Origin of the sequence: Kribbella sp. NBC_01505 (assembly GCF_045040285.1) — a bacterium.
Classification (GTDB): domain Bacteria; phylum Actinomycetota; class Actinomycetes; order Propionibacteriales; family Kribbellaceae; genus Kribbella.
In genome coordinates this window covers 8765978-8996663 of sequence record NZ_CP109425.1, presented here as the reverse complement: position 1 = coordinate 8996663, position 230686 = coordinate 8765978, and the positions used below count along the sequence as shown (strand labels likewise).

Below are 230686 nucleotides of genomic sequence, written 5' to 3'. Positions count from 1 at the left end.
AGCCGGAGCCGTCCTGCGGTCCCGGCACGCGCTGACCGGCTCGGTGCTGGGGATCGGCCTCCTCTTCCTGATCGTTTCGGGCCTTCCGTGGACGGGTTTCTGGGGCGCGAAGGTCCAGCAGATCGCAACGAACCAGGGCAGCTCGATGTGGGCCGAGGACCCCGGCGCGCTGTCCAACCCGACCTCGACCCTGGACGAGTCCCTGCCCCACAGCCACGCGGTGCCGTGGGCGCTGGGGGAGTCGAAGATCCCCAAGTCGAACCCGAACCAGGACCGCCGCTCGGTAGCCAACCTCGACACCACCGTCGCCGTCGGCGTCCAGAACGGCCTGGCCCGCCCGCTGACGATCGCCTTGCCCTCTGGCGAGGAAGGCGTCTACTCCGTGATCGGCTATGCCTTCCAGAACCCCGCCAAGGAACGCACGCTGCACGTCGACCAGTTCGGCGGTCAGGTCGTTTCGACGTACGGGTATCAGGACTATCCCGTGCTGGCCAAAACAGTTGCCCAAGGCATCGCTCTGCACGAAGGGCGCCGGCTCGGAACCGCCAACATGATCCTGACCACGGCGTTCTGCCTCGGCGTCATCTTCATGTGCGTCTCCGGCCCGCTCATGTGGTGGCGCCGCCGCCCCAAGTCAGCCGCCGCGGTCGGCGCGCCCCGAGGCCGCCTCCCTCTGAAAGCAACGCCCGTACTGGCGATCCTCGTGATCGCGCTCGCCCTCTTCCTCCCGATGTTCGGCATCACCCTCGCCGCCGCCCTCCTCCTCGACCAACTGGTGATCCGCCGTACTCCCAAACTCCGCGCCTGGTTCAACACCACCGACTGATCCGCCTCAACGGTCCCGGTGCGAGCGGTTCGTCGCCGGGACCGATGTGGTTCGTTCGGGCCGGTTTGAGAAGGTTTGCGCATGAGATTTCCGTTGCGCGTCGTCCTCTGGCTCTACGTCGCGTTCAACCTCCTGCAGGCCGTGATCCTCACCTTCGACCCCGAACTCACCGACCGCGCCTACCTCGGCGGCGAGATGACCCCGACCCGCCACTTCCAGTGGTACGCCGTCGCCGGCTACCACGTCCTGATCATCGCCGTCACGATCATCGCGATGACGATGCCCCGCGTCGCCGACCGGCGCAAGCTCGTCATCGCCAACGCGCTGATGTACCTGCTCTGGGACGCGACCTCACAACTCGTCTACTGGGGCCACGCGATCGGCATGGCCACCTCCGACCTCGTCATCAACGCCGGCGTAAGCATCGTCACCGCACTGATCCTCTTCGGCGTCGCCTACTTCGACCGCGACCCGGCGACATCCTGATGCCTCTCCCGTTCGACCCGAAGGAGCGACCCGTGCCCGACCGACCCGAGATCGTCTGCATCTGCGGCTCTGCCCGCTTCGCAGACGAGATGGCTACGGCGAACCGCGACCTGACCTTCGCCGGTGCCATCGTCGTCGCGCCAAGCGTCTTCCAGCGCGGCGACTCGATCACCACCGAACAAAGGACCGCTCTAGGCGCCCTCCACCTGCGCAAGATCGACCTGGCCGATCGAGTCCTGATCGTCAACCCTGGCGGCTACATCGGCGAAGCCACCACCAGAGAGATCGCCTACGCCCAAGCCACCGGCAAGCCAATCTCCTTCACCCACCCCACCTGACCGACAAACCCTTCAAGCTGCACGGCCAACGAGCCCCGTTCAGCCGCCGTTCCGCACGCCTGTGTCCTACGCCGCAACCGAAGCCGGTCTGCCGCAGACAATGGGCAACGCGGGAACTGGCCTCGCCATCCGGCTCAGCCACGGCGGCGGTGGGCCATGCTGTCTTTCAGGTCGGCCGGTCGTGGTGGGGAACCACAGCGCACGTTCCCGGCCGAGTCCTTTCGGTCTGTACCCCGCCCGTCCGCCGAGGGCGGCCGACTGAAGCGCACGGCGAGCAGAGCGGATGGCTGAGGGGGATGGCGAGGCCGGCGATCGCGCTCCCGTTGCCTGGGGCTGGCGGGCTGGCGGGCTGGCGGGCTGGGGTTGAGGTGCGGGATCTTGCGCTATCCGGTGGATTTGGGGTGCTCGGCGACGAAAATCCACCGGGTAATACACCGAGCGGTCGCCGGTGTAGTGAACCGGGCTAGCGGGTGGCGGTCGGGCTGGCATTGCCGCGTGCTTGGCGTCGTACTGGGTGGGCTAGATGGGATGGGCGTGGGGCGCCGGGCTCGAAGCCAGGGATCGGGTTGCGCTAGGTGGGCGGAGGCGGCGGTGGATGTGTCTCGGAGGGAGATGGTGGAGCGGGGCCCGCGATGGCCGCGGTCGCGCGTTTGTTGATTGCTGGATCTCGTACGTCCGTGGTCACCTCCAGGCGGTCGAGGATGTCGGCGAGTCGCTCCGTGAGTTCGGGGCGTGGCATGCGGGTGCTGGTGCGGCTGCGTCGGCCCAGGACACGCCGTACCTCGACCAGCTCGAACACGCCCTCGAGTGGGATCGGCTCCACCGACAGTGAGTGCGAGCTGATGATCTCCATCGTCTACGAACGACTCGCGCCGCTGCTGGAACCTGGTCGCACGATCCGGCGCTGACCTGTAGGTACCGGGATCCGTGGCGCGACTCGACTCGACTACCCCTAGCGCTGCCAGCGACCGGACGCCTCGCGCAACGAATTCCGCGAGACCTCGAGTCGGTCACGCAAGCTCTGGCACCGGCGGGAGCCTCGCCGCCAGCCCGAACACTCACGACGCGATCATCTGCAGCAAGTTCCGCCGACGCGATATAGGTCGGATCGGGATGTGGCGCGTGACTGAGCGATCCACGTGGCGATGGCCGCGCAACGCCGGGCAGAGGCGGGCAGAGGCGCGCGAAGCCGGCGGAGGCGGGCAGAGCTGGGCAGCCCGGTGGACGGGCCTGTGGCGCGCTCGCCCGACGCCGTGGTTGTTGGTATTCCACGGGCGCCTACTGCGCTTCGGGCTGGCTGGCGTGGGTCGATGCCGCGGGGCCACCAGTAGTCGTCGGCCTACGGTCCGGCTGCTGGGTTGTCGTCGGTTGCCCAGGGGTCTGTGTAGCCGGGGCTATGCGAGAGGAGCCGTTCGCGGAAGGCTTCGCGGCGGGCGATGAGTGCGGGGTTGGGCTGGGTGCTGGTGGCGGGTAGCCGGGTTGGCTGTTCGTATGTCGGGCTAGTCCCGGCATCGCCCCAGCTGAAACGGCTCTCGCTGGCGTCGCCCGCGTCGACAAGAGCCCTGCTGGGCTCGCCGGCACCGCTGACATCGCCCGCGTCGACAAGAGCCCTGCTGGCGCGAGCCGTGCTGGTACCGCCCTCGTCGGCACGAGCCGTGCCGGCGCTGGCCGTGTTGGCACCGCCCACACTTGGATCAGCCCTGCCAGCATTCGGCCCATCAGCAGCAGCCTCGCTAGCAGTAGGCCTGCGGGCGCCGGCATTGGCGCAGTCCCCGCCGTCGCAGTCCCCGCTGGCGCTGGTCGTGGTGGTGTTGTGGGCAGGGGTGACCCACGCGGCCATGGCGGCAAGCGCGACAGGGTCGGGTGGTGGTGGGTCGGCCCAGGATGGGCGACCGACGTGGACGACACCGCCGGTGATGGTGATGGTCCATTGGTTCTTGTGGACCGCGCGGTGGTGGGCAGAACACACCAGGGCGAGGTTGTGCAGGCTGGTCGGTCCTCCATCGACCCAATGGATGACGTGATGGGCATGACACATCCACGGCGGTGCTTTACACACCACGCAGCCCTTGTCTCGCTTGTTCAGCGCCCGCCGGATGTAGCGGTTCACGAAGCGTTGCTCGGTACCGACATCCAGCGGCTGCGAATCCCCACCCAGCACGATCGGCAAGATCGCCGCATCACAGGCGAGCAGCCGGACGGCACCCGCGGACAGGTTCCCGCCGAACACCAGTTCACCCGATCCACCGGCCGCGCTGTTGAAGGCTTCTGGGACGTTCGCGAGGGCGTTTTTGAGGTCGTTGAAGTCGATGGTGACGGTGAGGTGTGGTACGCCGGGGTGGTCGGGGTTGCCTGCTGCAGCATCCGAGATCCCGATCAGCGCGTCGGCTTGGCGTTGTTCCAGGGTGCGGGGGTCGCGTTCGCCGTCGATGGTTTTGTGGGGTTTGGCGAGGGTGTGGATCTGGGTCTTGACTTGTTCCCCGGCGGCGCCGGGCAGGAACCCGGTGATCTTCACCCCGCCCTCAACATCCCGCAGCCGCAGTGAGCGTTGCTTGTGGGCTTCGTCTTCGGCGGGTTCTGGGCCGTCGGTGTCGAGGCGGGCGAGGACGTCGCGGCCGAACTTGATGAGTTCGCGGGTGTTGGTGTGCTCGGCGGCCCGGATCATTTGGCGTTCGGCGACGTCCAGAACCTCGACCGGCACCGTGGCGGGTGCTTTCTCCAGCGTGGACACGATGACCTTGGCCGAGTCCGGCGCCAGGACCGCCGACTTCGATGGGTCGGCGGGGTCTGGCAGTGCGTCGGCGACGGCTGAGTATTTGGGGAGGTTCTTGGCGAAGGTGAGGTCTTTGCGGACGTCGGCGGGGACGAGCCGGTAGCGCTGGGCGAGGAGTTCGGTGGTGTCGCGGGCGCCGAGTTCTTGGGCGGTGCCGATTTCGTCGAGGCGGCCCATGGTTTGCAGTTTCAGGGTTTCGACCAGGGCGGCGGTGGCCATCAGGGTGTCGAGAGTCGACAGCAGTTCGCTGCCGCTCTGCGTGTACACCGGTGGCATCGCCAAGATCTCCATACCCATAAGCATAGACATGGCCACCGACAGTTTTCGAGCTCAGAACCCCTTATATACAAAGGAAGTGTGGGCTGTTGGTGTGGGCTGGTTGCCTGCTCAACTTGCCCACACCTGGCCACAGCTAAATTCAGGCGGCGGTGACCGTGTTGACCGGAACTTCTTTGTCAGATGGCGCCGAAGAGTTTCCGGCCAGCCGCCACATCACGTACCCAAGTCACCGCCCGTCAGCCTCCAGCTCCAGGCGACGGGATCGCGGTCGCTGGGCTCGCCGTCCGGCTCAGCCATGCGCTCTGCTCGCTGTGCGTTTCAGTTGGCTGGCGTTGGTGGTCGGGCGGGGTGCAGACCGAAAGGTCTCGGCCGGTGTCGTGGGTTGGTGGTGGCTCGCCGCGTCCGGCCGATCTGAAAGACAGCATGGCTGGTCGTCGCGGTGGCTGGGGTGGATGGCGAGGCCGCGACCGAGGTTCCGGCCGCTTGCGGCTGACGGGTTTTGGTTGCGGTCCGGCAAGGCAGGCCGGTGACCAGCTTCTCGTCGCCTGGGCTGACGGGTTGGTTGCGGTCCGGCAAGGGTTGGCCGGTGACCGCGTTCTCCGCTGCCTGTGGCTGGTGGGCTGTCGTTGCGTTGCGTTGCGTTGCGTTGCGTTGCGTTGCGGTGCGGTGGAGGTCGGTGGTGGGTTTCTGTTGCCTGTGGTTGGCGGCGGCCGGTCGAGACGCTGTACCTGCGGCTGCGCAGTGTGGTCTTTGCTGTGCGGAGGAGTGCAAGGGGCTACTTCAATCGCATACCCGTGCTGTGTGGGGTGCCTGTGCGTTCGCTGGTGGATTTTCGTCACTGGGAGGCTGTTGCAGAATCGGCATGGGCGTTGGTGACTGGAATCCGGTGGCTGGGCGGGGTTGGTGCGGGTTCACGGATGATTGCTGCCGGTATTTGGCAGTAGGTCTCCGTGGATCTGTGGCTGGGCGGGGTTTGTGCGTGTTTGCGGGGAGCTGCTGCCGCTGAGAGGCAGTAGATCCCCGCAAAGAGAGCTGTGGCCCCGATTCGCGCCGCACCGGACAGGCCGGACAGGTGGTCGGTGGCTGGTCGCCGCGGCGGCCGATTTACTGAAGCGCTAGGCGGGCGTCGCCTGGGGCTGAGGGGGATGGCGAGGCCGGTGACCACGGTCGCGGTTGCTTGAGCTTCCGGGCTATGGCTGGGCTAGGCAGGGTTTGCGGTAGTCGGTAAGTTTCGGTCGCTATATAAGAAAAAGTACCGGCTAACGAACCAGCCCACCCGATCCGCCCACCAGCGACCCACCGCGGCGGATCACCTACCAGGCCTCCTCACCGCCAGCCCAGCCACAGCCCGCCAGCCACAAGCAACGGGAACCGCGGTCGCCGACCGCACCATCCCCCTCAGCCGAAGACCACCCCAGCCACACTGCTTCAGTAAATCCGGCCGCAGCGGCGACCAGCCACCGCGTACGCCGCCGGCCGAATCCGAGCGGACGGACGGGACGAGCACATCCGGGGAGGAGGGGTTCCTGTCCAGGCAAAGCCCTCAGCCCACCGCGACCGACCACCTGCCGCGATCTCGCTCCCCGAACCGGTTTGGGGAGCAACAGCCGTCAAAACGCAACAGGCACCGGGCACCCAAAATCCACCGGACAGCGCGGCCTCACGAACCCCAGCCCCAGCCCCAGCCCGGTAACCCCACCCGACGGTGGACGGTCACCGGCCTCGCCATCCCCTCAGCCATCCGCCCTGCTCGCCGTGCGCTTCAACCGGCCGCCCTTGGCGGTCGGACGGGGTGCAGACCGAAAAGGGCTCGGCCGGTGTCGTGGGTTTGTGGTTGGTCGCCGCGTCCGGCCGATCTGGAAGACAGCATGGCTGGGCACCGCAGTGGCTGAGGTGGGCGGCGAGGCCAGCGACCAGAGGCGAGCGTTGCCTGGGGCTGACGCGCTGTGGTGACGGTCCGGCGGAGAGGTCCGGTGACCGCGTTTCCGTTGCCTGGCGCTGCCCGGCTCGGCGATCGGGTCTTCGGTGGTGAGGTCGGGGTTGTGGCCGTTGGCAACATTTGGGTGAGGAGAGGTTGCCGACCTCGGGTTCGCGTGCGGCGGCCGATGCGGTGGTGGGTCAATCTGCGGGTCGGGGCGAATGCATTCGGCGGAGGCGGGTGGGGGAGCGGGCTGTCCAGGAGTCGGTGAGGAGTTCGGTGAGTTCGGGGGTGTCCAGTTGGTCCAGCCAGGCGAAGATGGCGGCGGGGAAGGCTTTGGCTAGCCAGTAGGTGGTGGGGGAGGCGGCGGCGAGGGATTCGCGGTCGGGGGTCCAGAACTGGAGGATCTCGCGGCCTTCGTTGTTCCAGCGCAGGCGGGCGAACTGGCGTCCGGCGACCTCGTATGTCGGTGATCCCTCGTGGGCTTGGCCGGGGGTGGTTTCGGGGAGGGCGGCGGCGATACGGGCGACGTCTGTCCAGTTCGCCATCGGGGTCAGGACCTTGCTAGGAACGGGGCCGGGTCGCCGTAGCCGAGGTCGGTCATGCCGGCTTTGCGGAAGGCGTCGACGACGAGGGTTCGGCGTACGGCGGCGAAGGTGAGGACGTGGGCGATCATGCTGCCGTAGCTGGATACTTTGGGCGGGGTGCAGGTGGAGTCGACGAAGGTTTCGTCGAAGGTGTTCTCGGTGCTGACTCGGCGGACCAGGGCGAGGAAGCGGGGGCCTGCTACCTCGTAGCGGTCGCGGAGTTGGCCGAGCGAGACTGCGCGGCCGCTCTCGGGGAACTCGAACGGTTCGGCGGCGACGGCGGCCAGCCACATCTCCAGCTGCCAGACCATCCGGTCGAGCATTCGCCTTGGTGTGACTGGCGGTTCGTCCAGGTCGGGGGCGGGGATGGGGCCGTCGAGGATGTCGGGGGAGATGTCGCGGGCGCGGTCGATCAGTTCGCCGAGCAGACTCACGTGGTGTTCGGCGAGGCCGGTGACGATGTCCATGCTGGTGACCTTTCGTCGGGCCGGCAGACGCAGGCCTGCCGGTGGATGGAAATGGACTCCGCTCGGTGCCTCGAGGAAGAACGGGTGTGTCGGCTGCCGGCGCCACTGTTTGGGCGTCGTCCCGTACGAGCGGGAGAACGCTCGCGTGAATGCCTCGTGCGAACCGAAGCCGGCGTCGATCGCGATGTCGAGGATGCCGCGGTCGGTGCCGGCCAGCTGGTACGCCGCTCGCTCCAGTAGCAATCGTCGTCGCAGGGCGATCGGGGTCTCGCCCGCCACCGCGGTCGCGATCCGGTCGCAGTGGAAGCGTGAGAGGTGCAGCCGGCGCGCCAGCTCGGCCCCGGAGGCGGATGCGTCGTCGAGGCTTGCGCCGACGACATCCACCAGAGTCACGAACAAGTCTGCCGAGTCCATGTCTAGATCCTGCCGATCCGCGGCCGAAGGAGTCTTGATCGCCTTTGCTCACTGTAATGATCCGTACGGCGATTGCCATGAGAGGTCTGGGGCACCGGGCAGGCAGGCGACCAACAGCCGCGCGCGGAAGGTGGTTGCTCAGGTCGCGTGCGTTGCGAATTCAGCGCACGCGACCGACCTCTGTACGGCGGTTCAGGCGCTGGTGGCCGAACGCAGTGCGAACAGCTTCGCTCGAAACTCCGTGTCGTATCTCCGACGCATCAGATCGAGTCTGAACAGGTACCAGCCCTCGTCACTCTCGAGTTGGGCGTTGACGCGGGTGCCCGGCCCGTCTTCGGCCAGGGTCAGCTGCAACGTCATCGGCAGGGTGTGGTCGTCGGCAAGAAAGCCCCAGAACCGGAGCGTCACCCTCGACCCGAACCGCACGCGGATGGTCGAGTCCGGCGACGGCTGGAGTCTGCCGCTCTGTGACTGGATATAGGCATTGAGAGCGGTCCGCGCCGCATCGATCCCGAGGGTGCTGATCCACTCATCGCCGAGGGTATAAGGGTGCATGCCAGTCTCGGTACCCACTCGGAACCCGGGTTGCTTCGGTGGGGGTGCGATCGGGTACTGAGCCGCTATGGATGCGACAGGACTTCTGCAGGCGACCGAGCGATTGTCGCGGTCGCTGACGCCCGGCGATCTGGACCACACGCTGAGCCGGATCACGGCGGCCGCGGTCGAGGTACTGCCGGAGGTCGAGTACGCGAGCATCACGGTGAAGCACAGCGACGGGAAGGTCGAGACGGTCGCCCCGACCAGCGACATCCTTTGGGGTGTGGACGCGGCGCAGTACGAGCTGCGGGAAGGTCCCTGTTACGACGCGGCGACGGAGGGCGAGCACATCCTGTCGCCGGATCTGGCCGCCGACCCGAGGTTTCCGCGGTACGCCGCTAGTGCGGTCGCGGCCGGGATTCGTGCTCAGGCCGGCCTGCGTCTCTTCGATGCACCGACGTCGCAGGGGGCATTGAACTTGTACTCGACCACCGTGGGCTCGTTCGAGGATCTGGGAGCGGTCGGTGCGCTGTTCACCCATCAGTCGGCGATGGCGATCGGGTATGCCCGGGAGATCCACAACCTGCAGGACGCGCTGCGCACCCGCCGGACCATCGGGCAGGCGATCGGCATCCTGATGGAGCGGTACACGCTGACCGATCAGCGGGCGTTCGCCTTTCTCGCCCGCCTGTCGCAGCAGCGCAACGTGAAGCTTCATCGCATCTCCGCGGAGCTTGTCGACGAGGCCGAGGTCCGCGGTGAACAGGGCGTCGGCGCCGGTTGAGCTACTTCGCCGGGGATCGGCCGTGGCCGGGGAGTTTGCGGGTGTCGATGAGTTCCTGGGCGACGTCGCGCAGTTTGCGGTTGTTGTCCTGGGAGTAGCGCCGCAACACCTCGAAGGCCCGGTCGCCGTCGAGGTCGTACCGCTCCATCAGGATGCCCATCGCCTGGCCGACCAGCTTCCGGGCGTCGACGGCTTGCAGCATCGTCTGCTGATGGCGCGCCGAGGCGATCGCGACCGCGGCATGCCGAGCCAGGATGTGGGCGACGGCCAGGTCGTCCGTGGTGAACGCGGCCGCGCCGTACACGTTGAGAACCGCGTGCGACCGGCCGGACACAGTGAGAGGGAGATGCAGAGCGCTCTGGATCCCCGCCACAGTGAGCCGGCCGATCAGTTCCGGCGACCATCTGGTCTCGTTCGGTACGTCGGGCATGTGGACGACCGTGCCATTGAGGATGGCGGTCAGCAGCGGCCCATCCCCGGTGTCGATCTGCTCCCGGTAGAGCTCGGCAAGCCCCGGGTCGGTCGAGGCCAGCACCTCCGGCCGCCGTCCCTGTGCGATCAGCACGACCGAAGCGAACTGGCACGACAGCGCTTGCAACGCGAACTGGACGACCGCCTCGACGGTTTCCTCGATCCCGTCGACGGTCTGCAGTTCGGAGGCCAGCCGGGCAAAGGCCTCAGCTGACGAGAAGTCCACGGACATGGCGAAGCTCCACACGCCTGGCGGCGGCAGCCACCCACCTTCCGGAGCAACCCGGCACTATCCTGCCCGATGCCCACCGACCAAGCCCACCCACCCCGCGCCCTCCGGCACAGCCCACCTTGATCAGTTGCTGATCTTGAACTTCTCCGACGTGACCTGCTCGGCCAGCTGGCCGGCGGTGAAGATCGGCTGCTTGAGCGCCGGTCGACTGGAGTCGTCGGTCTTCTTGGCCTGCGCGAGTGTGACGACAGTGCCGTCGTCGTACCGGTAGGCGGCCCAGCTGTCGTAGCTGTCCTGGCCCTTGGTCGTCACCACGCCGACCTTCTTGCCGGCGACGTCAACGACCGCGCACGTGCCCTTCCCGCCCCAGAACTGCTGGGCCAGCTCGCACACGTCTCCAGCGGGCTTGCCGTCGGGTGTGGTCGACAGCACCAGCAACTGACCGACCTGCTTGTCCTTCTGCACCGGGATGGTGGCCATGTAGTCCCAACGGGCCGGCTCGCCGTCACCGGACGCGTACTGCGTCTGCGGCCAGCGCATCGAGCGGCCGTCCTCGTACTTCAGGTCCGGTGTGGTGAAACCTGCCGGTACGGCGGAACTCAGGTCCCGCATCAGCGTCACCGACCGGTCCGCGCGCGGGCCCGTGGTCGCCGTACGGTCCGACTGGCCTTCCGGCCACGGGTCCTCGGACTTCCGCGTCGACGGCAGGATGGTCGAGGCCGGCTTGGGCGTATCCGCCGGCGCCGTTGAGCTGGGGAGGCCGCTCGGGCCGCCGGCCACCATCTGGTCCGACGCGTTGCTGGTGAGGTTGATGATCAGCGTGGGCCCGGCCAGGGCGCCAACCGCCAAGGTCACGCCGGCGACCGCGGCCCACGCCGTACGGCGGCGCTTGCGCACCAGGCGGGCCTGTTCGAGGGCGCTGGCGGGATCCATCGACGTGGGTGGGCTGCTGCGCACCATCGCGTCCTGCAGGGCCTCTTTGAGATCCTCTTCGTTCATCGGACTTTCTCCTGTTCCAGTAGGCCGCGGAGCGTCGCCAATCCGCGCGCGGCCTGGCTCTTGATGTTTCCGGTCGAGCAGTCGAGCAATGTGGCGGTCTGCTCGACTGACATGTCCTCCCAGTACCGAAGGACCAGTACGGCGCGTTGCCGTGGCGGCACCTGCACGAGTGCCTCCAGCAGCACGATCCGCTCGTCGGCGAGATCGGCCGACGGAACCGGTAGCTCGCCCGGCGGTGACCCGACCGATTCGTTCCGGAACCACCCCCGGCGCCGCTCGGACAGGAACGTCCGGACGAGGGTCTGCCTGGTGTAGCTGTCCATCGCCTCACGCCGCTCGATCCGGCGCCACGCCAGGTAGATCTTCGTGAACGTCTGCTGCACCAGGTCTTCCGCTCGATGCCAGTCGCCACACAGCAGGTATGCCGTGCCGCGCATGGCGCCGGACCGGGCCGCGAAGTACTCCTCGAACGCGGCGTCCCGATCACTCATCTGTTCCCCCATCCTCGATACCGGGTTAGACACGCCCGCGGGCCGGAAGTTGGTTGCATCCAGCGTGGAGAGAATCTTGGTTTCAGGTTACAAAAGTTGACATCTGTAACCCAGCTGCCTACCGTCAGGGGTATGGAGCAGGCTCGCAGACCACTGGACCCGGAAGCGATCCTCGCCGCGACCGAGCAGATCCTGCGTCGGCACGGGCCGGAGAAGACCAGCGTCGTCGACGTCGCGCGAGTGCTCGGGGTCAGCCATGCCGCTGTGTACAAGCACTTCGCGTCGAAGCAGGCGCTGCGGGAGGCGGTGGCCAAGCGCTGGCTCGGCCGCGACCGGGAGGCGCTGGCGGTAGTTGCCGACGACAACAAGCTGTCTCCGGCGGATCGGCTGCGCGGCTGGCTGCACGCCGTACTGACGGTGAAGCAGGCCAAGCTTCGCGAGGATCCGGAGCTGTTCGGTGCCTATGTACTGCTCGCCAGTACGCAGGCCGAGGTGGCCGTCGACCACGTCGCCGACCTGCTCGGCCAGCTGACCTCGATCGTCGCGGCCGGCGCCGCGGACGGCACGTTCGCGACATCCGACGCGGCGGCTACTGCCCGAACGATCTTCCACGCAACGTCCCGGTTCACCCACATCGCCTTCGCGGGGGAGTGGTTGAACGACGGCATCGAGAACGAACTTGATGCCGTCTGCACGCTGCTGCTCGACGGCCTGCGCAATCACTGAGACAAGGAACAGAATCATGGTCCAAGCAATCGGGGTGACCGAGCCTGGCGGCCCGGATGCACTCGTCGTACTCGATCTCCCTGCCGAACCACTCGGAGCGGGAGACGTCAGGATCCGGGTCACGCATGCCACGGTGAACCCGGTCGACGCGATGATGCGCTCGCGGCCGGCCGGGACGGACCCGGTGCGGGTCCCCGGGATGGAGGTCGCGGGCGTCGTGACCGAGATCGGCCCGGACGTCGATCGGCCGCTGGCGGTCGGCGACGCCGTGATGGCGATCGTCGTTCCCGCGGGCGAGCATGGCGGCTACCGGGCGGACCTCGTCGTACCGGCTCGGTCCGTGGCCAAGATCCCCGCCGGGTTGACCGCGGCCCAGGCCGCGACGCTTCCGATGAACGGCCTGACCGCCCAGCTCGCACTCGACACGCTGGCGCTGCCGGCCGGGTCGACGGTCGCGGTCACCGGTGCCGCGGGGACAGTGGGCGGGTACTTCGTCCAGCTGGCGAAGCACGCAGGTCTGGTCGTGATCGCCGATGCGTCCGAGCGGGACCAGGACTTCGTCCGTTCCTGCGGGGCCGACGAGATCGTGCCGCGTGGCGAGGGCTTCTCCACGGCCGTGCGGCAGCACCACCCAGATGGCGTCGACGGGCTGGTCGACACCGCCCGGCTGGAGGCCGCCGTACTCGATGCGGTCAAGGACGACGGCATCGCCGTCAGCCTCAGCGGCTACGAAGGCGACGGCTCCGACCGGATCCGGGTGGCCCCGATCTTCATCTACCAGTACGCCGAGAACGCGGTTCAGCTCGACCGGGTCGCAGCTCTCGCCGGGGCCGGCGTACTGACCTTCCGTAGTGCCGGAGAGCTGCCGGTCGCCAAGGCCGCCGATGCGCATCGTGGTCTCGAACGGCGCGGTGCCCGCGGGCGTTCCGTCCTCGCTTTCGACTGAGCTCTTGACTGGAAACCTTCTTTAGAGAAGATTGCTGCTTAATATTTGAACAGCTGCCCGGAGGCCTTCATGATCCGCCCCAGATCACGTGTCCTGCTCTGTCTCCTCGCCCTCCTGCTGGCGCCGTTCGCCGTCGCGCCGCCGGCGACGGCGGCCGGGTCGGTGACCGCGACGTACGCGTTGACCGGTGAGTGGGACGGCAACTTCCAAGCCGCCTACACGGTCACCAACGGGACCGCGGCCACCATCAGCACCTGGCGGGTCGAGTTCGATCTCGCGGCCGGAACCAACATCACCAGCTCCTGGGACTCGGTCGTGACCCGCACCGGGAATCACATCGTCGCGGGGAACGCGAGCTGGAACGCGCCGCTGGCGGCCGGTCAGTCCGCCACCTTCGGGTTCATCGCCAAGGGCCCCGCGCGGCCGGCGAACTGCCGGGTCAACGGCGGTCTCTGCGCCGGCAGTGCGGGCGACACCAGCGCGCCGACCGCGCCTGGCAACGTCCGGGTGACCGGTACGAGCACCAGCACGGTGTCGCTGGCCTGGAACGCCTCCACGGACAACATCGGCGTCACCGGGTACGACGTTTACTCCGGCAGCGCCGTACTGATCACGACCGACGGGACCACCGGCACGGTCGGCGGGCTCAACCCGGGAACGACGTACACGTTCGCGGTTCGGGCACGTGATGCCGCCGGGAACTCGTCGGCCGCTGGCAACACAGTCACCGCGACCACCGTCTCCGGCCCGGCCGGATCGCTCATGCCAGTTGCGCCGTACGTCGATATGGGTGCTTGGCCGACGCCGTCGCTGACCGCGATGGCCTCTGCCGGCAACCTGCGCTCGTTCACGCTCGGATTCATCACTGGTAGTGGTGGCTGCAAGGCGAGCTGGTTCGGCGCCTACGATCCCCGCACGGCCTGGGGCAAAGACCAGATCGATGCGATCCGCGCCCGCGGTGGCGACGTGAAGATCTCCTTCGGCGGCGCGGCCGGTAGCGAGCTGGCCCAGGTCTGCCCGACCGCACAGGCGACCGCGGCCGAGTACCAGGCGGTCGTCGACGCCTACCAGCTGCGCTACCTCGACCTCGACATCGAAGGTGGCGCGGCAGCAGACCCGGCCTCGATCGCCCGGCGTTCCCAAGCGCTCTCCATCCTGCAGAGCAACCGGCCCGGCCTGAAGATCTCGCTGACCCTGCCGGTGCTGCCCGAGGGCCTCGACGGGAACGGGTTCGCGGTCCTCAAGTCCGCCCGCGACAACGGCATCAACCTCGACGTCGTGAACATCATGGCGATGGACTACAACCGTGCCTCCGGCAACTATGGCGACTTCGCGGTCCAGGCCGCGCAGAGCACGTTCAACCAGATCAAGTCACTCTGGCCGGCCCTCACCGATGCGCAGGCCTGGCTCAAGGTCGGCGTCACGCCGATGCTCGGCCGCAACGACGACGGCGGCACGTTCAACCAGACCCACTCCACCCAGCTGGTGAACTTCGCCCGCACCAAACACCTCGGCATGCTGTCCTTCTGGGAGATGACCCGGGACCGCAACGCCTGCAACGGCTCGCTCGTCAACTGCACGAACGTCCCGCAGACGCCGTACCAGTTCAGTCAGATCTTCGCGGGCTACACCGGCTGATCCGCAGAAATCGGGTGGCCCGGTCTTGCCGGGCCATCTACCCTTGGAGCGAACCGAAGGCCGCCATGGCCTTTTGACCGACTGAAGGGAGCCCGGCCGTGCGATACCGCATCGCTGTGGGTGCTCCCCGGTCACGGTACGACGTGATCCTGGTGTCTCCGGAGCCCAGCTGCCGGCTGCGCGGTCGGCTGCTGTCCGCGACGAACTGATCCAGCCTTTCGGCGGGCCGGTTCGTCGGCGAATCGCGCTGTTCCGATCCGGATCATCCGAAAGGCCATCGGCCATGCGTACCAACCTTGATCTCCGACAACAGAACCACCCGCTGTCCGGCCTGCGCAACGTCGGCATCCTCGCCCATGTGGACGCCGGCAAGACCACCGTCACCGAGCGGATCCTGTATTTGACCGGCACCACACACAAGCGCGGCGAGGTCCACGACGGCACCACCGTCACCGACTTCGACCCGCAGGAACGCGATCGTGGCATCACGATCTTCGCCGCGGCCGTGAGCTGCGACTGGGACGGGCACTCGATCAACCTGATCGACACCCCGGGCCACGTCGACTTCTCCGACGAGGTGGAGCGTTCACTGCGGGTGCTCGACGGTGCGGTCGCGTTGTTCGACGCCGTGGCTGGCGTGGAACCGCAGAGCGAGTCGGTCTGGCGACAGGCCGATCGCCATGGGGTGCCGCGGATCGCGTTCGTCAACAAGATGGACCGGGCGGGCGCCGACCTCGACGCGGCGGTGGACTCGATCCGCGAGCGGTTGCACGTGACGCCGCTGGTGGTGCAGATGCCGATCGGAGCGGAGGCTGAGTTCAGCGGAGTGATCGACCTGATCACGATGCGGGCGTATGTCTGGAACGACGGCGACTTCGTGGAGTGCCAGGTTCCGGATGCCCTTGTGGAACAGGCGAAGCGAAGGCGTCGGCTGCTCGAGGAGGCCGTTGCTGAGCTGCACCCGGTCGCGCTGGACGAGTTCTATGCGCGGTCAACGGTGTCCGCGGAGACGCTGGCTGCCGCATTGCGCGACTTGACCCATTCAGGTACGGGCGTCGTGGTGCTGTGCGGTTCGGCGTACCGCAACCGCGGTATCGAGCCGCTGCTGGATGCCGTGGTCGCCTATCTGCCTTCGCCGGCAGAGGTGCCGGCGGTGACCGGTACGGCGAACGGTGCCCTGCAGGAGCGGGTTGCCGATCCGGCCGCGCCGTTCGCGGCGCTGGTGTTCAAGGTCAACTCGACCGCCACCGGGCGGCTGACGTACCTGCGGGTCTATTCGGGAACAATTCGGAAGGGAGAAACGGTCGTGGACGCAGGCGCGGGACGCACGGAACGGATCAGCCGGATCCTGCGCGTCCAGGCCGACCAGCACGCGGAGGTGCCGCAGGCAGTTGCCGGCGACATCGTCGCGGTCGTCGGGCCCAAGTCCGCCCGAAGCGGCGCCACCCTGTGTGCGCCGTCAGCACCGTTGGTTCTCGAGCCGCCGGTCGCGACCGACCCGGTCGTGTCCGTGGCGGTCGAGGCCCGCAAGAGTTCCGATACCGATCGGCTCGCGTCCGCACTGACGCGACTGGTCGAGGAGGACCCCTCGCTGACGGTCCGGACCGATTCCGAGACCGGCCAGACGTTGCTGTCGGGGATGGGTGAGCTGCATCTCGAGGTCGCGGTGGAGAAGGTACGCCGCGCCCACGGGCTGGAGGTCGGAGTCGGCCGCCCGCAGGTCACCTACCGCGAGACAGTCGTGCGTGGCGTGTCGGGGCAGGTGTATCGGCACGTCAAGCAGGACGGCGGCGCCGGTCAGTTCGCCCAGATCACGCTCGACGTCGAGCCGCTGGATGACGACAGTACGGAGGACTTCGTGTTCCGGTCGGTCGTCGTCGGTGGCCGGGTTCCGCAGGAGTATGTCCGCGCAGTCGAGGCAGGCTGCCGGGATGCTCTGCTCGAGGGACCCCTCGGCGGGCACCGGGTGACCGGTGTGCGGGTCACGCTGACCGATGGTGCAACCCATTCGAAGGACTCCTCGGAGTTGGCCTTCCGTACGGCGGGCCGGCTCGGTCTCCGGGCAGCGCTCCGCGCCAGTGCGATGGTGCTCCTGGAACCGGTCGCCGAGGTCACGGCGACGGTGCCTGAGGATGCGATGGGCGGCGTACTCGGTGACCTGGCAGCACGACGTGGCCAGATCTCGGGTTCGACGGCGCGGCCGGGCACGATGGTGATCGTTGCCACCGTCCCGCTGGCCGAGTTGTTCGGCTATGCAACGCAGTTGCGCAGTCGGACGCAGGGTCGTGGAACTTTCACGACCCGACCCACCGGCTACGTCCCGGCACCGGCCCGATAGCGCCGACCGACAGACCCCGCCCCGCCCGGCGGGGTCTGTTCAGGTTCCGGGGACGCGGGCTCGGGCCGCCTCGATGTCGGGGACGTGTTGTTCGGCCCAGATCCGTACGGCGCGGAGCGGCACGAGCAGGGAGCGGCCCAGAGGCGTCAGGGCGTACTCGACGCGCGGGGGGTTCTCGTCGTACTCGCGCCGGCTGATCAGGCCGTCGGCCTCCAGCGATCGCAGGGTCTCGGTCAGCACCTTCGGGGTGATGCCCTGGATGTGCGCCTTCAGTTCGGTGAAGCGGCGCGGCCCGTCGTCCAGGGCGTTGACGACGAACACGGTCCAGCGCGCGCCGATGCGGTGCAGCACGGTGCGGCTGGGGCAGGTCGCCGCCATCACGTTGTAGGCCTTGCCCATGGGTGCTCTCCGGTTCCGTTGAAGATACCGGTATCAAATCCATACCGTTACACCCGATCCTACGAGAGGGAGTGACACAGATGGAGCGGATCCTGGTCATCGGCGGTGCGCGGGCGCTCGGCGCGGCCGTAGCACGGCGGGCAGTGAAGGACGGGTACGACGTGGTCGTCGGTGCGCGTGATCTGGCGGCGGCCGACGTACTGGCAGCTGAGATCGGCGCCACCGCGCTGCGGATCGATCTGCAGGACGAGTCGACGATCGCGGCCGCGGCCGAGCGGCTGAAGGACGGAATCGATCACCTGGTGACGACCGGTTCGGCGCCACACGACGTACGCGCGACGGAACTGGATCGCGACGAACTGCTGGCCGCGTTCACTGCGAAGGTGATCGGCCCGCTGCTGGTCGCCAAGCACTTCGCTCCGGTACTACGGCCGACCGGATCGATGGTGATGTTCTCCGGAGTCGTCGGCTGGCGGCCCGGCCCGGGCTCGCTGGTCAAGGGGATCACGAACGGTGCGGTCGAGTTCGCCGCGCGCCACCTGGCGGCAGATCTCGCCCCGGTGCGAGTCAACGCCATCTCGCCTGGTGTCGTGGACTCCGGCGCCTGGGATCGCCTTGGCGACAACAAGACCGGGTTGCTGAGCAAGAGCGCGGCAGGCACCCTCGTCGGACGCCACGGCGAGACCGAGGACGTCGTCGACGCGGTGATGTGGCTCCTCCGGGCCGGCTTCGTCTCCGGCGAGACGATCCACGTCGAGGGCGGCGCCCGCCACAAATCCGGCTAGGGCAGTTGATGTCTAGGGCAGTTGATGGAGTACGGCGTTCGCCCAGTCCGCGTGGTCGGAGTTGTTGCCGTCGCCGGCGTCGGTGACGCGGAGCAGCAGCTTCTGGACGCCCAGTACGTCGAGGTCGAGCTGCTGTGGCGCGGAGTCGCCGCGGAGAACGGGGGAGCGGTAGACGACCTTGCCGTCCGCTTCCACCTCGAAGACGACGGACGAGTACGCCGACCCGCGCTGGAAGTCGTCAACGCCGACGAGCGCGGAGAATCGCACATCATCCGATCTGAGCTGGTAGACGATCTCCGACGCGGCATGTGTTCCGATGCCCGTGGCGTACTCGACGCCCGCCAGGGAGATCGGTCCTCCGGAGACCGAACGGTTCTTGGTCACCTCTCCCCAGCCGATGCTTGCCGACTCCCAGGCGCGATCGGCCAGGGCCGAGGCTTTGAGGTCGGCCGGCATGGGGGTCTCGCCGGTGGTTGCCGACGGCCCCTTTCCGCGCTCGTTGCCGGAGCTGACCCGGTACAGCCAGGTGCCGCCGGCCGCGTCGAGGTCGACCCAGCCATCGCCGGTCACGGACGGTGCGACGATTTCGAAATCGCCGGAGCCGGCCCGGGATCTCTCCACAGTGGTGGTGAGTGCATCGGGTGCGCTCTTCCAGGTCAAGGCGACTCGGTCGCCGGATCTGTAGGCATGCAGACTCGACGGCGCTGCGGGTGCGGCGGCGGGCATCGTTCGGAAGGAACGCGGTCCGGAGCGCAGTGGCAGTTGCTGTCCAGTGCGTGCGTTCACCGCCGTCACGGACCAGTAGTACTGGCGACCAGCCACCAGACCCTTGACTGCGGCCGCGGTACCTTTCACGGTCCAACGCCGTACGACGTCCTTGAGCAGCGAATCGCGAGCCACGGTAACGACGTACTCGGTCGCGTTGTTCGACTTGCTCCACTGCAGCACCGGATTGCGGGGCTCGATGCGATCGGCGCCATCCGCGGGGGCGAGGAGCTCGAAGTCGGCGGGGTGGGTCGTCATCGCGTCGCCCCAGCGCTTCTGGTCGTCCGGCCCTACCGCTTCAGCGGCGACCTTTCCGCCCGGCGGAACCGAGACGGTGACGGAGCTGACTGACTTCCCGCGCTGCAGGGTGTGGTCCGCGGTGACCTGCTTTCCGTTCACCTTGATCTTGGCGTAGCCGCCGTAGAAGCTGATGGTGGTCTTCAACGGCCGCGGCCCGGCGTTGTGCGTCACGGTCGTTCTGGTGGTGCCGTCGTGGCGTACGTCCAGGTCGTGCGCGCCGACCATGACGTGGTCCAGATCCAGCCAGCCGATCTCCTTCGGTAGCCGCGACAGCGTCGAGACCGCATGCGAGGGTGCGTCGGGAACGATGCCGGCCAGACCCTCGACCGTCTGTGACACCAGCGTGAAGGGCACCTCGGGGTAGTCGCCGTTGGTACCTTGCTGGACGACCTCATGGGGCTTGTCCAGCTGGTCGATGATGACGTTGTTCATCCACGACCACGCCTGCTCGGACCGGCCGTACGCGAAGAGCACGTCAGGCACGTACGTGCTCGACTCGATGTTCGACGGCGGCCGTTCGGAGTACTGCTGGTACAGGTAGTCGAGGAAGTCGTCGGTCTTGCGGCTGTTGGGATCGATGATGTCGTCGTAGGCCATGAACATCGAGTTCTCCTGGCCCCAGCCGGCGACCTGCGAGCCGTCGGGGTTGCGTCCGCGCGCGTACTCCCACGCCCCGGGCGCGACTCCCCATTCGGTGTTGAAGTACTCGAACAGCTCGCCGGCCCGCTTCTCGAACTGTTTGGCCACCGACTTGTCGCCGCGGGCCCGGGCAAGCTCGGCGTACCCGCGAAAGGCCTGGTACTGAGCGGCGATGCCGTCACCGGCTTCGACCATCTGGGCGTCGGAGCGCTCGTTGTAACTCGCGGCGCCGTACCAGATTCCCCGTCCGGTGCCCTCCGCGACTCCGTTCGGAAGTTGCTGGTCGTGCCGGGTGATGAACTCGGTGACGGCCTTGGTGTAGAAGCTCCAGAGCGTCGGGTCGTTCAGGTAGGAGGCGTCGCCGGTCCAGCGGTACTGCTCGGCGGCCTTGTCGACCAGTTCGAAGACCGCGGGCACCTCGCGAACGAAGTACGACTCGCTGGGATGGTCGACGAAGTACGGGCTGCCGTCGAAGTTGAGCGCCCACAACGGATACCAGTCACGGGCCTCCGTCGAGGTCTTCGCGTACGCCTCGAGCATGGACCTGTTCTCCTGGTCGAGGCCGAGCAGGTGCGCGCCGGAGGATTGGTGCGCGTAGTCGCGGATGTAGAAGGCGGTCCGGTGGGCATAGCCGGCCCAGTACGACGGGATGTAGTCGGCCTGCTTCGCATTCGGCGGAACGGGTCCCTCGACATCGATCGGCCCGTGCTTGCCGGTCTGGACGTGTTGCCGCGCCCGCCACTTCGCCCAGTTGAAGGTATCGACCAGCTTGGCACTGGAACTGGAGATGACGATGCTCTTCTGTTCGGAGGTCACTGGCACCGTCCAGGTCGTCTTCGTTCCGGCGCGATCCGTGAGCTCGTGCGGGCCGTCTGCTGGTACGGCGGCGATCGCGTGGGCGGGTGGGGTCAGGAGCGCGAAGGTCAGCAGGCTTGTCACGACGACCTGACGAGCCCGCAACCAGGCAGGGGATGTGGCGGGGTGCATTGGAACTCCTCTAGCTGCGCGGAGCCATCACGGTCGCGCGGCGGGTGAGGTGGGTCGGCACGAGCTCGACGCGTCCTTCGCCGCGGCTGCATTGGGCGAGCAATTCGAAGAGTGTCTGCATGGCGCGCAATGAGACCTGGTGTGGATCCAACGCCACGTTCGAGACCGGCGGGTCGGCATCCGCGGCAGCGTCATCCGTTGCGAGGGCGATCAACGAGAGCTGCGCCCCGGGCGCGAGGCCGGCCGCGATGAGCATCGGTACGAGCTGGTCGAGTGAATGGCTTCCGGCGAGAAACACCCCAAGACGCTCGTACGGCGAGTGCATCGCCTGGAGCTGCTCCACCGCCGAGCGTGCGCCGGCGCGCCCGAACTCGATCGGCGAAATCTCCGAGTACTTCAGACCGCGGTCCGTCGCCTGGGCCCGCGCCGTCGTGGTGAGCCGGTGAACGAAGTTCAGGCCCACCTCCGTCATCGCCGCGGGATAGCCGACGACGACAACCTGATCGTGCCCGGTGTCGGCGAACTCGTCGATCACGAGTCGGGCGGCGCCCTCGAAGTCGAGGTCGACACAGGTCAGTCCCGCAGGCTCGTCGGGAACCCCGATCATCACCACCGGTACGCCGAGCGCCGCGGCAACGTCGATGCGGTCGTCCTCGAACGCCTTGACGTCCATCAGGATGATCCCGTCACACAGCCGGCGACCGGCGATCCGGCTGAGCCCCTGCGGACCCTCGCGAGAGGTGATCAGGAGCAGGTCGTAGTCCTTCTCGCGAAGGTTCGTGGCGATGGTGTCGATGAACGGAAGCAGGCCGGCCTTGTCGGCGGCGGTGTCGAACGGCACCACCAGGCCGATCACCCGGGTCTCCTGGCCGGCCAAGGCCTGCGCTCCGTGATTGGGCTCGTAGGTGAGCTGTTCGATCACCTCCTGGACACGACGCCGGGTGTCGTCCGAGATCGGCCGGCGCCCGCTGAGCACGTACGAGACCGTGCTTTGCGAGACTCCCGCGATCCGGGCGACGTCCGCGGCGGTGTACGGCTTCATCGGAGATCCCTACGGTGAGTTATCGATGCGCATCGATGACAAACCGTAGGGCCCGCGATCCACCCTGGCAAGACCTGGACGGCTAACCGGCCGCGGATTTGAGCATGAACGGCGTGATGTCGTCACTGAGCAGTTCCTTGCCGTTCACCAGCACCGACGGGGCATTGACGAGCGAGTGCTGGTTGGACTCGTCGGTGAGGCCGGCCAGCCAACCGGCGTAGCTCTTGGACTTCAGCTCGCCGGCGAACAGGCCTTCCGGCATGCCGAGTTTGTCGCCGAGCTGAATGAGCTGTTCGTCGGTCCAGGCCTTGGCGAAGTCGCCGAAGTAGCTTCGCAGGAAGCTGCGGCCCTTGCCGGCAGCGGCAGCGGCGGCGAACAGGTCGGCCACCTCGGGGCGCGCCTCGTTCGGGTTCAGCGGCCAGTAGGTGACGGTCGCGGTACCGTCCTGGAGCAGAGCATCGAGCGTGCTGCCGTTCTTCTGCTCGAACCGTGCGGCGTTCGCGTCGTCGAACCAGAAGTAGATGTCGATCCGCGACTTCGCGTTCGCCTGGCCGTAGGTGATTCCCTTGCCCGTGGTCCCTGGCTTGGTGATCATCGTGGACTGGGGCGCGGCGTCGACGTGCACCGGCGAGTGATCGCGCCAGTAGTGGACGCCGAGCGATGACACGACTGCGAGCACCATCGTGATCGCCAGGACGGAGCCGACGGCTCGGGTGCTTTGTGCAACTGTGAACCACAGCAGGACCGCGCAGGCGATGCCGATCAGCGCGAGCGGGATCCCCTCGAGGCCGTAGCCGCTCCGGCCCGCACCCAGGACGGCGCCGACGACCGCGAGCCCGAGCACCAGACCTGGAGCGTTCGGGGCCTCGGCCGGCCTCGTTGCGGTGGGCATCGATCGGACGGCGACCGCGTAGGCGATGCAGGCGAGGAGGGTGGCGCCGAGAGCATCGCTGGCTCGGTGCCAGCCGAGATTCTGTACGGCGGCCGCGATGAAGGCGAGCCAGAGGACACCGACCGCGGTGACGTACCGACGTGCTCGCGGACCCGAGACGAGGATCGCGCCGGCGACCACACCGGCCGTGATGGCGACATGTCCGCTGGGAAAACTGGTCTCGGTCAGCCCCTCCGGCGTACCGCTGAAGTTCGGCCGGGGCAGGGCGTACCGATTCAGGATGAACGTGGCGGCCGCGGCCGCGACCGGCGTGAACACGCCGGCGGCCACCAGCCACCAGCGTCTGCCCCTGGCAGCGGCGAGCGCGATCAGCGCGACGCCCACGAAGAAGGTGAGCTCCTCACCCCGCAGGGGCGGCGGGCCGATCGAGTACTGGATCGCGCCGACCCACGTCTCGTTGCTGTCCCCCCGAAGCAGGGAGTCCTCGAAGGCCTGGCCGAACGGCGTACACACCGCGATCACGTACAGCGCGACGAAGGCCAACATGAGTGCTATCGGCAACTTGTACTTCCGCACCCCAGTTGACTCCACGAGGACGCAGCATAGCCGCCGGGAAGCTACTCCGGATTCAGTGCAGAGCGGCTATAAAGGATCTGTGAGGGTTGCGGTGGTTGGTGGGGGAATTGGTGGTCTGACGCTGGGGCTGGCGCTGCGGGAGCGCGGCATCGAGGCCGAGGTCTACGAGCAGGCGGCCGAGCTGCGTGCGATCGGGGCGGCGGTCGCGCTGTCGGCGAACGCGAACCGGCTGCTCGACCGCCTGGGACTCGGCGCTGGGTCACCGACGAGCCGGGACCGTCGTACTCGGGAACGACGGCCTGGACGGCGGGCGGCTGATCAACTTCCTGGCTGTCTTCGACGGCCCGGCTCGGTGGACTGCCCCCGGTCCGACGACCGAGTGCACAGTCGAAGAAGCACTGACCACGTTCGAGGGGGATCCACACCCACGACTGCTCACGTGCGTGACTCAGCGTGTCATCAGAATTTCATTGCGGTGGACCACCATCGGAAACTGCCCGCCCACCGCGCAGGGCGGTGAGCATCTCTCTCCGGAGGACCGCATCATGAGCACACGACGCATCGTGACCACGCTCGGCCTGGTGACCGCCGCGCTGATCACGCTGACCACCGCCCCCGTCGCGCTCGCCCAGCCAGGCCCGGCCGAGCAGTCCTGGATCAAGGCCGAGCCACTTGCGGACGGCTCGACCCAGCTGACGATACTCGGCAGCCCCGGGGCCGGCTCTGGCTTCGCCCCGGCTGCGGTCCCGACGACCTCACCGGCCGTCTCGCGGCAGTTCGTACCATCCGGACAGCAGGTGAACTGCCCGACCGGCTACGCCTGCGCTGTCGTCATCGCCATCGGCGGCGGCGGCTACTTCTTCAAGTTCTACAACTACGGCACCTACACGCTCAGCAACTGGACCGGCATCGGCGAGTATCGCAACTACCAGACCGGCGGCGCCGCGTTCCGTGCCTACGGTTCCGCGGGCCAGTCCCTCGGTTGCATGGCCGCCGGCACGGGATCCAACGAAATCAACTGGAACCCGATCTACACCCTCAAGCTGACCGCTGCTCCCTGCTGATCGGAAGGTCCGCTGCCGGGCGTGAGGAGCGCCCGGCAGCGGAGACGGGGTTCAGGGCGTGACTGGGATGTTGGTCAGGCCTGTTTGAGCGTTCTTGACGGTGTTGGAGGCGTAGACGACGTTGGGGTCGGCGGTGCACTTGGAGGCCGAGGTGATGTTGATGGCGTACTTGCCGACGCCACCGAGGTCGGACGCGTTGTTCCGCCAGACGTTGCCGCAGCCGTTCGGGAACGACGGGCTGGTGGAGGGGTTGTGCGTCTCGTAGCCGTTCGCGAACGTGCCGGGGGAGGAGAAGGTCCCGGTGTTGTTCTCGATGACGTACTTGAAACCCTTCACGTCGATCCACGAGTCGGCCGAGTTCTCGCCCGAGATGCCGCGGCCGTTGAAGGTGTTGCCGCGGATGATCCCGCCGGTCGTTCCTTCCTTGACGTCGATCGGCTCAGCGGCGATGTTCGGGCCGATGTGGTTGTCGAGCACCTGCACGCGATCGGACTTGTCCACGCCGCCGGTGTTGCCGTGGCAGCCCCAGTTGGATCCGGCCGAGCCGATGTAGACACCCTCGCCGTAGCCCTTCTGCACCAGACCCGCGTCGGTGACGGTGGAGTTCTTGATCACGCCGTCCGCTGACGAGCGGCGGAAGTGCACACCCTCTTCATCGGTGCGGTGGACCGAGACACCGTCGATGGTCACGTGATGCGAGTTGTCGAGCACGATCCCCTTCTTCGAGTCCTGCACGGTGAAGCCGGTCAGCTTCCAGTACGGCGCTCCGAACAGCCACAGCCCGTACCCCGAATCCCAGCCGGGTGTCGGAGCCGGGCAGTCCGGCGCGTCACCGGACGGTCCGTCATTGATCAGTACGGCGGACGCCGGGCCGGTGAGCGTGATCGGAGCTGACGCGGTTCCGGCTCGCTGGGTGAAGAAGGCGCCGTGGTACTGGCCGGCCGCGAGCCGGATCGTCTGGCCGGATTGCGCGTTCGCCAGCGCCGTCTGAAGCTGCGCGGCCGTTGAGACGTCGACCGTGGACCCGCCGCCACCGCCAGGGGTCGCTACGGTGATCGCGGTACTCGGGCCCGATTGGTTGCCAGCGGCATCCTTCGCGCGGACGACGTACGAGTAACTCGTCGAGGCGGACAGTCCGCTATCGGTGTGGGTGGTGCCTGTGACGGTGGCGACCGGCTCACCGTTGCGGGAGACGACGTAGCCGGTGACCCCGACATTGTCGGTGGCCGCGTTCCAGGCCAGTGAGGCGCTGGACGACGTCGTACCGGTGCTGCGCAGTCCGCCCGGAACGCTCGGTGCCGTGGTGTCCCCACCGCCGCCGACGATCGTCCCGTAGACCTCGAACTCGAACAGTGAATACCCGTACGCCGTACCGCGGGCGGTGCCGTTGATCCGCACGTACCGGGCGGTTCCGGTCACCGGGATCTCGTCGGTGCCGCCGTTGCCGGTCGTTGTGGTGAAGGCGTTCGACCAGTTGGTGCCGTCCGCCGAGAGCTGGACCTGGTACGCCTTGCCGTAGGCAGCCTCCCAGTTGAGTTTCACCCGGGTCAGGTTCGCGGATGCGCCGAGGTCGACCTGGATCCACTGGGGATCCGCGCCTTCCACCGATGCCCAGCGGGTGGTGGCCACACCGTCGACGGCCTTCGCCGCTGCGAAGGTGCTGCTCTCGGACGAGGATGCGGTGGCCGGCTTGCCGCGGGAGAGCAGGGTCTCAGTTCCGCCGCCGGGTTGCGTGGTCGCGCTGACAGCGGTGCTTGCGGCCGACTGGTTGCCAGCGGCATCCTTCGCGCGGACGGTGTACGAGTACGTGGTGGCTGCGGTCAGACCTGTGTCGGTGTAGGTGGTACCGGTGCTGGTTCCGACAACCGTTCCGTTGCGCAGTACGTCGTACCCGGTCACGCCGACGGCGTCCGTCGATGCGGTCCAGGTCAGGGCCGCGCTGCTCGACGTCGTCGAGGTGACTCGCAGACCGGATGGCGTGCTGGGCGCGGTCGTGTCGTCGGGATCTCCGCCGCCCGGGCTCCGGAGGAACAGCGAGCCTGACGCATCGGTGCGGGATGCGTTGACGCCGCCGTTCGGCACGGTGTAGTCGACCGTCTCTCGGCTGGCCCAGTCGGGGATGGTCACGCCGTTCACGGCGAGGTGCTGGAACTTGCTCGGGTCGGCCGAGCTGCTACCGAACTGGTAGATCCGCTGGCGGTCGGGGTAGTAGCTCTGGTACGAGCCGTTCTCCGTGGTCTGCTTGGTGAGGGCGTTGTTGTAGACGACGTTCTGCGGACCGCTGGAACCGGACCACTTGACCGCCTTCGGACCTGCGGCCCACCAGATCGGCCACCAGGTCGAGTCGTCCGGAATGTCACCGCCCTCGTCGCCGCAGTTGCTCGTGCAGTTCTTCGACGAGTGTTCGAACGGAACCTTGACCGTGTTGTTCTCGAACAGGTTGCGCCGTTCCCAGCCGCCGTGCACGTTCAGGTCGGAGTCGAAGTCGTTGCCGATGGCCACGTTGTCCGACGCGGACCACTGGAAGGTGAAGTGCCGCAGGTTCCGGGTCGTGTTGTAGGCGTAGAGCGAGTCCCAGACCCGGGAGCCGCGCAGGTAGCCGTTGCCGCCCTTGCCCTTGTTCCACGAGCCGTCCAGGTGAGACTCCTGGACCTGGATGTTCTTCGCGGACTCGGTGACGATCGGGTGCGATCCGGTCATCTCGGTCCCGACCCGCCGGATCCAGGTGTTGATGGCCCACTTCAGCACGATGCCGTGCATCTCGTACTCCGGAGCCATGTTGCCGTAGTTGTGGACGGCGTCGGCCTTGTCCAGGTTGTAGGTCCCGCCGCCCAGCTTCGGCATCCCGGTCATGTCCTGGGTGATCGTCAGGTCCTCGATCCCGACGCCGAGGACCGGCTTGAGCGGTGTCACCCGGCTCGGATAGACGGTGCCGCCGATCGCCGCCGAGCCGTCCGCGGTCGAGTTCAACGGCACGTCGTACTCGAGGGGTTTGTCGATCGTCAGGTTGCGCCCGGCGGTGTCGACCGCGGCGATCTGGAAGATCTGCTGGCGCATGTGCAGATTCATGTACTTCGACGCGTCGGTGACGGTCTGCTGCTGGTAGAACTTCGCTGTGTTCGCCGCGCCGACCCAGAGGTAGTTGCCGGCCTTGAAGAGCGCCATGTTCGCGTTCGTCGCCAGCTTGATCTGGGTGGTGCCGATGGCCGAGCCTGCGCGCAGCGGGACGCCGCTGGCCCAGTGCTGGTTGATGCTGCCTTCGAAGATGTCCTTGCGGTTCGCCGGCGCCGAGGCGTAGTCGGAGGCGTACTTGGGTGCGACCTCACGGCTCTGGACCCGGAGCAGCCCGCGGCCGGGCCACGTCCAGCCGCCCTTGCCGGAGTCGCCCCACGTCATCCCGTCCTCGTCCCAGTCACTGCCGTCGGCGGTGAGCTTGTCGTACCGGGTGTTGGTGTCCGGGCGGAAGACCAGGACGGTCCGCCCCTGACCGGCGCCCTTGATGACCAGGTAGCTGGCGTCGAGACCGAGCTGCCGGGTGACCGTGAGCCGTCCCTCCGGCAAGGTGATCTGCGAGAGCTTGTTGTACCCGGCCGACGGGGTGCATTGCGTCCGGATCGCGTCGATCGCCGCCTGCAGCCCGCTGGTCGCGTCACTGCCGTCGGCGCGAACGCCGTACTGGGAGGTGAGTTCTTCGGCGGTCACCTGACACTTCGCGTCGGGGTTGATGTCGGCAGGACCGGGGAGCGGGGCGCCGCCTCGGTAGCCCGCCTTGCTCCAGTCGGGCAGGCCGGCGATGGGTGCGCGTCGGTTCGCGCTGGTCAGATCTGGAATCGTCGCCGCCGCGGCGGCAGGTGATAGCGGTACGGCGCCGGACACGGTGGTCAGCAGCCCGGCGAGCAGGGCTAGCGCGCCGGTAGCGGCGAGTCGCCTGCGCTGATTGGTAGAGGGCATGACAAGGGCCTCCTGAAGGGGCGATGGAGGAAGTGATGCGGGAAGCGCTTTCCTGATAAACGGACAACTGATAGGAAAGTTTCTTAACGATTGGAGGGAGGCTAGACCGCTGGCACGCGCCCCGGCAAGACCTCGCCGCGGACCGGCGAGAGGTCGGATCTCTCCAGCATCGGATGATCACAACCTGGTCGGCAGAATTCGGCGACGGAATGTATTCGACCGAAAAAAGTTTCCCAAGCCCTACCATCCGATGGGGGAGCGGACGTACTGTTCCCGCGTGCGCACATAACTTCACTACCGCCCCAGTGAACGGAAGTCCGCCCATGCCCACTATTACTGTCCGCGTTGTTTCCGTATTCCTCGGAATAGGCGCGCTGATGACACCCGCCGTACCGGCCGTCGCCGCATCGTTGCCGACGGCCCACAGCTGGAACGACGTGGTCGCGCAGGTGAATGCGCCCACCTCCGACGACAGCCCGTTTCGTTGCTTCGGGCTCGAGGAGCTGACCTACTGCCTCGGCTTCGGATTCGTCGATCACGCCCCCAGTGCCGCCCAAATGGGTAAAGAAGCGGCGGTTGGCGAGAATGCGACCGGTGCGCAGTCTCCGGCGCAGTTCGCGGCGGCGCGTTCCGCGATGCCGAAGGCAATGCGGCTCGATGCGGAGCTCGCCGAGTTGCGATCCGCCTGGGACGGGCGCGACAAAGCCCGGTCTCTGAGTGCCGGGGCTGCTGCCCAGGTCGAGGCGGCACCGGACTCCAAATACATCATGGCCGGCTACGCGACCGAGCAGGAGAAGGGCTACTGGTGTGGCCCGGCGACCTTCCAGTCGATCGACTGGGCCGACGACGCGCAGAAGGACACCCAGACGTCGTGGGCCTCGGACCTCGGGACGACGACCTCCGGCACCTCGATCACCGCGATGGTCCAGCAGACCAATGTGAAGACCGACTGGGACGTGGCGGCCGGTGCCTACATCGTCCAGAGCGTGTCGAGCTGGACGTCCGCGAAGTTCCTCGATGTGCACCAGAGTCACCTCGGTGACGGCAGCCCGGCCCCGATCATCGAGCACCCGCAGCTGCTGAAGCGGTACTTCCCGTACCTCGCCTTCGACCACAGCGGCCACTTCCAGGTCGGTCGCGGCTACAACAAGTCGGCCGGCACGATCGGGATCTTCGAGGTCTTCAACGAACGCCGCTTCAACAGCAGCGGCAACATCACCGACGGCCCGAAGAACATCCCGGCCTCGGCCATGCTCAACGCCACCCTCGCCAACCAGTTCCAGAACATCGGCCTGTAGCCGGACCGGCGGCGTGGGACAGTTCTCCCACGATGACGATCTTCACGTTCCACCTCGCGGAGCTCCGGCCGGCGACGACGGCAGGCGCCTTGTGGAAGGCGCCTGCCGCGCCGGGATTGCGGTACGCCGAGTGTCTGGCGCTGATGCGGCTGGGAGCTCCGACCGTCTCGCCGGACCGGATGCAGCTGCGCCGGATGGCGATGTTCGCGCGCTGGGAGGATGAGGCCGCGATCGAGGCCTTCCTGGCGGAGCACCCGCTCGGCAGGGAGCTGGCGGCGAACTGGCATGTCCGGCTGGAGTTCCTGCGCCGCTGGTCGAAGCTCGCGGCGCTGCCCGACCTTCCGGCGCGAGCGGGGGAGTGGGACCAGGCCGAACCCGTCGTAGCGGTCACGCTGGCCCGGATGCGGCTGCTCGAGGTGCCGAGATTCCTCAAGTGGGGCAAGCCGGTGGAACGCCTGGTTCGCGATCATCCGGGCACCACTCTGGCGCTGGCCGCGATGCGCCCGCCGCGGACGATCTCGACGTTCTCGATCTGGCGGTCTGTGCAGGAGATGGAAGAGATGGTGCACGGCCACAGCACCGTCGCGGAGCCCGACCGTCACGCTACCGCGATGGTCGAACGCCGCCGCCGGGACTTCCACCACGAGTTCGCCACGCTGCGCTTCCGGCCGTTGTCGGAGCACGGCTCCTGGCAGGGGCGCACTGACATCGTCCCGCGCCGGCCATGATCGAGCTTTTCGTCCGGAAGGACGAACCCGCTCCTCCTTCCGGAGGAATCCCCGGATTCATGTAGTCCGGATCGGGTCCCGGCGAGTCCTCCAGTGCGTCGGTGTTCGCCCCGCCCCGGAGGATCATGATGCGTCGCCTTGCCGTTCGGACCGGCCGGAACAGCCGTTGGCGCCGTTGGACGGTCCGGATCGCCGGGTCCCTGCTCGGGCTGTTCTTCGTGCTGGTGATCGGCGTGGTGGTGGCGTTCTTCGTCGGGTACGCGCGGACCGGCGTACCGGACTCGAACGAGAAGTTCGAGGCGAACACGACGGTCGTCATGTACTCCGACGGCAAGACCCAGATGGGCTCGTTCTTCCAGCAGAACCGCAAGTCGGTCCCGTTGGAGCAGATCCCGAAGCACGTGCAGGACGCGGTGATCGCGGCCGAGGACCGGAGCTTCTGGACCAACCCCGGTGTCTCGTTCCCCGGGATGGGCCGGGCGGCGTTCGCGATCGCGCGCGGCAAGCAGCTGCAGGGCGGCTCGACGATCACCCAGCAGTACGTGAAGGTGATGTACCTGAACCAGGAACGCACGATGTCCCGCAAGCTCGACGAGCTGTTCATCGCGACCAAGATCAGCCGGACCCGGGACAAACAATGGGTGCTGGGCAACTACCTGAACACGATCTACTTCGGCGAAGGCGCGTACGGCGTCCGCGCGGCCGGCCAGGTGTATTTCGGCGTCGACCACCCAAAGGACCTGACGGTTCCGCAGGCCGCGTACCTGGCGACCGTGCTCAACAACCCGACGCGCTTCGACTCCGACGATCCCACTGCGGCGAAACGGATCCTCGGCCGCTATCGGTACGTGCTCAACGGCATGGCCGAGATGGCGACGATCACCTCGACCGAGCTCGCGCAGTACCGGAAGGCCGTGCCCGCCCTGCACAAGAAGCCCAAAGGCAATCGGTACGCCGGTCCGACCGGGTTCCTGCTCGATCTGACCCGCCGAGAACTGGCGGAGTACGGGTTCGAAGGCGATCGGCTCAGCGGCGGTGGGCTGCGCGTGATCACCACGTTTGACTACCAGTTGCAGGCCAAGGCGGTGCGCGACGTGCGGCTCCCAGGATTGCAGATCGGGCTGGCGTCGGTGCGGCCCGGCACCGGCGAGGTCGCGGCGCTCGTGGGCGGTACCGACTTCCTGAAGAGCCAGCAGAACTGGGCCACCACGAAGGCGCCTCCAGGTGCGCTCCTGCGTCCGTTTGCAATTCCGGCTGCTCTCACCGATCGAACCGCTCCCTTCGATGCCCCGGAGTCGGAGTCCTCGTTGAACCGGGCGTTCTTCCAGCTGGTCGACTCCAAGCGCGGCCCGCTCATCGCCTCCGCTGCCGAGGCGGCCGGCATTCCGCGCATCCCCAAGGCTGATCGGGCGGCTCCCGGACTCGGCCCGGACGCATTGGCCTCGCCGCTCGACCTGGCATCGGCGTACGGCGTCTTTGCCGCCAGTGGGCGCAAGGTGGTGCCGCATGTGATCAAGGAGGTTCGGGACGCCCGAGGCAAGCTGCTGTGGTCGGCGGCCAAGCAGAAGGGGCTGGAGCCGGTGCAGGTCTACCCAGCTGAGGTTGCTCAGCTGACCGGCAAGATCGTGGGCGGCAGTAAGGCGACGACCGTGAACGGCCTGAGCATCGAGAAGCGTCAGGCCAATCGCAAATGCCGCTGCCGTGACCACAGAGGCCAACAACCCCTCGCTTCCTGGCAGCTCGACTACAGCCCCGACCTGTCGACCGCCGTGGTCTATCGCGCCGGCAAAGAGGGTGGCTCAGCATTACCGCCCGGCCTCTGGACCGTACCTGCCAAGCGTTAGCCGATTGGTTCCCGTTGCTGGGCATCAAGTGGGCTCAGATTGGCGGCCAAATGCGGGTTAGCGTCCAGCGGTCAGCAACGGGAAAGACCAAATGGAGTGATTGCCATGTCGGCACGTACAGCCCTGATCACCGGCGGCACGAGTGGGATCGGGAAGGCGACCGCCGAGCTTCTGCATGCGCGCGGATACCGCGTCGCTGTCACCGGACAAGGTGCGGAGAGTGTTGCTCGGGCGCGCGCGGAGCTGCCCGACGAGGTGCTGGTTCTGCAGTCGGACGTACGCCGGCTCGCTGCCATCGACGAGGCCGTTTCCGAGGTCGGGCAACGATTCGGGAGTTTGACGACGCTGTTCCTGAACGCGGGCGTCAGTCGTCCGATGACCCTGGAGACTTTCGACGAAGCTGCCTATGACGAGGTGTTCGCCGTCAACACCAAGGGGCAGTTCTACACACTGGCCAAGGCGCTGCCGCTGTTGTCCGACGGAGCCGCGGTCATCGTCACGGTGGGGATCGGCGCGACGCGCAGCCTGACCGGCAACAGCGTCACCGCCGGGTCGCACGGCGCCTTCCTGGGCATGATCCCGACGCTCGCCCTCGAGCTCGCCCCGCGCGGGATTCGGATCAATGCGGTCAGCCCCGGGTTCACCGACACCCCGATGACGCGGGCCTCGCTGGGGCGGACCTCTTCCGATGCAGCGGCGGCGATGGCGGCCATCGCGGCGAAGAACCCGTTCGGCCGGCTCGCTGAAACTGAAGACATCGCCAGAACCGTTGCCTACCTGGCCTCGGACGATGCGGCGTACGTCACCGGGCAAGAGATCTTGGTGGCCGGGGGCGCCGGGCTGGCCGTCTGACCTCGCGGGCGGCTCGCTGTGGCGAGCCGCCCGCCAGGGGCTATCCGCGGACTCGGATGATGGTCTTGCCCTTGACCCGATCAACCGGGTTGAAGGCAGCAACGGCGTCGTCGAGGGACGCGACGTTCCCAATGACTGTGCGCAGTCGCCCGTGCCGCACCCGCTCGGCGAGCTCGCTGAGCTGCAGACGGTCGGCCTCGACCACGAAGTCGATCGTCAGCCCGTCATCCGGCCGGGTCTCTGGCGGCCCGGCGATGGTCACCAGCGTTCCGCCCGCGCGGATCAGACCCACGGACTGCTTCTGCATGTCCCCGCCGAAGATGTCGAACACCAGGTCGACTCCGCCGATGTCGGTGAGCGAGTCCTGCTGCGGATCGACGAACTCGTGCGCGCCCAGCTCCAGCGCGGTCTCCCGATCACCGGCGCGCCCGGTGCCGATCACATACGCACCCGCATCGCGGGCGAGCTGCGTCACCATCGAGCCGACACCGCCCGCGGCTCCATGAACCAGCACGGTTTGCCCCACCTGAAGGCGGCCGTGCACGAACAAACCCTGCCAGGCGGTCAAACCCGAGATCGGAAGACTCGCTCCCACCGTGAAGTCGACGTCCCCCGGCAACGGAGCGAGGTTGCGCGCCTCGATCGCGACGTACTCCGCCAGTGTTCCGTCACGAGTCCAGTCCGCGAGGCCGAAGACGCGCTGGCCCACCGACAATCCTCTGGTGCCGTAGCCGAGAGCGGAGACCACGCCCGCGACCTCGTGCCCGGGAACCGACGGCGTCCGGTCACGACCCAGCCGATCGGTCCACGTCGTGTCCCAGTCCAGCTCGCCCGTTGTGAACCCCGAGGCGTGAACCTCGACCAGCACATCGTTCCCCGCCGCTTCCGGCAGCGGATGTTCCGCCAGCTTCATCCCGGCCGCACCCGCGGCCTGATCCGACACCACGATCGCCTTCATCCTGCACCTTCCTGTATCCAGCCCTGAACGCTGTAGTCCGGGCGCTTGAACGCTAACCCGCCCGCACCCTCGAATCTGGGTCCACTTCAGCGCCCCGAACAGGAACCAATCAGTGCGGATCGTTGATCTGCAGCGAATCGCCGGTTGTGGAGACGTAGACGACCAGCAGCTTGGCCGGATCGGTCTTGCTGGCGTTGGCAGCCACGACATGGTGGGCACCTGGATCCTCGAACCAGTTCTCGCCTTGCTTGTACGTCGTCGCCGGGTTGGCGTCGACCTGGCTTCGCACCGTCCCTTGCAGGACGTAGGCGTAGACGAAAGCCTGCCCGTGCCGATGGGCCGGTGCGGCTGCACCCGGTGGGAAGTCGACGATCTGCGAGGTAAACGTTTTGCCCTTGGCGTTGGGCATGGCCTGCTGGAGAAGGACATTCACGGCGGGCGGTGCGGGCGCGGTCGTCGGGGCTGCGACGGGGACGGTCGCGTTGCCGGCGCCACATGCTGTCGCGCTGGCGAGCGTGGCAACGACCAGGACGGCTCCGATCCGACGGGTGTGGCGCGATCCGACGGACCGCATCCGTTCGAAGACCTGGTCGATGCTCAGGGCAAACGTATCCACGGGCGCGAGAGCCAGCAGCAGAGCGGCGGATGCGGCAGCGAACACCGAGGCGCTCAGCGGTGCCTCCCAGCCGAGGAACAGGCCCATGGAGGTGCCGAATCCGAGCAGTAGGCCGGTGGCGGCCCAAGCCGACCAGCGGACGAGAACGCCGGTCAGCAACGCCAGGCCCAGCACGGATTCCGCGGCGGTCGCGGTCCACGCGGCGGCGTCGTGGAGCCCGCTCGGCACGTAGGGCGAGAGGGAGTGCGTGTACGCGACGTACGCGGCAAAGTTGCCCCAGCCAACGACCCCCGTGTTCGGCGGACCCCAGATGCCGAACCGATCGGCAACGGCGGAGAGGAAGCCCGCTGCCAAGGCGAGGCGGGCGAACACAGTCGCGACCGACCAGACACGCTGGTTCTGCGTGACGGCCTTCAGGTCTTCGGTAGTCAACATGATTCCGAGGCTAGCCAGCTGTTGACGCCGAACCTGGGCCCAGTTGGGGCCCGTGAACGGGAACCAATCCGGCTACTGAAGGGTGCGTATCAGGGCGTCGAGCGCCCCGGACCAGCCGCTGGCGGAAGGCGCGGCGAAGCCCACGGCCACGCCGTCACGGTCCGAGGTGGATCCAGGGTTGCGGAACATTTCGAGCGGCTCGATCGCGAGCTGCTCGCGGGCGGCACGACGTACCAGCTCGGCGCCGCTTCGACCGGGCTGTTCGAGGATGATGTGGAGCCCGGCGGCCATCCCGGTCACGCGCGTCGTGGGGCAGGTCCGGTTGATTGCCTCGATCAACTGCTGGCGACGGCGGCGGTACTGCGCACGCATCGCTCGGATGTGCCGGTCGTAGGAGCCCGACTCGATGAAGTCGGTCATCGCCAGTTGGTTGACGAATCCGACCGAGTCCTCGGCCCATCCCTTCTCCGCCACGATCGAGCCAACCAGGCGGTCCGGTACGACGAGCCAGCCCAGGCGCAGGCCAGGAGCCAGCGACTTGCTCGCAGTGCCGAGGTACAGCACGCGATCGTGGTCCAGCCCCTGCAACGCGCCGACCGGTGACCGGTCGTACCGGAACTCGCCGTCGTAGTCATCCTCGATGATCAGCGTGCCCCGCCGACGCGCCCAGTCCACCACCGCCGCCCGCCGGTCGGACTGCAGCGCCACCCCCAACGGGAACTGGTGCGACGGCGTGAGCAGCACCGCGCCCAGATCGGGGATCTCGTCCAGGGCGGACAGATCCGCGCCGTCCGCGTCGACCGGAAGCAGGACGGGTTCGATGCCGGCCTTCAGCAACGCCGGACGCTGCGTATGCAGGCAGAACTCCTCGATCGCCACCTTGGTGACCCCAGCGTTCGCGAGCACCGCGGCGACGAGCCGCAGACCCTCCGCTGCTCCACTGCAGACCACCACATTGTCCGCGTGCGTCTGCAAACCCCTGGCCCGAGCGAGGTAGCGGGCCACAACCTCACGCAGCTCGCTCCGCCCATGCGGATCGATGTACCCAAACGCCTCGAACGGCGCGTTGGACACCGTGCGCTTCACCGCACGAATCCACTCGTCGCGAGGGAACGACGAAAGATCGGGATACCCAGGCCGCAGATCGTGCAGCAGCCGCGGCCGGGCCGCAGGAACCCGCGGCCGACCCCTTCTCCCCATCAGCTCCGCCGACCGCCGCGACACCTCGGTCCCCGAGCCATGCAAGGCCGTCAGCCAGCCCTCATTGATCAGCTCCGAGTAGACCCGTACCACCGTGCTACGCCCAAGCCCAAGGTCGATCGCCAACAACCGGCTAGGCGGCAACCGCGTCCCCGGCGCCAACCGCCCGGTACGAATAGCCTCCCGAAAAGCGTCCATCAGACTCGCACGCACATTGCGCCCAGCCTCACCGACAGGCCCCAGATGCAGGTCAAGACCCGAAGCGCGGCTACCACGGACCATCGGCTCACTCACGTCGAACCACGATACGGGCCGACCTTGCTCAACGGGGGCTGGACTGCCGAAGGCGGCCGACTGAAACCGTCGGGCGAGCCAGGTGGATGGCTGACCGGACGGCGAGGCCGGCAGTCCTTTCGGTCGGCGCCCCGGTCGAACCGCCAAAGGCAGCCGGCAGTCGAACGCGGCGGACCTGCGCCACTGACCAACGCACTCCAGCGAAGGCTTTGGGGCGGCGGTCGAGCGTGGCGAGGTGGGCACCGCGCAGATTGGTCAGTGCTGGCGGTCCGCGAGAGGTGGACTGGGCCCACGAGGCGTTGTCTCGGTTGTCCGTGCCGATGGAGGCCGCGGCGTGACGTGCTAACCGGTGGATTGCAGGGACCGGTGCATGTTGGGATTTCGTGACTGCTCCTCCCCGAGCTGGTTTGGGAGGATGCGGGTGGGCCGGGTGCTCGTCGGACCGGTTTGGGAGGCGGTATCGCGGCAGGTGATCGGGTTGTGGTGGGTTGGGGTCTTCGGCTGGGCAGGAACTCCTCCTTCCCGAAGGTGCTCGTCCCGTCCGGCCGCTCACATTCGGCCGGTGCGGTGGGCGGTGGCTGGTCGCCGCTGCGGCCGGTTCTACTGAGACGGGTGGCTTGGGTGGTCTTCGGCTGAGGGGGATGGTGCGGTCGGTGACCGGGGTTCCCCGTTGCCTGTGGCTGACGGGCTGTGGTTGGGGCCGGCGATGAGGAGGCTGGGTAGCTGATCCGCCGCGGTGGTTGGCAGCTTGGTCGCCTGCTTTGGTAGCCGAATTTTTTCTCACATAGCGACCAGACTTACCGACTACCGCAACCCTGCCTAGCCCAGCCATAGCCCGGAAGCTCAGACGACGGGCACGCGATCACCGGCCTCGCCATCCCCTTCAGCCATAGACGGCGCCCGCTTAGCGCTTCAGTAGATCGGCCGCCGCGGCGACCAGCCGTCGCGTACGTGTCCGGCCTGTCCGGTGCGGCGCGAATCGGGGGTACAGCTCTCTTTGTGGGGATCTGCTGCCTCCCAGCGGCAGCAGATCCCCACAAACACGCACTAGTCGCGGCGTCGGATCTGGCGTGGTCTTCGGCCCGGCCTGCCTGACACGACCACCGCGGCCTGATTGGGCTGCGGTCGGGTGTGGGCTGTTTTGTGGACACCAGCCCACACCAAACAGCCCACACATCCTTTGCAAATAAGGGGTTCTGGGCTCGAAAACTGTCGGTGGGCATGTCTATGCTTTGGGGTATGGAGATCTTGGCGATGCCACCGGTGTACACGCAGAGCGGCAGCGAACTGCTGTCGACTCTCGACACCCTGATGGCCACCGCCGCCCTGGTCGAAACCCTGAAACTGCAAACCATGGGCCGCCTCGACGAAATGGGCACCGCCCAAGAACTCGGCGCCCGCGACACCACCGAACTCGTCTCGCAGCGCTACCGGCTCGTCCCCGCCGACGTCCGCAAAGACCTCACCTTCGCCAAGAACCTCCCCAAATACTCCGCCGTAGCCGACGCACTACCCGACCCTCAGGACCCCACAGAACCAGCGACCCTGAACCCGGACCAGGCGAAGGTCATCGTGTCCACGCTGGAGAAAGCACCCGCCACGGTCCCGGTCGAGGTCCTGGACGTCGCCGAACGCCAAATGATCCGGGCAGCCGAGCACACCAACACCCGCGAACTCATCAAGTTCGGCCGCGACGTCCTCGCCCGCCTCGACACCGACGGCCCCGAACCCGCCGAAGACGAAGCCCACAAGCAACGCTCACTACGGCTACGAGACGTCGACGGCGGGGTGAAGATCACCGGGTTCCTGCCCGGCGCCATGGGCGAACAAGTCAAGACCCAGATCCACAGCCTTGCCAAGCCCCACAAGACGGTCGACGGTGAACGTGACCCGCGGACCCTGGAACAGCGCCAAGCTGATGCGTTGATCGGGATCTCGGATGCTGCGGCAGGCAACCCCGACTACCCCGGCGTTCCGCATCTGACCGTCACGATCGACTTCGACGACCTCAAGAACGCCCTCGCGAACGTCCCGGAAGCCTTCAACGGTGCGGCCGGTGGATCGGGTGAGTTGGTGTTCGGCGGGAACCTGTCCGCCGGTGCCGTCCGGCTGCTCGCCTGTGATGCTGCGATCCTTCCGATCGTGCTGGGTGGGGATTCGCAGCCGCTGGATGTCGGCACCGAGCAACGGTTCGTGAACCGCTACATCCGGCGGGCTTTGAACAAACGGGACAAGGGCTGTGTGGTGTGTAAGGCGCCGCCGTGGATGTGTCATGCCCATCACGTGATCCATTGGGTCGACGGCGGACCGACCAGCCTGCAGAATCTCGCCCTGGTGTGTTCTGCGCACCACCGGGCGGTTCATAAGAACCAATGGACCATCACCATCACTGGCGGTGTCGTCCACGTCGGTCGGCCGTCCTGGGCGGATCCGCCACCGCCAGATCCTGTCGCGCTTGCTGCCATGGCTGCGTGGGTCACCCCTGCCCGCAACACCAACACCGACACCGACGCGTTCCGCGGGCGGTCGCCGTACGGTGCTGCCGACGCCGACAGCACCGCGACCAACACCCACGCCGGTGAGGACAGTGACGGTAGGACCAGTGCAGGCAGGACCAGTAGCGGCAGGGCAGGTCCGGGCGTTGGCGGTGACAGCGAGGTTCATGCCGACGAGGCGAGGGCCAGTGCGGGCGATGAGCGCGTGGCTCGTGTCGGCGTGGGCGAGGTCAGCGGGGCTCGTTTCAGCTGGGGCGATGCCGGGACTGGCCCGATGTACGAACAGCCGACCCGGCTCCCCGCAGCCAGTACCCAGCCCAGCTCCGCACTCATCGCGGAGCGCGAAGCCTTCCGCGCCTATCTCATCTCGACACCCGGCTACACCGACCCCTGGGCAACCGACGACGCCCCAGCAGCCGGACCGTAGGCCGACGACTGCTGGTGGCTCGCGGCCCCGACCGCCACCACCCGACTCGAAACGGCAGCCGGCGCTCGTGGATCACCAACCACAGCGCCGGATCAGCCATGTGCCCACACGATTCCGAACCGGTAGTCACAGCCTTGCGGCTGGTCGTGCGGAGCACTGGGCCGGGATGGCGTCCCGGCATCGGTTAGGCGGAGGTCCCAGTGGCCGATGCTGGTCAATCCATCGGGAGGTGTCGGTCAGCGGTCGTTACAGGTGCTGGGTCAGCTCGGCAAGTGCGGTCAGGCCGCCGCCCCAGCCCTGGACGGCGTCTTCGGCGTGCTGGCGCGTTTGTCCTGGGGGAGGTCGAGGTGGTCGAAGCCGCTCTCGATGATGCGCAGGCGAGTGCCCTCGCCGTCCGGGGTGAGGGTGAACTCGACCAGGTTGGCGTTTCCGGGGGCGGCGTCGACGTCCGGGCTTGACCTTCTTGACGAAGCTGCGGTACTTGCCGTGCTCGTCCCAGCGCATCACCAGGCTGCCGGCGGGGCGCAGGTCGATCTCGGCGCCTCCGAAGGCGCACTAGGCGGCTATGCCAGCACTGGCTTATATAAGTGAGAGCCGGTAGAGTTTCGGATCATGCACGCGTTCGACATTCTTGGGGATCCTCGGCGGCGGCGGATTTTGGAGCTGCTGGCCGACGGTGAGCAGACGTCTGGGGCGATCACGGAGGTGATCCGGGCCGAGTTCGGAGTTTCGCAGCCGGCTGTGTCACAGCATTTGCGGGTGTTGCGGGACAGCGGGTTCGCGTCGGTTCGGGCTGAGGGGGCTCGGCGGTTGTACGCCGTCGTACCGGCTCCGCTGCGGGAGGTTGATGCGTGGCTGGATCGGTTTCGGCGGTTCTGGGAGCAGCGCCTCGACGCTCTGGAGACCGAGCTGGCTCGGGGCAGGCGTGCGCAAGACCAATCCGTCAAAGAAGGGGACCAGGCATGAAGGATGTGTTGGACGAGCTGGCTGCCGCGCGTCGTGCACTGGGCAAGGGCAGCGTGCCTGCCGGCGACGCGTATACCGTCGAGGTCCGGCGGCGATATCGAGCGCAAGTCGACGACGTCTGGGATGCCCTCACCAACCCCGAGCGGCTGCAGCGCTGGTTGAAAGCGGTCACCGGGGACCTGCGGCTCGGCGGCAAGTTCGAGCTGGACAGCGGTGAGTACGGCGAGATCCTCCGATGCGATCCGCCGCGGCTGCTGAAGGTGTCCTGGCTCTACGGGCGGGACGCTGATGCGTGGCCCGGCACGAGCGAGGTGGAAGTCCGCCTGGCCCCGGGTCCGACCGGCGACACCGAATTCGAGCTGATCCACGCAGCGTTCGTCGAGGAGCCTCTCTTCCCGACCTACGGCCCCGGTGCAGGCGGCGTTGGCTGGGACCTGGCTCTCCTGGCCCTGGCCGAGCTGTTGGCCGATGGTGAGACCGCCGACCACGACGAGATCCACAAGACGCCCGAGGGGCGCGAGTTCATTCGGCGCAGCGCTGCGGCCTGGGGCGAGGCTCACCTGGCTGCCGGTGGTGAACCGGAACACGTCGCGGCCGCAGTCGAGGCGACTACCAAGTTCTACGCACCCGACCCAACCACCTAGAAGGAACGCAGGCGATGAAGACCACCAACTCGATCGAGATCGCCCTGCCGCGGGAGAGGGTGGTCCAACTGCTCGCCGACCCGGCCAACCTGCCGATGTGGTTGCGCGGCATGGTCCTCCACGAGCCCCTGAGTGGGATGCACGGACAGGTCGGTACCAAGTCGCGGGTCGTGATGCAGTCCGGGAATCAAACCTTCGAAGGCACCGAAACGATCACCCGCCGGGAGCCGGCCGACCTGCACGGGATCCCGCGCGAGACCGTCGTTCACTTCGACCGTGAGCTCGTCGGCCAGGGCATGTGGAGCGACGTCCGTGATCGGCTGACCGAGGCCACCCCGGAGACGACGCTCTGGGTGCAGGACAGCGAATACCGGTTCAGCAATCTGCTGATGCGGCTGGTGGGCCTGCTCATGCCTGGCGTCTTCCGCAAGCAGTCCCAGCAGCACATGGAGGACTTCAAGGCGTTCGCCGAGCAGGGCAAGGACGTCCGCACGGCGAAGCCTTGAGTCGCTCGGCTACATGACCTCCCGAAGGACTCGCAGCACGTTCGCGCCCAGGATCTTGCGGATGTCGGGTTCGGCGAACCCACGCCGTACCAGGGCTTTGGTGATCCGCGGCAGGTCGGACGGACGGGAGACCTCGGCGTGAGCGGTGGTGGCTGCGAAGCCTGGTGGCAGGATCCAGCCGCCGTAGACCTGCTGGTAGTAGTCGTCGACGAAGTCTGGGCCGAGCCCGACATGGTCGATGCCCGCGACGTCGACGATCCGCTCGATGTGGTCGACGACGCGGTCGGCGGTGGGGTGCTGGGCGTCGATGAAGAACGGGATCGCCGCGGCCACCCCGATGACGCCGCCGAGCTTCGCGATCTGCCGGATGTGGTCGTCGTGGAGGTTGCGGTGGATGTCGGTGATGCCGAGGCAGGCCGAGTGGGTCGCGAGGAACGGCCGGGTGGCGAGTTCGAGCACGTGGTCGACGCCGCCGCTGCCGAGGTGGCTGATGTCGAAGACGATGCCCAGGGCTTCCATCTCGCGCAGTGTCTCGATGCCCTCCGGTGTCAGGCGGCTCCGCGACGTCGTGTCGAGACCACTGCCGTCGGCGAGGAAGGTGCGGCCGAAGTGGGCCATGGACACGACCCGGACGCCCACTCGGTGCAGGGTGCGGATGAGCGCGACATCCTGCCCGATCCCGTGCGCTCCTTCGAGCGCGATGACGAAAGCGATCTTGCCTGCGGCAACTGTCGCGTCGATCTCGGCACCGGTGACGCATACCGCGACGTCATTGTTGTGCTCGGCGGCGAGGCGGTGGATGCGCTCGATGAGCAGCAGCGTACGGCGCAGACCGCCCTCGGACTGGAAGGCCGGTTCGAGGCAGATCGGCAGGATCTGTACGTCGACCCCGCCGGCCCGCAGTTCGGGGAGCCAGAACTCCCGGAAGTGGCCGGGCTGATCTCGCTGGTCGAAGTGGTCGACCAGCAGGATGAGGTCGTTGTGGCAGTCCACCACCACGGCGTCCTGGTGCAGAGACATAGTCATCCTCAGCTTCTTCCGTAGCAGGTACGCATGAAGCTTAGGAGCTCCTTGGCCGCACTTCGCGGCTGGTGACGTGGACACTCAGTCCAATGGGTGGGCGGGCCCTTTCGGCGCGGTGGGGGCGAGTGTCACGATGCGAGCGTTGGTATACCAGGAAGCGCGTATCGGTCGATGAGCCTTGCAAGCTACCCAGCGGTGACGGTTACTGCGATAGCTATGTCGCAGGACCGCGATGACCTGCGCGGTATCGCTCGCGTTCAGTGGCGGGACCCTCACGGTGGGTTGGAAGACAGCTCCATCGAGGACCTCATCCGATGGCTCGACCACAACGCCGGCATCGCCTACGTCAGCAAGCCCGACGCCACGCGCGGTCCACGCATCCGCGCCGTCGGCTCGGTCCTGCAGCGTTACATCACCAGCAACCCCGACGACGAGACAGTCGACACCCTCCTGACCCTCCCACGCCTAGGCTCCGGCCCACCGCCCGACCGAAGCTCCAGAGCCCACAGAGCCACCCGCCAAGTCACTTGGCGCTGGCCCATGCCAAGAAGCAGACCAGCCACCTAACCAGTGGGCCGCTCAGGCCGGGCTGATCCGGTGTACGGCGAGGTGGTCCTTCAGGCCGAGCACCAGCCAATCGTGGGAGACGTCGGCGATGGCCGCTCCGTCTTGCATAGGAAATGAGCAGAGCGCGCCGGTCCGGTCCACAGCGACCGTTCCGCTGAACTGCACGTCCTCCTTCTTGGTTCCCTGCTTGGTCTGGAGCTCGCCCCACAGATACGGCCCGATGCCCAGCGCAGGCCGGAACGTGAGGGTGCCGGGACGGGATTTGCCCTTTGCCGCTCGTCCCTTGGGGAGTGTCTGGGTGACGAATCCGTTCGGGCCTTTGGCCCACCACGACATGCCGCTGTCCCAAACCAGCAACGGCGGTTCGGTCCCAAGAAGGTGCGGCCTGACCGTCGTTTCCGGTACGTCGAGTTGCTCGCCGGTGGACAGCCGGACGAGTTCCATCTGCCGGCTGCCTGGGTTGAGCAGAACGAAGTCGGCGGCTGTCCCTGAATGCTCGTACGGGCCGCCCATCGCCTTGGTGCCGGCCCAGCGAACCTTCCCGCTCCGCGCGTCCCTGACTTCGGGCAGCCAGGTCGCGGAGTTCGCCGTACGGTGGGCAACGACAACCGAGTCACCGTCGCCCGACAGCCCGGTGAGGCCGGTCTCCCGCCAGAGCTCGGTGCCGGTCTTGGCGTCGACGGCGATCGTGGTCGGGGACGTGGCCGGAAAGTGCGGTCCATAAGGTGCGCTGACGGTCGCGAGTACGACGGAGTTGGCGACGGCCGTCACCATCGTCCGGTCCGCGGTGGGGGAGGGCGTCGCGGCGAACGTCCAGGCCGGCTCGCCCGTAGTGGCGTCCACTCCGATGACTCCGCTGGTCGTGACGCCTTTCGGTGCGGTCGCGTACGGGATCGGAATGACATTGCCGGCGACCCGGACGCCCGGGTTCTGGATGGTGATCGGCGAGAAGTACTGCGCCGGGCCAACGATCGACAACCAACCGCTACCGACTCCCGGCAGCTCGACGGCCTTGCTCCCGTCGAGCGTCCACCGCCGCACGCCATCAGCAGCGCCAAAACAGACCAGCCGAACCTTCCCCGTCCCGGTCCCATCGGCGACCACCACCGAGTCACCAAAGATCCGCGCCCGCCCAGGCAGCGCCTCGCCCGGTGTAACCAGCGGCTCCTGCCAAGCCTTCGCCAGCTTCAGCATCGCCGCGCCCTCACCCGGGCCCGCCCCGCACGCCGCAAGAAGTGGAACAGAAACAGCCCCCAGCAACACAGCCCGTCGACGCACAACCATAGCGAGACCGTATCGGCCCCAAGGGTCGGAACCGCCCCGCAAGCCGCCCTGGCCCGGTCTTGCCAACGCTGGCCTGATGGTCGACAGTGAGGGCGGGGAATGACAGTCCGTGACCAAGGTTGCGGGCATGGGGTGGGGGAGTGTTGCTCGATGGGGGATGGAAAGAACGTCAAGGATCTGGCGGCCGAGATAGTGATCGGGGCGGCGACTGCCGTCAGTTCAGCTGCTACCGGCGCCCAGGCGACCATTGCGGCCGCGGATGTCGCTGACCCGATAAAGGACAGCGCGATTGTCCTGATCGAAAACGCCGACAACGCGCTGTCCAAGGCGGCCGGTGGGATCAAGGCGGGCAAGGCCGCGGCAGGAGCAAGTCCGGTCCCTGAGCCGGAGGCTGCCGACCATACGGATCCGCCCGACCGGCCGGAGTCCGAAGCTCTCGCTTCAGGCTGGGCTGAGGATTCGGAGAGCGGTTGGGGCGAGAAGTCCGACGGGGAATGGGCTGGTAGGGCAGACGGTGACTGGGCGGGGTCCAGCGAGCCGGCCGAGGCCGGAGACGATGGCGGGGAGGGTGTGCGGTGAGTTCGGTCTTCGTCGACGAACCACGGCCGCTGACCAAACGAACGAATCCCGACTGGGGATCGTTGCTCGTCATCCTGCACAAGGGAAGCCCGGTCAGAGTCGTCACCCCTGGCCAGAGTGCCCTGCGTGGCTGGCGTGCCCCGGTGATCGGCACGGTCGAGTACGTCCAGATCAACACCTCCGTGGTCACGGCGCGTCAGGTGATCCGGGACATTGTGACCGCTGACCCCGAGGAATACGCGGTGGAGGAACTGGTCCTCGAGATCCAGGTGCAGATCGACACGAGCAACAAGTTCTCGGCGTTCCGTGCTCACGTCGAGCGGTACGGAAAGACTTTTGGCGAGGCCTTGCTGCTGGAGGTCAAGAATGGATTGGACGAGCACGTGCGGGCCACCTTCGGCCGCAAGACCCACCGGGAACTGCGATCGGCGTCGATTCCCCAGGTGCTCGGTGCAGGTGGATACCCCCGGCATTTCGGTAGCGGCGTACTGATGCTGACCGGTGTCACGGTCCAGGGCAGCCCTCGCTGGTCGGAGGTTTACCTGGACCAGACCCGTGTGATCCAGACGACGAGTGTGCGGATCGCAGAGGTCGACCAGAACCTCGCGGTCACGTCGGCCCAGTACGAACGATTCAAGCCCCTGGCAGCCGAACTCGGAGTACCGGTGGACTTCCTACTGGATCCTGCGCGCCGCGATGTTGTAGAGGGCCGGGCGCACGAACTCCTGCTTCGGATGATGGAACCCCAGAACCGCGGTCTGCTCCAACGTGATCCAGGTGTTCTGCGCAGGCTGCTGGCTGAATCAGGGTTGTCGAACTCGGTGGCGTCGGGACGAGCGATGTCGGCAGGCCAGAAGAACGTCGACCGGGCAGAATCCGTGGTGCCCGACCAGTTGGGGGCAGGCGACGACACGGCGGACGGTTCGAACGATGACGCTGCACTGGATCTGACAATGGACTCCCGGCTCGGCAGGGTCTGGACCGCGAACGGTGGCCGAACCGCGAGCCTGGCTGGACTTGCCGGCAAGGGCATCGGTGACACTGCCACGGTTGTGGTGGTCGGAAGCAACGGGACACCGTTGGTGGATCCACGTTTCGTCAAGGCACTCTCGACGTTCTACCGGGCGACAAGTGTCGTGGTCATTGCCCTGCCGCGTTCGAGCAGTGTGGAGTTGGTCGCCGGATGGTTCGCGCGAGTACGGCCGGCGGACGCCGATCCGTCGCTCGGCGTCCGGGCCGAGGTCACTGTGCAGGATCAGCTCAGAGTGCTGGTGACCGGGCCGGCGCAGTTGGCGCGACGACTGGTGTCGGAACTGTCCGCTCCGCACCGTACTGAGATCGGTGCCTTGGAGAACGTCTTGCCGTACGCCGGAGTGACGATCGAACTCGACGATGCGGCGCCGCAATGAAGCAGTCCCTGTCACATCACAGGGACCGCATCCAGCCTCGACCGGTCGAGGTTTCCCGCAACACCTGGATCTGGGCCGCCACCGTGCCGTGGCTCCCCGACATCGGACTGGATCGGGACCAGGTCGAGACGCCGGGATCGATGCTCGGCTACCACGCGCTGGCGGAATCGATCGCGACCGGGGCTCCCGGTGGTACCGCGGTGCAGATCCGGTTGTACTCGAGCGGATCGCCTGACGGCAAACCAGGGACCGTTCGCCCGATGGTGTTCGGACGGGCCGGTACCGAGGAGGCGTCGATCCGGCTCGCTGCCTTGGTCCGTGCGACGGTGCCGGCAGAGCTGTCGCTGATCCCTCTCGATGGCGAGGAACTGGTACAGGCTCTGCAGCTGGTGGATCCGAGCGTTGGCCCGCTTGCGGCGACTGCGGAGATTCGGCGACGCCGGGAGGACATCGACAAGTTGCCCGGTGCCGCCTTGGAGCCAGAGGTCCAACTGCCGGCCGTGCTGCGGTGGTCGCCGCAGGCGGAAGGGCTCCGATCAGCGTCCAGCGTTCTGTCCAGGCATGCCACACCCATTGTCGCCGTTCTCCACATGGAACCCGCAAGACCGTCGGTGGAGATGCTGGACCATCTGGATGCCGTCGTTCGCGAGATCGCGGCGGATGTCGACCCGGCGGGCAACCCGATGCGCAGACAGATCGCCGCCGAGTACCTTCGTCGGCTGCGGGATCTGCCCCGAGCAGCCCTGGAGGTACGAGTCCTCATCGCAGCCGTGCAACGAATCGAGCCCGGAGTGGCAGAGGCAGTCGGTATCGCGCTTACTGCGCAGCAGGCCTACTCGGTCGTCCAACCCAGAACCGAGCAAGAACTCCTGCTGGCCACGGAGCTGATCGATCGGCTCAGCGCTCGCTGGTGGGGATCCGACGGTGATCCGATCACGGACGAGATACTCCGGCTGACCGATACGGGGGAAGCCGCGGCGATCGTCCGGCTCCCGGTTCCCATTCGTGGCGGCTCGCCTGGTCTCCCGAGTGTCCCGGTGTCCACTCTGCCGCGCGCAGCGCAGATCGAGGTCGGCCGGGCGGAACCCGAGGTGTTCCTGGGACACGGCCTCGGTGGTGGCGAGGTAGCACTGACGCTCACCGAACTGAATCAGCACCTCCTGGTGGCCGGTCTGCCTGGATTCGGCAAGACGACAACGGTGCAGACCATGCTCTACAGGCTGTGGACCGAACACCGGATTCCATTCCTCGTTCTAGATCCGGCAAAGGCCGACTACGCGCGGTTGACCGAGTCTCTCGGCGGTGCGGCAAAGCGCATCCGGCTCTCGCCGCAGAGCGTCGCATTCAACCCCTTCGCTGTTCCACCCGGTTGTACGGCTCATGCACATGCGGGCCGCGTCCTGGCGGCGTTCGACTCGGCCCTGGGGCTCAGCGCGCAGTGGATGGCGGGGTACATCACCTTGGCCCGCGGCTTGTTCGCGGCGTATGAGCGTGCAGGCACCGACGGTACGCCGACTCTGCGTTCCTTCTACGCGGAGCTGGGCGACATGATCGAGCGGAGCAGATTCGCCGGGGCGGACGGCGCCAACCTCCGGGCGGCTCTGCTGGGGAGGCTGGAGTTCCTGGTCCGCGGACCGCTGGGAGCCGCGCTGACAGCAGGGCCTGACGGCGGCATCGATTGGGCCGGGCTGGAGCGGCAGCCGGTCGTCGTCGAGTTCCGAGACTTCAGCGGGCCGACGGAGCGGTCGTTGATGTTCGCGTTGATGCTTGCGGGACTCATCTCATATCGAGAGGCGAACCCAGTGCGAGGCCGTCTCGGCCATGTGACTGTGCTGGAAGAGGCGCACCGAGTACTCGCGGGTGGGGCAGCGACCGAGTCCGAAGGTGTCCGGCTGTTCGTCGAAGCGATCGCGGAACTGCGTGGCAGCGGCGAAGGCTTTGTGATCGTCGACCAGGCACCGACTCTCCTGCACCCCGGAGTCTCGAAGCTGACCGGCTCCCAACTGACTCATCGGCTGGTCGATTACGACGAACGGGTCGCGGTCGGCTCCGCCTTGCTGCTCGATTCTCGGCAGCAGCTGGATCTGGCCCGCCTCGACACCGGCCAGGCAGTGCTCTTCAGCGCAGGGCGAACGGCGAGTGTCGTCGTCGATGTCGAGACCGAAGCTGCGTTGGACGAGTTCGACAGCGCCGTCCCTGCTATTGCCGGGTCATCGTTGTGCGAATCTCCCAGCCAGGACCTGCCGTGGTGTATCGGATGCCGTTCGATGTGCAGGCACCTCGACCATGGGCGGGCGCTCGCGAGCAGCATCCCGATGTCGGTCAAGCGGCCGGAAAAGCTGGTGCTCGCGCTGGCGGACAGCGCCGGCGACGCCAACTTGTTGCGCTGTGCCGCGGCCACCGCGCTGGCCGATCGGCACGAGGGTTCGGTGCCCGACTTCTTGTCGGATCTCAGGGATGTCGACGACGCGATTCGGGCAGAAGTGATTCGCCGAGACGGACCCGGCCGATGACCTGTCAAGGAGGATGACGACCTGATGAGCGACCCCGACTTCGAGATCACCAGCCAGTGGAAACCGACGCCGATCCAGGAGACGTCGACGCCTGTCGTTGACAGATCAGGCAACTATAAGTCGGCGGTCGGCCTCGCAACCTGGCCGCTCGTCATTCTCGCCGTCGTCGGCACCCTGTTCTTCATCACCGCCTATGTTCCCGAACTCCTGTGGGCGGGACCTTTCCCGGATGTGCTCGAGCAACTCCGGCCATTATCAGTCCTTGCACTGAACGGTGTCGGGGACGTGGCCTGGACCTTTCCGCTTCCAATTGCACTCATAGCGGCAGGTGCGCTCAGCGCGGTCGCTCGGACGACGTTGCGATGGAACGTCGTCCTCACCTGGCTGCTGGCAGTGGCAACAGCGGGTGGCACCGCCTGGGCCCTGCTGGACGGCGGAGTCACGGCCTGGCGCGACCATGCCCTCGCCCTCGTGATCGGCTTTGTCCTGATCGTCTGCGCACTTGCGGTCCCCGGCAGACTAGCGCGCTCCGCGAGCGTTGCGCCTGGCAAGAAGAATCGCGGAGGCGGCGGCTGGGCGACGCTGTTCGCCCTGAGCTTCGTAGGCCCGCTGGCCGTCGGACGGTGGCTCTGGGGAGAGGGCGTACCGGAGGGAGCCGCGCTGATTGCGACACCTTCAAGAACCCTCGGCACCGAAGCAACCCTGTGGTTCGTCGTAGTCGGAATCTCGTTCGCCGTGGCCCTGTGGGCTCTGGTCCAAGTCTTTCCACCATGGGCCGATCGAAAGCTCCTTCAGCCAGTCGTCTTCCTGATAGCCGCCGTGGGACTGGGAATCGTCCTGGCCGGCCAGCAAGCAGCCACAGTCGCGGACCTCTGCTGCCGATAGCGGCGGGACCTGACTGTCGCCTGTGAGGTGACTCATAGGGCGTCACAAAGTGGGCGGCTGCGGGGTCTTGTGTGTAGCTGCGGGTTGCGGCTGAGCGGGTTTTGTGGCGGGAGGTCGGGCTGATGCGCCGCTGGTTGGACGGGTTGCGGGGGAGGGTTTTCCCGGATCACTGGTCGTTCTTGTTCGGGCAGATCGCGTTCTACAGCTTCGTTGTGGTGTCGGTCAGTGGGTTGGTGCTGATGGTGCCGTACGAGCCGTCGCTCGATCCGGTCGTGTACGACGGCCCGTACGCGCCGCTGCGTGGGGTGACGATGTCGCGGGCGTTGGACTCGACGCTGGCGATCAGCTTCGAGATGCGTGCGGGGTTGCTGGTGCGGCAGGTTCACCACTGGGCGTCGCTGCTGATGGTGGCGGCGATCATGCTGCACCTTTTGCGGCTGTTCTTCACCGGTGGTTTCCGCCGGCCGCGGCGGCTGAGTTGGGTGGTCGTGTTCACGCTGTTCCTCGTGATGCTGGGCGGGGCCCTCACCGGTACGTCGCTCCCGGACGACATGCTGTCGGGATCGAGTCTCGCGGTCATCGACGGCGTGGTGAAGTCGATCCCGTTCATCGGTACGGCGTTGTCGTCGCTGATGTTCGGCGGTCAGTTCCCCGGCGACGTGATCGCGCTCTTCTACCCGCTGCACGTGTACGTGCTGCCCGCCGTCATGATCGTGCTCTTCATCGCCCTCGCGGTCCTCGGGCTCAAGCTCCGACCCGCAGTTCGAGGGCCCGGGACGGACGAACGCCAACATCGTCGGCCGCCCGGCGGCCGTGGCCGCGGTGAAGAGCGCCGGACTGTTCGCGTTCGTGGTCGGCGTCTCGTTGCTGATGGGCGCCACCGCAACCATCAACCCGATCTGGCTGTACGGACCGGCCGACCCGGCGGACGCCTCGGCGGGCATCGGCCCGGCCTGGTACCTCGCCTTCCTGGACGGCGCGCTGCGGCTCGCACCGGGCTGGGAGGTTGAGCTGTGGGGGAGGACTCTGACACTCGCCATCCTGCTCCCGGTCGCGCTGTGCACCTTCTTCTTCATCGTGCTCGCGACGTACCCGTTCATCGAGGACTGGATCCTCGGCGATCGCACAAACCACAACCTCCTCGAACGCCCCCGCAACAACCCGACCCGCACCGGCATCGGCGTATCCGGCATCGTCTTCTACGGCATCCTCTGGGCAGCCGCCGGCGCCGATACCCTCGCCCTCACGTTCCACCGATCCTTCAACGTACTCATCCACCTCTTCCAGGTGCTCCTGATCATCGGCCCCCCGATCGCGCTGGTCGTCACCCGCCGCATCTGCCTTGGCCTGGAGCGAGCAGACCTGGACCTCGCCGAGCACGGCGTAGAAACCGGCCGCGTCGTCCGCCTCCCCAACGGCGGCTACACCGAGGACCACCGCGCCCTAACCCCCTACCGCCGCTGGTCCCTCGCCGGCCACCCCCACGCCGTACCGGAGCCACCCAAAGGCTTCAAAATCCCCCTGGTACGCCGCCTCCGCTTCCGCCTCGCAACCCTCTTCGACAACCCCCACTGACGGCGGGCTAGGGGTCGGGGGTTGCGTCGGTGGTGAGGTGTTGGTCGCGGAGTAGGAACCAGGCGGTGACGGCGGTTGCGAGCAGGACGGCTGCGCCGACGGCGGCGGCGGTTGCTACGCCGTTGGTGAAGGACTGGCGGGCTGCTTCGAGGAGGGTTGCTGCGGTTTCGGGAGGGAGGTGGGAGGCTGCTTCGGCTGCGCCGCCTAGTGATTCGTGCGCGACCTCCGGCGTACCGGCTGGGCTGGGGAAGTTGCGGTAGATGCCGGTGACGATCGAGCCGAGGAGCGCGATACCGAGTGCTGCGCCTAGTTCGTACGCTGTCTCTGAGACGGCGCTCGCTGCGCCTGCTTGTTCCTTCGGGACGGCGGTAAGGATTACGTCGGCCGTGACCGTGAAGGCGAAACCGGCTCCGGCTCCGACTACGAGGAGTGCTGCGCCGAGCAGTGGGTAGCCGGTGCTGGTGCTGATGGTGGTCAGCGCGGCTAGTGCCAGGCCGATCGCGGCCAGCCCGCCGGCCACCACGGATCGCACCGAGAAGCGCCGTGCTGCGCGTCCGGCCAGGAGGCCGGCGACGATCGAGCCGATCGCTGCGGGGAGCTCCGCGAGGCCGGCTTCGAGGGGGCCTCGGTTCTGGACCAGTTGCAGGAACTGGGAGAGGAAGAAGATCAGTCCGGACAGTCCGAAGATGGTCAGCAGGTCGGCCAGCACGGCGCTGCTGAAGCCGCGGTTGCGGAACAGCGTGAGGTCGAGCAGCGGGATCGGCATCCGCAACTGCCGGCGAACGAAGCCGTACAGCGCGAGCGCACCGACCAGTGCGGCGGCGAGCGCCGGCCAGCCGAAGCCGTGCGCCGCGAACTCCTTGATCGCGTAGACGATGCCGATCATGCCGGCCATCGACAGGACGACGCTGGCGAGGTCGAAGGGACCTGGGTTCGGGTTGCGCGACTCGGGCAGCAGTTTCGCGCCGATGACGACCAGGATCGCCATCACCGGGAGGTTGATCAGGAACACCGAGCCCCACCAGAAGTGCTCCAGCAGCGCACCGCCGACGATCGGGCCGACCGCCATCCCGGCTGATGCCGCGGCGCCCCAGATGCCGATCGCCAGGCTCCGCTCGCGCGGGTCGTGGAAGACGTTGCGGATCAGCGCCAGGGTGGCGGGCATCAGCGTGGCGCCGGCGATACCGAGCAGTGCCCGGGCCGCGATCATCAGCTCGGCGGAGTTCGCGTAGGCGTTGAGGACCGAGATCGCACCGAACGCGGTGGCGCCGATCAGCAGGATCCGCTTGCGGCCGATCCGGTCGCCGAGGCTGCCCATCGAGACGAGCAGACCGGCCAGCACGAACGAGTACACGTCGCCGATCCAGAGCAGCTGGGTGCCCGACGGCTTCAGGTCCTCGGTCAGGAAGGGCGTCGCCAAGCCGAGCACCGTCGCGTCCACCGCGATCAGAAGGACGGCCAGCACCAGTACGGCGAGCGCCAGCCACCGTCCCGGCCTAGCGGTCACCGCGGTGCCGGAGGTGGTCTCGTGCGTCATGAGCTTCTCCGTACGGCGCCGCCGAGCAGCAGCTCGGCGATCATGGGCGTGAAGTCGTTGCGGGCCAACCGGCCCTCGGCGATGGCCCAGGCGGCTGAGACCACGAGTCCGTACACCGCCTCGGTCAGCCAGACCGGACTGAGCTCCAGCCGGAACTCACCGGACTCCTGGCCGCGCCGGAACAGCGCGACCAGCTTCGCGTCGAGCCGTGCCCAGCCCTCGTTCTGATCGCCCTCGAACAGCTGGTTCTCGCTGTAGAGGAACGCGAGCAGACCGGCCGACGACTCCAGCTCAGCAAGCATCCGGCGGACGGCGCCGGCCGCAGTCCCCTCCGCGAGCTGCGCCTTCGCCAATGCTGCCTCGCATTCGGCCACCCCGAGGTCCTCGATCGCACGGACCAGCGCGTCCCGCCCGGCAAAGTGCCGATTCAGCGTCGCCCGGCCGATGCCGGCCGCCCGGGCAACCTCGTCCAAGGTCGCACCGGACCGCCGCATCAGCAGCTCCGCCGCGTCCCGCAGTACCTGCTCTCGATCCATCGCCATGAGTTCAGAATAACTCATATGAGACAATAATGTCTCAAAATGGCCGAATGTGGCTCATTTCGCGGCGCGGTCAGCGCCGACAGCTACGGCGACGATCGTGCAGGGCTCGGTGCCGTAGTTTGCGCCACCCGTTGGATGAGGACGTTGTCGACGTAGACGTCGGCTTCGCCTTGGTCGGGGGCTACGGGGGGTGAGCCAGGTGACGCTCGTGCCCTTGAAGGTCAACTCGAGGGACGCGCCGTTCGCGGTCGTTGCGTGGATGTCGTCGCGGTAGTCGCTGCGGAAGGTGAAGCTCAGGTTGCTGTAGCCGGTGGGTTGGGCCGCGAGGTAGCTCTTCTTGATCGTGACCGCCGTGCCGGAGGTGGTGTAGTCGGTGCCGTTGAGCAGTGTCGTGCTGCCTCGCTGGATGGAGGTCAGGTCGCTTACTGGTCGGCCGAGCTGTACGACGGCGTCCGCTTGAGCGGAGGTCTTCTTGTCGAAGACCGCTGTGTCCGGGGTGAGAAGACTCGGCTGTCGTACGTCGAGTCGGTCGACCAGCATGAACTGGCCGGACTTCTTCCCCCCGCGGATTGTGTGCGTGCCGTTCGCCAGCCCGGAGATGCTGTAGACGACCTGCTGGGCACCGCGCCCGCTGGCCTGGTTGGCGTTGACCGTTTGTTTGAAGGCGCCGTCGATGTAGATGTCGACCTCGCCTTGTGATGCATGCGTCTCGGTCACGTAGTCGACGCCGGTTCCGACGAAGGTCGAGCTGAAGGCGTCGCCGTTCGCTTCGGCGTACTGGACGTCGTCGCGGTAGTCGCCGAAGCCGCGGCCGGTGCTGTTGCCCCATGACCCGGTGTAGGCGATCTGTGGGTCGTTGTTGTTGAGTGAGACGGTGCGGACACCGCCCGGCGTGCGGACGTTGAACTTGTCGAGAACGATGAATTGGCCCGTCTTCTGCACGCCTCTGATCGTGTGGATCCCGTTGGTGAGGCCGGAGATGCCATAGACGACCTGCTGCGCGCCACGACCGCTGGCTTGGTACGTGCTCACGGTCTGTTTGAAGACGCCGTCGACGTAGATGTCCACATCACCTTGTGACGCGTGCTTCTCGGTCACGTAATCGATACCGGTCCCGGTGAAGGTGTACGAGAATGCGTCGCCGGTCGTCTGCGCGTACTGGACGTCGTCCTGGTAGTCGCCGAGTCCGCGGCTCCAGCTACGACTCCACGTGCCCGTGTAGTTGATCGCCGGATTGTCGTTGTTCACACTGATCGTCGAACCGGCCTGCGGTGTCACCTTCAGCAGTCGTACGCCGTGTGCGGGTACTGCGGTCGCTGTGAACCCGGACGCGAAGCTGCCCAGGTCCTGCTTGGCCCACAGGTCACGCACCTGCGCTCCACCGGCCAGACCGAGGTCGGACCAGTTCGTGGTGAGCGTGGCCTGTGAACCGCCGAGGTTGAACAGGGCAACGGTGTAGCTGCTGTCGGCGTTCAGTAGTCGGCGTAGTTGATGTCGAGCGCCCACGACAGTTCGAACCAGATCCCGTGCGGCGTCAGCGCCTGCGACCAGCCGGCCACCTCGGCGCGCGCGTCGAGCGAGAGGTCGTTGTGCCCGGAGCCCGGAGTGACGCTGTCGAACTTGAGGAAGTCGATGCCCCACTCGGCGTACAGATCGGCGATCGAGTTGAGGTAGGCCTGGGCGCAGGGTTTGGCCATGTCGATGCGGTGGCCGAAGCCCCAGTAGTCAGCCTGCTGCAGCGGCTGGAGTGCGAGGTCGCCAGTCCGGCACTCCGGATGCCCGAAGACCGGCAGGTTGGCCTGCCGGAGGGCGGGCGAGATGCCGGGGATGCTGTAGATCCCGACCTTCTGGCCGTTGGCGTGGATGTAGTCGATGACTTCCTGGAACCCGTTCGGGAACAGCGTTGTGCTGGGCTTCGGGCGGCCGTAGGCGTCGACACCGTCGTTCCAGCCGGCATCGATGTTGATGTACTTGTACCCGTACGGCTGCAGCTTCTGGTGCATCGCATCGGACTGCGCCTTGAGCTGCGCGGCGTTGATCCACGTCCCGCCGTTGTTGGAGTAGACCTGCATGCTGTAACTACTCCAACCCATGTACGGCGTTCGCGCGGCCTCGCTGGCGGGTCCCGCAAGCGTGCTGCCCGCCGCGGCCGCCGTACGGGTCGGTGCAGCGACCGAGGTCGACGACAGGCCTAGGGGGAGGAGCGCGGCAACCACCAGCGCCGCCGCAGACACCCGCAAGCGTCTGCGTCCAGGGGAAATGGCCATGGCAGGGTGACCTTTCTGTTGGTCCACGCCGCCAGTTAATTCACGGCATTCAGAAAGTCTGCACTCCACAGCGCTACCTGGCCATGGCTCATCGACAAGTCGCTCGGGCTGCCTGCGGCGCCGCGGAATCTACTCGGCGAGCGGGGCTTGCTCGAGTGTCGCCACATCAGCCGCCGGAGCTCCCTTTGCCGGCCTTGCCGAAGCCGCCGCGCGCGATGGTGCCGATGTTGCCGCCCTTGGTGGCCAGGCCGCCGCGCTGGATGGTCGCCGTACCGCCGGAGGAGTTGCGCAGGTTGGAGGTGGTGTAGCTGCCGTCGCCGGTGTTGTAGCGGCCGCCGATCGGCGGCACCAGGAAACCGCCGCGGGTGGCCATGTAGAACCAGAAGAATCCGGCCCCGGAGCCGTGGTACTCGCGTTCGTCCTTGCACTCGTTGTCGTCGGTCCGCTGCTGCGTCTGCGGGTCGACACAGATCGCCGCGTAGTCGGCCGTGTCGTCGTCGTTGCTGCACCCGGTCAGCGAAGCGGCGACCAGCGCGGTCAGTCCGAGCGTGATACCGGCACTGCGCATCCGCCTGATCGGTCCAGACTGCGTCATATCCTGCCTTCCCCCTCAGCAGGCGGCTTCATCGAGTACATGATCAGCGCGCCCACCACCATCGTTACACCCACCACAACCAGGGGACCTGTACCCACGTCGGAGACAGCCAGCACCAGTACGGTGACGAACGACGCCGCCGCCAGCAGCGGGACAACTACCCGTTGCAGCAACCGGCCCTTGAGCTGGCCGGTGAAATACACCGGTACGGCGATCGCGGTGGCGAGGTAGTAGAGCGACACCAGCACCGAGACGGCGCCGACGGCGTCGGCGAGTACTGCGTCCGAGGTGAGTACCAGGGTGACGTAGATGACCAGGCTCGCCACGGCGAAGACCAGGGTGGAGACGCTGGGGGTGTGGAAGCGAGCGGAGATCCGCGCGAACTGCCCTGGAAACGCGTCGCGTCGAGCCATGGACAGCATCGTCCGGGCGGTCGGCAGGATGGTCGTCTGGGTCGAGGCGAGCGCGGAGACGAGTACTGCGCCGATCAGGAGCTTGCCACCCGCAGTACCGAGTAGGTCGTTGCTCAGGACCGAGAAGAAGTCGTCGTCCGCGATGTCGGCCAGCGGACCGACCCCTGCGTAGGCAAGCGCCGACCACGCGACTACGGCGTACAGGACGACCAGGAAGCCATTGGCGATGAGTGCTGCGATCGCCGGAGTGCGGCGTGGTTCGCGAGTCTCTTCGTTGACGCTGAAGGACGAGTCCCAGCCCCAGTACAGGAACACTGCGACCAGTACTCCGGTGGCCCACTTGCCCTCGCCGGTGTTTGTCGCGAAGCTCAGGGTGCCGGCCTCGCGGAAGGCGTTGATGGCGAACCAGAGCAGCGCGACGACCTCCACCGTCAGCAGGATCGCCTGCGTCCAGGCGGCGATCCGGATGCCACGGTAGGCGAGCACTGCCATCACAATGATGAACACGGCCCCCAGACCAGCTTGCGCCGGGCGGGAGTCGGCCGCACCGTCCAGACCGAGCAGCAGATAGGTGTAGACGGAAGCAACCTGGGCCAGGTTGCTCATGACGAGGACGCAGGCCATCACGGTGGTCCAGCCAACCATGCGGCCGACCCCTATTCCGAACGCCTTCTCGGTCCACGGGAACGTCGTACCGCAGTCCGGCTCGGTCCTGTTCAGCTCACGGAAGCAGAGCGCTACCAGGACGACCGGTATGGCCGACAGCGCCAAAACCAGGGGAGCGGCCGTACCGACGTACGCGGCGAGCAGTCCGACCGCAACGGCCAGCGAGTACGCCGGTGCGGAGGAGGAGATCCCGATCGCGGTGCACGTTCCCAACCCAAGCGCATCCCGCCGCAGACTGCGCCCGCGGGACCGTGAATCAGCTGTTGTCGTCATCGTGCCCCCAGAGTGCCATCCCGTGGGCCCGTCGTCCGTGAGGCGCTGCGGCCGTTGTCGCAGACGCTACTGGGTTGTCGTGCGGTCCGCGCCGACCGCGACAGCAACTATCGTGCAGGGCTCGGTGCCGTAATTGCGCCACGCGTGCCGGGTACCGTTCTGGATGACGACGTCGCCTGCCCGCAAGACGGCTCGTGTGCCGTCGTCGAGTTCGAGCGTGGCCTCGCCGTGCACGACCATCAGGTAGTCGATCGTGTCGGTGGTGTGCATCCCTGAGCCGTCGGGCTCCATCGAGCTGATCACGCCGGGCATCTGCCGCTCCAGCTCGGCGGTAGCCGCGGCTGTGTCCACATCCGGCGACGGGGTCAGCCCCTCCGGGGCATGCGTGATGATCATGAAGCGCGATCCCTCCCGCGGCGGGAACCACGACTCGCCGCCGCTGGGCGACCCGCCGTCCGGGAACGTGGGCGGCTCGTCTCGTCCCCACAGCCGGTAAGCGACGAACCCGGGCATCAGTGCGGAGGTGATCGGCTCCACGGTCCGATCGTCCACTACGCGCGACCTGCCCTCGCTGTCGTGCCCTGTGACGACTCGGCGAACCACCATCTGATTGCCCTCCTCGAATGCGTCCAGGCATGGCCCGGTGATGAGTCCTAGTCTCATCACTGTACACAGTAACGAGACCGGGTCTCAACGCGCTGCTAGGGTGGGATCATGGCTCGCTGGCAACCGGAGGCGCACTCGCGGCTGGAGGACGCCGCCCTCGAACTGTTCGCCGAGCGCGGGTTCGACGCGGTGTCCACCGCCGAGATCGCCGGCCGCGCCGGACTGACCAAGGCAACGTTCTTTCGCCACTTCCCCGACAAGCCCGAGGTGCTGTTCTGGGGCCAGGACCTGCTCGCCGGAACCTTCCGGCAGACCATCGCGGACGGCGCGGCAGGCGCCTCGCCGCTCAAGCTCGTACGTGCCGCGATCGTTGCCGTCGGCCCCGTTTTCGACGCCGATCGGCACCGCAACGCCGCGACTCGGCAACGCCTGATCGCTTCCTCGGCGACCTTGCACGAGCGCGCCGTACTCAAGCGCGCTGTGCTTGCCCAGGCGATGACCGAAGCGCTGCAGGATCGAGGCGTCGCAGCTAGGACAGCCGAGCTGGCCGGGCTGGCCGGCATCGCGGCGTTCGGCGCGGCGTACGGACGCTGGGCTGCAAGTCCGGCCTATGTCGGGTTCGCCGTCCTCGCCCGCCGCGAACTCGACCGAACCGCCCGCGCCGCAGCCAGCCTCAGCTAGAAGACCTTGCTCTTGGGTTCACGCTCGCTGCTGGGCGCGGACGTTTTCACGGTTCGGGCCGGTCGCCGACGGTGCCGTGTTGGGCCAGGTGGTCGACGAGGAGGGCGCCGATGGCGTCGGCGTGGCCCGGTACGCCGACGATCTGGCCGAGGACGACGGGGGCGATCATCAGGTGCGCGACCGCGGCCGAATCGTGGTCGCGCAGTTCGCCGCGCGCGACGGCGGCGGTGAGGTAGCCGGCGATCAGGCCTTGGCCTTCGGCGATGACGTTGTGGAGTTCCTGGCGGATCCGGGGATTGCTCGTGGCGCCGCTGATGAAGAGGCCGAAGAGCGGGGCCCGCTCCGCCACCAGGACGGCGCACTCGGACATGAAGCGGGGAATCACCGCCGCGGCCGGCTGGCCGGCGGTGGCGGCCAGCAGGCTGCGGAGCTCAGGCAACAGGCTCCGTTCGGCGATGACTGCCAGAGCCAGCGCTTCTTTGCTGGGGAAGTAGTGGTACAGCAATCCAGGCGTCACACCCGCGGCGGCCGCGACCTCGCGGGTGCTGGCCAACTCCAGACCCCTGGTACCGAACACGGACATCGCTACGTCGAGCAACTGCTCACGGCGCCACTGCGCCTGCTGCTGTCGCTGCGAAACCCCGGACGGTTCTGGCATCTGCTGATTATTGCCTTACGCACGGACTGCCTGAAGCGCCCACACCGGCATCCGCGGAAGCTCGGAGCCGTCGGCCGGTTCGTCGAGTCGCAGATGCAGGGCGGCCGCAAAGTCCTTGAGCTTGGCGTTGACGAGGTAGTCCGTCTGGTCGAGGCTTGTGATCTCCCAGCCCGCCGCACCCAGGGTTTCGCGCAGATTGGCCTCGGAGAAGGTGAGTGGGTGTGAGCTCAGGGTTCCGGCATCGGTGAAACAGTGCAGGTTGAGCAGCGCGCCCTCGGTGGTGGCGCGGTGCAGAGCGGCGGTGTAGACCCGCCGGTCGGCATCGTCGAAGCAGTGATAACAAGCGCTGTCCAGCACACTGTCGAACCGCCCGTCGAAGCCGTCGAGCTTCAACGCGTCCGCCACCTCGAACTCGACCTCGACCCCCAATTCGCGAGCGCGCTCCCGCGCTCGCTCGATCGCGGTAGCCGCAGCGTCGAGGCCGAGCACCTGATAGCCCTTGCCCGCCAGATAGATGGCGTTGTCTCCCAGTCCGCACCCGATGTCGAGCACCTGGCCGCGGAAACGTCCGGCCGCCTCGAGTTCGACCACGAAGGGCTGCACCTGTCCGATGTCCCACGGGATGGCGGGCAGCGCCACGCCGGGCGCCAACTCCGAACCCCGGTACAGCCCGTCGAAGTCGATGTCCACCAAGTCGACCTCGTACTGCGGTCCGTTCTGATTCATCAGCTCTGCTCCTCCGGTGAGTGATCTAATTGACTGAGCGGCCGGTCAATGAGTTCACCGTAGTCCGCCGAAGGCAGGCTGACCAGACCGTCACCACGCTTCGTGCCCGATCGGCTACCACCCCGGATCCCCGAGGGCAGACCCTTGATGTGGCGAATCCGCTCGACTTCGGCTCCGTCCCGGGTGAGCATGTGCGCACGAGTCGCACCGCGCCGCCTGACAGGCAGCCTGCCGCCCGCGGTCCGACAGAGTGGGGGTACGCCCGAAATGAACTGGACCAAACGCCGTGGCACTGCCGTGGTGGGTTGCGCGGTCGCCGTCGCCGCGGTGGTCGCCGGGATACAGGGGCTGCCCGCCCCGGCCCAGGCCGATCCGCCGCCGGACAACAGATCGCAGCTGCTCGATGTGAGTACGCCGACCCGCGCCGACAAGGAGAAGCTGCTCAAACTCGGTTTCGACGTCACCGAGCAGGCCGACGCCGACTCCGTCACGGTGTTCGCCGGCGACGCGCGCGAGCGGAGCCTGCTGAAGTCGGCCGGCTACCAGTGGACCGTCAAGGTCGCCGATGTCGAGGAGCAGAACCGTCTCGACCGCGCCGAGGATGCGGCGTACGCGGCCAAGACCGCTGTCTCGCCGCTGCCCAGCGGGCGCGACACGTACCGTCGGCTGGCCGACTACGAGGCGGATCTGACGCTGCTGGCCAAGAAGTACCCGAAGCTGGTCAAGCCGATCACGCTGCCCTACAAGACCAGCGAGGGCCGCACGGTCCGGGGCATCGAGATCACCACCAACCCGCAGAACGTGAGCGACGGCAAGCCCGTCTTCTTCCTGATGGGCGCGCACCACGCGCGCGAGTGGCCGTCGGCCGAGACCGCGATCGAGTACGCCTTCGATCTCACCAAGAACTACGGCAAGAACAAGCGGATCACGTCGATCGTGCAGAAGACGCGCACCATCGTCGTACCGATCATCAACGTCGACGGCTACAACACCTCGCGCGAGGCCGCGCCCAAGGGTGACTTCAGCAAGTTCGATTACGAGATGAAGCGCAAGTCGTGTGAGGTGACGGCCAAGACGCTGCCCGAGGAGCTCGGCGGCGACTGCGGCAACAACCCGCAGGGCGTGCAGCGGGGGACCGACCCCAACCGGAACTACCCGGGCTTCTGGGGTGGACCGGGCGCGAGCACCAACTACCGCAGTGAGACCTACCGCGGCGACGAGCCGTCCATCCTGCCTGAGGTCCAGAACGTCCGCTGGGTCGTCTCCAACCGCCAGGTGACCGGACTGATCACTCTGCACACCTTCGGGGACCTGATCCTGCGTCCGCCGGGCGTCATGGCCGCGGGCGCACCCCCGGACGAGCCGGTCTACAAGGCTCTCGGAGCATCGCTGGCGGCGGACAACGGCTACACGAACCAGCCGAGCTACCAGCTGTACGACACCACCGGTTCGACCGAGGACTGGAGCTACTGGGCAACCGGCGGTTTCGGGTTCACCTTCGAGATCGGCTCGTCCTTCCATCCGCCGTACGCCGAAGGGGTCATCGCGCACTACCTCGGCCAGGCGCCGGCGCCAGGCGCGGGGACGGGCGGCAACCGCGAGGCCCTGCTCACGATGAGCGAGGCCACCGGCAACGCCAAGCTGCACTCGACCCTCCTCGGTGCGACCGCACCCGGCCGCACGCTGAAGATCTCGAAGACCTTCCAGACGCCGACCTCGCCGGTGATCCAGCCGGACGGTACGACGAAGGATCCGGTCATCTACACGGACAAGCTCGAGTCGACGCTGACCACCGGCTTCGGCCCGTTCAAGTGGTCGGTCAACCCGTCCACCCGCCCGTACGTCGCGGGCCGTTGGGGCCGCGATCCGGTCGCACCGACCCAGCCGTCGGTCACGTTGACCAACCCGGACGGGATTCCGGTCAAGGGCCAGGCCGAGACTGCGACGTTCACCATCAAGGCGCCGCCGGAGGCCGACAACGGCAAGGCCTCGATCAAGATCGGCTGGAACAAACCGGACGTCGACTGGGACGTCTACGTCTTCGGGCCGGACGGCAAGCAGATCGCGCAGGCGGCGTCGCTGGCCGACCCGGAGGTCGCTGTCCTGATCGACCCGGTACCCGGCCAGTACACGGTGCGAGTGGAGAACTTCGACGGTGGTGAGACGGCCGACTGGACCGGCTCGGTCGAGTTCGCCCCGCCGACGCCCGCGTCGTACACCGGTGTCAAGGAGAGCTGGAAGCTGAGCTGCTACACCAAGGGCGGCAAGCTCCTCGGCGCTCGCGACGTCACCGTCGACCGCGGCAAGACGGTCTGGGTCGGCGACCCCTGCCGCCGCTACAAGGGCTGATTCACCTAGCGGGCCCCTCGGCGATCGAGGGGTCCGCTGGTTCTCACCGGCTCCAGCGGCGCATTAGCGTTCCTGGTGAGGCGTTTGCTCGCGCCAGCGGCTAGGAGCGCTGTGATGAGAGTTCCGGCGCCCGCTACCAGCAGCGTCGCGGCCGGGCCGACGGCGCCGAGCACCGGCGCAGCTGCCGTCGTACCGATCAGCCCAGCGGACTGATTGACCGATCCCATCGTCGACAGCGCCCGCCCCCTGAGGGCATTGGGAACCGAACCCACAATGATGAAACGGATCGAGGCGACCTGGACGGCGTTGGAGAAGCCGGCAACAGCAAAGCCCAACCCAGCTGCGTAGGGCGACACCACAAGGCCCGGAAGTAGCAGCCCGAGGCCCATCGAGAGGGTTGACCCGAACAGCCACGACCGGGCGCGGTGATCTGTCACGCGGGCCCCAAGTCGTGAGCCGACGATCCGGCCGACGATAAAGCACTGCCCGAGTACGGCGTACCCGAGCGGCGTCAGGCTCAAGGTCTTCAACCCGTAGAGAACCTCTGCCACCGCGTAGAACGACGTGAAGACAATCGACGCGACGAGGCCGATCATCGCCACCCGGGTGGGTGCCTGTTGGAGGAGCAGTTGCGGTGCAGCCTTGACCTGCGTCCACCAACTCTGGGACGTCGATTCAGCTGCGGGGCGCTGCGGCGGCGTGAGCATCGTGAGCGTAGCCAGGACGAGCAACACACCAGCGTGAACAACCAGAACCCACGCGACGCCGAGCGACTGGACGATGAGCCCTCCGGTCAAGGGGCCGAGCAAGCTGCCGACAAGTCTGGCCGTGTCCATCCTCGCGAAGGACCGTGCGCCGCCGTCGTCATTGTCCTGCTTCGCTCTCTCGGCAAGTAAGAGCAGGGCCGGTGCGTCCAAGGCCGAGGCGATCGCTTTGAGCAAGATCATCGAGATCAGCACAAGTGTCACTGGATGCGCGGCCGCACCGAGGACGACGAATGCCTGGACAGCCGAAGAGACCAGCACGATCTTGCGCTGATCCACCCGGTCGACAAGTGGAGCGGCAAGAGCCGCCAGCGCGATCTGGGGGACCACCTGGCAGATCAGGACGGCCGAGACGGCCCAGCCCGTCCCCGCCTCCCCGGCCACCGCCACCATGACCGCGATCATCGTCGCCCCATTGGCAAACGTCGTACCGAGATAAGCCCCAGGAAGACCGAACCGGGCGGCCAGCTGCCGAACTGTCATCGTGCCCAGGGTAGATCAGGGCAGTGTCGAGTTCCCTGCAGCTCAACACGCGCCAAAGGTTTTCCGAAGGTTGGCTCTGCCAGGCTGTAACAACGTCAGCTCGTCTAGACCATGGAGGATCCTGCAGATGGCTCGAATCTCACGTGTGGCGGCTGCCGCCCTGATGGTGGCAGTGCTGGTGCCTTCGGCGATTGCCGGAACGGCCAGCGCGACCCCGCCCACTGACCAGAAGATCGAGACGATCGGCAGCGAGGGAACCCGGACAGTTCCGGCGTACGACGAGGGCCGCCTCGTCCAGGTTTTCGAGGCGAACTTCTGGGCGAGCGCTGGTGAGCGCCGCTATATCTCGTCCAACGTGCTTGCCAAGCAGGGGACCGGTACCTCCGACCCGCTCCTGATGGCGCAGACGTCGATCATCTGCGCGGGAACCGGCAGCCAGCAGGTCGGTGCGAACATGAATGTCCAGCGTGGACAGAGCATCACTCTGAACCCCCGCTTCGTCTTCATTTCGCAGAACTCGGGCAACGTCAGTTGCAAGCTCTACGCGGCTGGGCGGCGCCCCGACCCGACCGGTTCACCGGCATCGTCGAATACCTGGTTCGTCGACTACGGCTCGTACCTTGCGGTCAGTGCGCCGATGCCGTCCTGGACCCGCACGTTCGACACCAGCTCGCTGACGTCCAAGCGGTTGGACGACCCGGGCGACAACTGGACGCCCATCGACAAGACGTTCACGATCGCGTCCGGCGTCACGCAGTTCGATCTCATCAGCGACCACAAGGTGACCGTCTGCAGTTCGTCCGGCGGCAGTGAGGACTCCACGACCAACGGTCCGCTGTGCACCGGCGACGTCGTCGTCCCGGGCGGCGATTCCGTGGTCTCGCTGACCGTTCGGGTGCGTCAGAAGACGGCCGGCGGCGCTTGGTGCGGTGGCCCACAAACGCTCGTGGACGGCAAGACCTACCTCGTCACCCGCGAGATCCATCACCGCATGCTCTTCAGCAAGGGCGTAGTCACAGTGGATCCCGACTGCGCCCCGGTCTTCACGGTGACAGCAAACATCAAACTCGAGTCCGGTGTGGCGACCGTCGTACACGCTCCCAACGAGACGACCCTCGTGACTTCCTGAGGTGGCGCTACTGCGGGGTCTTCTTGGCTTGCTGTTGTACTGATTCGATCGCGGCGGTGGCGTCGAAGCCGATCAGGGCGGCCTGGTGCAGGTAGGTCTGAGCGAGTTCTGTCAGGCGAGCGCCGCGTTCGGCTGTCCTGAGCCGAGGGGTGCTGGCGACGCGAGTGCCGCCGCCTCGGTGTGAGGTGACCATGCCTTCGCTCTCGAGCTCGCGGTAGGTGCGGGCAACGGTGTTGACGGCAAGGCCGAGATCGCGGGCCAGCTGCCGCAGTGGCGGCAGCCGATCGCCGGGGGACAGCACCCCGGAGCCGATCAGATCGGCCAGTTGCCGGCGCAGTTGCTCGTACGGCGGTGTCGGGTCGGATGCGGAAACGGACAGGGTCCCGCTCACGCGGATGTCCTGGTTGGCCGGAGGATCGCAACCAGACTCCAGGCCAGCAGTACTAGTGAGCAAGGAATCAGGAGCACCAGCAAGCCGCCACCGACGGTCCAGGCGGTCGGCGCGCAGGGCATCGACAGCAGCGTCGGACCTGCCACCGCGGAGATGCCGGCCAAGGGAACCGCGACGACCACCCCGCAAGCGCCTGTCAGGGCCACCGCCGACCGGCGCCGGGAGGCGTCATCGCGGATCGGACGCGCCGCCCGGTTCAGGGGACGCGGACGAGCGACCAGCCGCCATCCGCCGACGGCTGCCACGAGCAGTCCCAGCAGAACCAGGAGTCCGAGCGGCACCGCGTAGTACGACCCGGGCCACGGTCCCTTGCTGCGCGAGACCTCGCCACACACGCGAGAAAGTACCCGCCCGTCGCGGCCTAGGTCATCCGGTGAGCCGAGCGCCGTCGTCCAGATCAGGATCCCGGTCAGAACGACCGTGGCAATCCCGACAATGAAAGCGGACCGACGCGGCACGTAGTCCCGCAGGCGCCGAGTCTCCACCGCGGCGGATCGGATCGGACCGACCGGTTGGCGTCGAAACTCACCCAGGACAACGCCAACCATGACCATGACCCCGAAGACCGGTGCCGACAGCAACAACCCTTGACCGAGCGGAGCGGACGCGGCGATGGCACCTGCCGCCACCACGCCGGCCACGAGCCCGGCGATCCGCCAGCCCGCCCCCTGCCCGGACGGACCCTCCGGAACCGTGACCACCGGAACCCCCAAGACCACCGCCAGCACCACAAGAACCCCCAACGCCAGCAGCGGAATCGACGTCACAACATCCTCCTTGTATCACTCGACTGATACAAAGCAGGATGGCAGTGGCCGCGGTCTTGTGTCAACTCATTGATACAAGGCCGCCTCGCCAAGGATTCGGGCCCGAAGGCAACGGCCGCAAGTGGGACGTCCTCGGCCGCATCACCGAAGAAGCAACAACCAAGTTCACCTACGACGCGATGGACCTGCGCCGTACGGTCCAGAACACCGCCGGCACCAAGAAGCTCTCCTGGGACATCAACAACCCGCTCCCCATGCTCGGGGTCGAAACCCGCACCGACGGCAGCCTCTGGCGCCACCGCTACGCCCCCGACGGCACCCCCGTCTACGTCGAACACCCCGGAAAGTCCTACCCCCGCTCACTCACGCTCGCCGACGGCATGGGCAGCATCACCGACATCGTCGACCAAGCCGCCGCAGCCCGCTGGCGCTACAGCTACGAACCCTTCGGCGCCAAACGCACCAGCGAAAAACTGAACACCGTCGCCGAAGACCCCGGCCTCGGCTTCACCGGCGCCTACCTCGAATCCACCACCGGCAACTACCACCTCCGAGCCCGCGACCTCAACCCCACGGGCATGTTCGTCTCCCCAGACCCTCTGACCCCCAGCATCAACGCCCCGTCGATCACTCCCTACGCCTACGCCAACCAGCGCCCCACCCTCCTCTCCGACCCCAGCGGCTTGTCTCCGTGGGGGGACTTCTGGGACGGGATTGTCGAGACGGGCAAGAAGATCGGCGAATTCGGTCTGGAGGATCGGCAGACCCAGAGCACGCAGCTTGTCGTGGGAGTGGGTGGCGCCATCCCCCAGGCAGCCGATTCCCAGATGGGAACGACCTACCTGTCCGAGAGCTATTACGGGTGGACCGAGGAGCACCTGGGCGTCGATGGCTCCGAGGGCGGAGTGCTGATCGGTGAGAACCTGCCCTACTTCCTGATCCCAGGCGGCGGACTCAGCCGGCCCTGCAAGCTGCTGGAGCTGGGACGAACCGCGAATGTTCCAGGCAAGGTAGTCACAACCGGCGCTCCTAAAGCTCTCACAGCCGGTACGAGTGCACTGAAGCCATGGCTTCGCGGGACCAACGGCAACGCTGGGCTGATTCCAGACTCGGTTCGAAGCGCATTGAGCGGCCGCACGTTCACCAAGTGGCCGGAGTTCCGTGAGGAGTTCTGGAAGGCAGTAGCGTCTGACCCGGCGTTGATATCCAAGTTCAAGCCTGAGAATGTGGCACAGATGCGCAACGGAAATGCCCCGTTCGTTCACAAGACTCAAAGGTACGGCGGGCGCGAGCGCTACGAGATCCATCACCGCACACCGAAGTCCCGTGGTGGCGCCGAATTCGACCTGGACAACCTTGTCGTCGTCACGCCTCGCTACCATGCGGAGGTACTCAATCCGTCGTACCACTACGGAGGTGGCCGGTGATTCCCGACCGCGTGCGTCTGGTCGAGCTTGTCCGCAACCTGTCGACAGGCTTTTACCTGACCGAGGCCGAAGGGAACGCGGCGCTTGCGGAGTTCGAGGCCGCGGTGCCGCATCCTCGGGCGTCGGACCTCATCTTCTACTGGGATGACGAGTTCGACCACCAACCAACAGCAGACGAGGTCGTCGACAAAGCATTGAGTTATCGAGCAATAGAGCTCTGAAGCATGCCCAGTAGGTAGTGCGCTCTGAATTCTCGGGGGCTGATGCCGTAGCGCTGGCGGAAGGCGGCGCTGAGGACGCTGTTGGAGGAGAAGCCGCAGGTTTGGGCGAGCTCGCCGATGACGATGTGGACGGGGCTGCGCAGGCGTTCGTGGACGAGGGCGAGTCGTTCTTCGCGGATCAGGTCGCGGGGCGTCGTACCGGCCTGCTGTAGTGCGAGCTGGACCTGGCGTAGGGACCAGCCTAGGGCGCGGGCCATCGTGGCGCCGGTCAGAGACGAGTCGGTGGCGTGCTCGCGGACATAGCGTCTGACCATGGCTTCGACCTCGACCAGGCCACCCTCGGTGTCCGGTCGGTCGTCGCCGACGGCGAGCATGCACAGCAGGTCGACCAGCCGATCGCAGATCGCATCGAACTCGGCTGCTGACAAGTGCGCCCGCTGAGCGAACAGCTCGCCCAGCATGCCTGCCAGGACGCGGCCCAGGCCGCGGTTGATGCCGAGGATCCGGGGCGCCGATCGGCGTGCTGCGGGGCGTAGGCGGTGGTCCAGCTCCGCCCCGGGGATCGTCAGTAGCGCGATGTCGGCGTGGTCGAGCTTCGCTTCGAACCGCGAGTTCGACGATGCCAGGAACGCCTCACCTGGGCCGATGCGCAGCTCCTGGCCGTCTTGGCTGACCAGCAGTTCGCCGCGGATCGGCCACAGGAGTGTGCGGGTGGCGTGCGGATCCTCGGACGCCATCGCGGCGGTTCGATGGCCCTGCGCGCAGTCGGCAGACGCCCGGCCGAGCGTGTAGGCGACGGTGCCGATGCGAAGCAGCCGGCCCCGGAAGGTCCCCGGTGAACAGGTCGGATCGACCCGGTAGCGGGTTGCCGCGCTGACGACGTTCATCCAGTACTCGACACGTTCCGGTGGTCTGACGTCGTCGGTGGTCCACGAGTCGATCGAATAGGACGAAACCGGGGGCGCGATGGACATGGGGCCTCACCTTGTTCGGACGCGAAGAGCCGGGGGCGGTCACTTCTAACGACTGGACGGGTCTCCTAGGAAGGATTCTTTCCCACATCCTCGGTTCCCGCCGGTCCCGCCGCCGCATCCTTACCGCGTCTTAAGTCCCGGAGGAGCGCGGGTGAGCACAGCGGCACCGCCGCGGCCGAAGGAGATCTCCTCCGACCACGACGGTGCCGCCGCGAAACTGTTCAGATCAGCAGGTACTCAGGACGCTGTGCCACGTGGCCCGCCACGCCCACCCGCACTTCTTCTTCTCCTGGTCGAGCCGATGTGGAGAGCGGCTGTCGCCGCTGAGCATGTCGTAGAGCATCCACAGGCCGACGCCTCGTCTGGTTGCCTTGCCATCGGCCTTGAATTCGCCCTTGATCTTGCCGAGCTGGCCCGACCGGGTGACGTCGCCCTTCTTCCAGATCTCGCCGACCCGGTAGAGGCTCCACGTGCCGCGGGCGGAGACGTACCACATGGCGTAGTACCACCCGCCGCCCTCGGTCTTTCCCTTCGCGAGCGCCGTGCCGAGGACGGCGCAGGTGTTGGCCGGGGTGCCCCTGATGAACCGGCAGATCGAGTAGCCGACGCCGGCAACCTTCACCATGGTGTAGACCTCACCGCCGAGGACCGACCCCTTGCCCTTCTTCGGCCGTTTGCGCTGCTCCTTCTTCTTGGGCTTCTTGGCGGCCTTCTTGGCCTTCTTCTTCTTGAGCTTGGCCGCCTTCTCGCGCGCCTTCTTGGCCGCGGCCTTCTTGGCGGCCCGCTTGGCCGCCGCGATCTTCTCCGCCTTCTTCTTCTTCGCGAGGTACCGCTGGTAGTCGCAGCCGTCGCAGTAGTGGGCGGCCTTCTTGGGCTTCTTCGCCGCGGCCTTCTTCTTTTTCTTCGGGGCCTTGTTGTAGCCGCCGCACCCGTCGCAGTAGTGGCCGCCGGGCAGGACGCGCCACAGGCCGTCGGCGTCGCTGGCCGTGATCGGGGTGTTGTCGGCGTACGCGTAGCCGTTGAGCTGTTGCGGGCTGTCGAAGTCGGCGATCGGGTCGGTGGAGATGAAGCGACCGCGGGCGGAGTCGTATTCGCGGGCGCCGAGGTGGGTGAGTCCGGTGGGATCGTCGACGCCGCCGACGAATCCGTGTTCGTCGGGCCAGGTCGCGGGTGCGGTGCCGCGGGCCGCGCCGAACGGCGTGAAGCGGCGCTGCTCCTGGCCGAGGTCGGCGGCGTTGACCGACAGCGTGTTGGTGCCGTGGTGATCGGAGACAGTGAAGGTGAGACCAGACTCGTTCCGTACGGCGTTGGTGCTGCCGAGGTCGTAGTACCGGGTGGCTGTCACCGTGCCGGCCGGGCTGAGGTGGAGTTCGGAGTTGTCGAGGTAGAGGGTGGATCCGTCGGTGTCGCGGGCGATGAGCCGCTCACCGTCGGCGTCGTACAGGTAGCTGGTGGCCTTGCCGTTCTCGGTGAGGCCGGCCAGGTTGCCTTCGGCGTCCCACGTGAGCGTCTGGGCCTTCCCGGCGACGTTGCGAGCGGTGGTGTTGCCGCTGGCGTCGTAGGTGAAGCTGTCGGTCCGGGTCCCGGTGGCGACGCCGCTCAGTGCGTGCGGCCGGGTTCCGCCGGCGGCCGGGTAGGTGTAGTTGGAGGTGGTGGCGGCACCGGTGGCCGGGTCGTGGTTGGTCTCGCTGAGCCGGTTGCCGGTCTTGTCGTAGGTCCAGCCCTGCCAGTACGGCGCTACGCCGGCCAGCGCGCCTGCGCTGGGTTGGGTGCTGCAGTCGGCAGCAGGAGTCCACGCCTCGGTGAGCCGGCGCAGATAGTCGTAGCTGAAGCACTGGACATCACTCGCGCCGTCTTGCGGTGTGTCGGCGATCTTGGTGATGTTGCCGGTCGGGTCGTAGGTGTACTTCACATCCGCCAGGTGTTCGGGACCGGTCGAGCGGTCGGCGAGGACGCGGTCCAGGTTCCGGGTCGCGTCGTCGTAGAACGCGGTGTGGACGAGCTGCTTGCCGGCCGCGGCGGACAGCGTCGACTGCGAGACTTCGTCGTACGGCGTGTAGGTCGCCGCGGTGAGCATCGTTCCGAGACCACTGCTCGCGGTCTGCAACCGGCCGGCGGCGTCGTAGCCGTACCGCATTGTCTCCGCCGCGAGCGCACCCGCTGCCGGGTAGGACACCAGCGACGGCAGTCCGGTGGCGGTGTAGCCGGTGTTGGTCTTGTACGACCCGGCCAGCTTGCCCTCGGATGCGGGAATCGTGACGGTGCTGGTCAGCGGCCGGTACCGGGCGTCGTAGGCGTCCACCGACTTGGTGTAGGCGTTGCCGTTGACGTAGCGGGTCGAGCTCGCGAGCTTGCCCTTGACGGTTGTGCCCGAGACGAGCGTGTCGTAGGTCCACTGCGCGCGTTTGGTGCCGGAGGCCGACCCGTCGTACACGCCGGTAACGCGGCCCAAGGCGTCGTAGGTGTAGGCGAGGGTCGAGCCGCGGGCGTCGGTGCTGGTGAGCATCTGGCCGGCGTTGTCGTAGGTGAACTTGCTGGTCCCGGTGTCCGGGTCTTCGCGTTGGGTGATCCGGCCTCGCAGGTCGTAGGCGGTGTCCCAGGTGTTGCCCGCCGGGTCGGTTGTGCTGGCCATGTCACCGTGGCCGTTGTAGGTGTAGGTGGTCGCGTCGTAGGAACCGGTCGGCGAGCCGCCGGTGTACTGGCGCAGTTCGACCACCGCGTCGTCGGCATCGGTGATGGACGTGGTGGCCGTGTCCCCGTCCGGCGGGTCCACGTTGACGCGGTCTCCGCCGTACGTGGTGGTCGTGCGCCACTTCTCGAATCCGTGCGAGCGGAAGATCTCCACCGTCTCGCGTTCGGCGCCGTCGTACACGTTCACGTCCTGGCCCGGTACGGCGGTGTCGCTGACCCCGGTGAGCAACGTCGTACCGGCGGCGCCGCTGTTCCAGTAGGCGCCGTTGGACTTCACCTCCAGACCGCGGGAGTCGTAGAAGGTGTCGGTCACGACCCGGCCACCGTCGGCCGCGGGGTCTTGGGTCTGCCGTTCGCGCAACTGCCCGTCGAACAGGTCGTAGCTGGCCTCGTAGCTGCCGTCGTCGCGGACCTCCTCGGTAGTGATGACCGACGGCGCGTCCTGGCGGATCAGGTAGGAGTACTTGAGGTTCGGGGTCTTCCCGTCCGTCTTGGACCGGTCCGGTTGCCAGACCGCGGTGACCCGGCCGAGCGGGTCTCGGGCCGTGTCGGTACGCCGTCCGTTCTGGTCGACCTCGGCGACCGACTCACCGAAGGCGGGCTCGACGGTCGTCGTGGTCACGTACCCGGCCGGGTTGGTGACGGTGATCGTGGTGACGGCCGCGCCACTGGCCGGGGCATAGGCGGCCGATGACTTGCGGTCCAGCTGGTCGTACGTCTCGACCGGCCGGCCGTAGGAGTCGTAGACCGTGCGTCCTTCCTGCGTGTAGACCGGTGTGGTGCCCGAATAGGAGCCGAGCTCCTTGGTGAGGGTCTCGTTGCCCTTGGTCGGCGCTGCCCCCAGCGTGGTGGACCCGTCGTAGTAGGTCAGGTCGTCCGTCACCGCGTTGTCCGGGTACGACGGCGTCACGGTGCAGGCCACGGACACGGTCTGTTCGCGGGCCTCGAAATCGATCAGCCACGCCGCGAGGTTGCGGGCGTACGTGGTGCGGGTGCATTGCTCGTCGCCGGTCTTGGCGGTGTCGCCGAGGTCGTTCTCCTCGACCTCGAGTCCGTAGGCGTCGTAGGTGGTGCGGGTCTCGGTGTTGCGCCAGCCACCGGTGGACAGCGCCTCGCGGGACCGTTCGGCGACCTCGGTGACCAGGTAGGCCTTGAGGGTGCCGTTGCGGGTGACCTGGGTGGCGGTGGGGGAGGAGATCAACGGGTCGGTGATCACGCCCTCCAGCACGCTGCCGCCCGCCTCGGTGTAGGTGAGGGACTCGCGTTCGAACCCGGTCAGTGCGGGGTGGTCGGCGATCGTGCCGCCGAGGGAGTCGGTGATCGTCACCGAGCGGGTGCCGCCGTTCGGGAGCTTGTCACCGTCCATGCCGCGCAGGTACAGGGTCTCTTCCTGCGAGCGGGTCTCGCCGGGGTTGCCGTGGAGCTTCCGGACCCGGCCGTAGCCGCGCCACTGTCCCCACGTCCGGTACTTCACCGGAGTCAACTCGTTGTCGTCGTAGTGCCACGCACCGCCGCCGAGGTACTCGTAGTCGGTGCGTTCGATCCCGGCCACACCGGACTGGTCGTCCTCCAGCACCGTGACCGGCACGTACTTGTGGAACCAGTCCTTCGTCAGCGAATCCGATCCGTCGGCCTGCCAGTACTGCGGGAAACATCGCTTGGTGTTCTGCTCGGGAACCGGCAATGAGCCCGCCGTACACTCGGCCGCCGAGTAGTTCACGTGCAGGTGCCCACCGGCTTCGTCGTACACGTCGGTCAACCGCCATTTGTTCATCGGCGGAATACCCTCCATGGCGTCCACCCGGTTGGCCAGCTGGACGCCTTGGAACGACACCGAAGGAAGCGACGCGGTCCCGCCGACCTTGCCGGTTGCGGTGATCGATGCCAGCCACAACGCCGCCGACGTACCGTCACCCGGGTCACGGAACGCATAGCCCAACGCCCATGACGTGGCATCGCGGTAGGTCGTCCCGGACACCCACAGCTGGGTCGTCACCGACGCGAGCCGCTTCCGCGTCCAGAACGTCGGCGAGTACAAGTTTGTGCACTTCGCGCCCGCCGAACAGTTCAGGTCGTACGGCACGTCCGGCCAGTTCGCGGCAGTGGCCGCAGTGATGTCGCCGGTGCCACAGGTCGCACCCGCCGCGCAGCGCTCGTCCACCGCGAACGACACCCGCATCGGAGCCGGTGCCGAGTACATCGACGTGGACCGCTGGCCGTAGTCGACCCGCTTCAGGTAGCCGCCGCGCTCGTACTGGGTGCCGGCGGTCGCGGTCAGGTTCCGGCCGTAGTAGTTCGTCTCACTGCCGTAGAAGTACGACAGCGCGTTGCCGTTCGGGTCGACCACGTAGTCCAGGTTCCAGCGCCAGGCCTGCGTGCAGTACGACGTCGCGAACGTCGTCCCGTGGCACGGCTCAGCCGCGTCGTTGCCGAACACCGGAGCTGTCCAGACCGAACCGGTCTCCTCGTTGCCCGCGGCCCAACCCGGCAGCCGGTTCAGCCCGAAGTAGTACTGCGTGCCGTCGCGCGACGTCAGCCGCCAGTGCTCGCCGTCGTTGTCGCCGTTCACTCCACCGGTCAACCGCTCCAGTCGCGAACCGTCGTCGTCCCGCAGCTTCCAGGTACCGGTGGTGTCGTCACGGACCAGCTCGGAAGCGGTCCCGCCCAGCACCAGGTAGGCGTTGTCGGTCTCCCAGCAGAGGTCCTGCGGCTTCGGCGTCGTCTTCACCTCGTCGGCGCACGACGTGTACCGCCGCTCGACGAATCCCTCGTCCAGGCCCCAGCCCTCACCGACCCACGACGACTGGTTGTTCGTCGACGCGACCCGGCCGTCGATGTCACCCGACGAATAGCCCAGATTCAGATCGGGCTCCGGGCCGCCGAAACCTTCCGGGCTGTCCATCGGGTAGCCCCAGGTGAACGCACCCGACGAGCCGCCCGCGTTCCACGAGGCCGATGCCGACAACGCGGTCGGTTTGTAGCTACCCGCGCTGCCCGCCGGTGCCGCCGACAACGCCAGCACCGTGTCCTGGCTGGATGCGGCGATCTCGGTAGCGATCCGGTTGGTGCCAGTGTTTTTCGACGTCAGCAACTGCCCGTCCGAGCACCCAGCCTCGTCCGGTGTGGTCAGTGCACACGCCGGCAGCCGCACGAGCCGCAGCCGGTTCGCCCAGTCACCGCCGTACGCAGAACGGAACGCCGAGTAGTCCACCTCGACCTTCACCTGGCCACTGCTCGCCACCGCGTCGGTGCGGCCGACGGTGAACAGCATTCCCGAAGCGCCTACCTTCGCAGCCGCTGAAGAGTCGTGTACCTGAACGCGTACCCGGTTCACCCGCGTCGACAGGGCGCCTTGGACCCCCGCCGCGCCGACCCGAACCGGCAACTGGCCGGCTTGCGCGGTGGTGCCGTCGACGGGGAGCGACACCTCCGCCGCCCCCGGCTGCGGTCTACTCACCTGTGGAGGTTGGCGCAGCACGGACGCGGCCTTCGGATCGGCCGGCCGCGACTTCGGCACGTAGTCGTGCCCTGGCACGGAGAACTCGGTCTGCGCCGCGGGCCGCCACGCGTCCGGCGTACCAACAGCGGCCTGTGCGGGCTGCACGGCGACCAGACTGTTGGCAGCCAGCGCGATGGCCGTGACTATTCCGGTGAACGGCACCAGCATGGCGCCACTCCTTTCATCGAACGGGGCGGATGGGTCACAGCTGGGACGGCAAGTACAAGTCGGCAATCTGCTGATCGGTGAGCACACCGGAATACATCTGTACGTCGTCGATCGCGCCGGTGAAGTAGTCGCGGAGACCGGCCGCCGACGTCCAGCTCGCTCCGAAACGTGATGCCCCGGCCGCGTGCCATGCACTGCGGTGATAGGTCTCGGCCACGAACTGGCCGCCTACGTACAGCCGCAACGTCTGGTCCTTCGCGTCGTACACGGCCGCGACGTGCGTCCACTCACCGGCTACCGGCCCGTCGAACGGGCCGACCGCCGTGTGCACCTCCGCCGACGCCGAGTCCGCGACCGGCATCGCCACCGACCAGCGGTAACCGCCGTACATGTCGTCCCAGACGTATCCCAGGCGGAAACCGCTCACCTGCGAGCCGTCCTGACTGATCACTACTTCGTTCTTGCCGACCGCGGACGGCTTCACCCAGGCCGCGGCCGTGAAGCTGCCGTCGGTGCGGACCGCCGGCCCCGACGCCGTCAGTACGCCGGTGGTGCCGTTCAGCTGCACCGCGTTGCCGCTCTTGCCGGCCACGCGTGACGCGCCGCTGGCCGACCAGCTCGCCGGATGCGCGCCGGCGGCGTCCGCGGCCGTCGTACCGGAGCTCTCGTCCAGCAGCCAATGACCGTCACGCCGGGCCACCTGCTGGATCTCGCCCGGCAGCAACACCCGGTTGTGCACCTGCAGCTGGTCCAGATCACCCGGCCAGTACTCGCCGTACGCGCCGTTGATCTTCGACCGCCCGATCTGGAACGAGCCGGCCGCGTTCCACGGCGTGGTGTACGCCGTCGTGGCCTCGAGCACGCCGTTGACGTAAAGCCGGATCTGGGCGTTCGGCGCGTCGTACACACCGGTCAGGTGCACCCACCTGCCGTCCGCCGCGGGCACCGTGGTGGAGATCGCCTTGCTGTACGTCGGCGCGGCGACATCGGCCGAGGTCCGGCTGAAGATCCATCGCCGGGCGGAGCTCGAGTAGGACAACGTGAAGGCGCCGGCCTGGCTCCCGACCTGGCTGGCCACCACGGCGTTGTGTGAGATGTCGGTCAGCCGCACCCAGCTCGACACGGACAACGAGTTCAGCGTGTTGACCACCGACCCGGTCGTCGCGGCGTACCCGGTGGTGCCGTTGAGCGTCAGGGCACCACCTTGCCGGCCGTCGCCCCAGGACGTGCCGCCACCCAGGGTGGCGCCGTGCCGGCCAGGCGCGGAGTCGACCGCCACCGTGCCGTCACCGGTCTCGTCCAGCCCCCAGTCCGCGACCGGCCCCGGCGCCGGTGCGGCGTAGAACACCGCTGTCACCACCGCGGAACGGTTGCCTCCGGCATCGACCGAGCGGACATGTAGCCAGTTCACGTACCGGTCTGGCAGTACCGAAATCGCCACCTCGCCACCCGGCTGCGACGGCGTCGCGGTCAGGTTCAGCGCTGCCGAGGTCCCGTTGAGGGTGTACTCGTACCGGACCACGTCGGACTCGCCGTTCGCGCCGAACGTGACCGGCAGGCCCGTCCCCATCACTGCGTTCCCGGACCCGTTGTCCGGGAACCCCGACGACACCGCCGTGGGTGCCTCAGGTGCCGCGTCATCCACGGAGAACTCACACCACGGACTCCACGCGCTGACGTCGATGCCGTCCTCGGCGCGCACCCGCCACTTGCCGACCACACCGTTGCCGAAGGCACCTGATGTGACAGAGGTCGCCACGACCGTCGGCGTCGCACCCGCGACGACCGGTGAGACGTACTGCCCGGCAGGGGCCGTACCGTCGGCCGTCCACCACTCGAAGTGCGCCTGGACCGAGTTGTCCACGTCGTGGAGAGTCGCTCGAAGCGTCGGCGTCACCGTGGACACGACCAGCCGCTCGGGACCAGTCACACACGCCGCCGAGCCTTCGGTGGTGAGGTTCGCCGGGCCGTCGGGAATCGTGTTGTAGTCGATGGTGACGCTCGGGTTGTTGGCGAACTTCTTCCACGAGTTCGCATCGCTCTTGCTCTCGGCCGACGTCGACGCCCGAAGTCCCTGTGTGACGTTGGCCCAGCCGTTGGCCGCGGCGTTCGTGATCTGGCTGGTCACGTTGAACTCCACCCCGCCGGCCGGACAACTCGACGAGGAGAAGCCCTTCGCGAAGCTCTTCTTCTCCATCTGGTACGCCCAGGTCGGCTGGTTCTTCCAGGTCGTCGCCGAGGATATCGGGTTGGTCGCCCACACCTGCACCTCGCGCACCGTGCACGACCACGACCAGTTCGACGAGGTCTGCAGCGTGGCCTTGAGGATGTGCTTGTACTTCACGCCGCTGGTGTCGAACTGGAAGAACGAGCGGGTGCGCTTCTGGTCCGTGCCGTCATAGCCCACTCGAGCGACCTTCTCCGACGTACCGAGGTTCGCGCCGTTGTAGAACGACGTGGTCGGGTAGTTGCTCCACACCTGCGTCCAGGCCTGCTTGACGCCGGACCACGACGGGTCGATGTAGACCGGGAACTTGGTCGTCTTGGCGGTCAGCAACGTCCGATCCGGCACGAGTGACAGCTGATCCCCGGCGACCCGGGCGCCGACCGCCGTGACCCGGCCACCGGGCTGTACGGCGGACCCGCGACCGGACGAGTCCCACATGTACGGCGCGGGTCCGCTGAACACGACTTCGCCGTCGGGATCGGTCGCGGTCAGACCCGCTGCCGTGGAACGAACGACCAAACCCTTGGTGGTCAGGCGATACGGCAGCGATCCGAGGGCCGGGTTCGCCGCGGCTGCCGCGTTCTTGACCACCAGGATCTGCGACAGACCGGCGGTCGAGGCAGTCAGGACGAGGTCGACACCGGGGAAGACCTCCCGGTAGGTCGCGGTGTCGCCGGCCAACACCGGCTGGGGGAGTTTGTCCGGCCAGGCGACAGCCAGCTCACGGCCGTCTTGGCGAAGCCTCACCAGGGGCGTCTCGCCGCCCCCGGAGAACGCGAGATCGAGCGGGCCGGCGACGGGTGCCACCGTTCCGTCGGTTCCGGCCTGCAACGTCATGTCGACCGGCACCCACCCGGACGACCGGCGGACCCGGACCGGCAACGCCGACTCGTGCCGGGTGAACGAACCGTCCGGATTCGCGAACACCTGCCCGGTCTCGGTGGTCAGCGTGTCGACCTCGACCTGACGCCCGGTCTTGGCGGCGACCCCGTGCGCCTTGACCTCGTCCAGCGCCGTCGCTGAAGCAGCCGGCATCGAGGGGATGCCGACCAAGAAACTTCCGAGGAGAGCGAGCGCACAGCTCATCGCCACCTTCGGCAAACGGGACCGGCGCCGCGACGTACCGGCTCCGGCAACACGACATCGATCAGACAGAGTGGACTTGCCCGGCATGACGGCCTCCACGGCGACGAAGGAGTTCTCCGTGTCAAGGAACACGATCCGAGACTGTCGCGTCCACGAAGTGCCCCGCGATCCTGCGCGTACCGGCAACAGACCTGCGCATGTCGACCTGCACCAGCCGTCGCTCTCAAGGCCAGGTAAGGATTCGGTGCCCCTGCGGCGAGCTCGAAAGGCCGGGGTCAGCTCTTGGCAACGCGCTGTAGTCGCGGGATAGTGCTAGTTCCGGCGGGCAGGAGGGGGAGAGGGTGCCGATCGGAAGAACCGTCGCGCCGTCTAGCGGCTCGCTGCGCATCGACGCGGAGACGGCCATCATCCTGCGCGAGGCATTCCACAAGATCGAGGCGCTGTACCGCACCGACCACCACGGGTTGTACGACTACGTCCGCGCGGTGGCGGGGAAGCTCGCCCGCGTCGACACGTTCTACGTCGGACTCCTGCAAGGCTCGAACCGGGTGCGTTTCCCGTACGGCTACGACTCGGGCAAGTTCGACGATCCGGCGACCCACATCTTCGGTCCGAGCGGCCAGACCGCATGGTTGCTCAAGCAGCGGCAGACCTACCGCTACGCCTATGACAACGGCGCGGTGCTGCAAGTCGGCGTACCGTGCGGCGACACCAGCAAGCAGTCGGCCGACGCCGTCACCGTGCCGCTCTTCCGTCCGGCCGACGACGGATCTCGCGACCAGCTCTTCGGCATGGTCTCGATGCACAGTTATGCGCCGGACAGCTACGACGACAACGCCGTACGGGCCTTCGAGTGGCTGGCCGGGATGATCGCCAGAGTTCTCACTCGCGAGACCGAGGACCGCAATGCATTGCGGTTGCTGCCGGCCGGCGAGGACACTCCGAACGCGCTCACCTCCGAGCACGTCATGGAGTACCTGTCGAACAGGATCGCCCTGTTGCGCACGATGGCCTCGGACGCGCTCGCTGGGGGCGAAATGGCTGAGCCGGTCAAGACCCAGCTGGCTGAGCTGATCAGGACGGCGGAGCAGACGCAGTCCGAGCTGATCGAGATGATGCTGGAGGTCGACGAAGGTCCGGAGCGCCGGTTCACCAGCCTCACCGGAGCGCAGCAAGGCGTTGCGGTCCTGCTGGTCGAGGGTTACGACAACGACCAGCTCGCGACCGAGCTGGGGATCAGCCTGAACACGGTGAAGTCGCACCTCAGCACGATCCTGCGCAAGTACGAACTGGACAGTCGCGCCCAGGTGGCCGACGACGTACGCCGGTATCTCGCCCGGTGACCAGACGGCATCGTTCTCAGGACGAGACCCGGTGAGGCTCGCGCTGGTCCGTCGGGCAATAGGCAGGTCTGCACCCGGCTGAGAAGGTCGAATCCTGTCCGTCCGACGGGAGCGAAGACTTGTCCGCGATCCACAGCCGGTACCTCCACGAGATGCACCAGCGGTTCGGCCAGTTTGCCTGCTGGCCGCCCAACACTCCTTTGAAACTGGGCGATGTCGGCGTCCTACGGCGCGACAAATTCGAGAAGGTCACCACGCTCGCGGAGCTCGGTGTCCGGTCGCTGCCGGACGAGACCGGTGCGCCGGTCCTGCTGGAGTACTCGTCGGCGGGCCAGGTGCACCTGGCCGTCGATGGCGAGGCTCAGGCCTCGGTCCTGCCGTCCCCGGTAGGTGGCATGGTCTCGATCAGCTTCGGCCGGGAAGGCGCGACCTTCTTCCAGGCTGTGGACGCTGTCCGGGAGTCGATCACCGATCTGCCGAAGCTGGAGAAAGCCTTGGCTCCGCTCCGGGTCCGGAAGATCTGGAAGCCGGAATGGGCCGTGGTGACCAGCGTCCAGCGCACCGGCCCAACCATGATCCTCGTCGCCGCCGGCCGCGACACGAAGGTGGAGTTCAACGTGTCGGCGGACGCGCTCGGTCCGTCGATCCCGCTCGCCGCCGCCGCGGTCCGTGCCGGTTTCGCCTCGACCGGCGAGATGGCCGTCCGGGTCCTCGCGGCCGACGGCACGACGCCACTGTTCGGGGCCGCCCAGTTCCGCAAACGCCTGACCGGTACGTCGTTGGTCTACCGGACCGACAAGCTCCAACTGACCGAACTCGGCTGGGACGACCTCGATGCCGACGAGTAGCCGGACGACGGCTGCCCTCGATCATTGCATCGCCGTCGCGCGGGCCAGGGCGTACGACGACGAATGTGATGTCGACGTCGAATACCTCTTGCTCTGCACGATCTTTTCCGACGACCTCACCTGCCGCGCACGGCTGACATTGCGAGGCCTTGGCTTCTACCACTTCATGGAGGAGGTAGTCGTTGCGGAGTTCGCGGCGACCACAGCGAAGCTGAACATCTCGGCGACGCCGCGCACGATGGGCCGGACGATGGAAGCCGCCGCCGTCCTCGATCGGCTTGCCTACTGGACGACGAGAACCGGCGACGAGACGGCCGATACAGTCCACCTCCTGCTGGCCTGCCTCGAGCACTGTGTCGACGACGAGGAACTCGCGCAGTACATCAAGCAGTCAGGCATCACGTTGCGCGACGTGGTCCGAGCAGCGATGACCGTCCGGTACTACGTATCACCGACTGATCGCCAGGCCAGGGCTCGCGGGCCGATCCTGTCGCCCGGCCGCTCGGCTCGTCCCGCTGCGCACCACTTCGAGAACCTGACGAAGGACCTCGGTCCCCGGAAGGCACGCTCGATCAGTCTGCGTTCTCAGCAAGCAGGTACCGCCGAACTCGGCTCGCCGGTCCACCTCTATCTGGTGCGGATGCATCTGTGGTGGCATCTCGCCCTGGGAGCCGTCGCGCTGATCCAACTCGCGGCTGTCGTGGTGGTGATGTTCACGGTCAGTTTCTGGGCCGCCATCTGGCTGATTGCTCCGATTCCCCGGGCCAAGGCGCCCGTCTCGTTGCGGATGCTGCTGATCGTTGGACTGACGGTGGGCTCGTTGTTGCTCGGAACTCCGTGGTGGCTCGCGATCGGAGCGTTCCTGGTGGCGCTGCTCATCACGATCGAAGGCCGGTTCGCGCTGCTGGAGGTCAGGGCCGATGTGGCGGACCCGATGGTCGGACCGCGGGAGTTGCGGCGGGACGGCCGGATCAACGCAAGCGCGGCCAACTGGTTCCATGCGATGAAGGCGACCGGGAAGCTGGCGGCGCAGTGAGCGACGTCTCGGGCCTGGACGCCTCGGTGTTCGACCCGTTCACCGCGAGCCCGGCCGAGCTGCGCGACTGGCTGACGCATCGCAACCTGAACGATGGCGACGACGTGATCACCGATGTCGTCGTACCGCTGTCCGGGTTCAGCAACCCGGCCTCGACGGTGGGTCTTCTGGACCGCCTCGGACTGCTGAGCGAACAGGCGCTCTCGATCCGCCTTCAGCGCGCCTACCGGACCGGGCGGAACCGGATCGGGACCTATCGCTGCGATGTGGTCACCGCCCTCGATCAGGCGATGTTCTGGAACTCGCTGGCGGTGAGGTTGCTGGTGATCGTCCTTCTCTGTACGGCGGCGATGCTGCTCGGACTCGGCATCGGAGCGGTCGGACTGTTGCTTGTCCTCGCCTGGCCGCTGACCCTGTGGCGCGGCCGGTTCGCCTTTCCGCTGACCGTCGCCGTTCTCGGCATAGTTGCCTGGAACAACATCTCGAACCTCTTGTACTTCGCGTTCGCGGCCGGCGTCTGCGGGGTGGTCCGGCTGTTCCTGTGGTTCGTCCGGTTCGGTCTCATCCAGGTGCGGATCGTCGACAGTCCGGCGCGCTTCCTGGGCCGGGGCTTCCTGACCCGGGCGTTGTGGGATCGCAACGCCTCGTCGGTCCTGCTCGCGGTCGCGAAGGCCACCCATGAGGAGCGGGCCCGCGCGCCGTTCTTCATCGACGACGTGTTCGACCGGGCGCCCGCCGTACTGCGTCCTGTGCTGGTGCAGTGCCGGGCTCTCGTCGCGATCGGCCGGCTCGAGTTCTCCGAGGCCCTGCGGTTGTCCGAGGAGGCCAGGGAGCTGGCGGATTCGGCACCGGAGGCAATCCGTGGGTGGTGTGCGCTGCAGTCGGGAGACGTCCTCCTCGCGGCAGGTCAGCTGGGAGCAGCCGAGCGCCGCTGGGCGGAATCGGTCGAGCTGCTGACCAGGAGTCGCCGCGCTGCCTTCTGGCTGATACGCGCCGAACTACGGTTGATCGAAGCCCAGACCGCCGATCTCGGCGACCCGGAGCGCTGTCTGCTCGGTCTACGGACCCTGTACGACGTCCGTCGGCGGGCTGTCCGTCGAGGCGATCCTGTCCTTCTCCGCAAGACCGAGAACTACCTCCTGCGGCTGATGCACCAGGCCGGGAACACTGTCGGTGTCGTGGTTCAGCTGCATGCCGAGCACGAGGTCACGCAGGGAACCGTGGAGATCGGGGACGCGATCGCAGACCGCGTCGCCGAGACGTTGCTGCTGGCAACGCTTTATCTGGACATCGTGGAACACCCGGACCAATATCCGGACGATGTCGAGGTGGACGAGTCGGATCCGGCTCGCTACGACCTCCCGGCCGAGTTGGCTGATAACGCGTTGCGGCATCTCAGCCGCTCGGCCGAACCGCTGCTGGAAGCCCAGGCCTACGCGGTCCTTGCTCGCGTCCGGGCGGGGACCGGGCAACGAGAAGAGGCACTCGGCAACGCGCTGGAGAGTCTGAACGTTGTCCAGCGAGTGCGCTATCAGCTGCCGACCGCACAATGGCGTGCACACTGGCTCGCTCTGCATGCCCACACCTATGCCTTGGCGCTGGAGCTGGCGGAATCCGACGGCGAGCTCGTCGCCGAGCTACTGGAAACGGTCCGGGCACAGGCGATTCCCCTCGAGACCGGTACGCCGGGGGCGTTGCTGCGGGCGGCCTTCGATTCCTTGCTGACAGCAACAGGGTTGCCGCTGGGCGCCGGGCTGCTGAAGGACGCCGTACCGTCTAGAACCGACCCGTTGCAGACCGACCGGACCATTCTGGTGTCGGGCGCTTCATGGGTCGGTGGCGATGCTGAGGACACCATCGAGCTCGAACGCGAGCTCGATGCGATGTTTCCGCGCGGGTGGTACTGGAGTTTCGCCAAGGTTGGTGAGTGGGTCTATCACGCGGTCCGGTCGCCGGCCGGGACCTGGTTCGCGGAGCGGCGGCCGTTCAGCGAACTCGAGCCGTCGTTCGGCGCGCTGTTGCGTTATCTGCCGGTAGAGCAGCCGGACGGTGCGGAACAGGACGAGGCGTTGGGAGTGTCGTCTGCCGACCAGATACTGCCTGGTGGTTCGGTCGGTGACCTGTTGTCGCGGTTGTTCGAGGACCTTGGGGATGCGCTGATCCCACTGCCGCTTCGGCACGCCGCGCACGGCGAGCTCCTGCAGATCGTGGTGGCGCCGACCGCATCGCTGGCGCTGATTCCGATCGCGGCTCTGTCGCTCGGCGAGGGTCGTCATCTGCTCGACGTCGGCTATGTCGCACATCTCCCATCCGTTGCGCTGCTGGCAGAACGTCGTTCCCAGCTGACTCGCGCCGACGTGACGGATGAACCTCTTGAGGTCCTCGCCGTACTGGCGCCTGACACGGCCCCGGAGGCGTCCGACTTGGAGTTCGCCGTTTCGGATCCGCCGCTGGCGGAGCGCACGATCACTGGCCCTCTGGAGAAGGGTGCGCTCGCCGCGGCGTTGGCCGGCTCGAAGGCGGACTCCGTGCTCTTCCTGGCCGGCCACGTCGAGGCTCTGGATCCGGACGATCCCGGCAGCACCGGTTTCGTCTTCGCGGACGGGCCGTTCGGGCTTCACGATCTGTACGAGACGACCGATGCCGGGACGCCGCGCTATCCCATACCCGAGCAGGTGGTACTGGCCGGATGCAGGAGCATCGGACTGTACTTCGACGGGCCGCCCGGTCTCGTCGACGCGCCCGAGTGGCTGGGGCTCGGGGCGGCGATGGTGTACGGCGGTGCGCGGCACGTGTTCTGCACCTTGTACGACATCCCCGATACCGCCCACACCCCGCGGATCGACCGGGCGCTGGTCGACTCGATGCGCTTCCGGCTCGAGCCTGCCCGGGCGTTGCGCGCGATCCAGCGGGCCGAACTCGATCGGTGGCTGGACGGTCGCGGCTCGACCCCGTTGGTCTTCCTCGCCTACGCGTACGTCGGCCTCGGCCGCGCGGGCGCATCGGCGTACAGGACTATCTGAGAGAGGAGCTCGAGCATGGCTGGACTGTTCGGCATGATGGCCAAGCAGGTGCACGGCAGTATCGCCACGAAGTACGACCAGATGTATCCGGGGCTGGACGCGGACGGGTCGGTGCACTTCGCGGAGTACGACGGAGAGGTGGTCGGTCCGATCGCGGTCCGTGGCGTGAGCTGGATCCGCGCGCGGATGTCGCTGAACGGGTTCAACCTGCGGGTTAACCAGGAGACGGACTGGCGGTACTTCGACGTCAGCCTCTACCTGACCGACGCCCGACTGGTGGTCGTCGTGGACAAGCCGATCGACGCACGGACCAGAAGGGTCGGGCATCTGCGGTATCCGTGGATCCACTCGGTCGGCTACCGGCCTCGGCAGAGCTTCCTGAACGAGTGCGAGTTGGTCGTCGGGATGGAACAACCGGAAGGCGGCGCCGAGATGCCGATCGACTGCACCCTACGGTTCTTGCTGAACCGAACTGACGACAGCGCGGAGCTCGCCCGTCAGATCGTTCGGCGCCTCGCCGGCCACCACCTCGCGCGGGGCACCTTGCCGCCGACCGCAATCCCCGGTTTCGAGCAGCTCCTGGACCCTCCACACCTGCCCGACCCCAAGAAGGGCGACCACGCAACCTATTGGTTCGGCGCGTACAAGCACTATCCGGCCGGCGCCGAATACATCTTCGGCGAGCCAGAAGCCGGCACCTGGCGAGGCACCGACACGTAACGCCGTCGAGTTACCTCTTCTGCTCGAGGTCGGTACGCATCTTGACGAGCAGCGCGGCGAGCTCCGCCTCGGTGCAGCCGGTTGCCATCACCACTCCGATGGTGCTCCGGTCCGCCCAGCCGCAGCGGAGTTCGGAGCCGGCGGAGCAGCGCACCTCACCACCCAGATCACCGGCCGGGTACGCCGTCAACTCACGCCGCTGTTCACCCCGGCCCTTCGCGATACCGCCGAGGAAGTCCGTGATGGCCTTCCTCGGGTCGGAATCCTTCTGTTCGAGGCCGATGAAGAGCACGGGGACCTCGCCGCCGTTGGGGTGTGCGTATCCGCCGTACTGCAAGTCGGTGTCTTCCTTTGCGGCCACGCCCCGCTGCTGCTCCAGTGCGACGGTGTACTGCGGCGCAAGCTCGACGCGGTGCACCCCACCGGCCGTCTCGGCGATCACGATCCGCCGCTCGGGCTCGAAGCTGATCGACGACGCCCACCTCGACAGGCTGCCGAGAACGATCAATCCGCCGACGGCGACGCACGCTGTCGCAATGTTCTTGACCCGGCCGTTCGGCGCGCCGAACGCGGTGTTGTCGCGGCGAATGCGGAGGAGCGCTATCAGTCCGCCGATCAGCAGGACCGGCGCGAGCATGGTCGGCAGCGCCTCGCCAATCTCGAAGAAGCTGACGTCCAGCGACACCAAACCGACCGCACTCGCGATGTTCAAAATCACGGAACCCCCTCCGGACAGATGCTCCCCGGAGCAGTCCGGTCGCCCGCGCACCCTAGCGACCAATCGGGTCACGACTTGCTGTCGACCGGTTCCGTGGCTCGAGCGGCGAGGAGTCCGCCGATGCCTGGGATGAGGGAAAGCAGCCAGATGCGGTGGCGGCCGTTGCGGACCAGGACGGCGATGATGATGGTCGCGGTGTAGGTGAGGCCGTGGATCGGGCCGAGGGCGGCGGCGATCGACGGGTGGTGGATGGTGGCCAGGTTCGCCAGTAAGAGGATGAGCGTGCCGAGCTCCAGGGTGCCGATGAGGTGTAGTGCACGCTGCGGGGTCACAGTCCGGCTCCGGTGGTTGAGCCTGGGCGATAGATCATCAGGACGACGACGATTGCCCAGAGCAGGTTGAAGATTCCGGTCTGCATGCCCAGCCGACGGTCGCCTCGATCGAGGTCGTGGCCCTGGCCGAGGCCGGCCAGCAGTTGGCGCTGGCCGGGCAGGATCAGTCCGATGAGAACTGCTGCGGCGCCGGCGGTCAGGACCATCGAGATGATCAGCCAGGTGTCACCGAGGACGCCGAGACTGGCGCCGGTGGCGAGGCCGAAGACCGGGACGAAGATCGCGATCACGCTGTACACGCGAGTGATGCGGTGCAGGATCTGGATGGTGGCAGCTCCACGTGCGTCGTGCGGGTGGTCGAACGCGCTGCGAGCCGCGCGGGGAAACATGCTGGCGGCGATCGCGACGGGGCCGACGGCAAGGATCGCGGCGAGGACGTGGACCGAGAGCAGGAACCCGGTCATACGTTGACGGCCGGTACGGCGCCGACGTTGCGCGGACCGAATTCACGTTCGAGCAGATAGAGACCGAATCCGTCGAAGAGGACGAACTGTGCGCGCGGCCGTGGCATGAGAATCCTTTCAGGGGGAGTGACTACCTGGACATCCTCGGCCCGACCCGCAGAATCCGCTATCGGCTATCGAGACACAAACTGCCTGAATCTGGCCACCCCCTGAAAGATCAGTGATCCGGCTATCATCGGACGATGCACCTGGTCGCTGTTCTCGCACTGCAGGATGTGATTGCCTTCGATCTGGCCACGCCTGTTCAGCTGTTCGGCCAGGTTCGGCTGCCGGACGGACGCGCGGGATACCGCGTCGTCGTCGCCGGCAACGAGCCGTCGGTCGAGGCTGGGCCGATGCGGATCACACCCGGCTCCGGCCTCGACATCCTCGAGCGGGCGGACCTGATCGTCGTACCAGGTCGTAACGATGCGGCGGCTCCCACCGAGCCGGCGGTGCTCGACGCGCTACGGGCGGCCGTGGCCAGGGGCACGCGAGTGGCGTCGATCTGTGTGGGTGCGTTCAGCTTGGCCGAGGCGGGTCTGCTCGACGGGAAGGTTGCGACCACCCATTGGCTGGCCACCGACCGGTTGGCGGGGGAGTACCCGGCCGTTCGGGTCGATCCGGATGTTCTCTACACCGACAACGGATCGATTCTGACATCGGCCGGTGCGTCCGCGGGTCTTGATATGTGCCTGCACGTGGTCGAGAGCGACTACGGTGTCGCGGTCGCGGCGGATGCCGCGCGGCTCGCCGTCGCGCCGTTGCATCGGACGGGCGGGCAAGCGCAGTACATCTTGCGCAACCGGCCGACGCTGCAGACTGCGAACCTCGAGCGGGTCCTGGAGTGGATCGAGGAGCACGCTCATCGCCGGTTGACCCTGACCGACATCAGCGTCGCCGCGGGAATGAGTGTGCGCACGCTGGCACGGCGGTTCGCGGAGGAGACCGGGCAGAGTCCGATCCAGTGGCTGACCGGCGTCCGGATCCGGCACGCCCAGGAGCTCCTCGAGACGACGGATCAGACCGTCGAGCGGATCGCCGACAAAGTCGGGTTCCCGACCGCCAGCAACTTCCGCGCGCTCTTCGCGCAGACCGTCGGAGTCAACCCGGGCGCCTACCGCCGAACCTTCAGGCCGGCAGTTCCCGCAGCACCATAGTGGCGGCGCCTTTGAGCGCGAGGCGCTGGTATCTCGGCGGCGACCGCTCAGGACCTGAGCATGACCATGACCAAGCTGAGAACAATTGCCAGACCAGACAGGCCCACGCTAGGTTCGCGGCCATGCGTGCGTTGGCCGGGATCGTTGTGGTGATGGCAATGCTCGTCGTCGGCAGTTGCAGTACGGGAGACGCGACGCCGCCTGGGCCGAAGCGGTCTCCGGTGCCGACGAATCCGGATCGCGAGCTGGGCACGGTCCTTGCCGCGCTGAGTCGCCTCGACGCCTGCATGCTGATCGACCCGGCGCGAGCCAAGGCGCCCGGCTTCGCGGCTGGTCAGCCGTTTACCCAGCCGTCGCCGTCGACCTGCACGGTCCGGAACAACCGGGCGGGATCGGTGCAGGTCGACCTGCTGACCCCTTATCTCGGGTACGAGCGGTGGCGGGGACGCGAGCGGTTGGTCCTCGGCGATGCGGTCGGCTACCTGCTGTCGAACGGCAACTGCGAGCTGGTGATTCCGGTCAGCTTTCGGTTCGCAATCAAGTTCGCAGATCGCGGCGCACAGCAGCCCACCAAGGTGAACTGCGCACAGGTCCGCGCCTTCGCCGCTGCCGCCGTTCCACTGCTTGCGAAACCGCCCGGCCCTGGGCCTGGCCGATGGGATGCGTGTGGCCTGTTGGGGCGAGCGCTCGGCATGGAGCAACCGCCGTACCCGCAGGCGCTGGATCGGTGCGAGATGACCGGCAAAGCCCGGCTTCAGTTGCAGTACGGCGTACTTGCGTTCGACCCCAAGGACTACCGCGAGCGGGTGACTATCGCCGGGCGGACAGCTGGGCTGAAGTCGTCGGGCGCTGAGTGCATGCTCACGATGGACGAGGGGCCGACCGGTCTTCAGGACCCGCGTCCGGCCTTTCAGCGCATCGTCCTGGCAGCTCCGACCTGCCCGGAAGCGACGAAGCTCGCCACCACCGTGACCGGTCTGCTCCGCACGCCGTCGCCGTCCAGCCGGGTTCAGACGCCGCTGTACTTGCGCCCGAACGAGCCGGAGCAGGCTGCTCCTGGCGGATGCGCGTTCGTCGAGTTCCGTGCGGACTTCCAGGACTGCGAGCCGTACACCTCTGCCGACAAACCGAAGGCTGCCGAACTCCACTCCAAGGCTCAGGCCGATCCGCACGTCCTCTGCGCGATCGCAGCCGACCAGGTGCGCGAGCGGTTCGGTGAGCGACTGAAGCCGGTGGTCGCCGGGCACCGCTGCCATTTCCTCGAGGGCGGCGAGCGGCTGAAGGTCGTGATCAGCAGCTCAGGCGATACCTTCCCAGCCGACCCGCCGCCGGCGCTCACCATTGCCGGACACCCCGCCGAGCAGACCCGAGGATACGGCGACAGCCACGTCTTCCGGATCGGCTTGGGCGAGAAGAGCCAACTCTCCATCGAGTACGACCTCTTCACGACCAAGGAAGGGCCGACACCGGCTCCCGAAGACGCAGCCGTGCTGGCCAAGCTCGAATCACTGGTCCCGGCTGTCGTCCAGCAGCTGAAGTGAGCCGACAGCGCCCGACGAGGCTTGACGCCTGTCGGCGCGTCGTTGCCGACCGTTCGGCTTGAGGTCTCGACCTCGGCGATAGGGTTCGGCGGTGACTGACAAGCGGCTTGTTGAGATCTTCACCGACGGGGCGTGCAGTCCCAATCCGGGTCCTGGTGGGTGGGGTGTGGTGCTGCGGTACGGCGAGCACGAGAAGGAGCTGTACGGCGGAGAGCCGGCGGAGACCACCAACAATCGGATGGAGCTGATGGCTCCGATCATGGCCCTGGAGGGGCTGACCCGCGACGGCGAACTGGTGAAGCTCCACACCGACAGCACCTACGTGCGGAACGGCATCACCCAGTGGCTGCCGAAGTGGAAGCTGAACGGCTGGCGGACGTCAGCCAAGTTGCCGGTCAAGAACGCCGACCTGTGGCAACGCCTGGAGCAGGCGAACGCCCGACACGACGTCGAGTGGCTATGGGTGAAAGGCCACGCCGGGCATCCCGAGAACGAGCGCGCCGACCGCCTCGCAGTAAAAGGGCTGGAGGAGGCAATTGGACATGTGGTGATCCAACCAGGCGCCCAGTCCAGTACGAGATCCCGGCCGGCTCCGATCCAACCCGACCCAGAACCCAGCCTCTTCGACTAGCTCGCAGAAGCCACGACTGGCCACCCGAGGGCTCGGGCCGACGTTGCGGCCACCTGAAACTCAGTGGTCAGCGGCTGATGGGTGGGGCTAGCGTCGTTCAAGTGATCAACCCACAGGTGCCAGTCGCTTGGCGGAGCGTGTTGGGTGGCGCTGACGTGGTTCAGGTGGTGCCGGACCGGATGTGGTCGGCGGGGAACTGGCTGATCAAAGGCCGCGATGTCACCCGACTGGTGGCGGAGTTCAGGGTCTTGTCGTACCTCGCGGCGCAGGGGATCCCCGTCGCTCTGCCCGTACCGACAGACGACGGCAGGATCTGGGCAACGGTCGGCGACAGCTCGTTTGTCCTTACGCCGGAGCTACGAGCGGGCCCGTCAGCTGACGAAGACTCGCTTCAGTTCGAGATCGGTGCGGCGATCGCCCGCCTGCAGCGTGCCTTGGCGGAATGCCCGTACGAGGTCGACTCCTGGGAGATTCGTCCCATCGAACGCACCTTCGACGAAGCCTGGCCCCCACTGGAAACACTTGCGGCGGACCTGACCACGCTGGTCGAGTCGCTCCGCAAGGAGCTCACATCATTGGTAGGAGAGCTGCCCGTCCAGCGAATCCACGGCGACTGCCATCCAGGCAATATCCTCACCGATCGAGGCCGGGTCACAGGCTTCGTGGACCTCGACCACCTGCCCACCGGACCACGCGTCTACGACCTCGCCTACTACCTCTCCGTCGGCCTGGGCCCCTCCACACACTTCCTCTCCGGCTACCAGTCCGAGGAACCCCTCAGCCCTGCCGAACTGGCCGCAATCGACCCACTGATGATCGCCATCCAACTCATCATGGCCGAGTGGCACCTACGCACAGGCCAAACGCGGCAAACCAACCAAGCCCTAGCGACCGTACGCCGCCTGGCCGCCCAACGCCGCTAGCGCCGAAGCGCCCCGCGCGGCATGCGCCTGACACCTCTCAGCGCAGGCCGGTCCTCACCGCCGTTGTGCCATGGGCGGTGTCACAAGCGTCGTCAACTATTTGATGCACGGCAGGAGGCGGATGAACGGGTCGCTGGCCGCGTTCTTGTGGTGCCCGGTGCGTGGGGTGATGGTGTCGATGATCTGGCCGTCGGTGAAGGCGTCGCCGTGCCAGCGGAAGTGGGATTCCAGATCCTTGGGGGCTTTGGTCGCCCGGGATCCAAGCACGCTTGCCCGTCACCTGTTTTCCGATCATGCAACGTTGCGCGGGGTCTCAACGCACGATCGTGCAGTCACTGGCAACGAAGGCTGCCGGCCGAGATGCACGGTCGTGGACGACCTCGACGGCGCGCAACGGGCAAGCTGGGACGGAGTCGAACTTGATGACTGAGCCGACCGGTCAACGGATCAATGTCGCCGGGGGCTGAGGTACTGACCTTCGTCCTGCTGCCGAGTTCTATTCGTCAGCTCCTGCAGTGCGCGGCGCAAACTGGTCAGTGCGTCGGCAATCTCCGGCTGGGTGACGGTGAGGGCAGGGCGCCAGCGAATCTCTCTCTCACCGCTCGGCAGAAGCAGACATTTGTAGCGCTCACGCGTGATTCGCAGCAAGGTATCGCGCTGTTCACGGGATGCGACCGTGATCGCGCACAGCAGGCCTTGTCCGCGAGGGCGTGACAAGATCTGCGGAAACTCGCCGCCAAGACGCCGAAGTTCGGTCAGGAGATGAGATCCCAGATCGGCAGCACGCGCAAATAGACCTTCGGACTCGACGACCTCAGAGATCGTGAGTACGTCGTGATCGGCGCAAGGTAGCTCCATGGCGCTGAGGAACTGAGGTCGAAGGTGACGATCGCCTCCTTCGCCCTGGATCGGCTCGTAGACAAAGCATGCGATCTCGGACCCGTACCGATCGAGGAGTTCACGCGCTGTCCGAAGAGCGGCGAGTTCTTGTCCGAGAAGGTCGGGAGATTCCCATTCCTCGGCATAATATACAGCCGGACTGGGAACTCTTGGCCAGTCGAACGCCGGAAAGTCATCGGTCTTGATGGGCGAACGCTTCTCCCCAGGACCAGGCAAGCGCGTCCGATGGATCCGATCCTTCCCGACGGTCGCGCCGAAGGGAGGATCGCCATGCTGCCGGTGACAGTCGACCAGGCGGACGCTGCGGAACTTCAAGTCTGCGCGCGCGAGCTCCGCGTACCAGTCAATGTTGTGATGCTGGCGGAATGGGCGCGAGCTCTCGCCCGACCAGGCGGCAGGGATCCGGTGGCCATCGGTGTCCTCCGCAGCCTGCGCACCGCGGAGCACGCCAGAACATCCGGTTGTTTCATCAACTCCCTCCCGGTCTTCGTCCATGGCGGACCGGACACACCGTTGGCCGACTGCGTCGAGCAGTTGCGCGTCCAGCTCAAAGGCATCCGTAGGGTGCAGCAGTATCCGGTCGGGCTGCTGGCCCAGCACTTCTCCGGGGCAGGCGTCGCCCCTGGACGGCCGCCGTTCTTCGACGCTTCGTTCAACTACCTGCCGAGCGACGAATCCGCGTTCAGCTCGATGATCACAGGTCGTCAGGCCGGTCGCTGCGGCGCGACTTCGTCGGCAACCTGACTGCTACCAAGCAGCCGTCCAGAGGAGGATCGCCTTCATGACAGCCGTCATCTCGTTGTTGTTGCGCCAAGCGCGATGGGTCGTCGTACTGGCTGCGCTCGCGGGCCTGGTATCGGGCGCAGCGACCCTTGCGATCGTCACTGTGTTGCAGCATTCTCTCGCCGGCGACACCGATGCCGGATCGGTCGTCTCGTTCAGCGCAGCGACGATCGTCGTGCTCATCGCCGGTGCGGCGTCGGCGATTCTTTTGATTCGGCTCGCCCAGCAGACTGTGCACGCGATGCGGCTGGAGCTGTGTATCCGGATCGTCCACGCCGAACTGCGACAGGTCGAGCAACTCGGTCAAGGCAGACTTCTCGCCATGCTGTCGGACGACGTGACTGCGATCGCGGGCGCGGTCCAAACCGTACCGCTGCTGTTCGTCAACACGGCCATCGTCTGCGGCGCGTTGCTGTACGTCGGATTCATCTCGCCGATGATCATGCTGCTCCTGATCGTCGTACTCGCACTTGCGATCGGCCTCTACCTCATTCCGATGCGGAGTGCCAAGGGTCACCTGGCACAAGCCCGCGAGTATCAGGACGAGCAGCACGAACACCTGGCGAGTGTCACGGCCGGTAACAAGGAACTGAAGCTCAACGCCATCCGCGAGCGAATACTGCGTGGACAGCTGGACCAGGTCGGTCGCAACATCGTGCGCGAGTCGGTGCGTGGCGCGAGCCTCCAGACGATCGCAGGATCGTGGGGACAACTGCTGTTTCTGGCCATCATCGGAGTGATGCTCTTCGTGGGCCCACAGGTCGGTGTCAGCAAGGAGGACCTGGCCGGTTTCACGATCGCGTTCCTCTATCTCAACACACCATTGGTGACGCTGATCAACATCGTGCCAGTGCTGTCGCGAGCGGGCATCTCACTCGACAAGATCCGCTCGCTCGACCTACCGGCCGAACCGGAGACGGCGGCCGGCAACGCTGCCGAGCCCGACGGTTCAGGCGGGCTCCGACTGACCGGAGTCAGCTACGCCTACTCGCCGGAGCCTGGTTCGCGACCATTCACTGTCGGTCCTGTAGACCTCACCTTCCAGCCGGGGAGCATCACCTTCATTGTCGGTGGCAACGGCAGTGGCAAGACGACGCTGGGTAAGTTGATCTGCGGCCTCTACCATGCTGACGCAGGTGAGGTCTCACTTGGCGGTTCGGCCGGTGCGATCGATCCGACTGTCCTCCGCGAGCATGTCGGAGCCGTCTTCTCCGATGGCCACCTGTTCCCGACGATCGCCCGAGCGGATGGCCGGCGCGACCCGATCGCTCCGGACGAGTTGCTCGCCTCGCTCGGGCTGACCGATCGGGTCGAGCTGCACGGGGACGCGTTCTCGACACTGGCTTTGTCGACCGGGCAACGCAAGCGGCTGGCGCTGGCCACCGTCATCCTCGAGGATCGGCCGATACTGTTCCTGGACGAATGGGCGGCCGATCAGGACCCCGAGTTCCGCCAAGTCTTCTACACGACCCTCCTGCCTGCCTTGCGGGAGCGCGGCAAGCTGATCATCGCCATCACCCATGACGACCGGTACTTCGGCTGTGCCGATCAGGTCCTCAAGCTCGAGCGTGGAAACGTCGTCTACAGCGGCCCCGCCGAAGAGTTCGCTTCTCCGCTCCCGGGCAGCTCGGGCACCAGCCGGAACGTCCAATGACGATTCATTCCGAACAGCCGTGCACGCTCACTGCCTTGCGCCGCCAAGGCGACGATGAGCGTAAGGCGATCACGGGGGCAGATATCGAGCTTTCGTACGGCTACCTCCGCGCGGCCGGCTTGGACCTCGCTCAGGAGCTCGCCGAGCTCACCGGCTGTTCAGGTCCCGCGATGCGTAACGCTGGAAGAGCAAGGAGACAACTGCGACTCCGGCGGCGGAACCGATCAGCACAAGGAGGGCGCCGACCGCCCAGAGGCCGTCCGCGTCGCTAGCGGTAGCAGCATCAACGGCGAACGTCAGCGTCAATGTCAGCGGGATGGTGACGATCGCCAGCGGTGCCCTGCTCGCGCTACCGATGATTGCTGCCAGGATCGCGATGACGACCGCGAGGACAATGACCTGCCACGCTTCGTACGGTCCGGTCTCGTTGCCGGTCGCTGGGTCGAGGGTCTTTTCGGCGTGCCAGCCAAGCAACGCCAAGTACACGGCAGCGGCGGCGACGATCGCCGCCAGGGCCCAGACGGCGGTTCCAGCCGGAGTGCGAGTCTTTCCAGCGGCCATTGATCTACCTTCTGTCATTTCTCGAGCATAAAGATCCTCAGGAGCCGGCCGCCGCGACTCACTCACGCCGAGAGAAGTTGGCGGGTGGTCGGGTGGCCTTGTTGGTCGAGACGTACGAGTGTGTGCTTGTCCCATCGGTCGTCGGTGTGTGGATGGTCGGAACGCCAGTGGCAGCCGCGGCTGTCTTGGCGTGCGGTCGCCGCGGCGACGACGGCCCGCGCTACCGTCGCGAGCGGTCCGGTGCCCAAGGTGTCGAGCTCGTCCGCGGCGGCGTTCAGACCGGCGCCGTCGCGACGGATGCCGCCGTACCTGCTGAGGGTCGCGCGGATCCGCTCCGGCTGACGATCGTCGCCGAGCACGAGCTCACGGACGCGGCCGAAGTCCTTCGCGGGCAGGTCGAGGGTCAGAGCCGTTGCGACGCGTCGCCCGAAGACAAGTCCTTCCAGCAGGCTGTTCGAGGCGAGCCGGTTGGCGCCGTGGACGCCGGTCGCGGCGACCTCGCCCACTGCGTAGAGGCCGGGTACGTCGGTTGCGCCGTTGCGATCGGTTCGAACGCCACCGCACAGGAAGTGTTCGGCCGGAGCGACCGGGATCTGCTCGGACAACAGGTCGACGCCGATGCGTGCGCACGATGCCAGTACGGTCGGGAACCGCTTCCGGAGTACGTCCGGCGCGACAGCTGTCGCATCGAGCCAGACATGGTCCGATCCGTCGCGGCGCATCGTCGCCTCGATCGCCCGAGCGACGACGTCTCGCGGGGCGAGGTCGGCGCGCGGATGCCGTCCGGCCATGATCCGGCGGCCGTGAACGTCGCGCAGTACGGCGCCTTCGCCGCGGACAGCCTCGGTGACCAAGGGCAACTGGCCGCTGGTCGCACCGGTGTGGAGCGCGGTCGGGTGGAACTGGACGAACTCCATGTCCACCAGCGACGCGCCGGCTCGCAGGGCCAAGGCGATCCCGTCACCGCGCACGGTCGCGGGATTGGTGCTGGCCAGGTAGGCATTGCCGATACCGCCGGTGGCCAGTACGACGGCGCGCGCCTCGATCTGCCTGCGCTCGGTGCCCGTCTCGACGAGCACCCCGACCACCCTTCCGGACTCCGACTGAAGCAGACCGACGGTACGCCCGGTCACCGTCTGAACGCTGCTTCGCTGCAGGGCGCCGAGGAGTGCGCGATGAACCTCGGCACCGGTGGCGTCGCCGCCTGCGTGCACGATCCGGCGGCGACTGTGGCCGCCTTCCAGCGTCCTCGACAGCGAGCCGGCACCGTCACGGTCGAAGCGGGCCCCGTGAGCGATGAGTTCAGCAAGCCGCTGCGGTCCCTCCTCGACCAGCGCACGGACATTCCGGGGGTCGCAGAAACCGGCGCCTGCGACCTCGGTGTCGTGCGCGTGGTCGAGCGGATCGTCCTCGCCGTACGCGGCTGAGATGCCACCCTGCGCCCAGGGCGTGCTGCCGTCGCCGGCACTGAGCAGGATCACCTGACGGGTCGCCGCGAGACCTAGCGCGGCGGACATGCCCGCCACACCGGAGCCGATGACAACGACATCGGCCACGCGCGTCATCGAGTACCCGCAGGCTTGCCGATGGCAACCATTCGCTCGACCGAACGCCGGGCCCGCTCGGCGATCTCGGGCGGTAGCTGGATCTCGTCGCGTCCTTCGCGCAGACAGCGCAACAGCAGTTCCGGGGTGATCATCTTCATGAAGCGGCACGAGGCCTTCGGGTTCACCGGCACGAATGTCGTCCGCTGGTTGACCTTGCGTAGCTGATGGAGCATGCCGATCTCGGTCGCGACCAGAGCCGTCTTCGCCGTCAGGCCGCGGGCGGTCTCCAGCATGCCGGCGGTGGAGAGGATGTGGGTCCGGTCGGCCGGAAGATCACCCACGCCGGCGAGCCAGATAGCCGATGACGCGCAGCCGCACTCGGGGTGCACGAGAACCTCGGCCGCGGGATCGGCGGCCACCTGAGCGCGCAGGTCGGCCGCGCTGATGCCGGCATGCACATGGCACTCGCCCATCCACACCTCGATGTTGTCCCGGCCGGTCTGTCGCCGGACGTGTGCGCCGAGGAACTGGTCGGGCAGGAACAGGACCGGCTGATCCGCCGGAATCGAGTTCACCACCTCCACCGCGTTGGACGAGGTGCAGCAGATGTCGGCCTCGGCCTTCACCGCCGCGCTGGTGTTGACATAGGCAACGACAACCGCCCCGGGGTGTTCGGCCTTCCAGGCCCGTAACTGGTCGGCGTCGATGGTGTCCGCCAGTGAGCAGCCTGCCTTGGCCGTCGGGATCAGTACGGTCTTGCCGGGGCTCAGAAGTTTGGCCGTCTCGGCCATGAAGTGGACGCCGCAGAACACGATCGTGGACGCCTCGGTAGTGGCCGCGATGCGCGACAGTGCGAGTGAGTCGCCGACATGGTCGGCTACGTCCTGGATCGCCGGTTCCTGATAGTTGTGGGCGAGAATCACCGCGTCTCGCTCCTGGGCGAGGCGCCGTACCTCTTCCTGCCAGCTGGTAGTCACAACGGTCCTTCCTTCACGAGGTTTTCGCTTGACAAGCGATAACTGGGCATGGTGATGCCTTGACGAGCCCCGGTTCACCCGTGGCTGCGGGTCACCAGCAGGCTGATGTCGAGTGCGGTGGGGGAGTGGGTCAGGGCGCCGACCGAAACAGCATCGACGCCGGTGCCGGCGACATTCGCGATGGTGTCCAAGGTGATGTTGCCGGAGGCCTCGAGCCGGGTCGTGGACCCGGAGGTGTTGCGCAGCTCGACGATCAGGGCCATCTGCTCGACCGGCATATTGTCCAGCAGGATCCACTCGACCTGGCAGTCCAGCGCTTCGCGGGCCTCCTCGGCGGTGGTGACCTCGACCTCGATGGCCAAGGCGTCACCTTCCGCGGCCATGCCGTCCCGGACCCGGCGAACGGCCGGGAGGACGCCACCTGCCGCGGCGAGATGGTTCTCCTTGAGCAGCACCATGGCGGACAGGTCGAGCCGGTGGTTGGTCCCGCCGCCGCAACTCACGGCGTACTTGTCCATGGCCCGAAGGCCGGGTGCTGTCTTCCGGGTGTCGAGGAGCGCGACCGGGCGCTCACCGATCGCCGCGACGAACGCCGACGTGAGGGTCGCGATGCCCGACATCCGCTGGATGAAGTTCAGCGCCACCCGCTCGCCGGTGATGATCGATCGCGCCGCGCCGCTGATCCACGCCAGCGGCTGCCCCGGGACAACCGGATCACCGTCGGCAACAGCCGTTCGCACCTTCACGGTGGGATCGACGGCGGCGTACACCTCCTTCACGGCAGTCAGGCCGGCGACCCGACCGGCCTGCTTGGCGATCATCGTCGCCTCGGCCTCGAGCGCCTCCGGGACGCTCCATCGGGTGGTGACATCGTCTCCCGCGCGGTCCTCGAGCAGTGCGGCCGCCACCGCGGTCCAGACCGTCTCCGTCGTCAGTTGCATCTGCTGCCCGCTCCCTGTCATGTTTTCGCCTCCGAGGCGATAACTGAGTTGCACGCTACCATCGGCCTCGTGCCCACAGCCAAGAAAGGTGATCCGGTTAACTTCCCCAGCTACTCGCACGAGGTGCTCGCCGTGGTCATGTCCGTTCGCGACGGCAGGTTGTGCGTGCTGCTGTGGAAACGTGCACGCAGCCCGTTCCACGGCCGCTGGGCGCTTCCCGGCGGTGGTGTCGAGCCAACCGAGCGACTCCGGGACGCCATCACCGGGCACCTCGCGACGAAGGTCGACGTTCGCGACGTCGCGCACCTCGAACAGCTGGCCACGCACAGTGCGATCGATCGCGATCCGCGCGCCCGCGTGCTGGCGACGGCCTACCTGGGCCTGGTGCCGTCCGACGTACAGCCGAAGCTTCCGTCCGACACGCAGTGGCACCCCGTCGACGACCTGCCGCGGACCGCGTTCGACCACCACTACTTCATCGACGCCGCGGTCGCGCGGTTACGCGCGAAACTCTCCTACACGAACATCGGGTTCGCGCTGGCTCCGCTGGAGTTCACCATTGCGGAGCTCCGTGATCTGTTCGGTGCCGCACTCGGCTACGAGCTCGGAGCCACCAATCTCACCCGTGTTCTGACCCGCAGGCACGTGATCGAACCCACCGAACGCCGAGCCGGCCCCGGCCAGAGCGGGGGCCGTCCCGCGACCGTCTACAAGTTCGTCGCCCGCGAGCTGACCGTCACCGATCCGTTCGCAGTACTCCGCCCACCACGCTGACGCATGTCCTGCAGCGCGTCGTCGAACGGCTGGTTCAGGGTCGGTGCTCTCGTGCCAGATACGGAATGGTTTGTGGCCGTGACCGACTCTCTGCGCTGCGCCCTTATCGAAGGGCGACCAGTTCCTTGAGCAAGGCGGTCCTGATCGCCACGTCCTGCTGACCGGCGGCCGGGTTCCAGGGACACGAGATGTCCAGAGCGACCACGCGACCTGTCTGCAGCACGCGGTGTAGTGCTGCCAGGACGCTGTTCTTGGACGGCCCATCGGGGGCGGGGAACCGCATTCCGGGAAGTTCGTCGATGTCGATCACGTCGACATCGACGTGCAGGATGAGCGCTCCGCCCGGAAGTCCCGCGGGTAGGAGATCTTCGACGCTGTAGCGCTTCAGTTCGCTGGTGGACAGAAAGTCGGCTTCGGCAGGGTCCAGGTCGCGGGCATCGACCAGAACGGCCTGCTGCTCGGACAGTGGGCGCAGCCCCAGGGGTTCGGCGAGTCGCTCCGGGTGCCGGCCCATTGCCAAGCTGAGGGCCATGCCGCCGAGGTAGCCGGAGGTTGACGTCTGCAAGGTGTGTACGTCGCCGTGCGCGTCGAACCAAACGATGGAGGGATCCAGGCCGGCCCGTTGGGTGCCGACAATCGTTGCGAGCGCTACCAGGCAGTCTCCGGAGATCACAACAGGCATGACGTCCGGCCCGCTATGAGCGGCCACCGTCCGCGCGACCACGTCGTACAGCGTCGCCAGGCGCTGCCAGACACTCCCGTCGGGCAACGGGGCATCCACTGTCACGGTGGTCCCGTCGGGAGGCACCGGAATGCTCTCGTCGGGCAGACGTTCGTCCTGGTGATACGGCACCACGATGGTAGTCACAAGCTCAGGATAAGCGCTTCACCGCGGCGTGCTTTTCGGCGACGCCGGCGACCTGTTACCGGGTCTGGACGTCTGCGGGTGCTCGCGGCTACGGCTGGTTGTTCCGCTCTTCGTTGATCCGCAACGCTTCGGCCAGCTGGTCTTCCAAGATGATGATCCGGCAGGCGGCCTCGAGGCCGGTGCCCTGGTCGACGAGCTCGCGGGCGCGAGCGGCCAGGCGTAGCTGGTAGCGCGAGTAGCGGCGGTGACCGCCATCGGAGCGTTGCGGAGTGATCAGTTTCGCGTCGTCCAGGCTGCGCAGGAATCCCGGCGTGGTTCCGAGCATCTCCGCGGCGCGGCCCATCGTGAAGGCAGGGTAGTCATCGTCATCGAAATGGGCCGATCCGGCCGTCGTGCTTGAACTCAACAAAGTCTCCGTGTGCATTTCTGGGGTCATCGAACCTCCGTGCCGAAGGGCCCCGGTGCCGAAGCACCGGGGCCCAGAGGGGTTGTTGGATTGTCACCATCTACCGGCCGTGAGGCCGGCCTTGCCTGTCCACAGCGCGCCACGTGAAGGCCATCGCTGCAGGGATCGCTGAATGCGTAACCGAAGACCACCTTCCTTCTTGATGGAACCACGGCACCCGCCCGGCGAAGTACTGGCACTGGCGGGCGATCCGACGGCGTAATCCGATCCCTTCTCTCTCGAACAACAACTTGTACTACTACTTCAACTACGGACCACAAACTGCAACTGCGAGAACGGAACTGCAACCACAACTGCGGAACTGCTACTTCGTTCGTCAAGCCCGGAACCCCGATCGACCACTGGCTCCACAGACTCTGACCTCGGCGCGAAACCCGAGCCCTTTCACTGATCGGCCCGGCGGAGTCCGCCGTCGTACTTACTGCACAATCACACTCTTGGACAGGTCGTTAGCTGTCCACGTCAGCTTCGCTGTTCTTCTCTGTCAACACGAGGAACACTACACACGCCAGGGGGCAATGTCTAATCCCGCCACGATAGATATTGGAGGCGTCGTGAAGGAGCTTCTCCGGTGCCGCCCAGGAGGCTTTCGCGTAGTACTCGACGCTGAGCCCGGCGATCGTCGCGACCTCACTATCGCCGGTATTCGTTGGCTTCGGCGCCGAGGACGTTCAGGAGGGCCAGTGCCTCGGCGTCGCGGGAGCCGGCCGGGGCGCTGTAGAGGACCAGGTGCTGGTCGCGGTCGGTCAGGGCGAGCGAGTCGCAGTCGACGGTGACCTTGCCGACGACCGGGTGATGGAAGGACTTCGTCACCATTTGCGTCGCCTGTACGTCGTGCCGTTCCCAGAGTCTGGCGAACTCGGCACTGCCCGCCCTCAGCTCGTCGATCAGGCCGGTCACCGCGGGGTCGGACGGATAGCGGGTCAGCGTCGACCGGAGCTCCATCACGACGTTCTGCTTGAACTCGGTAGCGTCGGACACCCCGTAGAGCGGCGGGCCGTCATGCGGCGGCGCAAGGAAGGCGCGACGGGCGAGATTGCGATCCTTCGGGGCGAGCTCGCCGAAGTCCTCCATCAGCGCGGCCGCGAGATCGTTCCAGGCGAGCACCTCGAACACGGCTGACGTCACGAATCCGGCCGTCTGCGGCAACCGTTCGAGGAGGGTCAGGATGCTCGGGCGGACGTCGCGCCGATGCAGTCCGGTACGACTCGGCGCAGTACCGGCAAGCAGGTGAAGATGATCTGACTCCGCGTCCGTGAGTCGCAACGCTCCTGCGATCCCGGCCAGCACCTCACCGGATGGGCGTGGCGCCCGACCTTGCTCGAGGCGCACGTAGTACTCGGTGGAGATGTGCGCGAGAACCGCGACCTCCTCGCGACGAAGGCCAGGCGTCCGACGCCGCGCCCCTGACGGCAGCCCCACATCCTCCGGCCGCAACCGCTCGCGGCGACTCCGGAGAAACGCTCCGAGCTCCTGCTTGTCCATAACCTCAGTCTGCCCGGTATCCGCCGGCGGATCCTGGTACAGCCTGTGCCTGTATCCGCTCCGGAGATCATCCGACCCTGGTGCCATGACCCCGAACACCGACAACACATCCACCGACGGCACTCCTATCGGTCTGCTGGCCGGCAAGGTCGTACTCATCACCGGTGCCAGCCGCGGCATCGGAGCGGCCGCAGCCCGGCTCTTCGCCTCCGAGGGCGCCGCCGTCGTACTCGCCTCCCGCGGCACGGACGCTCTTCAACAGCTCGTCACCGAGATCCGGGCAGACGGCGGCGTCGCGGATGCCGTGACGATGGATCTCGCCGACCGTTCGAGCATTCGCGCAGCCGTCGACCGCGTCGACGAGTTGCACGGGCGGCTCGATGCCGCGTTCAACAACGGTGCCGCGATCCAGCGGCAGCCCGGCCCGCTCGACACGACCAGCGACGACGACATCGAGGAGCAGTTCGAGGTGAACTTCCGGGCGCACTGGACCGCGATGACGGCCGAGTACGAACTGATGCGGCGTGGCGGCGGCGGGGCGATCGTCAACACCTCGAGCATCGGCAGCCGCCGCGCCAACCCGGCGCTGCCCGCGTACGGCGCGATGAAGCGTGCCCTCAACAGCATCACCGAAACAGCCGCCGTCACCTGGGCACCGCAGGGCGTCCGCGTCAACGGCATCACTCCCGGCGGCACCGCAACGGAGATGATCGACACCTGGGAGGCAGCCACCCCAGGAGTCGTCGCCCGCATCAACGCAAGCACCCCACTAGGCCGGATGGCCGACCCCCGCGAAGTCGCCGAACTGGCCGCCTGGCTACTCAGCGACCGAGCCTCAGTAGTAACCGGCGCCATAATCCCCATCGACGGCGGCGCCGGCGCCTAGACAACCATCGCACCCTTGCCGGCACATAAAGAGGTGCGTTGGCGGCCTGCTGCCCTCCACTCTCAGTACCGGGCCTTGCGCAACGTGAGACAGTTGGCGTATACGCCCGCCCGCGCGGTCACATGCGCGGGCGCGCCTTCGTCCCGGAGCGGACGCAGCCTCATCCAGGCGCGTTTCACCGCTCCCGGTCAGTTCGCACTACTCCAGGCCCAGGACCGGGTACAAGCACCACCCCCACAAGGGAGATCTCTCATTACAGCATCTGCGCTCTCACCGATCCTGGCCGCCCCTCGCACCCTCACCGACATCTACGGCCCCGGTATCGCCGTCTGCGCACGCCCCGCCCAGGAACCGGCTGTGCCGTCGAGCAGACACCGCAACACCCGCGACGTCCTGTCCGCCCGCCCCCTCGCCATCGCCGCCGACACCCCCGTCATCACCAGCGCAGGTGGCACCGAACCCAACCTCCTCGCCGCCCTCCGCGACGGCGGCTTGCCCGTCAGCACCGATCCACGCGAGTTCCGCACCGAGGCCGAGTTCGCCGCCCGCGTCGCCGAAGCCCTCAGCGACGGCCTGCTCATGTCCATGGAGTACCCGCAGCCCGCGGCTCTGTACCCCGACGAACGCTCCGTGAAGAGCGCCGAGCTCGTCGGCTACCTCAACAACAAAGCCAGCATCAGCACCTTCGTCGACCCCCGCTTCCAGGCCCGCCGCCAGATCGTCATCATGGACGAGCTCGCCGAAGCCACCCCCGCCGAGAAGTCCTGGGTGCTCAAGGCCGCCACCAACGCCGCTCACGGCGCCAGCCTGGACGTCTACCTGCACCGAGCAGGGGACCCGGTGATCCTGCCCGCGTTCACCGACATCGTCACCGAGGTGGTCGTCGAGGAATACCTGGACATCCACCGCAACTGGGGTATCCAGCTGTACGTCGCCGCCGACGGCCGGGCCCGCCTGCTCGCCGTGACCGACCAGCGTATCGACGCCGGCGGCGTCTACACCGGCGGCCGCTTCGGGCTCGTCGTCCCCTTACCCGCCGACCTGCTGACCGAATGTCTGGCGATCGCCCAGCGCGCTGCCGATGTCGGCTACCGCGGCATGTGCAGCCTCGACTGCGCCCAGACCTACGACGGCAGACTGGTCATGCTCGACCTCAACTTCCGCATCACCAGCGGGTCCATCCCGCTGCTGGCGCTGCACACCATCCGCCCCGACGCCCTGGACTGTCCGTCGGAGTCGACGAAACTCACCACCTCCGCACCCATCGCCGAACTGCTGGCCGCGCTGCGGCCCGCGCTGCAGCGCGGTGGGCTCGCCCTCACCGGCGGCCACGACACCCGCCGTACCGACAACACGATCAACCAGACCACGCTGCACCTGATCGTCTTCGGCGACGATCAAGACGACGTCACCACCCGCCGCACCAAGCTTGAAACCACGTACAACCACTGACACGGACACCGTGCGCGGAAGTGCGCTGCGATCGTCGGCGAGGTGGCGTTCATGCCGTAACCCCGATCCGCGTCGCTCTCTGCGTCAGCGTCGTTGAGGTTACGCGCAATCACGATCGCACGCTTGGATCGTTGGTCAGTCGTTGGCGGAGGCCGGTTGCGCGGAGTGCGCGGCGGGTCAGGGCTGAGCGGATGGCGGGTTCGGTGCCGACTACTCGCACTCTGTTTTGGGCGCGGGTGACGGCGGTGTAGAAGAGTTCGCGGGTGAGGAGGCGGGATTCTTCGCCTGGCATCAGGACGGTGACTTCGGTGGCTTGGCTGCCTTGGGCTTTGTGGATGGTCATGGCGTGGAGGGTGTCGATGTTGCCGAGTCTGGTGGGGGCGAGGTCGAGGCGGCCGCGGGAGCTGTCGATGCAGACTCGGAGGGACCCGTCAGGGCGTCGGATGGTGACGCCGACGTCTCCGTTGTAGATGCCGAGGGCGTAGTCGTTGGCGGTCACCAGCACCGGTCGGCCGACGTACCAGGTGTCCCAGAGCGGGTCGTCGGTTTCCTCGGTGATCCAGCGCTCGACGGTTCGATTCCAGTGGCTGACTCCCCATGGACCCTCGCGGTGGGCGCAGAGAAGGCGATGACGGTCCAGTGCTGCCAGCGCGGCGTCTGTGTCGCCGGCCTCAGCGGCCGCCCGGATTGCCAGTACGTCGGGGAGTACCGCCGAACGCAGAGTTTCGAGAGGATCGTCGTCATCGACGAAGTGGACTCGGTCACCGCCTTCACGGAGGGCGTCGAGGACGACCTCTGGCCGGCCGTCGCGAATGGCTAACGCCAACTTGCCGATCTCACCTCCGAATCGGTGCGAGGTTCGAAGCTCTGCCGCTTCGATGTGCCCGCCGGCGACCAGTCCCTCGACGAGGTCGGCGAGTACTGCGCCTGCTTCGATAGATGCGAGTTGGTCGGGGTCGCCGACCAGGACCAGGTGGGCCTCGGGCCGGACCGCATCGAGGAGCCGCGCCATCATCGTCAGGGAAACCATCGAGGTCTCGTCGACGATGACGATGTCGTGCGGTAGACGGTTGTCCCGGTCGTGGCGGAACCGCGTCGACGAATCGGGTCGCCGACCGAGCAGCATGTGCAGGGTTCGGGCCTGAAACTCGCCGAGTCTTTCCCTGTCCTCCGCAGTGAGGCGCTCAGTCATCTCGCGCCGAACGGCCTCCTCGAGGCGGCCGGCTGCCTTACCGGTTGGTGCGGTGAGGGCTATCCGTGGGCTGCGATCCCCGGCCAGGTCTGCCTGCTCCGCAAGGAGGGCCAGCAGGCCCGCGACCGTGGTGGTCTTGCCCGTGCCTGGGCCGCCCGTGAGGACCGTCGTCCATTGCCGGGCAGCTGTTTCGGCCGCTGTCCGCTGTTCGATGTAAGCCGGACCGGGGAAGAGGCGGTCGAGTCCTGCGGTCAGAGCTGTTTCACTGGCAATGGTGGGTGCGGGTCGGCCGGCCCGACGGCGAAGGTTCTGATCGACCTCCGCCTCCTCTCGCCAGTAGCGATCGAAGTACAGGCGAGTGCCCTCAAGGCGGAGCGGGTGTGGGGCGCTGAGCAACGAACTCGCCGCCACAGCCGTGAGCCACTCGTCCAGGGCAGGCCAGGCCAGCTCGTCGCCATCGTCACCAACCTCGTCGCGGACCTCGGCCAGGTCGAGGCAGACGGATCCGGCACGAACGGCTCGTGCTACCAAAGCACAGGCAAGCGCCACGGATTCGTTGCTTTCAGCAAGCAGTGCAGTGAGTCGAGAGGCCACATGAACGTCGGCGGCCACGATGACGCCGGCCGCGTTGAAGTCGCGCAGGATCCCGGTCGCGGTAAGCGCGAGGGCGGAGTCGAACTCGTCGACTGACGCGGTCATGGTGTGCTCCCGTCGAGCAGTTCGGACAGGGCCAGTACGAGTGCTGTCGGCATCGGCCAGCTGAACACCCCGGCCGGGTGCCCGTCCACGATCGGCGTCTGCGGTCCGCACATGCCGCGCAGGTAGAGGTAGATCACCCCACCGAGATGTACGTCGGGGTCGTAGCCCGGCAGCCGCCATCGGAGGTACCTGTGCAGGACCACCGAGTAAAGCATTGCCTGCAACGGATAGTCGGAGTGCAACATCGCGGCACCCAGTTGCTCAGGAAGGTACTCCGAAGAAGTCGCGGGCTGTTCGGCGTCGCCGAGCCGGTTGGTCTTGTAGTCGACCACGACGAAGCGATGCTCCGAGCCGTGCGGAACCCGCAGTACGACGTCGATCGAGCCGGTGAGGTAGCCGCGCAGGCTCTGCCGACCGAGGAGTGGCTGTTCGAGGCGATCGGCGTAGGGGAGAAGCGGATCGTCGGCCGGCAGATGGGTGCGCAGCAGCGGCGCCAGTTGCTCCAGCCGGATATCGGTCAGAACCGCGTCGTCGCCGCCGGCCAGTGGGATTTCGAAGTCGAGTTCGCGGAGCCGGTCGGCGCGGCCCAACTCGCCGAGAGTCAGTCCGGGAACCAGCGGACCGAGGGGGGTCGTGTGCATCGGCAGCAGCGCGGTGGCCAGCACATCGGCGGTCACGTCGACTCGCCAGAATCGCAACTGCTCGCGGACCTTTACGGTCAGCTCGGCATGCAGGTCGGGCGCCTGTGGATCCGCCTCTTCGAGCACAGCGTGCACGAGCGACCCGAACGTGGCTCCCGCCGGGAGCCCATCCATCGGAGATGGCAGCGCAGCGGTTGACGCCGGCTGACGCGCCGATACCGGGTCGACGGACTCATCCTCCAACTGACTCTCTTCGTGCTCGCTGGCGACACCGCCCACCTGTTGGTCGGCCGCACGGATCAGCCCCGAGTACGACGTACGGCGCCAGGTGAGGTCGACTTCGCGGGTGAAGACTCCGGACGCGAGCCCACCGGGGAGTTCGTCGGGGACGGGCTCGGAGTGCTCGGCGATGACGGAATCCTCGACCACTGGCCCACCGGCCTGCTGCCAGCGCCGCAGCCAGCTCAGTACTTCGTCGTCGGAGGATGACCTGTCGAGAGTGTCGGGCACGATCGCTTCGCCTTGTTTCCGGCCGCGCAGCAGCCGCGAGATGCCGCCATTGATCTCGTCCCAGGACGGCGCCCACCAGGCCACGACCTGTGACTGGGCCCGGGTCAGGGCGACATAGGTCAGGCGGATGTCGTCACCGGCCTCCTCGACGCGCCAGAGCTTTTGATTGGCGCGGTGACCGCGGTGCTTCTTGCCGCCGAGGTCGAGACGCCGCTCGCCGTCCTTGTGGAAGACCAGGAGTTCGGTCTCCTCGACCACGTGGCGGGTGAAACCGAACGGCAGGTACACGACTGGATACTGCAGGCCTTTGCTGACCCACACAGTCATGATCTGTACGGCGGCCGCGTCGCTGTCGAGCCGCCGAGTTCGCTCGACCGTGCGTCCGCGGCCGGTGCACTCCGTACGCAACCAGTCGAGCAGGGCGGGCAGTCCGAAGCCCTCGCGGTGCGCGGTCTCGTGGAGCAACTCGGCCAGGTGAGCCAGGTCGGTCATGTCGCGCTCGCCGCCGCGCCAGCCAAGTACGCGCTGGGTCATCCCGTGCGCCTGCGCGGCCTCGAAGACCGCCGCGACACCACTGGTGCGCAGCCGGTCGGCCCAGGCGCGCAGCGTCTGCCCGGTCCGGTCGGTGAGCTCCTCGCCACCGGCGCGCAGGCCCGCCGCCGTTTCGCCGAAGAACATCGTGGTCGCCGCCGCACGGACCAGGCCGGAGCGGTGCGGTTGCTCGAACGCCTCGAGCAGACAGAGCCAGTCCTTGGCGGCCTGCGACGAGAAGATGTCGAGGTCTCCGGAGTAGACAGCAGGGATGCCGGCTCGGGCCAGCTCCTCCCGACAGACGCGCGCGTCCTTGTGTGTCTCGACGATGACCGCGACGTCACCTGCGCGGACCGGTTGATCCGCGTACGTCGCGCCGGCGGTCAGCAGACGACCGATGTCGGCCGTCAGATCGCGGGCAATGTGATCGCGGAGCTCGTCGATCGGGATGCTCTTTCGCTGGGCCGAGCCGAACTGGTCCCTGCGCGCGACCCGCAGCCGGAAGGGGGCGACCGACGGTGCTCCAGCAAGCCTGCCGCCCTGGTGATGGGCGGCCACCGGATGCACGACGATGTCCTTGTGGCCGAGCTGGGCTCCGCCCATGACGACCTGGAGGCAGTCGACCAGCGGCTTGTCGCTGCGCCAGTTCATATCGAGGGTACGCCGCTGTCCGGCCGTGGCCGCGGCGGTGAGGTAGGTCGCGATATCGCCGCCACGGAATGCATAGATGGCTTGCTTGGGATCGCCGATCAGCACCAGGGTGCTGGGCCCGTTGAAGGCTGCGTCGATCACCTTCCACTGCACCGGGTCGGTGTCCTGGAACTCGTCGACCATGACGACCGACCACCGACGTTGCATCTGCTTGCGGGCCGGCGCGTCGGGATCTTCCAGGGCGGCCGCGAGTCTGGTGAGCAGATCGTCGTACCCGAGGATGCCGAGGCGGCGCTTGCGACGTTCCATCTCAGCCAGTACCGCGTGCGCGAATTCGATCCGGACGCCCTCCGGCGAAGCCACGGCGTACTGGTCCGGAACCAGTTTGGTGTGTGGGTTGGCGACTGCTTTCAGCGCGATCTCGAGTGCGGTGGCCCGATTGACGGGTGGCTGGTCGGCCAAGCTCCCGAAGCGGCTGAGGTAGAGGTCGTCGACCACCTCGGTCACGAGATCTCCTAGATCGTCGACCAGCGTGACGCCTGCATCGGTGTCACCTGCGACGCCGAGCGATCGCAGGACGAGCTGGCAGAATTGATGCGTGGTTGCGATGGTCGCGGCGTCGAAGTTGGCCAGCGCATCGCGAAGACGCAGATGCCGCGCCGCGATCTCTTCGGCGCTGCCGTTGGCGAGGTGACCGAGAAGGCCTTCGTCGGCAGCCCAACGGGCCGGGTCGGTCAGTGCGAGTTCGGCGTCGAGCAACTGGGTTCGGACGCGCTCGCGGAGTTCTTGGCTGGCCGCGCGACCGAAGGTGATCAGCAGCATCTCGTCGAGCCTGGCCCGGCCCTCGGCCACGAAACGGGTGACCAATCCGGCCAGCGCATAGGTCTTGCCCGTGCCGGCACTCGCCTCCAGTACGACGGTTCCGGTCGGGAGGTCACCGAGAAGATCGAAGGGTTCCATCACGACGCTCCTTGCTCGTAGCGAAGCATCGGTTCCCAGAGCCGGGCAGCGTAGGCGCCGAGCCGAGTTCGCTCGCCCGGGCGGTCCTCGCCGGGCCGGGCCGGTTCCAGGAGGTCTTCGATCCGGCGGTAGGGGCCCCAGACGCGGACGTGCGCGGGATCGGCGTTCTCGCCGTCGTAGGCGGCCGGGCTCCATCTTCGGCCGGCCGCGGTGGCCGGATCGTCTCCGGTACGGCGTGCTTCGTGCCAGGCGAACGAAGTCTTGAGTGGAAGGGGAAGCGGCTCGCGCCGGCCGGCGTCGTAGATCGCGGTCAGGTCGGCAAGTAACCCGCGGGCTTCCGGTCCGACCGGGCCGAAGAGCCGGGTGGCCGGAGTGTTCCGGCCGCGGCCGATGGCCAGCGCCGTCCAATTGTGGTCGTCGTCGTTGGCGGACAGAGCGAGCAGCTGAATCCAGCAGGACAACAGCTGTTTGGCGTCAAGTCGGGAGAAGCTGACCGAGACCAGCCGGTGGCCGTGCACAGCCGGCACGGTGCCGGTAAGCCGTCGGCCACCGCCGAGATCGACATCCAGATCACAGGCCCGGGAACTGACCTGCCGGTGCGGATGCGCACTGATCGCGAGCTCTCTGGCTTCGTCGCGTACGGCGGTCGCCGTCCGCCAGCCGAGTCGTCCCGGTGGCAGCGTGCCTCGTCGCCACTCTGCTTGCAGCGCGTCGTTCGGGTGGACTCCTGCCAGCATGTCGCGGAGCAGCCGGTCGCCGACCGACCACTTCTCCAGGTTGTCGATCTCCACCGGCATCTGGTCCGAGACACCATCGACCTCCCATGGCAGCGTCAGGTCGAGCGCCCGGAAGTATCCCTTCACGGGGTGCCGGAAGAACGCCAGGAGATCAGCCAGGGCGATGTCCTCGTCATCAGCCACGTCCAGCTGTCCGGCCAGGAACTCCGGGCGGGCTGGGCGGGATCCCGCGGCAGCTCGAGCCGCGACCAAGGCAGTCGGGTCGTACGTGAAGGGTCCCGGCGTACCGAGACGGCCAGCTTCGAGGTTCTTGCGGTCGAAGGGCTGGAGCGGATGCTTGATCAGCACAGCATCCCGGACGTTCGTGTCGGTGGTGCGATCGAGGACGTCGAGGAGCTCACCCAGCGGTACTGCGGGCGGGCGCCGCTGTCCGGAATACTCGTTGGCGCCGGTGTAGGTAATCACCAGAGATTCGGTCGCAGCAAGAATCGCATCCAGCAGAAGCTGGCGATCCTCGCTGCGGACATCACGCTCGCCCGTGATCGGGGTCCTGGCCAGCAGGTCGTCTCCGTCGGCCAGGCCGAACCGTGGGAACACGCCGTCGTCGAGTCCCAGCAGGCAGACCACACGGTGCGGGACCGATCGCATCGGCACCATCGTGCAGATGGTCAGCGTGCCGGTCCGGAAACTGGCTCGGCTCGGGCGGCCGGCCAGGTGGGTGGACAGGAGGGCTCGGACATCGGAGAGCCTCAACGGTGTCTCAGCCAACGCGCCGGCGTCGGCGGTGACCTCGGCGAACTCGCGGTGCACCTGGCCAAGTTGCCAGTTGTCGTCGGGAACGACCCGCGTCAGCTGATCGATCCCGGTGCGCAGGGCGTCGAGCCAGTCCGTCAGCGGCCGGGTGCCCTCCAGCCGTTTGGTTGCTGCCTGCAACCGATCGATGTACTCCGCGAACCGGCCGGCCAGCTCGATCCGGGTGCTGCCGACGTCGTCGAGTGGCAGCGTCGTGTCGATCCAGGCATGCGCATCGTCGGACATCGTCACCCCGGCGAGGATCCGGTCGATGCCGAAGCGCCAGGTGTTCTGTGGATAGGCGGCGAGACCGTACGGCGCGCGATGGTCCTGGTCGAACGCCCACCGCACTCCCGACTCGCGGACCCAGCCGGTAATCGCGTCCAGGTCGTCATCGGTGAACCGGAAGCGGCGCCGTACCGGCTCGGTCCGGGCAAGGTCGAGCAACTGGCTGGCGGTGGCCCGGCTGCCGGCGACGTCGAGCAGCTGGGAGGCGACGCCGAGCAGGGGATTGGTCTGGATGAGTGACCGGTCAGCCAGCTGGACCCGCATTCGATGCGCCGGGTGGCCGTCGGCACGGAGGTCGCCGAGGCCGAAACGAGCGCTGATCAAGGGCGCGAACGTCTCGATGTCGGGACACATCACCAGGATGTCGCGGGGTTCCAGTGTGGGATCGGCATTCAGCATCCCCAACAGCACCTCCCGCAGTACGTCGACCTGGCGCGCCGCACCGTGGCACGCATGCACCCGCACGCTGGAGTCGTCGGCGCGCAGGCGGCGGCCTCGGGATGCGACGGTGTTGCTGTGCAGGTCGTGCTGCAACCAGCCGAGAAGGGTGTCCGGCACCCTGGGCGACGGAAGCCGGCGATCAGTTGCCGACGCAACGGTGAGAGCCAGTTGCAACTCACGACTGTCCCGCCCGAGCGTGGCCAGGAGCGGATGGTCGGCCTCTTGGTGGCTGGTGTCCGCGGTGCGGTCGCCTGCGCTGATGCCCGCTGTGGCGAGGCGTTCCCAGAGTCTGTTGCTGGGGTGGGGGAGCCATAGATGTACGTCACGGTGTTCGGCCAGCCCGCAGAGCAACTCGATCTCAGTGACCGGGAGCCGGGTATGCCCGAACAGCGAGAGTCGCGAGGGCAGGTCGAGAGACTCTGGTCGATCGCGAAGATGGGCCAGAGTCTCGGCGTGACGAACGTTCGGCGGCGGTGCGTCGATCCGGTCGACGAGACGCCGCCAAAGTTCAGGTTGCCAGCTCAGATCGTCGTCTACCCGCGCCCCGCGGCCGTCGGTGTCCTGGCCTCGGCTCCAGTCCGCCAGCACAGTAGGCCGCTGTACGGCGTACGCGGCGAAGAGCCGGGACAGTCTCGCGGCGACGGCGTACCGGCGTCCCTGTCGCAGCTCCGCCTCGGCGTCGGTGGCGAAATGGCCGAGGTGTCGAGCGACAGGCTCGCACCAGCTCTCGTCGAGGGAAGCGTCGAGCACAGCGAGCAGCGGCCACACCATCGCGTCGGCGGCCCAGGGATCGTCATCTGCGAGCCCAAGGATCGTGGCGACCAGCGAGCGCGGCGTCGCGAACCGTACTCCGGCGCAGACCCCGTCGCCTCTTCCCGGCGCAGTACCCAATCGGTGTGCAAGGCGTTGGGAGAGCCACCGCTCAACACCCTTCGCAGGGACCACCACGAGCTCTTCGGCGAACGGGTCGGAGAGCGGTACGGCGAGAACGTCACCCATCGCGTCGGCGAGCAGGTCGGTTCGCTCGGCGCGATGGAGATACAGGGTCACCGACGCAGCATGCCACGTGACGTGGCGGAGCCTATGACGGCGTCGCCGACCGCATCCGTGATGACGGTGGACTGGCTCGGAGACCGGGAAAATGCGGTCAGTTGGGTGGCGGTGTGCGGCCCTCGGCCAGGAGGGCGAGGCGTTGGAGGGTTTCGGCGTTGCGGACGTGCAGGATGGGGTCGGCGATCTGGGTGGGGATGAGCGTGGCCGGTCCTTTGGTCATGTGTTCGCGCATGACGAGGTGACAGACACCGTCCTCCTCGGTCGCTTCGAACTCGACCTTCCCTTCGCCGGTGGGCCAGGCGCGCACCTTCAGTTCGAGGAGGCGTAGGGGCTCGTGGCGGAGCACGGTTGTGGCGTCGTCGATGAGCAGGGGCCAGACTCCGACCGAGTGGTGGATGCTGTGCCCGGGCTCCGGCCAGCCGGGGTCGACGTCGCGAATCCTGGACGCCCCGACGACCCACGAGGCATAGCTCCACCCATCGGTCAGTACGGCGAACACGTCGGCCACGGACGCGTTGATCAGGCGCTCGGTTTCACTCATGCGTGACCTGTACCCGCCGGTCAAGCCGCCGACCCCCCCGCTGGTTCTCAGCCACCCAAGCCTCAGCGGCTTCGGTGACTCCGGTACCTGGCCACGACCACTCCACCGATGATGAGGACCAGAAGAAGGAGGACGGCCCCGACGATCCAGGGGGCGCCGCCCCAGTCGCTCGGGTCTCCATCGGAGTCCGCTCGGGGAAGAGCCGCGAGCAGGACCCATGCCACCATGCTCATCGGACTCAGGCGCCGGTCTCGACGTCGCCGCGCCACTGGCCGGTTTCGTTGCCCCGAGCCTCGATGAAGTCCTTGAAGCGGGCCATGTCGCCCTTGACCCGCCGTGAGATCACGCCGGTCTTGTCAGCAACGGTCTCCGCGATGCCCTCGGGCTCGATGTCCATCTGCGCGGTCACTCGGGTCTCGGTGTCGCTCAGCCGGTGAAAGGTGATCACTCCGGCGTGCTTGGCACCGGAATCGGTGGTCCAAGCGACCCGCTCGTCGGGGTGCTGCTCGGTGATGGTCGCGTCGAACTCGCGCTTGACCCCGCCGATCGAGGTCACCCAGTGCGTGTGCGTCGCGTCGGTCTGCCGGATCTCGTCGACGCCGTCCATGAACTGCGGGAACGACTCGAACTGGGTCCACTGGTTGTAGACCGCGCTCAACGGGACCTGTACGTCGACCGTCTCGATGATGTTGCCCATCATGACCACTCTTTCCGGTTGATTGGAGGCCCTCCGGTGACCAGAGCGAGCAAGCTGAAACGCGAATGCTGAACTTGTTCAAAAACTTCTGCGGTGCGCAGTGCCGACCTTTTTGAGGCAGCCCCGACGCTGTTGGTCCAACGCCGAGGCCTAGGACCTCCGGCGTCTCGAGACACCGACCATCCTTAGCTCCGGACGGTGCCCACCGTGGTCCGGTTTATGTGTGGAGCGGCACTTCGCGCTCACGAGGTGGCGGATGGGGTGCCGACGCGCCCGAGAGTGCATGAGATGGGGGGAGATGGGTACCAGAGGGCAATCTTTGACCGCGGTCCAACCGTGTGCCGCGCCGTGACTTGATGTCGCGAGGTCAAGAATGAGTGTTTCGGTACTGAGTGGTTGCCGGCAGACGATGCCGATGAAGTGTTCGACGGCCGCGGGTCGAGCGGCCCGGGAGGCGGCGACGGTCGAGCTGTTCGAGCTGCGGGCCCGCACCCCCGACCTCGTAGAGCAGCAGTTGCTGCTCGAGCGGGTGGTGGAGCTCAACCTGGAGATCGCGGGCGGAATCGCGGCGCGGTTCCGGGGCCGGGGCGCCGAGCTCGAGGATCTTGAGCAGGTGGCGTTCCTGGGGCTGATGAAGGCCGCGACCCACTACCGGCTGGACGCGAACACGCCGTTCATCGGGTACGCCGTACCGACGATCCGGGGTGAGGTGAAGAGGTACTTCCGGGATGCCGCGTGGACGGTCCGGATTCCGCGCCGTCTGCAGGATCTTCAGGGGATGGTGTCGGCGCAGCTGCCGGCGCTTGAGCAGGAGCTCGGGCGGGAGCCGTCGAGCGAGGAGCTGGCCGAGCGTCTCGGGGTCGAGGCGGCGGATGTCGAGCAGGCGCTGGCTGCACGTGGCTGTTTCAACACCTTGTCGCTGGATCGTCCGGACGACGACGGGTTGAGCCTGGGTGATGTCGTGGCCGATCAGGACGACGGGGGAGTGGATCGTCTGGAGGCGGTGGACATGTTGCAGCCGATCCTCGAGGACCTGGATGCCCGGGAGCGGCGGATCCTGGAGTTGCGCTTCATCGAGGGCTGGAACCAGACCGACATCGGTGCCGAGATCGGCGTCAGCCAGATGCAGGTCTCGCGCCTCCTTCGCCGCATCCTCGGTGAACTCCGCGACCGGCTCGCGCCGCTATCGGTGGCGGTCTGAGATGACAGAGTTGCGCAAGGACGGCCACGGTGGGCCACAAACCGTCAGCTACTGGGATGATCCCGGCCGGCGATCGGTGCGACTCGACAGTTTGCGGGTGTCGATCAGCTCTTGGGCTACGTCGTGGAGCTTGCGATTGTTGTCCTGTGAGTAGCGCTTGAGGACGGTGAAGGCCCGGGTGCTGTCGAGGTCGTAGCGTTCGATCAGGATGCCGATCGCCTGCCCGACCAGGTTGCGGGCGTCGGCGGCCCGGGTCAGATCGACTTCGCGGCGAGCGCCGGCGATCGCCACCGAGGCGTGGTCGGCGAGGATGTGCGCCACGGCGAGGTCGTCCGCGTCGAACCCGTTCGGTAGGTCGCTGTACAGGCTCAGCACCGCCCGGGCCGATCCGCCGGTGAGGAGCGGCAGATGGATCGCCGACCGGATCCCTGCAGCCGTCAACGCGTCCGACCAGGCTCCGGGCCAGCGCCGATCGGCGCCGACATCGGGGATGAGCAGCGGGGTGTGGTCGCGGATCACCGACAGCAGCGGTCCGTCCGCGGCCAGGATCTGGGCCTCGTCGAGCTTCGTCAGCCGGGGATCGGTCATCGCCATGATCTCCGGCCGCCGGCCCCGGCCGACCAGTACCACCGACGCGTAAGTGCACCAGACGGCCTGCAATGCGTACTGAACGACACTTTCGACCGTCAGCTCGACGCCGTCCGCGTCCTGCAGCTCAGCGGCGAGCTTCCCGAACGCCTCCGCGGACGAATGATCTCGGGACATGCCCAACTCCTAGGAACTCCGCTTCTCCCGGCACCCGGCTGCTCGAGCGACCGTCGATATCGTACGCCAGTCGGTGGATTCCTTACCCGGGCCGGGAGGACCGTGGCGATGCCACTTGCCTCACATATCGTGTGCCGACCGGCTCAGGCACTCACGGTCGATGTGGTGGAGTGTTGTGTGATTGGCGGTGAGCAGATCGTCTCGCTCGATCGTGAATTCGACTGTGTAGGTCGTCGTACCCCCGTCGTCGGTCAGCCGTTCGGTCACAATCCCGGGCGTACCCGCGACGACCTTGCCTCGCACCAATCCACCCAGGTCGACGGCGGCGGTCACAGCCTCGGCGATCTCGAACACCCGAAGCCCCCTTCCTCACTGGACAACAAGCCCGAAGGCTTCAACCCGTCCAGTACCCAGCCCCGCACCTACGACGCGATTGCCCAGCGACCCGGAGTCAGGGGAGCTTCTCGGTGAGGTAGTGAGGACGGCGCTTGCCTTGGGCATCGAGGTAGGTGTCGACCAGGTCGCGCACGCCCTGACGGAGCCACCGAGAAGTAGGTGACTGGACGTGGCGCAGCTCACCCCGGGCGCCAGTCTCTGTTCGGACCTATCCGCATCGGCGGCAGCTCCGAATGGACTGACGTTGTGGCAATTGCTGCCCAGGACCCCGGTGGCGCTCAGTGAGGTGCCGATTCAGGGGGTCCGTGGTGTCAGAAACGCTCATTCCTTGCCGTGCGGACTGGTGCTCCGCGGCGAATGTTCCAGCGGTGATCGCGCAACCACACTGCGTTGTCATGGCTTGTACGGCCGGTCCGCCCGGCTTCGCCTCGTGAGGAGTTCTACTGTGCTGCCGAGTTCTGCTCGTGTCAGATCCGTCGTCGTTTCCGTCCTGGTCGCGTTGGCTTTCACCGTCGCTCCGGTGGCGATCGTGTCGGCAGCCGCGGCGCAGCCCGTCGGGGTTGCCGTAGCGGGTGACCCGTTGCTTCCGCCGGCCGACAGCAGTTCGCCGGCACCGGGCGATGAGCTGGTACCGCCCGCGCCGGTCGCCGTACCGAATCAGACAGTGCAGGCGCCGGGCGTGAGCTCGTCGTTGCCGACTTCGGTGCCCGGTTGGTTGGGCTTGGTGCTGCTCGTCGTCGTGTCGTTGGTGCTGACCGCGGTCGCCTTCACGACGCTGGCGTGGATGCTGCATGCCTGGCGTACGCCGGAACACCTCGAGGCGACGCGGTTCCGCCGGATCCGGCGGACCGACCAACCGTTGCCGAGGTTCACCCTGCTGGTGCCCGCGCGGCACGAGGAGGCGGTGCTCGGCCGGACTCTGGATCGGCTGGCGGCGTCGGAGTACGACGATCTCGAGGTGATCGCGATCATCGGTCACGACGATCCCGGGACCGAGGCGGTCGCGCGGGCCGCGGCGGAGCGGCACCCGGACCGGGTGCGCGTGGTGATCGACCACAGCGTGCCGAAGAACAAGCCCAAGGCGCTCAACACCGCGCTCGCCGAGGCGACCGGGGACGTCGTCGGTGTCTTCGACGCCGAGGACGAGGTCCATGTCGGGTTGCTGCCGCACATCGCCGGGCGCTTCGCCGAGACCGGCGCGGACGTCGTACAAGGTGGTGTGCAGTTGATGAACCTGCAGACCAGCTGGTGGTCGCTGCGCAATGTCTTGGAGTACTACTTCTGGTTCCGCTCTCGCCTGCATTTCCATGCCGGCGCCCGGTTCATCCCGCTGGGCGGCAACACGGTCTTCGTCCGTACCGATCTGTTGCGTGAGATCGACGGTTGGGACGCGGAGTGTTTGGCCGAGGACTGCGAGCTCGGAGTCCGGCTGTCGACCCGCGGTGCGGTCGTCGCGGTTGCCTATGACCCCGAGCTGGTCACACGTGAGGAGACACCGGGCGATCTGACGGCTCTGATCAAGCAGCGGACGCGGTGGGCGCAGGGCTTCCTGCAGGTACTGCGCAAAGGTGTCTGGCGTCAGTTGCCGACCCGTCGCCAGCGTCTACTCGCCTGGTACACGCTCGCGATGCCGTTCCTGCAGGCCTTCACCGGCTTGATGATTCCGGTGTCGGTAGCGGTAATGCTGTTCGCGAAGGTGCCGACCGGGATCGCGCTCATCACCTTCCTGCCACTCGTCCCGACCCTGGTCACGCTCGCGGTCGAGGCTGCCGGCCTCGGCGAGTTCTCCCGTGCGTACGACGTACGGGTGCGACTGCGCGACTACGTTCGGCTGCTGCTCGGCACCTTCCCGTATCAGCTCATGCTCGCCGCGGCTTCGGTCCGCGCAGTCATCCGCGAAGCGCGAGGCGACGGTAGCTGGGAGAAGACGACCCACACCGGCGCACACCGCGAAGAGCAGCCGGTCGAGCTCAAGGCCGCGGCCTGATCCAGCACTTCTGCCCCCTGCTTGGAGATCCGCATGACCCTGCTCATTTCTGAACGCCGTCCTGTCGAGGCGGCCCCGACCATCACTGAGCCGGCGACCACTTGGTGGCGGCGGAACCGCAGCGATCTGGCCGTTCTGGTGCCGGTCCTCCTCGTCGCCGCGGCGGTGCACGCGATCGGTATGTTCGGCGCCCCGCAACGCATCGACGACGAAGGCACGTACGTCGCCCAGGCGTGGGCCGTCCTCAATCTGGGCGAGCTCACCCACTACACCTACTGGTACGACCATCCTCCGCTCGGCTGGGTCCAGCTGGCCGGGTATCTGGGACTGACCGACGGATTCGGCCGCGCGCCGAACGCGGTGGCCGCCGGGCGTGAGTTCATGCTCGTCGTCCAGGTGATCAGCGCCGGGCTGCTGTGGCTACTCGGCCGCCGGCTCGCGCTGCCACGGTGGGCGGCCGCGGTTGCCGTCGGCCTGTTCAGCCTGTCTCCGTTGGCGATTCAGTTCCACCGCACGGTCTATCTGGACAACATCGCGACGCCTTGGTTGCTCGCGGCATTCGTTCTGGTGCTGACTCCGCGCCGCAGACTGGGTGCCTTCACAGCGTCCGCCGCCTGCTTCGCCATCGCCGTACTGACAAAAGAGACCTCGCTGTTGTTGCTGCCTGCGCTGGCCTGGATGCTCTGGCAGCGCAGCTCCGGTGGGACACGCCGGTACGCCGTCGCGGTGGCGACCTCGGTCTTCGTCCTGATCGGTGGCGGTTATGTGCTGATGGCCACGGTCAAGGGTGAGCTGGTTCCGGGTGCCGACCACACCAGCTTGATGAACGGCATCCGGTTCCAGCTCGGCGGTCGTGCCGCGAGTGGAAGCGTCTTCGACGCGGGCAGCCTCAGCCACAAGACCTTGGCGATCTGGTTGCAGCTGGACCACGTGTTGCCGGTGCTGGCGGTCGTGGCTGCTCCGGCGGCCGTCGCGGTCAGACGCCTCCGGCCCTTGGCGATCTCGTTCCTGTTGTTGCTGATCATGATCGTCCGGCCCGGTGGCTATCTGCCGGTGCCGTTCGTCATCCTGATGCTTCCGGTAGGCGTGCTGCTCATCGCGGGTGTGGCGGACCGAGCCTTGCAAGCCGTTCGAACCGGCCTCCGGCACAGAAACGCGGCGGACGAGAGGCGCGGCGTGCGGCGGGTGGCGGCGATCGGCGGCGCAGTCCTTCTGGCCGGTACGGCGCTCACGGCCGCGACTGTGGCTGCTCCTGCCTGGGCCGGGCAGCTGCGTGGTCTGGCGATCGCACCCTTGGATCGCCCGATGACTGAGGCAACCAGTTGGATCGAGGCGAACGTCGGCAGGGATCAGCGGATCCTGACCGACGACGCCTTGTGGGTGGACCTGGTGCGTGCGGGTCATCCGCGGGAGAACGTGGTCTGGTACTACAAGCCGGATACCGACGGCCGGGTGCCGTCCGGGGCCGACAAGTACCAGTGGATCGTCTCTACCGCCTCGGTGCGCGCCGATCCGGGCGCCTTCCCGACCCTGCAGGCGGGTCTGGCTCGATCGGTGGTGACGGCGAGTTTCGGGACCGGTGATCAACTGGTCGAGGTCCGCCGAATCCTGCCGGCGGCGCCGGAGGCCGGGGTCCTGCAGGCGCAAGCGGCAGCACGCACCGCGGCGGGCCGAGCGTTGGCGGGCAACACCGATCTGAACATCGCCGACCCGGCACGCGAGTTGCTCCGGGACGGACGAGTGGACGGCGCCTTGATGACGCTGCTCGCCACTGCGGCCGGATCCGGTCCGCTGACCATCGCCGAACTGCCTGCGGTCGCGGGCGAGGACACCGCTGGCGTACCGCGTCATCAGGCGCTGCTCACCGGTGTCGCCGCGGACCGCGCGGATCGGCTGCGCGCCCTGCTGGCAGCGCAGTCCGGCCGGTTCCAGGCGGAGTTGGTAGCGCATGGCAACGAAAGCTACGAGCTCAGGGTCGCAGCGCCGTACGGAAGCTGAACCTTTCCCATCCCCTTAGGAGATCTCATGAAACACCTCATTCGGCCCCTGACTGTCACCTTCTTGTTGCTCGGGGCAAGCAGCCTGGCACTCGCCGGGCCTGCCGCCGCCGCGCCGAGCGCCGCGTCCTGGGTGCGGGCCGGGCACCTGGTGCCAGGCTTCGGCGCGGTTGTTGTCGGACTGACGCCGTTCGACGGTTCGAAGGTTCCGTCGATGGCCGGCGGGAAGGTGCCCGCGGCACCGAACCAGAACGGCATGCTGACCATCACCGAGACCGCCGGCTACGGCAAGCTCGGTGCGTATCGTCAGGTCCCGGCCGGGGTCTACAGCATCACCGTCCGTCCGGTCGGGTCGGCTCCGGACTCAGCTCCGGTCATCACCGGCACCCTGCGGACGGAGGCCGGTGGCGCGACCACCATCGCCGTACTCGGCACTCCGAAGGCACCGCAGGTCAAGACCCTGCCCGACGACCTGACACCGCCGCCCGCCGGGAAGGCGCGCGTCCGGTTGATCAACGCGGCCGCCGGGTCGAAGACGGTCGACGTCACCGCGGTCGGTGGGCCCGCCCTGGCGTCCGGAGCCCCCTTCGGCACGGCGACGCAGTACGGCGAGGTGCCGGGCCGCGGCTGGACCGTGGAAGCGAAGGGACCGGGCCGGTCAGCGGGCAGCGCGGGTACCAGCAAGCTCGACATCCGGGCCGGCAATGTCTATACGCTCCTGGTCCTCGGTACGGCGTCGCAGCCGTTGCGGATCCAGCCGGTGGTCGACGCGACCGGCATGGTCGCGATGCCCACCAAGGGAGCCGAGACCGGGCTGGGCGGAACCGCCGGCCAGTCTCACCGCGATGCCCTGATCGCCTCGCTCGCGCTGTTCGTTCTCCTGGCCGGTGCCGGCGTCGTTGTCGTGCGGCGAGTCAGGGCCTGATGCGGGTGACGTTGCCACGAACTCGCACGCTTCTGATCACGACTGCCGGTGTCGCGGTGCTGGTCGCGGCTCTGCTGGCGGGCATCACTCTGCATCGTGCGCCTCCGCCGCCGGCCAACGGATCGGCGGCCCCGCCGTTGCCGGCCGACCCGGTGCGGGGATTCTTGACGAACTACGTGGATCCGGACGGTCGCGTCGTACGTCGGGACCAAGGCGGTGACACTGTCAGCGAAGGACAGGCCTATGCGATGCTGCTGGCCGTCGCGAGTGTGGACGAGGCCACTTTCGACAGGGTATGGAACTGGACCCGGACCCAGTTGCATCGTGCCGACGGCCTGCTGTCCTGGAAGTACGACGGCCGGATCACGGACGCCAACTCCGCCGCGGACGCGGATCTGGACGCAGCGCACGCCCTGGTCGCCGCAGCGGCAACCTTCGACCGGCCCGAGTATCGCGCCGAAGGCATTCGGCTGGGCACAGCGGTCCTCGATCACGAGACCGCACAGACGGCGCTCGGCCGAGTGCTGGTGGCTGGTTCCTGGGCGACCGAGGCGCCGTACGCGGTGAATCCGAGCTACTTCGCACCGGCCGCGATCGAGACGCTGTCGAAGGCAAGCGGCGATTCACGCTGGTCCCAGCTTGCCGATGGGTACGGCGCGCTGCTGGAGCAGACCACCGCGGAAACGCGGTTGCCGTCCGACTGGGTGCAGGTGACGACCAGCGGGAAGGTTGAACCGATGCCGCCGCCGGGCAACGGACCGGTCGGATTCGGCCTGGACGCGGCCAGAATTCCGGTCCGGGCGGCGATCTCCTGCCGACCGCAGGATCGGGCCGAGGCCGCGAAGCTCACCGCAGTGCTTGCCCGGGGCAACGAGCAGATCCGTGGTAGCTACGACCTCGGTGGCGGTCCGACGGTCGACTGGCAGCACCCGTTGGCGTTCGTCGCCGCGGCGGCCGCGGCAACCGCGGCCGGCGACGAGCAGGCCGCGAACCGGCTGATGGCCGGCGCCGCCGACCTGAACCGCCGGACCCCCACTTACTACGGAGCAGCCTGGACCGCACTGGGAGCGGTGTGGCTCGACGGTCGTCCGGATCCAATCTCTCCGTGCGCGGAACGGGCGAAGCCATGAGAAAGCTGCTCCTGGTGCTCGCTTCGGCCTTGCTCGTCGGCTGCGGCGCCGATCCGGCATCCGTACCTGCGCCAACTCTGCCGGCGACACCAACCGTCCCCAGTTCGACGGCGTCGGTGCCACGCGAGGTGCCGGTTCCGCAGTTGCTACCGGTGACGGTGCCGGCCGCGCGGATACCGAGCCGAGTGCTGATCCCATCGATCGGGGTCGACAGCGGCCTCGAGTTCCTGGGCATCGCGGCCGACCGGACGATCGGCGTACCGAAGAATCCTGCGTTGGCAGGCTGGCTTCGCGGCGGACCTGCCCCTGGCGACCCCGGACCGGCCATCGTCGCCGGGCACGTCGACTCGAAGCGAGGTCCGGCGGTCTTCTACCGGCTCTCGGAACTACGGCCCGGTCAGGTCATCACCGTACGGCGCGCCGACCGGACGCAGGTCCAGTTCCGGGTCGACGCGGTCGAGCAGTTCGCCAAGTCGGGCTTCCCGACCGCACGTGTCTACGGCCCGACCCCGGTCCCGTCCCTGCGCCTCATCACCTGCGCCGGCACCTACGACAAGTCGGCCGGCTACCGCGACAACATCGTCGTCTTCGCGAGCCTCGTCAACTGACCTCTCTGGAATCGAGGTGGGTACTGGTGCCGTATGCGGCATTACGACGTGGTGGTTATCGGTGCGGGGTCGGGCAACATGGTGATCGACGGCTCGTTGGCCGGGCTTGACGTGGCGATCGTGGAGGAGCGGTTGTTCGGGGGGACTTGTCTGAACTTCGGGTGTATTCCCTCGAAGATGCTTGCCTATGCGGCCGAGGTGGCCGGAATCGTTCGGGATGCCGATCGGTACGACGTCGATGCCGAGCTGCGGCGGGTGCGGTGGACGGACCTGCGAGATCGCGTGTTCGCGCGGCTGGATGCCGAGGAGGCGGAAGGACGTGCGGGGCGCGAGCGCAGCGACTTCGTGACCGTGTATCCCGGGCACGCACGGTTCGTCGGCGCGAAGACCCTGGAGATCGATGTCGACGGCGAGTCGGTCACGATCGAGGCGGACCAGATCGTGATCGCTGCCGGCGGTCGGCCGACGGTGCCGCCGCCGGTGGAGGAGTCTGGGCTGCCGTACGAGACGTCGGACACCATCATGCGGATCGACAGCCCGCCGCGGCGGTTGGCGGTGTTGGGCGGCGGGTACGTCGCCGCCGAGTTGGCGCACGTGTTCGCAGCGGCCGGGGCTGAGATCGTCATTGTCGAGCAGGCGGAGTTGCTGCTCGGGCAGCAGGATGAGGCGGTGGCGAAGGCGTTCACGGATTTGATGCGTGAGCGGTACGAGCTCCGGCTCGGTCGTGAGCTGAAGAAGGTCGAGGGTGGGCCTGGTGCGCTTCGTCTGGTCCTGGACGACGGATCGGTCGTCGAGGCCGATACTTTGCTGGTCGCTGTCGGGAGGACACCGAACTCTGCGGGCCTCGATCTTGAGAAGGCCGGCATCAAGACCTCTGACGATGGACGAGTTGTGGTGGACGAGTTCCAGCGGACCTCGGTCGATGGTGTCTATGCGCTGGGCGACATCTGTACGCCGTACCCGCTGAAGCATGTGGCGAACCGGGAGGCCGAGGTGGTGGCGCACAACCTGCGGTACCCCGACGACTTGCGTGCCACGGACCACAGCGTCGTACCGGCTGCTGTGTTCACCGACCCTCAGATCGCTTCGGTGGGTGCCACTGAGCAGGAGTGTCGCGAAGCGGGGAAGGACTATGTTGCCGCCAGCCACCAGTACGGCGATGTCGCGTACGGCTGGGCGATGGAGGACACCACCGGCTTCTGCAAGGTGCTGGCCGACCGCGCGACCGGGCGTTTGCTGGGAGCGCACATCATGGGTCCGCAGGCCGCGACGCTGATCCAGCCGCTGGTGGTGGCGATGACGCTGGACATCGATGCCAGGACGCTCGCTGAGCAGCCGTACTGGATCCACCCGGCGCTCACCGAAGTCATCAGCAATGCCCTGCAGAACCTCGATCTACCGTCCAACTGAGAATCACCAAAGGCTTGTGGGACGTGCGAAACCCCGGCCGAGTGTTTCGCCGGGACAGCGAGCTGCTGACTTGGAGCGGTTCGGGCTCCCCGAGTTCGCGGGCGCGCCCATTGAGGTTCCGGAACGACCAGTGGTGACGGTTTCCGGTCAGGTACGTCGTACTGTGCGGATCTGCACTGTGTGACCGGGTGGTCCGCGCAGGGTCTATGGTTGGCGCACCGGCATGCACGTGTCGAGGCGGAAGAGCGCAGTCGACTCCTGCCCGGCTGGATGTGGCGCCACGTCTGGAGCATTCGCGCCTCGCCTTCGGCACGCTGTCGCGATGCCGGCCGGCGGCGTAGCTGACCGCGTTCAGTATCGCGCCGGAAGGGTCTGGCACAGCGACGGCTGCAACGCGAGCCGAACAGAGACTGTGACCAAGATCGAGATCGAGATCGACCCAGCTGGTCAGATGAGGCTTAGCCTTGCAGTTCGTGGCGCTACCCGACGTGGTGGCTGTTTCGGTCCCGCGACACGTAACGCTGACTGAGCAGGGAGACAACTGCGACTCCGACGGCGGAACCGATCAGCACAAGGAGGGCGCCGACCGCCCACAGGCCGTCCGCGTTGCCGGCGGTAGCAGCATCAATGGCAAACATCAGCGTCAGCGTCAGTGGGATAGCGACGATCGCCGCCAGAGCCCAGACAGCGGTTCCAGCCGGAGTGCGATCCTGACGAGCTCGGCGTCGGTTGCGTCGAGGTCCCTTCGCGCGGGCGGGTGACTTCGGAGCGTTCCGTCGACCTACGGCGGGGCTTTGCCTCACTTGGTCGGTCGAACCGGCTGCCTTATGTGCCGAACGTACGTCGGCGAAGGTTGGCCAGCCTTGCATCCAGGTCAAGCGTGTTCATCCGGAGCATGGCTCGTTTCGCTAGCCGTTCGGCTAGCTCCAGGCGACGAAGCTCGGTGATGCCTCCGTCGCGCTCTGCCTTCTGCAGTTCTTCGATTTGAGCATCGATGTACCCGGCCTCTGCTTCGATGGCAGCCCGCTCGGATTCGATAGACATCAGCTCGACGACGGCGAGACCGGGCTCCTCGACGAAGGCATCGTAATGGCGGTATCCCCTCACCGTGGGAACTGAGCCGTTCCATTCGATGACCGGCTCTACCGCCCTGCTCGGCTGCACTTCCACGCCCATGCGTCGCATGGTGTTTGCAGAGCTGAATCCGGCCTTGAACGAGGCGCTGATCAGGTCCTCAACGTCGTCCTTGATCTCATGCATATCCGGGGCGCGTTGAGACGAGCTCTCGTCGTTGCTGTCACCGTTCGTTGCGGGGTCGTCTTGCCGCTGAGCGGCTTCAATCCCAGCTCTCAGACCTGCGACGAGGGTCCCACCGGACCTGGCAATGCCCTGATTTGCCGCGATTTGCGCACCTGGGTCGAACTTCATCGAACCACCTGGAATCACCGCCTCTCGGAGCCTCTGGAACAGCTCGCCGAGCCTGCGTCGGAACAGAATCATTCCAAACGCGACGACGGCCGGCCATGCGATGACCGCTGTGGATTCGTTGATCTTGTCCCAGATCTCTGCAGCCTGCATGTGGAGAGTCTCTCGCAGTCGGTGACGAGGTGACGACGTGTGCAGCGGGCGAGCGCTCGGGGTGTCGGCAGCTTCGCGCCGTGCGTTGGCCAGTAGGTCAAGGAGGCCGGCGATGGTAGCGAGAGCGCGATCGGTCCGGGCCGGAAGCGCCTGGGCAAACGCGTGTCGAACTCACCGTCGAGCCGCTCGAACGGTGATGTCTCTGTCAGCCTGTCGTGAGCCCGATCGCTAACCAGAAGGCGGTTTCCGCGATGAACTGTTCTCGGCAGGAAGTGGCGGTAGCCGCGTGAAATGGGGTGGGTGGGGCGGCGGCCGGGAGCACGCGACGCAGGAGCGCGCGGGGGCGGCGCGGGGGAAAGAAATAGGCTCCGGAAGCTGCTGCTTCCGGAGCCTTGCATTTGTGTCCGAGGGGCGACACGCACCTTAACCACACACCTCGAGCTTGAGCATGACGGCGTCGGTCGAACTCCGTAAGCGCAGATTCCCGGCCGAGGTTGGCTGGCCCAGGCATTCCACTGACTTGCGATGCTGTCCTTGACGCCGAACGGTCTCCGATAGATAGGAGTGACTCGCTGGGCTGGCTACGGCGATGCGTGCACCCTCAAGCATTCGCGGGAGTCCATCCCAGCTGGGTCCGTTCCTCGATTCGCAGTCGGTCAGCATCTTCTTGATGCTCTTCTTTGCCTCGAGCGATAGATCGATGATGCACTGACAGCGGCGAAGGTCTCACCGTTGAGGACGCAGAGCAAGGCGCCACTGATCTGCACACCGCGCGCGGCCGCTGTTGACTTCGCATCGAAAGGTTGCGGGATGCATTCGAGCAGTTCCCAAGCGAACACTTCGCTAGGCTTCCGAAGTCGAACAGTGCATGACTCCTCCGCTGAGTTGTCCCAGGACTTCGTGTCTTGGTCCTAGCGGCAAGGATGAACCTCGCGACCTCGACGAGCGCCGTCCAGCGATCTTTCTGCGGGCTTGTCGTTGACCTGCGAGCGTCTTGATGCGCCGGAGCCTTCTTCCGCCGTGCGACCGACTGGGCACCTGTGGAATTTTCGCGTTGCCCTGCCCAGTCCTTGAGCTGGGGTGCTCGACCGTGCTTGTGTTGCCAGCAGCGCATGTCTTCTCGTTCACGGGGCGCCTGCAGCGCCAACCGTTACGTTTGCCCCTGCGCTTGGCAACCCAAGAATTATGAAGTGTTCAGGTCTGAGCTACGTCGGTCGCGGTGTGTTACCGACCGTTCCTGCGCTTCGAGGTTATCGGCGCAGCAGGCAGGCAACGAGTGGCCCCGTTTGCTGATGCACTGTGTTCGGGGGGCAGCAGCCCCTCCTCACTCCACGGCCGAGGCGCCGGGAGCTACGAAGCTGCTGGCGAACGCCGGGATGACTCAGCCGACAACTTGGGAGGCAAATCTGAATCCGAAGGCAATGCGGTGTCGCCACCTTCGAAGGGCCTTCTTCTGACCGCTCGCCGTGCCGACGGGCGCCAATGTAGCCGGACTATATTGGCGCGGTCACCGCGCTAGCGGATACCCTGCGCGAGCTGGGCTGCATGGACGAGAAGCAGCCGAGGACCTTCGAGTCACAGCCTGAGAATCTCGCAGATTCTGAGTGGCCGGCAGCTGCGGCTCACGGCGTCTTGGAGCTGACCTTGGAAGCTTTCGACATTCCTCGCGACTGATGGGCCTGGCATACAGAGGGCCCGCATCGTCAGTTCGAACCGGCGTGAAGCACCTCGGCCAGACCTGCGCCCACAAGGCGACGGTGCGTCTGAGTTCACAGCCGAAACCGCTCATGGCTCGAGCGTCATAGAAAACCTACTGTACCTCAGGCGCGTTTGCGCCGTGCAGTGCACCGCTGATGGTGAACGGACTGATCGACCACGGATAGTGGATCACCGTGCAGCATTGGTCACAGGTACACGGCAGCTACTCGCGCCGACGGCGGCAAGAAGGTCCACTCAGCCGCCAGTTTGGCTATGGGGTCGACTATCGGAGCGCTGTAGAATGATCGGGTCAGCCTGTCTTGCTGGCCCCAGTCATCTTGCGCCTGCTGAGTCTCTCCAGTCCGATCAGAGCTATTCCCGTTAAGCGGTTGATGTTGACTGCCGGTCGTACTCGGTCCTGCGATCGGTCTCCCGTCGACTGGCACAAAGAGGTCATTCTCCCTGGAGGGAATTTCTCGAAATCTATCTGTATCATGAGTCGATGGACTCCGAGGACATGGGACTCTCCGACCGCATCCGAATCCCCTTCCATGGTCTGGAGCCCAGATCCCACCGGCTCAGTTGGTCTCAGACCTACATGTGGGACTTCCTGTCGCGAATGCGCCCATTTGAGGGCTTGTATAATCTGAGTATCGACCTGAGACTGCCGGTCGCTATATCGGTTGAGCAGGCGGTGCGAATCATTGGAAATCTGGTCCACAGCCATGAGGCGCTGCGGACCAGTTATTACGCCGATGGGTCCCGCCCGCCGCGTCAAGAGGTTGCTGGAGTTGGGCACCTGGACGTTGGCTTGGTCGAGGAATCCTGCTTTGACAGTTGGTTTGACGCCAATAGAAACGCGAGTTTCCGGCGGGATGCCCCGCCGCTGCAATTCGTTGTATCCCGCCGCGATAAGTCCGTTCGCCGCCTGACCCTTATTGCATCACATCTGGCGATGGATGGCTGGGGGATAGCAGTGATTCAACAGGAGGTGTTGCGATATATGAGCGACGCGGCATCTCCCGTTCGGCGGGCTCGGCAGCCAGTTGACCAGGCGACCTGGGAGGCGTCGTCGGCGGGGACCTCGCGGAACCGAGCCGGGATCGATTACTGGCAAAAGACGATCGAGGTTGCTCCGGCGGGTTGCTTCAAGCCTTTGCTGTCTTTGTCTAAATCACGCTTTTGCCGGGCTGAAGTGTCCTCAGTGGCCGCCGGCCGGGCCGTTCTTGCACTCGCGCGGGAGCATGGAGCGCCGCAGGCGGCGATCGTGCTGACGGCCTACTTACGAGCCGTGACGGCGGTGTTTGGGTACAGTCGTGTCGTCTTCTGGGTGGTGGCGCACAACCGCTTCGATCGCGAATTGAGAGAGGCGGTCGGCTGCTTCTTCAGAGACACTGTGGTCTCCCTAGAGAGTTTGCCCGATGAGCCATCACGTGCCGTCAGGCTGGTTGCTTCGTCACTGCTTCGCGCCCTTCGCTATACGCAAACGGATGCAAGGAAGATCGACCAGTTGCTATTGAATGCGGATCGAGGGTCGTACTTCGATCTCATACGTGGTTTCTACTACAACTTTACTGCTGGTTCGGCGCTTGCTTCGGGAAATCGGAAGGAGGAACAGTCGAGAGAAATAAAGTGGAGCGCGGAAAAGGAGTTTGACACCCAGGTGACGTATTTGAACAGCGATTTGCAAGGCGATAGCCTCATTCTACGCATGTTGATTGACACATGGTGTGTTCCAATGGACTTGGTGGAAAAGATCTTGACCCACTGTCTTGAGGATCTTATTGACGGATTACCTGCTCGCAAACTTTTGGGTTAGCAGGAGGAGTTCTGAATGAGTTTAGCGCCGTGGTCCGATGAGTTCGAGCTCATATTGCGCGACCGACTACCATCACTGGATGGACGGCCGCTGACCCTCTCGACAAGTCTGGTTGATTTCGGATTGGATTCCATGGCTGCTGTCGCGCTACTGCTGGCTTTAGAAGATATCTTTGGCATAGAGATTCCAGACAATCGGCTCGATGTTGAGATCTTTGCAAGCGCGGGGAGCCTTTGGGCTCTCATGAGCGAATTGATTTCTGCTGCGCCGGCCGAGGGATGAGAGCGTCTATGTGGTGCTCCGATACCGGTCGGGTCCTGTCGCTGGGCGGGCTCGTGGAACGCGGGGGTGTGAATACGGCGATCCATATGATCTCGCATGTGGTGCATGTGGAGCTGGCAATCGTCGGTGATCCCGTAACGGGCTGCAAGGAAGCCGAGGACGTCCCCCCGCTCCCGGTTGAGGTCGGTCGGCTGGGAGTGGCAGTGCGGATCTGTGTGGTCTGGGCGGGGACACCCGAGAAAGTGTCGGAGTTGTCGAAGTCGTCGGAGCTTGCGGTGTGCAGACACTGGTACGAGCCGTATACCTGGCCGAGGGTGGCCACGGACACCGAGGAAGTGTGCTGGCGGACGATGGCCGCGCTGCCGAGCGGTAGGGCGTGACGATGGCCCGATTCGGCACCTTGGCGGAGCACGCCCGCGAGTTGCAAACCGGTCTTGCTGGAATCGATCAGCGCCAGATCGATGCCTTGGGTCACGAACTGGCGATCGTGCTGGGCTCTGGTGGTCGGCTTCTCGCCGCGGGGAACGGTGGCAGCGCGGCGGAGGCCCAGCACCTCACCGGGGAGCTGGTCGGGCGGTTCGAACAGGAGCGGCGGGCCTTGTCTGCAATCGCCTTGCATGCTGATACGTCCAGTGTGACTGCGATCGGCAACGACTACGGCGGCGATGCGATCTTCGCCCGGCAGGTCCTCGCCCACGGGCGGCCCGGGGACGTGCTGGTAGTGCTGTCCACCAGTGGCCGCAGCCCGAACCTCCGGCGAGCCGCACAGGCGGCGCGGCAGTCAGGCGTCCGCGTGTGGGCTCTTACTGGTCCGGCGCCGAACCCGTTGGAGGAAGCGGCGGATGAAGTGATCGCGGTGCCTTCGAAGGCGCCGACAGTGGTTCAGGAGGTGCACCTTGTGGTGATTCACGCCCTGTGTGCCAGCGTTGATCAGCACCTGAGCAAGGAGGTGTCCCGGTGACTCTTCGCGTCACGGTGCTCAGTGATGCGTTGCTCGACCGCAATTTCTAGGCGTGATGTGCGGCGGGTCGGCCCGGATGCTCAGGTGTCTGCTATCACGTGACCGCACTGGCCGACGATGAGCTGGCGAAGCGGCTCAACAACGTATCGCTGACCGAGTGGGTACCGGTCACGGCCGTCATCGCTCCCAGTTGGTATCCGATGTGCGCCCAGGGGCGCGCAGTGTGCCGGGCGTGATCGACGTCCAGTGTGGCGTCGTCGCGCCGGAGGCGGGCTGGACGCCGCACTCGACCAGGATCCGGTTTCGAGTGGATGGTCGCTGTCGATTCCATGCTCTGTCTGCGGGCGCTGAGCCCAATGTGCCTCGAAGTTCGGTGAGGTCGGGGTTCAGCCGTGCGTTCGCAGTTGAACAGTTGGCGCGGTCAGGGCGACATGCTGAACCAGGGGCGATGCAGACGGCGTTCTTGGATCGGCGCCTCGAGCAGTACACGCCAGGACAGGATACAAAGCTGAAGGGTTCCGGGAGCTGGTAGCTTGGTTGAACTGCAGCTCGGCCTGTGGAACTTTGCGAGTCCGGTCTTTTGATGCTGATCGCCGCAAGCAGACGGTTTTTTGGCGAGATTTGTGAAATCTTCTTTGGTGGTTGAGCCCAGCAAATGGGACACGCTAACTGTTCAAATTCACTCGACAAAGCAGGCTGCGTTATCGTCCTGCTGAATTGGTACGTTGTCGTGCCGCCGCTCCGACTGATTACGCGTAGGGCCGCGTGTGTTTGTCGAGTTCGGGTCGGGTGGAGCGGGCTGCCACTGTTCAACCGCGAATACGCAGCACTTGAACAGCCTTGGATGACCGATGAGGAAGTGGACCATGTCCTACCGTCCGGACGGGCAGAGCACGGTCGCAGATGTTGCGTGCTCTGCCGCGACCAGGATCCGCACGATTCTCGCGATCAATTTCAATCACGATGGTTCCGGCGTGTTGCTCGTGGACGGGCGGATTTGCGCCTATTTGTGCACGGAGCGGTTCTCTCGGGTCAAGAAGCATCCTGGCATCCGAGAATGCGATCTGGACGAGCTGCTTGACCAAGGCGGTCTGAGCCTGTCCGATATCGACCACGTGGTCCTGTGCAACCTCCACATCATGGACTCACCGGACATCGTGGCTCTGCACGGCAGCGATCTCAAGGAGACGTGGCTGGAGTTCTGGCTCAACCAGACCCGCTCCGTCGTGGAGCTCCGTGGCCGCCGCATACCTTGCACGGTCAATCCGGATCATCATCTGATCCATGCGGCGGCTGCCTACTTCACGTCCCCGTTCGAGTCGGGGGTGGCGCTCGCCGTTGATCCGACCGGTTGCAGGTCCTTCCTCGGCCGTCAGAACCGGCTCGATCCCTTGCCGCTGAACCTTGACGGCTGGTTCAACGCCAACATCGGGTACTCGGCCGTGTCGGATCACCTTTTCGGCTCGAGTATCGTCGGGGCCGGCAAGGTGATGGCACTCGCGCCGTACGGTCGGCCGACGAGCAGGTCCGGCGACGTCGATCTGCCGACGAGCATGCGGACGTTTCAGCAGCTCCGTGCGTTCGCTGAACAACACGCCCGCTACGTCACCGTCAACGGCCGCGAGCTGAACGCGACCCTGGCGTACTGCGTTCAGCTCGGCCTGGAACGGCAGTTGCGACGGGTGTATCGCGTGCTGGCGAGGGTCTCGGCTCGCCACGGAGTGGCACGGGCCATCGCGATGTCTGGCGGTACGGCGCTCAACGCGGTGGCGAATCAGGTGGCCTTCGACGGGTCCGGATTCGAGGCGATGCACCTCCATCCAGCCTGCGGTGACGACGGCACTGCCATCGGCGCCGCGCTATGGTACTGGCATCACGTGCTAGGACAGCCGCGAGAGAACTATCGGCCGGACGCGTTGATGTACTCCGTTCGCGTCTACCCGCAGGAGGCGGTGCGTCAAGCGCTCGACGGGCATGCACACCGGATCGTGGTGGAACGCACCGACGACTCCGTCGGCCGTGCGGCTGAGCTGATCGCCCAGGGCAACGTCGTCGGCTGGTTCAACGGTGCCAGCGAGGTCGGCCCGCGCGCCCTCGGCAACAGAAGCATTCTGGCCGATCCCCAGGATCCCGGCATCCAGGAACGGATCAACTCTACGGTGAAGTTCCGCGAGCACTTCCGGCCCTTCGCGCCGGCGGTTCTGAACGAGCATGCGATGGAGTGGTTCGGGATCAGGGACAGCCCGTTCATGCTGCGCGCGGTGCCGATGCTGCGCGCAGGCGCTCCCGGCGTCTGCCACGGGGAGGACGGCATCGCCCGGGTGCAGACGGTCGCTCAGCCGGACAACCCCAGCTTCCATGAGCTCATCCAGCGGTTCGCGGACCGGACCGGGATGCCTCTGGTGCTCAACACCAGCCTGAACACATTGGGTGAACCCATCGTCGAGACGCCGGCCGACGCGGTACAGACGCTGCTCAACTGTGCGCTGAACTACCTGGTGATGCCAGGGGTTGTCGTGCGTCGACGGTAGTAGACGACTGTACTGGAATCAGTCCGATCCGTGCGCTTTGCGCGTTCGGTTTGTGGCCCAGTGCAACGGATCGTCCGGTTCGTGGCTCCTTTGCCGGCTCGGGACGGAATGTCAGTTGATGCAACTGTCTGGCTCTCGGTGGTCAATCGCTCACTGCTCAGTCAAAGTGGAGCCATGGGACCACGTGCGGATGAGGGTTCGGCAACTGTCCGGGGTCCGGTTCCGGATCGCGGCGGAGGTACTCGGCGGATCAGTAGTGCCCCGGACCTCCCACGAGGCGAGGGCACGCGCCCTTCCAGCAACGACACAGCAGCGGAGACAGGCGGGACCGCGAGGTCGTGCCGTCCCGCCGCGGACTGATTACAGGAGATCCCGAATCTGCTTTTTCCGATAGCCAGTGAGGTGGGCAGGCAATGTCGAATGGGCAATCGATTTTCTCGACCCGATCATCCGAACAAGCAGACGAGCCAAATGCCGCTACGGTGCCCCTAGACGTCCTACGGCCTGCCCTGTCTCCGCGGCTCGACGGTGTCAACGAGGAGCATGCCCAGCTGCTGGCGGAATCGGGCGACGCACTCGCACCGATCGTCGTCCAAAGACATTCGATGCGTATCATCGATGGAATGCACCGCTTTCGGGCGGCGGAGATCCGGCGACAGCAGACCGTGCGGGTCGAATATGTCGACGACGACGACGATGCTGCCTTCCTGCGCGCCGTTGCGGCGAACATCGGCCACGGTCTGGCCCTGACCTTGGCGGACCGCAAGGCGGCGGCGTTGCGGATCTTCGGGATGTACCCGGACTGGTCCGACCGGGCTGTCGCCGGCGCGGTCGGACTGTCCGCCAGAACTGTCGGCGCCCTGCGGCTCACGGACGACGAGGCGGTGCGGGTGACCGCTCGCCGTGGCCAGGACGGGAGAGTCCGCCCGCTGAGTGCCGCTACCGGCCGGCAGCGAGCTCGCGATTTCATCCTCAACCGTCCCCATGCCCCCTTGCGCGAAATTGCCAGTGCGGTGGGGATATCGCCGGCGACCGTGCTCGATGTCCGCAACCGCCTTCGCCGGGGCGAGGACCCGGTGCCGGAACGATCCGGGCCTACCCACGACCTGGACGGCGCACCCGCCGGCGCCGCCGGGTCGCCGGGGAGTGACGCCGAGGACGACACAAAGGAACTGCTCGACCAGCTCCGGCGCGACCCGTCCCTTCGGTACAGCCAGGCCGGGCGCACGCTGCTCGTGTGCCTGAACACCTACCCGGTCGCAGCGAAGGGCGACGATCTCATCAGAGCTGTCCCCACCCATTGCCTGGCACGTATCGCGCAGCTCAGTCGGCAGAATGCCCTGGTGTGGCAGCGCTTCGCCGAACTCGCGGAACGCCATACGAACTCCATGGACAATTCACGGTAGCCGGTCGCCGAGTGACGGACCCCAGCGAACGCAGGGCAAGGGTGAAGAATGACACTCGACCGAGAAATCGCAGGACCTGAATCTCGGTCCGCAGTTGAGCGGTCTCCAGCATTCGGCGCGATGCTTCGGTCGCTCCGGCGGCGGCGCGGCATGACCCAGCAACAGCTGGTCGACCTCTCAACGGTGAGTATGCGCAGCATTCGCGATATCGAGCGGGGCCGGACTCGTCGGCCACACCCAGGAACCGTGCAGCTCCTGGCGAACGCTCTCGGACTCAGCGGACCAACGCGTGTCGGGTTCGAAACGTCAGCTGTCTACCTGCCGGCCGTCGAAGAGCCCGGGCCGGCCCGAGTCGGTACGGCCGGTCCGGTGGCACTCGCGGAGCCGATGCGCCAGCAGGTGGAGATCGTGGTCGTCGGGGAGATGCCGGACTCCCGCGATCGTCGGCTGGTGACCGTTGCCGGTCGGTCCGGCGTGAGTGCTGCCAACCTGGCCTCGGTGGTGGCCCGGATCCTGCACGACTCAGGTCGGTTCCTTCTGCTCGACTCTGGATCGGTCGAGGCCGACGGGTATGAGCATCGAACGGCATTGCTGGTCGTCAGGGACGGCAGGCAATGCCGCGGTTCCCAGCAGGTGCAGTCGTTCGATCGACGAGATTGTAGCTGAGGCTCAGGATGTGTGGCATCTTCGCTGTCTGGTCACCGCAGGCAGGCCTGACGAGCGGTGATGTCGACGCCATCGGCGTACTGGGTCACCGTGGGCCGGACGCGGTCACCCGGTGGGTCTCACCTTGTGCTGTCGTCGCGTTGGCGCACACCCGGCTGGCGATCGTCGGCATCGGCAATGGCGACCAACCTGTGCGGAACCACAGTGGCGACGTCCGGGCGGTGGTCAACGGCGAGTTCTACGGCTACAGGTGCCAACGCTCGTCGTTGGCCGCGCGCGGGCATGCGTTCAGCACCGACTCGGACAGCGAGATAGCGGTCCACCTGTATGAGGAGGATCCGGCCGGTTTCGTGGAGCAGCTTCGCGGCGAGTTCGCCTTCGTGCTCTGGGACGACGCGCGCGAGTGCTTGCTGGCCGTCCGGGACCGGTTCGGTGTGAAGCCGCTGTACTACACCTGGATCGCGGGGCGTCTCGTACTGGCGTCGGAGGTCAAGGCCCTATGGGCCGCCGGCGCCCGACGGACGTGGGATGCCGAATCGTTCTACGACTACCTGCACGCGTGCTTCGCTCCGGACCGGACGCTGTTCGACGGTGTGTACCAGGTCCCTCCGGGCGCACTGCTGCGAGCCGATCGGAGCGGTGTACGGATCGAGCAATACTGGGACCTCGACTACCCCTCGGCGGACCGCGTCGATCACGAGGTGAGCCCCACTGCGCTGAGCGAGCAGGTTCGGGAGCAGGTCGAAGAGTCGGTACGCCTTCGGCTCGTTGCCGACGTGGCCCTCGGGTCCCATCTCAGCGGCGGGGTTGACTCCTCTTCGGTCGCAGGAGTCGCCGCGGCCCAGATCCCCTTGCGCACGTTCACGATTCGCTTTCCAGGAAGCGCGCTGGATGAAGGCGAGGTGGCCAGGCGGACCGCGGTGGCACTCGGCACGGAGCATCACGAGGTGGTCGTCGACGCTGCCCGTTATTCCGCGTCCGTTACCGACACCATCGTCGCCGGAGAGATGGTGCAAGAGAACGGACACGGTACGGCGCGCCTCGCGCAGAGCGCCGCCATCCAGGGCGCCGGCCTGCGCGTCGCTCTGGCCGGTGAAGGGGGTGACGAGCTGTTCGGCGGCTACCAGCACCTCCAGGCAGACCTGCGGCTGGGCGAGTCCGCCGGCCGCGTGTGGCCTGACCGGCCTTCGTATCGCACCCTGCTGGCCGGACCGGTGCCTGCCACGTTGACCGGAACGCTCGACCGGCTCGGCTTCCTGCCGGGGTGGCTGATCGACCGCTGCCTGACGACGACGCTTCCGGTTCTCACCCTTCTGCGGCCGGAGTTCGTCGACCGATTCGCCGAGCGCAACAGCCTCGCCGAACTCACCGACCGTGCGGATGCACAGTTGCGTGGCCGTTCTCCTGCGCACCAGTCGCTGTACTTGTTCTTCAAGACCTGGTTCTGCAACTACATCCTGGCCGCCGAGCGGTTGGACATGGCCCACGCGATCGAGGTTCGGTTGCCGCTGCTCGATCATCGGTTGTTCGAGTCCGTGCGTCACCTCCCACTGGCGGAGCTTCGACGCGGACAGGTCAAGCAGATCCTTCGGGACTCGATGCGCGGATACCTTACCGACGAGGTCTATCGAGGTCCCAAACGCGGGCTTTTCGCACCTCCTGCGGTGGATGCCCGGTCGGCTGCCCGTCTTCTGCGTCGACGACTTGCGACCGGCGCCGTCGAATGCGGTCCGTTCTTCGAGCCGGTTGCGGTGCTGAGATTTCTTCACCAGCTGGAAAACGGTCGGCGGCCGGTTACCCCGGTCGAGGACCGGATGCTGCACCTGGTGCGGGGCTTCTCGATCCTCCATTCGTCGTACGAGCTGGGGACCTGACCGTGCCGGAGCGGACGCTGGATCAATGGTTTGCCGCGGCGGTCGGTCGCCACGGCAACCAGCCGGCCCTGGAAGTGTGCGGTCGTTCGCTCAGCTATCAGCAGCTGAGCGGGTTGGCGGCGGTCGTGGCGCGGAGGATCCTCGCCGTCCACGGTGGACCCCCCGAGCGGCTGGCATTGCTCGCAGCTCGAAGCCTGGTCGCCTACACGGGCTACCTCGCCGCTCTGAGGATCGGTGCGGCTGTGGTTCCGGTTAACCCGAGCAGTCCAGTGCATCGCAACGCCGAGATCAGCCGGCTGGCCCAGGTGGACTTTCTATTGTCCGATGCGAACGGCGCGCGCCAGCTCAGTGAATGGCCGGCGGACCTTGATCGAACAGTGCTGTGCCTCGCCGACGAGGATCTCGTCGCGGCCAGCAGCTCGAAGTATGACGCGGCGGGTTCCGCGGGTCGCCCGGTGACAGCGGACGCGGTCGCCTACATCGTTTTCACCTCTGGTTCGACCGGGCGGCCGAAGGGCGTGCCGATTCGGCATCGCCAGGTGGCCCCGTACATCTCCCGCAGCATCGATCGATACCGGGTCTCACCTGGCTGCCGGATGTCGCACACCTTCGAGCTGACGTTCGATCCATCGATCTTCGACCTGTTCGTCACGTGGGGCGGCGGGGCGACCCTGGTGGTGCCAGAACGTGCCGGGATGCTCGCACCGGTCGCCTACATCGAGGAGGAAGAGCTCACCCATTGGTACTCCGTACCGTCGGTCATCTCGATCGGCGCCGAGCTGGGGAACCTGCCAACTGGTCGCGTCAGCTCGTTGCGCTACAGCACATTCGTCGGCGAGCCACTGACCTTCCGGCAGGCCGCGTTGTGGCAGGAGGTCGCGCCCGGGACCATCATCGACAACGTTTACGGTCCGACCGAACTGACGGTCACGTGCGCCGATTACCGGCTGCCCGGCGACCGGCGACGGTGGCCTGTCACATCGAACGCGACGGTGCCGATCGGCGCCGTGTACGACCATCTCGAGCACTTGGTGGTGGACGAAGACGGCCGGCCGAGCGACGAGGGAGAGCTGTGCCTACGCGGCCTTCAGCGCTTTGACGGCTACCTCGACCCCGCCGACAACCGCGGACGCTTCGTGTCGGCCGATGCTACCTGGGGGATCACCGGGTATCTAGAAACAGCGCCGGCCTCCGAGCACTACTACCGTACCGGTGACCGGGTGCGGCTTGAGTCAGGGACGCTGGTCCATCTGGGCCGGCTGGACAACCAGGTGAAGATCCGCGGTCACCGGATCGAGCCCGGCGACGTCGAGTCCGCGATCCGCGAGCACCCCCAGGTAGCCGATGCGATTGTGGTCGCGGTACCTCGGGCCGAAGGCGGTCTGGAGCTGGTCGGATACTTTACCGGCGACCCGATGGGATCGGGCGAGCTTCGGCGCTGGCTCCGACGGCGGATCCCCGTGCACATGGTGCCGCGTCGTATCCGGCACCTGGAGACCATCCCGCGCAACCCCAACGGGAAGGCCGATCGCCGCGCGCTGACGGCCGATGCAGGATACGTGTAGCTCCGCCGCGAGCGGCTAGCCGTCGGTGCCCGGGTCGCAGAGCTGCTCGATACGCGTGGCCAGGTCCCGCAGGCGGGGATGACGGTAGACCTCGTGGGTGGACAGCGAGACACCGAGTTGTCGTCTGACCGTGGCAACCACCTGCAGTGCGACGATCGAGTGGCCGCCCAGCACGAAGAAATGATCGGTGGCCAGGATCGTGTCCCGGCCGAGTACCTCGGCCCAGACGTCGGCAATCAGCAGCTCGATGGGAGTCGAAGGCAGGGTGTCGGCCGTCGCACCGGATGGTAGCGAGCCCGGATCGGGTAGGGCCGCGACGTCGAGCTTGCCGGCCGGGGTGGTGGGAAAGGACTCCACCGCGACGAAGTCGGCCGGCAGGATCGCCCCGGGCAGTCTACCCAGGGAATGCTCGCGGAGCACGGCCGCGGGAAGTGCTGCCGCCTCAGCTGGTCGGTAGTAGACCACCAGTTGAGGTCCGATGTTGGGAACGTCACGGATCGTGGCGACGGCCTCCGCGACTGCCGGATGCGTCGAGACCACCGCCTCGATCTCGCCCAACTCGACCCGGTGACCCTGCAGTTTGACCTGCCGGTCGGTGCGACCGAGGTACTCGAGAGCGCCGTCGACGTGCCAACGCGCTCGATCACCGGTTCGGTACATCCGCGCACCTGCGCACCGCCCTGGCTCCGGCACGAAGCGGTCCGCGGTCAGGGACGGACGATTGAGATACCCGTGCGCGACCCCGTTGCCGCCGAGGTAGAGCTCTCCCTCGACCTCGGCAGGTACCGGAAGCAAGACGTCGTCCAAGACATACGCCCGGACTCCCGGCAATGGCTGGCCGATCTGCGGGACATCGCCGTCGATTCGTGTCGCGGTCGCGTCCACCGTGCATTCTGTCGGGCCGTACACGTTGACCGCCTCCAGTACGCCGCGGTCCGTCGCGGCCTTCAGCCGTGACCACAGCGTGGCGTGGATCGCCTCGCCACCGACGAACAGACGCAGCGGTGAACCGTCCGCCGGACCGGTGAGCAACTGCCCGGCCAGCTTCGCGAGGTGTGCCGGTGTCACGTCGAGATCGGTGGCGCCGACCGCCCGCAGCCACTCGATCAGGCGTCGTGGCTCCCTGCGCAGATCCGCGTCGACCATGATGACCGTGTCACCGCGACAGACCCGCGCCCACTGCTGGACGGCGGCATCGAACGACACACTCGCGTTGCACACGACTCTGCGTGGTTGGTTCGGGTACAGGCCGGCCAGCTCCAGGGCGCGGATCAGATGGGCGACGCCACCCCGGCTGACCTGGACGCCCTTCGGGCGGCCGGTGGAGCCTGACGTGTACATGACGTAGGCGGGATCCATCGGCGACCGGGGGACCGGACGCAGTGAACCACCGGTACCCACGGTGCCGATCATGAGTGCCGGACGATTCCCGCACCAGGTCTGATCCGTCTCGTCCGTGATCAGCAGATCGCTGTCGGTATCTTCGACCATCAGTCGCTGCCGTTCGATCGGGTACGAGGGGTCGACGGGCAACAGTGCAGCTCCGGCCCGCCACGTGGCCAGGAACGCGACGAGCACATCGGCTGAACGACGCATGCGGACGGCCACCAATGAACCCCGCCCGATCCGGCGCGACTGCAGGGCCGCCGCCAGGTGGTGCACCCGGACGTCCAGCTGGGCGAAGCTCAGCGCGCTGTCCGAGCCGGCCACGGCGATTCGGTCGGGGGCCGTGGCCACACTGGCAGCGAATCGGCACATGAGGTCGACGGCGTCATCGGTACCTGGCGGCTCCAGGGGGACGGCAGCTGCGCGGGAGCTCCCGGTGTCCGGTGAGAGATTCACTGCGACCGCATCTGGTCGGTTGCTGTCGCCGGCAGCTGTCCCGGAGCCGCCGCGACAGTAGGACTGCAGTCCGCCAAGGCGACTGGGTCACCCATCGCTACGACGATCTTTCGATTCCCGCGGAACGCGTCTCTGCCGTGCGCCGAGCGGAGATTGTCCACGATCAGCACATCGCCCGGTCGCCAGCTGTGTCGCACCGTTGCCCTGTCGTAGGCAGTGTTGATGGCGGCGATCTCCGTCGGTGTCGGCGCCGCGCCGTCCCCGAAGGCCGTGTTGAACGGCAGACAGCCGGGGCCTGCCTCCGCCAGGAGAATCTCCCGGATCTCGGGATCTAGCGACCACTCGCTCCAGAAGGCGACGTGGTTGAACCACACTTCGTCGCCAGTACGTGGGTGCCGGATTATCGCCGACCGGACCTGGCTGGTCCGCAGTTGGCCGTCTGCGCTCCACGCGGAGCCGACCAGGCGCTCGATGCAGTACTGGTTGACGTCTGCTCGGGAGCCGGTCCCGAAGGCGGTCGGCCAGTCCAGTGAGTAGTGGTCGGAATAGTTTCGCAGCAATGACCAGCCGGAGGCGCGGAAGCGTTTGAGCAACGATGGCGGCACATTGGTCAGCACCTCACGGCAGTCGGCGATCGTCGTCGCACCGCCGTGACCGGGTGCCTCAAGGCAGCCGAACAGTAGCAGTCCGGGAAAGGTCAGCGTGTAGGAGTTCTCGTTGTGCAGCCGGATGGCCTGACCAGCTGGTAGGTCGGTCGACGAAAACACATCGTCGCCGTAACTCGTGCGTGGGGTGGCCTTCTCGACGTATCCGGCGCGATGGTTCACCAGAACGTCCCGGACAGCTGCGAAGTCGTCCGGGTCGCCGATCGGCAGCCCTGGCAGACAGAGCGCGCCATGCCGGTCAAGCGCCAGTCTGATATCGGTTCGCACCGAATCGAGCCAGGTGCAACAGTCGCTGGTTCCGGTCAGGATCGGCACACTAGCTGTCGCAGGCCGCCCCGGTACGACGCGATACCTGAGACCGGTGCTGTCTCCTGGCTGATCGCTGGCCATCGCGTCCCCTCGCCCCAGACGTAGCGCGCGTTCATTTGATCGACTCGTGCCCACTAGTGCAGGCCGTGAAAGCGAGTGGGCAGCTCTTGCCACACCCTCGGTGTAAAGAAGTGACCGCCGGGCAGTTCGGTGACGCGAAGCGTGCGCCGCGTGACCGCCGACCACTGGGCCTCTACGGCCGGATCGATCACCGCGTCATCCGTGCCGTAGAGCACCTGCACCGGGACTTCGGCCTGCACCTGCGGCGGTAGGTAAGTATCGCGAACACGGATATCGGCTCGCATCAAGGCGACGGCCAGCTGGCACAAGTCCGGGTCTGCGAGGACCTCCGTGGCGATGGAGCCCGACGTCTGCATCCATCTGACCAGGTCGAGATCGGTGTCCTCCAGACGCGGGAAACGGTCTCGTTCGGTCAGGCCACGGCTTGGCGCGTTGCAGGACGACGCGATCAAAAGCTCCGGCAAAGGTCCACCGCCCGCCGCGAGTCGCGTCGTCACGTCGAACGCCATCCAGCCACCCATGCTGTGCCCGAACAACAGGTACGGCCTGTCCGCCGCGGACGCCACCGCTTCCGTGGCATCCACCGCAAGCTCGTCCCAGGAGCGCGCGAAGGGCTCGGCAAAACGCCCTTCGCGACCGGGGTAACAGACCATCGCGAGGTCGGTGTCCGGGGGGACATGGTCGGCCCATCGGCGGTATGAGCCGACACCGCCGCCGCAAAAACCCAGGCAGACCAGCACCAGGCTCGCGTCCGGTCTGTTCAGCGGACGGATGACTGCGGTGTCTGGACACCGGTGAGGCTCCACTGCCCGACCGTATCGCCGCCGGATCCTTGCCTGCGGCGGTTTCGGCGGCAGAAGCGGGCGGCCGATCAGACGTTGGCTATCTGCCGCCGAAACTGCCGATCGCGGTGCTCCCCGCAACTAATGTCGAGTGACATGCCGGGGAGCGGGTGATGTGAATGACGGTGGCCGACCGCGAACGCCAGACCTTTCAGGCTTCGCCGCTTCAGCAGCGGTTGTGGCGGGAGAGGACCAGCGGTGATTCGTCAGCCTTCCTGCAGGCGAGACTGCTGGTCGACGGAGCGCTCGACGAGCAAGCGCTGGACGCCGCCTATCGTGAGGTCCTGCGCCGACACGAGATTCTACGAACCACGTTCGCTCTGGCGGCGACCGGAAGGGGGGTCACCCAGGCGATCAACGATCCCGGAGCCGTTCCGGGCATCGGTCGGCTGAGTGCCCAAGGCGAGGCCGCCGTGGCCGGGCTCTGCCGTGCTGAGGGCGAGGCACTCGATCCGCTCGCCGGGCCGGCCTTCCGGGCGGCCCTGATCAGTGCCCCGGGTGAGCAGACGATTATGGTCCTGACGGCCCATGTGATGGTTGCCGACCGGGCGGCTCTGCGGATCGTGGCACGCGATCTCGCGATGGCGTACAGCGGGGCGGACACCGGGATCGAGGCGCCGTTGCAGTACGCGGATTTCGCCGCCTGGCAGGACGAGCTACTGACTGCGGAGCACGGGGCAGCGGAACGCCGTGAATGGTCGGCCTATCTCACCGGCCTCCCTCGGCCGTCGCCTTTGTTCGGCCTCGATCGGCCTGAGGGTGACGGCCTCGGGGAGACGGTCGCACGGCGGATCGGCGCCCACGTCACCGCCCGGCTGGAAGAGTTCTGTGCGACGCATTCACTGCCGCTCGGTCACGTCCTCGCTGCTGTCTTCGGTCTGGTGTGCCGGCGTTTCCACGGCGAGCAGGAGATCGTCGTCGAGATCGTCGACCAGGCCCGGCGCCATGGTGCGATCCGCGGCGGTGTAGGTCCCTATGCGCGCGAGCTCCCGGTGCTGTGCCGGGTCGATCCGCGGGACCGCTTCCTCGACTTCGCCCGGCGGTTCGCTGGAACAGCCGACGAGTTGGCAAGCCGGATCGAGTACCTTGATCCGGCCTGGCGGGGTGCCGAATCGCGACGGTCCGAGACCGCATACGCCGGGTTCGACTATGTGGATCAGCTAACGCCGCTGGCCGCCGGTGCGGTCTCCCTGGCGATGGTCACCGAATCCATGGGCGGATCTGGCTCGCCGTACCTGACCTGCGTCCGCGATGGCGCTGCACTGAACCTCCATTTTCACTGCGCCGGCGGCAGGATGAGCTCGCGGACAGTCAGGTCTGTCGGTGACAGTTTCATGGTCCTGTTGAGCGACGTCCTCCGGCGCCGACAGACACCTGTCGACGAGCTGGACCTGCTCTCGCCGGCACATCGGGAGTCCCTCCTACTTCGGGGCCGGGGCCCGACGGCCTCGGCTCAGCTGCCTTGTCTGGCCGAGTCCTTCTCGAGGCAGGCGTCAGAGACGCCGGGCCGTGCGGCCGTATCGGCCGGCGACGAAGAGATGACCTATGCGGAGCTGGAGGCCCGCTCGAACCGTCTGGCGCACCGGCTGATCGAGCTCGGGGTGACCCCCGGCACTACGGTGGTGGTCAGCTTGGACCGGTCGGCCGACCTCGTCGCTGCCTTGCTTGCCGTGCACAAGGCGGGCGCGGCCTTCGTGCCGGTCGATCCACTGTTTCCGCCGGGGCGACTGGGACGGCTGCTCGACGACTGCACGCCCGCCGTCGTGATTTGCACAGCTGCCTGCCGTGATCAGTTGACTCGGGCATCCCGCGACGAGCCGGCGCCGTACCACCTACTTGTGCCGGCGCAGGAGGCGTCGCGGTTGGCGGCCCTACCGGCCTCGCCGCCGTCGGTCCGTGTCGGACAGGATGATCTGGCCTACGTCCTCTACACCTCAGGCACGAGCGGCGCGCCCGTCGGCGTGGAGGTGCCCCACCGGGGGCTCTCCAACTACCTCCACTGGTGTGCCGAGGCCTACCAGCTGGGCGACGGGGTCGGCGTCCTGACGCACTCGTCGATCAGTTTCGACTTCACCCTAACTACTTTGCTAGGGCCGCTGCTGCTCGGGCAGTGCGCCATCCTGGTGCCAGCCGGTACCACGGTCGCAGGGCTCGCCGCAACGCTGCGTGCCAGGCGGGATCTCAGCCTGGTGAAGCTTACTCCCACGCATCTGGACGTGCTCGGCCAGTTACTGGGCGCCGACGAACTCCGTGGCTCGATGCGAACGCTGGTCGTGGGTGGCGAGGCGCTCGGCGCGCGAAGTATCGCACCGTTCCGCGACGCCGGGATCCGGGTCGTCAACGAGTACGGCCCGACCGAAACCGTGGTGGGAAGCACCGCGTACGTCGTCGATGACCAGAGCCCTTGGTCGGGTCCGGTGCCGATCGGCCGGCCGATCGCCGACACGCGCGTCCACCTCCTCGATCCCCGCGGCGAGCTTGTCCCGGACGGGGCGGTCGGTGAGATCTGCATCGGCGGAGCGGGGGTGAGCAACGGCTACCTGAACCAGGCCGACCTCACCGCCCGGCGGTTCAGGCCCGGTCCCGACGGCGAGGCGCGGCTGTACCGGACCGGGGACCGTGGTCGGTGGCGGCCGGACGGCGTGTTGGAGTACCTCGGCCGGTTCGACGATCAGGTCAAGATCCAGGGCGTTCGGGTAGAGCCTGCCGAGGTCGAGGCTGTTCTGCTCGGTTCCGATCACCTTGCGCAGGCGGCCGTCGTCGCGCGGCGGGACGACGATCCCGGACGACTGCTGCCGACGGCTGGACTGCCCACGCTGATCGCCTACGTGGTGCCGGCCGGGCAGACGCCGGTGGACCACGCCGAACTGGCCGCGCGGTGCCGGGCGCAGCTTCCCCGGGAGTCGGTGCCGAAGTCGTTCGTGACGTTGGGCGAACTGCCGATGACGGTCAACGGGAAGCTGGATCGATCGGCGCTGCCGAAACCGGACGCGGTGGTCCGGCCGGGTGGTGTTCTGGCGCCACCACGAACCGAGAAGGAAGAGATCCTCGCCGGCTCCATCGCTACCGTGCTGGGGCTCCAAGCCGTCGGGATCGACGACAACTACTTTGCCCTCGGCGGGGATTCCATTCGCAGTGTGATGGTGACCAGCCGGGCGCAGAGCCAAGGTGTCGACGTCACCGTCGCGGACCTGCACACGTACCCGACCGTACGAACATGCTCCGCGTATCTGGAAGAGCATGGCAGTGTCCAGCAGCCGCCGGCAGCCGAGCCTTTTTCGCTGATCACCGCCCAGGATCGCGACCGGGTTCCGCCGGATGCGGAGGACGTGTTTCCGCTGAACCTGCTGCAGGAGGGGATGATCTTCCATCGCGACTTCGCCGCGAAATCCGCGGTCTACCATGCGATGGCTTCGATCCGGCTCACGGCGCCGTACGATCAAGATGTCCTGCGGATGGCGGTGCAGCACCTGGCCGAGCGGCACCCGCTGCTGCGGACCTCCTTCGATCTGACCAGCTTCAGCCGGCCGATGCAGGTGGTACACACCCGGTTCGACTCTCCGCTCGACGCCGAGGATCTGCGTGCCCTGCCGGCCGACCTCCAGGACGAGTCCATCGCGCGATGGATCTCCGCCGAGAAGGAGCGCGGGTTCGAGCTGCACGAATACCCGCTGATCCGGTTCATGGTGCACCAGCTGACCGACGGCGAATGGCAGTTCACCTACGCCTACCACCACGAGATCATCGACGGCTGGAGCGAGGCGTTGATGGTCGCCGAGCTGTTCAGCCAGTACTTCTCCATCGTGTTCGATGAGCCGCTGGCGATCAGCGCGCCCAGGTCCAGTATGCGCGATGCCGTCGCACTTGAGCTCGAAGCCTTGCAGGACAGCGAAAACCACGATTTCTGGGCGCGGTACCTGGCCGACGCCACCGTGATGCGGCTGCCGCGATTCGGCGAACAACCGAAGGCGGACAAGGGGATCCGCGACATCGCCCGGATGGAGGTGCCGGTCCCCACCGAGCTCTCGGACCAGCTGAAGCAGCTAGCGTCGAGCACCGCGACGCCGCTGAAGAACGTCCTGATGGCGGCCCACCTGGCCGTCATGTCGACCTATGGCGGTCAGATGGACACGCTGACCTACACGGTCACCAACGGGCGGCCGGAGCATGTGGACGGCAGTTCGGCGATCGGGTTGTTCGTGAACAGTCTGGCGCTGCGGGTCCGGACCACGGGCGGCACATGGCGCGAGCTGATCGCCGACGGCCTGGCAACCGAGCGAGCGTCGATGCCGTTCCGCCGCCTTCCGATGGCCGAGCTCAAGCGGCACCAGGGCAACGAGCCGCTGGCGGAGACCCTGTTCTTCTACATCGACTACCACGTGTTCGGCGTGCTCGACCGGTGGCAGGAGCGAGGGGTCGACTATGCGGTCACTGCGCAGTACGCCGAGTCCACCTTCCCGTTCTGCGCGATCTTCCGGCAGGAGCGTAAATCCGGTCACCTGAAGGTCCGCCTGGAGTACGACCGGCTCCAGTTCTCCGCCGACCTGATCGCGGACATCAGAGACTGCTATCACCAGGCACTGGCCGCGATGGTTGCCGACCCGGAGAGTCGGTACGATCTCCGGCCGCCTGCGCTGGTCGCGCCGGCTCAGCCTGATACCGGGGACGGTCGCTGCCTGCACGAGCTGATCGAGGAGCAGGCGCGCGGGCGGCCGGACGCGGTGGCGGTTCAGCTCGACGACGCCATGGTCAGCTACCGCGAGCTGAACCGCCGGGCGAACCAGCTGGCCCAGCTGTTGCGCAGCCGCGGCGCCGGTCCCGAACGCATCGTGGGGGTGCTCGCCGAGCGGTCCATCGAGCAGGCGGTGGCCATCCTCGCCGTGCTCAAGGCCGGCAGTGGATACCTGCCATTGGAGCCGTCACAGCCTGACGCCGCGGTTGCGGCGATCGTGGCGGATGCGAAATGCGTCGCCGTGGTCGCCCAGGAGCAGTTGGCCGTCCGGGTGCCGGACACAATGCCGGTGATCGGTCTCGATTCCCGGCTTGGCGTTGCCGACAGCTATCCGTCCATTGCGCCGGCTACCGGAGTCGTAGCAGCGAACACCGCATACGTCATCTACACCTCGGGATCAACGGGCGAGCCCAAAGGGGTCGTGGTCGAGCACCGCAGTGCCGTGGCGTCGACGCGGACTCGGCACTCCTACTACCCAGACCCGGTGGAACATTTTCTGCTGCTGTCGTCCGCCGGGTTCGACAGTTCCGTTGCTGGGATCTTCTGGACGCTGAGCCAGGGCGGCACCCTGGTCCTGCTACCCGAGGGCCTGCAACAAGAACCCGCGGCCTTGCTCCAGTTGACGGCCGCGCAGCGGCCAACTCACATTCTGGGGATTCCGACTCTGCTGCGTCTGTTGATCGACCAGAGCAGCAACGAAGAACTCGCTTCGCTCCGGGTGATGATCTCGGCGGGTGAAGCCTGCCTTGGCGAGCTTGCCACTGCCTGTTCCCGCCGCCTGCCCAGGTGTTCGTTCAACAACGAGTACGGTCCTACCGAAGGCACAGTGTGGGCCACGGTGTGGTCTGCTGAGCCGGGCGTCGAGTACGCCGAACAATGGCAGGTGCCGATCGGGCGACCGATCACCGGCAGCCAGGTGCTCCCACTCGACCACCACGGCCAGGTGGTACCCAAGGGAGTGACCGGCCAGTTGTCCATCGGTGGTGCCGGTGTGGCGCGCGGCTACCTCGGCCGGCCCGCCGAAACCGCTGCCACCTTCGTTCCCGATCGCTACGCCGGCGCCCCGGGCACCCGGTGTTACGCCACCGGCGATCTCGGGCGCACCCTACTGACGGGCGATCTGGAGTTCGAGGGCCGGTCGGATCACCAAGTGAAGATTCAGGGCTTCCGAGTGGAGCTGGGCGCGATCGAGGCAGTGCTTGAAACGTGTCCGCTGCTGGAGCGCTCAGTGGTCGTCGCCAATGTCGACGATCACGGACAACGCGGACTGGTCGCGTACGTGGTGCCGTCTTCCGGCGACCGGGTCGAGGCCGCGGTGGTACAGCAGTATCTGCGAGCCCGCCTGCCGAAGTACATGGTGCCCGCGGCTGTCGTGGTGATGGACTCGGTGCCGCTGACCCCGACCGGGAAGATCAACCGGAGGTTGCTTCCTCCGGTCCGCCGGGCCGAACTGGTCTCGTCGAGTGTCTACGTAGCGCCGCGCACCGATCTCGAAGGAGCTCTTGCCGCGATCTGGCGCCGGGTCCTTCAGCTGGACCGGATCGGGGTCGACGACCGATTCTTCGACATCGGTGGCGAGTCGCTCCGGGCTATGCAGGTCGTCGCGGCGACGAACAAGATGTTCAATACCAAGTTGTCGGTCCGGCGCCTGTTCGAGGCGCCGACTCTGGGTGAGTTCGCCCAGGAGGTCAGCCAGGCGCTGCTCAGCCCCGGCACCGGATCGGCGGGGCGGTAGCGATGACGGTGGCGACACCGATCACGCCCGGCCAGGCCGGGCTGTGGTTCCTGCACCTGCTGGCGCCCAGCAACCCCGCGTACAACAGTTGTACGGCGATCGAGCTCATCGGACCGCTCAGCCCGATCGCCTTGCGTGCCGCGATCGCTCACATCGGCCGGTGTCACGAGACGATGCGTGCGATCTTCGGTGACGATGTGAACGGCGAGCCGTCGCAGGTTTTCGCCGCCGAGCCTCCCACGGTCCGGCTGGTGGACTTGACCGCGCTGCCGGAGGACCGGCGGACGGCGGAGATCGACGGGCAGCTCCGCCGGCTGGCCGGTTTGCCGTTCGACCTGCGCAGCGGTCCGCCGGTGCGCTGGGTGCTGGTGCGCTGTGGGCCGGCTCGGCATGTGCTCGCCTTCGACGCACACCACATCGGCTTTGACTTCGACTCTCTTGCGGTGGTGTGCCGCGATCTGGAGCGCGGCTACACCGCGGCCGTTTCGGGCTCGCGGTTACTAGGGGATCCGCGCCTGCGCAGCGACGCATCGCTTGCCGCCCGCGCCTGGACTCCGGATGGCTGGGCGGAGCAGGACCTGCGGTTCTGGCAGTCCAGCCTGAGCGGTACCCCGCTCGACCACAGCTTGTTGCCCACCGACAGGTCCAGGTCCGAGGCGGCGGTACGGCACGTAGCAAGCTATGACCGCGCCGGCCTGACAAGGCTGGCGGATCTGTGCGCGGCAGAGAAGGCCACGACCTTCATGGCCTTCGCCGCGGCTCTCGTGTGCCTGATCAGCAGGTACACCGGACGGCGGGAGATCGTCGTCGGCGTGGCGGTTTCGCTCCGTGACACCGCCAGGTATGCCGACGTGGTGGGCCTGCTGATCAACGTCCTGCCACTTCGGGTGCGGATCGACCAGCAATCGGCTTTCCGGGCGGTGCTGCGGTCGACGCGGGACGCCGTCCTGGACGCACTCGATCACCGCTGGACCCCGCTCCATCGCATCGTCGGGTCGGCCGACCTGCGGCCGGCCGAGGGCACCCCGCTGTTCGAAGTCCTGCTGACCCATGAGCGGCATGCAGCACCGCCGACGCTGCCGCGGTTGCAGGTGGCGACCAGGCAGGTCGGCGCGGCAACAGCCAAACACCAGTTGACGGTGACACTGACCGAGTCGGCGGACCGCCTGACGGTAGGTCTGGAAAGCGACGAAAGACGCTGCTCGCGGGCGCACCTGGCCAGCTGGAACGCGGACCTGACTGCGCTCGTGACGGCGATCAGTCGCGATCCTGACGTCGGAGTCACGGCGGTGCCGCTCGACCTGGCGGGTGTGGCGCGAGGTGCGGCCGGCGATCGGGGATCTCCCGGCGGAGTGGGGCGGACGACTGACAACGCTCGGCGCGGTACACCGCCCCGTACCGAGCTGGAACGCCGGCTCGCCGCGGGCTGGTGCTCGGTGCTCGGCGTGCCGGAGGTGGACGTGGGGGAGGGATTCTTCGAGGCCGGCGGTACCTCGCTCGCCATGCTGCGGCTGCACCGCCAACTGGTCGATGAGGTCGCATCGGACCTGACGGTGGCCGAGCTCTTCCGCTACCCGACGGTTGCCGCGCTGGCCCGGTATCTGTCTGGGCGTCGAGCGACACCGAGGTCGCGTCATGGCTGACCTCCCGCCTGGCGCTTCCGAGCCGATCGCGCTGATCGCGATGACCGGTCGATTCCCCGGTGCCGACGGTGTCGAGCGACTGTGGTCCAACCTTCGACACGGAATCGACTCCATCAGCCGATTCCGTGGTCTCGATCTGCTGGCAGCCGGCCATGAGCCGGAGCAGGTGCTGCATCCGCGGTTCGTCGGAGCGGAAGGCGTGCTCGGCGATCCTGGACTGTTCGACGCCAGATTCTTCGGCTATTCACCGCAGCAGGCCAGTGTCATGGACCCGCAGCATCGCATCGCCCTCGAGCTCGCTTGGGAGGCGTTCGACCTCGCCGGGTACGACCCGACCCGACTCGGCTGCCCGGCAGGGGTCTTCCTGTCCACCGGCCTCAGCGCCTACCTGATCCGCAACCTGATGGCCGGTGACCGGGACCAGCGACGCGCCAGACAGCAACGCGACGGGCTCCACCTGCTGATTCACAACGACAAGGATTCGGCCGCGACCACCATCTCGTACAAACTCGGGCTGACCGGACCGAGCCTCGCTGTGGGCTCCGCGTGCTCGTCGTCACTGGTCGCAGTGCACCTGGCCGGCCGCAGTCTCCTGGCCCGCGAGTGTGATGTGGCGCTGGCGGGCGGCGTCTTCGTCCAGATCCCGCATGGTGGCGGATATGTCCACACCGAGGACGGCATATACTCGCCGGCTGGCCGTTGCGCCGCCTTCGATGCCGGCGCCGACGGCACGGTCGGCGGCAGCGGTGCCGGCCTTGTGCTCCTGAAACGGCTCTCCGATGCCCAGCGCGACGGTGACCACATCCACGCGCTGATTCTCGGCTCGGCCGTCAACAACGACGGCGCGGACAAGGTCGGGTACACCGCGCCCGGCGCCGCCGGGCAGGCGGAGGTGATCGCCGCGGCACAAGCAGCCGCCAAGGTTGTCGCCGACGACATCGGTTTCATCGAGGCCCACGGCACCGGGACTCCACTCGGCGACCCGATCGAAGTGGAGGCGCTGACCGAGGCATTCCGGTATGGCACTGATCGCCGCCAGTTCTGCGCACTCGGCTCGGTGAAGACCAACATCGGTCACCTCGATGCCGCTGCGGGCGTCACCGGGCTGATCAAGGCCGCACTCGCCGTGCGGGACGGCGTGATTCCGGCCAATCTGCATTTCCGTCGGCCGAATCCGGCAATTGACTTTGCGAAGTCACCGTTCTACGTGCCGACCAAGACCGTCGACTGGCGGGCCGGCCGGCCCCGGCGGGCCGGCGTCAGCTCGTTCGGGATTGGCGGCACCAACGCCCACGTCGTCGTCGGGCAACCGCCTGAACCGCTGCAGCGAGCCAGGACGATGCGAGCTGACCAGGTGCTCGTATTGTCCGCCGGCACGGCGGAGGAGACGACCATGGCGGCGCGGCGTCTCGCCCGTCGCCTGCGCGACGAACCGGAGCTGGATCTCGCCGACGTCGCCGCGTCGCTGGCCGGTCGCCGAGCGATGTCCCATCGGCGTGCAGTCGTCGGTCGCGATCTCGCCGAGTTGACCACTCTGCTCGAGCAGCTCAGCCAGCCCCACCAGGCGGTACCAGGGCGCGAGGTCGTGTTCGCGTTCCCGGGCCAGGGCACTGCCGGCCTGGACCCGGCCGCGCAGCTCGCCATGACCGAGCCGGTCTTCCGCGGCCACCTCGAGGCATGTGCCGAAGTGCTCACAGGTCTCGGGTTCGATCTGATGGCGACGCTGTCGCGCTCATCGGCAGGCGGCCGGGGCGCCGCCCCACCGGCTAGTCAACCAGCGGTCTTCGCCGCCGGATACGCGCTCGCTCGAACTCTGATGGATTGGGGCGTCAGGCCCACTGCGGTGATCGGCCACAGCCTGGGGGAGTACGCCGCGGCTACGATCGCCGGAGCGCTGCCGCTGACCGATGCGCTGCGCTTGGTCGTGCTCCGCGCCGAACTGTGCCAACGGCTACCCAGTGGGCGGATGATCGCGGTCTGTCTGGCCGAGCGGGAACTGGAACCGCTGCTGTCCGGCGGAGCCGAGCTGGTTGCGGTCAACGCTGTGGACCGGTGTGTGGTCGCCGGGTCCTTCCCTGCGGTGCAGGCGTTGGGGAACCGGTTGGACGCGCGGGATATTGCCTGGCGACCACTGCCTGTGGGCCACGCCTTTCATACGGCGGCAGTCGAGCCGGTGCTTGCGCCGTTCCGTGAGGCGCTGGAGACGGTGCGTTTCTCAGCGCCCACGCAGCCCTGGTTGTCCGGTCACACAGGCGATTGGGTGAGTGAGGACGAGGTCTGCTGTCCTGACTACTGGCTGGAGCAGCTGCGTCAGCCCGTAAGGTTCGCGGACGGTGTCGGCCAGGCACTTGCTCTTGGGCCGGTTGCGGTGGTTGAGGTGGGGCTCCCGCTCGGGCTGGATCGCCTGGTACGCAGACACCCCGACTTCGGGCCGGACCACAGGGCCTTGGGGGGGCTCGGCCCCGCGCTGACCGACTCTGGCCCCGCGACGAACGCGGTGCCGATGTCGCTGACTCCTCTGGTCGCGCGGCTATGGGAGACCGGCTGCGAGGTGGACTGGGCGACTGTCCATCATCCGCAGGCGCCGCGTCGCGTTCCGTTGCCCAGCGAGCGGCTGGATCGGCAGAGGTACTGGGTGGACCCCCCGCCGGCCCCGGCACCGCTGCCTGCGCTGCTCGACGTGAGCGCTGACCTCCGGGCCGTTCTGAGCACCGATGACCGGGTGGCCACCGGAATCGACGACCAGCCTGGTCTACGGGCCGCGCTGGACGGGTTCTGCTCCCATCTGGCGCTGTGGTGCCTGACCCGTACCGGCGTGGACAGCAGCCCCGGCAGTCATCATCTGATCGCTGATATGGAACGCCTAGTGGGGGTGTTGCCCCAGTTCAAGCGGTTCTTCGGCTTCCTTCTCCACCTCCTTGACCAGGACGGGCTGGCCACACTGCGCGGCGGTGAGATCACCTTCGAGAATCCAGCGGCGCCGGTCGATCGCGCCGAAATTGAATCCGCAGCGGCCAGGATCGCCGGCGAGTATCCGCGGTTCGCGGGCCTGGTGGAGCTGCTGGTGCATTGTGCAGACGGGTATCCGCGGGCGTTCGCCGAGCCGGGGGAAGCGATCCGGGTGCTCTATCCGAACGGTGACTCAGGGCTCCTGACCCGGCACCTCGCCGAACGGACCGCCGAGCACCGCGCAGTCGGCGGATTGCTGCGTCTGGTCGCGGAACTGCTCGAACGGCTCGCCGGCCAGCTGCGCCGGCCGATCCGGGTGCTGGAGGTCGGCGCGGGTGAGGGCGGCATGACCGAGCTGCTCGCCGGCCGGCTCGGAGCGGGCCGGATGGTCTACCACGCGACGGACATCTCGGCCGCCTTTGTGTCCGGCCTTGGGCCAGCAGCGAAGCAGCGCGGCCTGGACTGGGTCCAGGCCAGGGTGTTCGACATCACCGGCGATCCGGCGAGACAGGGCTTCGCCGGCCACCGATATGACCTCATCTGCGGTCTGGATGTTGTGCACGCCACGCCCAGTATCGCCAACAGTCTCGCCAACCTGCGCTCCCTGCTCGCGCCCGGGGGCGTGCTCGCCCTGGTCGAGACGACCGCCGCAGACCGTTGGCAGTCGTTGATCTGGGGTTTGGCGGACGGTTGGTGGAACTACGCCGACGGGCGACGGCACGGTCCGTTGCTGAGCGCCGACGGCTGGCGGGCGGTACTGGCCGACCAGGGATTCGCCGAAACCGATGTCGTAGTACCGACGATCGGTCCGATGGATGCCGCGCTGGTGCTGGCTCAGGAGCCTGGCCGAGCCGGTCGGCCCGGCCAGCAGACGGCCGCGCAGGTCGTGCCAGACCGAACCTGGCCGGCCAAGCGTCTGGATCTCGCGAGCTGGGCGTACCAGCCGGGGTGGCGCCACGACGTTCCGGTCCGGCAATCGACGCCACCGGACGTGGGCAGCTGCTTGCTCTTTGCCGGTGGCGAGCTGGGCAGGGCGGTGGCGGAGCGGCTGGCCGTGGTGGGGATTCCTGTGGTTGCGGTAGTTCCGGGGTCTGGTTCCGTGACCCGGGCGGCCGAGCAAGTGCTTGACCCGGCCAGCAGTGGTCAGTACCGCAACATCGTGCAGGACCTGACCGCGCGCGGTCTGCCGGTGCGTTTGGTCGTGCATCTGTGGGCCTGGGAGGAAGCGCTGAACCGCGGCGCGGCAGCCGATTCGGAAAGTGTCGCCCAAGCCGGGCTGCATGGTGTGCACAGTTTGATCGAGGTCGCTCAGGCCTTGGGCGAGGTGGACAGCCGGGACCAGGTCCGGATCGTCGCGGTGACGGCCGGCGCGCAGGATGTCCTCGGATCCGACCTGGCCCACCCTGAAGCGGCGACGGTAGCGGCAGCGGTGAAGGTGATTCCGAGAGAGTACCCCTGGATTTCCTGTACGGCCGCCGACCTCGACCCGGCGACTCCGATTGCCGAGACCGCCCTGCAGATCGTGGACGAGTTGCTCGGCGCCCGCGAATCCACCATGGTCGCCTACCGCGGCAGCCGCCGCTTCACCGTCCAGTACACCGCCCACGAGCTGCGCGAGGCGCCGGAGTTCCGGGCCGATCCGGACGGTGTCTACCTGATCTGTGGTGGGCTGGGCGGAATAGGCCTGAGCATCGCGGAACGGCTCGGCCGATCGCCGACGCGGCTGGTGCTCACCGGACGGCGGCCGTTCCCGCCTGAGGAGGCCTGGGAATCAGCTCTGTCCGCTGGCCGCGACGAGCGGATCAGCCGCGTGGTCCGCCGGCTGCTCCGGCTGCGCGATGCGGGCACGCAGATCATGGTGGCGACAGCGGATGTCACCGACCTGTCCCGGATGCGGGCGGTGGTAGCGCTGGCCGAGCGCCGATTCGGCCCGTTGACAGGCGTCGTGCATGCCGCGGGCGTCATCGACACCGCGGGCATGATCCAGCGGCGGCGGCGGACCGACACCGACGAGGCGATGGCCGCCAAGACCCGCGGTGCGCTGGTGCTGGACGAGGTCGTCGGCGACCGGCAACTGGACTACTTCGTGCTGTGTTCCTCCATCGGCACGGTCCTGCACAAGCTGAAGTTCGGTGAGGTCGGATACATCGCCGCCAACGAGTTCCTCGATGCGTTCGCGGCATACCGGTCGAGACGTCGTCCAGGGTTGACCACCGCTGTGGCCTGGACCGACTGGCTCGAGGACGGCATGTGGGCGGCGGCGCAGCAACGGCTCGGCCGACGGTACCAGGTGGGGGGATCGGCCGGCGGCCATGTGACGGACCCGGGCGGTGACCTCCTTGGCGCGATCACCCGTGCCGAAGGCATGGAGGTCTTCGCCCGCGTGGTTGCGCAGGAGCGTGGACCGCGTGTGGTGATCTCCACCCAGGACCTCGATGAGCTGCTCGCCATCCACGCCGGCTTCAGCACCACCGAACACCTCGCCGCCGTGAGCCGGCTCAGCGTGACGCCGAGCAACGGGCACCGGCCGGCCGGCGATCCGGTAGAACCCTCGTTCGCCAGCCCGGCCCAGCGCATCGTGGCCCGTTGCTGGTCGGACATCCTGGGCGTTGACGACCCGGCCGCGACCGACGACTTCTTCGAGCTCGGCGGGGACTCGTTGCTCGCGCTGCGAATGCTGGCGAAGTTCCGTGCGGATCTCGGTGTGGAGGTCCCGGTCTCCCAGGTTTTCGACCACCCGACCTTGGCCGGCCTGGCCGAGGTGCTCGAGCGTGTCAGTACGTCGTTCGACCGGTCCGGGGAGGCGCGATGAATGCCGTCGAGACGACCAGCGGCATCGCAGTGCAGCCGGCTCGGCAGATGGAGCTGTCGTACGCGCAGGAGCGGATCTGGCTGGAGTCGGCGCTGAACCCGTACCGCACCGCCTACAACCTGCCTCTGCGGATCGACCTCACCGGCGAACTGCGCGTATGGGCCCTCCGACTGGCGTTGAACGAGATCTTCCGACGGCATGAGGTGCTCCGCACCCGGTATGCCGTCGTCCGCGGACGGCCGCAACCGGTCGTCGATCCACCAGCCGCGGTCGTCTTGCCGATGGTCGATCTGACCGGCGTTCCGGAGGGCGTGCGACAGCGTGCTCTGCGTACTGTCGAGGTCGCCGAGGCGCGCCGGCTGTTCGACCTGGCAGTGGACCCGGTCCTGCGGACGGTGCTGGTCAGGACGGCTGCCCGGCGACACTCACTGCTGATCACCCGGCACCATGTCGCCAGCGACGGCTGGTCGCTGGGCATCCTGCTGACCGAGCTGGCCGAGCTCTATCGAGCATTCGTTGCCGGCCGGCCGGACGATCTTCCCGAGCTGCCCGTCCAGTACCCGGACTTCGCCGGCTGGCAGCGGGGCCGCGCCGCTCAGCCGGATATCGACGAGCGGGTCGAGCGCTGGGTACGGCGGCTTTGGACGGCTCCCCGAGGCCTCGACCTGCTGGCCAGACCGGCGGCAGATGCGCCGACCGCGCCTGCGGAATCAATGCGGATAAGCCTGCCGGCCGCCCTGGTGGCCGACGCGCGAATGGCGGCGCGAGCCCTGCGCACGACCGTGTTCACCATCCTGCTGACCGCCTTCGGTGACGCGCTGCACCGCGCGTCCGGGCAGGACCAGATCGTGATCGGCACGCCCGTCGCGGGCCGGAACTGGGTCACTCTGGAACCGTTGATAGGAGCGTTCGCCACGGTACTGCCGCTGTGCGTGGAGTTGTCCGGACGGCCCGCCTTCGGCGACCTCGTGCGCCGTAACCAGCGGATGGTGCAACAGGCGCTGGACGACCAGGACGTACCGATCGAGCGGGTGATCGAAGCACTCCGGCCGCAGCGGTCCCCGAACGACAACCCCTTGTTCGATGTGGTCTTTGCGCTGCAGAACACGCCGGGGCCCCAGGTGCGACTTCATGGTCTGCGCTCCGAGGTGCGGCCTTCGGTGCCGGTGGCGCCGAAGTTCGCCATTGCGGTCACCGCGACCGAGCAGGGCGACCGGATCCTCCTGGACCTGGAGATCGACCCGGCCCGGCTTTCCGCGCGGACGGCCGGGCGCATCCTCACCGACACACAGGCCCTCCTCGCCGCGGGCCTGGCCCGGCCCGACGAACCGTTGCCGTACTCGCTGTCGGCCGCCCCACCCACACCGCGCGACCGCCCGGACGACAAGCCGGCCACCTCGGCGGGAGCGCCTACCTGTCTGCATCAGCAACTCGATGCCATTGCGGTCCGTCACCCAGACGCGATTGCACTCAGCTACTGCGGCAGGCAGGTGAGTTACCGTGCGCTCGTCGCCAGATCCGGGCAGCTCGCGGCGGCTCTGCTGGCTCGGCAGGTGGGTCCGGAAAGCCTGGTCGGCCTCTGTGTCGACCCCTCGCCCGAACTTGTCATTGCGGCGGCCGGAATCCTGCGGTCCGGAGCCGTCTACGTACCGATCGATCCGGCCGATCCGCCGGCGCGCCAGGCACAGATCTGCGCCGCCGCTGGCCTGCGCGTCGTCGTCACCCGGCGTGGACTGCGCGACGTCCCCGTCGACCGGCTCGACGTCGACGAACCGGACCAGAGGACGCCTTGCGCAGGCGGCAGGAGCAGCGCCCAGATCAGCCCTGCCAACGGCGCCTATGCCATCTACACCTCGGGTAGTACCGGAGCCCCGAAGGGAGTACTGGTCACCCTTGCGAATCTGGCGGCACTGCTCGCCGGCACGCGGTCGGCGCTCCCGTTCCTGGCGGCACCGCAGGTGTTCTCGATGACCCACTCGCCGGCATTCGACGTGTCGGTGTTCGAGCTGTGGGCGGCGCTCAGCTCGGGCGGCCGTGTGGTCGTGGTACCGGCATCGACTGCCCGGGCTCCGGACGAGTTGTGGCAGTGCCTGATCGACGAACAGGTCACCGTGCTGAGCCAGACCCCGAGCGCGTTCAGTCAACTCGCGCCTGTCATCCAGCGATCGGGAACCACCGGCGCCCTCCGTGCTGTCCTGCTCGCCGGTGAGCGGTGCGACGTCGCCGGCCTGCGCCGTTGGTACGCGGCGTTCGACGGTCACGGCCCGACGCTGGTGAACCTCTACGGAATCACCGAGACCACTGTGCACACCACGGTCCGGCTACTGGATGCAGCGGACGCCGACCGGACGGCGAGTCCGATCGGGAGCGCTGTCCCGGGTCAGTCTCTCGCTGTCCTGAATCAGCACGGGGAACCAGTGCCTGAGGGCGGCAAGGGCGAGATTCACGTAGGCGGGGCCGGCGTCGCTCGCGGCTACCTGGGAAGACCGGGATTGACCGCCGAACGCTTCCTCCCCGATGGGTACGCCGCGACGCCAGGCGCCCGCCGCTACCGGTCGGGTGACCGGGCCGAGGTACTGCCGGGCGGCGAGTTGTCCTACCTGGGCCGGTTCGACAACCAGGTGAAGGTGCGGGGGTATCGCATCGAGCTCGGCGAGATCGAGGCTGCCCTGTCCGGCGAGCCCGGTGTGCGCAGCGCGGCCGTCGTGGTGCGTACGGCGAACGAGCGTCGCGCTCTGATCGGATACGTGGTTCCCGAGTCACGGCCGGACGCGCCCGACGAGGCAGGACTGCGCGGCCGGCTGGCCCAGCGGTTGCCGGCGTACCTGGTGCCGGCCCGGATCGTCGTCGTCGACCGCCTGCCACTGAATCGGAACGGCAAGGTGGATCGGGAGGCGCTGGCGGCTCGAAGCGTGCCCCCGCCATCAGATGGGGGTTCCGACCACCCGCGGACAGACACCGAGCGAGCCCTCGCGATCGTTGTCGCCGAGTTGCTGGGCTACTCGGCGGTCGAGCCGCTCGGGGTTCGGGACAGCATCTTCGACCTGGGCGCGGACTCCTTGCTGGTGACCCAACTGCATGCCCGGATCGTGGAGATGTTCCGGGTCGATCCGACGGTCCGGCAGGTCTACCAGGCGCTGGACCTCAGGTCGTTGGCAGCGACCGTGGATTCGTTGCGTGCCCAGCAGAAGCAGGCGGCGCTACGCAGCGCCCTGGCCGAACTCGAGCTACCCGCCGAGGAGCACCCGTGACCGGACCGCAGCCGTCCATCGGCACTATCGTAAACATCGCCCGCGCCCATGCCGCCACGAGGCCGGACCGGCCGGCCTATGTCTTCCTGGAGAACGGTGAGGTCGAGACCGGCCGGTGGAGCTTCGCGACGCTGGACGTGCGCGCTCGCGCGGTCGCTGCCGAGCTACAGCGGCAGCGCCTGGCCGGCCAGCGCGTTCTGATCGCCTACCCCTCCGGCCTGGCGTACGTGGAGGCCTTTCTGGGCTGCCTGTACGCGGGCGTGGTCGCCGTCCCCGCCGACTCGCCGCAGGTCTCCAGCAGCCGCGGGCGGCTGGCCGCCATCCGCGCCGACTGTTCGCCTGCGGCAGTGCTCGCCGCCACGGCCGACATCGGCGTGGCGGGGCTGGCCAACCTCCGTGGAATCGACGTGTGCGCGATTCCGGACGACGTGGCGAATGTATGGCGGGATCCCCGCCCGGGTGGCAACGACCTCGCCTTTCTGCAGTACACCTCGGGATCGACCCGCACTCCCCGCGGCGTGATGGTGAACCACCACAACATCGTCGCGAACGAGCGTCTGATCGCGACAGCGTGCGGCCACGACGAATCCTCCACCTTCGTTGGATGGCAGCCGATGTTCCATGACATGGGTCTGGTCGCGAACATCATGCAGCCCCTCTTTCTCGGCTCGTTGTCGGTATTGATGCCCCCGCAGGCCTTCCTGCACCGTCCGATCCGATGGTTACGAGCGATCTCGCGCTACCGCGCCAACACCAGCGGTGGTCCGAACTTCGCCTATGCCATCTGTGCCGACAAGACCACCGAGGACGAACGCGCCGGCCTGGACCTGCGCGATTGGCGGGTAGCGTTCAACTCCGCCGAACCGATCCGGGCGGCAACGCTGCGACGGTTCACCGAGGAATTCTCGTCCTACGGCTTCGATGAACTGGCCCACTTCCCCTGCTACGGGCTCGCGGAGGCCACCCTGCTGGTCACCGGGCCGCCGCGGGACGAGCCGCCGCGGATCCGGTCTGTCGACCAGGCGGCGCTGCGCACCGGTCAGGCGGTGCCCGCCGAGCCTGCGTCGGCGACCTCGCTGGTGAGCTGCGGCTCTGCCGGTCTGCACACCGAGCTCCGGATCGTCGATCCGAAGACCAGCCGCGAGTGTGCGGCCCATACGGTGGGGGAGATCTGGATCGCCGGGCCCGCTGTCGCTCAGGGCTACTGGGGCTCGCCGGCGGACGAGGCGGCAACGTTCGGCGCGCAGCTCGCCGGCCTGCCCGAGCAGCGCTTCCTCCGCACCGGGGATCTGGGCTGCGTGGTCGAGGACGAGTTGTACGTCACTGGACGGCGCAAGGACATGATCGTCCTGCGTGGACAGAATCACGCTGCCGAGGACCTCGAGCTCACCGCAGAGCGGGCTCATGACGCCCTGCGACCGGGTAGCACCGCTGCCTTCGGCCTCGACACGGATGGCACCGAGTTCGTGCTGCTCTGCTGCGAACTGCGCTCCTACACCTCGCCGGAGGCCGTGGCGAAGATTGCCGTGGCCGTCTACGACCGGATTCTCCGAGAACACGGCGTCGAGCTGCACGCACTGGTTGTGTTGCGCAGGAACGGGGTGCCGAAGACCACCAGTGGCAAGGTGCGCCGGTCGCAATGCCGGCATGCCTACCTGACCGGCAGGCTGCCGGTCCACCGAAGCGTCCCGCGCGAGCGGATGGCCGAACCACTGGACCTGCCGCCAGCCGAGGAGTTGCGGCGACTCAGCAGGGAAGGCGGTGCAGTCCGGCTGACTGCGGCGTTGCTGAATGCCTTGTCCGGCGGACCCGCGGATGTGCGGTCTGAACCAGCAGGCCCGGCCCAGACACTGGCCGGTCTCGGGGTGAACTCGCTTGTCGCCTTGCAGTTGCGACACGCGCTTTGCCGGCAGTACCAGATTGATCCAGGCTTGGCCACGCTGCTCGGCGAGCACACGGTCGGAGAGTTGGCCGAGCAGGTGATGGACACGCTGCTCCGTGATAGCGGTGCTCCGGACCTGCCGCCGACCAGAGCTGTCCAGCCGGCGAAGGCGGGCTGGCTGCCGCTGACGCACGGACAGCGCGCCTTATGGTTCGAGCAGCAACTCGCGCCGGACGCCGCGGCGTATCACCTGGCCCGGGCTGTAGTGCTTCGCGGTGCGGTCTCGGAGGCCCGGCTCGATCAGGCCGTGGAACGTGTCGCGCGGCGTCATCCAGCGCTGTCCGCCCGCTTCGCGGCCCCTGGCGGTGAACCGCGCTGCCAGGTCGGAGGAACCAGTCCGGTTCTGCGCTGGCTCGACGCCACTGCGGCTCCATCCGAAGCGTTCGCTGAGCAGCTGCGCGCGGAGTCCGAGCGGCCGTTCGACCTGGCGGCCGAGCCGGCCGCGCGGTTGATCGTGTTTCGGCGCGGTCCCGACGAACGAGTACTGCTGCTAGTCGCGCACCATCTGGTTGCCGATTTCTGGTCGCTGGTCACGCTCCTGCGCGATTTGGCGTCGGAGTACAGCCATGGTCAGGGATATGACAACGGCGACCGCTTGCTGCCGGCAACCGCTGGGCAATCGGATCTGGTCGAGCTGGAACACCGAGCGGCCCAGTCGTCCGGGTACGACCGTGCGCGCCGCTATTGGCACCACGTGCTGTCCGGTGTTCCGGCGGCACTCGACCTGCCGGTCGACTTCCAGCGTCCGGCCGTACGCGGATTTGCCGGTACGACCCACCGGTTCACTCTCCCGCCCGTGCTGACGGACCGATTGCGAACGTTCGCGGCCTCCCACGGGGCCACGTTGTACACCGGGCTGCTCGCCGGCTACCAGTTGCTCCTCCACCGCGTCACCGGAAGTTCCGACCTCGTGGTCGGAGCACCGATCGCAGACCGTCCGTCGCCGGCCCTCGCCGATGCGGTCGGCTACCTCGTCAACCTGCTGCCTGTCCGCTCTCGCCATGCCGGTCAGGAGTCGTTCTCGGAGTTCCTGGGGCAGACTGCCGGGTCCGTGCTCGGCGGGATGGAGCACAGCGGCTACCCGTACCGCGCGATGGTGGCCGATCTCGGATTGGTTCCCGTTGCCGGGTCAGCGCCTCTGGTGCGGACGACCTTCGTTCTGCAGCGTGAATACGGCATCGACGACGACGGGTTCCGGGCAGTGGCGCTGGGGGTGCCCGGCCAGCTGCGCCTCGGTGAGCTGCGGATGGAGGTGCTGCCGATCGAGAGGCGCTGGTCGATGTTCGACCTGTCGCTCGGCATGGCCGAGATCGGCGACGAGCTGGTGGGTGTCTGGGAGTATCGCACCGATCTGTTCAGTGCGGCGACGATCGAGGCGCTGACCGGTGATTTCACCAGGTTGCTGGCAGCTGTCGTGGACCACCCGGACCGCCGACTCGACCAGATCGAACCGCGGGTCGCCCGGTACCGGCGGCCGCCACAAAAACCGGCCGGAACGAAGTCGCCGGCGCGGCGGTCGACCGCGACCGCGGCCACCGAGCAGGTCCTGCAGCGGTTGTGGTGTGCAAGCCTGAGCCGCGCCGAGGTCGGAGCCGAGCAGAACTTCTTCGTGCTCGGCGGCGATTCGATCCAGGCCCTGCGCCTGGTGGCCGCGGCGCAGGAAGCCGGTCTACCGCTCACCCTTGTCGACCTGCTCCGGTACCCGACCGTGCGAGCACTCGCCGAGAGGCTTGGCCGGCTTACCCAGCGGGGTGGTGTGGGCGGGGAGCCAGGTACGGCGTTCTCGCTCTGTCCCCAACTGGCCGGCAGCGCCGACCTCGACGACGCCTACCCGATCTCGCTGGGACAGCTTGCGCTTCTCTTCCATCAGGAGTGCGACCCCGGCTACGAGGTGTATCTCACCAGCATCGGTGTCCGGGCACGACTGGATAGCGCAGTGCTGGAGGCCGCCGTGCGCCGGGTCGTTCGTCGTCATCCATACCTGCGCTCGTCGTTCGATCTGGTGTCCTTCGAGGAGCCGATGCAGCTGGTCCACACCGATCTGACGGCTGCATTCGAGGTGGTTGACCTGCGCGATGTCTCCGAACCGGCCAGAGACGCCGCGGTCCGGCGCTGGCTTCGTGAAGAGAGCCGTCGTCGGTTCGACACGATGAGCGGGCCGTTGGTGCGTTTCACCGCGCATGACACCGGAACCTCGTTCAGGTTCACGGTGAGCAGCTTCGGGCTGGACGGCTGGTCGGATACCACCCTGGTGGCCGAGGTGCTGTCCGACTACGCGGCCGCCGGCCGCGGACGGGTGCTGCCGCTCGCGCCGCCGCGGTCGGAGTACCGGGGTTTCGTCGCGGCGGAGCGTGCAGCCACGCGCTCAGCGGGGCACCGGCTCTTCTGGGAGGAGGAACTGGCAGGAGCCCGGCCGAGCATCGTGCCACGATGGCCTGACTACCCGACGGGCGCTACCGACGCTTCCCAGCATCGACACGTCGTCGCTCTCGAAGACGCGCTAGCCGACCGGCTGCGGGCGCTGGCGGCGACGCTCGAGGTCGGTCTCAAGCATGTCCTGCTCGCCGCTCACCTGTCGGTGGTGCGCGCGCTCACGGGGCGGGACGAGGTCGTCACCGGGGTGATGGCCAACGGCCGCCTCGAACATCCCGAAGGTGATCGCGTGGTGGGCCTGTTCAACAATGCTGTGCCGCTGCGGCTGAGTCTAGGGGAGGGGAGCTGGGCCGATCTGGTCCGGCTGGCCCATCGGGCGGAGCTGCGAGTCACTCCATTCCGGCGCTATCCGCTCGTGGAGGCACAACGCCAATTCGGTGCGGCGCGGCTGTTCAACACGTTGTTCGTCTATACCCATTTCCATCTCTACGAACAACTGCTCGGCGGCGCCGAGCTGGAGGTCTTCGACCTGCACGCACCGGACCAGACCTACTTGCCGCTGACATCCCACTTCAACGTGGATGCCTGGTCGAGGTCGGTACGGCTGCTCCTCGACTTCGACCCTCAGGAGTTCAGCTCCGCGCAGGTGTCACTGATCGGGGACGGGTACCTGCGGGCATTGGAGGCGATCGGCGACGACTCGGCGCGACCCTGTCTCGACGACCTGATCGCGGGAGGAATCCGGTGACGAACCACGACAAGCTGACCGACGCCGAGCGCGTCCTGGTGGAGATCTGGCAGCAGGTGCTCGAGGTCGACACGGTCGGGATCGACGACGACTACTTCGACCTGGGTGGGGACTCGATCCATGCCATCGTGATCGTCGCGCGGGCCCGCGCCGCCGGGGTGGATGTCGCCGCCCAGGACCTCTTCTCGGCTCGTACTATCCGCGAGGTCATCGCGACCGTTCCGCAAGACCCGGCCGGGGACCTCCCCCCGAAGCAGCGCGAGCCGGAGCGGGAGCCGATCACCGACCATCCCCTGACGCCGCTGCAGCATGGCATGCTGTATCACGCGCTCGAACGCGACTCGCCCGACGCGTATCTGGTGCAGGTATGCTGCCGCCTCGTCGGAGAGCTGGACGCGGCCGCGTTCGCGGCCGCGTGGCAGCTTGTGTTCCAGGCAAACCCGGCGCTGCGTACCGTTCTGCGTTGGTCCGGCCAACAACATCCTCGTCAGCTGTTCCCGCCGGGGCTCCGGATGCCGATCGAGGTGGTCGATCACAGCGGGCTGGCGCTGGACGAGCTGCAGGCGGCGTTCGCGCGGCTGGCCGAGGCGGATCGCCGGCTTGGGTTCGACCTGGAGCGGGGTCCGCTGATCCGGCTGACTCTCGTGGCGGAGGGGCCGGCCGCACACCGTTGTGTGCTGACCCATCACCATCTGGTACTTGACGGCTGGTCGCAGCAGCTCCTTCTGGGCGACGTCTTCGATTGCTATCAGCAACTGAAGACGGGGATGCCGGCGACGTGCCGGAGCCGGCCGCCGTACCGGGACTACCTCGACTGGCTGGCCGACCTTCCCGGCGTCGACGAAACGTACTGGCGGAGTCTGCTGGGCGGCGTGTCCCCGACCCACGTCGCCCCCGTCGGCTGCCGGAGTGCCGAGCCGCCAGCCGGTCCACGATCCCAGGCCGAGCGTCGGCTGTCCGGCCCGCTCATCCGGAGTTTGGTGGAGTTCACCAGGAAGCACGGTGTGACTCCGGGTGCGATCGTGCACGGCGGCTGGGCCTTGCTGCTGGGCATCCAGGTCGATCGCGACGACGTGGTCTTCGGTTCGACCGTGTCGGGTCGCCCACCGCAACTGCCCGGCGCGATGGAGTGCGTGGGCCTGTTCGTGAATACGTTGCCGGTGCGCGTCGTGGTCCGACCGGACGCTTCGGCGGTGGACTGGCTTCGGGAGATCCAGCAGGACCTGGTCGTCCTCCGTGAAAATCAGCACCTGACGCTCGGCGCGATCGAGCGCGCGGTCGGGCGGCCGGGTGGCGTTGGGCTGTTCGACACGCTTGTGGTGGTGGAGAACTTCCCCGCCTGGCTGCGGGAGGGCGACGAGATCGCCGGACTGCGGATCGAAGAGCTGGCAACCGTGGTGGAGGAGAGCTACCCGTTGGTGGTCGAGTTTGCCCCGGGAGCCGAACCCGTTCTTCGGATGCGGTACGACCGCCGGCAGCTTGACAGCCCGACGGTGCACAGCGGGCTGGACGCGCTGGTCGCGTACCTGGAGTGTGTGCTCGCCGACCCACAGTGCCGTCTCGACGCGCTTCGGGACCGGATAGCCGCCCGGTGGCGCACTGACCTCGACGCGAACCGGCGGACGGCGCGATCGCAGGCGGAGAGCGCTCTCGGCACGGTGTCCCGCCGGCCGGTCGACGCGGTCCCTCCGACGGGCCATGACATCGATCGCAGGCCAATGAGTGAGCGAGCATGACCGATTTCCTGCCGGACATGGATCTGGAGCCGAACCTGGTGGATCGGCTCGAGCGGCTCACGCCCGAGCAGCGCGCTCGCCTCGAGCGGCTCGTCCGGGACAAACTCGACCGAGGTGGCGAGATCCCGGCTGCGGACGGTCCCGGGCCGTGGCCTGCCTCGCTTGCTCAGGAGCGAATGTGGCTGGGCAGCGACGTCGAGCCCGGGGCGAACATCGACGCCACGGTCGTCCGGCTCCGTGGCCACCTGGCCCTGCCCGCGTTACGGGCCGCGCTGGTCCGGATCGTCCAGCGGCACGAGGCCTTACGCACCACGTTCGAGCTGACCGGCGAGGTACTTGTCCAGCTGGTCGATCCGCGGCCGCGAGTGCCGGTCTCGCTGGTCGACCTCACCGCGCTCGCGCTCGACATCGAGCCCGGGGTGCCCGAACTGGTCGGTCGACTGGCCAGGGACAGCGCGAGCCGAGTGTTCGACCTGGCCCGCGGGCCGTTGCTGCGGGTCGTCGTGTTTCGCCTCTCCGCGGCAGATCACTGTGTCCTGCTGGCCATCCATCACGCAGTTACCGACGGCTGGTCCCAGGGCGTGCTGGCCGGCGAGCTGACCAGCTGTTACCGCGACCTGCTGGCTGGGCGGGCATGGTCCGCGCCGCCATTGAAGGTGCACTACAAGGACTACGCCGGCTGGCAGCGGACGCGTCATGACGGCCCGGAAACGGAGACGCTGGAACGGTTCTGGAACGAGATGACGCAGGATCTTCCGCGGATGGATCTCCCGGCAGACGCTCCGCGCGGAACCGACGCCGGTGGACCGCATCGCCGTACCGGCGCCGATCACCGCTTGACCCTGGACCCGGACCTCTCCGCCGACCTGGCGGCGCTGCGCCGCACCGAAGGTGGCTCGTGGTTCATGCTCATTCTGGCAGGCCTCCTTGCGGTGCTGCGCTCGGTGACCGGACAGTCGGACCTTGTGGTGGGGACCATCGCGGCAGGGAGGTCGCGACCGGAGCTGGAGGGGCTCGTGGGATGCTTCGTCAACGTCCTGCCGCTGCGGTTCCGGCTGCCCCCGGATCCAACGTTCCGTCAGCTGTGGGCGGTCGTTCGCGAGCAGGCCCTGGCTGCGTACGCACATCAGGAACTGCCGTACGAGACGCTCCTGAGGATGCTGCGCGCGGAGCGGCTCACCGGCCAGGCCGCGCCGTTCCGGGTGATGTGCGTACCGCACGCCACGACGCCCGAGATCGCCCTGCCTGGCCTGGTTGCGGAGACGTACGACGTCGATCTCGGGTACTCGTTGTTCGACCTGGTTGCCACGGTCACCGAGCAGTCAACCCAGCCTCGGGTGACCTTCCAGTACGACACGGAGGTTTTCACCGGGCCCGCCATCCGGCAACTGGGCGGTTACCTGCGTCGGGCGCTCGCCCGGGCGGCTGCGGATCCGGACCTGCCCTGTTCGGCATTGCTCTCTGAGCCCGGCCGGACCGCAGGGCCACCGATCAGCGGCGGAGAGCCTACCTTGGTCGGCTTGTCCGGGGCCGCCACCATGCACGGACCGGTCGAGGCACAGGCTGCCCGGACACCGGATGCGATTGCCTTGGTCGATGGCGAGCGGCAGCTGTCGTACCGCGCCCTCAACGCGCGCGCCAACCAGCTGGCCCGGCACCTGGTGGCGTTGGGCGTGCGCCCCGAGGACCGGGTGGGTGTGTGCTTGCCCAGATCGGCCGCCGCGGTCACGGCTCTGCTGGCAGTGCTGAAAGCCGGCGCCGCCTACCTTCCGCTCGACCCCGGACATCCGCAGGACCGCCTGGCCGAGCTCGTGGCCGATGCCGGTATCCGCTCCCTGATCACGACGTCGTCGCTCGGGGCGGGCGCATGGTACGAAGGCGACGCGGTTCTGCTCGATACCGATCAGCAGCGGATCGTCGGGCGCTCCGGCGCCGACCTGCGGCTCCCGGTCCATCCGGAGCAGGCCGCGTACCTGATCTACACGTCGGGTTCCACCGGACGCCCCAAGGGAGTCGTCGGCCTGCACGGTGGAATGGCGAACAGGATCACCTGGATGGCGCGAACCTATCCGGTCGGTCGCCGCGAGGTCTGCGCGGTCCGGACGTCCTTGACGTTCGGAGACTCGATGTGGGAGATCTTCGGGCCGTTGGCCGCGGGTGCGGTGCTGGCCGTCATCCCGGAGACCGAGGCAGCGGACCCGGTGCAGCTGGTGGACCGGCTCGCCCTGGTGCAGGTGTCGAGGATCGTTGTCGTGCCGGCTCTGGTCACGATGCTGCTCGACGGAGTCCCCGACCTCGGGAGACGGCTGAGCGGGCTTCGTACCTGGTGCACCAGCGGCGAGGAGATCCGGGCGAACCTGGTCGCGAGATTCCACCGGACTCTGCCGGGGGCACGGCTGCTCAACCTGTACGGCTCGTCCGAGGTGTCGGCCGATGCCACCGTGGCCGAAGTGCTGCCCGCAGGTCCGGTCCGGGTGCCGATCGGACGGCCGATCGGCGGGGTCTCGGTGTGGGTCGGAGACCAATGGTCGCGCCGGCTTCCGGCCTTGGTTCCCGGTGAGATCCGCATCGGCGGCCGCGGCGTCGGCCGCGGGTACCACAACCGGGCGGCGGAGACGGCCGCGGTGTTCGTGCCGGATCCGTATGGACCACCAGGTGGCCGGTCCTTCCGCAGTGGTGACCTGGCCCGCCAGTGGACCGACGGCCGGCTCGAGTACCTGGGCAGACGCGACGTCCAGGTGCAGATCCGTGGTCACCGGGTCGAACCGGGTGAGGTCGAGGAGGCGTTGCTGAAACATCCAGCGGTGATCGCGGCGACCGTCACCGCGCAGCCGGATCCAGCTGATTCGGTGACGCTGGTCGGGTACCTGGTGCCCGGATCGCAGCCGCTCGACGCCGCCCGGCTGGATGAGATCCGCGCCTTCCTGCACCGCCGGCTGCCGCCCTATCTCGTGCCGTCGATCCTCGTTCCTGTCGACGCGCTGCCGCGGACCGCCGGTGGCAAGATCGATCGCCGCTCACTGCGGGTTCCCCGTCCGGGTGCTGCTGTGCTCGCGCCCCGGGGACATACAGAAGGCCTTGTCGCGACGGCGTTCGCCGAAGTGCTCGGCGTCGAGGAGGTCGGCCGGGACGAGGACTTCTTCCTCGTCGGCGGCCACTCGTTGCTGGCTAGCAGACTCGTCCGTCTCCTCACCGACCGGCTCGGCAGGCAGCTCCGGCTCGCTGATCTCTTCGAGGCCCCGACGGTCGCCGCTCTGGCGGCGAAAGCGCTTCAGCTGCCCGTCGAACCGGACCCGGAAGTGGCCACGCTGCGACCGGACCCGGCGCGGTGGCTGGAGCCGTTCGCCTTGACCGAGGTGCAGGCGTCCTATTACGTCGGGCGGCGAACAGACCTTCATCTGGGTGGTGTGTCCACCCAGAGTTACCTCGAGGTGGCCGTCACCGATCTCGACCTCGATCGGTTCAGCGAGGCGTTGCGTGCGCTGATCCAGCGGCACCAGATGTTGCGCTCGGTGCTGCGACCGGATGGCACCCAGCAGGTGCTGGCCGACGTGCCGCCGTACGAGGTGACGACCTACGACCTTCGTCAACTGTCCGCGGAGGAGGAGCAGGGCAGGTTGCGGGCGGTGCGGGACGAGATGTCGCACCAGTTGCTCGGACCGTACACCTGGCCGCTGTTCGACGTCCGGGTCTCGTTGCTGCCGTCCCCCGCTGGAACAGCTCGGGTCCTGGTGCACATCAGCGTCGATTCGCTCATCTGTGATGCCTACAGCTTCCTGCTGATCATGGATGAGCTCACGACCCGCTATTACCGCAGCCGCGACGACTTTCCCGAGCTCGAGGTTGCTTTCCGGGATTATGTAGTCCATCAGAGCGGCGATTCGACCGCCGCCCGGCGGGCGGTGGCGCTGGACTACTGGCGTCGGCGGTTGCCGGAACTACCGGGCGGCCCGGAGTTGCCGCTGCGTGCCGTGGTCGGCGAGCGTCGCTTCGTCCGGCGGTCTGGCCGACTGGCGGCACCACTGTGGTCGGCGCTGAAGGAGCGGGGCACTGGCTCCGGCCTGACACCATCGGGTGTGTTGCTCGGCGCCTTCACCGAAGTCATCACCAGTTGGTCCCGGCAGCCGCGGTACACGGTGATGCTGACGGTCTTCAATCGCGACCCGGTCCACCCGCAGATCAACGACGTGGTCGGGGACTTCACGTCGCTCACGGCGCTGGAGGTGGACCATTCCTCGCCCGCGCCGTTCGTCGACCGTGCCCGGGCGGTGCAACACCGGTTGTGGTCCGACCTGGACCACGCGGCAGTGAGCGCGGCGACCGTTGCCCGGGAGTGGACGCTTTCGAGAGGTCTTCTGCCGCAGTCGATCAGCCCGGTGGTCTTCACGTCGAACCTGCCGTTCGGTGAGCAGACGGCCGGCGCGACGCCGACGGTCCTGGGCGACCTGGTGTACGGCCTCAGCCAGACTCCTCAGGTGCAACTGGACCATCAGGTAGGGGAGTTGCGGGGCGAGCTGATCTTCAACTGGGACTCGGTCGACGGGGTGTTCGCGCCGGCCGTCCTGGACGATATGTTCGCCGCTTATCAGGCGTTGATCGCGCGTCTTGCCACCGATCCGGGCGCATGGTCCGAGCCGTATCTGGCACCTTTGCCGGTGGACGTCTGCGGCGTTCGCGCGACCACCAACGACACTGCGGGCCCGTTGCCGAGCTGGTGTCTGCACGAGGCGGTCAACGACGCGGCCCGGCGTGATCCCGACCGGGTGGCAGTGATCGCCGGTCCCGTGCGGATGACGTACGCCGAGCTGACGGCGCGGGCTCGCCGGGTGGCCCATACGGTGCGTGCGCTCGGTGCCGGGCGCAACACGCTCGTCGCCGTCGCCGCCCAAGGCTGGCAGCAGGTCGTTGCCACGCTCGGTGTGCTCGAAGCGGGAGCGGCGTTCCTGCCGCTGGATCACGACCTGCCGGCTGAGCGCTTTGCCCTGCTGATCGAGCGTGGTGAGGTCTCGGTGCTCCTCAGCCAGGCTGCGCTGCTCGGCAAGCTTCCCCCGCTCGCCGGAGTGCGATTCATCGCGGTCGATGACGAGACCGGCCTGTATCCGGACGACGAGCCGGTGGCTGCGGGTGCCCAGCCGGCAGATCTGGCGTACGTGATCTTCACGTCGGGTTCGACCGGGGAACCCAAGGGCGTGATGATCGACCACCGGGGCGCGGCCAACACCGTTGCCTGGGTCAACCGGCAGTTCCAGGTCGGCGCCGACGACCGCGTTCTCGCGGTGTCGTCGCCAGCCTTCGATCTGTCCGTCTACGACGTGTTCGGTGTCCTCTCCGCCGGTGGTGCCGTCGTCCTGCCTGACCGCGACCGGCGCAGGCAACCCGGGCACTGGGCACAGCTGATCCGCGACGAGCGGGTCACAGTGTGGAACTCGGTGCCGGCGCTGGCCGAACTACTCACCGACCAGGTCGAGACCCTGGAGCCGGACGCGCTGGCCTCGGTTCGGCTCGTGATGCTCAGCGGTGACTGGATTCCGGTCACCCTGCCCGAGCGGATCCGGACCCTGACGGGTGGGCAGTTGGTCAGTCTCGGCGGGGCGACGGAAGCCTCGATCTGGTCGGTCTGGTACCCGATCGAGCGAGTCGAGCCATCCTGGCGCAGCATCCCGTACGGCAAGCCGATCGACAATCAGAGCCTCTTCGTCCTGGACCGGGAGCTGCTGGACCGGCCGGACTGGGTCGCCGGCGACCTCTACATCGGCGGTGTCGGCCTGGCCCAGGGGTACTGGCGTGACCAAGAGCTGACCGACAAGAGTTTCGTGATCCATCCGGAGACCGGCCGGCGCCTATATCGCACCGGCGACCTGGCGCGGTACCTGCCGGACGGGAATTTGGAGTTCCTGGGGCGGATCGACGGGCAGGTGAAGATCAACGGGTTCCGGATCGAGACCGAGGAGGTCGTGGCCGGCCTGAACCGGATCAACGGCGTCCGCGCGGCCGCGGTTATCAGTGTGGATGCGGCCGGCGGCGGGCGGCGACTGGTCGCATGTCTCGTCCCTGAGCTGCGGGACGGCCGGCAGCAGGTCGATCTGGACGGGGTCAGGCGACGGCTGGTTGAGATCCTGCCCAGCTACATGGTGCCGACCGGATGGGTTGCGCTGGACCAGTTGCCGCTCACCGCGAATGGGAAGGTGGATTCCGACGCACTACGCCGGCTAGCGGCGCGGCATCCGGCGACGTCGCGCGATGCGGATCCGCTCGGCAGCCCGGCCGTCAGCCAGGTAGTGCCGGACCAGCTCATCAGTTCGCTCTGCGAGCTGTGGCAGGAGCTGCTGGCCGTCGAGAGCGTACGACCGCAGGACGGCTTCTTCGCCCTGGGAGGCACGTCTCTCGTCGCCATCCGGATGCTGACCCGATTGCAGCAGTCGTTCGGCGTGAACATCACGCTCCCGGACGTGTTCCGGTCGCCGACCGTCGCCGCGCTGGCAGAGCTGATCACCGAGCAGCGGCGAACCGGCGAGCCGTCGCCGCCGTTGCCCACCGCTAGCTCCAACCCGGGTGAACGGCACGAACCGTTTCCGCTCACGGAAGTCCAGCAGGCCTACTGGATCGGCCGGCAGAGCGGTCAAGCTCTCGGCGGGGTGGCCACCCACTGCTACTACGAAATGGACGTCACCAACCTTGACCTGTCCCTGCTCGAATCGGCACTGGGAAAACTGATCCGGCGGCACGATGCACTCCGCTCCATCGTGCGACCGGACGGCCGCCAGCAGGTGCTTCAGGATGTGCCACGGTTGCGTATCCCGGCTGTCGACCTGCGCGGGATCGAACCGTCCCGCGCGCTGGTCGCCTGCGAGGCCGTGCGCGCTGAAATGTCCCACCAGCTGCGCGATCTGGGGCAGTGGCCCTTGTTCGAGCTGCGCGGCCTGCTGCTCGACGAGGCTCGCACCCGGCTCTGCGTGAGTTTCGACCTGATGATGGTCGATGCCCGCAGCATGCAGATCCTGACCAGCGAGCTGCTGATGATGTACGCCGACCGGACACTTGATCTCCCGGCATTGGGTCTCACCTTCCGTGACTATGTGATCGCGGCTGATCAGATGCGCCGGACCAAGGCCTTTCACCGTGCCCGGCACTACTGGAAGGAACGGCTGTCCGAGCTGCCACCGCCGCCGGACCTGCCACTTCTGAGTTCTCCGGAGAAGCTGATCGGGTCGAGTTTCGCTCGGCTGAACACCGAACTCCAGGAACCAACGTGGCAACTGCTGCGCACCTGTGCTGCCGACGCCGGGATCACTCCCACCGGGCTGCTCTGCTCGGCGTTCTGCTCGGCCCTCGCCACCTGGACCGGCGTCCCGCGCTTCACCCTCAACCTGACCACCTTCAACCGGTTGCCGGTGCATCCCGACGTCGACGATCTGGTCGGCGATTTCACCGCCACCACGCTGCTGGAGGTGGACTACGCCGGCCAGTCGTTCCTCGACGACGCTCGGCGGATCCAAAGGCAGATCTGGGAGGACCTGGAGCACAGGCTGGTGACCGGGGTCGAGGTACAGCGGATGCTGCGGCGGCATCCGGCGGCACGGAACCGCGCCATGATGCCCGTCGTGTTCACCAGCACCTTGCTCCCCGAGGGGATGGTTCGCCGGCCGCCGGTGATCTTGGCGGCGGCACCGGTATACGGGATCAGTCAAACACCTCAGGTTCTGCTCGACGTCCAGGTGGCCGAGGACCGCGGGCGACTGCAGTGCAGCTGGGACTACGTCCCCGCGGCGTTCCCGCCGGACTTGATCGAAACCATGTTCGGAGCGTTCGAACGGACCCTTGCCGCGCTCGCCGCCGAAATGGAGCACGTTGGAAACGAACCGGAGGTGTCCTGAATTGGTTACTGTCGAGCCCACCACCGCGATGTTCCCAGCCGATCAGCGGGAGCTGATCGAGGCGGTTAATCGCACCTCGGCGCCAAGCGTCACGGGCCGCTTAGACCAGCACTTCGCCGCTGTCGCCGAACGGAATCCCGACCGTACCGCGGTCGTCTCGCCGGGGCGGACGCTGGCCTACGGCGACTTGCAGGCCGAGGTCTCCGCCCTGGCCGGTCGGCTCGCCGATGTCGGTGTCGGGGCGGGCGATCGGGTGATCCTGTGTGCTGAGCATGGCTGGGAGCAGGTCGTCGCGGCGCTCGCCGTGATGCGGGTCGGCGCCGCCTACCTGCCGCTACCACCGGACGCTCCACCAGACCACCGACAGGCGGCGCTCGAGCAGAGCGAGGCGAGGGTGGTGATCACCCAGAACAGCCTGGCCGGCTGGCTCGCCTGGCCGGCCGAAACCGTCGTTGTGCCATTGATCGCCGAGATTTGCTGCGCAGCCTTCGAGCCACCGGCGACAGACGACGATTCGGCTGCTGTCCTGCCGTGCGGGACCGAGCCCGGAGCCGACGCGGCGATCAGTCACCGAGTTCTGTGCGACACGGTGACGGACGTCAACCGCCGGCTGCACCTCGGTCCAGAAGACCGGGTGCTGGCGCTGGTATCGGCCGATTCGGGCCCGGCACTGTACGAGACGTTCGGGCCGCTACTCGTCGGAGCGGCGGTGGTCGTTGGTGCCGAGGATGCCCGGCAGAGCCCGCAGGAGTGGCTGAAGTTGAGCCGCTCCGAACGCGTTACCGTATGGATGCTGACTCCGGCGCTCCTCGACCTCCTGCTCGAACACCTCTCGGTCGCCGGCGAATCGCTACCGCGGAGCCTTCGAGCGGTGGTGCTCAGCGGTGGGCCGCTGAGTGCCGGCCAGCTCGGCGAGCTGCGTGCTGAACGAGCTGACCTGACGCTGGCCTACGCGACGGCCATCAGCTCACACGGGCCCTGGGTGGCCTGGCAGGACCTGACTGAGCCACTCACCAGCTGGGACTGGCTACCGATCGGTCGCCCGATGACCAACCAGCGTCTGTACGTCCTGTCCGAGAAGCTGGCACCATGCCCGGTTTGGGTGCCGGGACGCCTTTATCTCGGCGGATCCGCGGCGGAACCCCCTGTAGAGTCGACCGTCCGCCACCCCGAGACCGGCGAACGGCTGGTGCGAACCTCACTGTTTGGTCGGCTCCGGCCGGAAGGTGTCGTCGAGGTGACAGGCGACGAGTCGTCACGGGTGATGCTCCACGGACGTCCGCTGAACCTGCGCGACGTCGAGCTCGCCCTCGGCACGCACGAGGCGGTTCGGCAGTCGGCGGTGGTGGCCGCCGGGTCGGTAGCTTACGTTCGGGTACGTGCCGGGGCAAGCGTGACCGAAGCGGACCTGACCGGGCATCTTCGCCGTACCGTGTCGGCGTATCTTCTGCCAGAGCGCATTGAACTGGTCGCCACGATGCCGCTGTCGTCCGATGGGCTGATCGACCGCGCGGCGCTCGGCGCCGCGGCCCGTTCGCTCTCACCGCTGGATCTGCCGCCCGGGCAGCACTCGCCGGAGGACGACGAGCTGCTGCGCAGAGCCACCGCAGTGGCCTGGCGGTTGTTCGATCTGCCCGACATCCAGCCGGACACGAATCTGCTCGACATCGGGGCGAACTCGTTTCAGCTCGTGCGCCTGGCCATCGCCCTGGAGGAGGAGCTCGGTCTCAGTGTCAGCGTCGAGGACCTGTTGCGATCACCGACGATCGCAGCAGGTCTGCGCGGACACCTCGGTGTGACCGGCGAGCCGGGCCTGGGCAGACGAAGCCCGGTGCCAGCCGGCGGGATCGAGTCAGCTGGAGGCGCGGCTGAAGGTGTGATTTCAGGCGTACTGGCGCAGCAGGCGTTCAAGCAGGCGCGGCATGGTATCCGTCACGACCTGGACGACATACGGGGAAGGCAGCTGTCCACTGCAGAGGGCCGGCCGATGCTTCGACGGAACACCACACGCTCGTTCGGCCCGGATCCGGTCAGTTTCCAGGCCTTGTCCACTCTGCTCTCGGTTGCCGGGGTAACCATGCAGGACGGAGAGCCCAGGTACCGGTACGCGTCGGCAGGCAGCGCGTATCCGGTGCAGGTCTACGTGCTCGTTGGTCCCGGCCGGGTCAGCAGCCTTCGGGCCGGTAGCTACTACTACCACCCGGTGCGCGACTGTTTGGTTCCTGTCGCCCCAGACGCAACCCTACCGATTTCGGCCCATATCGACGTCAATCAGCAAGCGGCTCGGAGCAGCGCGTTCTCGATCTTCTTGATTGGCCGGACGGCCGCTATCGCGCCGCTCTACGGCGACATCGGCTGGCAGTTCACTGTCCTGGAGGCGGGCGCGATTGCCCAGCTGTTCACGGACGCTGCGCTCGAATGCGGTCTGGGCCTCTGCCCGATCGGCACGATGGACGTCGCGCCGTTGCCGACGTTGCTCGATCTGGATGGAACCGACCGCTTCGTCCACGCCATCCTCGGCGGGCTACCCGCGCGGGGTCAGCGATGACAGACCTACCGGGTCCACCCTCGGCGCGACGGCGGGTCGCCGCCGCGCTGCCTGGCACGGCACGGCGGCAGGAGGCCGTTACCACGTCCGATTCCGGGTTACCGCTGCTAGTCCGTCCAAAGCACGACGGTCTCCAGCTCGCCGAGTACGCCGAGACGCATGGTGACACCATCCGACGCTGGCGGTACGACACCGGTGCTGTCCTTTTCCGCGGATTCGGAATCACTCTCGACACCTTCGGAGCGGTAGCGAAGGCACTGGTCGGTGAGCCGGAAGCGTACGTCGAGCGTTCGTCACCGCGGACGAGCCTGGGCGACCGGATCTACACCGCTACCGACTACCCTCCGGACCAGTTGATCCCGCTGCACAACGAGAATTCGTACCAGCGGGACTTTCCTGGTGCGCTCGTCTTCTGCTGTCTCAGTCCGGCCGAACAGGGCGGCGCGACGTCGCTCGCTGATACCAGACGGGTCCTGACCCGGATCCCTGTCGAAGTCCTGAAGCCGTTTGCCGATCACGGGGTGATGTACGTCCGCAACTTCGGTCACGGGATGGGACTGTCCTGGTCCGAGGCCTTTCAGACCAGCAGTCGCGATGCAGTAACGGCGTACTGCGCCGACCACGGTATCGAAGCCGAATGGAAGCCCGGCGGCGGTCTGCGAACGCGCCAGGTCCGGCCGGCTGTCGCTCGGCATCCGGAAACCGGGGAGTTCGTCTGGTTCAACCACGCCGTGTTCTTCAACGTGCACACTCTTGCCGCCCCGCTACGGGCGGCCCTGCTGCAGATGGTCGGGGAAGAGGGTCTGCCCTACAACACGTTCTACGGTGACGGCCGTCCCATCCCAGCCGAGGTTGTTGAGGTTCTGACGGCGGCGTACGCGACCGAAGGGGTCGACGTCGGGTGGCAGGCGGGGGACGTGCTGCTGGTCGACAATCTCCTGGCGGCGCATGGCCGCCGGCCGTTTTCGGGCAGCCGCCGGGTCGCTGTGAGCGTCGCCGCTCCGATCTCGTGGAACGAGGCCACCTATGCGGCGAGTGAGAGTCCCGACCCATCATGTTCGATGAAGGAGTAGCGATGACCCAGAACGACGAATGTGAGGAGCAGTTGTACGACGTCGTGGTCAACCACGAGGAGCAGTACTCGATCTGGCCGGTCGGACACGATCTGCCGAATGGATGGCGGCGCGACGGGAAGACCGGGACCAGGTCGCAATGCCTGAGCTATGTCGACGAAGTGTGGACGGACATGCGGCCCCTGAGTCTGCGGCGGCACATGGCCGAGCACGCCAACGACGCGCCAGTGGAGGCGACGGAACCGGTAGATGACAGCCCTTGCCTGGTCGACAGGCTCTGCGAAGGTGCTCATCCGGTGCAGGCCGTCCTGCGACCGGAAAGCTCCGCGGCAGAGCTCAAGGCTGCCATCGACCGCCGGTATGTCCTCATCCGCTTCACCGGGACCCGCGGTGGCACCGAGCTCGGTGTGCGCGTCGACCTGCACGGTAGCGATCTCACCAATGCCGACTTCGACGCCGGGACCGGTCAGGCCCTGATCGTCGGCACTCTCGAACTCGACTTCGAACCAGTGCGCTGCCGGGCCGCGATCGATGTTCGCACCCTCTCCGGGGAAGGACAGCTGGAACGTGCCGGCGGTTGAGCGGATCTGTGTCTTCGCGCAGCTGCACCTCCCCGGGCTCGGCGACCTGCTGCTCCGCAACGCGCTGCTGGCGCTGGTACGGCGCGCTCATCCGGATGCTTCGGTCACCCTGGTCGTCGGTGACACGCTCGCGACCCAGTTCGCCGAACTGCTCGACCGGCACATGTACCTCACTGACGTGCTCCGGTGCCCCGACCCCTACGACCAGACGGCGGAGAGCTGGCTGACCTTCATGAGAGAGCTGGCCGACCGCGACTACCAGCTATGCGTGGTCGATCCTGACTCGCATCTGCTGGACGCAGGACATGCGAGGGCCGCGGGAATCGGACAGCGGCTGGCCCAGCCACGAGGTGAGCTGTCGGATCAGGACATCACTCATCCGGTGCGGCTAGCTGCCACCCGGTTCGCCACCCCTGATCTTTACGAGGTGATGTGCGGCTACGCGGTCACGCTGGGCCTGGATGGCTCGTTACGCCCGGCCGATGTGGTCCCAGATCTGCCCAGGTGGCCGGAGGAGCTGCCGGAGCTCGATGCGGTACGGCCCCGAATCGTGGTGCATCCCGGGGGTGCAGTGCGGTTCAATCGCCGGTGGCCGCTGGAGCGATTCGCCGAGCTGTGCGTACGACTGGTCGAGCAGTTCGGAGCGAGCCTGTATCTGCTGGGGACACGGGCGGAAGCCGTGGAGCTGACCCTTCTGCGTGATCAGGTGCGCGGGCGCCATCCCGGCGGCGTCGTGCAGGTCGCCATCGATGGTTCGCTCAACCGCAGTGCCAACCTCATCGCAGGCGCCGACCTGCTGATCGGCAACGACTCGGGTCCGGGACATCTGGCCGCAGCCGTCGGGACACCAAGCGTCATCATCTACGGGCCGGGGAGCGGAATGGCCTGGCTTGCCCGGGTCTACACCCGCCTCCGCGTTGTCTCCCGCTACACCTGTCGGCCGTTGAACCGGCCGCTCCACCACGGACTGACGGACCGGTCGGAGCTCCCGCGGAGGTTCCGTTGCGAGAACGGGTGCACACCACGACATCAGGGTCCCACCCGTCCGCTCTGGCAATGCGAGGAGGGCTGCGAAATCGAATACCAGGGGCCGCGAGGGCCGTACCCGAAATGTCTGGTGGAGATTGACGTCGCCAAAGTCTGTGCGTCCGTGACGGCCGCGCTACGACACTGAGGACGAGGAGGATCGAATGAGTATTGTCACCGCACGGTGGTCCGAGCAGGCACGGCGCTCGTACGCGCAGTTGATCGACACGCTGACGGCGGACGGCGCACACGAGAGCGCGCGACGGCTGACCGAGATCGCGATCAGCGAAGGAATGTGGCGGCACCCGTTGCAGCGACCGTCGCACTACCTGGCATCGCTGCCGCCGCGGCCGGTTTACGATCCGGCGGACTTCTGGTTCTGCTCCTACCTGGAGGAGAACTACCGGCAGATCCGGGCGGAGCTCGATGCGCAGGTCGATCCGGCGGTCTCGGGCTTCCTGCCGGTCGACGAGCCTCTGGTCAGTGCCGGCCGCTGGGATCAGGTCGTGTTCTACGAGTCCGGTTACCGCTTCGAGGACGCCTGCGCCCGGTTCCCGGTCACCGCCTCGTTGATCGACGGTATCCCCGAGGCTGCTGCCGCCGGGATCGGAGTGGTCACCTTGTCCTGGCTTGCTCCAGGTACGCGGATCGTGCCGCACTGCGGGTCCACCAATGCGCGGTTGCGGGTCCACCTCGGATTGCGGACGCCGCCTGGGGCCCGGCTCCGGGTCGGTGACGAGGTTCTCAGCTGGGAAGAAGGGCGATGCCTGGTGTTCGACGATTCCTTCGAGCACGAGGTGTGGCACGACGGCGAAAGCCCTCGCGTGGTGCTCATCATGGACGTGTCCCATCCCGACCTCGAGCCGGTGATCCGGGACCGCATGCTGGCCAGTCGCAGCTCCTTCGAGGCGCGGATCATTCGCTTCCTCAAGGACCGTGGGATGCGCCGGGTCGAGCTGGACCACGACGACGTCCGGGTGTTGCTGGACGAGCGGAACGGGGCGCAGATGATCAGGTACATGCGCGAGCGAGGGTCCCGTGCGGCCGAGCTCCGCGGCGGGAAGCTTGTGTTCGAGCCGATGGGAGAGACCGATGACTGAGTCAGCTACCGCGTCGGCTCGTGGTGAGGAAGGATGGACCGATCTGGATCGGGCCGCGGGGCGCGGTGACGTCGCGGTGGTGCGGAGTCTCCTCGACGCCGGAGCCGAGGCCAGGGCCACAGGACCGGACGGACGCACCGCCTATCAGATCGCAGTGGCCGCCGGTCACCGGGACGTCGCCGAGCTGCTGCGGGCGGCGGAGGACGCGGCGCTCGCGGACGATCCGCCGGATCGCGGTTGGCGCCCCTACTGCCGGGCGTACCGGCTGTGTGAGCTCGAGGGCTTCCCTGGCTGGCCGGAACCTGCTGACAACCAGCCCCGGCCCGAGCCCGACAGCGTCGTCTACCTCCAGGACGACCTCACGGTGACCGAGGGCGCATGGCCTGGTGAGGCGGTGTTGTTCGGCGGCGGGTCGGCCGAGTGGGAGAGCTACTGCCGGGAAACTCTTGGCTTCGCCGTCCCTGATGACTTCGATCTGCTGGTGCCGGCTGACGAGATCCGACCGACCGATCCGGGGGACGATCCGCGCTGACGTCTGCCTGGGATCAGGCCGTCGCCCGAAGTTCGCCGAGATGATCCGCGATCAGGTTCAGCAGCCGGCGAGGCTGCTCGACCGGTGCCATGTGTCCGCCGGCGACGGTCAGGGTGGTGAACCGCGTGGTGACGTCGGCCCAGCCGGCAGCGTCGGCGGCGGTGACGACGGGATCAGCGTCCCCGCGCAACGCCAGAATGGGTACGTCGATTATGACCGGCGGCGCCGGCTCGTAGAGCTCATGCGCGGTCACATCGGCTCGGAGCGCCGGCAGGACCAAGTTCCTCAGCTCGGGATGGTGTAGCGCGGGATGGTCATAGCCGACCGTCCGGGCGACCGAAGCAACCAGGGCGTCGTCGTCGAGGTGGCGACGGCCGTGGTCGCGGGCGATGTCCAGGGATGCGATACCGCTCAGAACCAGGCACTGCGGCTGGGTCCCACGGCCCAGCAGCGCTCTGGTCAGCTGGTAGGCCAGCATCCCACCGGAGGAGTGTCCGAATACGACGAAGGGCTTGCGCGGGTCGGCCATGGCCAGCAGTTGCTCGGCGGCGTCCTCGGCCGCCTGTGCCAGATCATGGTGTGCGGGTTCGTGAAGGCGGTCCTCCCGGCCGGGACGCTGGATCGAGCACAACGTCACGGTGGGCGGTAGCTCGGACTTCCAGGACCAGAAGAACGACGCCCCGGCTCCGGCGTGTGGCAGGCACCCGAGGACGAAGTCCAGCTGGCCGGCCGGAGCTTGCTGGGGGTCGTCGCCGTGTTCACCCAGCCAGCTGGCCAGCGCGGCCTGCGTCGGGTGACGGAAGATGTCATCGATCCTCAGGCGCGGGAAGCCCTGCCGGCGAAGCTCCTCGGCAAGCCGGGCGGCGAGCAGCGAGTTGCCTCCGGACCGGAAGAAGTCCTCATCGGGGCCGGACCCAGCCGGCAGCAGGTCGGTCCACAACCGGCGAACCAGATCGCTCACTCGTCCGGTTGACTCCCCGGTCGGGGCTTCAGGTCCGCCGGCCGTCGGCGTGGAGGCGGCCAGCGCGCCACGATCGACTTTTCCGCTCGTCGTCGACGGAAGCTCGCTGAGCACGGTCACGGTGGCCGGGACCATGTAGCCCGGCAGAACCCGGGAGAGTTCGTCGCGCACGGCGCCGGAGTCGAGATCGCCGGCGCCGGCCACGTAGGCCTCGATTCGCTCGCGCTCCGGCAGCGCCGCGTCGGCCCTGAACACCACGGCACCTTGCCGCACCCCGCGCAGCTGCCCGATGGCCGCCTCCACTTCCCCCAGCTCGATGCGGTGGCCACGCAGCTTCACCTGGTCATCCGTTCTGCCGTGGTATAGAAGCTGCCCGGCCTCGCTCCAGGCAGCCAGGTCACCGCTACGGTAGAGGCGGCGAGGCTTGCCGAGGACCAGGGCGTTGACGAACTGCCGCGCGGTCAGGTCCGGACGGTGAAGGTAGCCGCGGGACACGCCCGGGCCGGCGACCCAGATCTCTCCGACCTCCCCAGGCCGGGCGAGCCGGCCGTCCGCGCCGACGACATACAACTCCCATCCGGGGATCGGGGCGCCGATCGGGTACCGCGTGCCGGCCGTTCCAGTGATCTGATGAGCGGTGCAGAACACGGTCGTCTCGGTGATTCCGTACATGTTCACCAGACGCTGTGGATGGTCTCGATAGCGAATCCGCCACCGGCTCAGATGAGGAACCTGCAGGGTTTCGCCGGCCAGGATCACGAGTCGGATGCCGCTGAGATGCTCGGGTGAATCCGCATCGACCTCGTCAAGCAAGGTGAAGGCTGACGGCGTCTGGCACAGCACTGTCACCCCGTGCCTGATCAGCAACTGGTGGAGCTCTGCCGGATCTCTTCCCGTCTCGGGACAAGCGATCACCAGGCGCCCGCCCGTGCTCAGGCACCCCCAGATCTCCCAGACCGAGAAGTCGAACGCGGCAGCGTGCAGAAAGCTCCAGACGTCGTCGTTGCGGAGACCCAGCAAGGGCACCGTCGCGTCCAGCATGGCGGTCACGCTGCGATGTTCGACCAGTACACCCTTGGGGCGGCCAGTGCTGCCCGAGGTGTAGATGACGTAGGCCAGGTCACGGTGACCCGCCGGCACCGGGAGTTGTTCGAAACGACGACCTGCTTCGGTGAGATCGGGCACCGAGATACGCCGGACCGTGTGTGGTCCTGCTGGCGTGGACCGGTCGGTGACAACGAGGGCGGCGCCGGTCTCGGCCAGCATCAACTGCGCACGAGCCGCCGGCGTGCCGACATCGATCGGCACGTACCCGGCGCCGGCCCGCCAGACGCCCAGCATGGCGAGGACGAGGTCGATGCTGCGCGGCAGGCAGAGGGCGACCAGATCGCCGTGCTGGACACCGGCGGCGGCCAGGCCTCGCGCGACCAGCATGGAGCGCTCGTCGAGCTCCTCGTAAGTCAGGTTGGCGTCCGGTCCGACCACCGCCGTGGCATGGGGATCGGCGGCGGCGCGCGCGAGCACCCGCTGATGGACGGTCTTGGGCTCTGCCGACTGGTCCGGAGCACCTTGCGACCATGCGGCCAGACGCCGCCGCAGGTCCGTCGGTAGATCGGCGGCCAGGTCCCGGCCATCGGTCATCGGGGCGTTCACGTCGCGCCGCGCGGTGCATCGTGGTACAGCGCTTCGGCTGCCGCGTGGACGACGTCGAGACCGAGGTGAGATATGCCCAGTGCCTTGTTGAGGGCGGCCATGTCGGCGCAGGTCCAGTACTGGTAGCGGTCGGGGATAGGGTTCGCCGACAGCCGGACCGTCAGTTCCTTGCCGGCCCGGAACTCGGAGCACCACTCCAGGAGCTTCGCGAAACTCACGGCATGACCCGACCCGAGGTTGTAGACGCCGACCGGTATCGGGTCCCTGAGAATACGCAACAAGCAGTCGACGACGTGCTCGACCGGTACGTAGTCTCGAGAGGCTGTCAGGGTGTCTGCGAAGAGCCGCACCGCGCCATCCGCCGCTGCTCCTTGGACGAGCTGCGAAATGATCGACGCCATCGCGCCCTTTGAGCCTTCTCCCGCACCGAAGACGTTCGTGTAGCGCAATCCGGCCCAGTTGAACCGACCGGGCGCTATCTCGGGCACCAGGCGGTCGAGTTGGAGCTTCGACCAGCCATAGGGGTTGAGCGGACCGGTGCAGATCAAGCTGTCGTCGGCTGCGCTCTCTGGTACCGCCGCGTGGCGGTGAATCCGCCCATACACGCTGTGCGAGGACGCATAGACGAAGACCGTACCGGCGTCCGCGCAGACCCGTGCCAGTTGTACCGCCTTGGTGACGTTCGTCGAGTGCAGCCGATCCACGTCGGTTTCGAGTGTGTTGGTGATCGCGGCTTGGTGCAGGACCGCCACGAACCGGCCGTCACGCACCAGTGACAGCACTTGCGGCGCGGCGAAGTCGCTGCGAAGCTCCCGCGTAACCGGACCGGCATCGGCGGGCAGCGGCCGCAGGTCCACCGCGGTTACCTGCCATCCCTCGAAGGCAGCTGCCCTGACTAGGTGGCAGCCGACAAAGCCCGCTGCGCCGGTGACCAGAAGCTCGCCCTTTCCGTCGCGAGCAGCCTTTCTCCTCATGGCGCCCGGGTTCCGGTGACCTGCGCCTGCTCCCGCGCGGCGGCCTGTTGGATCATGGCGGTCGTGGACCGCCCGGCCAGGTACGGCATCGTGACGACCTCGCCGCCCCAGGACCTGACCAGGCCGTGCTCTGGAATATCGGCTCCGTCGTAGTCGCCACCCTTGACGAAGAGGTGCGGCCTGAGCTCGGCCAGGAGGCGCAGCGGAACGTTCTCCTCGAAAACGGCCACTGCATCGACGAAGGACAGCGCCTGCAGCACCGCCACCCGGTCGAGGGCGGGCACGACTGGCCGCCCTGGACCCTTCAGTCGCGCGACCGAGGCGTCACTGTTGACGCAGACGATGAGGCAGTCGCCGAGCTGACGGGCCTGCTCCAGCATCCGCACGTGACCGCTGTGCAGCACATCGAAACATCCGCCCGCCGCGACCACCGTGCCGCCCGCGCCGCGAACTCGGTCGCCCAGACCTAGTGCGTCGACCAGTGGGCGCTCCCTCGACCGTGGCCGATCGCCGAGGCCGGCCGGACCACCGGATGCCACATAGTCGGTCGCCGCTGAGACGGCGTTCGTGACCGCTTCGGAGATGTGTTCGCCGTTGGCGAGGCAAAGCGCGGCTGCGACCGCAAACCTGTCGCCGGCGCCGCAGACATCCGGCACACGATCAGCAGACAGCACCGTCTTCGCTGTGGTGACCGGAACGACGAGCGGTGTCCCGTGCGGGTGCTGAACCAGCACGGCACCCTGCTGGCCACGTGTCACCGCTACCGCGGCTGCCTGCCAGCGTTGAACCAGGATCCGGGCACGGGCGATGTCCGTCGCGAGCCCGTCGCCCGGCGGACGGGTGACGAAGTGGCGCGCTTCACTGCGCGACGGGGTGATCAGGCGAGCTCCCCGTACTGGACGGCTGCCGCGTGGATGAGGGTCCCAGACGAGCGGAATTCGGCTTGCTGCAACAGGCAGCAGCCGCCGGACCTGCGGCTGACTGACCAGACCCCGCCCGTAGTCGGCGACCAGGACGGCGTCTGCCGCGCCGAGCACCTCCGCGGCGGTGTCGAGCCGCCTGCCACGGACGGATGCCGTCGGTGCAGTGTCGTCGATCCGCAGGAGAGTGTGCCCGGCCACCCGGATCCGCGTCTTGATGGCGGTGCGGCCGGGCGATCCGAGATCGACCAGCCGCACACCCGCAGCCTCCAGCATGGTCCGCAGCGCCTCGCCGGCCTCGTCCTCGGCGAGCGCGGTGACCAGGGTCACGGGCTGGCCGGCATCGGCGCCCAGCAGCGCTGCAAGGCCGGCGCCACCAGGACGCTGGACGGTGCAGCTCTTGTCGACGACCGGTACCGGCGACTCCGGCGAAAGCCGTTCTGCCCGTCCGATGACATCGCGGTCCAGTAAGACGTCACCGACCACAACGAGCCCTGCACTCCAGGAGTGTGGCGGACGAACGCCGGACATTCTCCACCTCCACCATGGCGGAAACAGCCTGAACAGGCACGATAGCCCAACGCATCGCACCGTGAAATCAGTTCACTGGGCCTGCCGGCGAATCGGGCCTATTGTTTGCCGGGAAAGCAGCAGAGGAGTCAGTTGTGGTGCGGCGCGCAGTCGACGGCACGGAATCAGCGGGCCGGTGGGCAGTTCGGGCTTATGAGAACGGCCTGGATTGCTTCGCCGACACCTATAGCACGCTGCTGACCAATCTGAGTGTTGATCCGCGCGTTCTCGGTGATTACTGGGGTTACGACTACGGGCCACCGCTGCCGGATTTCGAACCGTCGTTCATGCGAATCAGGGCGAGCCATTACGAATATGGTCACAGCATTCGCCGGTGGTACGGTATCAGCGAACGGTGTATTAGTCACGGGTCGTCCGAGGCCCTGTGGGACCATGTGCGGCTGGTCCTCGGAAACGGTCGCCAAGTGGTCGTCCAGGTCAACACGTTCGCCTACCCGCGGTCGCCGTTCTACCAGGCTGTCCACTACCTGCACAGGATCGTCATCACCGGTATCGAAGCAGGTGCTGCCTACGTTGTCGATGACCTGCCGGTTCGCTCCTTCCGGGGCTGGCTGGCGGTGGCGGAGCTCGACCATGCCATCGCCTTGGCCGGAGCAACCGAGCACCTCGGTGCAGCCGCCAAGCCGTTCTTCACCATCGACCTGCCCGGGCCGATCGCGTTCAGTTCACCGTCCGCGGACACTCTGCGGGATGCTCTGGTCGGCAACACCCGGCGGTACCTCGTCGGCTCCGACGCCGTGGATCAGCCGGTCGGCCACCATGCCGCCAAGCGGTTCGTCGCCGACGTTCGTCGCTATGCCGAAACGGCTCGCGTGGTCGATGACCGCGTCCTCCTGCGCGGCGTCAGCTTCCTCAGCGTGCTGACCAGGCAACGCAGGCAGAACGCGCAGTTCCTCGGCCTGGCCGGCGACGCCCTCCGGGTGGATCTGTCCGAGGCCGCGACGCAGCTGCGTCAGCTGTCTGATCGCCTGGACGGTCTGCGTGCGGCGTTCTTCTTCGGTGCTTCGGCCAAACGTCCGATCAAGGAGCACCTGAGCCATGTCGCCGACGAGATGGCTGGGATGTTCGGCGACGAGTACGAGTGCATGCGCCGCCTGTCGAGCCTTGTCCCCGGCTAGCGGCGGCTGTCTGTGCAACTGACGCTGTTCCGCGGTTGGACAGCCGGACGTCAGCCGATCGGAAGCAACTGCTGGTCGACGACCGTCACGGTCGGCGCGAGCAGGCCGTCGTGGTCGCGGTGGGTCATTAGCTCGATCGCCCTGTCATGCACGGGCCACAAGAGGCCCTGCGGCGCCCTGTTCGGCGGCCACACCCGGGCATCGACGACGTTCCATCGGGCCAGCGCATTGAGCAGGAGCGGATCGGCCGGCAGCCATCGATCGCCGACCCGGAATTCGGTCCAGATATGGACCGCGGCGTACGGCCGTGCGACGAAGTAGCCGGCACTGATGCGAACGGGCAGGCCGAGTTCTCTTCCTTGGCTGACCAGATAGGCCGCCGCGAGCTCACAGTTCGCCAGGCCGGTCTCGGCCAGGAAACCCAGATCCGTGTTGAGCGGGTAGGCGAGGAGATGGAACTGGAGTGGCAGCAGACGATCGATCAGGGCGGTGAAGGGGTCACCGAAGAACCAATGTTTGCTGGCCAGCCTCACCTCGAACCCGAACAAGCCCGGACCCAGCTCGCGGAAGCTGGCGGGCTGGGTGGCCGCGACCAGCCGCGGATGAACCACGAAGTGACAGTCCCCGGCGTGCCCCGGTGACGGACACGACGACGAAATGTTCATCAGGTTCCGCACTTCGTGATCGGGTACGAGTTGCGTGAGCGCCTTCGACCACCAGCGCATGGCCATCCAGCGGGGACACCGTAACGCCAGGGCCAGGCCGACATTGGACAAATCGAGACTGTCGAACATCCGGGCCGGGCCGGAGCCACGATGCGGTAATCCCTGGTCGAGCAGCTGGGTCAGCAGATCTGGGCCGACCCGGTGGATGCGGGCCGCCGTGCTGATCGATTCCGAGAAACGCCTCGAACTGTCCGGTACCCGCCGAATTCGATCGACGACCTCGCGAACCTGGCCGGCCGAAGAGAATGATTTGTTAATTGTCGCTCCCGGCATATCAGTTTCTGGTGCCGTATCATCTTTCTGGCCCGCCTGAGCGCTGTCAACGAGGGTGTTGACGGATATCGACGACGCGGGCCGGACAGGAGGTCGTGGCGGATGAACGTTCATGGCCGCTTGTGGTCGGTTTTCGTCGTTGCTCTGGACCTCGACCCCGAAGAGGATGTTTCCCGGCTGAGACATCGGGATCACCCCCGCTGGGACTCACTCGGTCACCTCGCGCTCGCCCTCGCGATCGAGGAAGAGTTCGACGTCGAGCTCGAGACCGATCAGCTCATCGGTCTGGACAGTTTCGGCACCGCCCTGAAAATTCTGTGCGACCTCGGCGTACCGGTGACCCGATGACACAGCTTGTCGCACCGTCCGCCGAGATCATCGATGCAGCCGGCGGCGACCGGCTTCGGGGGACCGGCCTCGCCGCAGCGCTGGCGCCGATCCTCCGGGCCTACGACGCGTTGCCTCCTGGTGTCGTCGTGGTCCGGGCCGCGACGACGGTCAGCTCGGTCCTGCGGTACCTTGCGGCGATGGCGGCCCGCCGGCCGGTGTTGTTACTCGATCCCGGGCTTCCGGCGGCCGTAGTCGTGACCTTGGTCGAGCGGTACCAGCCGGCGGCGATGGTCGGACTGGAACAGGGTCCGCACCTGTACGGCTGCGTTCATCCGGCCGGCTACGGCGCGGGGCAGCGCCCGGGTCTGGGTGAGGTCTGGCTTCGCGGCGTCAGTGCGGGCCCGGCACCGCATCCCGATCTCGCCGTCCTCTTGGCGACGTCGGGATCGACAGGCAGTCCCAAACTGGTTCGGCTGTCGAGGGACGCCGTGTTGGCCAACGCCAAGTCGATCGTCGAGGCGCTCGGCATCGACGATCGTGACGTCGCCGTCACCAGCCTGCCGTTGTTCTACAGCTATGGCCTGTCCGTCCTGAACAGCCATCTGATGGCGGGTGGGAGAGTGGTGGTAGCCGCGGGTGGTGTGTTCTCTTCGGACCTCTGGCAGGCGTGTCGCAGTCATGGTGTGACGTCGTTGGCCGGTGTGCCGAGGCACTACGAGATGCTTGCGCGCATTCGCTGGAGTCCGGCGTCGGTTCCGACCCTGCGGCAGCTGACCCAGGCGGGCGGACGAATGCGTCCGGAGCTCGCCCTGCACCTGGCCCGGCAGATCACCGCCTGCGGAGGCGGCCTCTCGGTGATGTACGGCCAGACCGAGGCCACTGCGAGGATGACCGTACTGCCGTCCCATCGGCTCGTTGAGAAGGTTGGCTCGGTCGGACTGCCGGTGCCGGGTGGAAGCCTCTGTGTCCGGAGCCGCGACGACGCGACCAGCTGCGCGCCACATGTCACCGGAGAGGTCGTCTACAGCGGTCCGAACGTGATGCTCGGCTATTCGGACGACGCATCCGACCTGGCCCGGGGTGACCAACTGGGCGGCGTACTGGCTACCGGCGACATCGGCTCCCTGGACAGCGAGGGTTTCCTCTTCCTGACGGGACGAACCAAGCGCATCGCCAAGATCTTCGGCGTTCGGATTGATCTCGACAACCTGGAGCAGATCGCCGGAACGCGGGCCGGAACGGTCGCCGCGGTCGGCACGGACGACAGCGCCGTCATCTGGTGGCCGGGGGCAACTGACGAGGCGGCAGCGGACCTGGCCCGGACACTGGCCGACCAGCTGCAGGTCCACCGATCCGGACTCCAGGTCCGTGGCATCGACGAACTACCGACGTTGCCGAACGGTAAGACCGACTATCGACGCTTGACGGAGGAGGCGACGCGATGAGCCGGCCGACGGCCTTCACGCTCGAGCAGAGCGCCCGCGAGGCGATCCTGCTGCCGGCCCTGCGAGAGCTCGTCGAGTATCACCGGTCGAACTGCACCGAATACCGACGGATCCTTGACGCGCTCGGACACCAGTCGCACCGCAAGTACCACCACGTGTCCGACCTGCCGTGGCTTCCCGTCGGGTTGTTCAAGCACCACACCATCCGGAGCATCGCCGAGCAGGATGTTTTCCGCGTCCTGACGTCCAGCGGAACGACCGGCGTGAAGAGCCGCATCCATCTTGACCGGGAGGCGGCAGCGACCCAGCAACGTGCGCTCGTAGCAACGCTGCGGACGGTGGCCGGAAGCCGGCGGCTGCCGATGCTCGTCGTGGACACGAAGGCGCTCCTGCGCGAGCGTGGACCGGTGTCGGCCCGTGCTGCCGGCGTACTGGGCATGATGAGTATCGGCCGTGACCACACGTTCGTCCTGGACGAGAGGAATCAGCCCGACGGTGGCGCCGTCGAGTCGTTCCTGCGAACCTACGGACACCAACCATTTCTCATCTTCGGTTTCACCTTCATGGTGTGGATTCATTTGTTCGAGCTCGCGGTCGGGCGGCGATTCGATCTGGCCAACGGTATTCTGATCCATTCGGGTGGCTGGAAGAAGCTCAGCGATCTGGCCGTGGACAATTCCGAGTTCCGTCGGCGGTTCGGTGCGGAAACCGGACTGCGACGTATTCACAATTTCTACGGGATGGTCGAGCAGATGGGCACGCTGTTCCTGGAAGGCCCGTCGGGCGGGTATCTGTACTGTCCGGACTTCGCGGACGTGCTGATCAGGGATCCGTCGACCTGGCAGGTTGCTCCCGTCGGCAGCCCAGGGGTGGTGGAGGTGGTCAGCACGCTGCCGCTCTCGTACCCGGGTCACGCTGTGCTGACCGAAGACGTGGGTGTGGTCCACGGTGTCGACGATGGCGACTGGCCGGGGAAGCGGTTCACCGTTACCGGGCGGGTCCCGAGGACCGGGAGTCGCGGATGCGCGGACACGGAGGGGGTGGTGCCGGATGCCGCTGCAACTAAGGTTCCCCGAGCGGGTCGTGACCGAGCCGACGCCGGCGGTTGACCAACTCGGCCGCGAACCTGCGGGGGGCCGGCTCGCCTTCGGCGACGACCGGACCTTCGACTTTCTCGTTGCCTTTGGCAAGCACCTTCGATCGCTCGGTTTGATCCGCCAGTATCCCCAGCTCGGAACGCTCGCCCTGTTCCTGCGCCAGGGCGCTCTGCGGCGGGTCGTAGAGGCCGTCGCCGCGCCGGCCGGAGCCCTGCGATTCCCGCGTGGCGTGATCTTCCATGTGCCGCCGAGCAATGTCGACACGGTGCTCGTGTACGTGTGGGCACTCGCGGCGCTCGCCGGCAATCACAACGTCGTGCGCATCCCGTCACGGACGACGCGGCTGACCGATATCCTAATCGGCGCGCTGAACGAGACGCTGCGCAGTGCGCATCCGGCCATCGCCCAGACCCAGTGGATGGTTGCCTACGGACGCGACGAAGCGACGACCACAGCGCTCAGTGCTACATGTGACCTGCGCGTACTCTGGGGTGGCGACGACAGCGTCGGCGTGCTGCGACGTTTCCCGCTTTCTCCGTCGGCCCGGGACCTGACGTTCCCGGATCGATCGTCCTTCGCGGTGATCTCGGCCGCCGCCTGGCTCGGCGCATCGCAGACGGTTCGGCGGACGGTGGCCGAAGGTCTCTGCAACGACGTCTACTGGTTCGATCAGGCGGCCTGCGCGTCACCTCGGGCCGTCTTCTGGGTCGGACCGAATGCCGTCGTCGACCAGGCACAGCCGTCGTTCGTCTCGGAGCTCGAGTCAGTCGTTGCCACCCGCAACCCAGCGGTGGATACCTCGATGGTTCTGCAGAAGTACGTCGCGGTCTGTGGACTGGCCGCGGACGGGCGCGCTCAGAGCATTCGGTTCTCCAGCAATGCGATCACCCAGGTCGACCTCACCGGGCCAAGTAGCATACCGCGTCATTGGCTGGGCGCAGGGACCTTCGTGTGGAGCCGGATCGATCGGCTAACAGAGCTCGCAGACATCGTCGAGCGCCGCGACCAGACAATTACCCAGTTCGGATTTTCCGCGGACCAATTAGAGGAGCTGGCCCGGAGCTGTGCCGGTTGTGGAATCGATCGAATAGTGCCGATCGGCCGGGCGCTTGATTTCTCCCCAGTGTGGGACGGCTACGAGCTATTGCACGAATTCACCCGACTCACCACAATCAGCGTTTGACCGACCGTTCGAAAGGTGGGCAGATGACGGCGCTTACAGCGTTCAGCCGGGTTCGGCGGCATCTGCCCCCCTATCTCGCGCTGACCGGCAAGCTCGCCGGCCGGGGCGCGGTCGAGCAGGCTGCGCGGGCGAGCCGGGTGGAGTTGTCCGACGGACGGTTCGCGCTGGACTTCGGCTCGTACGCCGTGACGCTGCTCGGCCATCGTCCCCCGGCGGTGGTCGAGGCCGTTCGACGCCAGCTCGACACGATGCCGACCTCGACGCGGAGCTTGGTCAGCCCGGCTACCGCGGCGGCCGCGGCCGCCGTCGTCGAGTACCTCGGTGGCCGGTTGTCTCGGGTCTACTTCGGCCTGGGTGGCGCCGACGCCGTCGAGGCCGTCATCAAGCTCGCCTGGCTGGCGAGCGGTCGGCGCCGGATTGTTGCGGTCGAAGGCGCGTTTCACGGCAAGTCGCTCGGTGCACTGTCCCTCACGCACAACCAGAGGTTCCGTGCCGGTCTCGTCGACGTCCTTGCGCCCGTCGTGCACGTCGCGGCCGGCGATCCGGACGCCGTCGCTCGAGAGGTGGCCAAGGGCGATGTCGCCGCACTGGTCTTCGAGCCTGTGCAGGGGGAGAACGGGGTCCAGGAGCTGGATCCTGATGTGCTCCGCACCTGGTGTGCGGCCGCAGCCGAGCACGGTACGTTCGTGGTTGCCGACGAGATCCAGTGCGGCCTGCGCAGGTGCGGCGATCGCTCAGTCGCTCTTGCGGCCGGGCTCCCGGTCGACGCGGTGCTGCTCGGTAAGCCATTGGGCGGTGGCGTGGTTCCGCTGTCGGCCGCGGTCTGTAATGAACGGCTGTATGCGCCGCTCGTGGCGGACCCGATGGTTCACACAGCGACCTTCTCCGGGCATCCTCTCGCGTGCGCGGCGCTGCCGGCCGCTCTCGAATCGATTGAGCTGCTGGCCGGCCGCGGCCGCACGATCGCCCGGGTGTTCGGGGCCGGGCTCGCACAGATCCATACAGCTCGGCCCGACCTGGTCAGGGCGGTGCGGGGGCGAGGCCTCCTGTGGGGCTTGGAGCTACCCTCGCCCCATATCACCGGACGACTGATCGTGGGCCTGGCGCAAGCCGGCCTGATCGTGTCGCCCTGTATGAGTCGCTCGACCACGTTGCGGCTGCTGCCTCCCTTGGTCGCTGACGACAGTGACCTGAGTGAGGCCCTGCAGATCCTCGCCGCTGTCGTCGGCACCTTCACCACGACGGGAGGGTCATGACCAGCTGGTCGGCTCCGCGCGCGGATGCAGCCAGGGATCTGTTTGCTGGGCGGATCCGCCTGATCCGGATGTTCGGCGCGGGCGGCGCACTACTTGCCGTAGGTCTGGCCGCGGTCCATCTGGTGGCGGCGCTGCTCCCGATCGCAGGTGCCGCAGCGACCGGACACTTCGCCGGCACACTGACCGGAAGCTCCGATGGCAGTGTTCTCCTAGCGACCGTCCTGCTCATCTCGCTGGCCGTGGCCCTACGCGGTGCCGACGAGCTTGCTAACGTGCTCGGAGACGTTCTGTCCCGTCGGATCGACGGATCGGTTCGACGGCATCTCCGGCGGCTGGCGCACAGTCCGGCGGGAATCGGACACCTCGAGGATTCCGGTTTCCATGACGACGCGCTCCGGGCCTCCGACACTGGGCAGGGGATCGGGCAGTTGCGATCGCCCGGGACCGCCGCGGTGGGCCAGCTCGTCCTGCTATTCCGGTTCCTGTCCGCACTCGCCGGTGCCACCCTGCTCGCCACCTTCAGCGTCTGGCTTGCGGTCGCATTGCTGGCGGCATCGCTGATCGTCCGGCTCCGCCTGCGTCGGCAGTGGGTCGGCCTTGTGGGGGTCAAGGACGCAGACGCCGACGGGCAGCGCCGTCTGGGTTACCTCTCCGACCTGGCTGTGCTGTCCGGCGCCAAGGATCTGCGCATCTACGGCTTGGCAGATTGGTTGCTCCGGCGGCAGACTGCGTTGGCGCACAAGGTCCACGGCCCAACCTGGCGTGAGATGTGGCGGGTACTTCGCAGTCAGAAGCTGGCCCTCGGACTCGGCACTGCGTCGGTGGCCGTCGCCCTGGGGTTCCCGGCGCATTTGGCCCTGACAGGGCAGATCGGCTCTGCGGGTCTGGTGACTGCGGTGACGGCGGCCTGGACCGTCTTTGCGATCAGCTCGGTCGGACAGGAGGCTTTCGATATCGAGTACGGGCTCTGCGCGGTCCGCGCCCTCGATCGGCTCGATGAGCGGTATGGCCCCATCGGTAGCCTGGGCCAGAGGAGCCTGCGGGATCAAGAGTCGCATCGCCGGGTGACGCATGCGTTACTAAGACCACCGACGGTTCGGTTCGAGGACGTAGGTTTTGCCTATCCGAACAGTCCGCCGGTACTCACCGGCCTGTCGCTGACGCTCGAACCGGGCCGGACGATCGCGGTGGTCGGGCGCAACGGAGCTGGCAAGACCACGTTGATCAAGCTCCTGGCCGGACTCTACTCACCGACCACGGGGACGATCACCGTCAACGGGCGCCGGCTGTCCGAGCTCGACCAGGCTTGGTGGAGACGGCAGCTCACCGTTGTCTTCCAGGACTACCTGAAGTACCCGGCCACGCTGGCCGACAACGTCGCCATGTCCTCGCCCGAGCGGCTCGGCGATCGCGATGCCGTCGTTCGTGCTCTCCATCGAGCCGGTGCGAGCGATCTGGTTGCCGCCCTGCCACAAGGGCTGAACACATCACTGTGGCGCGAGGGCGACAAGGGAGCGGAGCTCTCCGGAGGACAGTGGCAGCGCATCGCGATCGCCCGCGCTCTCTTTGCGGTCGCGCACGGCAGTCGGCTTCTCGTGCTTGACGAGCCCACCGCACAACTGGACGTCAGGGGTGAGGCAGCCTTCTACGAGCGGGTGGTAGATCAGAGCCCCGACACGACCGTGGTGCTGATCTCGCATCGGCTATCGACGGTGCGCTGGGCAGATCACATCGTGCTGCTCCAGGACGGGTCGGTCGCGGAGCAGGGGAGCCACGACCAACTGATGTCGTACGACGGCGAATATCGCAGGTTGTTCGACCTACAGGCAGCACGGTTCATGGATGGGTCTCAGCAGTCGCCGGCCCGTGACGCCGACCGGTGAAGGACCGGACGGCCGTCCTGCGCCATGTCTTTGTGCTGTCCGTCCGCACAGACCGCCGGACGGTGGTCGCGGCGGGACTCCTGATGGCGAGCCAGGCCTGCACCGTGGCCGCAACCGGTCTGAGTCAGCGATGGCTGGTGGACACGGCACTGGGCGACGATGTTACCGGCGTGCTCGCAGCGGTCGCCGTCGGTGCCCTCGCGTTCGGCCTCGCCACGGCTGGCGGACGGATCCAGAGCATTATGCTGCTGTACCTGATCGATCGAGTTCAGGTGGCGCTCAGCCAGGAGATTCATCACTTCAGTGCTGCGATTCCCACCGTCGATCACCTTGAGCGGCCGGACTATCTCGATCGGCTGGAGCGGCTCCGTTCGGCAACGTGGGCGCTGGCATCGTCCTGCTGGCAAATCGCTTCGGCTGTAGCCGCGACCGTCAGCCTGGCCGCGACAGCAGTCTTGCTGGGAGGTGTCTATCCGGCGCTGTGCCTTCTCACGGCTTTCGCGTTGCCGTCGGTGCTGACCACGAGGCGGTCTGCGTGGATCGTGCAGAATGCGCTCGACGCGGATGCGCAACTGAACCGGTGCGAACAACGTCTCCACGACCTGTGTCTGTCCGCGGAGGCCGGAAAGGAGTTGTCCGTCTCCGGCGCGGCAGCAGAACTGGACCGCCGAGCCGATGCAGCCTGGCACAGTGTCACGACCCAGCGGGTGAGGGCGCGATGCCGGGCCGGCGGCTGGGACCTTCTCGGCTGGTGCTGCTTCGCGGCCGGCTTCTGCGGCGCACTCCTGCTCGTCGGCTGGCGCGTCGCAGCCGGTCAGGCCACGGTGGGTGAGGCCGTCCTGGTGATCTCGCTCGCCACCCAGTTGCAGGCTCAATTCGGTCAGGTTGTCCGGGAGATCGGCCAGGTCGCCGCCGCGGGGCACGTGATCGACCACTATGCCTGGCTACGGGCGTACACGGTCGGACACCGTCGGACCGGTGGTTCTCCGCCCGGACGGCTGGCACACGGCATCCGCTTCAGCGGAGTGTCGTTTCGCTACCCAGGGGCGGAGAGGGACGTCATCAAGGATCTCGACCTGTGGCTGCCAGTTGGCATGAAGGTCGCCGTCGTCGGTGAGAACGGCGCCGGAAAGACAACCCTGGTCAAACTTCTCAGCGGCCTGTACGAGGTCACACGAGGTTCCATCCTGGTGGACGGCCAGCAGTTGCGGGACTTGGATCCCGCAGCGTGGCGCGCGCGAATCTCGGCTGTGTATCAGGATTTCGCCCGATACCAGTTTCGCCTCCGCGAGTGCGTCGGCGTGGGCGACCTGAGCCGCCTGCACGACGAGAAGGCGGTCGCCGCGGCGCTGGACCGAGCCGGCGCCCGGGACCTGAGAACGGAATGGCCGCGCGGTCTGGAAGCTCAGCTCGGTCCGGTCTTCGGTGGGATTGAACCGTCGATTGGTCAGTGGCAGAAGCTGGCCTTGGCCCGGGGACTGATGCGTCGTGAGCCGTTGATCACCATCCTGGACGAGCCGACCGCCTCGCTCGATCCCCAGGCCGAACATGACCTGTTCGTTGGTTTCGCAGCGGACCAGACCGCCGTCTCCACCGGCAGGATCACCGTGTTCGTGTCGCATCGCTTCTCGACCGTCCGGATGGCTGATCTCATCGTCGTCCTGTCCGACGGAAGGATTGCCGAGCTAGGAAGCCACCGGCAGCTCATGGCGCTCAAAGGCCTGTACGCCGACATGTACGGCGTACAGGCCGACGTCTACATCGACGGTCTGCGTGCCGCTTCAGGTGCTGATCGCAGCGGCAACGGCCGCCGATTGCGAACGCCTGATCGGTTGTCACATGATGAATAGAGCCGGTCGTCGATGAGTCGGTCCTGACCCAGGCGCGACCTCTGCCGGGACGCCCACCGGACCCGACCCGCAAGCAGGACAAAGGAGATCGTGGAGATGTCTGGCACCGTGAGTCGGCTACACCTCATCGCAGTGGCTGTAATCGTCCTGCTGCTGGGCATTCAGTCCTGGCAGCCGGCGCCGTCGGAGGCTGAGTCGACAGTTCGCGGCGAGGGTTACCAAGCCGTCATCCGGCGGACCGGCTTCGGGATTCCGCATGTGCTTGCCACGAGCATCGGAGGAGTCGGATTCGGTCAGGGCTGGGCGTACGCCGAGGATCGGTTCTGCGACCTCGCGGATCAGGTCATCAAGATCCGGAGCCAGCGGTCGCGCTGGTTCGGGCCCGGTGCCGGGAACAGCAATCTCGCCACCGATCTCGGCTATCTCGCGCTGGGTCTGACCAAGCGTGCCGAGTCCCAGGCGAGGACGCTTTCCGGCGACCCACGAGCCCTGCTCGACGGATACGTGGCCGGCTACAACGCCTTTCTGGCCAGGACCGGCCGGGCGAATGTTCCCGGCTGGTGCGCGGGCCAAGCATGGCTTGGACCGATCACCGTGGTCGACCTGCTCGCCTATCAGCGGGACATCGCCATCTCCGCCAGTGGGCGGTACATGCTGGCAGCGGCGGCGCTGGCCCAACCACCGATGCCAACGCGGACTCGGGGCTCGCTGGTGATCGGTGCAGACGTAGTAGCCGACGACCTGCGCCGACTCGGCCGGCAGGACGCGGGCTCAGACTCGGTACCCGGCAGCAACGGCTGGGCACTTGGCGCGGATAGGTCCGAGTCCAGGCAGGGGATGCTACTGGCCAATCCACACTTCCCCTGGCAGGGCGAGCTTCGTTTCTGGGAGGTCCAACTCACCGTGCCAGGAAAACTGAACGTCTACGGTGCGGCGCTGGGCGGAGTTCCCGGTGTCCAGATCGGCTTCAATCAGTGGGTGGCGTGGACCCACACAGTTGCCACCGGCTACAGATTCACAATGTACGCCGTCGACCTGGTGCCCGACCGGCCGACCTGGTATGTGGTTGACGGCCGGAAGGAACCGATGACGAGCTCGACCGTGACCGTCAGCGTGGACTGGGGCGATGGCCATCCACGGCCGCTGACCCGCACGTTGTGGTCCACCCGGTATGGTCCGGTGCTGGATCTGACTGCGCTGCAGCCCGGGCTGGGCTGGACTCGCACGCGGGCGACAACCTATCGCGACGCCAACCTGGACAACGGCCAGATCATGCAGCAGTGGCTGGAGATCGGCCAGGCCCGGGACGTGTCCGGAGTCCGTCAGGCCATTGCCCGGCAGCAAGGAATTCCCTGGGTCAACACGATCGCGGCGGACAACCGCGGCGACGCATGGTATGCGGATGCGTCGGCGACGCCGAACCTGAAGCCGGCCACGATCGCCACCTGGCGGCAGAATCCGTTGGCGCCGCTGAACGGCAGCGTGAGTGAGAACAGCTGGGTCGACGAAGCCGGTGCTCGGTCGCCCGGCTTGATCCCCTTTGCGAAGCAGCCGCAACTCCGTCGGCGCGACTATGTGTTCAATGCGAACGACAGCTACTGGCTGGCCAATCGGCGGCATCTGCTGACCGGCTTCTCGCCGCTCCAAGGACAGGAGAAGGTGCCGGTCAGTCCACGCACGCGGCAGAACGTGAGACTGATCGACCCCGTCGTCGCCCACAGCCGGGCCAATCGGTTCACACTCGATCGGCTCGGCCGTACCGTCCTTTCTGGTCAGGCCCTCACGTCGGATCTGCTCACCTCGTCCGTTGTCGCGGCCTGCCGGGCGCAAGGGAACCGGCCAGTGGTGGTTGACGGTGCGCCGGTCGTGGTGGCGCCGGCCTGTGCGGCGCTCGCGCAATGGGACCGGAGATTCACGGTGGCAAGCCAGGGAGCAGTTCTGTGGCGGGAGACGATTCGGGCGGTGGTCGCGACTCATCCTGACGCCCTGACCGAGGCAGGACCACTGTTCGGAATCGGGTTCGACCCCGACAACCCGGGTGTCACCCCCCGAGGTCCCGCAGCCGACCCGGCGCCGTTGCTTGCCGGCCTGGCGCGAGCCCAGCTTCGGCTTCGATCCCTGGGGTACGGACCCGAGGTTGCCTTGGGGCTCGTGCAGCACACGATTGCGGGGGACGAACGGATCGCAGTGCCCGGGGCCAATGACGAGGTCGGGATCCTCAACGTGGTCGGCTACACCTCAGAACCAGGCACCTCCCGCGAGCAGGTGATGGACGGAGGCGTGCCGCAACCCGGTTCGGACCTGACCGATCGCGGCTACGTGGTGAATGTGGGGACCAGCTTCTTGATGGTGGTCGGCTACACCGCGCATGGTCCGGTGGCCAGGGCAGTACTCACCTTCGGGCAGTCGGCGGATTCGGCATCCGCGCACTTCTTCGACCAGACGCACCTGTTCGGCCGGGGACAGCTGCGGGAATGCCGGTTCTCCGAGGCCGCTATCGCAGCGGATCCGCAGCTGACAGTGACGTTCGTCGGGGGCTAGGTGAGCAGCTTGTCGGCCCGCTCAAGCATCCGCGCTGCCCAAGCGAAGTCGGTCTCCTCGGGCGCCAGATCGAAGATGAAGCTGGTGACACCAGCGCGGCGATGAGCTGCCACGACTCCGGCGAGGGTCTCGACGTCGCCGACCAGGAAGGGGCAGTCGGCCCGCATACTGCGCATCGGGCCGGTCCAGAACCAGGGTGGGGTGTCTGTTCCGTCGACCGTCGCAGCGAAGGCCGCGCGACGCCACACCGCGTCGGTGTAGCGAAGGGCCGATGCGGCGGCCCTTTCTAGGCCGTCGTCGGTAGGGTAGCGAAGAAGCGCCACACGCCAAGCCTCCTCCACGGTCTCCCGCACGATGAGTCCGCCATACATCCCGAGGCCGTCGCCGTCGGCTGGAACGCCGGGGGAGAGCAGTTGGATACGCACTGCGGCGAGGGTCTCGGCGCAGTGCCGTGCTGCTGGCGACTGGCCGGCGACGAACGCCACGGGCCGAGATTCGGGCGTGGTCGGTTGCGGTAGTCGTGCCCGGCTCAGCCCGTAGAACTCTCCCGTGACATCGATGGGAGCGGAACTCTCGAGCAGTCGGAGAACGATCGCGCCGTACTCACTCAGGCGGGCGTAGCGAAGATCGTGATCGACATCGTCGCCGAGCGCCAGCCGGTCCGGTATCGAGGTGCCGGCGACGAAGTTGAGAAAAAGGCCACGGCCGTAACAGTAGCTCAGTGAGGACACGAACTGGGCAACGGCAAATGGATGGTGGTACACGGGGTTGACCGCAATCAGCGGTCGCAAGCGCTGAGACATAGCGAGAGCATGCTGGCCGACCAGCCACGGGTTGACGAGAGTGTCGTTTCCGGTGTGGGCAAGTATTCCCGTGAATCCATAGGAGTCCGCGAGTCCGATTGTCGCGTCGATCTCTCGCCAGGCTGTCCGGGTATCGTGGTTGCGCGGGCTGATGGCAAACACCCAGGGTTGCGCCGAGCCAGGTTTATCCAGCAGATCTACCATCTGCGCTCCAGCCGGTCGGATCGAAGGGCCGGCGATCAGGCTGGCGCGATGCCGATACCGGTGGAATTGATGCTCCAGTCCGATACTGGGCTTGTCAAATTCGAGTTGGTCGCGGATTGTCTCGTGCTAATGTCAGGCCATGCGGGCTCCGGGTCGAATTATGCTGCCTCGCAGGCGATTGCGTGCCGGCCGGTTCGGTCTGCCCGGGTGATGACGCCAGGTGAGAGCCGCTCCTGGCTCCGGACGTTCGGATCAGTCGAGGGACGGGCACAGCTGGTCTGCGTGCCGCACGCCGGCTCCGGCGCTTCCTGTTTTGCCGTGTGGCGGCGACACCTGCCGGTTGAGGTCAAGCTCGTCGCGGTGCAGCTGCCTGGTCGCGAGGATCGTTGGCGTGAACCGCCGATGACTGATATCGGTGCGGCTGCCGACCAGCTCGTGCCGCAGCTTGAGCCTGCCATCTCAGCGCGATCGACAGTTCTGTTCGGGCACAGTATGGGCGGCCTTCTGGCCCACGCACTCCAGCGGCGGCTTGAGGACATCGGCCGGCCGGCAGCCCACTTGATCGTTTCCGGTTGTCATCCGTCCGACCACCCGGTGCCGCGTCGTCGGATCGGCCATCTCGGCGACGACGACTTTGTCGCCGAGATCCGATCGCGCGGAGGGATGCCTGCCGAATTGCTGAAGCCGCAGGTGCTGAAAATGTTCCTGCCGGCGCTCCGGGCCGATATCCGGATGGCGGAGAGCTATTACCCCTCGCCGGACCGCCCGCTGCGTGGCCCACTATCCGCCTTTGGCGGCGAACAGGACATTCACGTACCTTGGGAAGGTGTCCTCGAGTGGCGACGTCATACTTCCGCGCAATTCGACGCGACGCCCTTCCAGGGATCGCATTTCTTTGTGAACACCGCCCGGCAGGAAGTGGTGGCTGCGGTGCAGTCGATCATGGTCGCGGTGATGGGCCGGTCTGTCTCGCCCGCCGAGAAGCTGAAGTGAGTGGCCGATCACCGGACCAATCGGATATTTGTGGTCGCGACTGTTTGCTGCTCGCTTGCCGGTTTTTGCTGTCGGCTCGTATGCTCGTCGTCACGGTTGTCTCGATACGGAGAACGCAGGTTCGGATCTCGAACTCCATACCGGTTCTGCCTGGATTTCAGCATGCCGGCTCGGGACGCGCGCGCGTCTCACGGTGAAGGGGGTCGCCAAGTGTCCGATGAGCAGATGTGGACGGTCCCGGGCGACTGGGTTCCTCTCTTCGAGGAAGTCCTGCGGGAGCAGATTCAGCAGACATCGGACGAACGGCCATTGGCCGCCTCCGACGCCTTGTTCGATCTCGGCGTGGACTCGTTCGGAACGGTCGAGTTGCTGATCGCGCTGGAGGACAGGTTCGGTGTACGACTCCCGGACCAGGCACTGACGGCCGAGACGTTCGCCACGGTCGGCTCGCTGTGGAGCGTCCTGGCCGGCCTGCTGCAGGACGGAACACGGGCCGGTGGCGGATCGGCGGCGTGGTCGCCGCCGGTCTAGGAAAGGCTGCGCTCGGTGCCCGGCACGATGGCGAACGACGCCGGCCTGGACTGTTTCGCCGACACCTACACTGTCCTGCTCCGTGACGTGGGAATCGATCCTCGGGTCCTCGGTGACGACTGGGGATACCGCTACGTGGCCCCGGAGGTCGCGGCTTCCGAGCCGTTCCTGCGGCTGCGGATCAATCGTCATGAGTACCGCGACTCGATCTTCCGGTGGTACGGGATAGCAGAGCGACGGATCAGTCATTCATCGGATCGAGCGCTGTGGGGTCATGTCGACGAAGTCCTGGCCGACGGGCGGCAGGTTGCTCTGCAGTTGGACACCTTCTTCTACCCGAATTCACCGTTCCACCGCCGGATCCATCACCTGCATCGAGTTGTCGTCGCCGGCCGCCGGGATCTGGACGTGTATGTGCTCGACGAGTTCCCTGGTCGCCCGTTTCGCGGCTGGCTGCCGGTCGATGTGCTGAACCAGGCGATCCGGAGTGACGTGCTGGCCAGTCAATACGCCGGAGTGGGCGGCAAGCGCTGCTCGGTGGATCTGCCCCCGCCGCCGTGGGTGGCACAGCCTGCTGTAGCTGACTTGGAAGCCGCACTAATGGCCAACGTGCAGAGTTATCTCGGTGAGCAAGGAGACTCCGCCGCTCCCGTCGGGTGGTGCGCCGTTCAGCGCTTCCTCAGTGATGTCCGCCGATACGCTGCGAACGGTTCTCAGGTGGACCAGAGTTTGATAACCGACGGTGTGAACTTCTTCGCGGCCCTGGCCAAGCAACGTCGGCAGAACGCTCTGTTCGTCCAGTTGGTCGGCGATCGCGGTGGTGTGAGGGTCGACGAGGCGGTGAACCAACTCCGCGATATCTCGCATCGACTCGACCAGGTGCGTGCGTTCTTCTTCTTCGGCGCATCGGCGGGCCGGCCGACGGGAGAGCACGTCGGCCGGCTCGCTGACCGTCTGACCCAGACGTTCTTTGAAGAGTACGACTGCATGCGCCGGCTATCTCACCTCCTCTGATGATCGTGCCGGCCGACCGGCTGGTCCAGCTCGGAGATTGCCGAAAGGCGACCCCGGTCCACCTTGCCGTTCTCGTTCAGAGGAAGGCGCTGGAGCCGTTGGATTCTGCTCGGCAGCATGTAGCCGGGTAGCTGTGTTCGCAGTGAGTCTCTGAGCCCTTTGACGTCGAGTCCGCTGTAGAAGGCGTGGATGCGGTTGTCCGACAGCACCACCGCGGCCTCGGCGACCGCGGGATGACGTCGGAGCGCAGCCTCGATCTCTCCGAGTTCGACTCGGCAGCCGTTGATCTGTACCTGCCGATCGACCCGGCCTAGGTGGACCAGGTCCTTGCCCAGCCGGTAGACCCGATCACCGGTCCTGTACCAATGCATCGCTGAGACCGAATCAATGGCGATCAGCAGCTTCTCACCGGCGCTGCCCGGGGCGAGGAAGCTGCTGACGTTGTCCGCCGGGTCGAGGTATCCCGGAAATCGCTGGACGCCGCGAACACACAGCTCGCCCTTCTCGGTGATCAGATGCTCCAAGTGTGCATAGACCCGGCCGATCGGCACCGTGCCGTTGCTTGTCGTCGGCCATGCATCAGGGTCGGCTGGAAGGCGGTAGGCAGAACAGGCAACCGTGAGTTCTGTGGGGCCGTAGACGTTCTCGATGACGCTGTTGGGCGCGGCGGCACGCCACGCCCGGGCTTGCTCCCAGGTGAACTGGTCACCGATGAACATCGACCGGCGTAGCTCTGGCATCGCGCGGGCCGGGAGACCGCGCAGCTCGGCGGCCAGGCCGATGACGGATGGGACGGAGAACCAGTGCGTGATCCGGCGACGGGAGACATAGCCGACCGGAGACAGCAACTCGTTGCCAGTCGGAACCACGGCGGTGGCACCTGCACCCCAAGCAGCGAACAGGTCGAAGACGGAGGGATCGAACGTCGGGCTGAACGTGTGTGACAGGCGGCATCCTGCTCCGACTTCGTGCCGGGCAATGCTGTGTAGCAGGTAGGCGACCGCGCTGCGGTGCGTGACAGGAACTCCCTTGGGTGAACCGGTCGATCCGGACGTGAAGAGGATGTACGCGGTATCGTCCGGTTCAGCCCGCGGGGCCCTCGCCGAAGTGGTCGACGGCGCGCTCGCCTGGATCTCCCTCCAGGCTGTGAGGTTCAGCCCGGCCGAGGTGAGTCCAGCTCGGAAGGTTGCGCTGACCACCTCGTCGGCAAGCACCTTGCTCACGCCGGCGGCCTTGGCCATCACGATCGTGCGTTGAACCGGGTTGCACTGGTGAAGCGGAACGACCGCTACACCGAGGCGGAGCAAGGCCAGATAACAGGCGAACGAGAACGGGCTATGATTCGCGATAAGACCGATCGGCGCGCTGCCGTCACCGGATGCATTGAGATGGTCGACGATCAATCCGGCGAAGTCCCACAGCTCTCGGTAGGTCAAGCTCGTGGCGCCAAAGTCGAGTGCTACGTGATCCGGCCGGTCCCGGACAGTGGCCGCCACAAGGTCTGCTATCGTCCCAAATTCTCGTTCTACCGGCATGACGCGTTCCGTCCGGCCGCTCGAGTCTCTACTATCTGGAGCGACAGCGTCGTGACACTGGCGACCGACTCGTCGGAGTCCAGCAGGACCTCCAGCGGTGGTTGCCTGCTGAGGAATGCCACTACACTTGCCGTGAGCCCGTAAGCCCCCACGTTGGGGACGGCAACCAATCCACCCACGCGAAGGTCGGGTACCTGAGCGGCGCGGCTCAGCACGTCCAGAGGTGTGCACAGTGGGCCTACTAACGTGACCTCGTCCGATGCGTCGCCGTCTGCCGGTAGTACTGCGGGTGGCAGTAGCCGCCCGGTGCTGGACATCCCGCCTAGCGCGTTGATACCGGCATCAAGCACGACGAACGTCCGGTCACCGCTCCGCTTCACGTCCAGGATCGAGGTGAGCAGAGTTCCCGCGCCGGCCACCAGGTAGCGACCGGCCTCGAAAGCGACCGTTGGCTTTCCCTCTCGCCAGCCCTCGAAGGAGGTGTCGAGCAGTCGTTCCAGCGAGCCCCTGAGATCGTGGTACCTGGGGCGCTCACCGGGACGGGCGAAAGGCGCCGCGAAGCCACCACCAAGGTCGAGCAGCAGGGCATCCATCTCCATGCGGTCGAGGATCTGCCGTGCGAGTTCCACGCTCTCGGCGAACTCACCGATCAACGCCTGTGGGTTCGTCACGTTGGTTGCTGGAAAGAAGTGCAGGCCGGCCGGCCGTACGTTCGCTGTGGCCGCAAGGAGATGAGGGGTGGACAGAATCGTGTCGACGTCGATTCCGAACTGGGAGGGGCGTCCGGTCATCCTCAGGCCGGTCCTGGCGGTAGACCTGGTGCCATTGACCCGCACGATGCAGTGGACCTGCTCGGCGCACTCCGTTGCCGCTCTGCTGAGTCTGCGGTGGTCCTCGACCGACTCCACGGAGAAGTATCGGACACCGGAGCGGATCGCGTGCACGACCTCCTCGAAGGTCTTACCAGGGCCGGTGTACAAGAGTTGATTGCCTGCCTGACCCGCCGCGAGCGCCACGGCCAGCTCACCTGACGAACTGATCTCGGCCCTGAGGCCCTCGGATGTGAAGTGCCTGACGACACCGGGGTGGGGGTTTGCCTTCACCGAGTAGTACAGCCGATGCGGCTGCGGAAGAGATGCGCGCAGATCGTCGACCGCCGCGCGCAGAGCGGCCGTCCGGTAGACGTAGAGGGGCGTGCCGAAACGTTGCACGAGTTCGTCCGGCGAGCTCACCTTGAGTGCTCCGGGACGGGCCGCCGGCCCAGGGGATCACCCGCGCGCATCTCGGATCTTCTCCAGCTTCCGGCGGTCGATCTTTCCGTTCGGGGTCAGGGGCAATACCTCGATCACCACGCAGGTGCTCGGGACCTTTGCCGGCTCCAGTCGGCGACGGAGCTCCCGCAAGACGCCGACCTCATCGAGATCCGCAGCGACGACCAAGGTCATGTCGGCCTGCCGAGTCGGTGGCAGCAGTGCGGCTGCCGCCACACCCGGGATGTCCACGGCCGCCGCCTCGATCTCCGATGCACTCATGCGGACTCCGTGTCGTTTGAAGATGTCGTCGCGTCGGCCGGCGAAGTACAGGTATCCGTCCGAGTCGATGTATCCGAAGTCACCGGTCCGCAGCGCGGCCGGCTCTCCGTCCTCATGCGGAAAGCGTTCCATGGTCAGTTCTGGGGCGCGCCAGTAGCCGGCTGCCACATGCGGCCCACGCACGACGAACTCACCGAGCTCTCCGGACGGTATCGGAAGTCCGGACTCGTCCGTCACGGTGACTTCCGTCCCCGGCAGTGGCCGCCCGACAGATCCTGGGCGGGACCTGTCACCGTCGGGCTCCAGGATCGAGATCCGTTTGCACTCGGTCACGCCGAACATCAAGGCGACCTGCGCGCTCGGAAGGTACTCCCGAAGCGCTTGGATAAGGTTCGGCCGAAGCACCTCACCGGTGTTGGTGACCAACCTGACGTGAGGCAGCTTCTCGTCGGCTCGCGCTGCAAGTGTGGTCATCATCGCGGCGAGCGAGGGGACAAGCGGAATCACCGTTGGTGCCCAGCTCTTGACCCAGGTCAACAGTTCGACATCATGCTGGTCCGGCATCAACTGCAGCTCGCTCCCGGCGAGCGCGCACAACAAGGCTTGGTACAGACCGTAGTCGAAGGACGTCGGCAGGCGGCAGAACACTTTGTCATCCGGTCGATACTGCAGTTGCTGGGCAATCGCCTGAGTCGCGAACACCACCTGCCGATGGGGACACATCACGGCTTTGGGTGACGATGTGCTTCCCGATGTGTACAGCAGGAAGGCCAGATCGTCGGGACTGGCCGGGTCGCCCTTTATGGGTCGCGGCTCGGTGGTCTCGATGTACTCGCGAGCAGCCTCGATCGGGATCACTTGCGTGGTGCGGTCCATCCGGCCGTCGAGGGCCTCCCAGCCGGCCCGGCTAGTCACGACCAATGACGGGGCGGCGTCGTCGACGAGTGCAGCCAGCCGCAGGTCGCCGACTGCCGGACTCACCGGAACGAGTGTTGCACCGGCGCTCGAAGTCCCGTACAGCATCGCCACAGCGTGGCGCGTGCGTTCGTGATGCAGCAGGACGCGCCCACCTGCCATCACGCCACGGTTGCGCAGCCATGTGGCGAATCGCGCGCTGTATGTGGCCAGCTCGCAATAAGTCCAGGAACCGCTGAAGTCTCGTACGGCAATGGCTGAAGGAGTTGCTGCCGCAGCTCGGGCAAGAAAGTGATGTAGCAGAACAGGGCTGGATTCGTCTTCGCGCGACGTCGCCGGTTGCCGGTCCTCCGGAATCCTGGTACCAGATCTCACCATTCGCCGACGCCTTCACCCTCTGGCACCTGCGGGGCACCTCGGATTCGTACCTGCGGATCCGGCCTCCGGACGTTCGTCGTCCGCAGGGTGAGGTGGAACGTGCTGCTCTGCTCCGGATCCTGGTACACGGCAACAGGTTAGAACGCGTGTTCTGCTGGGGCGAGGTCCTCGGTTGAACATCAACCCTGTGGTGGACGGAGCGGTCCACTGATGGTGATGCGGTGGGCTTCGGGGAGAATGAGGCTGAACTCGCGACGGTGCCAGGGCTGGTCCCGGGGCGGATCGGGGACCTGGAATCCTGCGGCACGGACAGCGTCGTAGGCGGAATCGACACGAGTGCCGAGATCGATGGTGATCGAGACGTCGGAGACGGCAGCGTTTGCTTGTTGGAGGTCGAGTCCGTTGCCGTCGGTCCACCGGTCGAGTCCGAGACGGACGTAAGTGGGATCGGGCTCACCCAGCTGGAAGCGGATGTGCATACCGAGGATGTCGACCAGTAGTCTGGTGGTTCGGCCGACGTCGTGGACAGACAGCGTCGGCCGGACAGCGATCACGTTCGGGTCACGTGGTGCAGATGCTCGTGCCATCACGACGGACTGGGCCAGGTGGGCGTCGTACACACGGGGGAGCCGACCGACATGCTCGAGACGAGCTTGTCGGGCCACGCCGATCGATCTGATGTTGCGCGAGTCGATCCAGGCTTCGACGCCGGCAATGCCGGGCTGGCCGAGCAGATGGTCGACGACAGCGACCGCGGCCTCACTCATCAAGCCGCGTCCCCAGAATTCACGCCGTAGGTACCAGCTGAGCCCGCGAATCGGCGTGCCCCGATCGGCGAAGACCCCGATCACTCCGATCGCGTGCCGGTCGGGGCGGAGCCGCAGCGCCCATGCAAGTCCTCCGTGATCGCCGAACTCCCGGACCAGTCTGTTGTGGGTCTGACCGAGGTAGTAGCTCGGCTTGTCGTATCCGGCGGACGCCCAGTCCGGATCGCTGAACATAAGGTGCAGATCCTCGACGTCACGGGCGATATCGAGGCCCATCAGCTCTAGACGTGCTGTTGACAGACTCTGCACTCCATCCCCCATCACGTCTTGTGATCTGGGCTCGATCGAGGCCTTGATTCTGTCACGAGGCGACGAAGAACCTCAGGACATGACCGTCGGGGTCGTTGGCCCGAAACTCGCTCCCGGATGCTTCCAGAGCCATTGTCAGCTCGACGGCGTTGGCCATGAGGTGCTCGTGCAAGCCCTCAGGGTCGCTGACGAACAATGCAAGCCAGGTGCCTCGCTGGCCTTGGCAGTTGTGACACAGGTAGATCTGGTGGTCGCCATGGCCGATGATGGCGAAGTCGGCTGGGTCGCCGAAGGTGTGCAGCAACTTGAAGCCGAGAATCTCGGTGTAGAACGCGATGCTGGCATCCAGGTCGGTAACGTTGAGAATCGGGTTGAGGTGAGTCAGCGTTCCACCCGGTGGGTCGGCCATGGATCGCAGTCCTCTTCTCCATCCTCGATGTGGATGCTGCGCTAAGCGGCGACGCAAGGTCGGTTGACCGAGTCACCCGAGACCTTCAGGGCCTTACCGTATCAGCTGGTCGCCTCTGATAGGCATCAGAAGTGCTCCGGGACAGCGGACGGGACGGGACCTGAACGTTGATTCTTCATCAGCCCAAGCCCATTCCAGAGCGTGGCTGACGTGAGTCTCCGAGGCCGGACACGCACCTTAACCACACGCCTCGACCTCGATTTGGACCCGCCAGGTCGAACTCCGCAACCGCGCAGCTCGTTGGGGATCGAGGCCGGGAGCGTCGCGAAGTCGATCGACTCGCCGACCTGCCGGGGCCACAGCCGCAGGCTGCGGCCGGCAGCTTCGAGCGGGTGATCGATCTCCCACCCGGGTGGAAGACGACGGTCAGCTGGAGGAAGCTGTCCAGTATGCGCACCGGCCTCGCCAGATCCGACCGTTGAGGTGCGGGTCGACCCGGTGCAGCTCCGGCGCTCGGTGTACTCGAGTGCTCCCCCTGCACGGCGGATTCGTCGGCGAGCGTCCGCGCCGCGAGCTCCTCACCGTCGGCCATTACACGCAACTTCCGCGAGACTCCGAGCACACCGTCAACGTCAGGTGAGGCGAGGGTTAGCGGGCGAGCGCGGGCTTCTGAACGGGTAATGCCTCGCGGAAGGACACCTCGCCGACCCATTCTGATGACAGAAGCGACTGCAGTGGGTATCACCGGCGAGCTGAGGCAGCCGCCAGGCCAGCGCTGCCGGCGGGTGCTTGGTCAGGCCGGGTGGTTTGTTGCGTTGGTTCGGATCACATGCGCACCCGCCGCCACCGTGACCAGGCCTGTCAGCAGGCTGCCCCCACCGATCAGCCACGGGACACCGACGTGATCACCGAGCGCCCCACCGATGACCACGCCGAGGTCGGGTACCAGGGTCGCTGCCGCCATCGTTCGCGCCAGCGCGGTGGGAGGGACGATTCGGGGGACCTGTGTCACCAGGCTGACCATCGCAAGTACGGCGCCGAAGGCACCGAGCAGGTCGTAGGCAAACAACGAGATCACTGCGGCGGTATGCCCCGCGGTGAGTCCGTTGAGTGCGAGCAACGAGGTAGCCAGGCAGCCGAGGCCCACGCTTGCCCTGACCCGGAATCCCAGTCGGCCCCCGACCACCACCATGATGGCGGAAGCGCCTACTGCGCCGACCGCGCCGGCGGCTTGCGCGGCAGCGATGATGCTCGGAGACAAACCGAGAGCGAGGGTTCCGTAGGTCGGGATATTGGCGCTGATCGCCGCGTTGAGCAGCGCCAGTGCAGCGATTCCTCCGGCCACGCCGACCAGCCGGCCTGTCGCGAGCTGTCGGAATCCGTGCATTGCATAGGAGAAGTTTCCCGTGGGCTCGTCGATTTCGGGAGCGCGGATCGACTGCCGGCCAGCGAGCAGGGCGCCGCCGACGAGATATGAGATCGCGTCGATCAGCAGCACGACAGGCATGGGAAGGAACTTCATCAGGGTTGCGGCTAGCCCGGGTCCGACCACGTCAGAGACGCTTGTGACAGTGCTCAGTAACGCTCCGGCGCTCTCGAACTCTTCGTCATCGACGAGCTCCGTGAAGTATGGCGCACTGTACGCACCGAAGAATGCGCTCAGGAACGCCGACACCACCGCCACGCCGTACAGAACTCCTAGCGAAAGGAGGTCGGCGAACCACAAGCCCGGAATCAGCAGACCGACCACGCACCGCCCGAAGTCCACCTTCCGGAGGGCTGCGCCGCGGTCCGGGCTTCGTTCTGCCCGGACCGCGAACAATGGCCGCAACCCGATCTGCAAGGCTGCGTTGAGCCCCATGAGCAGACCGATCTGCGCCGCGGACGCGTGGAGTACGACCGCGGCGAGCAGCGGAACGGTCACTTCGGTGATCGTCGATCCGATCTCCGACTGACCACGAGCTGCGAGGAACCGGATGAACGGACGGTTCCGCCGCAGTCGCCCGCGCCGCGGTGCTGCGGCGTGGTTCACGTGAGCAGCACCTCCATCAGCAGCTTTCCAGCACATCGCGCGGCCAGGTTGGGCTTCTGCGCCGAACGCACAACAGGTGCTGTCAGCCAGTGCTCGCCACCCAGAACCAGTGGCTTGCCGCCGCATTGTGCGGAGCAGTCGAAGGAGACCGGAACCCCGAAGATCACCCACTGGCCCGGCGACACTGCGTCGGCGAGCTCGTCCCACTGGCACCCGACCCCGAGCCGTCCGGCCATGCTCACACCCGGGTCGACTCAACCAGATCGCGGCAGGAGTCGGGGACGCGCCGCCCCGCGTCGGTGAATCGACCATGCTCACGCAGCACCGCGTCCGCGCTGCGGAACTGCCCGCGGTCGTAGTTCGTGCGTTCCTTGGCCCACCGGTGCCCACGATCGGCCAGCAGGTCCCACAGGTACACAAGGCGGGACAGGACGAAGGCCTGATGGTAGATGCCGTAGAGCGGTCTCGGATCGCTGCGGATCGGCGAGTAGTAGCGTTCGCCATCCGGGTTCAGCAGCATCGGATCGGCGGCCATCAGCGCGAAGAGTTGATGATGGGATGCCTCGTGCATCAGGTGTTCGAGGACGTAATGCACCGGGTCGTAGGTCCCGTCGGGCAATGCCATGAAGATCGTCCCGAAGGTTCGGCTGCTCGACAACGACGGGCCTGGGCCGCGGTAGAACTGCACTTCGGTGACCAGCTCCCGAACCTCCGCGGCGATCTCGCTGGATGCCTCGTCGGCGAGGACGATGGCTTCGTCGACCCAGACCGTGAACCCTGCGCCCGCTGCCGGCTCGAACTTGATCTCGTGCACGACCAGACCCTCGCGAATCGGTTCCCCATCGGCAAACAGCTCCTGCAGCGAGATCTCCTCCAGTGCCGCAGTCATCGGAGCACCTGGCACGATGCTCTCCAGCCGAAGGTCCTGTGGAGCCTCGGGTCCGGCCGCGACCACCGCGGCGAGTGCGTCCAGCGCTCGAGTGACCGCCGCGATGCTCTGCTCTCGCAGAGCAGCCAGAAGAGCCTGCTGCCAGAGGAACAACAGAGGTGGAAGGCGAACCTCGGCCGAGAGCCTTTCGAGCTGCACCAGCAAGGCGTTGGATTGCCTCGGCAGTGAGCGCCGGGCCACCTGCGCGCAACGCCGCAGGTCGCTCAGGAGCTGACGATTGATGTGCCCGCGGGCCGATCGCGCGTTCTCAGCGGAGTAGCCACCGCTGAACTCGAGATCCATGACTCAGCTCCTCCCGTTCGCGCCTCCGGCGACGGCCGGCGGCGCTCCCCGCGGGATGCACTGCCCACGTCGTACGTCGTCGAGCCAGAGCCCGCAGCAATCGCCGTCGATGTCCTCGTCCATCACCAGCTCTGGATGCTGCTCGTCGAGCGGTTCCAGGTTCGCCAGGTCGAGCCGCTCTCCGTCGACCTCGACGATCCCTCCCTGGCAGATGAAGTCGATGTGCAGGTCGCACAGATAGTCGACGATGTAGATGCTCTGATTGTGCTGGCCGAAACCGATGTGCAGGCCCGGACTGCGCTCATTGATGTGACAGTTCATTCCGATCAGTTTGCTGACGCCGGAATTCGTGCCGAAGCCGAGTTCGCCGACCCGCCGGGCGTTCGGCGTCGCGAAGATCACCTCCAGCATGTCCTGCAGCTTGGCATCGGCGCACGAGTAGTTCACCGCGAGGCCGTCCTCGATGTCGATCGTGACCGGACGGGTCGCCAGCCGCGCGTCGAGCTCGGTGTAGACATTGATGTTGAACGCTCCGTCGGCGACCAACCGGCCGGACACGTTGGCCGGGTAGCTGGCCACTTCGCCGGGCGGCATCACGATGAACCCGCCGGGCCGGTAGAAGCCTCTGTTGCTCAGCCATCGGTACTGCTCGTTGTCCAGCTCGATGTCGAGATCGGTGCCGGCCTGCGTCTCGATGTGGATCCGCTCGGCGGTCATGAACGACTTCAGCAGGCGCGCGTTCAGTCGGCTGAGTTCGGTTTTGCTCCGCGCCATGCCGAGTGTGAAGAACTCCTCTGACGCACTGATGAGCCGTGCCGAGATCCACGACTCCTTGCGGTACCGCGCGAGCACCTCGCGGATCACCGACGAATGCGACATGGTGTCACGTTCTACAGTCAGGAACGCGAGCCGCCGGTCGCCGAGTGCTTCCCGCGTCGGCAGCGCCTGTTCCAGCCGGGCCCGGATCCCGTCGTCCTCGATCGCGGCCATGGCGAGCGCGATCGGCGCGAATCCGCGTTCGCGCAAGGTCGCGATGATCCAGGCAGCCGATTGACGGCTGTCCGGCGTGTACGCGATCACCGGAAGATCGGTCGGCGCCAGCTCGAGATAGTCGTCCAGCAGGCGATCGACGCCCGACCAGACCCGGTCCATAGTCAGCTCAATGGTCATGAAGTACTGCCCCCTGTTCTGCGGGTAACTCGACGAACGGCGGTGAGCGCGTAGCGCCGCCTGCGCCCGATGCGGGCGTGCAGCAAACACCACGGCGAGAACACGCTCACCGCCTGGAATCGGTGCTCAGCGTCGGTCAGGGACCAACGCTTTACTCGCCGTCAGCCAGCAGCGTCGACGCCGACGCGGAGGTTTTGTACGTGATCGACCAGGTCTGCATCGGGTTTTCACCGTCGAGTGCGTCCCTGTCGAACGGAATGCTGTCACGTACTTCGGTCGGCTCAGCCGCCGCCAGACTGGCCAGCGTGTCGTCGAGTACCGAGTTTCGCGTTGCTGTACTCATCTTTTGCCCTTCACTCGTAGGGGTGTCTCGGGGCCCCACCAAGGGAAGGTACACACGGGGCGTTCCTGGCGGAGACGGGTTAGGACCCCTGTTTTCCTGGGGGTTGCAGCCTCTGCCGGTCGGGAACCCGGGCATCACACACTCTCCGTGTGGATGCCGATTCTTACCTCAGGGAGCCAGCGTGATCGATCGTCGAAAGCTTCTCAAAGTGGCAACCGGAGCCGCTCTCGGTTCGACGGTGGCCGCTGTGGTTCCGGTGCTGTCTGCCACTCCGGCGGCGGCAACTGGCGAGCCCACCTGGCCGATCGTCGCGAACGGCACCAGCGGTGAACTCGTCTTCTGGCGCCGACTCAACATTGCCAATGCCTGGGACGTGGGCGGTGGTCTGTGCGCGACCATGTTCGGGGATCCGGTGCTCGCGTTCGGCTACTCCATCGGCGGATTGAACTTCGTGCGGGTGATGGATGTCGATCTGAACGTCTTCCAGGTCTACCGGACGCTGCCGTCGCCGTGGACGGACAATAACGGGCCGGGTGGGCACTTCTACCAGTACGTCTGGAACGGGGTGAACTTCAGCGTCACCGGTCCGTATGCGTGGAAGGCCTACGACCAAGGCCCGGGCCCGCAACCGTGGCAGATGTACGTCGACGACTCCCCCAAATCGACGCTGGGCGTCACGGACTTCAAGGTCACGGCGAACGGCGGCACGGAGTGGATCCGCGAGGTGCACCACTTCGACGACCCGAGCGGCAGGAAGAACTTCTGGGGCCGCTTCACGAGCCAGTCGACCGTCGGCCTGACGCCTACAGTCCTGCCAGTTGTCGGGCACAGCCAGTTTCCGGACCCGGATGGGAGTACCTGGTTCAACGAGTATCGGCAGGGGTCGTACAGCTTCTTCCGTGCGCTCGATACGACGTTCGACCGGTTCCAGGTGTTCTGGGGTAGCGACCGCCGGGCCTGGAGCGTCAACAACGGGAGCGGATTCGGCTACGGCAGCCTGCAGCGCTGGGGGCAGTTCATTCACTTCGACGTCCCCGGCGGTTCCCAGACCAAGCATGACTGGAAGACGAAGGTCTACCCGTGAGTCCGTGGCCGGCGTTCAGGATGTGAAGATCGTGTTCGCTCTGACGGGTGGGGCGCCGGGTCAGCCTCAGCTCGCTCGGCAATCTCGCACTCTGTTCTGAACACCCCGAGGTCCTGGCGGGGATGGCCACGATCCGCCAGCGGCCCGCGCCGCGTAGTGATGAAGGTATGACGGAACTGTCTGTCTTTGTCACCGCCGCACAAGACGTCCGGCGTCCGGCTGCGACCTGGGGAGGCATGCTATGACTGCGGATCGTTGCACGAAGGACGAGGTCGAAGCGCGAGGGTCCTTGCGCGATGCCTGAGGGGCCGGCCGGCGTTTCAGTTCTGATCGCTGACGGTCAGCCGATTCTGCGCAGCGGGTTGCGCGAGGTTCTGTCCGCTGAACCGGACCTGTCCGTCGTGGCCGAAGCCGGGGCGGCCGATGAGATCCTGCGCGAGGGTCTGCGGCATCAACCGGATGTGATCAACCTTGATCTGCAGATCTGTGGCGATGACGTGGAGCCTTTCATCGCGGACCTGATCACCGCGCTGCCTGCGGTTGCTGTCGTGGTGATCACCTCGTTCGCGGATGATCGCCGGCTGATCAGCACTCTCCAGGCCGGGGCACGTGCCTATCTGACGAAGTCCGGTCCGCTCGACGATATCGTCCGCGCGGTCCGGAGCGTCGCGGCGGGTGGGGTGTACTTCGGCGCGGAGATCGCCGAGAGTGTCCTGCGGCTGATGAGGTCATCCGGCCGCGGGACCCCGATTGCCGGGCTGACGCCGCGCGAGGTCGAGGTCCTCGACCTGATCGCCAGCGGCCTCGGGAACGGTGTCATCGCCCGCATGTTGTACCTGGCTCCGAAAACGGTCGGCAATCACGTCTCGAACATCTTCGCGAAACTGGGAGCCGCGGATCGTTCCGAGGCCATTGCTGCGGCGCACGCCGTCGGCCTGGGCCTCGGCGCGATCGCGGGACCGGCGACCCCGGGATTGCGCGGCAATTGAACCCTCTTGTCCTGCTCAGATTCACGTCGCGGACGCGGAGACCGTCGCGGGTGCTACCGCCGGTCGATCTAGATGTCGATCGTCAGCAACACCGCGGCTCAAAGGCAACATGGTCCGTTACGAAGACAGCTGGCGATCCATCGGTATCTTGGGCGCTCGGCCAGCGAACGGCTGAGTGACGAGGCGCCGCAGGTCTTTACCGATCCGATCTCATCGGCCACCGGTTCCATGCTCTGGCTGGTTCGAGATCGGCCAGCTGGCTTTGGAGTTTCGGTGGACGAGCGGTGCGTCGCCGGCCGCGAACAGATTGTGAGTTCACCGGCGTAGACCTGGCGTGGGTCTACTTGATGCTGTGGCCAAACTCTCGAGCCTCACGCGGCAGACTCATCTGGTGTTCCTGCTGGTGGTGCTGGGCGCCACCTCCTGCGCCAGCGAGGATCTCGGGGAACCGGTCTAGGTGGGAGCCGCCGATGTGAGTGGGTCTTCGCCCCGTTTTCACAGGCTAGAGAAACTACTTTGACCGTCTCGGCGGATGCTTGAGCGGTGGAGTTCGACAGTATCGAGCTGGCCGGCGGTCCGAGCGAACGATCGAGGAACCACCTGTTCGATCGATTGGTAGGCGGAGGATCTGGGCGAAGCGACTGCACCGGAATCGTTGCCTGTGACTCGTCGGTACCTCGGCAAGATTCGGTGGACCCTAGCCGCCGTCATGGGCGGCGAGGAGCCGGCGGCGACAGCAGTCGCCAGGGCAGGCACCGCACGCTCAATGACGGCAATATCGGCAGGCTGATCCCGGTCCTCGCCTATCTGCCCGATGGAAAGACGCTGCTGCCCAAGGGAACGGCCTGTCAGCAGGAGTTCGACCCGTTTCCGGATGCCGGGTAGCTCCCGATTCCGAGATTTCTGGCTGCGGCCACGGCCGCGCGCCTATTGTCTACTTGGAGTTTGCGGAGTACGGCGGCGACGTGGTGCTCGACGGTTCGTACGGATAGGCCTAGGTCGGCGGCGATCTCTTGGTTGGTGCCACCGCGGGTCAGGGCTGCGAGTACGACGAGCTGACGGTCGGTCAGGTCGCTGGTGTTCGTGGGGTTGGTCCTGATTCGCGGACCGTTCCGATCGCGGCGGAGCTTCTCGCTGGCTGCGGTGGCTCCCAGCTGGTCGAGGATCCGCAGAGCGGTACGCCGATTGGCCGTGTCGCCGGCGTTGGCCAGGGCGAGGGCACGCTCGTACGGATCGCCCAGTTGGAGCCAGTATGCCGCTGCCTCCGCATGGCTGCCGGCCTCTGCGAGAGCGAACCCGTCGACCAGAGGCGCGTGGCCGGGTGCCGGCAGCGGGGTGCCGGCGCGGGCGAGGTAGTGCCGGAGTTCGCTGAACAGTGCCGCGTTTCCGCCCGGGAGGCCGAGAACGGTGTCCCTGATCGCTTGGGCGATGTCCGGCCGGTCGTTGAGCCACGCCCACTCCGCGTACGCCGTACCGGCGTCGGCGAGGGCGACTGCCGATCCGATACCGGCAGCGCGCTGCCAGGTCTCGTGCAGGATGGCCTCGGCCTCAGGCTGACCACGCCTGGCGAGCAGTCGCCCCAGGGTCGCTCGGCTGTAGGCGTGGGGCTGGGTCGACTCGTCGGTGGTGCTGGTGAGCTGGCTCAGGCGGCGCTCGGCCGCAACCCAATCACCGCGGCGCAGCGCCAGTTGCGCTCTATAGACGTCGATCAGTACGACGGATGACCAGTACCCATGCCTGCTGGCGAACTCGGTTCCCCGGTCGAGCCAGTCGGTCAGCCCTTCCCAGTGATGTGACCGGTACGACGCCTCGGCCAGGTTGCCGTAGGCACGTGCCGCCGACAGGTGTTCGCCGGTCGCGATTGCCAGCGCGACGCTCTCCCGGACATCCGTCATACCGCCTGGGTCGGCTTCCATGATCCGGGCGATGCCGCGGAAACAGAGGCTGATCACCACAACGTCGTACCGGTCGGAGGCTTTGGCTGTCCGACCTGCGGACTCCAGCACAGGCAAGGCTTCGGTCGTCGCGCCTCTGGTGACCAGGATGATCCCGGCCATGGACTCTGCCTCCGCGACCGAAGCCGGTAGCGACGCCGCAACGGCCACCTGTGCGGCGCGTTCGAGCGCACGTTCGGCGGCGTTGAGGTCGTCGGTGATGTTCACCTGGCGCGCTTGGCGCAGCAACGTCGTCGCGAGGCCGGCCGGATTGCCGAGGACCTCCCTGAGGGCGAGTGCTCGGCGGTCGGCATCGATCGCCTCCAGGAATCGGCCGGCGAGGTAGAGCTCCGACGCGTAGTTGTCGAGTACGTCGGCCTGCTCAGCTGTCTGCAGGCGCTCGAGGTGCGGGAGAACGGCCTCCAGCGCGATGACTGCCTGCCGGTGCGCACCGGCGTTGGTCGCCTCGGCGGCGGCCAACGGAGCGAAGCGCAGCAGCGTCTCGGTATCGCCGGCCTCCACCGCGTGATGAAGCAGCTGGGGGAGCTCGGGCCGCGCGTCCTCGAGGAGCAACCGGACGACGTTCTGGTTGAGCCGTCGGCGTTGGAGTTTGGACGTCGCCTGCTCGACCGCCCGGCGGGCGATCTCGTGCCGGAAGGACACGCCGTCGCCGAATCCGTTGAGTAGACCGCGCCGCTCGACCTCCTCCAGCGCACGATCTCGGTCACCGAGTAGCCCGGCGATCAGCTGCCGATCCACCGAGGTCGGGATCACGGCCAGTTGCTCGAGCAGCTCGAGGCCGTCTCGGTCGAGGCCTCGCATCCGGGACAGGACGAGCTCGACGACTCCGGCCGGAACGGTGTCGGAGCTAGCCAGCGCCTCGGTGAGGAAGAAGGGATTCCCGCCGGTCAGGGTGAAGAGTTCATCGGCGTCCCACCTCGTCCCGGAGGCCAGGGATGCCACTGCCACGGGTGACAACGAGGCCAGCTTGAGCCGCAGGGTCGGCGCCGAGTTGAGCGCTCCGAGCAAAGGTCGGAGCGGACTCCGGATGCCGAGTTCGTCGTCTCGGTAAGTGAGCACCAGCAGCAGCGAGTACCGGTCGATTCGGCGGACCAGGTATTGCAGCGCGTCCAGCGTGGAGTCGTCGGCCCAATGCAGGTCCTCCACCACCAGGACCGCCGAGCTAGGTCCCGCCGTCAGCTCCATCAACGCCGCGAGGGTTCCACCGGGTCCGCTGTCAGCAGGCAGTGTGTAGAGGTCGCCCAGGGCCTCTTGGAGTGGGCGAAAGGCCGCTGATGCGATCAGGTCGTCACAGCCACCACGGAGCACTAGCGTGTCCGAACCGAGCGTCGCCACGAAGGCGTTGACGAGCGCCGTCTTGCCGATGCCGGCCTCGCCGCTGATCGCCAGCACCGAGCCGCCGCCGTCGGCCGCGGCCGACGCAGCCGACTGGATTCGATCCAGAAAAGCGCCACGTTCAAGCAGGTTCATCTACATCCCCCAATCGCCCGCCACTAGGTATTTCACCACAGACGCTAAGGAATCAGGCGTTGTGGATAGGCAGTTCGCACCGATGCCGGGCCCCGACCCGCACGGTTAAAACAGGGTATGGAGATCGGAGGACGTGTTCTGGAGCCGACGGCGGATGAATTCCGGCGCCTGCTGTCCACTGTCGTGGACTACCTCTGTGCGACGGTCGAATCGTTGCCTGATGCCCCCGTTGCCAGGTCGGACGGGATCGCGGAGCTGCTGGCGGACCCGCGCCTGCGGCAGGCTCCGCAGGAGGCCGGCCGGCCACTGGGGGAGCTGCTCGAGGTGATCGATCGGGCGGCGTCGAAGGGATTCAACCCTTCGCACCCCGGCCTGCTCGGGTTCGTTCCGGGTGGCGGCATCGTGACCGCGGGCGTCGCGGATCTCGTGGCAGACGTCCTGAATCGCTACACCGGCCAGGCGACGCCTTCGCCAGGTCTGGTCGCGATGGAGACCGATGTACTGCGCTGGCTCAGTGATCTGTTCGATTTGCCCGAGGAGGCTGCCGGCATCTTGACCACCGGCGCCTCCCTCGCGGTGCTGTCCGCACTCATCACCGCGAGGACCGCGCTGCTGCCGGCCGACTTCCTCGACGGAACCATCTATGTGACCGCCCAGACACACGCACATGTGGCGAAGGCGGCCCGTCTATTGGGGTTCCCCAGCGAGGCCGTCCGGCTGGTCGCGCTCGACGCCGGCCTGCGGATGGATCCAGCCGCACTGCAGGCTTCGATCACCGCGGACCGAGCGGCTGGTCGGCGGCCCTTCTTCGTCGTGGCTAGCGCCGGTACGACGAATACCGGGCGGGTCGATCCGCTCGCAGCTGTCGCGGATATCGCGGCCGATAAGGGAATCTGGCTGCACGTCGACGCGGCGTACGGCGGGTTCTTCCAGCTCACTGAGCGAGGGCGGAAGGCGCTGACCGGCATCGAACGGGCTGACTCGTTGGCCTTGGATGCCCACAAGGGCATGTTTCTGCCGTTCGGCACCGGGTGTCTGCTGGTCCGGGACGGGCGGCTGCTCCGGCAGGCGCACTCGATGGGCGACGCGGACTACCTGCAGGATCTCCGCGGCAGCACGCTGCCGGACTTTGCCGACTACGGTCCGGAACTGACTCGGGACTTCCGCGGCCTGCGGCTCTGGCTGCCGTTGCAGTTGCACGGCGTCGCGGCGTTCCGGGAGATGCTCGACGAGAAGCTGGACCTCGCTCGGTTCGCTCATCGGGAACTCTCGACCGTCCCTGGACTCATCCTGTCCGAGCCGCCCGAACTGTCGACCTTCTGCTTTCGCCTGAGCTCCGAAGACGCCACCGCCGAGCTGTTGCGGCGAGTGAACGACGAAGGCCGGGTGTATCTGTCGAGCACTCGGATCGATGGCCAGTTCGTCATCCGCCTGTGCGTACTGAACTTCCGGACCAGCCTGAGTCAGGTCTCCGACGCTATTGATTCGCTGTGCCGGCACACCGCAGGCCTCGCTGCCGAGATGTGACTCGGCGACGACACGAACCATCGCGGCCCGCATCGTCGTACAGCCGGTGTCTATAGCACCTTTCGGGCAGAGAGGGCAGGCGGACGCCGATGGCTGAAGACCAGGAATTGGCGGTCGTCGAACACCGGGGTGTGCCCCGCGAACTGCCCGGGTCGGCTCGCCGGTAGCCGTTCAGAGCAGTGTGGCCACCGCCGTCTCGATCACTGTTTCGCGAGGGCTGATGACGTCTGGCGCAACGCCAACGCCCTCCCAGTTGGTGCCGGTGACGCTGTCGACGACGTGGGCCTCAGGCAGGTACGCCAGAACCGTCGGCGCGAGCCGGATCGGTGTGATGTGATCGGCGGCGCCAGGCGTGGTCTCGCCTACGACCGTAACCCGGCCCCGCGCCCGCAGGTGATATGCGAGCGCTTCGCCGGATGAGAAGGTGCCCGGGCCCACAAGGACGGCGACCGGCTGCCGCAGACTCATTCCGGACGGGAGGGCGGGTGTCCACCACTGGCGCCGCCGGTCCGGGTAGACGACTTCGGACAGCTGCGTCGGCGTATCGCCGAGCAGCCGGCCAGCGATGTGCGCAACCGTGGCTGGGTCGCCGCCGCCATTGGAGCGCAGGTCGAGGAGGATCCGGGCCGAGCCCCGCGCGAGGGCGAACGCGGCGTCGAGATATGGCTGGGCGAGGCTGACGGCGTCGAGATCATCGATGCTGATGAAGCAGGTGCCGTCCGCCGTCCGCCGCACCTGCGAGATGCACGCGGCCCTGGCCCGGACCACGTCCGGGTCGGGATCGGGCCAGCCCGGCGACACCGTGTCAGGCCGGTTGGTGCCGGTGGGCTCGAAGGTGAGCGCGAGATGGCGGGAGACCGTCCACGCGCACCGTTCGATCGCCACGCAGTCGGCACCGGTGAGAGGAGTATCCACGGCCCCGAACCGTTCGGTGAGCACGGCGATGAGTGCGTCACGGCGGTCGCCGGGAGGCATCAGCCGGTGCAGCCAACCCGTGAGCCGCCCGACGAGATCATGCACCACCAGGGCGTCAGACATGATCGAACCGTAGAGCAGCGGGTCCGCCTTCAGCAGCCTCCATCGAAAGCCCCTCAAACAGCATTTGAGTGGAGCGTTGCGGAGCTGCCGGAACAGATCACCAGAGGACAGCGTGCGATTGGTGCGGTAGAGGATTCAGACGGCCACTTCGTCAGCGTGCGGCTGGAGATCATGGCCGGGAGAAGCCCCAGACTGGAGAGACGACCAGGGGATCGGAGACCAGACCCGCGGCGGACAGGGCAGCTGGCATCACAGCATCGTGGAACGCACGCATCTCCGCCTCGGTGCGCCATACCTCGTAGACGCAGAACCCATCACCGATGGGCGAGGTCAGGGCCATCATCAGTCCTGCGGGTGGTTCGCCCATCGCACCGATCGCCTCCTCGACGCGATCGTTGAAGACGTAGAAGTCGCTCTGTGACGCATGTCGGCACCTAGTCTCGACGAGAACCGCCATGTAGATCTCCCCGCACGAAGAATTGTCTGTCAACGAGCCACTACGGCAAGCAGCCGGGGATCGGTTCATATTCGCCGAGCGCGGACCATTTCTCACGGCGCCGCGGCCGTCCCGCCGGTCACCGACTCGCTGCGGTCGCGCGCCGTCTGAAAACCGTAGGACTGAGATGTTGAGTGTGCCCCGGGTCACCTCTGCTGAGGAGCAGCGCTGATCAGGCAGAGGCGCGTTGTCCGTGGCAAAGACACGGAGGTGGTTGCTGTCGATTGAGTCGGCTGTGCGGCGGCGGTACACGAATCGCGGCTTGAAAGTCTGCGCTATATCAACGAACTCACTCGCTCGGGCCAGTCCCGATCCACGGAGTCGCGTTGCGTCAGACGGAGGACCTGGGGGGGGGTACGGCGATCCACGTGGCCCGCGAATACAAGGCCGACATCCCAGCACCGGCTGCCCGGCGCAGGGCGATCGGCGTACGAAAGAAGGTCCGGAAGCTGTCGGTACAGCAACTGGCAGAGCGCATCAGTTCAGCTTGCTCGTCGGTGGTGGGCGGATGACCGGACCCGCACCTCAGTTGGAGGTCATCAAGGTCGCATTGAACTCGGCCAGCACATCGGGAGTGCGTGGGAAAAGACCTTTGACCTTCCGTCCTGACCGCCGTACGGGCAGTCGGCATGCGGCCCGATTCCGCCCGAGATCGTGCCGCCTGCCTTCTTCTTGCTGAACTGCGAGGTGGGAACGACGATCGGACCGCCTGAATCGCCTCGTGCGCCGGCGCAGCCACCGTCCTTCTGGGTTCCGACCGCCATGTGTTGGAGGTGCCAGCCGTGCTCGTTGTATCCGGACATACCTGTGTACGTCACCTGGATACCGCAGTGATACCCCGTCTTTGCCCCGTCGGTGCAGAAGTAGTTACCGAAGTAGAGCTTGGTCATGCCGATGACCTCGGCACCGTAGGTCGCCTTCGGGTCGCCGATATAGACGCGCGGCTGCATCGAATCCGCGGCTCTCAGAATCATGCTGTCCCGCTTGGTGCTCGTCTGAGCTTGGAAGCCGATCACGTCCGGGCCGTCGCCGGCCAAGGCCGGGTCGTGGTAGTTGCCACAGTGAGCCGCCGTCAGCATTCCACCCCAGCCGTCGTAGGTGCGAACCGGGAACCCTGCTGTACACCCCTTGTTCCCGATTGTGATGCGTGCACCGCCCCAGTACGGTGCAATGTCGTTCGACCGGTCGTACATCGATTCCAGGGGGCCATCGGCCGTGACAGTGAATGGAGCTTTTGTGGCGACCGGCCGGAGCACACCCGTGGTGGCAGTGTCCTTCGCCACTTATCAGAGCCAAACCCGTCCCGTCACCTTCTGGAGCACCACCCAGGACTCGGCCTGAGTCGATCCAGCGGGAGAGCTCGGCTTGCAGTTCCGCTTCGGAGAACGGCGCAGGTAGAACGCGAATTGGCACCATGGAACGGGCATCGCTGACAGCTGCCGCGATCGAGTCCGGCAGGTCGCCCTTCCAGTACAGGCGTACTTCGTGCTGCTGAGGATCGGCCATCAACCCGGCGTACCCCGGTTCCTGTTCCGCGGCAGCGCTGAAGGTGTCAGCGGCAGCATTCAAGCGCTCCTGCTCTGTCCATAGTGCCTTCCAGTCCGAGAAACTCGCAGGCGGAGCCTCGTCCGGTTCGGGCTCGATGATCCCGCCGGGTTTGCTCTTGTCCGGTGGCGCTTCGAGATACCCGAGCCCCTGCGCAGATTGGGTGCCGGCCAACAGCATGGAACTCAGAGCAATGGCCAATGAAACGATCCGTACACGCCGAGTGATCCTCGATGTCATGGCAGCTACCTCCGCGGCAGTTCAAAGTCGCGCGGCCCATCCGGCCTGCACACGGTCAGGATCGTCCACCATGCGCTTGCTGGACCGTAATCCATCCCCGCCATCACACGATTGCCTGCGAATGCATGGTCAGCTTCCTTTGTTTGCAAGCTCGGATGCATGGAGTTGCCAGCTACTGACGCCCTCGATCCCTTGGAGGCGTTCCGGTCAGCTGGTGAGTTGTGTGGTCTCGATCGGGACGCGGTGGGTGAAGTGTTCGCCGGTGGGCTGTTGGAAGACGGTGAAGAAGGTGTGGACGATGCCGTCGGAGTGGGGCAGGAATGTTGGTTGGACCCAGGGGGAGGTGCAGACCAGGGTGCTTGAGGGCTCGGAGACGGTGGGGCCGCACTTCTTGTCGCCGTAATTGGGGTAGGCGATCAGGGTGTCGAAGCGACTCAACCAGATGCGCTGATCGCTTGTGTTGATCACCGTCGAGACGGATCGGCGGAGGGGCCCTTGTCGCTCCAGGCAGGTCGTGACGACGATGCCTGGCGCCTGTACGGAATGGTCGATGCGGCACAGGGGAGCGGCGTCTGCGGTTGGCGCGCTCAGAAGTGCGCCAAAGGCCAGCAGGGCAGTGAGCATAGTCGGCTCCGTTCAGTTGCTAGGTGGCAGAACCGCCGTACGGCGGTGGCACAGCGCCTTGCTTGAGTACGTCGAGCTGGCCCGATCTGGATCCGCGGATTCCCAGCGGTCGGCTGATCATTTGCGGCAGCAGAATGGCGGACTTCCCTCCTGTGCGGCGCGCAGTGCGCGATGACACTCCAGACGTGGTGCGTTCGGCACCGAGAATGGAGAGATCGGACGATGCAGTGGAAACGCCTCACCGCGGTTGTGGCTGCGGTCTTGTTGGCTGCAGGGGCCTGCAGCAGCCCGTCGTCGGGCAATAACGGGGGCACCCGGCCCACCGCGGATTTGGGTGGTCCGCAGCAGAAGGCGACCGACCCGACCGCGAAGGGCCCGGCTCCTGAGCTCCCTGACGCGAAGAAGGGCGGCATCGTCACAGTGCTGTCCGATGTCACGCCCGATACCTTCGACCCGACTGACACCTACTTCACCGACGGGACCGCGATCGAGAAGCTGATCTACCGCTCACTCACGCAGTACAAGCTCGTCGACGGCAAGCCGGTCCTCGTGCCCGACCTCGCGGCGGACCTGGGGACGGAGTCGGCCGATGGGCTGACCTGGACGTTCAAGCTCAAACAGGGCATCAAGTATCACGACGGCAGCCCGGTCAAGGCCGAGGACTTCGCCTACGCGATCAAGCGGTCGTTCGCGCACGACCTCTACGGCTCTGGTCCGACGTACCAGCTCCAGTATTTCAAGGACGCCGACAAGTACAAGGGACCGTACGTGGCCGGGGGTGACAACTACCCCGGTGTCGAGACACCCGACGACTCGACGCTGGTCATTCATCTGGCCAAGAAGTTCGACTCCCTTCCGTACTACGCGGCGTTCCCGTTGTTCACGCCGATCCCGAAGGCCAAGGACACCAAGAAGAACTACGACCACAAGCCGATGTCCACCGGGCCCTACCAGGTCGAGTCCTACACCGCCGGCAGTGAGCTCAAACTGACCCGGAACCCGAATTGGGACCCGAACACGGACCCGGTGCGGTACCAGTACCCGGACGGTTTCACCTTCAAGTTCGCCCAGGACACGCTCAAGGTACAGCGCCAGATCCTCGCGTCGGCCGGTCCCGATGCCAGCGCTCTGACCTATTCCGACCTCGATGTCAGCCTGCTGAACGAGGTCAAGGACCGCTCGCAATTGGTCGAGGGTCCCGCGCCGTGCGTGAATACCTACACGATGGACACTCGCAGAATCCCGATCGAGGTTCGTCGGCTGATCGCCAAGGCCTACCCGTACGACAGTTGGCGTAAGGTCGCCGGGCTCAGTCCGGACAGTGCGGTTCCGGCCTCGACGGTTCTGCCGCCGGCCGTCCCTGGGTTCGAGAAGTACGAACTGCCCGGCCTGAACGGCACCGGTCAGGGCGCCAAGGATCCCGCGATCGCTGCGGAGGTCAAGGCCGGGCTGGAGAAGCTCGGGAAGAGCGGCTTCGAACTCAGCTGGTATTTCTCGAACGACGACAAGATCGCTGCACAGGTCAACCAGCTACGCACGGAGGTCTTCGAGAGCGCCGGCTTCAAGGTCCGGTCCATCGGTGTTCCGAAGGCTCAGATCCGTACCCTGACCGGTGAGCAGGACGGTCCCGTCAACATCGGTAAGGCGCCGGCGGGCTGGTGTTCCGACTGGCCGTCCGGGACCAGTTGGTTCCCGGTGCTTTTCAAGTCCGATGCGATCGCGCTCGGCAACAGCCTCGGTCAGCTTCAGGACAAGGCTTTGGACGCCGAGATCGACCGAGTCGCCGACATGTCGCCGGACGACCAGCTGAAGGAGTGGTCGAAGATCGACAAGCTGATCCTGGAGAAGTATCTGCCGGCGTTGCCGCTGTACTACTCGCGGAACGTCTCGCCGGTCGGCACGAACATCGGTCACGCCGTGGTGGATCCGACAGTCGGTGTTCTGGAGTTCACCTCGCTGTTCCTCGAGCAGCCCTGATCCGTTGGTCATGGTTCTCGCGTATCGAGGCCATGACCATCGGGACGAATCGAAGCGCCGAGCCTCCGGACGATCAGTTGATGGACCTGCTGACGTCCGGCTGGCTCGGCGTACGTTCGGTTGCCGTGGCCGGCAACGCCCGGGCTGGTAAGACGTTCCTCACCGATACCGTCGTACGGCGGGCTGTGGATCGTGGCTGGTCGGTTGCAGTGGCAACAGCTGTGAGACACGAACGGACAGTGCCTTTCGCTGCCGTCGCGGGAGCTCTGGTGCAGATCCTCGGAGCGCAGGCGTCACGGCTCATCGATACACCGACGCCGTCGGACGAATCGGCTCGGGCCGCTTGGCGGCAAAGCTTGTACGACGTACTGCGGTCCGAGCTCGATGGACAAGCGGGCCCACTTCTCATAGTCATCGACGATCTCCAGTGCGCCGATCCAGAGTCACAGGGCTTCCTTCGAAGCCTGCTTCAGTGGCCGCTGAGACGCCAAGTCCTGGTTGTGGTTGCCTACCGCCCGGGTGAGATGACCGGCGCCGAACTCCGCGCGACCGTACACACTCTCAGGCGAGCGCACCAATGGCCGTTGCCATCGGCCGTGGCAGGCCTACGGGCTCCTCTCACACAGCGGGAATGGCAGATCGCCGAATTGGTTGCCGACGGCTACACCAATCGGCGGATCGCCGAGATGCTCCTGCTGAGCGGCCGCACGGTCGAACGCCACCTGAGCCGGATCTTCACCAAGCTCGACATCACCACACGCGTCACCCTTGCCGCACTCGTCGTCCAGGCGAACAGGCGCTGGCCGCTCCCGGCCGACAGTCCGGGAGCGGCCGTGAGCGCGATCCGTTCCGCCGGTAAGAACACGGCGATCCGGTAGCCCAACCGCACTCCTCATCAGTACGGACCTCGTGCACGCCTCGGTTCACATCGGTTGCGCGGAACGGGATTTCAACATTTCTACGCATCCGATGCGTATCTCCCATGACAGATTGAAAGGGGGCCGGATGCGGCGACGCGACGATACCGAGTTCACAGAGTTCGCCGTGGCACCTGCACCACGGATGCGTCGTACGGCGTACTTGCTGTGTGGGGACTGGCAGCGAACCGAGGATGCCACGCAAGACGCCTTGGTCAAGGTCTACCGACGATGGAGCCATCTGCACAGGGATGGTCGCCTCGAGGCCTATGCCCATCGTGCCGTCGACGACCGGGCTGTTGTGGTCCAGGCCCTGAGCACGCTGCCTGCGGGACAACGGTCCTGCATAGTTCTGCGCTACTACGTCGACCTGAGCGTCGAACAGACGGCGGAGGCCCTTGGCACAAGCGCCAGCTCCGTCAGGAGCCAGACCTCCCGCGGACTCGTGCAACTTCGACACCTACTTGCCCTACCTGAAAGGAGCTCAGCATGAGCGACATCGAGAGATTGTTGGCCTCAGCAACTGAAGACGGTTCGCAATCGGACACCCTGGCTATCGAGGAGATTCTGAGCCGCGGCCGCCGGTCGGTGCTTCGCCGGCGCATCTCCGCCGCAACAGGTGTTGCCGTTGGCCTGACCGCGGTCGTGGGGGGTGTGACGGGGGAAGTTGCGGGCATCCAGGTTCCGGGATCTGTGTCCCGAGTGTTGGTCAGCCTCGCTGGCGAGAAGACCCCGCGGGAGGGCTTGATGACCAAGTTCGGTGGCTACTACACCATTGGCTGGCCACAGACTGAGGGGAACGCGTCCTATGTCAATGGCCGCATCCGCGGCTATGACGTCAAGGGCAACCTGGTCTACGACGAGACGACATCATTCCCACGTAGCACCTCGTTGGTCTTTCTCGAGGCCTGGCGGCGCCCCCATGTGGCTGTCCTGAGGCGGCCGGACGAATCGGCGGGTGAGGACTGCGATGAGGATGACGAGGTCCAGGCACAGGACGCATAGAGCGAAGGCGATGCTGATGAGGCGCCAGTCGGTCAGGCCGATGAGCGCGGTCGGTGTGGCTAGGGCAGACAGTGCGTAGGCCGTGACCGGTTCGGTCCAGGGATGGAGGTACGACTTGATGATGGTGGGCACGGCGGCGGTGATGTCGGTGAGGATGCTGAAGCAGATGGCCCAGAGCGGCGAGTTGGTTGTTTGCCACAGTACGAGGCCTGCGCCGGCGGACATTGCACAGACGATGTCGGCTCTAGTGATTTCAACAGCGCTTCCACCGCGGGACAAGCTGATCGCAACGACGAGCGCGGGACCGACGGCGTACGAGCTGCTTAGCCAGCCGGCCGCGGTACGCCCGTCGAAGTGCTGAGCGATCCCGGCGATGAGCGGGGTGATCATCCAGAAGCTCCAGCTGACCAAACTGGGTTTGGCTGTACGCCGGTAGGTCGCCACCGCATAGGTGCTGACGCACGCTAGCCGGAGTACGACCGCGACGATCAGGAGAGTCATTCGAGCTCCTCACATCCGCGTGTGGTCGGCATGACCGCCGGCCCGTGCCGCGATCAAGGGGGGTCGGCCAGCCCTACGGAGAAGTGCTCGCGAACGGTTCCTTGGAATGTGGCTCAGGCGGGATCGAGTCGTCGTAGAACGTCTGTGTCAGGTGGGCAACTGACGCAGAGTGAGGCGGGACGAGCCGCCTCCCATCACGAAGGGGAAGTTGCCGCCGGCCTGGTCGTAATTCAGGTACCGCGCATTCTCCGGCATCTCCAGGGACCGGTTCCTGAAGGTGTAGCCTCCTAAGGCGTCGAGCGGATGCATGACCCAGTGCTGACTTGAGCTCGTGTCCGGGGCTGACGTGCCGGGTGCTCCGTGATACCAGGCGAAGTGACCGTTGTTCTCGGTGTCGAGGTGGTAG

The 230686-nt window shown here is 66.9% G+C and carries 168 protein-coding genes and 2 pseudogenes (2 of these 170 cut by a window edge); 91 read left to right on the top strand and 79 right to left on the bottom strand.

Annotated features, from left to right (window positions below):
• From OG474_RS42050 to OG474_RS42035, 4 genes are all read left to right on the top strand, one after another.
• On the top strand, nt 1-826 hold the 3' portion of the coding sequence (locus OG474_RS42050) for a PepSY-associated TM helix domain-containing protein (RefSeq protein WP_405059265.1). Its footprint begins 521 nt before the window's first position; 826 of the gene's 1347 nt are visible here — the last part of the coding sequence; its start codon lies off the left edge, out of view; it ends in the stop codon at nt 824-826.
• 81 nt (nt 827-907) lie between these two features.
• A complete protein-coding gene (locus tag OG474_RS42045) occupies nt 908-1312 on the top strand; it encodes a hypothetical protein (RefSeq protein WP_405059264.1) in 405 nt (134 codons plus the stop codon).
• Nucleotides 1313-1344: 32 nt separating this feature from the next.
• The gene (locus OG474_RS42040) at nt 1345-1650 is read left to right on the top strand and encodes a hypothetical protein (RefSeq protein WP_405059263.1); all 306 of its coding nucleotides are present in this window, start codon (nt 1345-1347) and stop codon (nt 1648-1650) included.
• Nucleotides 1651-2369: 719 nt separating this feature from the next.
• Nucleotides 2370-2558 (top strand): hypothetical protein, encoded by a 189-nt coding sequence (locus OG474_RS42035; RefSeq protein ID WP_405059262.1) that lies wholly within the window; start codon nt 2370-2372, stop codon nt 2556-2558.
• 431 nt (nt 2559-2989) lie between these two features.
• Here the strand turns inward: OG474_RS42035 and OG474_RS42030 are convergent, their stop codons facing one another.
• From OG474_RS42030 to OG474_RS42015, 4 genes are all read right to left on the bottom strand, one after another.
• Complete coding sequence (locus tag OG474_RS42030; RefSeq protein ID WP_405059261.1) at nt 2990-4714, bottom strand: DUF222 domain-containing protein; 1725 nt, start codon at nt 4712-4714, stop codon at nt 2990-2992.
• Nucleotides 4715-6820: 2106 nt separating this feature from the next.
• Nucleotides 6821-7168 (bottom strand): MmcQ/YjbR family DNA-binding protein, encoded by a 348-nt coding sequence (locus OG474_RS42025; protein ID WP_405059260.1) that lies wholly within the window; start codon nt 7166-7168, stop codon nt 6821-6823.
• Nucleotides 7169-7173: 5 nt separating this feature from the next.
• Nucleotides 7174-8088, bottom strand: a complete 915-nt coding sequence (locus OG474_RS42020; RefSeq protein WP_405059259.1) for a helix-turn-helix domain-containing protein — start codon at nt 8086-8088, stop codon at nt 7174-7176.
• 192 nt (nt 8089-8280) lie between these two features.
• Nucleotides 8281-8643 (bottom strand): hypothetical protein, encoded by a 363-nt coding sequence (locus tag OG474_RS42015; protein ID WP_405059258.1) that lies wholly within the window; start codon nt 8641-8643, stop codon nt 8281-8283.
• Nucleotides 8644-8710: 67 nt separating this feature from the next.
• Here OG474_RS42015 and OG474_RS42010 point away from each other — a divergent pair, with 67 nt between their 5' ends.
• Nucleotides 8711-9409: a GAF and ANTAR domain-containing protein gene (locus OG474_RS42010; RefSeq protein ID WP_405059257.1), complete on the top strand. Its 699-nt coding sequence runs from the start codon at nt 8711-8713 to the stop codon at nt 9407-9409.
• A gap of 1 nt (nt 9410) precedes the next feature.
• Here OG474_RS42010 and OG474_RS42005 read toward each other — a convergent pair whose 3' ends face one another.
• From OG474_RS42005 to OG474_RS41995, 3 genes are all read right to left on the bottom strand, one after another.
• Nucleotides 9411-10112, bottom strand: coding sequence for a GAF and ANTAR domain-containing protein (locus OG474_RS42005; RefSeq protein WP_405059256.1), 702 nt, complete (start codon nt 10110-10112; stop codon nt 9411-9413).
• 123 nt (nt 10113-10235) lie between these two features.
• Entirely contained in the window at nt 10236-11111 is an 876-nt protein-coding gene (locus OG474_RS42000; protein ID WP_405059255.1) for a hypothetical protein, read from the bottom strand.
• Entirely contained in the window at nt 11108-11602 is a 495-nt protein-coding gene (locus OG474_RS41995) for a SigE family RNA polymerase sigma factor (RefSeq protein ID WP_405059254.1), read from the bottom strand. The genes OG474_RS42000 and OG474_RS41995 overlap by 4 nt, the downstream gene beginning before the upstream one ends.
• A 132-nt stretch (nt 11603-11734) precedes the next feature.
• Here OG474_RS41995 and OG474_RS41990 point away from each other — a divergent pair, with 132 nt between their 5' ends.
• The 4 genes from OG474_RS41990 to fusA all read left to right on the top strand — a co-directional run bounded on the left by OG474_RS41990 (nt 11735) and on the right by fusA (nt 17250).
• A complete protein-coding gene (locus OG474_RS41990; RefSeq protein ID WP_405059253.1) occupies nt 11735-12328 on the top strand; it encodes a TetR/AcrR family transcriptional regulator in 594 nt (197 codons plus the stop codon).
• Nucleotides 12329-12344: 16 nt separating this feature from the next.
• A complete protein-coding gene (locus OG474_RS41985; protein ID WP_405059252.1) occupies nt 12345-13274 on the top strand; it encodes an NADP-dependent oxidoreductase in 930 nt (309 codons plus the stop codon).
• A gap of 69 nt (nt 13275-13343) precedes the next feature.
• On the top strand, nt 13344-14912 hold the full coding sequence (locus OG474_RS41980; protein WP_405059251.1) for a cellulose binding domain-containing protein: 1569 nt from the start codon (nt 13344-13346) through the stop codon (nt 14910-14912).
• A gap of 283 nt (nt 14913-15195) precedes the next feature.
• Entirely contained in the window at nt 15196-17250 is a 2055-nt protein-coding gene (fusA, locus tag OG474_RS41975; RefSeq protein WP_405059250.1) for an elongation factor G, read from the top strand.
• 39 nt (nt 17251-17289) lie between these two features.
• On the opposite strand, the gene OG474_RS41970 is transcribed toward fusA, so the two are convergent.
• A complete protein-coding gene (locus OG474_RS41970; RefSeq protein ID WP_405059249.1) occupies nt 17290-17649 on the bottom strand; it encodes a winged helix-turn-helix transcriptional regulator in 360 nt (119 codons plus the stop codon).
• 80 nt (nt 17650-17729) lie between these two features.
• On the opposite strand from OG474_RS41970, the gene OG474_RS41965 reads away from it, so the two are divergent.
• Complete coding sequence (locus OG474_RS41965; RefSeq protein ID WP_405059248.1) at nt 17730-18434, top strand: SDR family NAD(P)-dependent oxidoreductase; 705 nt, start codon at nt 17730-17732, stop codon at nt 18432-18434.
• A gap of 12 nt (nt 18435-18446) precedes the next feature.
• On the opposite strand, the gene OG474_RS41960 is transcribed toward OG474_RS41965, so the two are convergent.
• From OG474_RS41960 to OG474_RS41950, 3 genes are all read right to left on the bottom strand, one after another.
• Complete coding sequence (locus tag OG474_RS41960; protein WP_405059247.1) at nt 18447-21125, bottom strand: NPCBM/NEW2 domain-containing protein; 2679 nt, start codon at nt 21123-21125, stop codon at nt 18447-18449.
• A 10-nt stretch (nt 21126-21135) separates the two neighbouring features.
• The gene (locus OG474_RS41955) at nt 21136-22167 is read right to left on the bottom strand and encodes a LacI family DNA-binding transcriptional regulator (protein ID WP_405059246.1); all 1032 of its coding nucleotides are present in this window, start codon (nt 22165-22167) and stop codon (nt 21136-21138) included.
• Between the two features lie 82 nt (nt 22168-22249).
• Entirely contained in the window at nt 22250-23650 is a 1401-nt protein-coding gene (locus tag OG474_RS41950; protein ID WP_405059245.1) for a phosphatase PAP2 family protein, read from the bottom strand.
• A gap of 530 nt (nt 23651-24180) precedes the next feature.
• Here OG474_RS41950 and OG474_RS41945 point away from each other — a divergent pair.
• Nucleotides 24181-24699 carry a hypothetical protein gene (locus OG474_RS41945; RefSeq protein WP_405059244.1) on the top strand — a complete coding sequence of 173 codons (519 nt, stop codon included), beginning with the start codon at nt 24181-24183 and terminating at the stop codon, nt 24697-24699.
• A gap of 51 nt (nt 24700-24750) precedes the next feature.
• On the opposite strand, the gene OG474_RS41940 is transcribed toward OG474_RS41945, so the two are convergent.
• Entirely contained in the window at nt 24751-28650 is a 3900-nt protein-coding gene (locus tag OG474_RS41940; RefSeq protein ID WP_405059243.1) for a discoidin domain-containing protein, read from the bottom strand.
• A gap of 323 nt (nt 28651-28973) precedes the next feature.
• Between OG474_RS41940 and OG474_RS41935 the strand changes: the two genes are divergently transcribed.
• From OG474_RS41935 to OG474_RS41920, 4 genes are all read left to right on the top strand, one after another.
• Nucleotides 28974-29948: a C39 family peptidase gene (locus OG474_RS41935; protein ID WP_405059242.1), complete on the top strand. Its 975-nt coding sequence runs from the start codon at nt 28974-28976 to the stop codon at nt 29946-29948.
• A gap of 32 nt (nt 29949-29980) precedes the next feature.
• Nucleotides 29981-30676, top strand: coding sequence for a hypothetical protein (locus OG474_RS41930; protein ID WP_405059241.1), 696 nt, complete (start codon nt 29981-29983; stop codon nt 30674-30676).
• Nucleotides 30677-30804: 128 nt separating this feature from the next.
• Nucleotides 30805-32520 carry a transglycosylase domain-containing protein gene (locus OG474_RS41925; protein ID WP_405059240.1) on the top strand — a complete coding sequence of 572 codons (1716 nt, stop codon included), beginning with the start codon at nt 30805-30807 and terminating at the stop codon, nt 32518-32520.
• A gap of 105 nt (nt 32521-32625) precedes the next feature.
• Nucleotides 32626-33372 (top strand): SDR family oxidoreductase, encoded by a 747-nt coding sequence (locus tag OG474_RS41920; RefSeq protein ID WP_405059239.1) that lies wholly within the window; start codon nt 32626-32628, stop codon nt 33370-33372.
• Between the two features lie 40 nt (nt 33373-33412).
• Here OG474_RS41920 and OG474_RS41915 read toward each other — a convergent pair whose 3' ends face one another.
• The 3 genes from OG474_RS41915 to OG474_RS41905 form a co-directional block, all read right to left on the bottom strand.
• On the bottom strand, nt 33413-34330 hold the full coding sequence (locus OG474_RS41915) for an NADP-dependent oxidoreductase (protein WP_405059238.1): 918 nt from the start codon (nt 34328-34330) through the stop codon (nt 33413-33415).
• A 109-nt stretch (nt 34331-34439) separates the two neighbouring features.
• A complete protein-coding gene (locus OG474_RS41910) occupies nt 34440-35381 on the bottom strand; it encodes a cupin domain-containing protein (protein ID WP_405059237.1) in 942 nt (313 codons plus the stop codon).
• A gap of 72 nt (nt 35382-35453) precedes the next feature.
• Nucleotides 35454-36875 (bottom strand): PLP-dependent aminotransferase family protein, encoded by a 1422-nt coding sequence (locus tag OG474_RS41905; RefSeq protein WP_405059236.1) that lies wholly within the window; start codon nt 36873-36875, stop codon nt 35454-35456.
• A gap of 1239 nt (nt 36876-38114) precedes the next feature.
• Here OG474_RS41905 and OG474_RS41900 point away from each other — a divergent pair.
• The 4 genes from OG474_RS41900 (at nt 38115) to OG474_RS41885 (ending at nt 41913) form a co-directional block, all read left to right on the top strand.
• On the top strand, nt 38115-39797 hold the full coding sequence (locus tag OG474_RS41900; RefSeq protein ID WP_405059235.1) for a DUF222 domain-containing protein: 1683 nt from the start codon (nt 38115-38117) through the stop codon (nt 39795-39797).
• Between the two features lie 612 nt (nt 39798-40409).
• Nucleotides 40410-40763: an ArsR/SmtB family transcription factor gene (locus OG474_RS41895; protein ID WP_405059234.1), complete on the top strand. Its 354-nt coding sequence runs from the start codon at nt 40410-40412 to the stop codon at nt 40761-40763.
• Nucleotides 40760-41407, top strand: a complete 648-nt coding sequence (locus OG474_RS41890; protein WP_405059233.1) for an SRPBCC domain-containing protein — start codon at nt 40760-40762, stop codon at nt 41405-41407. The genes OG474_RS41895 and OG474_RS41890 overlap by 4 nt, the downstream gene beginning before the upstream one ends.
• A 14-nt stretch (nt 41408-41421) precedes the next feature.
• Nucleotides 41422-41913 (top strand): SRPBCC family protein, encoded by a 492-nt coding sequence (locus OG474_RS41885; RefSeq protein ID WP_405059232.1) that lies wholly within the window; start codon nt 41422-41424, stop codon nt 41911-41913.
• Between the two features lie 9 nt (nt 41914-41922).
• Here OG474_RS41885 and OG474_RS41880 read toward each other — a convergent pair whose 3' ends face one another.
• On the bottom strand, nt 41923-42939 hold the full coding sequence (locus tag OG474_RS41880; RefSeq protein WP_405059231.1) for a dipeptidase: 1017 nt from the start codon (nt 42937-42939) through the stop codon (nt 41923-41925).
• A 576-nt stretch (nt 42940-43515) separates the two neighbouring features.
• Nucleotides 43516-44697: a hypothetical protein gene (locus OG474_RS41875; protein WP_405059230.1), complete on the bottom strand. Its 1182-nt coding sequence runs from the start codon at nt 44695-44697 to the stop codon at nt 43516-43518.
• A 240-nt stretch (nt 44698-44937) separates the two neighbouring features.
• Here OG474_RS41875 and OG474_RS41870 point away from each other — a divergent pair, with 240 nt between their 5' ends.
• The 5 genes from OG474_RS41870 to OG474_RS41850 all read left to right on the top strand — a co-directional run bounded on the left by OG474_RS41870 (nt 44938) and on the right by OG474_RS41850 (nt 51183).
• Nucleotides 44938-45366, top strand: a complete 429-nt coding sequence (locus OG474_RS41870; RefSeq protein ID WP_405059229.1) for a hypothetical protein — start codon at nt 44938-44940, stop codon at nt 45364-45366.
• Nucleotides 45363-46775, top strand: a complete 1413-nt coding sequence (locus OG474_RS41865) for a hypothetical protein (protein WP_405059228.1) — start codon at nt 45363-45365, stop codon at nt 46773-46775. The genes OG474_RS41870 and OG474_RS41865 overlap by 4 nt, the downstream gene beginning before the upstream one ends.
• Entirely contained in the window at nt 46772-49288 is a 2517-nt protein-coding gene (locus OG474_RS41860) for an ATP-binding protein (protein WP_405059227.1), read from the top strand. Before OG474_RS41865 ends, OG474_RS41860 begins: the two co-directional genes overlap by 4 nt.
• A 24-nt stretch (nt 49289-49312) precedes the next feature.
• Nucleotides 49313-50173 (top strand): hypothetical protein, encoded by an 861-nt coding sequence (locus OG474_RS41855; protein WP_405059226.1) that lies wholly within the window; start codon nt 49313-49315, stop codon nt 50171-50173.
• A 122-nt stretch (nt 50174-50295) separates the two neighbouring features.
• Entirely contained in the window at nt 50296-51183 is an 888-nt protein-coding gene (locus OG474_RS41850; protein ID WP_405059225.1) for a cytochrome b N-terminal domain-containing protein, read from the top strand.
• Nucleotides 51184-51755: 572 nt separating this feature from the next.
• On the opposite strand, the gene OG474_RS41845 is transcribed toward OG474_RS41850, so the two are convergent.
• The 7 genes from OG474_RS41845 to OG474_RS41815 all read right to left on the bottom strand — a co-directional run bounded on the left by OG474_RS41845 (nt 51756) and on the right by OG474_RS41815 (nt 58704).
• On the bottom strand, nt 51756-53285 hold the full coding sequence (locus OG474_RS41845; RefSeq protein ID WP_405059224.1) for an MFS transporter: 1530 nt from the start codon (nt 53283-53285) through the stop codon (nt 51756-51758).
• Nucleotides 53282-53827, bottom strand: coding sequence for a TetR/AcrR family transcriptional regulator (locus tag OG474_RS41840; protein WP_405059223.1), 546 nt, complete (start codon nt 53825-53827; stop codon nt 53282-53284). The genes OG474_RS41845 and OG474_RS41840 overlap by 4 nt, the downstream gene beginning before the upstream one ends.
• Before the next feature lie 54 nt (nt 53828-53881).
• Nucleotides 53882-55333: a X2-like carbohydrate binding domain-containing protein gene (locus tag OG474_RS41835; protein WP_405059222.1), complete on the bottom strand. Its 1452-nt coding sequence runs from the start codon at nt 55331-55333 to the stop codon at nt 53882-53884.
• Nucleotides 55300-56094: a hypothetical protein gene (locus OG474_RS41830; protein WP_405059221.1), complete on the bottom strand. Its 795-nt coding sequence runs from the start codon at nt 56092-56094 to the stop codon at nt 55300-55302. The genes OG474_RS41835 and OG474_RS41830 overlap by 34 nt, the downstream gene beginning before the upstream one ends.
• Nucleotides 56095-56260: 166 nt before the next feature.
• Nucleotides 56261-56689, bottom strand: coding sequence for a hypothetical protein (locus OG474_RS41825; protein WP_405059220.1), 429 nt, complete (start codon nt 56687-56689; stop codon nt 56261-56263).
• Entirely contained in the window at nt 56686-58041 is a 1356-nt protein-coding gene (locus OG474_RS41820) for an APC family permease (protein ID WP_405059219.1), read from the bottom strand. Before OG474_RS41820 ends, OG474_RS41825 begins: the two co-directional genes overlap by 4 nt.
• A 66-nt stretch (nt 58042-58107) precedes the next feature.
• Nucleotides 58108-58704, bottom strand: coding sequence for a cupin domain-containing protein (locus tag OG474_RS41815; RefSeq protein ID WP_405059218.1), 597 nt, complete (start codon nt 58702-58704; stop codon nt 58108-58110).
• Nucleotides 58705-58755: 51 nt separating this feature from the next.
• On the opposite strand from OG474_RS41815, the gene OG474_RS41810 reads away from it, so the two are divergent.
• Nucleotides 58756-59328 carry a TetR family transcriptional regulator gene (locus OG474_RS41810; protein ID WP_405059217.1) on the top strand — a complete coding sequence of 191 codons (573 nt, stop codon included), beginning with the start codon at nt 58756-58758 and terminating at the stop codon, nt 59326-59328.
• A gap of 46 nt (nt 59329-59374) precedes the next feature.
• Here OG474_RS41810 and OG474_RS41805 read toward each other — a convergent pair whose 3' ends face one another.
• Nucleotides 59375-59986 (bottom strand): TetR/AcrR family transcriptional regulator, encoded by a 612-nt coding sequence (locus tag OG474_RS41805; protein WP_405059216.1) that lies wholly within the window; start codon nt 59984-59986, stop codon nt 59375-59377.
• A gap of 15 nt (nt 59987-60001) precedes the next feature.
• Complete coding sequence (locus OG474_RS41800) at nt 60002-60712, bottom strand: class I SAM-dependent methyltransferase (RefSeq protein ID WP_405059215.1); 711 nt, start codon at nt 60710-60712, stop codon at nt 60002-60004.
• 267 nt (nt 60713-60979) lie between these two features.
• Between OG474_RS41800 and OG474_RS41795 the strand changes: the two genes are divergently transcribed.
• Nucleotides 60980-63061, top strand: coding sequence for a M14 family zinc carboxypeptidase (locus OG474_RS41795; protein ID WP_405059214.1), 2082 nt, complete (start codon nt 60980-60982; stop codon nt 63059-63061).
• A 5-nt stretch (nt 63062-63066) separates the two neighbouring features.
• Here OG474_RS41795 and OG474_RS41790 read toward each other — a convergent pair whose 3' ends face one another.
• Nucleotides 63067-64308, bottom strand: a complete 1242-nt coding sequence (locus OG474_RS41790; protein ID WP_405059213.1) for an MFS transporter — start codon at nt 64306-64308, stop codon at nt 63067-63069.
• A 127-nt stretch (nt 64309-64435) separates the two neighbouring features.
• On the opposite strand from OG474_RS41790, the gene OG474_RS41785 reads away from it, so the two are divergent.
• The gene (locus tag OG474_RS41785) at nt 64436-65437 is read left to right on the top strand and encodes a hypothetical protein (RefSeq protein WP_405059212.1); all 1002 of its coding nucleotides are present in this window, start codon (nt 64436-64438) and stop codon (nt 65435-65437) included.
• Between the two features lie 7 nt (nt 65438-65444).
• On the opposite strand, the gene OG474_RS41780 is transcribed toward OG474_RS41785, so the two are convergent.
• Together OG474_RS41780 and OG474_RS41775 are read right to left on the bottom strand one after the other, a co-directional pair.
• Nucleotides 65445-65828 (bottom strand): GntR family transcriptional regulator, encoded by a 384-nt coding sequence (locus tag OG474_RS41780; protein WP_405059211.1) that lies wholly within the window; start codon nt 65826-65828, stop codon nt 65445-65447.
• Nucleotides 65825-66655 carry a hypothetical protein gene (locus OG474_RS41775; protein ID WP_405059210.1) on the bottom strand — a complete coding sequence of 277 codons (831 nt, stop codon included), beginning with the start codon at nt 66653-66655 and terminating at the stop codon, nt 65825-65827. The genes OG474_RS41780 and OG474_RS41775 overlap by 4 nt, the downstream gene beginning before the upstream one ends.
• A 44-nt stretch (nt 66656-66699) precedes the next feature.
• On the opposite strand from OG474_RS41775, the gene OG474_RS41770 reads away from it, so the two are divergent.
• Both OG474_RS41770 and OG474_RS41765 read left to right on the top strand, forming a co-directional pair.
• Complete coding sequence (locus OG474_RS41770; RefSeq protein ID WP_405059209.1) at nt 66700-68082, top strand: RHS repeat domain-containing protein; 1383 nt, start codon at nt 66700-66702, stop codon at nt 68080-68082.
• Nucleotides 68079-68303, top strand: coding sequence for a bacteriocin immunity protein (locus OG474_RS41765; protein ID WP_405059208.1), 225 nt, complete (start codon nt 68079-68081; stop codon nt 68301-68303). The genes OG474_RS41770 and OG474_RS41765 overlap by 4 nt, the downstream gene beginning before the upstream one ends.
• On the opposite strand, the gene OG474_RS41760 is transcribed toward OG474_RS41765, so the two are convergent.
• The 3 genes from OG474_RS41760 to OG474_RS41750 form a co-directional block, all read right to left on the bottom strand.
• Nucleotides 68282-69277, bottom strand: coding sequence for an AraC family transcriptional regulator (locus OG474_RS41760; protein WP_405059207.1), 996 nt, complete (start codon nt 69275-69277; stop codon nt 68282-68284). The genes OG474_RS41765 and OG474_RS41760 overlap by 22 nt on opposite strands.
• 226 nt (nt 69278-69503) lie before the next feature.
• Complete coding sequence (locus tag OG474_RS41755; RefSeq protein WP_405059206.1) at nt 69504-75635, bottom strand: RHS repeat-associated core domain-containing protein; 6132 nt, start codon at nt 75633-75635, stop codon at nt 69504-69506.
• A 34-nt stretch (nt 75636-75669) separates the two neighbouring features.
• A complete protein-coding gene (locus OG474_RS41750) occupies nt 75670-79080 on the bottom strand; it encodes a LamG-like jellyroll fold domain-containing protein (RefSeq protein WP_405059205.1) in 3411 nt (1136 codons plus the stop codon).
• A 209-nt stretch (nt 79081-79289) separates the two neighbouring features.
• On the opposite strand from OG474_RS41750, the gene OG474_RS41745 reads away from it, so the two are divergent.
• The 5 genes from OG474_RS41745 (at nt 79290) to OG474_RS41725 (ending at nt 85918) form a co-directional block, all read left to right on the top strand.
• The gene (locus OG474_RS41745) at nt 79290-80291 is read left to right on the top strand and encodes a LuxR C-terminal-related transcriptional regulator (protein WP_405059204.1); all 1002 of its coding nucleotides are present in this window, start codon (nt 79290-79292) and stop codon (nt 80289-80291) included.
• 119 nt (nt 80292-80410) lie between these two features.
• Nucleotides 80411-81139, top strand: a complete 729-nt coding sequence (locus OG474_RS41740; RefSeq protein WP_405059203.1) for a hypothetical protein — start codon at nt 80411-80413, stop codon at nt 81137-81139.
• Nucleotides 81126-82175 carry a hypothetical protein gene (locus tag OG474_RS41735; RefSeq protein WP_405059202.1) on the top strand — a complete coding sequence of 350 codons (1050 nt, stop codon included), beginning with the start codon at nt 81126-81128 and terminating at the stop codon, nt 82173-82175. Before OG474_RS41740 ends, OG474_RS41735 begins: the two co-directional genes overlap by 14 nt.
• Nucleotides 82172-85198: a CHAT domain-containing protein gene (locus OG474_RS41730; RefSeq protein WP_405059201.1), complete on the top strand. Its 3027-nt coding sequence runs from the start codon at nt 82172-82174 to the stop codon at nt 85196-85198. Before OG474_RS41735 ends, OG474_RS41730 begins: the two co-directional genes overlap by 4 nt.
• Nucleotides 85199-85213: 15 nt before the next feature.
• Complete coding sequence (locus OG474_RS41725; protein ID WP_405059200.1) at nt 85214-85918, top strand: hypothetical protein; 705 nt, start codon at nt 85214-85216, stop codon at nt 85916-85918.
• A 10-nt stretch (nt 85919-85928) separates the two neighbouring features.
• Here the strand turns inward: OG474_RS41725 and OG474_RS41720 are convergent, their stop codons facing one another.
• The 3 genes from OG474_RS41720 to OG474_RS41710 all read right to left on the bottom strand — a co-directional run bounded on the left by OG474_RS41720 (nt 85929) and on the right by OG474_RS41710 (nt 87432).
• Nucleotides 85929-86636 carry a hypothetical protein gene (locus OG474_RS41720; RefSeq protein ID WP_405059199.1) on the bottom strand — a complete coding sequence of 236 codons (708 nt, stop codon included), beginning with the start codon at nt 86634-86636 and terminating at the stop codon, nt 85929-85931.
• 68 nt (nt 86637-86704) lie between these two features.
• Nucleotides 86705-86968 carry a hypothetical protein gene (locus tag OG474_RS41715; protein WP_405059198.1) on the bottom strand — a complete coding sequence of 88 codons (264 nt, stop codon included), beginning with the start codon at nt 86966-86968 and terminating at the stop codon, nt 86705-86707.
• On the bottom strand, nt 86965-87432 hold the full coding sequence (locus OG474_RS41710; RefSeq protein ID WP_405059197.1) for a hypothetical protein: 468 nt from the start codon (nt 87430-87432) through the stop codon (nt 86965-86967). Before OG474_RS41710 ends, OG474_RS41715 begins: the two co-directional genes overlap by 4 nt.
• Nucleotides 87433-87674: 242 nt before the next feature.
• Between OG474_RS41710 and OG474_RS41705 the strand changes: the two genes are divergently transcribed.
• The 4 genes and pseudogenes from OG474_RS41705 (at nt 87675) to OG474_RS41690 (ending at nt 91726) form a co-directional block, all read left to right on the top strand.
• Nucleotides 87675-88631 (top strand): GlxA family transcriptional regulator, encoded by a 957-nt coding sequence (locus tag OG474_RS41705; RefSeq protein WP_405059196.1) that lies wholly within the window; start codon nt 87675-87677, stop codon nt 88629-88631.
• 122 nt (nt 88632-88753) lie between these two features.
• Nucleotides 88754-90172, top strand: a complete 1419-nt coding sequence (locus tag OG474_RS41700) for a hypothetical protein (protein WP_405059195.1) — start codon at nt 88754-88756, stop codon at nt 90170-90172.
• Nucleotides 90173-90263: 91 nt separating this feature from the next.
• Nucleotides 90264-90701, top strand: a pseudogene (gene rnhA, locus OG474_RS41695) (ribonuclease HI); the annotation flags it as partial.
• A 203-nt stretch (nt 90702-90904) separates the two neighbouring features.
• The gene (locus OG474_RS41690) at nt 90905-91726 is read left to right on the top strand and encodes a phosphotransferase enzyme family protein (protein WP_405059194.1); all 822 of its coding nucleotides are present in this window, start codon (nt 90905-90907) and stop codon (nt 91724-91726) included.
• A gap of 96 nt (nt 91727-91822) precedes the next feature.
• Here OG474_RS41690 and OG474_RS41685 read toward each other — a convergent pair whose 3' ends face one another.
• Nucleotides 91823-91993 (bottom strand): hypothetical protein, encoded by a 171-nt coding sequence (locus OG474_RS41685; protein ID WP_405064692.1) that lies wholly within the window; start codon nt 91991-91993, stop codon nt 91823-91825.
• Between the two features lie 180 nt (nt 91994-92173).
• The gene (locus tag OG474_RS41680) at nt 92174-92842 is read right to left on the bottom strand and encodes an aminotransferase class III-fold pyridoxal phosphate-dependent enzyme (protein WP_405059193.1); all 669 of its coding nucleotides are present in this window, start codon (nt 92840-92842) and stop codon (nt 92174-92176) included.
• A 9-nt stretch (nt 92843-92851) separates the two neighbouring features.
• Between OG474_RS41680 and OG474_RS41675 the strand changes: the two genes are divergently transcribed.
• Complete coding sequence (locus tag OG474_RS41675; protein WP_405059192.1) at nt 92852-93370, top strand: condensation domain-containing protein; 519 nt, start codon at nt 92852-92854, stop codon at nt 93368-93370.
• 37 nt (nt 93371-93407) lie between these two features.
• Nucleotides 93408-95063 carry a cyclic peptide export ABC transporter gene (locus OG474_RS41670; protein WP_405059191.1) on the top strand — a complete coding sequence of 552 codons (1656 nt, stop codon included), beginning with the start codon at nt 93408-93410 and terminating at the stop codon, nt 95061-95063.
• A 147-nt stretch (nt 95064-95210) separates the two neighbouring features.
• Here the strand turns inward: OG474_RS41670 and OG474_RS41665 are convergent, their stop codons facing one another.
• The 4 genes from OG474_RS41665 to nadC form a co-directional block, all read right to left on the bottom strand.
• Complete coding sequence (locus OG474_RS41665; protein WP_405059190.1) at nt 95211-95642, bottom strand: hypothetical protein; 432 nt, start codon at nt 95640-95642, stop codon at nt 95211-95213.
• Nucleotides 95643-95686: 44 nt separating this feature from the next.
• Nucleotides 95687-97189: an L-aspartate oxidase gene (nadB, locus tag OG474_RS41660; RefSeq protein WP_405059189.1), complete on the bottom strand. Its 1503-nt coding sequence runs from the start codon at nt 97187-97189 to the stop codon at nt 95687-95689.
• Nucleotides 97186-98148: a quinolinate synthase NadA gene (gene nadA / locus OG474_RS41655; RefSeq protein ID WP_405059188.1), complete on the bottom strand. Its 963-nt coding sequence runs from the start codon at nt 98146-98148 to the stop codon at nt 97186-97188. Before nadA ends, nadB begins: the two co-directional genes overlap by 4 nt.
• A 74-nt stretch (nt 98149-98222) precedes the next feature.
• Nucleotides 98223-99089, bottom strand: coding sequence for a carboxylating nicotinate-nucleotide diphosphorylase (nadC, locus tag OG474_RS41650; RefSeq protein WP_405059187.1), 867 nt, complete (start codon nt 99087-99089; stop codon nt 98223-98225).
• Between the two features lie 69 nt (nt 99090-99158).
• On the opposite strand from nadC, the gene OG474_RS41645 reads away from it, so the two are divergent.
• The gene (locus OG474_RS41645; protein WP_405059186.1) at nt 99159-99863 is read left to right on the top strand and encodes an NUDIX hydrolase; all 705 of its coding nucleotides are present in this window, start codon (nt 99159-99161) and stop codon (nt 99861-99863) included.
• 103 nt (nt 99864-99966) lie between these two features.
• Here the strand turns inward: OG474_RS41645 and OG474_RS41640 are convergent, their stop codons facing one another.
• The 3 genes from OG474_RS41640 to OG474_RS41630 form a co-directional block, all read right to left on the bottom strand.
• A complete protein-coding gene (locus OG474_RS41640) occupies nt 99967-100731 on the bottom strand; it encodes an arginase family protein (RefSeq protein WP_405059185.1) in 765 nt (254 codons plus the stop codon).
• Nucleotides 100732-100819: 88 nt separating this feature from the next.
• Nucleotides 100820-101137, bottom strand: coding sequence for a MerR family transcriptional regulator (locus OG474_RS41635; protein ID WP_405059184.1), 318 nt, complete (start codon nt 101135-101137; stop codon nt 100820-100822).
• A 693-nt stretch (nt 101138-101830) separates the two neighbouring features.
• Nucleotides 101831-102682: a helix-turn-helix transcriptional regulator gene (locus OG474_RS41630; RefSeq protein WP_405059183.1), complete on the bottom strand. Its 852-nt coding sequence runs from the start codon at nt 102680-102682 to the stop codon at nt 101831-101833.
• Nucleotides 102683-102767: 85 nt separating this feature from the next.
• Here OG474_RS41630 and OG474_RS41625 point away from each other — a divergent pair, with 85 nt between their 5' ends.
• Both OG474_RS41625 and OG474_RS41620 read left to right on the top strand, forming a co-directional pair.
• Nucleotides 102768-103568, top strand: a complete 801-nt coding sequence (locus OG474_RS41625; protein ID WP_405059182.1) for an SDR family NAD(P)-dependent oxidoreductase — start codon at nt 102768-102770, stop codon at nt 103566-103568.
• A gap of 357 nt (nt 103569-103925) precedes the next feature.
• Nucleotides 103926-105020 carry a hypothetical protein gene (locus OG474_RS41620; protein ID WP_405059181.1) on the top strand — a complete coding sequence of 365 codons (1095 nt, stop codon included), beginning with the start codon at nt 103926-103928 and terminating at the stop codon, nt 105018-105020.
• A gap of 109 nt (nt 105021-105129) precedes the next feature.
• On the opposite strand, the gene recD is transcribed toward OG474_RS41620, so the two are convergent.
• The 5 genes from recD to OG474_RS41595 all read right to left on the bottom strand — a co-directional run bounded on the left by recD (nt 105130) and on the right by OG474_RS41595 (nt 114756).
• Entirely contained in the window at nt 105130-106911 is a 1782-nt protein-coding gene (gene recD, locus OG474_RS41615; protein WP_405059180.1) for an exodeoxyribonuclease V subunit alpha, read from the bottom strand.
• A complete protein-coding gene (locus OG474_RS41610) occupies nt 106908-110204 on the bottom strand; it encodes a UvrD-helicase domain-containing protein (protein ID WP_405059179.1) in 3297 nt (1098 codons plus the stop codon). The genes recD and OG474_RS41610 overlap by 4 nt, the downstream gene beginning before the upstream one ends.
• Entirely contained in the window at nt 110204-113512 is a 3309-nt protein-coding gene (gene recC, locus OG474_RS41605; protein ID WP_405059178.1) for an exodeoxyribonuclease V subunit gamma, read from the bottom strand. The genes OG474_RS41610 and recC overlap by 1 nt, the downstream gene beginning before the upstream one ends.
• A gap of 97 nt (nt 113513-113609) precedes the next feature.
• Nucleotides 113610-114056 (bottom strand): SRPBCC family protein, encoded by a 447-nt coding sequence (locus OG474_RS41600; protein WP_405059177.1) that lies wholly within the window; start codon nt 114054-114056, stop codon nt 113610-113612.
• 238 nt (nt 114057-114294) lie between these two features.
• Nucleotides 114295-114756: an SRPBCC family protein gene (locus tag OG474_RS41595; RefSeq protein ID WP_405059176.1), complete on the bottom strand. Its 462-nt coding sequence runs from the start codon at nt 114754-114756 to the stop codon at nt 114295-114297.
• 370 nt (nt 114757-115126) lie between these two features.
• Here OG474_RS41595 and OG474_RS41590 point away from each other — a divergent pair, with 370 nt between their 5' ends.
• On the top strand, nt 115127-115954 hold the full coding sequence (locus tag OG474_RS41590; RefSeq protein WP_405059175.1) for a sigma-70 family RNA polymerase sigma factor: 828 nt from the start codon (nt 115127-115129) through the stop codon (nt 115952-115954).
• Nucleotides 115955-116002: 48 nt separating this feature from the next.
• Here the strand turns inward: OG474_RS41590 and OG474_RS41585 are convergent, their stop codons facing one another.
• Entirely contained in the window at nt 116003-116719 is a 717-nt protein-coding gene (locus OG474_RS41585) for a GAF and ANTAR domain-containing protein (protein ID WP_405059174.1), read from the bottom strand.
• A 120-nt stretch (nt 116720-116839) separates the two neighbouring features.
• Nucleotides 116840-117073, bottom strand: coding sequence for a hypothetical protein (locus tag OG474_RS41580; protein ID WP_405059173.1), 234 nt, complete (start codon nt 117071-117073; stop codon nt 116840-116842).
• 487 nt (nt 117074-117560) lie between these two features.
• Between OG474_RS41580 and OG474_RS41575 the strand changes: the two genes are divergently transcribed.
• From OG474_RS41575 to OG474_RS41550, 6 genes are read left to right on the top strand one after another with little or no spacing between them, the layout of a single operon-like run.
• On the top strand, nt 117561-119102 hold the full coding sequence (locus OG474_RS41575) for a glycosyltransferase (RefSeq protein WP_405059172.1): 1542 nt from the start codon (nt 117561-117563) through the stop codon (nt 119100-119102).
• 33 nt (nt 119103-119135) lie between these two features.
• Nucleotides 119136-121100 (top strand): ArnT family glycosyltransferase, encoded by a 1965-nt coding sequence (locus tag OG474_RS41570; RefSeq protein ID WP_405059171.1) that lies wholly within the window; start codon nt 119136-119138, stop codon nt 121098-121100.
• Between the two features lie 27 nt (nt 121101-121127).
• Nucleotides 121128-122024, top strand: coding sequence for a DUF4397 domain-containing protein (locus OG474_RS41565; protein WP_405059170.1), 897 nt, complete (start codon nt 121128-121130; stop codon nt 122022-122024).
• On the top strand, nt 122024-123154 hold the full coding sequence (locus OG474_RS41560; RefSeq protein WP_405059169.1) for a glycosyl hydrolase family 8: 1131 nt from the start codon (nt 122024-122026) through the stop codon (nt 123152-123154). Before OG474_RS41565 ends, OG474_RS41560 begins: the two co-directional genes overlap by 1 nt.
• Nucleotides 123151-123762, top strand: a complete 612-nt coding sequence (locus tag OG474_RS41555; protein ID WP_405059168.1) for a class F sortase — start codon at nt 123151-123153, stop codon at nt 123760-123762. Before OG474_RS41560 ends, OG474_RS41555 begins: the two co-directional genes overlap by 4 nt.
• 33 nt (nt 123763-123795) lie before the next feature.
• Nucleotides 123796-125172, top strand: coding sequence for a mycothione reductase (locus tag OG474_RS41550; protein WP_405059167.1), 1377 nt, complete (start codon nt 123796-123798; stop codon nt 125170-125172).
• Between the two features lie 479 nt (nt 125173-125651).
• Here the strand turns inward: OG474_RS41550 and OG474_RS41545 are convergent, their stop codons facing one another.
• A complete protein-coding gene (locus OG474_RS41545; protein WP_405059166.1) occupies nt 125652-125810 on the bottom strand; it encodes a hypothetical protein in 159 nt (52 codons plus the stop codon).
• Nucleotides 125811-125997: 187 nt separating this feature from the next.
• A complete protein-coding gene (locus OG474_RS41540) occupies nt 125998-126750 on the bottom strand; it encodes a hypothetical protein (RefSeq protein WP_405059165.1) in 753 nt (250 codons plus the stop codon).
• Nucleotides 126751-128950: 2200 nt separating this feature from the next.
• Here OG474_RS41540 and OG474_RS41535 point away from each other — a divergent pair.
• The 9 genes from OG474_RS41535 (at nt 128951) to OG474_RS41495 (ending at nt 139552) form a co-directional block, all read left to right on the top strand.
• Nucleotides 128951-130267 carry a condensation domain-containing protein gene (locus OG474_RS41535; RefSeq protein ID WP_405059164.1) on the top strand — a complete coding sequence of 439 codons (1317 nt, stop codon included), beginning with the start codon at nt 128951-128953 and terminating at the stop codon, nt 130265-130267.
• A 15-nt stretch (nt 130268-130282) separates the two neighbouring features.
• A complete protein-coding gene (locus OG474_RS41530; protein WP_405059163.1) occupies nt 130283-130549 on the top strand; it encodes a phosphopantetheine-binding protein in 267 nt (88 codons plus the stop codon).
• A gap of 98 nt (nt 130550-130647) precedes the next feature.
• Complete coding sequence (locus OG474_RS41525; protein WP_405059162.1) at nt 130648-130929, top strand: hypothetical protein; 282 nt, start codon at nt 130648-130650, stop codon at nt 130927-130929.
• A 2-nt stretch (nt 130930-130931) separates the two neighbouring features.
• Entirely contained in the window at nt 130932-131510 is a 579-nt protein-coding gene (locus OG474_RS41520; RefSeq protein WP_405064669.1) for an SIS domain-containing protein, read from the top strand.
• An 866-nt stretch (nt 131511-132376) separates the two neighbouring features.
• Nucleotides 132377-134041 (top strand): carbamoyltransferase C-terminal domain-containing protein, encoded by a 1665-nt coding sequence (locus OG474_RS41515; RefSeq protein WP_405059161.1) that lies wholly within the window; start codon nt 132377-132379, stop codon nt 134039-134041.
• Nucleotides 134042-134454: 413 nt separating this feature from the next.
• A complete protein-coding gene (locus tag OG474_RS41510; protein ID WP_405059160.1) occupies nt 134455-135447 on the top strand; it encodes a ParB/RepB/Spo0J family partition protein in 993 nt (330 codons plus the stop codon).
• Nucleotides 135448-135567: 120 nt separating this feature from the next.
• Nucleotides 135568-136113: a helix-turn-helix domain-containing protein gene (locus OG474_RS41505; RefSeq protein ID WP_405059159.1), complete on the top strand. Its 546-nt coding sequence runs from the start codon at nt 135568-135570 to the stop codon at nt 136111-136113.
• Between the two features lie 8 nt (nt 136114-136121).
• Entirely contained in the window at nt 136122-137987 is a 1866-nt protein-coding gene (gene asnB / locus OG474_RS41500) for an asparagine synthase (glutamine-hydrolyzing) (RefSeq protein WP_405059158.1), read from the top strand.
• Between the two features lie 2 nt (nt 137988-137989).
• Nucleotides 137990-139552 carry an AMP-binding protein gene (locus OG474_RS41495; protein WP_405059157.1) on the top strand — a complete coding sequence of 521 codons (1563 nt, stop codon included), beginning with the start codon at nt 137990-137992 and terminating at the stop codon, nt 139550-139552.
• A gap of 15 nt (nt 139553-139567) precedes the next feature.
• Here the strand turns inward: OG474_RS41495 and OG474_RS41490 are convergent, their stop codons facing one another.
• From OG474_RS41490 to OG474_RS41480, 3 genes are all read right to left on the bottom strand, one after another.
• Nucleotides 139568-141289 carry a non-ribosomal peptide synthetase gene (locus tag OG474_RS41490; RefSeq protein ID WP_405059156.1) on the bottom strand — a complete coding sequence of 574 codons (1722 nt, stop codon included), beginning with the start codon at nt 141287-141289 and terminating at the stop codon, nt 139568-139570.
• A 101-nt stretch (nt 141290-141390) separates the two neighbouring features.
• Nucleotides 141391-142449, bottom strand: coding sequence for a TauD/TfdA family dioxygenase (locus tag OG474_RS41485; protein ID WP_405059155.1), 1059 nt, complete (start codon nt 142447-142449; stop codon nt 141391-141393).
• A 53-nt stretch (nt 142450-142502) separates the two neighbouring features.
• Nucleotides 142503-143255, bottom strand: a complete 753-nt coding sequence (locus tag OG474_RS41480) for a thioesterase II family protein (protein WP_405059154.1) — start codon at nt 143253-143255, stop codon at nt 142503-142505.
• Nucleotides 143256-143410: 155 nt separating this feature from the next.
• Between OG474_RS41480 and OG474_RS41475 the strand changes: the two genes are divergently transcribed.
• The 13 genes and pseudogenes from OG474_RS41475 (at nt 143411) to OG474_RS41415 (ending at nt 181946) form a co-directional block, all read left to right on the top strand.
• Nucleotides 143411-149758, top strand: coding sequence for an amino acid adenylation domain-containing protein (locus tag OG474_RS41475; RefSeq protein ID WP_405059153.1), 6348 nt, complete (start codon nt 143411-143413; stop codon nt 149756-149758).
• 2 nt (nt 149759-149760) lie between these two features.
• Nucleotides 149761-151401 (top strand): condensation domain-containing protein, encoded by a 1641-nt coding sequence (locus tag OG474_RS41470; RefSeq protein WP_405059152.1) that lies wholly within the window; start codon nt 149761-149763, stop codon nt 151399-151401.
• On the top strand, nt 151394-157162 hold the full coding sequence (locus tag OG474_RS41465) for an SDR family NAD(P)-dependent oxidoreductase (RefSeq protein WP_405059151.1): 5769 nt from the start codon (nt 151394-151396) through the stop codon (nt 157160-157162). The genes OG474_RS41470 and OG474_RS41465 overlap by 8 nt, the downstream gene beginning before the upstream one ends.
• The gene (locus OG474_RS41460; protein ID WP_405059150.1) at nt 157159-160413 is read left to right on the top strand and encodes a non-ribosomal peptide synthetase; all 3255 of its coding nucleotides are present in this window, start codon (nt 157159-157161) and stop codon (nt 160411-160413) included. Before OG474_RS41465 ends, OG474_RS41460 begins: the two co-directional genes overlap by 4 nt.
• Nucleotides 160410-165476 carry a condensation domain-containing protein gene (locus OG474_RS41455; RefSeq protein ID WP_405059149.1) on the top strand — a complete coding sequence of 1689 codons (5067 nt, stop codon included), beginning with the start codon at nt 160410-160412 and terminating at the stop codon, nt 165474-165476. The genes OG474_RS41460 and OG474_RS41455 overlap by 4 nt, the downstream gene beginning before the upstream one ends.
• The gene (locus OG474_RS41450) at nt 165473-167212 is read left to right on the top strand and encodes a condensation domain-containing protein (RefSeq protein WP_405059148.1); all 1740 of its coding nucleotides are present in this window, start codon (nt 165473-165475) and stop codon (nt 167210-167212) included. The genes OG474_RS41455 and OG474_RS41450 overlap by 4 nt, the downstream gene beginning before the upstream one ends.
• Nucleotides 167209-175086 carry an amino acid adenylation domain-containing protein gene (locus tag OG474_RS41445; protein WP_405059147.1) on the top strand — a complete coding sequence of 2626 codons (7878 nt, stop codon included), beginning with the start codon at nt 167209-167211 and terminating at the stop codon, nt 175084-175086. Before OG474_RS41450 ends, OG474_RS41445 begins: the two co-directional genes overlap by 4 nt.
• A 1-nt stretch (nt 175087) precedes the next feature.
• Nucleotides 175088-177634 carry an AMP-binding protein gene (locus OG474_RS41440; RefSeq protein ID WP_405059146.1) on the top strand — a complete coding sequence of 849 codons (2547 nt, stop codon included), beginning with the start codon at nt 175088-175090 and terminating at the stop codon, nt 177632-177634.
• Nucleotides 177631-178707 (top strand): TauD/TfdA family dioxygenase, encoded by a 1077-nt coding sequence (locus OG474_RS41435; RefSeq protein ID WP_405059145.1) that lies wholly within the window; start codon nt 177631-177633, stop codon nt 178705-178707. The genes OG474_RS41440 and OG474_RS41435 overlap by 4 nt, the downstream gene beginning before the upstream one ends.
• A 2-nt stretch (nt 178708-178709) precedes the next feature.
• Nucleotides 178710-178922 (top strand): annotated as a pseudogene (locus OG474_RS41430) (MbtH family protein); the annotation flags it as partial.
• A 352-nt stretch (nt 178923-179274) separates the two neighbouring features.
• Nucleotides 179275-180462, top strand: coding sequence for a glycosyltransferase family 9 protein (locus OG474_RS41425; RefSeq protein ID WP_405059144.1), 1188 nt, complete (start codon nt 179275-179277; stop codon nt 180460-180462).
• Nucleotides 180463-180478: 16 nt separating this feature from the next.
• On the top strand, nt 180479-181414 hold the full coding sequence (locus OG474_RS41420) for an aspartyl/asparaginyl beta-hydroxylase domain-containing protein (RefSeq protein ID WP_405059143.1): 936 nt from the start codon (nt 180479-180481) through the stop codon (nt 181412-181414).
• The gene (locus OG474_RS41415) at nt 181407-181946 is read left to right on the top strand and encodes an ankyrin repeat domain-containing protein (RefSeq protein ID WP_405059142.1); all 540 of its coding nucleotides are present in this window, start codon (nt 181407-181409) and stop codon (nt 181944-181946) included. The genes OG474_RS41420 and OG474_RS41415 overlap by 8 nt, the downstream gene beginning before the upstream one ends.
• A gap of 13 nt (nt 181947-181959) precedes the next feature.
• Here the strand turns inward: OG474_RS41415 and OG474_RS41410 are convergent, their stop codons facing one another.
• Genes OG474_RS41410 through OG474_RS41400 form a run of 3 tightly spaced genes read right to left on the bottom strand, consistent with a single transcriptional unit; the run spans nt 181960 to nt 186985 of the window.
• Nucleotides 181960-184548, bottom strand: coding sequence for an amino acid adenylation domain-containing protein (locus OG474_RS41410; protein WP_405059141.1), 2589 nt, complete (start codon nt 184546-184548; stop codon nt 181960-181962).
• Between the two features lie 8 nt (nt 184549-184556).
• Nucleotides 184557-185534, bottom strand: a complete 978-nt coding sequence (locus OG474_RS41405) for an NAD-dependent epimerase/dehydratase family protein (protein WP_405059140.1) — start codon at nt 185532-185534, stop codon at nt 184557-184559.
• Entirely contained in the window at nt 185531-186985 is a 1455-nt protein-coding gene (locus tag OG474_RS41400) for a PfkB family carbohydrate kinase (RefSeq protein ID WP_405059139.1), read from the bottom strand. The genes OG474_RS41405 and OG474_RS41400 overlap by 4 nt, the downstream gene beginning before the upstream one ends.
• Nucleotides 186986-187119: 134 nt before the next feature.
• Between OG474_RS41400 and OG474_RS41395 the strand changes: the two genes are divergently transcribed.
• On the top strand, nt 187120-188163 hold the full coding sequence (locus OG474_RS41395) for a BtrH N-terminal domain-containing protein (RefSeq protein WP_405059138.1): 1044 nt from the start codon (nt 187120-187122) through the stop codon (nt 188161-188163).
• Nucleotides 188164-188213: 50 nt separating this feature from the next.
• On the opposite strand, the gene OG474_RS41390 is transcribed toward OG474_RS41395, so the two are convergent.
• On the bottom strand, nt 188214-189161 hold the full coding sequence (locus tag OG474_RS41390) for a transglutaminase domain-containing protein (protein ID WP_405059137.1): 948 nt from the start codon (nt 189159-189161) through the stop codon (nt 188214-188216).
• A gap of 102 nt (nt 189162-189263) precedes the next feature.
• On the opposite strand from OG474_RS41390, the gene OG474_RS41385 reads away from it, so the two are divergent.
• The 8 genes from OG474_RS41385 (at nt 189264) to OG474_RS41350 (ending at nt 200746) form a co-directional block, all read left to right on the top strand.
• Complete coding sequence (locus OG474_RS41385) at nt 189264-189509, top strand: hypothetical protein (protein WP_405059136.1); 246 nt, start codon at nt 189264-189266, stop codon at nt 189507-189509.
• On the top strand, nt 189506-190936 hold the full coding sequence (locus OG474_RS41380) for an AMP-binding protein (protein WP_405059135.1): 1431 nt from the start codon (nt 189506-189508) through the stop codon (nt 190934-190936). The genes OG474_RS41385 and OG474_RS41380 overlap by 4 nt, the downstream gene beginning before the upstream one ends.
• Entirely contained in the window at nt 190933-192045 is a 1113-nt protein-coding gene (locus tag OG474_RS41375) for an acyl-protein synthetase (RefSeq protein WP_405059134.1), read from the top strand. The genes OG474_RS41380 and OG474_RS41375 overlap by 4 nt, the downstream gene beginning before the upstream one ends.
• Nucleotides 192020-193216 (top strand): acyl-CoA reductase, encoded by a 1197-nt coding sequence (locus tag OG474_RS41370; protein WP_405059133.1) that lies wholly within the window; start codon nt 192020-192022, stop codon nt 193214-193216. Before OG474_RS41375 ends, OG474_RS41370 begins: the two co-directional genes overlap by 26 nt.
• A gap of 23 nt (nt 193217-193239) precedes the next feature.
• Nucleotides 193240-194472 (top strand): aspartate aminotransferase family protein, encoded by a 1233-nt coding sequence (locus tag OG474_RS41365; protein WP_405059131.1) that lies wholly within the window; start codon nt 193240-193242, stop codon nt 194470-194472.
• Nucleotides 194469-196355 carry an ABC transporter ATP-binding protein gene (locus tag OG474_RS41360; protein ID WP_405059130.1) on the top strand — a complete coding sequence of 629 codons (1887 nt, stop codon included), beginning with the start codon at nt 194469-194471 and terminating at the stop codon, nt 196353-196355. Before OG474_RS41365 ends, OG474_RS41360 begins: the two co-directional genes overlap by 4 nt.
• A gap of 83 nt (nt 196356-196438) precedes the next feature.
• Nucleotides 196439-198205 carry an ABC transporter ATP-binding protein gene (locus OG474_RS41355; RefSeq protein WP_405059129.1) on the top strand — a complete coding sequence of 589 codons (1767 nt, stop codon included), beginning with the start codon at nt 196439-196441 and terminating at the stop codon, nt 198203-198205.
• A gap of 96 nt (nt 198206-198301) precedes the next feature.
• A complete protein-coding gene (locus tag OG474_RS41350) occupies nt 198302-200746 on the top strand; it encodes a penicillin acylase family protein (RefSeq protein WP_405059128.1) in 2445 nt (814 codons plus the stop codon).
• Here OG474_RS41350 and OG474_RS41345 read toward each other — a convergent pair.
• Nucleotides 200743-201753: an LLM class flavin-dependent oxidoreductase gene (locus tag OG474_RS41345; RefSeq protein WP_405059127.1), complete on the bottom strand. Its 1011-nt coding sequence runs from the start codon at nt 201751-201753 to the stop codon at nt 200743-200745. The two genes, OG474_RS41350 and OG474_RS41345, sit on opposite strands and share 4 nt — an antisense overlap.
• A gap of 48 nt (nt 201754-201801) precedes the next feature.
• On the opposite strand from OG474_RS41345, the gene OG474_RS41340 reads away from it, so the two are divergent.
• The 3 genes from OG474_RS41340 to OG474_RS41330 all read left to right on the top strand — a co-directional run bounded on the left by OG474_RS41340 (nt 201802) and on the right by OG474_RS41330 (nt 204291).
• Nucleotides 201802-202746, top strand: coding sequence for a thioesterase II family protein (locus OG474_RS41340; protein ID WP_405059126.1), 945 nt, complete (start codon nt 201802-201804; stop codon nt 202744-202746).
• 210 nt (nt 202747-202956) lie between these two features.
• Nucleotides 202957-203277: a phosphopantetheine-binding protein gene (locus OG474_RS41335; RefSeq protein ID WP_405059125.1), complete on the top strand. Its 321-nt coding sequence runs from the start codon at nt 202957-202959 to the stop codon at nt 203275-203277.
• 15 nt (nt 203278-203292) lie between these two features.
• Nucleotides 203293-204291, top strand: coding sequence for a BtrH N-terminal domain-containing protein (locus tag OG474_RS41330; RefSeq protein WP_405059124.1), 999 nt, complete (start codon nt 203293-203295; stop codon nt 204289-204291).
• On the opposite strand, the gene OG474_RS41325 is transcribed toward OG474_RS41330, so the two are convergent.
• The 11 genes from OG474_RS41325 to OG474_RS41275 form a co-directional block, all read right to left on the bottom strand.
• Nucleotides 204279-205787, bottom strand: coding sequence for an AMP-binding protein (locus OG474_RS41325; protein ID WP_405059123.1), 1509 nt, complete (start codon nt 205785-205787; stop codon nt 204279-204281). The two genes, OG474_RS41330 and OG474_RS41325, sit on opposite strands and share 13 nt — an antisense overlap.
• Before the next feature lie 29 nt (nt 205788-205816).
• A complete protein-coding gene (locus OG474_RS41320) occupies nt 205817-207058 on the bottom strand; it encodes a type III PLP-dependent enzyme (protein ID WP_405059122.1) in 1242 nt (413 codons plus the stop codon).
• A gap of 36 nt (nt 207059-207094) precedes the next feature.
• Entirely contained in the window at nt 207095-208651 is a 1557-nt protein-coding gene (locus tag OG474_RS41315; protein WP_405059121.1) for an AMP-binding protein, read from the bottom strand.
• Nucleotides 208645-208779: a hypothetical protein gene (locus OG474_RS41310; protein ID WP_405059120.1), complete on the bottom strand. Its 135-nt coding sequence runs from the start codon at nt 208777-208779 to the stop codon at nt 208645-208647. Before OG474_RS41310 ends, OG474_RS41315 begins: the two co-directional genes overlap by 7 nt.
• Before the next feature lie 51 nt (nt 208780-208830).
• A complete protein-coding gene (locus OG474_RS41305) occupies nt 208831-209727 on the bottom strand; it encodes a GNAT family N-acetyltransferase (RefSeq protein ID WP_405059119.1) in 897 nt (298 codons plus the stop codon).
• Between the two features lie 52 nt (nt 209728-209779).
• Nucleotides 209780-210136 carry a VOC family protein gene (locus OG474_RS41300; RefSeq protein WP_405059118.1) on the bottom strand — a complete coding sequence of 119 codons (357 nt, stop codon included), beginning with the start codon at nt 210134-210136 and terminating at the stop codon, nt 209780-209782.
• 793 nt (nt 210137-210929) lie between these two features.
• The gene (locus OG474_RS41295) at nt 210930-212168 is read right to left on the bottom strand and encodes an MFS transporter (protein WP_405059117.1); all 1239 of its coding nucleotides are present in this window, start codon (nt 212166-212168) and stop codon (nt 210930-210932) included.
• Entirely contained in the window at nt 212165-212404 is a 240-nt protein-coding gene (locus OG474_RS41290; protein ID WP_405059116.1) for a hypothetical protein, read from the bottom strand. Before OG474_RS41290 ends, OG474_RS41295 begins: the two co-directional genes overlap by 4 nt.
• 2 nt (nt 212405-212406) lie before the next feature.
• The gene (locus tag OG474_RS41285) at nt 212407-213399 is read right to left on the bottom strand and encodes an aKG-HExxH-type peptide beta-hydroxylase (RefSeq protein WP_405059115.1); all 993 of its coding nucleotides are present in this window, start codon (nt 213397-213399) and stop codon (nt 212407-212409) included.
• Nucleotides 213400-213402: 3 nt separating this feature from the next.
• Nucleotides 213403-214569: a hypothetical protein gene (locus tag OG474_RS41280; protein ID WP_405059114.1), complete on the bottom strand. Its 1167-nt coding sequence runs from the start codon at nt 214567-214569 to the stop codon at nt 213403-213405.
• Nucleotides 214570-214720: 151 nt separating this feature from the next.
• Entirely contained in the window at nt 214721-214912 is a 192-nt protein-coding gene (locus OG474_RS41275) for a hypothetical protein (RefSeq protein WP_405059113.1), read from the bottom strand.
• A 181-nt stretch (nt 214913-215093) separates the two neighbouring features.
• Between OG474_RS41275 and OG474_RS41270 the strand changes: the two genes are divergently transcribed.
• From OG474_RS41270 to OG474_RS41260, 3 genes are all read left to right on the top strand, one after another.
• Nucleotides 215094-215996 (top strand): hypothetical protein, encoded by a 903-nt coding sequence (locus OG474_RS41270; RefSeq protein ID WP_405059112.1) that lies wholly within the window; start codon nt 215094-215096, stop codon nt 215994-215996.
• Nucleotides 215997-216292: 296 nt separating this feature from the next.
• The gene (locus OG474_RS41265) at nt 216293-216985 is read left to right on the top strand and encodes a LuxR C-terminal-related transcriptional regulator (protein WP_405059111.1); all 693 of its coding nucleotides are present in this window, start codon (nt 216293-216295) and stop codon (nt 216983-216985) included.
• Nucleotides 216986-217528: 543 nt separating this feature from the next.
• Nucleotides 217529-217870, top strand: coding sequence for a hypothetical protein (locus OG474_RS41260; RefSeq protein WP_405059110.1), 342 nt, complete (start codon nt 217529-217531; stop codon nt 217868-217870).
• On the opposite strand, the gene OG474_RS41255 is transcribed toward OG474_RS41260, so the two are convergent.
• Nucleotides 217834-220410, bottom strand: a complete 2577-nt coding sequence (locus OG474_RS41255; protein ID WP_405059109.1) for an ATP-binding protein — start codon at nt 220408-220410, stop codon at nt 217834-217836. The two genes, OG474_RS41260 and OG474_RS41255, sit on opposite strands and share 37 nt — an antisense overlap.
• 117 nt (nt 220411-220527) lie before the next feature.
• On the opposite strand from OG474_RS41255, the gene OG474_RS41250 reads away from it, so the two are divergent.
• Nucleotides 220528-221937 (top strand): pyridoxal phosphate-dependent decarboxylase family protein, encoded by a 1410-nt coding sequence (locus OG474_RS41250; protein WP_405059108.1) that lies wholly within the window; start codon nt 220528-220530, stop codon nt 221935-221937.
• 171 nt (nt 221938-222108) lie between these two features.
• On the opposite strand, the gene OG474_RS41245 is transcribed toward OG474_RS41250, so the two are convergent.
• The 4 genes from OG474_RS41245 to OG474_RS41230 all read right to left on the bottom strand — a co-directional run bounded on the left by OG474_RS41245 (nt 222109) and on the right by OG474_RS41230 (nt 225880).
• Nucleotides 222109-222975: a S41 family peptidase gene (locus OG474_RS41245; protein ID WP_405059107.1), complete on the bottom strand. Its 867-nt coding sequence runs from the start codon at nt 222973-222975 to the stop codon at nt 222109-222111.
• A gap of 169 nt (nt 222976-223144) precedes the next feature.
• Nucleotides 223145-223432: a hypothetical protein gene (locus tag OG474_RS41240; protein ID WP_405059106.1), complete on the bottom strand. Its 288-nt coding sequence runs from the start codon at nt 223430-223432 to the stop codon at nt 223145-223147.
• Nucleotides 223433-224010: 578 nt separating this feature from the next.
• Nucleotides 224011-224550, bottom strand: coding sequence for a hypothetical protein (locus OG474_RS41235; protein ID WP_405059105.1), 540 nt, complete (start codon nt 224548-224550; stop codon nt 224011-224013).
• A gap of 913 nt (nt 224551-225463) precedes the next feature.
• Nucleotides 225464-225880 (bottom strand): hypothetical protein, encoded by a 417-nt coding sequence (locus OG474_RS41230; protein WP_405059104.1) that lies wholly within the window; start codon nt 225878-225880, stop codon nt 225464-225466.
• A gap of 222 nt (nt 225881-226102) precedes the next feature.
• Between OG474_RS41230 and OG474_RS41225 the strand changes: the two genes are divergently transcribed.
• The 3 genes from OG474_RS41225 to OG474_RS41215 all read left to right on the top strand — a co-directional run bounded on the left by OG474_RS41225 (nt 226103) and on the right by OG474_RS41215 (nt 229267).
• On the top strand, nt 226103-227857 hold the full coding sequence (locus OG474_RS41225) for an ABC transporter substrate-binding protein (protein ID WP_405059103.1): 1755 nt from the start codon (nt 226103-226105) through the stop codon (nt 227855-227857).
• Nucleotides 227858-227937: 80 nt separating this feature from the next.
• Nucleotides 227938-228735 carry a LuxR C-terminal-related transcriptional regulator gene (locus tag OG474_RS41220; RefSeq protein ID WP_405059102.1) on the top strand — a complete coding sequence of 266 codons (798 nt, stop codon included), beginning with the start codon at nt 227938-227940 and terminating at the stop codon, nt 228733-228735.
• A gap of 91 nt (nt 228736-228826) precedes the next feature.
• Nucleotides 228827-229267 (top strand): sigma factor-like helix-turn-helix DNA-binding protein, encoded by a 441-nt coding sequence (locus OG474_RS41215; RefSeq protein WP_405059101.1) that lies wholly within the window; start codon nt 228827-228829, stop codon nt 229265-229267.
• A 377-nt stretch (nt 229268-229644) separates the two neighbouring features.
• Here the strand turns inward: OG474_RS41215 and OG474_RS41210 are convergent, their stop codons facing one another.
• Nucleotides 229645-230280, bottom strand: coding sequence for a hypothetical protein (locus tag OG474_RS41210; protein ID WP_405059100.1), 636 nt, complete (start codon nt 230278-230280; stop codon nt 229645-229647).
• Between the two features lie 147 nt (nt 230281-230427).
• Nucleotides 230428-230686, bottom strand: partial view of a hypothetical protein gene (locus tag OG474_RS41205; protein WP_405059099.1) — the 3' end only. 332 nt of this gene lie beyond the right edge of the window; only the last 259 of its 591 coding nucleotides appear in the window; the start codon falls outside the window, past its right edge — the gene reads right to left on this strand; its stop codon occupies nt 230428-230430.

Bases quoted from the DNA above. Each gene is read 5' to 3' on its own strand.
- OG474_RS41900 (WP_405059235.1), top strand. From the start codon at position 38,115: ATGGAGATCTTGGCGATGCCACCGGTGTACACGCAGAGCGGCAGCGAA.
- OG474_RS41960 (WP_405059247.1), bottom strand. From the start codon at position 21,125: ATGCACCCCGCCACATCCCCTGCCTGGTTGCGGGCTCGTCAGGTCGTC.
- OG474_RS41955 (WP_405059246.1), bottom strand. From the start codon at position 22,167: ATGAAGCCGTACACCGCCGCGGACGTCGCCCGGATCGCGGGAGTCTCG.
- OG474_RS41820 (WP_405059219.1), bottom strand. From the start codon at position 58,041: ATGACGACAACAGCTGATTCACGGTCCCGCGGGCGCAGTCTGCGGCGG.
- OG474_RS41280 (WP_405059114.1), bottom strand. From the start codon at position 214,569: ATGACCATTGAGCTGACTATGGACCGGGTCTGGTCGGGCGTCGATCGC.
- OG474_RS41625 (WP_405059182.1), top strand. From the start codon at position 102,768: ATGACCCCGAACACCGACAACACATCCACCGACGGCACTCCTATCGGT.
- OG474_RS41445 (WP_405059147.1), top strand. From the start codon at position 167,209: ATGACCGATTTCCTGCCGGACATGGATCTGGAGCCGAACCTGGTGGAT.
- OG474_RS41985 (WP_405059252.1), top strand. From the start codon at position 12,345: ATGGTCCAAGCAATCGGGGTGACCGAGCCTGGCGGCCCGGATGCACTC.
- OG474_RS41760 (WP_405059207.1), bottom strand. From the start codon at position 69,277: ATGTCCATCGCGCCCCCGGTTTCGTCCTATTCGATCGACTCGTGGACC.
- OG474_RS41540 (WP_405059165.1), bottom strand. From the start codon at position 126,750: ATGCAGGCTGCAGAGATCTGGGACAAGATCAACGAATCCACAGCGGTC.
- OG474_RS41255 (WP_405059109.1), bottom strand. From the start codon at position 220,410: ATGAACCTGCTTGAACGTGGCGCTTTTCTGGATCGAATCCAGTCGGCT.
- OG474_RS41415 (WP_405059142.1), top strand. From the start codon at position 181,407: ATGACTGAGTCAGCTACCGCGTCGGCTCGTGGTGAGGAAGGATGGACC.
- OG474_RS41930 (WP_405059241.1), top strand. From the start codon at position 29,981: ATGACGATCTTCACGTTCCACCTCGCGGAGCTCCGGCCGGCGACGACG.
- OG474_RS41675 (WP_405059192.1), top strand. From the start codon at position 92,852: ATGGATCCGATCCTTCCCGACGGTCGCGCCGAAGGGAGGATCGCCATG.
- OG474_RS41465 (WP_405059151.1), top strand. From the start codon at position 151,394: ATGGCTGACCTCCCGCCTGGCGCTTCCGAGCCGATCGCGCTGATCGCG.
- OG474_RS41925 (WP_405059240.1), top strand. From the start codon at position 30,805: ATGCGTCGCCTTGCCGTTCGGACCGGCCGGAACAGCCGTTGGCGCCGT.
- OG474_RS41710 (WP_405059197.1), bottom strand. From the start codon at position 87,432: ATGACCGGGTTCCTGCTCTCGGTCCACGTCCTCGCCGCGATCCTTGCC.
- OG474_RS42020 (WP_405059259.1), bottom strand. From the start codon at position 8,088: ATGGACTCGGCAGACTTGTTCGTGACTCTGGTGGATGTCGTCGGCGCA.
- OG474_RS41235 (WP_405059105.1), bottom strand. From the start codon at position 224,550: ATGCTGACGGCGGCTCACTGTGGCAACTACCACGACCCGGCCTTGGCC.
- OG474_RS41545 (WP_405059166.1), bottom strand. From the start codon at position 125,810: ATGTTTGCCATTGATGCTGCTACCGCCGGCAACGCGGACGGCCTGTGG.
- OG474_RS41285 (WP_405059115.1), bottom strand. From the start codon at position 213,399: ATGGATCTCGAGTTCAGCGGTGGCTACTCCGCTGAGAACGCGCGATCG.
- OG474_RS41275 (WP_405059113.1), bottom strand. From the start codon at position 214,912: ATGAGTACAGCAACGCGAAACTCGGTACTCGACGACACGCTGGCCAGT.
- OG474_RS41795 (WP_405059214.1), top strand. From the start codon at position 60,980: ATGAACTGGACCAAACGCCGTGGCACTGCCGTGGTGGGTTGCGCGGTC.
- OG474_RS41855 (WP_405059226.1), top strand. From the start codon at position 49,313: ATGAGCGACCCCGACTTCGAGATCACCAGCCAGTGGAAACCGACGCCG.
- OG474_RS41315 (WP_405059121.1), bottom strand. From the start codon at position 208,651: ATGGTGAGATCTGGTACCAGGATTCCGGAGGACCGGCAACCGGCGACG.
- OG474_RS41600 (WP_405059177.1), bottom strand. From the start codon at position 114,056: ATGAGTGAAACCGAGCGCCTGATCAACGCGTCCGTGGCCGACGTGTTC.
- OG474_RS41805 (WP_405059216.1), bottom strand. From the start codon at position 59,986: ATGCCAGAACCGTCCGGGGTTTCGCAGCGACAGCAGCAGGCGCAGTGG.
- OG474_RS41350 (WP_405059128.1), top strand. From the start codon at position 198,302: ATGTCTGGCACCGTGAGTCGGCTACACCTCATCGCAGTGGCTGTAATC.
- OG474_RS41705 (WP_405059196.1), top strand. From the start codon at position 87,675: ATGCACCTGGTCGCTGTTCTCGCACTGCAGGATGTGATTGCCTTCGAT.
- OG474_RS41700 (WP_405059195.1), top strand. From the start codon at position 88,754: ATGCGTGCGTTGGCCGGGATCGTTGTGGTGATGGCAATGCTCGTCGTC.
- OG474_RS41460 (WP_405059150.1), top strand. From the start codon at position 157,159: ATGAATGCCGTCGAGACGACCAGCGGCATCGCAGTGCAGCCGGCTCGG.
- OG474_RS41245 (WP_405059107.1), bottom strand. From the start codon at position 222,975: ATGTCTGACGCCCTGGTGGTGCATGATCTCGTCGGGCGGCTCACGGGT.
- OG474_RS41210 (WP_405059100.1), bottom strand. From the start codon at position 230,280: ATGACTCTCCTGATCGTCGCGGTCGTACTCCGGCTAGCGTGCGTCAGC.
- OG474_RS41560 (WP_405059169.1), top strand. From the start codon at position 122,024: ATGCGGGTGACGTTGCCACGAACTCGCACGCTTCTGATCACGACTGCC.
- nadB (WP_405059189.1), bottom strand. From the start codon at position 97,189: ATGACGCGCGTGGCCGATGTCGTTGTCATCGGCTCCGGTGTGGCGGGC.
- OG474_RS41345 (WP_405059127.1), bottom strand. From the start codon at position 201,753: ATGGTAGATCTGCTGGATAAACCTGGCTCGGCGCAACCCTGGGTGTTT.
- OG474_RS41355 (WP_405059129.1), top strand. From the start codon at position 196,439: ATGGCGAGCCAGGCCTGCACCGTGGCCGCAACCGGTCTGAGTCAGCGA.
- OG474_RS41815 (WP_405059218.1), bottom strand. From the start codon at position 58,704: ATGAGACTAGGACTCATCACCGGGCCATGCCTGGACGCATTCGAGGAG.
- fusA (WP_405059250.1), top strand. From the start codon at position 15,196: ATGCGTACCAACCTTGATCTCCGACAACAGAACCACCCGCTGTCCGGC.
- OG474_RS42000 (WP_405059255.1), bottom strand. From the start codon at position 11,111: ATGAACGAAGAGGATCTCAAAGAGGCCCTGCAGGACGCGATGGTGCGC.
- OG474_RS42025 (WP_405059260.1), bottom strand. From the start codon at position 7,168: ATGGCGAACTGGACAGACGTCGCCCGTATCGCCGCCGCCCTCCCCGAA.
- recD (WP_405059180.1), bottom strand. From the start codon at position 106,911: ATGACCGCGTCAGTCGACGAGTTCGACTCCGCCCTCGCGCTTACCGCG.
- OG474_RS41290 (WP_405059116.1), bottom strand. From the start codon at position 212,404: ATGGCCGGACGGCTCGGGGTCGGGTGCCAGTGGGACGAGCTCGCCGAC.
- OG474_RS41470 (WP_405059152.1), top strand. From the start codon at position 149,761: ATGACGGTGGCGACACCGATCACGCCCGGCCAGGCCGGGCTGTGGTTC.
- OG474_RS41940 (WP_405059243.1), bottom strand. From the start codon at position 28,650: ATGCCCTCTACCAATCAGCGCAGGCGACTCGCCGCTACCGGCGCGCTA.
- OG474_RS41250 (WP_405059108.1), top strand. From the start codon at position 220,528: ATGGAGATCGGAGGACGTGTTCTGGAGCCGACGGCGGATGAATTCCGG.
- OG474_RS41485 (WP_405059155.1), bottom strand. From the start codon at position 142,449: ATGGCCAGCGATCAGCCAGGAGACAGCACCGGTCTCAGGTATCGCGTC.
- OG474_RS42030 (WP_405059261.1), bottom strand. From the start codon at position 4,714: ATGGAGATCTTGGCGATGCCACCGGTGTACACGCAGAGCGGCAGCGAA.
- OG474_RS41435 (WP_405059145.1), top strand. From the start codon at position 177,631: ATGACAGACCTACCGGGTCCACCCTCGGCGCGACGGCGGGTCGCCGCC.
- OG474_RS41830 (WP_405059221.1), bottom strand. From the start codon at position 56,094: ATGGCCATTTCCCCTGGACGCAGACGCTTGCGGGTGTCTGCGGCGGCG.
- OG474_RS41400 (WP_405059139.1), bottom strand. From the start codon at position 186,985: ATGTCCGGCGTTCGTCCGCCACACTCCTGGAGTGCAGGGCTCGTTGTG.
- OG474_RS41265 (WP_405059111.1), top strand. From the start codon at position 216,293: ATGCCTGAGGGGCCGGCCGGCGTTTCAGTTCTGATCGCTGACGGTCAG.
- OG474_RS41945 (WP_405059244.1), top strand. From the start codon at position 24,181: ATGAGCACACGACGCATCGTGACCACGCTCGGCCTGGTGACCGCCGCG.
- OG474_RS41870 (WP_405059229.1), top strand. From the start codon at position 44,938: ATGGGGGATGGAAAGAACGTCAAGGATCTGGCGGCCGAGATAGTGATC.
- OG474_RS41910 (WP_405059237.1), bottom strand. From the start codon at position 35,381: ATGTTGACTACCGAAGACCTGAAGGCCGTCACGCAGAACCAGCGTGTC.
- OG474_RS41790 (WP_405059213.1), bottom strand. From the start codon at position 64,308: ATGACAGTTCGGCAGCTGGCCGCCCGGTTCGGTCTTCCTGGGGCTTAT.
- OG474_RS41880 (WP_405059231.1), bottom strand. From the start codon at position 42,939: ATGACTATGTCTCTGCACCAGGACGCCGTGGTGGTGGACTGCCACAAC.
- OG474_RS41840 (WP_405059223.1), bottom strand. From the start codon at position 53,827: ATGGCGATGGATCGAGAGCAGGTACTGCGGGACGCGGCGGAGCTGCTG.
- OG474_RS41555 (WP_405059168.1), top strand. From the start codon at position 123,151: ATGAGAAAGCTGCTCCTGGTGCTCGCTTCGGCCTTGCTCGTCGGCTGC.
- OG474_RS41505 (WP_405059159.1), top strand. From the start codon at position 135,568: ATGCTTCGGTCGCTCCGGCGGCGGCGCGGCATGACCCAGCAACAGCTG.
- OG474_RS41890 (WP_405059233.1), top strand. From the start codon at position 40,760: ATGAAGGATGTGTTGGACGAGCTGGCTGCCGCGCGTCGTGCACTGGGC.
- OG474_RS41380 (WP_405059135.1), top strand. From the start codon at position 189,506: ATGACACAGCTTGTCGCACCGTCCGCCGAGATCATCGATGCAGCCGGC.
- OG474_RS41535 (WP_405059164.1), top strand. From the start codon at position 128,951: ATGGACTCCGAGGACATGGGACTCTCCGACCGCATCCGAATCCCCTTC.
- OG474_RS41920 (WP_405059239.1), top strand. From the start codon at position 32,626: ATGTCGGCACGTACAGCCCTGATCACCGGCGGCACGAGTGGGATCGGG.
- OG474_RS42005 (WP_405059256.1), bottom strand. From the start codon at position 10,112: ATGTCCGTGGACTTCTCGTCAGCTGAGGCCTTTGCCCGGCTGGCCTCC.
- OG474_RS41360 (WP_405059130.1), top strand. From the start codon at position 194,469: ATGACCAGCTGGTCGGCTCCGCGCGCGGATGCAGCCAGGGATCTGTTT.
- OG474_RS41845 (WP_405059224.1), bottom strand. From the start codon at position 53,285: ATGACGCACGAGACCACCTCCGGCACCGCGGTGACCGCTAGGCCGGGA.
- OG474_RS41885 (WP_405059232.1), top strand. From the start codon at position 41,422: ATGAAGACCACCAACTCGATCGAGATCGCCCTGCCGCGGGAGAGGGTG.
- OG474_RS42045 (WP_405059264.1), top strand. From the start codon at position 908: ATGAGATTTCCGTTGCGCGTCGTCCTCTGGCTCTACGTCGCGTTCAAC.
- OG474_RS41510 (WP_405059160.1), top strand. From the start codon at position 134,455: ATGTCGAATGGGCAATCGATTTTCTCGACCCGATCATCCGAACAAGCA.
- OG474_RS41365 (WP_405059131.1), top strand. From the start codon at position 193,240: ATGACGGCGCTTACAGCGTTCAGCCGGGTTCGGCGGCATCTGCCCCCC.
- OG474_RS41585 (WP_405059174.1), bottom strand. From the start codon at position 116,719: ATGTCCCGAGATCATTCGTCCGCGGAGGCGTTCGGGAAGCTCGCCGCT.
- OG474_RS41340 (WP_405059126.1), top strand. From the start codon at position 201,802: ATGCCGATACCGGTGGAATTGATGCTCCAGTCCGATACTGGGCTTGTC.
- OG474_RS41220 (WP_405059102.1), top strand. From the start codon at position 227,938: ATGGACCTGCTGACGTCCGGCTGGCTCGGCGTACGTTCGGTTGCCGTG.
- OG474_RS41230 (WP_405059104.1), bottom strand. From the start codon at position 225,880: ATGCTCACTGCCCTGCTGGCCTTTGGCGCACTTCTGAGCGCGCCAACC.
- OG474_RS41420 (WP_405059143.1), top strand. From the start codon at position 180,479: ATGAGTATTGTCACCGCACGGTGGTCCGAGCAGGCACGGCGCTCGTAC.
- OG474_RS41860 (WP_405059227.1), top strand. From the start codon at position 46,772: ATGAAGCAGTCCCTGTCACATCACAGGGACCGCATCCAGCCTCGACCG.
- OG474_RS41475 (WP_405059153.1), top strand. From the start codon at position 143,411: ATGACGGTGGCCGACCGCGAACGCCAGACCTTTCAGGCTTCGCCGCTT.
- OG474_RS41915 (WP_405059238.1), bottom strand. From the start codon at position 34,330: ATGAAGGCGATCGTGGTGTCGGATCAGGCCGCGGGTGCGGCCGGGATG.
- OG474_RS41895 (WP_405059234.1), top strand. From the start codon at position 40,410: ATGCACGCGTTCGACATTCTTGGGGATCCTCGGCGGCGGCGGATTTTG.
- OG474_RS41405 (WP_405059140.1), bottom strand. From the start codon at position 185,534: ATGAGGAGAAAGGCTGCTCGCGACGGAAAGGGCGAGCTTCTGGTCACC.
- OG474_RS41520 (WP_405064669.1), top strand. From the start codon at position 130,932: ATGGCCCGATTCGGCACCTTGGCGGAGCACGCCCGCGAGTTGCAAACC.
- OG474_RS41800 (WP_405059215.1), bottom strand. From the start codon at position 60,712: ATGAATCAGAACGGACCGCAGTACGAGGTCGACTTGGTGGACATCGAC.
- OG474_RS41935 (WP_405059242.1), top strand. From the start codon at position 28,974: ATGCCCACTATTACTGTCCGCGTTGTTTCCGTATTCCTCGGAATAGGC.
- OG474_RS41755 (WP_405059206.1), bottom strand. From the start codon at position 75,635: ATGCTGGTGCCGTTCACCGGAATAGTCACGGCCATCGCGCTGGCTGCC.
- OG474_RS42015 (WP_405059258.1), bottom strand. From the start codon at position 8,643: ATGCACCCTTATACCCTCGGCGATGAGTGGATCAGCACCCTCGGGATC.
- OG474_RS41850 (WP_405059225.1), top strand. From the start codon at position 50,296: ATGCGCCGCTGGTTGGACGGGTTGCGGGGGAGGGTTTTCCCGGATCAC.
- OG474_RS41630 (WP_405059183.1), bottom strand. From the start codon at position 102,682: ATGGACAAGCAGGAGCTCGGAGCGTTTCTCCGGAGTCGCCGCGAGCGG.
- OG474_RS41390 (WP_405059137.1), bottom strand. From the start codon at position 189,161: ATGCCGGGAGCGACAATTAACAAATCATTCTCTTCGGCCGGCCAGGTT.
- OG474_RS41735 (WP_405059202.1), top strand. From the start codon at position 81,126: ATGCCGACGAGTAGCCGGACGACGGCTGCCCTCGATCATTGCATCGCC.
- OG474_RS41995 (WP_405059254.1), bottom strand. From the start codon at position 11,602: ATGAGTGATCGGGACGCCGCGTTCGAGGAGTACTTCGCGGCCCGGTCC.
- OG474_RS41225 (WP_405059103.1), top strand. From the start codon at position 226,103: ATGCAGTGGAAACGCCTCACCGCGGTTGTGGCTGCGGTCTTGTTGGCT.
- OG474_RS41970 (WP_405059249.1), bottom strand. From the start codon at position 17,649: ATGGGCAAGGCCTACAACGTGATGGCGGCGACCTGCCCCAGCCGCACC.
- OG474_RS41785 (WP_405059212.1), top strand. From the start codon at position 64,436: ATGGCTCGAATCTCACGTGTGGCGGCTGCCGCCCTGATGGTGGCAGTG.
- OG474_RS41530 (WP_405059163.1), top strand. From the start codon at position 130,283: ATGAGTTTAGCGCCGTGGTCCGATGAGTTCGAGCTCATATTGCGCGAC.
- OG474_RS41990 (WP_405059253.1), top strand. From the start codon at position 11,735: ATGGAGCAGGCTCGCAGACCACTGGACCCGGAAGCGATCCTCGCCGCG.
- OG474_RS41590 (WP_405059175.1), top strand. From the start codon at position 115,127: ATGAGTGTTTCGGTACTGAGTGGTTGCCGGCAGACGATGCCGATGAAG.
- OG474_RS41965 (WP_405059248.1), top strand. From the start codon at position 17,730: ATGGAGCGGATCCTGGTCATCGGCGGTGCGCGGGCGCTCGGCGCGGCC.
- OG474_RS41595 (WP_405059176.1), bottom strand. From the start codon at position 114,756: ATGATGGGCAACATCATCGAGACGGTCGACGTACAGGTCCCGTTGAGC.
- OG474_RS41980 (WP_405059251.1), top strand. From the start codon at position 13,344: ATGATCCGCCCCAGATCACGTGTCCTGCTCTGTCTCCTCGCCCTCCTG.
- OG474_RS42010 (WP_405059257.1), top strand. From the start codon at position 8,711: ATGGATGCGACAGGACTTCTGCAGGCGACCGAGCGATTGTCGCGGTCG.
- OG474_RS41825 (WP_405059220.1), bottom strand. From the start codon at position 56,689: ATGACGCAGTCTGGACCGATCAGGCGGATGCGCAGTGCCGGTATCACG.
- OG474_RS41215 (WP_405059101.1), top strand. From the start codon at position 228,827: ATGCGTATCTCCCATGACAGATTGAAAGGGGGCCGGATGCGGCGACGC.
- OG474_RS41570 (WP_405059171.1), top strand. From the start codon at position 119,136: ATGACCCTGCTCATTTCTGAACGCCGTCCTGTCGAGGCGGCCCCGACC.
- OG474_RS41810 (WP_405059217.1), top strand. From the start codon at position 58,756: ATGGCTCGCTGGCAACCGGAGGCGCACTCGCGGCTGGAGGACGCCGCC.
- OG474_RS41610 (WP_405059179.1), bottom strand. From the start codon at position 110,204: ATGGAACCCTTCGATCTTCTCGGTGACCTCCCGACCGGAACCGTCGTA.
- OG474_RS41670 (WP_405059191.1), top strand. From the start codon at position 93,408: ATGACAGCCGTCATCTCGTTGTTGTTGCGCCAAGCGCGATGGGTCGTC.
- OG474_RS41385 (WP_405059136.1), top strand. From the start codon at position 189,264: ATGAACGTTCATGGCCGCTTGTGGTCGGTTTTCGTCGTTGCTCTGGAC.
- asnB (WP_405059158.1), top strand. From the start codon at position 136,122: ATGTGTGGCATCTTCGCTGTCTGGTCACCGCAGGCAGGCCTGACGAGC.
- OG474_RS41240 (WP_405059106.1), bottom strand. From the start codon at position 223,432: ATGGCGGTTCTCGTCGAGACTAGGTGCCGACATGCGTCACAGAGCGAC.
- OG474_RS41375 (WP_405059134.1), top strand. From the start codon at position 190,933: ATGAGCCGGCCGACGGCCTTCACGCTCGAGCAGAGCGCCCGCGAGGCG.
- OG474_RS41550 (WP_405059167.1), top strand. From the start codon at position 123,796: ATGCGGCATTACGACGTGGTGGTTATCGGTGCGGGGTCGGGCAACATG.
- OG474_RS41725 (WP_405059200.1), top strand. From the start codon at position 85,214: ATGGCTGGACTGTTCGGCATGATGGCCAAGCAGGTGCACGGCAGTATC.
- OG474_RS41565 (WP_405059170.1), top strand. From the start codon at position 121,128: ATGAAACACCTCATTCGGCCCCTGACTGTCACCTTCTTGTTGCTCGGG.
- nadC (WP_405059187.1), bottom strand. From the start codon at position 99,089: ATGCAACTGACGACGGAGACGGTCTGGACCGCGGTGGCGGCCGCACTG.
- OG474_RS41300 (WP_405059118.1), bottom strand. From the start codon at position 210,136: ATGGCCGACCCACCGGGTGGAACGCTGACTCACCTCAACCCGATTCTC.
- OG474_RS41515 (WP_405059161.1), top strand. From the start codon at position 132,377: ATGTCCTACCGTCCGGACGGGCAGAGCACGGTCGCAGATGTTGCGTGC.
- OG474_RS41665 (WP_405059190.1), bottom strand. From the start codon at position 95,642: ATGACAGAAGGTAGATCAATGGCCGCTGGAAAGACTCGCACTCCGGCT.
- OG474_RS41410 (WP_405059141.1), bottom strand. From the start codon at position 184,548: ATGACCGATGGCCGGGACCTGGCCGCCGATCTACCGACGGACCTGCGG.
- OG474_RS41875 (WP_405059230.1), bottom strand. From the start codon at position 44,697: ATGCTGAAGCTGGCGAAGGCTTGGCAGGAGCCGCTGGTTACACCGGGC.